The 230,686-nt window shown below is 35.9% G+C and carries 232 protein-coding genes, 6 tRNA genes, 1 other RNA gene, 1 riboswitch and 3 other annotated features (2 of these 243 cut by a window edge); of the genes, 44 read left to right on the top strand and 195 right to left on the bottom strand.

Translation table 11 applies throughout. The annotated features are described in order from the left end of the window. From sigF to BUB45_RS00965, 13 genes are all read right to left on the bottom strand, one after another. A protein-coding gene (sigF, locus tag BUB45_RS00905; protein WP_073004260.1) for an RNA polymerase sporulation sigma factor SigF crosses the window boundary here: on the bottom strand, nt 1–205 show its beginning. It extends 551 nt beyond the left edge of the window; 205 of the gene's 756 nt are visible here — the first part of the coding sequence; the start codon lies at nt 203–205; its stop codon lies off the left edge, out of view. Between the two features lie 12 nt (nt 206–217). Next, nucleotides 218–661 carry an anti-sigma F factor gene (gene spoIIAB, locus BUB45_RS00910; RefSeq protein ID WP_073004262.1) on the bottom strand — a complete coding sequence of 148 codons (444 nt, stop codon included), beginning with the start codon at nt 659–661 and terminating at the stop codon, nt 218–220. After that, nucleotides 658–1,011, bottom strand: a complete 354-nt coding sequence (spoIIAA, locus tag BUB45_RS00915) for an anti-sigma F factor antagonist (RefSeq protein ID WP_073004264.1) — start codon at nt 1,009–1,011, stop codon at nt 658–660. The genes spoIIAB and spoIIAA overlap by 4 nt, the downstream gene beginning before the upstream one ends. A 108-nt stretch (nt 1,012–1,119) precedes the next feature. Then, entirely contained in the window at nt 1,120–2,295 is a 1,176-nt protein-coding gene (locus BUB45_RS00920; protein ID WP_073004266.1) for a D-alanyl-D-alanine carboxypeptidase family protein, read from the bottom strand. Nucleotides 2,296–2,789: 494 nt separating this feature from the next. Next, nucleotides 2,790–4,097, bottom strand: a complete 1,308-nt coding sequence (locus BUB45_RS00925) for a pyrimidine-nucleoside phosphorylase (protein WP_073004267.1) — start codon at nt 4,095–4,097, stop codon at nt 2,790–2,792. Nucleotides 4,098–4,102: 5 nt separating this feature from the next. Continuing rightward, nucleotides 4,103–4,933, bottom strand: a complete 831-nt coding sequence (locus tag BUB45_RS00930) for a purine-nucleoside phosphorylase (protein WP_073004270.1) — start codon at nt 4,931–4,933, stop codon at nt 4,103–4,105. Nucleotides 4,934–4,948: 15 nt separating this feature from the next. Further along, nucleotides 4,949–6,130 (bottom strand): phosphopentomutase, encoded by a 1,182-nt coding sequence (gene deoB / locus BUB45_RS00935; protein ID WP_073004271.1) that lies wholly within the window; start codon nt 6,128–6,130, stop codon nt 4,949–4,951. 93 nt (nt 6,131–6,223) lie between these two features. Further along, nucleotides 6,224–7,114 (bottom strand): site-specific tyrosine recombinase XerD, encoded by an 891-nt coding sequence (gene xerD / locus BUB45_RS00940; protein WP_073004273.1) that lies wholly within the window; start codon nt 7,112–7,114, stop codon nt 6,224–6,226. Between the two features lie 4 nt (nt 7,115–7,118). After that, the gene (locus BUB45_RS00945) at nt 7,119–7,325 is read right to left on the bottom strand and encodes a DUF4227 family protein (protein ID WP_073004275.1); all 207 of its coding nucleotides are present in this window, start codon (nt 7,323–7,325) and stop codon (nt 7,119–7,121) included. Nucleotides 7,326–7,724: 399 nt separating this feature from the next. Beyond that, nucleotides 7,725–8,183: a ferric iron uptake transcriptional regulator gene (gene fur / locus BUB45_RS00950; protein WP_073004277.1), complete on the bottom strand. Its 459-nt coding sequence runs from the start codon at nt 8,181–8,183 to the stop codon at nt 7,725–7,727. A 112-nt stretch (nt 8,184–8,295) separates the two neighbouring features. Beyond that, on the bottom strand, nt 8,296–8,931 hold the full coding sequence (gene spoIIM / locus BUB45_RS00955) for a stage II sporulation protein M (RefSeq protein WP_073004278.1): 636 nt from the start codon (nt 8,929–8,931) through the stop codon (nt 8,296–8,298). 211 nt (nt 8,932–9,142) lie between these two features. Further along, complete coding sequence (locus BUB45_RS00960) at nt 9,143–10,306, bottom strand: endonuclease Q family protein (protein ID WP_073004280.1); 1,164 nt, start codon at nt 10,304–10,306, stop codon at nt 9,143–9,145. Beyond that, nucleotides 10,307–10,852, bottom strand: a complete 546-nt coding sequence (locus tag BUB45_RS00965; protein ID WP_073004282.1) for an NUDIX hydrolase — start codon at nt 10,850–10,852, stop codon at nt 10,307–10,309. Nucleotides 10,853–11,049: 197 nt separating this feature from the next. Between BUB45_RS00965 and BUB45_RS00970 the strand changes: the two genes are divergently transcribed. Continuing rightward, nucleotides 11,050–11,961, top strand: coding sequence for an aldo/keto reductase (locus tag BUB45_RS00970; protein ID WP_073004283.1), 912 nt, complete (start codon nt 11,050–11,052; stop codon nt 11,959–11,961). A 214-nt stretch (nt 11,962–12,175) separates the two neighbouring features. On the opposite strand, the gene BUB45_RS00975 is transcribed toward BUB45_RS00970, so the two are convergent. Genes BUB45_RS00975 through BUB45_RS00985 form a run of 3 tightly spaced genes read right to left on the bottom strand, consistent with a single transcriptional unit; the run spans nt 12,176 to nt 14,277 of the window. Beyond that, nucleotides 12,176–12,505 (bottom strand): iron-sulfur cluster biosynthesis family protein, encoded by a 330-nt coding sequence (locus tag BUB45_RS00975; protein ID WP_073004285.1) that lies wholly within the window; start codon nt 12,503–12,505, stop codon nt 12,176–12,178. A gap of 13 nt (nt 12,506–12,518) precedes the next feature. Further along, a complete protein-coding gene (locus BUB45_RS00980) occupies nt 12,519–13,301 on the bottom strand; it encodes an SDR family NAD(P)-dependent oxidoreductase (RefSeq protein ID WP_425303946.1) in 783 nt (260 codons plus the stop codon). Next, nucleotides 13,294–14,277, bottom strand: a complete 984-nt coding sequence (locus BUB45_RS00985) for an MBL fold metallo-hydrolase (protein ID WP_073004288.1) — start codon at nt 14,275–14,277, stop codon at nt 13,294–13,296. Before BUB45_RS00985 ends, BUB45_RS00980 begins: the two co-directional genes overlap by 8 nt. A 648-nt stretch (nt 14,278–14,925) precedes the next feature. Here BUB45_RS00985 and BUB45_RS00990 point away from each other — a divergent pair. The 3 genes from BUB45_RS00990 (at nt 14,926) to BUB45_RS01000 (ending at nt 18,258) form a co-directional block, all read left to right on the top strand. Then, a complete protein-coding gene (locus BUB45_RS00990) occupies nt 14,926–15,663 on the top strand; it encodes a glycerophosphodiester phosphodiesterase (RefSeq protein ID WP_073004290.1) in 738 nt (245 codons plus the stop codon). A 293-nt stretch (nt 15,664–15,956) separates the two neighbouring features. Next, nucleotides 15,957–16,874, top strand: coding sequence for a ribonuclease Z (rnz, locus tag BUB45_RS00995; RefSeq protein WP_073004292.1), 918 nt, complete (start codon nt 15,957–15,959; stop codon nt 16,872–16,874). A 73-nt stretch (nt 16,875–16,947) separates the two neighbouring features. Then, complete coding sequence (locus tag BUB45_RS01000) at nt 16,948–18,258, top strand: aldehyde dehydrogenase (protein WP_425303951.1); 1,311 nt, start codon at nt 16,948–16,950, stop codon at nt 18,256–18,258. Nucleotides 18,259–18,426: 168 nt separating this feature from the next. Here the strand turns inward: BUB45_RS01000 and BUB45_RS01005 are convergent, their stop codons facing one another. The 5 genes from BUB45_RS01005 to mce all read right to left on the bottom strand — a co-directional run bounded on the left by BUB45_RS01005 (nt 18,427) and on the right by mce (nt 22,707). Beyond that, nucleotides 18,427–18,741, bottom strand: a complete 315-nt coding sequence (locus tag BUB45_RS01005; RefSeq protein WP_116277017.1) for a hypothetical protein — start codon at nt 18,739–18,741, stop codon at nt 18,427–18,429. A 123-nt stretch (nt 18,742–18,864) separates the two neighbouring features. Beyond that, nucleotides 18,865–20,124 carry a DNA polymerase IV gene (locus BUB45_RS01010; protein WP_073004297.1) on the bottom strand — a complete coding sequence of 420 codons (1,260 nt, stop codon included), beginning with the start codon at nt 20,122–20,124 and terminating at the stop codon, nt 18,865–18,867. Between the two features lie 74 nt (nt 20,125–20,198). After that, nucleotides 20,199–21,320, bottom strand: a complete 1,122-nt coding sequence (locus BUB45_RS01015; protein ID WP_073004299.1) for a M20/M25/M40 family metallo-hydrolase — start codon at nt 21,318–21,320, stop codon at nt 20,199–20,201. Between the two features lie 735 nt (nt 21,321–22,055). Next, complete coding sequence (locus BUB45_RS20345; RefSeq protein ID WP_244527636.1) at nt 22,056–22,301, bottom strand: carboxyl transferase domain-containing protein; 246 nt, start codon at nt 22,299–22,301, stop codon at nt 22,056–22,058. Beyond that, nucleotides 22,267–22,707 (bottom strand): methylmalonyl-CoA epimerase, encoded by a 441-nt coding sequence (mce, locus tag BUB45_RS01025; RefSeq protein WP_073004302.1) that lies wholly within the window; start codon nt 22,705–22,707, stop codon nt 22,267–22,269. The genes BUB45_RS20345 and mce overlap by 35 nt, the downstream gene beginning before the upstream one ends. Nucleotides 22,708–23,129: 422 nt before the next feature. On the opposite strand from mce, the gene prli42 reads away from it, so the two are divergent. Continuing rightward, entirely contained in the window at nt 23,130–23,237 is a 108-nt protein-coding gene (prli42, locus tag BUB45_RS19485) for a stressosome-associated protein Prli42 (RefSeq protein WP_116277013.1), read from the top strand. Between the two features lie 227 nt (nt 23,238–23,464). Here the strand turns inward: prli42 and BUB45_RS01030 are convergent, their stop codons facing one another. The 10 genes from BUB45_RS01030 to BUB45_RS01075 all read right to left on the bottom strand — a co-directional run bounded on the left by BUB45_RS01030 (nt 23,465) and on the right by BUB45_RS01075 (nt 35,482). Next, nucleotides 23,465–24,442 carry an aromatic acid exporter family protein gene (locus BUB45_RS01030; protein ID WP_073004304.1) on the bottom strand — a complete coding sequence of 326 codons (978 nt, stop codon included), beginning with the start codon at nt 24,440–24,442 and terminating at the stop codon, nt 23,465–23,467. Between the two features lie 142 nt (nt 24,443–24,584). Further along, nucleotides 24,585–25,016, bottom strand: coding sequence for a BrxA/BrxB family bacilliredoxin (locus BUB45_RS01035; protein ID WP_073004306.1), 432 nt, complete (start codon nt 25,014–25,016; stop codon nt 24,585–24,587). 349 nt (nt 25,017–25,365) lie between these two features. Continuing rightward, nucleotides 25,366–26,625: a dihydrolipoamide acetyltransferase family protein gene (locus tag BUB45_RS01040; RefSeq protein WP_073004308.1), complete on the bottom strand. Its 1,260-nt coding sequence runs from the start codon at nt 26,623–26,625 to the stop codon at nt 25,366–25,368. A gap of 22 nt (nt 26,626–26,647) precedes the next feature. After that, nucleotides 26,648–27,631, bottom strand: a complete 984-nt coding sequence (locus tag BUB45_RS01045; protein ID WP_073004310.1) for an alpha-ketoacid dehydrogenase subunit beta — start codon at nt 27,629–27,631, stop codon at nt 26,648–26,650. Nucleotides 27,632–27,646: 15 nt separating this feature from the next. Beyond that, nucleotides 27,647–28,639 (bottom strand): thiamine pyrophosphate-dependent dehydrogenase E1 component subunit alpha, encoded by a 993-nt coding sequence (locus BUB45_RS01050; protein WP_073004311.1) that lies wholly within the window; start codon nt 28,637–28,639, stop codon nt 27,647–27,649. Nucleotides 28,640–28,663: 24 nt separating this feature from the next. Beyond that, a complete protein-coding gene (gene lpdA, locus BUB45_RS01055) occupies nt 28,664–30,085 on the bottom strand; it encodes a dihydrolipoyl dehydrogenase (protein WP_073004313.1) in 1,422 nt (473 codons plus the stop codon). Between the two features lie 14 nt (nt 30,086–30,099). Beyond that, complete coding sequence (gene buk, locus BUB45_RS01060) at nt 30,100–31,188, bottom strand: butyrate kinase (protein WP_084723497.1); 1,089 nt, start codon at nt 31,186–31,188, stop codon at nt 30,100–30,102. Between the two features lie 88 nt (nt 31,189–31,276). Beyond that, complete coding sequence (locus BUB45_RS01065) at nt 31,277–32,371, bottom strand: Leu/Phe/Val dehydrogenase (RefSeq protein WP_073004316.1); 1,095 nt, start codon at nt 32,369–32,371, stop codon at nt 31,277–31,279. Further along, a complete protein-coding gene (gene yqiS, locus BUB45_RS01070) occupies nt 32,371–33,297 on the bottom strand; it encodes a phosphate butyryltransferase (protein WP_073004318.1) in 927 nt (308 codons plus the stop codon). The genes BUB45_RS01065 and yqiS overlap by 1 nt, the downstream gene beginning before the upstream one ends. Before the next feature lie 118 nt (nt 33,298–33,415). Beyond that, nucleotides 33,416–35,482 carry a sigma 54-interacting transcriptional regulator gene (locus BUB45_RS01075; protein ID WP_073004320.1) on the bottom strand — a complete coding sequence of 689 codons (2,067 nt, stop codon included), beginning with the start codon at nt 35,480–35,482 and terminating at the stop codon, nt 33,416–33,418. A 174-nt stretch (nt 35,483–35,656) separates the two neighbouring features. Here BUB45_RS01075 and BUB45_RS01080 point away from each other — a divergent pair, with 174 nt between their 5' ends. Together BUB45_RS01080 and BUB45_RS01085 are read left to right on the top strand one after the other, a co-directional pair. Beyond that, nucleotides 35,657–35,908, top strand: coding sequence for a DUF2627 domain-containing protein (locus BUB45_RS01080; RefSeq protein ID WP_073004322.1), 252 nt, complete (start codon nt 35,657–35,659; stop codon nt 35,906–35,908). A 156-nt stretch (nt 35,909–36,064) separates the two neighbouring features. Further along, nucleotides 36,065–37,414 carry an aspartate kinase gene (locus BUB45_RS01085; protein ID WP_073004323.1) on the top strand — a complete coding sequence of 450 codons (1,350 nt, stop codon included), beginning with the start codon at nt 36,065–36,067 and terminating at the stop codon, nt 37,412–37,414. A gap of 65 nt (nt 37,415–37,479) precedes the next feature. Here the strand turns inward: BUB45_RS01085 and spo0A are convergent, their stop codons facing one another. From spo0A to BUB45_RS01210, 25 genes are all read right to left on the bottom strand, one after another. Continuing rightward, nucleotides 37,480–38,256 carry a sporulation transcription factor Spo0A gene (gene spo0A / locus BUB45_RS01090; RefSeq protein ID WP_073004325.1) on the bottom strand — a complete coding sequence of 259 codons (777 nt, stop codon included), beginning with the start codon at nt 38,254–38,256 and terminating at the stop codon, nt 37,480–37,482. A 386-nt stretch (nt 38,257–38,642) separates the two neighbouring features. Next, the gene (gene spoIVB / locus BUB45_RS01095) at nt 38,643–39,839 is read right to left on the bottom strand and encodes a SpoIVB peptidase (RefSeq protein ID WP_073004327.1); all 1,197 of its coding nucleotides are present in this window, start codon (nt 39,837–39,839) and stop codon (nt 38,643–38,645) included. Nucleotides 39,840–40,142: 303 nt separating this feature from the next. Further along, nucleotides 40,143–41,864 carry a DNA repair protein RecN gene (gene recN, locus BUB45_RS01100; RefSeq protein ID WP_073004329.1) on the bottom strand — a complete coding sequence of 574 codons (1,722 nt, stop codon included), beginning with the start codon at nt 41,862–41,864 and terminating at the stop codon, nt 40,143–40,145. Between the two features lie 22 nt (nt 41,865–41,886). Continuing rightward, nucleotides 41,887–42,336: a transcriptional regulator AhrC/ArgR gene (ahrC, locus tag BUB45_RS01105; RefSeq protein WP_073004330.1), complete on the bottom strand. Its 450-nt coding sequence runs from the start codon at nt 42,334–42,336 to the stop codon at nt 41,887–41,889. A 114-nt stretch (nt 42,337–42,450) separates the two neighbouring features. Then, a complete protein-coding gene (locus BUB45_RS01110; protein ID WP_073004332.1) occupies nt 42,451–43,278 on the bottom strand; it encodes a TlyA family RNA methyltransferase in 828 nt (275 codons plus the stop codon). A 19-nt stretch (nt 43,279–43,297) separates the two neighbouring features. Next, nucleotides 43,298–43,873 carry a hypothetical protein gene (locus tag BUB45_RS01115; RefSeq protein WP_073004334.1) on the bottom strand — a complete coding sequence of 192 codons (576 nt, stop codon included), beginning with the start codon at nt 43,871–43,873 and terminating at the stop codon, nt 43,298–43,300. A 697-nt stretch (nt 43,874–44,570) separates the two neighbouring features. Further along, a complete protein-coding gene (locus BUB45_RS01120) occupies nt 44,571–45,455 on the bottom strand; it encodes a polyprenyl synthetase family protein (RefSeq protein ID WP_425303947.1) in 885 nt (294 codons plus the stop codon). 2 nt (nt 45,456–45,457) lie between these two features. Continuing rightward, the gene (locus tag BUB45_RS01125; RefSeq protein WP_073004335.1) at nt 45,458–45,688 is read right to left on the bottom strand and encodes an exodeoxyribonuclease VII small subunit; all 231 of its coding nucleotides are present in this window, start codon (nt 45,686–45,688) and stop codon (nt 45,458–45,460) included. After that, complete coding sequence (gene xseA / locus BUB45_RS01130; RefSeq protein ID WP_073004337.1) at nt 45,681–47,033, bottom strand: exodeoxyribonuclease VII large subunit; 1,353 nt, start codon at nt 47,031–47,033, stop codon at nt 45,681–45,683. The genes BUB45_RS01125 and xseA overlap by 8 nt, the downstream gene beginning before the upstream one ends. Beyond that, nucleotides 47,023–47,883 carry a bifunctional methylenetetrahydrofolate dehydrogenase/methenyltetrahydrofolate cyclohydrolase FolD gene (gene folD / locus BUB45_RS01135; RefSeq protein ID WP_073004339.1) on the bottom strand — a complete coding sequence of 287 codons (861 nt, stop codon included), beginning with the start codon at nt 47,881–47,883 and terminating at the stop codon, nt 47,023–47,025. Before folD ends, xseA begins: the two co-directional genes overlap by 11 nt. Nucleotides 47,884–48,025: 142 nt before the next feature. Next, nucleotides 48,026–48,406: a transcription antitermination factor NusB gene (nusB, locus tag BUB45_RS01140; protein ID WP_073004340.1), complete on the bottom strand. Its 381-nt coding sequence runs from the start codon at nt 48,404–48,406 to the stop codon at nt 48,026–48,028. A 376-nt stretch (nt 48,407–48,782) separates the two neighbouring features. Beyond that, on the bottom strand, nt 48,783–49,181 hold the full coding sequence (locus BUB45_RS01145) for an Asp23/Gls24 family envelope stress response protein (RefSeq protein ID WP_073004342.1): 399 nt from the start codon (nt 49,179–49,181) through the stop codon (nt 48,783–48,785). 13 nt (nt 49,182–49,194) lie between these two features. Further along, nucleotides 49,195–50,556 (bottom strand): acetyl-CoA carboxylase biotin carboxylase subunit, encoded by a 1,362-nt coding sequence (gene accC / locus BUB45_RS01150; RefSeq protein ID WP_073004343.1) that lies wholly within the window; start codon nt 50,554–50,556, stop codon nt 49,195–49,197. 13 nt (nt 50,557–50,569) lie between these two features. Then, nucleotides 50,570–51,055, bottom strand: coding sequence for an acetyl-CoA carboxylase biotin carboxyl carrier protein (gene accB / locus BUB45_RS01155; protein WP_073004345.1), 486 nt, complete (start codon nt 51,053–51,055; stop codon nt 50,570–50,572). 585 nt (nt 51,056–51,640) lie between these two features. After that, a complete protein-coding gene (locus BUB45_RS01160) occupies nt 51,641–52,222 on the bottom strand; it encodes a SpoIIIAH-like family protein (protein WP_073004347.1) in 582 nt (193 codons plus the stop codon). Between the two features lie 13 nt (nt 52,223–52,235). Further along, on the bottom strand, nt 52,236–52,865 hold the full coding sequence (gene spoIIIAG / locus BUB45_RS01165) for a stage III sporulation protein AG (protein WP_084723498.1): 630 nt from the start codon (nt 52,863–52,865) through the stop codon (nt 52,236–52,238). Next, nucleotides 52,862–53,482 carry a stage III sporulation protein AF gene (spoIIIAF, locus tag BUB45_RS01170; RefSeq protein WP_073004348.1) on the bottom strand — a complete coding sequence of 207 codons (621 nt, stop codon included), beginning with the start codon at nt 53,480–53,482 and terminating at the stop codon, nt 52,862–52,864. Before spoIIIAF ends, spoIIIAG begins: the two co-directional genes overlap by 4 nt. A gap of 15 nt (nt 53,483–53,497) precedes the next feature. Beyond that, complete coding sequence (spoIIIAE, locus tag BUB45_RS01175) at nt 53,498–54,682, bottom strand: stage III sporulation protein AE (protein WP_073004356.1); 1,185 nt, start codon at nt 54,680–54,682, stop codon at nt 53,498–53,500. A 49-nt stretch (nt 54,683–54,731) separates the two neighbouring features. Continuing rightward, nucleotides 54,732–55,124: a stage III sporulation protein AD gene (spoIIIAD, locus tag BUB45_RS01180; protein WP_073004358.1), complete on the bottom strand. Its 393-nt coding sequence runs from the start codon at nt 55,122–55,124 to the stop codon at nt 54,732–54,734. A 6-nt stretch (nt 55,125–55,130) separates the two neighbouring features. Then, nucleotides 55,131–55,337, bottom strand: a complete 207-nt coding sequence (gene spoIIIAC / locus BUB45_RS01185; protein ID WP_021291150.1) for a stage III sporulation protein AC — start codon at nt 55,335–55,337, stop codon at nt 55,131–55,133. Nucleotides 55,338–55,357: 20 nt separating this feature from the next. Continuing rightward, a complete protein-coding gene (gene spoIIIAB, locus BUB45_RS01190; protein ID WP_073004360.1) occupies nt 55,358–55,870 on the bottom strand; it encodes a stage III sporulation protein SpoIIIAB in 513 nt (170 codons plus the stop codon). Beyond that, nucleotides 55,867–56,796, bottom strand: a complete 930-nt coding sequence (gene spoIIIAA, locus BUB45_RS01195) for a stage III sporulation protein AA (RefSeq protein WP_073004362.1) — start codon at nt 56,794–56,796, stop codon at nt 55,867–55,869. The genes spoIIIAB and spoIIIAA overlap by 4 nt, the downstream gene beginning before the upstream one ends. 490 nt (nt 56,797–57,286) lie before the next feature. Continuing rightward, a complete protein-coding gene (gene efp / locus BUB45_RS01200; protein ID WP_073004364.1) occupies nt 57,287–57,844 on the bottom strand; it encodes an elongation factor P in 558 nt (185 codons plus the stop codon). Nucleotides 57,845–57,857: 13 nt separating this feature from the next. After that, nucleotides 57,858–58,919 (bottom strand): M24 family metallopeptidase, encoded by a 1,062-nt coding sequence (locus BUB45_RS01205; protein WP_073004366.1) that lies wholly within the window; start codon nt 58,917–58,919, stop codon nt 57,858–57,860. A 103-nt stretch (nt 58,920–59,022) separates the two neighbouring features. Further along, nucleotides 59,023–59,550 (bottom strand): YqhR family membrane protein, encoded by a 528-nt coding sequence (locus BUB45_RS01210; RefSeq protein WP_073004368.1) that lies wholly within the window; start codon nt 59,548–59,550, stop codon nt 59,023–59,025. A 456-nt stretch (nt 59,551–60,006) separates the two neighbouring features. Between BUB45_RS01210 and BUB45_RS01215 the strand changes: the two genes are divergently transcribed. Continuing rightward, entirely contained in the window at nt 60,007–60,387 is a 381-nt protein-coding gene (locus BUB45_RS01215) for an SA1362 family protein (protein ID WP_073004370.1), read from the top strand. A gap of 81 nt (nt 60,388–60,468) precedes the next feature. Here BUB45_RS01215 and BUB45_RS01220 read toward each other — a convergent pair whose 3' ends face one another. Both BUB45_RS01220 and mntR read right to left on the bottom strand, forming a co-directional pair. Beyond that, nucleotides 60,469–61,362 carry a patatin-like phospholipase family protein gene (locus BUB45_RS01220; RefSeq protein ID WP_073004372.1) on the bottom strand — a complete coding sequence of 298 codons (894 nt, stop codon included), beginning with the start codon at nt 61,360–61,362 and terminating at the stop codon, nt 60,469–60,471. Nucleotides 61,363–61,735: 373 nt separating this feature from the next. Further along, a complete protein-coding gene (gene mntR / locus BUB45_RS01225) occupies nt 61,736–62,167 on the bottom strand; it encodes a transcriptional regulator MntR (protein ID WP_073004374.1) in 432 nt (143 codons plus the stop codon). Between the two features lie 228 nt (nt 62,168–62,395). On the opposite strand from mntR, the gene BUB45_RS01230 reads away from it, so the two are divergent. After that, nucleotides 62,396–62,767: a rhodanese-like domain-containing protein gene (locus tag BUB45_RS01230; RefSeq protein WP_073004376.1), complete on the top strand. Its 372-nt coding sequence runs from the start codon at nt 62,396–62,398 to the stop codon at nt 62,765–62,767. 493 nt (nt 62,768–63,260) lie between these two features. Here BUB45_RS01230 and gcvPB read toward each other — a convergent pair whose 3' ends face one another. Genes gcvPB through gcvT form a run of 3 tightly spaced genes read right to left on the bottom strand, consistent with a single transcriptional unit; the run spans nt 63,261 to nt 67,188 of the window. Next, complete coding sequence (gene gcvPB, locus BUB45_RS01235; RefSeq protein WP_073004377.1) at nt 63,261–64,718, bottom strand: aminomethyl-transferring glycine dehydrogenase subunit GcvPB; 1,458 nt, start codon at nt 64,716–64,718, stop codon at nt 63,261–63,263. Further along, a complete protein-coding gene (gene gcvPA, locus BUB45_RS01240) occupies nt 64,711–66,060 on the bottom strand; it encodes an aminomethyl-transferring glycine dehydrogenase subunit GcvPA (protein WP_073004379.1) in 1,350 nt (449 codons plus the stop codon). The genes gcvPB and gcvPA overlap by 8 nt, the downstream gene beginning before the upstream one ends. 12 nt (nt 66,061–66,072) lie before the next feature. Continuing rightward, nucleotides 66,073–67,188 (bottom strand): glycine cleavage system aminomethyltransferase GcvT, encoded by a 1,116-nt coding sequence (gene gcvT, locus BUB45_RS01245; RefSeq protein WP_073004381.1) that lies wholly within the window; start codon nt 67,186–67,188, stop codon nt 66,073–66,075. 167 nt (nt 67,189–67,355) lie between these two features. After that, nucleotides 67,356–67,469, bottom strand: a riboswitch (glycine riboswitch). Between the two features lie 140 nt (nt 67,470–67,609). Here gcvT and BUB45_RS01250 point away from each other — a divergent pair. Next, a complete protein-coding gene (locus BUB45_RS01250) occupies nt 67,610–69,268 on the top strand; it encodes a DEAD/DEAH box helicase (protein ID WP_073004383.1) in 1,659 nt (552 codons plus the stop codon). Further along, a complete protein-coding gene (locus tag BUB45_RS01255) occupies nt 69,255–70,034 on the top strand; it encodes a YqhG family protein (RefSeq protein WP_073004384.1) in 780 nt (259 codons plus the stop codon). Before BUB45_RS01250 ends, BUB45_RS01255 begins: the two co-directional genes overlap by 14 nt. Nucleotides 70,035–70,066: 32 nt before the next feature. On the opposite strand, the gene BUB45_RS01260 is transcribed toward BUB45_RS01255, so the two are convergent. Beyond that, nucleotides 70,067–70,258 carry a YqzE family protein gene (locus BUB45_RS01260; protein ID WP_073004386.1) on the bottom strand — a complete coding sequence of 64 codons (192 nt, stop codon included), beginning with the start codon at nt 70,256–70,258 and terminating at the stop codon, nt 70,067–70,069. A 687-nt stretch (nt 70,259–70,945) separates the two neighbouring features. On the opposite strand from BUB45_RS01260, the gene comGA reads away from it, so the two are divergent. From comGA to BUB45_RS01300, 8 genes are all read left to right on the top strand, one after another. Further along, nucleotides 70,946–71,956 carry a competence type IV pilus ATPase ComGA gene (comGA, locus tag BUB45_RS01265; RefSeq protein WP_073004388.1) on the top strand — a complete coding sequence of 337 codons (1,011 nt, stop codon included), beginning with the start codon at nt 70,946–70,948 and terminating at the stop codon, nt 71,954–71,956. Continuing rightward, entirely contained in the window at nt 71,919–72,968 is a 1,050-nt protein-coding gene (gene comGB, locus BUB45_RS01270) for a competence type IV pilus assembly protein ComGB (RefSeq protein ID WP_073004389.1), read from the top strand. Before comGA ends, comGB begins: the two co-directional genes overlap by 38 nt. 44 nt (nt 72,969–73,012) lie before the next feature. Then, the gene (gene comGC, locus BUB45_RS01275; RefSeq protein WP_073004391.1) at nt 73,013–73,312 is read left to right on the top strand and encodes a competence type IV pilus major pilin ComGC; all 300 of its coding nucleotides are present in this window, start codon (nt 73,013–73,015) and stop codon (nt 73,310–73,312) included. Next, nucleotides 73,281–73,739 carry a competence type IV pilus minor pilin ComGD gene (gene comGD, locus BUB45_RS01280; protein WP_073004393.1) on the top strand — a complete coding sequence of 153 codons (459 nt, stop codon included), beginning with the start codon at nt 73,281–73,283 and terminating at the stop codon, nt 73,737–73,739. Before comGC ends, comGD begins: the two co-directional genes overlap by 32 nt. Further along, nucleotides 73,726–74,061, top strand: a complete 336-nt coding sequence (locus BUB45_RS01285; RefSeq protein ID WP_073004394.1) for a PulJ/GspJ family protein — start codon at nt 73,726–73,728, stop codon at nt 74,059–74,061. The genes comGD and BUB45_RS01285 overlap by 14 nt, the downstream gene beginning before the upstream one ends. After that, complete coding sequence (locus BUB45_RS01290; RefSeq protein WP_084723500.1) at nt 74,012–74,458, top strand: competence type IV pilus minor pilin ComGF; 447 nt, start codon at nt 74,012–74,014, stop codon at nt 74,456–74,458. Before BUB45_RS01285 ends, BUB45_RS01290 begins: the two co-directional genes overlap by 50 nt. After that, nucleotides 74,430–74,801 carry a competence type IV pilus minor pilin ComGG gene (locus tag BUB45_RS01295; RefSeq protein ID WP_073004397.1) on the top strand — a complete coding sequence of 124 codons (372 nt, stop codon included), beginning with the start codon at nt 74,430–74,432 and terminating at the stop codon, nt 74,799–74,801. The genes BUB45_RS01290 and BUB45_RS01295 overlap by 29 nt, the downstream gene beginning before the upstream one ends. Nucleotides 74,802–75,028: 227 nt before the next feature. After that, complete coding sequence (locus tag BUB45_RS01300) at nt 75,029–75,271, top strand: DUF2626 domain-containing protein (protein ID WP_073004399.1); 243 nt, start codon at nt 75,029–75,031, stop codon at nt 75,269–75,271. Nucleotides 75,272–75,397: 126 nt separating this feature from the next. On the opposite strand, the gene BUB45_RS01305 is transcribed toward BUB45_RS01300, so the two are convergent. Next, nucleotides 75,398–76,021 (bottom strand): MBL fold metallo-hydrolase, encoded by a 624-nt coding sequence (locus BUB45_RS01305; RefSeq protein WP_073004401.1) that lies wholly within the window; start codon nt 76,019–76,021, stop codon nt 75,398–75,400. Between the two features lie 359 nt (nt 76,022–76,380). On the opposite strand from BUB45_RS01305, the gene BUB45_RS01310 reads away from it, so the two are divergent. Then, entirely contained in the window at nt 76,381–76,551 is a 171-nt protein-coding gene (locus tag BUB45_RS01310; RefSeq protein WP_073004403.1) for a DUF2759 family protein, read from the top strand. Between the two features lie 35 nt (nt 76,552–76,586). On the opposite strand, the gene BUB45_RS01315 is transcribed toward BUB45_RS01310, so the two are convergent. From BUB45_RS01315 to BUB45_RS01330, 4 genes are all read right to left on the bottom strand, one after another. Continuing rightward, complete coding sequence (locus tag BUB45_RS01315; protein ID WP_073004404.1) at nt 76,587–78,491, bottom strand: LTA synthase family protein; 1,905 nt, start codon at nt 78,489–78,491, stop codon at nt 76,587–76,589. Nucleotides 78,492–79,027: 536 nt separating this feature from the next. Beyond that, a complete protein-coding gene (locus tag BUB45_RS01320; RefSeq protein ID WP_073004406.1) occupies nt 79,028–80,011 on the bottom strand; it encodes an ROK family glucokinase in 984 nt (327 codons plus the stop codon). Between the two features lie 2 nt (nt 80,012–80,013). Continuing rightward, nucleotides 80,014–80,226, bottom strand: a complete 213-nt coding sequence (locus BUB45_RS01325) for a YqgQ family protein (RefSeq protein ID WP_073004408.1) — start codon at nt 80,224–80,226, stop codon at nt 80,014–80,016. A 410-nt stretch (nt 80,227–80,636) separates the two neighbouring features. Further along, entirely contained in the window at nt 80,637–82,094 is a 1,458-nt protein-coding gene (locus tag BUB45_RS01330) for a spore germination protein (RefSeq protein ID WP_073004410.1), read from the bottom strand. 140 nt (nt 82,095–82,234) lie between these two features. Here BUB45_RS01330 and BUB45_RS01335 point away from each other — a divergent pair, with 140 nt between their 5' ends. Beyond that, the gene (locus tag BUB45_RS01335; protein WP_073004412.1) at nt 82,235–83,095 is read left to right on the top strand and encodes a hypothetical protein; all 861 of its coding nucleotides are present in this window, start codon (nt 82,235–82,237) and stop codon (nt 83,093–83,095) included. A gap of 119 nt (nt 83,096–83,214) precedes the next feature. On the opposite strand, the gene BUB45_RS01340 is transcribed toward BUB45_RS01335, so the two are convergent. From BUB45_RS01340 to rpmG, 4 genes are all read right to left on the bottom strand, one after another. After that, complete coding sequence (locus BUB45_RS01340) at nt 83,215–84,774, bottom strand: rhomboid family intramembrane serine protease (protein WP_073004413.1); 1,560 nt, start codon at nt 84,772–84,774, stop codon at nt 83,215–83,217. A 238-nt stretch (nt 84,775–85,012) separates the two neighbouring features. Next, nucleotides 85,013–85,204 carry a hypothetical protein gene (locus tag BUB45_RS01345; RefSeq protein WP_073004415.1) on the bottom strand — a complete coding sequence of 64 codons (192 nt, stop codon included), beginning with the start codon at nt 85,202–85,204 and terminating at the stop codon, nt 85,013–85,015. Between the two features lie 160 nt (nt 85,205–85,364). After that, nucleotides 85,365–85,922 carry a 5-formyltetrahydrofolate cyclo-ligase gene (locus tag BUB45_RS01350; protein ID WP_073004417.1) on the bottom strand — a complete coding sequence of 186 codons (558 nt, stop codon included), beginning with the start codon at nt 85,920–85,922 and terminating at the stop codon, nt 85,365–85,367. Nucleotides 85,923–85,997: 75 nt separating this feature from the next. Next, nucleotides 85,998–86,147, bottom strand: a complete 150-nt coding sequence (gene rpmG, locus BUB45_RS01355) for a 50S ribosomal protein L33 (RefSeq protein ID WP_010530995.1) — start codon at nt 86,145–86,147, stop codon at nt 85,998–86,000. Between the two features lie 271 nt (nt 86,148–86,418). On the opposite strand from rpmG, the gene BUB45_RS01360 reads away from it, so the two are divergent. Next, the gene (locus BUB45_RS01360; protein WP_073004419.1) at nt 86,419–86,637 is read left to right on the top strand and encodes a hypothetical protein; all 219 of its coding nucleotides are present in this window, start codon (nt 86,419–86,421) and stop codon (nt 86,635–86,637) included. Between the two features lie 15 nt (nt 86,638–86,652). Next, the gene (locus BUB45_RS01365) at nt 86,653–87,234 is read left to right on the top strand and encodes an endolytic transglycosylase MltG (RefSeq protein WP_073004420.1); all 582 of its coding nucleotides are present in this window, start codon (nt 86,653–86,655) and stop codon (nt 87,232–87,234) included. 183 nt (nt 87,235–87,417) lie between these two features. Here BUB45_RS01365 and phoU read toward each other — a convergent pair whose 3' ends face one another. From phoU to BUB45_RS01425, 12 genes are all read right to left on the bottom strand, one after another. After that, entirely contained in the window at nt 87,418–88,074 is a 657-nt protein-coding gene (gene phoU, locus BUB45_RS01370; RefSeq protein WP_073004422.1) for a phosphate signaling complex protein PhoU, read from the bottom strand. Between the two features lie 399 nt (nt 88,075–88,473). Beyond that, nucleotides 88,474–90,537, bottom strand: coding sequence for a peptidoglycan D,D-transpeptidase FtsI family protein (locus BUB45_RS01375; protein WP_073004424.1), 2,064 nt, complete (start codon nt 90,535–90,537; stop codon nt 88,474–88,476). A 176-nt stretch (nt 90,538–90,713) separates the two neighbouring features. Next, on the bottom strand, nt 90,714–91,985 hold the full coding sequence (locus tag BUB45_RS01380) for an MFS transporter (RefSeq protein WP_073004434.1): 1,272 nt from the start codon (nt 91,983–91,985) through the stop codon (nt 90,714–90,716). Between the two features lie 519 nt (nt 91,986–92,504). Continuing rightward, complete coding sequence (locus tag BUB45_RS01385) at nt 92,505–93,116, bottom strand: superoxide dismutase (protein ID WP_073004436.1); 612 nt, start codon at nt 93,114–93,116, stop codon at nt 92,505–92,507. Between the two features lie 215 nt (nt 93,117–93,331). Beyond that, a tRNA-Phe gene (locus BUB45_RS01390) sits at nt 93,332–93,407 on the bottom strand. 38 nt (nt 93,408–93,445) lie between these two features. Continuing rightward, a tRNA-Ser gene (locus BUB45_RS01395) sits at nt 93,446–93,538 on the bottom strand. Between the two features lie 14 nt (nt 93,539–93,552). Next, nucleotides 93,553–93,629 (bottom strand) — tRNA-Ile (locus BUB45_RS01400). Between the two features lie 13 nt (nt 93,630–93,642). Beyond that, nucleotides 93,643–93,718: transfer RNA gene (locus BUB45_RS01405), tRNA-His, on the bottom strand. Between the two features lie 20 nt (nt 93,719–93,738). Further along, a tRNA-Met gene (locus tag BUB45_RS01410) sits at nt 93,739–93,812 on the bottom strand. Between the two features lie 4 nt (nt 93,813–93,816). Beyond that, nucleotides 93,817–93,891: transfer RNA gene (locus tag BUB45_RS01415), tRNA-Asn, on the bottom strand. 425 nt (nt 93,892–94,316) lie between these two features. After that, the gene (locus BUB45_RS01420; protein WP_073004438.1) at nt 94,317–95,942 is read right to left on the bottom strand and encodes a Na/Pi cotransporter family protein; all 1,626 of its coding nucleotides are present in this window, start codon (nt 95,940–95,942) and stop codon (nt 94,317–94,319) included. 435 nt (nt 95,943–96,377) lie between these two features. After that, nucleotides 96,378–97,007, bottom strand: coding sequence for an NfeD family protein (locus BUB45_RS01425; protein ID WP_073004440.1), 630 nt, complete (start codon nt 97,005–97,007; stop codon nt 96,378–96,380). Between the two features lie 79 nt (nt 97,008–97,086). Between BUB45_RS01425 and BUB45_RS01430 the strand changes: the two genes are divergently transcribed. After that, nucleotides 97,087–97,437, top strand: a complete 351-nt coding sequence (locus BUB45_RS01430) for a hypothetical protein (protein ID WP_073004442.1) — start codon at nt 97,087–97,089, stop codon at nt 97,435–97,437. A 43-nt stretch (nt 97,438–97,480) separates the two neighbouring features. Here BUB45_RS01430 and BUB45_RS01435 read toward each other — a convergent pair whose 3' ends face one another. Next, a complete protein-coding gene (locus tag BUB45_RS01435) occupies nt 97,481–97,852 on the bottom strand; it encodes a hypothetical protein (RefSeq protein ID WP_073004443.1) in 372 nt (123 codons plus the stop codon). A 177-nt stretch (nt 97,853–98,029) separates the two neighbouring features. Here BUB45_RS01435 and BUB45_RS01440 point away from each other — a divergent pair, with 177 nt between their 5' ends. After that, nucleotides 98,030–98,314 carry a DUF2624 domain-containing protein gene (locus BUB45_RS01440; protein ID WP_073004445.1) on the top strand — a complete coding sequence of 95 codons (285 nt, stop codon included), beginning with the start codon at nt 98,030–98,032 and terminating at the stop codon, nt 98,312–98,314. A gap of 391 nt (nt 98,315–98,705) precedes the next feature. Here BUB45_RS01440 and BUB45_RS01445 read toward each other — a convergent pair whose 3' ends face one another. From BUB45_RS01445 to gpr, 38 genes are all read right to left on the bottom strand, one after another. Continuing rightward, nucleotides 98,706–99,599, bottom strand: coding sequence for a deoxyribonuclease IV (locus BUB45_RS01445; RefSeq protein WP_073004447.1), 894 nt, complete (start codon nt 99,597–99,599; stop codon nt 98,706–98,708). Nucleotides 99,600–99,623: 24 nt separating this feature from the next. Continuing rightward, complete coding sequence (locus tag BUB45_RS01450; RefSeq protein ID WP_073004449.1) at nt 99,624–100,934, bottom strand: DEAD/DEAH box helicase; 1,311 nt, start codon at nt 100,932–100,934, stop codon at nt 99,624–99,626. Nucleotides 100,935–100,966: 32 nt separating this feature from the next. After that, nucleotides 100,967–102,082, bottom strand: coding sequence for a Nif3-like dinuclear metal center hexameric protein (locus tag BUB45_RS01455; RefSeq protein WP_073004451.1), 1,116 nt, complete (start codon nt 102,080–102,082; stop codon nt 100,967–100,969). Continuing rightward, complete coding sequence (locus BUB45_RS01460; protein ID WP_073004452.1) at nt 102,060–102,776, bottom strand: tRNA (adenine(22)-N(1))-methyltransferase; 717 nt, start codon at nt 102,774–102,776, stop codon at nt 102,060–102,062. The genes BUB45_RS01455 and BUB45_RS01460 overlap by 23 nt, the downstream gene beginning before the upstream one ends. A gap of 224 nt (nt 102,777–103,000) precedes the next feature. After that, nucleotides 103,001–103,378: a cytochrome c550 gene (gene cccA / locus BUB45_RS01465; RefSeq protein ID WP_073004454.1), complete on the bottom strand. Its 378-nt coding sequence runs from the start codon at nt 103,376–103,378 to the stop codon at nt 103,001–103,003. Between the two features lie 578 nt (nt 103,379–103,956). Continuing rightward, nucleotides 103,957–105,081, bottom strand: coding sequence for an RNA polymerase sigma factor RpoD (gene rpoD, locus BUB45_RS01470; RefSeq protein WP_073004455.1), 1,125 nt, complete (start codon nt 105,079–105,081; stop codon nt 103,957–103,959). A gap of 31 nt (nt 105,082–105,112) precedes the next feature. After that, nucleotides 105,113–106,930: a DNA primase gene (gene dnaG / locus BUB45_RS01475; RefSeq protein ID WP_073004457.1), complete on the bottom strand. Its 1,818-nt coding sequence runs from the start codon at nt 106,928–106,930 to the stop codon at nt 105,113–105,115. 1,031 nt (nt 106,931–107,961) lie between these two features. Further along, nucleotides 107,962–108,762, bottom strand: coding sequence for a pyruvate, water dikinase regulatory protein (locus BUB45_RS01480; RefSeq protein ID WP_073004459.1), 801 nt, complete (start codon nt 108,760–108,762; stop codon nt 107,962–107,964). Between the two features lie 24 nt (nt 108,763–108,786). After that, complete coding sequence (ccpN, locus tag BUB45_RS01485) at nt 108,787–109,416, bottom strand: transcriptional regulator CcpN (protein ID WP_073004460.1); 630 nt, start codon at nt 109,414–109,416, stop codon at nt 108,787–108,789. A 144-nt stretch (nt 109,417–109,560) separates the two neighbouring features. Beyond that, complete coding sequence (gene glyS / locus BUB45_RS01490) at nt 109,561–111,642, bottom strand: glycine--tRNA ligase subunit beta (RefSeq protein WP_073004463.1); 2,082 nt, start codon at nt 111,640–111,642, stop codon at nt 109,561–109,563. 1 nt (nt 111,643) lies between these two features. Further along, nucleotides 111,644–112,522: a glycine--tRNA ligase subunit alpha gene (glyQ, locus tag BUB45_RS01495; RefSeq protein ID WP_073004465.1), complete on the bottom strand. Its 879-nt coding sequence runs from the start codon at nt 112,520–112,522 to the stop codon at nt 111,644–111,646. Nucleotides 112,523–112,809: 287 nt separating this feature from the next. Then, nucleotides 112,810–113,553, bottom strand: a complete 744-nt coding sequence (recO, locus tag BUB45_RS01500; RefSeq protein ID WP_073004466.1) for a DNA repair protein RecO — start codon at nt 113,551–113,553, stop codon at nt 112,810–112,812. A 38-nt stretch (nt 113,554–113,591) separates the two neighbouring features. Then, nucleotides 113,592–113,735, bottom strand: a complete 144-nt coding sequence (locus tag BUB45_RS01505) for a YqzL family protein (protein ID WP_073004468.1) — start codon at nt 113,733–113,735, stop codon at nt 113,592–113,594. A 168-nt stretch (nt 113,736–113,903) separates the two neighbouring features. Further along, complete coding sequence (era, locus tag BUB45_RS01510) at nt 113,904–114,806, bottom strand: GTPase Era (RefSeq protein WP_073004470.1); 903 nt, start codon at nt 114,804–114,806, stop codon at nt 113,904–113,906. Nucleotides 114,807–115,196: 390 nt separating this feature from the next. Beyond that, nucleotides 115,197–115,559 (bottom strand): diacylglycerol kinase family protein, encoded by a 363-nt coding sequence (locus tag BUB45_RS01515; protein WP_084723501.1) that lies wholly within the window; start codon nt 115,557–115,559, stop codon nt 115,197–115,199. Continuing rightward, complete coding sequence (ybeY, locus tag BUB45_RS01520; protein WP_073004473.1) at nt 115,549–116,019, bottom strand: rRNA maturation RNase YbeY; 471 nt, start codon at nt 116,017–116,019, stop codon at nt 115,549–115,551. Before ybeY ends, BUB45_RS01515 begins: the two co-directional genes overlap by 11 nt. Next, nucleotides 116,020–118,167 (bottom strand): HD family phosphohydrolase, encoded by a 2,148-nt coding sequence (locus BUB45_RS01525; protein ID WP_342068335.1) that lies wholly within the window; start codon nt 118,165–118,167, stop codon nt 116,020–116,022. 278 nt (nt 118,168–118,445) lie between these two features. Continuing rightward, a complete protein-coding gene (locus tag BUB45_RS01530; RefSeq protein ID WP_073004475.1) occupies nt 118,446–119,420 on the bottom strand; it encodes a PhoH family protein in 975 nt (324 codons plus the stop codon). A 2-nt stretch (nt 119,421–119,422) separates the two neighbouring features. Continuing rightward, nucleotides 119,423–120,631, bottom strand: a complete 1,209-nt coding sequence (gene yqfD, locus BUB45_RS01535) for a sporulation protein YqfD (protein ID WP_073004476.1) — start codon at nt 120,629–120,631, stop codon at nt 119,423–119,425. Beyond that, a complete protein-coding gene (yqfC, locus tag BUB45_RS01540) occupies nt 120,615–120,923 on the bottom strand; it encodes a sporulation protein YqfC (RefSeq protein ID WP_170861686.1) in 309 nt (102 codons plus the stop codon). The genes yqfD and yqfC overlap by 17 nt, the downstream gene beginning before the upstream one ends. A gap of 328 nt (nt 120,924–121,251) precedes the next feature. Further along, complete coding sequence (locus BUB45_RS01545; protein WP_073004478.1) at nt 121,252–121,776, bottom strand: hypothetical protein; 525 nt, start codon at nt 121,774–121,776, stop codon at nt 121,252–121,254. A 28-nt stretch (nt 121,777–121,804) separates the two neighbouring features. Continuing rightward, nucleotides 121,805–122,800 (bottom strand): flotillin-like protein FloA, encoded by a 996-nt coding sequence (floA, locus tag BUB45_RS01550; protein ID WP_073004480.1) that lies wholly within the window; start codon nt 122,798–122,800, stop codon nt 121,805–121,807. Nucleotides 122,801–122,883: 83 nt separating this feature from the next. Beyond that, nucleotides 122,884–124,218, bottom strand: coding sequence for an NfeD family protein (locus tag BUB45_RS01555; protein WP_073004482.1), 1,335 nt, complete (start codon nt 124,216–124,218; stop codon nt 122,884–122,886). Nucleotides 124,219–124,632: 414 nt separating this feature from the next. Continuing rightward, nucleotides 124,633–125,082, bottom strand: coding sequence for a GatB/YqeY domain-containing protein (locus BUB45_RS01560; RefSeq protein WP_073004484.1), 450 nt, complete (start codon nt 125,080–125,082; stop codon nt 124,633–124,635). Between the two features lie 14 nt (nt 125,083–125,096). Then, a complete protein-coding gene (rpsU, locus tag BUB45_RS01565; RefSeq protein WP_019377991.1) occupies nt 125,097–125,273 on the bottom strand; it encodes a 30S ribosomal protein S21 in 177 nt (58 codons plus the stop codon). Nucleotides 125,274–125,409: 136 nt separating this feature from the next. Next, complete coding sequence (deoC, locus tag BUB45_RS01570; protein WP_073004485.1) at nt 125,410–126,078, bottom strand: deoxyribose-phosphate aldolase; 669 nt, start codon at nt 126,076–126,078, stop codon at nt 125,410–125,412. 223 nt (nt 126,079–126,301) lie between these two features. Next, nucleotides 126,302–127,654, bottom strand: a complete 1,353-nt coding sequence (gene mtaB / locus BUB45_RS01575) for a tRNA (N(6)-L-threonylcarbamoyladenosine(37)-C(2))-methylthiotransferase MtaB (protein WP_073004487.1) — start codon at nt 127,652–127,654, stop codon at nt 126,302–126,304. Beyond that, nucleotides 127,654–128,412, bottom strand: a complete 759-nt coding sequence (locus BUB45_RS01580) for a 16S rRNA (uracil(1498)-N(3))-methyltransferase (protein ID WP_073004488.1) — start codon at nt 128,410–128,412, stop codon at nt 127,654–127,656. The genes mtaB and BUB45_RS01580 overlap by 1 nt, the downstream gene beginning before the upstream one ends. 15 nt (nt 128,413–128,427) lie before the next feature. Further along, nucleotides 128,428–129,375 (bottom strand): 50S ribosomal protein L11 methyltransferase, encoded by a 948-nt coding sequence (gene prmA / locus BUB45_RS01585; protein ID WP_073004490.1) that lies wholly within the window; start codon nt 129,373–129,375, stop codon nt 128,428–128,430. A gap of 284 nt (nt 129,376–129,659) precedes the next feature. Next, entirely contained in the window at nt 129,660–130,787 is a 1,128-nt protein-coding gene (gene dnaJ / locus BUB45_RS01590; RefSeq protein ID WP_073004492.1) for a molecular chaperone DnaJ, read from the bottom strand. A gap of 192 nt (nt 130,788–130,979) precedes the next feature. Beyond that, on the bottom strand, nt 130,980–132,821 hold the full coding sequence (gene dnaK / locus BUB45_RS01595) for a molecular chaperone DnaK (RefSeq protein ID WP_073004493.1): 1,842 nt from the start codon (nt 132,819–132,821) through the stop codon (nt 130,980–130,982). A 29-nt stretch (nt 132,822–132,850) separates the two neighbouring features. Continuing rightward, complete coding sequence (grpE, locus tag BUB45_RS01600) at nt 132,851–133,459, bottom strand: nucleotide exchange factor GrpE (RefSeq protein WP_073004495.1); 609 nt, start codon at nt 133,457–133,459, stop codon at nt 132,851–132,853. Between the two features lie 169 nt (nt 133,460–133,628). Continuing rightward, nucleotides 133,629–134,660 carry a heat-inducible transcriptional repressor HrcA gene (gene hrcA / locus BUB45_RS01605; protein ID WP_073004496.1) on the bottom strand — a complete coding sequence of 344 codons (1,032 nt, stop codon included), beginning with the start codon at nt 134,658–134,660 and terminating at the stop codon, nt 133,629–133,631. 324 nt (nt 134,661–134,984) lie between these two features. Then, the gene (hemW, locus tag BUB45_RS01610; RefSeq protein ID WP_073004498.1) at nt 134,985–136,139 is read right to left on the bottom strand and encodes a radical SAM family heme chaperone HemW; all 1,155 of its coding nucleotides are present in this window, start codon (nt 136,137–136,139) and stop codon (nt 134,985–134,987) included. A 204-nt stretch (nt 136,140–136,343) separates the two neighbouring features. Further along, the gene (gene lepA, locus BUB45_RS01615) at nt 136,344–138,152 is read right to left on the bottom strand and encodes a translation elongation factor 4 (RefSeq protein ID WP_073004507.1); all 1,809 of its coding nucleotides are present in this window, start codon (nt 138,150–138,152) and stop codon (nt 136,344–136,346) included. A gap of 434 nt (nt 138,153–138,586) precedes the next feature. Then, a complete protein-coding gene (locus tag BUB45_RS01620) occupies nt 138,587–138,898 on the bottom strand; it encodes a hypothetical protein (RefSeq protein WP_073004509.1) in 312 nt (103 codons plus the stop codon). Nucleotides 138,899–138,910: 12 nt separating this feature from the next. Further along, nucleotides 138,911–140,074 (bottom strand): stage II sporulation protein P, encoded by a 1,164-nt coding sequence (spoIIP, locus tag BUB45_RS01625; RefSeq protein WP_073004511.1) that lies wholly within the window; start codon nt 140,072–140,074, stop codon nt 138,911–138,913. Nucleotides 140,075–140,478: 404 nt separating this feature from the next. Beyond that, the gene (gpr, locus tag BUB45_RS01630) at nt 140,479–141,585 is read right to left on the bottom strand and encodes a GPR endopeptidase (protein WP_258871247.1); all 1,107 of its coding nucleotides are present in this window, start codon (nt 141,583–141,585) and stop codon (nt 140,479–140,481) included. Nucleotides 141,586–141,870: 285 nt separating this feature from the next. On the opposite strand from gpr, the gene rpsT reads away from it, so the two are divergent. Next, a complete protein-coding gene (rpsT, locus tag BUB45_RS01635; protein WP_073004513.1) occupies nt 141,871–142,137 on the top strand; it encodes a 30S ribosomal protein S20 in 267 nt (88 codons plus the stop codon). Nucleotides 142,138–142,538: 401 nt separating this feature from the next. Here the strand turns inward: rpsT and holA are convergent, their stop codons facing one another. Then, complete coding sequence (gene holA, locus BUB45_RS01640; RefSeq protein WP_073004515.1) at nt 142,539–143,564, bottom strand: DNA polymerase III subunit delta; 1,026 nt, start codon at nt 143,562–143,564, stop codon at nt 142,539–142,541. Between the two features lie 536 nt (nt 143,565–144,100). Between holA and BUB45_RS01645 the strand changes: the two genes are divergently transcribed. Continuing rightward, complete coding sequence (locus BUB45_RS01645; protein WP_072740890.1) at nt 144,101–144,235, top strand: YqzM family protein; 135 nt, start codon at nt 144,101–144,103, stop codon at nt 144,233–144,235. Nucleotides 144,236–144,791: 556 nt separating this feature from the next. Here the strand turns inward: BUB45_RS01645 and BUB45_RS01650 are convergent. From BUB45_RS01650 to BUB45_RS01700, 11 genes are all read right to left on the bottom strand, one after another. Then, on the bottom strand, nt 144,792–147,062 hold the full coding sequence (locus BUB45_RS01650) for a DNA internalization-related competence protein ComEC/Rec2 (RefSeq protein ID WP_073004516.1): 2,271 nt from the start codon (nt 147,060–147,062) through the stop codon (nt 144,792–144,794). 2 nt (nt 147,063–147,064) lie between these two features. Next, nucleotides 147,065–147,643 carry a ComE operon protein 2 gene (locus BUB45_RS01655; protein ID WP_073004518.1) on the bottom strand — a complete coding sequence of 193 codons (579 nt, stop codon included), beginning with the start codon at nt 147,641–147,643 and terminating at the stop codon, nt 147,065–147,067. 78 nt (nt 147,644–147,721) lie between these two features. Continuing rightward, complete coding sequence (locus BUB45_RS01660) at nt 147,722–148,330, bottom strand: ComEA family DNA-binding protein (protein WP_073004520.1); 609 nt, start codon at nt 148,328–148,330, stop codon at nt 147,722–147,724. A gap of 192 nt (nt 148,331–148,522) precedes the next feature. Continuing rightward, nucleotides 148,523–149,269, bottom strand: coding sequence for a class I SAM-dependent DNA methyltransferase (locus BUB45_RS01665; protein WP_073004521.1), 747 nt, complete (start codon nt 149,267–149,269; stop codon nt 148,523–148,525). 2 nt (nt 149,270–149,271) lie between these two features. Beyond that, nucleotides 149,272–149,628, bottom strand: a complete 357-nt coding sequence (gene rsfS, locus BUB45_RS01670; protein ID WP_073004523.1) for a ribosome silencing factor — start codon at nt 149,626–149,628, stop codon at nt 149,272–149,274. Continuing rightward, a complete protein-coding gene (gene yqeK / locus BUB45_RS01675) occupies nt 149,628–150,203 on the bottom strand; it encodes a bis(5'-nucleosyl)-tetraphosphatase (symmetrical) YqeK (protein WP_073004524.1) in 576 nt (191 codons plus the stop codon). Before yqeK ends, rsfS begins: the two co-directional genes overlap by 1 nt. Beyond that, nucleotides 150,193–150,759: a nicotinate-nucleotide adenylyltransferase gene (locus BUB45_RS01680; RefSeq protein ID WP_073004526.1), complete on the bottom strand. Its 567-nt coding sequence runs from the start codon at nt 150,757–150,759 to the stop codon at nt 150,193–150,195. Before BUB45_RS01680 ends, yqeK begins: the two co-directional genes overlap by 11 nt. An 11-nt stretch (nt 150,760–150,770) precedes the next feature. Continuing rightward, entirely contained in the window at nt 150,771–151,061 is a 291-nt protein-coding gene (gene yhbY / locus BUB45_RS01685) for a ribosome assembly RNA-binding protein YhbY (protein ID WP_073004528.1), read from the bottom strand. A 1-nt stretch (nt 151,062) separates the two neighbouring features. Next, on the bottom strand, nt 151,063–151,905 hold the full coding sequence (aroE, locus tag BUB45_RS01690; protein WP_425303948.1) for a shikimate dehydrogenase: 843 nt from the start codon (nt 151,903–151,905) through the stop codon (nt 151,063–151,065). Nucleotides 151,906–151,916: 11 nt separating this feature from the next. After that, nucleotides 151,917–153,017 (bottom strand): ribosome biogenesis GTPase YqeH, encoded by a 1,101-nt coding sequence (yqeH, locus tag BUB45_RS01695; protein WP_073004529.1) that lies wholly within the window; start codon nt 153,015–153,017, stop codon nt 151,917–151,919. A 6-nt stretch (nt 153,018–153,023) separates the two neighbouring features. Beyond that, nucleotides 153,024–153,539: a YqeG family HAD IIIA-type phosphatase gene (locus BUB45_RS01700; RefSeq protein ID WP_073004531.1), complete on the bottom strand. Its 516-nt coding sequence runs from the start codon at nt 153,537–153,539 to the stop codon at nt 153,024–153,026. A gap of 715 nt (nt 153,540–154,254) precedes the next feature. Here BUB45_RS01700 and sda point away from each other — a divergent pair. The 7 genes from sda (at nt 154,255) to mnhG (ending at nt 160,247) form a co-directional block, all read left to right on the top strand. Further along, nucleotides 154,255–154,401, top strand: coding sequence for a sporulation histidine kinase inhibitor Sda (gene sda, locus BUB45_RS01705; RefSeq protein WP_073004533.1), 147 nt, complete (start codon nt 154,255–154,257; stop codon nt 154,399–154,401). A gap of 563 nt (nt 154,402–154,964) precedes the next feature. Further along, nucleotides 154,965–157,280, top strand: a complete 2,316-nt coding sequence (locus BUB45_RS01710) for a Na+/H+ antiporter subunit A (RefSeq protein WP_073004535.1) — start codon at nt 154,965–154,967, stop codon at nt 157,278–157,280. Between the two features lie 2 nt (nt 157,281–157,282). Continuing rightward, nucleotides 157,283–157,621, top strand: coding sequence for a Na(+)/H(+) antiporter subunit C (locus BUB45_RS01715; protein ID WP_073004536.1), 339 nt, complete (start codon nt 157,283–157,285; stop codon nt 157,619–157,621). Next, nucleotides 157,614–159,095 (top strand): Na+/H+ antiporter subunit D, encoded by a 1,482-nt coding sequence (locus tag BUB45_RS01720; RefSeq protein ID WP_073004538.1) that lies wholly within the window; start codon nt 157,614–157,616, stop codon nt 159,093–159,095. The genes BUB45_RS01715 and BUB45_RS01720 overlap by 8 nt, the downstream gene beginning before the upstream one ends. Nucleotides 159,096–159,101: 6 nt before the next feature. Further along, nucleotides 159,102–159,578 (top strand): Na+/H+ antiporter subunit E, encoded by a 477-nt coding sequence (locus BUB45_RS01725; protein ID WP_073004540.1) that lies wholly within the window; start codon nt 159,102–159,104, stop codon nt 159,576–159,578. Next, nucleotides 159,575–159,886: a Na(+)/H(+) antiporter subunit F1 gene (locus BUB45_RS01730; protein ID WP_073004541.1), complete on the top strand. Its 312-nt coding sequence runs from the start codon at nt 159,575–159,577 to the stop codon at nt 159,884–159,886. Before BUB45_RS01725 ends, BUB45_RS01730 begins: the two co-directional genes overlap by 4 nt. Continuing rightward, nucleotides 159,867–160,247 (top strand): monovalent cation/H(+) antiporter subunit G, encoded by a 381-nt coding sequence (gene mnhG, locus BUB45_RS01735; protein ID WP_073004543.1) that lies wholly within the window; start codon nt 159,867–159,869, stop codon nt 160,245–160,247. The genes BUB45_RS01730 and mnhG overlap by 20 nt, the downstream gene beginning before the upstream one ends. A gap of 123 nt (nt 160,248–160,370) precedes the next feature. Here the strand turns inward: mnhG and BUB45_RS01740 are convergent, their stop codons facing one another. The 4 genes from BUB45_RS01740 to BUB45_RS20075 all read right to left on the bottom strand — a co-directional run bounded on the left by BUB45_RS01740 (nt 160,371) and on the right by BUB45_RS20075 (nt 163,541). After that, nucleotides 160,371–161,450 carry a DUF871 domain-containing protein gene (locus BUB45_RS01740; RefSeq protein ID WP_073004545.1) on the bottom strand — a complete coding sequence of 360 codons (1,080 nt, stop codon included), beginning with the start codon at nt 161,448–161,450 and terminating at the stop codon, nt 160,371–160,373. Between the two features lie 84 nt (nt 161,451–161,534). Further along, on the bottom strand, nt 161,535–162,914 hold the full coding sequence (locus BUB45_RS01745; RefSeq protein WP_073004547.1) for a PTS transporter subunit EIIC: 1,380 nt from the start codon (nt 162,912–162,914) through the stop codon (nt 161,535–161,537). Further along, nucleotides 162,914–163,198, bottom strand: coding sequence for an N-acetylmuramic acid 6-phosphate etherase family protein (locus tag BUB45_RS01750; protein WP_212590738.1), 285 nt, complete (start codon nt 163,196–163,198; stop codon nt 162,914–162,916). The genes BUB45_RS01745 and BUB45_RS01750 overlap by 1 nt, the downstream gene beginning before the upstream one ends. A gap of 202 nt (nt 163,199–163,400) precedes the next feature. Further along, nucleotides 163,401–163,541: a hypothetical protein gene (locus BUB45_RS20075; RefSeq protein WP_212590739.1), complete on the bottom strand. Its 141-nt coding sequence runs from the start codon at nt 163,539–163,541 to the stop codon at nt 163,401–163,403. A gap of 486 nt (nt 163,542–164,027) precedes the next feature. On the opposite strand from BUB45_RS20075, the gene sigK reads away from it, so the two are divergent. The 3 genes from sigK (at nt 164,028) to BUB45_RS01765 (ending at nt 166,282) form a co-directional block, all read left to right on the top strand. Then, a complete protein-coding gene (gene sigK / locus BUB45_RS01755; RefSeq protein WP_073004551.1) occupies nt 164,028–164,753 on the top strand; it encodes an RNA polymerase sporulation sigma factor SigK in 726 nt (241 codons plus the stop codon). Nucleotides 164,754–165,386: 633 nt separating this feature from the next. Beyond that, on the top strand, nt 165,387–165,953 hold the full coding sequence (locus BUB45_RS01760; RefSeq protein WP_073004553.1) for an HXXEE domain-containing protein: 567 nt from the start codon (nt 165,387–165,389) through the stop codon (nt 165,951–165,953). 101 nt (nt 165,954–166,054) lie between these two features. Continuing rightward, the gene (locus tag BUB45_RS01765) at nt 166,055–166,282 is read left to right on the top strand and encodes a phage holin (RefSeq protein ID WP_073004555.1); all 228 of its coding nucleotides are present in this window, start codon (nt 166,055–166,057) and stop codon (nt 166,280–166,282) included. A gap of 274 nt (nt 166,283–166,556) precedes the next feature. On the opposite strand, the gene BUB45_RS01770 is transcribed toward BUB45_RS01765, so the two are convergent. The 18 genes from BUB45_RS01770 to cymR all read right to left on the bottom strand — a co-directional run bounded on the left by BUB45_RS01770 (nt 166,557) and on the right by cymR (nt 183,708). Then, entirely contained in the window at nt 166,557–166,784 is a 228-nt protein-coding gene (locus tag BUB45_RS01770; RefSeq protein WP_073004556.1) for a YrhC family protein, read from the bottom strand. 112 nt (nt 166,785–166,896) lie between these two features. Next, nucleotides 166,897–167,586 (bottom strand): 5'-methylthioadenosine/S-adenosylhomocysteine nucleosidase, encoded by a 690-nt coding sequence (mtnN, locus tag BUB45_RS01775; RefSeq protein WP_073004558.1) that lies wholly within the window; start codon nt 167,584–167,586, stop codon nt 166,897–166,899. Nucleotides 167,587–167,602: 16 nt separating this feature from the next. Further along, on the bottom strand, nt 167,603–168,292 hold the full coding sequence (locus tag BUB45_RS01780; protein ID WP_073004559.1) for a DUF1510 family protein: 690 nt from the start codon (nt 168,290–168,292) through the stop codon (nt 167,603–167,605). A 264-nt stretch (nt 168,293–168,556) separates the two neighbouring features. Further along, nucleotides 168,557–169,033, bottom strand: coding sequence for a transcription elongation factor GreA (gene greA, locus BUB45_RS01785; RefSeq protein ID WP_073004561.1), 477 nt, complete (start codon nt 169,031–169,033; stop codon nt 168,557–168,559). Nucleotides 169,034–169,287: 254 nt separating this feature from the next. Further along, nucleotides 169,288–169,938 carry a uridine kinase gene (gene udk, locus BUB45_RS01790; RefSeq protein WP_073004563.1) on the bottom strand — a complete coding sequence of 217 codons (651 nt, stop codon included), beginning with the start codon at nt 169,936–169,938 and terminating at the stop codon, nt 169,288–169,290. A gap of 17 nt (nt 169,939–169,955) precedes the next feature. Then, a complete protein-coding gene (locus BUB45_RS01795) occupies nt 169,956–170,603 on the bottom strand; it encodes an O-methyltransferase (RefSeq protein ID WP_073004565.1) in 648 nt (215 codons plus the stop codon). A gap of 68 nt (nt 170,604–170,671) precedes the next feature. Then, on the bottom strand, nt 170,672–171,790 hold the full coding sequence (gene mltG / locus BUB45_RS01800) for an endolytic transglycosylase MltG (protein WP_073004567.1): 1,119 nt from the start codon (nt 171,788–171,790) through the stop codon (nt 170,672–170,674). A gap of 553 nt (nt 171,791–172,343) precedes the next feature. Next, nucleotides 172,344–172,625 (bottom strand): DUF1292 domain-containing protein, encoded by a 282-nt coding sequence (locus BUB45_RS01805; RefSeq protein ID WP_073004569.1) that lies wholly within the window; start codon nt 172,623–172,625, stop codon nt 172,344–172,346. 12 nt (nt 172,626–172,637) lie between these two features. Next, entirely contained in the window at nt 172,638–173,051 is a 414-nt protein-coding gene (gene ruvX, locus BUB45_RS01810; protein WP_073004571.1) for a Holliday junction resolvase RuvX, read from the bottom strand. Further along, a complete protein-coding gene (locus BUB45_RS01815; protein WP_073004573.1) occupies nt 173,052–173,321 on the bottom strand; it encodes an IreB family regulatory phosphoprotein in 270 nt (89 codons plus the stop codon). A 120-nt stretch (nt 173,322–173,441) separates the two neighbouring features. Beyond that, nucleotides 173,442–176,081 (bottom strand): alanine--tRNA ligase, encoded by a 2,640-nt coding sequence (alaS, locus tag BUB45_RS01820; RefSeq protein ID WP_073004575.1) that lies wholly within the window; start codon nt 176,079–176,081, stop codon nt 173,442–173,444. A gap of 159 nt (nt 176,082–176,240) precedes the next feature. Further along, nucleotides 176,241–176,449 (bottom strand) — a binding site (T-box leader). Nucleotides 176,450–176,497: 48 nt separating this feature from the next. Then, nucleotides 176,498–177,607, bottom strand: coding sequence for an AI-2E family transporter (locus BUB45_RS01825; RefSeq protein ID WP_073004577.1), 1,110 nt, complete (start codon nt 177,605–177,607; stop codon nt 176,498–176,500). A 38-nt stretch (nt 177,608–177,645) separates the two neighbouring features. Then, nucleotides 177,646–177,840, bottom strand: coding sequence for a hypothetical protein (locus tag BUB45_RS01830; protein WP_073004579.1), 195 nt, complete (start codon nt 177,838–177,840; stop codon nt 177,646–177,648). Between the two features lie 83 nt (nt 177,841–177,923). Further along, nucleotides 177,924–180,245: an SF1B family DNA helicase RecD2 gene (gene recD2, locus BUB45_RS01835; RefSeq protein ID WP_073004856.1), complete on the bottom strand. Its 2,322-nt coding sequence runs from the start codon at nt 180,243–180,245 to the stop codon at nt 177,924–177,926. A 21-nt stretch (nt 180,246–180,266) separates the two neighbouring features. Further along, entirely contained in the window at nt 180,267–180,932 is a 666-nt protein-coding gene (locus BUB45_RS01840) for a tetratricopeptide repeat protein (RefSeq protein ID WP_073004587.1), read from the bottom strand. A 15-nt stretch (nt 180,933–180,947) separates the two neighbouring features. Continuing rightward, nucleotides 180,948–182,054 (bottom strand): tRNA 2-thiouridine(34) synthase MnmA, encoded by a 1,107-nt coding sequence (gene mnmA / locus BUB45_RS01845; protein WP_073004589.1) that lies wholly within the window; start codon nt 182,052–182,054, stop codon nt 180,948–180,950. A 61-nt stretch (nt 182,055–182,115) separates the two neighbouring features. Further along, entirely contained in the window at nt 182,116–183,267 is a 1,152-nt protein-coding gene (locus BUB45_RS01850) for a cysteine desulfurase family protein (RefSeq protein ID WP_073004591.1), read from the bottom strand. Between the two features lie 21 nt (nt 183,268–183,288). Further along, complete coding sequence (gene cymR / locus BUB45_RS01855; protein ID WP_073004592.1) at nt 183,289–183,708, bottom strand: cysteine metabolism transcriptional regulator CymR; 420 nt, start codon at nt 183,706–183,708, stop codon at nt 183,289–183,291. A gap of 158 nt (nt 183,709–183,866) precedes the next feature. Here cymR and BUB45_RS01860 point away from each other — a divergent pair, with 158 nt between their 5' ends. Both BUB45_RS01860 and BUB45_RS01865 read left to right on the top strand, forming a co-directional pair. Further along, nucleotides 183,867–185,135 (top strand): replication-associated recombination protein A, encoded by a 1,269-nt coding sequence (locus BUB45_RS01860; protein ID WP_073004594.1) that lies wholly within the window; start codon nt 183,867–183,869, stop codon nt 185,133–185,135. Between the two features lie 289 nt (nt 185,136–185,424). After that, nucleotides 185,425–186,105: an RsfA family transcriptional regulator gene (locus BUB45_RS01865; protein WP_073004596.1), complete on the top strand. Its 681-nt coding sequence runs from the start codon at nt 185,425–185,427 to the stop codon at nt 186,103–186,105. A 65-nt stretch (nt 186,106–186,170) separates the two neighbouring features. Here the strand turns inward: BUB45_RS01865 and ssrS are convergent. From ssrS to BUB45_RS19710, 4 genes are all read right to left on the bottom strand, one after another. Beyond that, nucleotides 186,171–186,354, bottom strand: a non-coding RNA gene (ssrS, locus tag BUB45_RS01870) — 6S RNA. Between the two features lie 305 nt (nt 186,355–186,659). Further along, nucleotides 186,660–188,441 carry an aspartate--tRNA ligase gene (gene aspS / locus BUB45_RS01875; protein WP_073004598.1) on the bottom strand — a complete coding sequence of 594 codons (1,782 nt, stop codon included), beginning with the start codon at nt 188,439–188,441 and terminating at the stop codon, nt 186,660–186,662. Further along, nucleotides 188,434–189,723: a histidine--tRNA ligase gene (gene hisS, locus BUB45_RS01880; protein ID WP_073004600.1), complete on the bottom strand. Its 1,290-nt coding sequence runs from the start codon at nt 189,721–189,723 to the stop codon at nt 188,434–188,436. Before hisS ends, aspS begins: the two co-directional genes overlap by 8 nt. A gap of 335 nt (nt 189,724–190,058) precedes the next feature. After that, nucleotides 190,059–190,276: a binding site (T-box leader), on the bottom strand. 168 nt (nt 190,277–190,444) lie between these two features. Then, the gene (locus tag BUB45_RS19710) at nt 190,445–190,621 is read right to left on the bottom strand and encodes a hypothetical protein (protein WP_162985814.1); all 177 of its coding nucleotides are present in this window, start codon (nt 190,619–190,621) and stop codon (nt 190,445–190,447) included. A gap of 112 nt (nt 190,622–190,733) precedes the next feature. On the opposite strand from BUB45_RS19710, the gene BUB45_RS01885 reads away from it, so the two are divergent. Continuing rightward, the gene (locus BUB45_RS01885) at nt 190,734–191,786 is read left to right on the top strand and encodes an N-acetylmuramoyl-L-alanine amidase family protein (protein ID WP_073004602.1); all 1,053 of its coding nucleotides are present in this window, start codon (nt 190,734–190,736) and stop codon (nt 191,784–191,786) included. An 80-nt stretch (nt 191,787–191,866) separates the two neighbouring features. On the opposite strand, the gene dtd is transcribed toward BUB45_RS01885, so the two are convergent. The 7 genes from dtd to BUB45_RS01920 form a co-directional block, all read right to left on the bottom strand. Beyond that, entirely contained in the window at nt 191,867–192,313 is a 447-nt protein-coding gene (dtd, locus tag BUB45_RS01890; protein ID WP_073004604.1) for a D-aminoacyl-tRNA deacylase, read from the bottom strand. A 156-nt stretch (nt 192,314–192,469) separates the two neighbouring features. Then, nucleotides 192,470–194,671 (bottom strand): RelA/SpoT family protein, encoded by a 2,202-nt coding sequence (locus tag BUB45_RS01895; protein ID WP_073004606.1) that lies wholly within the window; start codon nt 194,669–194,671, stop codon nt 192,470–192,472. Nucleotides 194,672–195,058: 387 nt separating this feature from the next. Continuing rightward, complete coding sequence (locus BUB45_RS01900; RefSeq protein WP_073004608.1) at nt 195,059–195,571, bottom strand: adenine phosphoribosyltransferase; 513 nt, start codon at nt 195,569–195,571, stop codon at nt 195,059–195,061. Next, nucleotides 195,561–197,885, bottom strand: coding sequence for a single-stranded-DNA-specific exonuclease RecJ (gene recJ / locus BUB45_RS01905; protein ID WP_073004619.1), 2,325 nt, complete (start codon nt 197,883–197,885; stop codon nt 195,561–195,563). Before recJ ends, BUB45_RS01900 begins: the two co-directional genes overlap by 11 nt. 92 nt (nt 197,886–197,977) lie before the next feature. Then, nucleotides 197,978–198,304, bottom strand: a complete 327-nt coding sequence (locus BUB45_RS01910; protein ID WP_073004620.1) for a LapA family protein — start codon at nt 198,302–198,304, stop codon at nt 197,978–197,980. A 219-nt stretch (nt 198,305–198,523) separates the two neighbouring features. Continuing rightward, the gene (secDF, locus tag BUB45_RS01915) at nt 198,524–200,794 is read right to left on the bottom strand and encodes a protein translocase subunit SecDF (RefSeq protein WP_073004622.1); all 2,271 of its coding nucleotides are present in this window, start codon (nt 200,792–200,794) and stop codon (nt 198,524–198,526) included. Between the two features lie 50 nt (nt 200,795–200,844). Next, nucleotides 200,845–201,144, bottom strand: coding sequence for a post-transcriptional regulator (locus BUB45_RS01920; RefSeq protein ID WP_073004624.1), 300 nt, complete (start codon nt 201,142–201,144; stop codon nt 200,845–200,847). A 126-nt stretch (nt 201,145–201,270) separates the two neighbouring features. On the opposite strand from BUB45_RS01920, the gene spoVB reads away from it, so the two are divergent. Continuing rightward, nucleotides 201,271–202,821: a stage V sporulation protein B gene (spoVB, locus tag BUB45_RS01925; RefSeq protein WP_073004625.1), complete on the top strand. Its 1,551-nt coding sequence runs from the start codon at nt 201,271–201,273 to the stop codon at nt 202,819–202,821. Nucleotides 202,822–202,913: 92 nt separating this feature from the next. Here spoVB and BUB45_RS01930 read toward each other — a convergent pair whose 3' ends face one another. Next, nucleotides 202,914–204,206 (bottom strand): ArsB/NhaD family transporter, encoded by a 1,293-nt coding sequence (locus BUB45_RS01930; protein WP_073004627.1) that lies wholly within the window; start codon nt 204,204–204,206, stop codon nt 202,914–202,916. A gap of 145 nt (nt 204,207–204,351) precedes the next feature. Here BUB45_RS01930 and BUB45_RS01935 point away from each other — a divergent pair, with 145 nt between their 5' ends. Beyond that, a complete protein-coding gene (locus BUB45_RS01935) occupies nt 204,352–204,741 on the top strand; it encodes a TIGR04086 family membrane protein (RefSeq protein ID WP_073004629.1) in 390 nt (129 codons plus the stop codon). A 439-nt stretch (nt 204,742–205,180) separates the two neighbouring features. Here the strand turns inward: BUB45_RS01935 and yajC are convergent, their stop codons facing one another. The 26 genes from yajC to BUB45_RS02065 form a co-directional block, all read right to left on the bottom strand. Beyond that, nucleotides 205,181–205,438, bottom strand: a complete 258-nt coding sequence (gene yajC / locus BUB45_RS01940; RefSeq protein ID WP_073004631.1) for a preprotein translocase subunit YajC — start codon at nt 205,436–205,438, stop codon at nt 205,181–205,183. 24 nt (nt 205,439–205,462) lie between these two features. Then, nucleotides 205,463–206,602: a tRNA guanosine(34) transglycosylase Tgt gene (gene tgt, locus BUB45_RS01945; protein WP_073004633.1), complete on the bottom strand. Its 1,140-nt coding sequence runs from the start codon at nt 206,600–206,602 to the stop codon at nt 205,463–205,465. A 118-nt stretch (nt 206,603–206,720) separates the two neighbouring features. Next, nucleotides 206,721–207,752 (bottom strand): tRNA preQ1(34) S-adenosylmethionine ribosyltransferase-isomerase QueA, encoded by a 1,032-nt coding sequence (queA, locus tag BUB45_RS01950; protein WP_073004635.1) that lies wholly within the window; start codon nt 207,750–207,752, stop codon nt 206,721–206,723. 17 nt (nt 207,753–207,769) lie between these two features. Next, nucleotides 207,770–207,967 carry a DUF2905 domain-containing protein gene (locus BUB45_RS01955; protein ID WP_073004636.1) on the bottom strand — a complete coding sequence of 66 codons (198 nt, stop codon included), beginning with the start codon at nt 207,965–207,967 and terminating at the stop codon, nt 207,770–207,772. Beyond that, nucleotides 207,954–208,967: a Holliday junction branch migration DNA helicase RuvB gene (gene ruvB / locus BUB45_RS01960; protein ID WP_073004638.1), complete on the bottom strand. Its 1,014-nt coding sequence runs from the start codon at nt 208,965–208,967 to the stop codon at nt 207,954–207,956. Before ruvB ends, BUB45_RS01955 begins: the two co-directional genes overlap by 14 nt. Before the next feature lie 18 nt (nt 208,968–208,985). After that, on the bottom strand, nt 208,986–209,585 hold the full coding sequence (ruvA, locus tag BUB45_RS01965) for a Holliday junction branch migration protein RuvA (RefSeq protein ID WP_073004640.1): 600 nt from the start codon (nt 209,583–209,585) through the stop codon (nt 208,986–208,988). A gap of 113 nt (nt 209,586–209,698) precedes the next feature. Next, nucleotides 209,699–210,430, bottom strand: a complete 732-nt coding sequence (locus tag BUB45_RS01970) for a YebC/PmpR family DNA-binding transcriptional regulator (protein WP_073004641.1) — start codon at nt 210,428–210,430, stop codon at nt 209,699–209,701. A 324-nt stretch (nt 210,431–210,754) separates the two neighbouring features. After that, complete coding sequence (locus BUB45_RS01975; protein ID WP_073004643.1) at nt 210,755–211,312, bottom strand: YhcN/YlaJ family sporulation lipoprotein; 558 nt, start codon at nt 211,310–211,312, stop codon at nt 210,755–210,757. Between the two features lie 67 nt (nt 211,313–211,379). Next, nucleotides 211,380–212,123 (bottom strand): NAD(+) synthase, encoded by a 744-nt coding sequence (gene nadE / locus BUB45_RS01980; protein WP_073004645.1) that lies wholly within the window; start codon nt 212,121–212,123, stop codon nt 211,380–211,382. Between the two features lie 325 nt (nt 212,124–212,448). After that, a complete protein-coding gene (gene safA / locus BUB45_RS01985; RefSeq protein WP_073004647.1) occupies nt 212,449–213,438 on the bottom strand; it encodes a SafA/ExsA family spore coat assembly protein in 990 nt (329 codons plus the stop codon). A 147-nt stretch (nt 213,439–213,585) separates the two neighbouring features. After that, entirely contained in the window at nt 213,586–214,446 is an 861-nt protein-coding gene (gene pheA / locus BUB45_RS01990) for a prephenate dehydratase (protein ID WP_073004649.1), read from the bottom strand. A gap of 158 nt (nt 214,447–214,604) precedes the next feature. After that, a complete protein-coding gene (gene obgE, locus BUB45_RS01995; RefSeq protein WP_073004651.1) occupies nt 214,605–215,891 on the bottom strand; it encodes a GTPase ObgE in 1,287 nt (428 codons plus the stop codon). A 13-nt stretch (nt 215,892–215,904) separates the two neighbouring features. Next, nucleotides 215,905–216,435 (bottom strand): Spo0B domain-containing protein, encoded by a 531-nt coding sequence (locus tag BUB45_RS02000; RefSeq protein WP_073004653.1) that lies wholly within the window; start codon nt 216,433–216,435, stop codon nt 215,905–215,907. 188 nt (nt 216,436–216,623) lie between these two features. Continuing rightward, nucleotides 216,624–216,914, bottom strand: coding sequence for a 50S ribosomal protein L27 (gene rpmA, locus BUB45_RS02005; RefSeq protein ID WP_073004655.1), 291 nt, complete (start codon nt 216,912–216,914; stop codon nt 216,624–216,626). 13 nt (nt 216,915–216,927) lie between these two features. Then, entirely contained in the window at nt 216,928–217,257 is a 330-nt protein-coding gene (locus BUB45_RS02010) for a ribosomal-processing cysteine protease Prp (RefSeq protein WP_073004657.1), read from the bottom strand. A 9-nt stretch (nt 217,258–217,266) separates the two neighbouring features. Continuing rightward, the gene (rplU, locus tag BUB45_RS02015; RefSeq protein ID WP_073004659.1) at nt 217,267–217,575 is read right to left on the bottom strand and encodes a 50S ribosomal protein L21; all 309 of its coding nucleotides are present in this window, start codon (nt 217,573–217,575) and stop codon (nt 217,267–217,269) included. Nucleotides 217,576–217,589: 14 nt separating this feature from the next. Beyond that, nucleotides 217,590–217,662, bottom strand: a sequence feature (ribosomal protein L21 leader region). A 202-nt stretch (nt 217,663–217,864) separates the two neighbouring features. Beyond that, complete coding sequence (locus BUB45_RS02020; protein ID WP_084723505.1) at nt 217,865–218,737, bottom strand: M50 family metallopeptidase; 873 nt, start codon at nt 218,735–218,737, stop codon at nt 217,865–217,867. Continuing rightward, nucleotides 218,727–219,497, bottom strand: coding sequence for a M23 family metallopeptidase (locus tag BUB45_RS02025; RefSeq protein ID WP_073004663.1), 771 nt, complete (start codon nt 219,495–219,497; stop codon nt 218,727–218,729). The genes BUB45_RS02020 and BUB45_RS02025 overlap by 11 nt, the downstream gene beginning before the upstream one ends. 499 nt (nt 219,498–219,996) lie before the next feature. Then, on the bottom strand, nt 219,997–220,797 hold the full coding sequence (gene minD / locus BUB45_RS02030) for a septum site-determining protein MinD (RefSeq protein WP_073004664.1): 801 nt from the start codon (nt 220,795–220,797) through the stop codon (nt 219,997–219,999). Next, complete coding sequence (gene minC, locus BUB45_RS02035) at nt 220,790–221,479, bottom strand: septum site-determining protein MinC (protein ID WP_116278410.1); 690 nt, start codon at nt 221,477–221,479, stop codon at nt 220,790–220,792. The genes minD and minC overlap by 8 nt, the downstream gene beginning before the upstream one ends. Nucleotides 221,480–221,838: 359 nt before the next feature. Further along, nucleotides 221,839–222,378 (bottom strand): rod shape-determining protein MreD, encoded by a 540-nt coding sequence (mreD, locus tag BUB45_RS02040; protein ID WP_073004666.1) that lies wholly within the window; start codon nt 222,376–222,378, stop codon nt 221,839–221,841. Beyond that, nucleotides 222,378–223,265, bottom strand: a complete 888-nt coding sequence (mreC, locus tag BUB45_RS02045) for a rod shape-determining protein MreC (protein ID WP_073004667.1) — start codon at nt 223,263–223,265, stop codon at nt 222,378–222,380. Before mreC ends, mreD begins: the two co-directional genes overlap by 1 nt. Nucleotides 223,266–223,277: 12 nt before the next feature. Continuing rightward, nucleotides 223,278–224,318 carry a rod shape-determining protein gene (locus BUB45_RS02050; protein ID WP_073004669.1) on the bottom strand — a complete coding sequence of 347 codons (1,041 nt, stop codon included), beginning with the start codon at nt 224,316–224,318 and terminating at the stop codon, nt 223,278–223,280. 664 nt (nt 224,319–224,982) lie between these two features. Then, nucleotides 224,983–225,663: a RadC family protein gene (gene radC / locus BUB45_RS02055; RefSeq protein ID WP_073004858.1), complete on the bottom strand. Its 681-nt coding sequence runs from the start codon at nt 225,661–225,663 to the stop codon at nt 224,983–224,985. Nucleotides 225,664–226,007: 344 nt separating this feature from the next. After that, nucleotides 226,008–226,898 (bottom strand): hypothetical protein, encoded by an 891-nt coding sequence (locus BUB45_RS02060; RefSeq protein WP_073004671.1) that lies wholly within the window; start codon nt 226,896–226,898, stop codon nt 226,008–226,010. A gap of 139 nt (nt 226,899–227,037) precedes the next feature. After that, nucleotides 227,038–228,303, bottom strand: coding sequence for a bifunctional folylpolyglutamate synthase/dihydrofolate synthase (locus tag BUB45_RS02065; RefSeq protein ID WP_073004860.1), 1,266 nt, complete (start codon nt 228,301–228,303; stop codon nt 227,038–227,040). A gap of 342 nt (nt 228,304–228,645) precedes the next feature. On the opposite strand from BUB45_RS02065, the gene BUB45_RS02070 reads away from it, so the two are divergent. Then, complete coding sequence (locus tag BUB45_RS02070) at nt 228,646–229,536, top strand: ATP-grasp domain-containing protein (RefSeq protein ID WP_244527638.1); 891 nt, start codon at nt 228,646–228,648, stop codon at nt 229,534–229,536. Further along, nucleotides 229,529–230,386 carry an ATP-grasp domain-containing protein gene (locus tag BUB45_RS02075; RefSeq protein ID WP_073004675.1) on the top strand — a complete coding sequence of 286 codons (858 nt, stop codon included), beginning with the start codon at nt 229,529–229,531 and terminating at the stop codon, nt 230,384–230,386. The genes BUB45_RS02070 and BUB45_RS02075 overlap by 8 nt, the downstream gene beginning before the upstream one ends. Nucleotides 230,387–230,467: 81 nt before the next feature. Here the strand turns inward: BUB45_RS02075 and BUB45_RS02080 are convergent, their stop codons facing one another. Further along, on the bottom strand, nt 230,468–230,686 hold the 3' end of the coding sequence (locus tag BUB45_RS02080; RefSeq protein ID WP_073004677.1) for a valine--tRNA ligase. It continues 2,430 nt past the right edge of the window; 219 of the gene's 2,649 nt are visible here — the last part of the coding sequence; its start codon lies off the right edge, out of view; the stop codon is at nt 230,468–230,470.

The following is a 230,686-nucleotide window of genomic DNA, read 5'->3' on the forward strand; positions in this document are numbered from 1 at the left end:
CAATACTTCCAATTTGAAACAAATCGTCTGGGTCATATCCTCTGTTTATAAACCGTTGTACAACCGACCATACAAGGCGCATATTTTTTTCCACTAATTTATCTCTTGCTACTTTATCCCCTTGCTGACTTTTTTCAATTAGTGTTTTTACTTCCTGATCAGATAGTGAATCGCTCCTATTATCCCCTTGCACATTAACATTCATCGCTAAGACCTTTCACGATGAGCACATCGTTTTTGCGTTGGTTAATTGTTTGGTCATGTGTACAGTTGTGCCTTGTTCAGGATTAGATATAACCTCGACAGTATCCATAAAGTTCTCAATAATCGTAAAACCCATTCCAGATCGCTCTAACTCAGGTTTGGAAGTATATAGTGGCTGGCGTGCTTCGTCAATATCATCAATCCCAATTCCGTTATCCTTAATAATTAATTCCACTTGTTCATCTATTAACGCACAGGTTATTGTTACTTCATGATGAGGTTCATTATTATAAGCATGAATAATGCAATTAGTTACAGCTTCTGATACTACTGTTTTAATTTCTGTAAGCTCGTCCATCGTCGGATCAAGCTTACTTACAAAAGCAGCTACGGTTACTCTGGCAAATGATTCATTTTCACTAACACTTGAAAAGGTAACTGTCATTTCATTTTTCACGATGCCACCCCCAACGTCTCTAAAGCAAATTGCTCGTTCTCTTCTAATCGAACAATCTTAAATAATCCTGACATTTCAAACAACCTTCTTACTGGAGGGGAGACAGAACAAACAACCATCTCTCCTCCTAACTGTAATACTTCCTTATACCTTCCCAACACTACTCCTAGACCAGAACTATCCATAAAATCCATAGCTTCTAAATTTAAAACCACATGTTTAATGTCATGCTCACACATTACTTCTTTCCATTCTTTACGTAGTTGTTCTGCTTCATGGTGATCTAATTCCCCAGAAAGGCGAACAACTAATACATTCTCTTTAACAGCAAATGTTGAATGAAGTCCCATTGCCTTCGTCTCCTCCTTCATACTGCCATACTTTTATAGTTCGAGAATCTAGAATATAAATCCTGCTCGTTGACAAAAGAAGAAATAGTTCTGCCAAAATAGAAATAATTAATCATTTTTCGCCATATTTTGCCATACACGCTTCCAAAGAGTACCGAAAGTCGCCTCATGAATAGTATCTTTAACAGTCAAATTACTTTTAGATAAAATGTTATCTTTATCTTTTATAATAAGCTCACCTACAGAATCCCCTTTTTGAACAGGAAGTTGAATATCTTCTTTCATAACCACTTCTGTAGTAATATTGTCAAAAGAATCTCCCCGCTTAAATAATGTACTAATAGATTCTGCAGCAACTACATCCGTTTTTTTGTTTTCAGCTTTAGTTAGGTTTAGCTCGGTTATTTTATCACCTTTCTCAAATAATTTTTGCGTTTGATAATGGTTAAATGCATAGTCAAGCATTTTAGAAACTTGTTCATTTCTTTCTTTAGAAGAACTAGCTCCCATAACTACTGCAATAACTCGCATTTCTTCTTTTTCCGCTGTAGCGGACAAACAATATTTTGCTTCACTTGTATAGCCTGTTTTTAGCCCATCAACACCTGCATAAAATTTTACTAACCGGTTTGTATTCACAAGCCAAAATTCATTATCTTCCCCTTTACGTAAATAATCCTCATAAATGGAGGTGTAGTTAGTAATATCTTCATATTTTAGTAACTCTTTCGACATTACAGCCATATCATGAGCTGTACTATACTGATCATCAGCAGGAAGCCCTGTTACATTTTGGAATTTTGTGTTTTTTAATCCAAGTTCTTTTACTTTTTGATTCATTTTCTCTACGAAAGCATCTTCACTTCCAGCTATGCGTTCTGCTAAAGCGACACTAGCATCATTACCAGAAGCTATAGAAATTCCTTTTAATAAGTCATCAACACTCATCTTTTCTCCGGCTTCCAAGAATATTTGCGACCCTCCCATAGAGGCAGCATGCTCACTTACCCTTACTTGTTCGTTTATTTTTAATTTTTCTTCATCTAATGCTTCCATAATTAATAACAACGTCATAATTTTCGTCATACTTGCTGGTGGTAGTTTTTCATGCTCGTTTTTATGGAATAATATCTTTCCAGTGTCGCGCTCCATCAAAAGAGCTGATTTAGCATCTTCAGCTAACTTTTGATTGGTATTTTCTTTTTCTTCTTCAGCACTTACTAAAGTTACCGCGTTTCCAATGAGAATACAGACAAGGCTGATGATGCATAGAGCTTTTTTCATTGTTTTCCCTCCAATATTCCTATGTAGGTTATCCATTTTTAACCGATATAGATGCTTTAGTTTCTATTCAGACGTCATACATATAGGCTAACCAAATTAGGCATTTTTTATACCAGAATATTGGAGATAAGTTTACTTTATATGCTTACTTTAAAAGTAGTTTTTTAGAAAGACTTGGCGATCGCCAAGTCTGTATGGGGATAAAACATCGTCGTTTTACTTATACTATAAACCTAATCTTATGCTTTCCTAATAGCACAAAAATAAATGGCTCGCATTGAGCGAGCCATCACTTATCTTGACATAGTTTCCTAACCTAAGGAAGGAAAGTTTGTTAAACTAGTTTTTCGTCAAGATGTAGAAAATTTCACCTGTTTTATATCTAGAAATAAACGAAAGCTTTTCGTTCTCTAGAGACTAAAAATCATGATTGCAAAATCGTACTCTTGCATATAGGCTTCAATTCAAACCAGTTAAGGTAAAAAAACCTATTTTTATGATTCTGTAATCATACCATGAATTAATGTTGGTGCTTTTATTTCATTTGTGGAAATAGTAATACTATTGTAAAGCTTCTCTTTAACATCGTTAATTTCTTCTGTATTTGCATAGATTGTAAGTAAAGATTCTCCTTCTTGCACACTGTCTCCAATCTTCTTATTTAAAACAAGACCAACCGCTAAGTCAATTACTGCATCTTTCGTTGCTCTGCCAGCACCTAGCATCATCGCTGCCGTTCCAATGTCATCAGCTATGATTTCAGAGATTTTTCCGGAACTTTTAGCAGGCAGTTCTATTTTATAAGATGCTTGGGGTAAAGTTTCCGGATGATCGACTACAGAAGCATTTCCACCTTGAGATTCAAGAAAAATCTTAAATTGCTGTAATGCCTTTCCATTATGCAGGTTCGCTTCTAATTTCTTGCGCGCCTCATCAATTGTATCAGCTTGCTCTGCCAAAACAACCATTTGGCTTCCTAATGTTAAGCAAAGCTCCGTTAAATCTTCTGGCCCTTTTCCTTGCAATGTTTCAATTGCTTCTTTTACTTCTAAGGCGTTTCCAATTGCTTGACCCAGTGGTTGACTCATATCAGAAATAACCGCCATCGTATTTCTTCCTACTTTATTTCCTATTGTAACCATAGCCGTTGCAAGTTCCTTAGCATCTTCTAACTCTTTCATAAAAGCCCCAGCGCCCGTTTTCACATCAAGAACGATAGCATCTGCACCTGAAGCAATCTTTTTACTCATAATAGAACTAGCAATCAGCGGTATTGAATTTACTGTTGCCGTAACATCTCTCAAACCATAAATTTTCTTATCAGCTGGAGTAAGATTGCCTGACTGACCTACGACTGCTACTTTGTTTTTATTAACTAAGTCTATAAATTCATCATTGGATATTTCAACATGAAAGCCCGGCACAGACTCCAATTTATCAATTGTACCACCTGTATGACCTAGTCCTCTTCCACTCATTTTAGCTACCGGTACACCTACAGAAGCAACGAGTGGTGCAAGAATTAACGTTGTTGTATCACCAACACCTCCAGTGGAATGCTTATCTACTTTTATTCCTTGAATAGCAGATAAATCAATCTGATCCCCAGATTCGACCATAGCTTGGGTCAACTCAGCACGTTCTTGATCATTCATATCTTGAAAATAAATTGCCATTAATAGAGCACTAACTTGATAATCAGGAATTTCTCCATTCGTATAACCTTGAATAAAAAATTGAATTTCGTCTTTTGTTAACGCTTGATTGTCTCGTTTTTTTTCAATAATGTCATACATACGCATATTTATCAACCTAACCTTTCCGGAATTTTTACAATTACTTGCTTAACAAATTGCAGAAATGATTCTTTCACTCGTTCTGTAGTTTCAATTACTTCATCATGGGTTAATGGCTGATCAAGAATACCTGCTGCCATATTTGAAATGCAAGAAATACCAAGGACATCCATACCAGCATGCGCTGCAACAATAACTTCAGGAACCGTTGACATCCCAACAGCATCGCCACCTAACGTTCGAAGCATACGAACTTCAGCAGGCGTTTCATATGAAGGGCCTGTATTGCCAACATACACCCCTTTTTGAATTGGTAAACCAATGTCCTTAGCGCAAGATTCAGCATGTGCAATTAATTTTTTACTGTACACTTCCGACATATCGGGAAATCTTACTCCTAATTGATTATCATTCTTACCAATTAATGGATTGGCTCCCATGTTATTGATATGATCTGTAATAAGCATAAGATCTCCAGGGCGAAATTGTTCATTTACGCCACCAGCCGCATTGGTAACAAGAAGAGTCTCCATTTCAAGCTCTTTAAAAACACGAACAGGAAAAGTAACTTGTTGCATTGGATATCCTTCATAATAATGAAACCGTCCTTGCATGGCAATAACTGGTTTTCCTTTTAATAATCCTGAGACTAATTGCCCTTTATGACCTGATACCGTTGATACTGGAAAATGTGGTATTTCGTTATATGGAATAACTACTGCATCTTCAATTTCATCCGCTAACACGCCTAACCCTGATCCTAGAATTAAACCTATTTTAGGTTGATGTTGTATTTTTTGTTGTATAAACGTGCTTGCTTGCTTTATTGCTTCTGGATTCATACGCGATTCCCCCTACTATTTTTTAATGCTATTTAAGAAGCTTGTTCCATGTTTTGGCATTGAAACTTCAAAATTTTCAGCAATGGTTGCACCAATATCAGCAAAAGTTTCACGTATTGGTAACTCTTCCCCTTCTTGTATACCATTATGATAAACAAGTAGTGGAACAAACTCTCTAGTGTGATCTGTACCATGGTGAGTTGGATCATTACCGTGATCAGCGGTTATAATTAATAAATCATTATCCCGTAGTTTCTCTAGTACTTCTGGGAGTCGATCATCATAAGCTTCCAAAGCTTCAGCATAACCGTCAGGGTCACGACGATGTCCGTACTTCGCATCGAAGTCAACTAAATTCAAAAAGCTGATTCCATTAAAGTCTTCTTCCATAGATTCGACTAATTTTGTCATTCCGTCATCATTATCTTTTGTACGTACTGCTACCGTAACCCCTTCCCCATCATAAATATCAGAGATTTTTCCTAAAGCAATGACATCGTATTGATTATCCTTTAATTCATTCATAACTGTTCTACCAAACGGCTTTAAAGCATAGTCATGGCGATTTGCAGTTCGTTCAAAGGCACCTGGTTTACCAATAAACGGTCTAGCTATCACACGGCCAACCATATACTTTTCATCTAATGTTAGCTTTCGTGCTATCTCACAAATACGATACTGTTCATCAATTGGAATGATTTCTTCATGTGCAGCGATCTGCAAAACAGAATCTGCGGAAGTATATACAATTAACGCACCCGATTCCATATGTTCTTCGCCAAGTTCTTCAATAATTTTCGTACCAGACGCTGGTTTATTTCCAATTACTTTACGACCCGTTTGTTTTTCCAATTCTTGAATAAGTTCAGCTGGAAAGCCCTCTGGAAAAGTGCGAAACGGCTGTTCAATATGAAGCCCCATTATTTCCCAATGACCTGTCATCGTATCTTTCCCATTCGAAGCTTCTTTCATTTTTGTATAATGTGCTTTTGGAGAATCCGCTTTCTCAATTCCTTGAATTTCTCTAATATTACTTAAACCTAAGCTCCCCATATACGGCATATGAAGTCCATTCCGATGTGCTGCAATATGTCCTAAAGTATCAGCCCCCTTATCATTAAATTTTTCAGCGTCTGGCGCTTCTCCAATACCTACAGAATCCATTACTACAAGAAAAATACGTTTAAATTTTTGCAATGATGTTCCCTCCTTCTATTAGTTATGTTCCCGAAATTAAGAGAAACTATGTTTACGTTCCATGTTGTAGGATGTCAGACAACTCAGTAGAAATTAAGCTCTGGGATGATAACTTGTATAAACATCCTTTAGCCTAGTTTTTGTTACATGTGTATATATTTGTGTTGTGGAAATATCCACATGTCCAAGCATTTCTTGAACCAGTCGTAAATCTGCCCCATTTTCTAATAAATGCGTAGCAAAAGAGTGCCGTAATGTATGGGGTGTAATCGTTTTGTTTATACCGGCTTCCAACGCTCTTTTCTTTAAAATTTTCCAAAATCCTTGTCGTGACAATGGCTTACCATGTTGATTTACAAATAGAGTATCCGTCGGTTGACGTTTCAATAACTTCTTTCTTCCCTGTTGCAAATAGTTCTCCACTGCATGGATAGCTGTATTACCTAATGGAACAATACGTTCTTTCGACCCTTTGCCTACACACTGCACAAATCCCATGGTTAGATGTAAGTCAGAAACTCTTAAAGTAATCATTTCAGTTACACGTAATCCTGTTGCGTAGAGAAGTTCAAACATAGCTTTATTTCTTACTTGTAATGGGCTTGTCCCTGGGATGTTTAAAAGCGCATCCATTTCTTTGACAGACAAAACATCTGGTAGTTTGCGCTCTTTCTTTGGTGTTTCAATATGCAAACTTGCATCATGAGTCACAATTCGCTCACGAACTAAAAATTGATGAAACGCTCGCAGTGAAGAAATATGACGAGATATCGTAGCTGAGGACTTATTATTATCCTTCAAGCTGTATAAAAACTTGGTCATATCTGTTCGTGTAACTTTTTCCCAATCATTTCTTCCTACAATCGTTTTTAAGTATTGAATATAATGTTTAATATCTCTTTGGTAGGATGTAAGTGTATTATCTGACAACCCCCGCTCAATGCGCAGATACTGAAAAAAATCTTTTGCACTATCATGTAACATAATTTTACTCCCCTAAACGGAAAAATAAATGAATGCGTTCAAAAAAACTATGCTCTTCTGAATACACTTTCACAGCAGGTCCTTCAGGTGGGGTGTAGCGATGAAAGTGCTCATATTCAGCATGCATGACACGTAAACCATAGTAAAATAATAAGGTGAACGCAACAAACAAAAAAAACACTTTTACAATATCCATTAGAATTGTTCTCATACATTTTGCTCCTCTAAAAATATCTTTATAAAAAAGATATGCAGAAATAGAGGGGCAATATACGTATTAAAGTAAAACTTCATATAGCAATAGTTTCCAAACTTAACCATAGCAGTTCGTGCCATCGTACTTGGCTTCTGTACTAACATGGAAACTCTTAACCTAATAAGGTATGGCCGTCACTTGAAGAGTTAAAATAAAAAACTAGCAAAGAGTCTTATCTTTAATGTACAGCTTTTATCGCTATTTGTAAATGATTTTCCATATGTAAGTTATTATTTTTTTAGTTCGTTTCCTATCCGATTAGCGAATACAAATTTTCTAGGTTCCATTATCCAAATACAATTTAAATAAAACAATTTAGTAAAAATACGTGCTTCTAGTATAGTAGCATGAAAATTAACTAGAAGCACTTACTGTTACAGCTTGGCATTGCTTACAAACACCATGGAATGTGAGTCGGTGATCCTTTACTTGAAATCCCCATTCATTTTGAACTATTTTTTCAACCTCTTCAAGTAAATCTTCTTCAATTTCCTCAACTGCACCACATTCAGAACAAACGAGGTGGTGATGCGAATGTTTTGCACCTTCTTTTCGTAAATCGTAACGAGAAACACCATCACCAAAATTTATTTTATCAACAATTTTTAATTCCGATAATAATTCTAATGTACGATATACAGTTGCCAAACCTATTTCTGGGGCTTTTTCTTTTACTAATAAGTAAACATCTTCCGCACTTAAATGGTCTTCTTCCCTTTCCAATAAAACACGGACAGTAGCTTCGCGCTGTGGTGTTAACTTGTAACTTTGGGCATGGAGTTGTTTTTTAATCCGGTCAATTCGATGTTCCATTGGGCTATTACCTCCCTCATATCCCATCTTTATTATATGCGTGGATGAAAATTGTGTCAAAGCAAAATCATATTACATTATATTTATAATAATTATAAGATAAGATGGATTATTAGTAAAATGACCGAACAACCCATTGCATTGCTTCATTTGCAATAAATGTTTCTAAAAGAGCAGCAACACTAGCAAAAAGAGCCAACAATGAAAATAATATGACGTATCTTCCAAAAGGTTGAAAAACTGGTTGTGCTATTTTATTAGTAAATAATTTACTCAACAATGTTAAAGAAAAAATCATTGCCAAGCTACCTGCTACAATATATACAGGTATAATAAGAAAGTTTTGTGGAGCGATGGATAAAGTAGCGATCAACAAACCATTCAATCCTAGCTGATTAACCATAAAACCAACAGAGAATCCGATTACCAAACCTTTAAGAAAAATTAGGATCCAAACTAATGGCAAACCGATTACAGATAACCCTAACACAAATAAAAGCAATAAATACTTAATATGATAAAAAAAGCTATTTTTGAAAATTTCATCGTAATTCGCTTGTTCATTATCGGTTATCTGTTTGAAAAATCGTTCTAAATAGAAAAATAAATCTTGTTTCTGAACAAAATTCATACTATTAACGAGGATTGCTCCAAATATAACACCAGTTAAAAATAGAATGACCATAAATAAATAGATTGTTGCATGTTCTTTGACGTGATTAATGAGAAGCGTTTTATTTTTCTGCATTGGAATCCTCCATTCAAAAACTGCTATATTAAAATCTATGAAGGTAACCAAGCAAAAATACCATGTTTCTATTAACTTTCTATCAAAAACTATACATTTACAAATGCATTTCCCTATTTGTAATAACTTAATAAGAGATAGTTGACATCGTGTTATATTACAGAAGATATCTTATTGGCAGCGTGAAGGTTTATCGATTCTATTAGCAAGTTCACTTAATAAAACCGTATTTCCCTCCACCTCCCTCTTGAACATGTAATTCCCCATTTCTCATATCAATAATAGCTTGTGCTATTTGTTCTGATACTACTAGAGCAAGCTTCTCCCTAGTAGTTTGATGTATAATATGCATCTCTGTTCCAAAGCTTTTCAAAAGTTTTTCATATGTTCTCTTCCCTATACCCGGCAAGTATTCTAATGGAACTTGATACGTATAGTCCGGTCGCGAGCTACAAAGTTCATCCGCGTCCTTTAAATCTGCAATTCGGTCTGCTACACCTTTCACATGTTTTTTAGAATGACAGTTAGGGCAAACCGATTTTTCTACCGTTAAATAAGTTAAGCATTGACTGCATACCGTTCTATAGTATTTACCTAATTTGGGATTCATTCCGTAATTATTTTGTATTTTCCTGCCATTTTTGTTCGCTAATACGAACTGAAACTCTTTAAATGAAGGATGTTTCATTTGCATATGTTGATACTCACGGGCGATCTTTCCTAAAGAATGTGCATCAGAGTTAGTTAGATACGTAAAAGAATGCAGTTCCTCTATCTGATCGGCCATCTGCGTATCAGCACTTAGACCTAGCTCCATTCCATCAATTAAATCTGGTGATAGTATTTCTGATAAAGATCGTAAAACACCCTTACCATATAAACTTTTAAAGGGAGTAAATATGTGCGCGGGAATAAACACACCTTGTAAATCTTTTACTTTCCATTGTAATTCTTTAGCAGATCCATAAAAACGTTGCGAGCTTAAAGAAATATTCTTCATCCGTAGACTAAGCCATTCAGAAAATATCTCCATTTGGTGGATTTGGGGAAAATAGCAAAGGACATGTATCGGCCCTTGCCCCTTGGCATCATTCACCTCAATTTCTGATCCTAATAGAAGCGTAACGGAATCAAATCGAATACCACCTTCTTGTAACTCTTTAGCTTCCCCTTGAATTATCAACTGTTTCAACTCCCGTAACACAGCAGGCGCTTGACAATCTACTACGCCTATCATATCAATTCCTTTATTTATACTTGCTTCTCTTAAAATCGCCGTTAATGTCAGACGGTTAGAAGCCGTTATTTTAACAGGGGCAAAATACATGTCTCGACCAATATGGATGTGTAAGTCAGCCGTATACGAAGATAGCATTTAGCTCAAACCTAATGCGTGTAAATAGAGAATAGCATAATTTGTTTTTGCATCATGAATTCGTTCTGCTTCCACGTATTGTTTTGCTTCTTCTAATGATAATTCAACGATTTCAATAAACTCATCCTCATCCCCGTCAACGCTTTCGTCTAACGGATCCAATTGGTCCGTAATATATATATGCATTAATTCATTCGCAAACCCAGGCGAAGAATAAAACGAAGTTACAAATGATAATTCTTTCGTCGTATATCCTGTCTCTTCTTCTAATTCACGAATTGCTGTGGTCTCCGGATCTTCACCTGTTTCCAGCTTGCCAGCAGGAATTTCTAAAATAGATTTTTCTAAAGGCTTTCGGAATTGTTCCACTAGTACAATCTTATTTTCTTTCGTTATAGGAATGATCCCTACTGCACCTGGGTGTTTAATAATCTCTCTTTTCGTCTCTTTACCATTTGGAAGTTTTACATCATCTACTTGTAAATGTACGATGTTTCCTGTAAATATTTGCTTGGAACGTATCGTTTTCTCTTCAAATTTGTTCATTAATATCACCCTTGTTATGAATTCGTTTTTCCTTATTTTATCACAAAATCATACGTATGGTTTGTTTTCACGGTTATGAGTAGATAAAATAGAGTTACTAGGGACGATTATAACGTTCAATAGCTACACTGCTGATTTATAAAACATACCTAATTATAAATTTAATAGTAAGTGGTAAAAAAGAAAGGAGATGGAAAATGAACCAACTTGGAAAATCATCTATTTACATTTCAGAATTAACATTAGGCTGCATGTCAGTAGGTACAGATTTACAAAGAGCGAAGAATATTATTGACTATGCGCTTGATAACGGTATTAATCATTTAGACACAGCTGATCTATATGATTTTGGAGAGAATGAAAAAATTGTTGGAGAAGCGATCAAACAGAAGAGAGATCAAGTAATTATTACTTCAAAAGTAGGCAATCATTTTGATAAAGTAAAACAAACTTGGTTTTGGGACCCTTCTAAGAAACATATCCTCAATGGTCTAAAAGCAAGCCTTCAACGCCTACAAACAGATTATATTGACTTTTATATGCTACATGGTGGCACCATTGAAGACCCAATTGACGAAACTATTGAAGCCTTTGAAGAACTAAAACAGGAAGGACTCATTCGAGCTTATGGCATATCCTCGATACGACCTAATGTTATCAAAGAATTTGTAAAAAAATCTTCTATAGACGGTGTTATGATGCAATATAGTTTGTTCGACCGAAGACCTGAAGAAGAAATACTTGACCTTTTACTGCGAAATCAAATTAGCGTTTTAGCAAGAGGCCCTTTAGCAAAAGGAATTTTAACTGAACATGGGATTCATCAGATTGATAAAAAAGGGAAAAATGGTTTACTTGGATATTCAAAAGAAGAACTTCATCAAACTTATGAACAACTTACTTCTATCAATAACCCAGCGAAAATAAGTGAGCTTGCATTTCAATATGTCTTGAAACATCCAGCTGTTGCTAGTGCGGTATTTGGCGCAAGTTCTATTGACCAAATAAAAGAATCAGTTACAAAAAATATTACGCATTCTTTACCCGAACAGATCTATGAAAAATTAAAAGTAATAACCAAAGCTCTTGTTTACGAGGCACACCGTTAGAATTTTTTAAGTTTTCCTTAATACACTCTCAAAATTGCTAACTGTTGGTATGTAAAAAAATAGCAGCGGATGCATTTTGAGAGAACATACATTCAGGTTGATTGTCAGTGATGCATAGTGCGTGCAAACTTGTGCAAATAATTATTAAACGCGGCTGTTTTTTAGTAAATTCTTACTTGAACGATCTCTTCTTTGGACACTCAACGATGAATATTTATTCTATGAGAGAAATTAATTGTTGTCTAGAAATAAAAGGATTCAAAATCTCCTCAGGACTGTTTAGACGAAATAAACCTTGGTTGTAATCCAAAATTAATTGTTCTGCAAAAAATATTTCTTGTTGTTCTTGAATATAAGTCGGTATTTGCATATTTAATACCCGCTTATAGTTTGATGGCAATTGTTTTGTTAAACAAATTGTTGGTATGCCGTTTACCCCACAGCCGCACCCCTCCGTATCATACCACAAAAATAAATACGGATAATATTCTAGCGGTAATCCTTGTAGCTCTTCCCAAGCTTTACTCGTAATTTTTAGTTCCATTGGAATTCCCCCTTTATTTTTTCATGAATTGGCTTTTAAATAGCTTTTCGCATATTGCTGGAAACAATTGATAGATTCGGCTGCCAATTTCCATCCAAAATGGCAAATTTATCTCTCTTTTTGGAATAAATAATTGTTGTACAATTTTTTTTGCTACATCATCTGGATCCAACATGTAACGCGCAACATTTTTCTCATACCTACCTGTTGGATCAGCTGTATGAAGAAAATTCGTTTTCACAGGCCCTAAATTTACTGCTGTCACATAAATATTACTACTTGCAGTCAACTCCAGGCGCAGTCCATTTGTAAAGCCAAGTACTGCATGTTTGGTCGCTGCATATACGCAAGCTTTTGGAGTGGCTATTTTCCCTGCTTGAGATGCTATATTAACGATATGTGCTAAGGATTGTTTTTGAAAATATGGCAACAGCTGCTTGGTTATACCAATTAAAGAAGTTACATTTAATTGGATCATAGACTCGATATCACCGTCATTCATTGCACTCAATTCTGCAAACATTCCTATACCAGCATTATTAATGAGACCATGCACTGGATCGTGGTTTTCTATGATTTCATTTATTACCTTTTTTGTCTCCTGCTTGTTTAACAAATCAACAATATAAATAGGACTATCAATATGGAATGAGTAAAGAATATCCGCTTTTAAATGCTCCAATTTATCTCGTGAGCGAGCTAATATTATAGGAATACCTCTCTCCTTAGCAACATACCATGCCACTTTCTCTCCAATGCCGCTTGATGCACCTGTAATAATTATTTTTTTATTCACTAATGAAGTTCGCTTCATAAACGATGATTCCGTCCTTTTTTCTTTTTATGATTTGTTTTAAAGATTCTAGATAATCTAATTGTCCGAACGTTTCTGACATAGTTAGGTCAATTTGTTTTTTATATTGGTATGGGAATAACTTTTTACAAATTTCAAATGGCGTTAACATTACGCTTTGCTGTAAAAATTCATAAACTATATTTGCTCTTTCCTCCTGCTTTGTTAAACGTGAGAGAATCAACTGTTGTGGCTTCTCTACGATCTTGCCGTGACCAGGTAACACTTTGTTCACGTTTATATCAACGCATTTTTGCAAATTCTTCCGATATTGTATCATCGGCTTTGGTCTATCTTCTATTGTTTTGCCTATTTTCGGTGGCTCTATTATTGGATTGGACGAGATATGTTCCAAAAGATGATCCCCGCCAATTAAAAGGTGATCACGGTCACGCAAAAAAGACAGATGGCTTTGCGCATGCCCTTTCGTTTCAATTACTTCCCATTCTGGATGTCCAGGTAATCGATCACCTTCTACTAGCGGTGTCGTAACTTCTCCTCTCCCTGCAAAATCCATGGTTGCTTCAAGCTTATCCAAAGCCTGATAAAATATTTTAGGGATGCCACTAGCCACGAAGTATTGTTCAAAAAAACGCCTATAATGTTCCAAATATTCCTGATCTCTTGTGAGCCAAGTGTTCACACTTGGCTCAGCGGCAATATATTGTGCATTTGGAAACTGTTCTGTTAAACCGATATGATCAGGATGATGATGGGTCAAAATAATCTGCTCTATATCTGATGGTCGATAACCTATTTGCTTTAATTGCGTTGTCAATGCTTCCCATGCCTGTCTCGTTTTCACACCAGCATCCACAATAGATAAAATATCTCCTTTTAAAACGTATACATGCACATCACCGACCGCAAAAGGAGTAGGCAATGTTAGCTGACTAATTGTTTGTTCAATTACTTTCATATTTGATTCCTCCAACTGAATCGCCATTCATTTTTATTTCAAATATTAAGATGCCATAAGTCTTTCTCTTCAAAAAGAAAAACGGCACCTCCATTCTGAACTCATTCAAAAGTGACTAGGTGATACCAATGCGATACTAACAAATATAAGGTGTTTACTTCATATATTGTACTTCCTTTCTACTTCTTTGTCGATTTTTTTATGTTGTATCTAATGCACTGTTAGGCGACATGTTCAATAAAAAAAGACAAATTTTACATACTCGTTAATGATACTTTGATTATTCACATAAACACTTCTCTCCACATAAGCTATTGTTCTGTACCATTCATTTTATTAGGAAAAACTAAGCTTATCACGAAGTCTATATGCGGAAAGGTGTAGTATTGCTTATACGGTAACTCTACCATTTCTAAAATGAAATGTAACTAGTTGCATACGTTAAGTAACTATTAATAAACAATCACATTTGACCCTATTACGTCAGAAACTTTATCATAGTATTACACCTATCATATATTTTCTGTTAAACATAAACGTATAAGGTAATGAGGAAGTAAAATAATGGCAGCATGTTACTAAAAGCATTGAATAATCCTTATTCAAATGTAAAAATATTTTAGTACGTGCATTTCGAGGTGAAACGGAGTGAAACCAACCCTATATGCTCATCGAGGGGCAAGTTATTATGCTCCCGAAAATACGATGCCAGCCTTTGAATTAGCATATCAAATGCAAGCGGATGGAATTGAAACAGATGTTCAATTAACAAAAGACCAAGTGCCAGTTCTTATTCATGACGAGAATGTAAAAAGAACAACGAACAGCAGCGGTTATATTAAAGATTATACTTACCATGAACTATGTCAGCTAGACGCAGGTAGTTGGTTTTCGCCTAATTATGCCCATACTCCTATTCCAACTTTAGAAGACTTTTTAACATGGGCGAAGCATAAGCCTTTGTATTTAAATATTGAACTAAAAAATAATAAAGTGGCATACCATCATATAGAGGCCATCGTTTATGAGTATATTTCTGCTTATCAACTAACGAATAGAACAACTATATCGACTTTCAATCCTAATAGCGTGGTTAAACTGTTAAATTATAGAAAAAACATTGAAATAGCGTTATTAACATCGCGGCGATATCGCTATCCTATACATGTTGCAAAGGAATTAGGTGCTAGTGCATTACACCTAAAATATAAGTTGATCACACCAAAAATCGTAGCCTCCGCTTATGAACAAAACGTAAAACTAAGACTTTATACTGTAAACCGCCCGGCCCACATTATTCGATCTATTCAATATGGTGTGGACGGAATGTTTACAGACGTACCTGATCTGGCATTCTACTATCGTAATTTGTTGTACAATCGTTAATCCTTTATAGTTGGAAACGACGCTTCAAAAGCTCGTAAATATAACAACGAGTGTATAATTGCTATACAATCCAAATACCTTGAATACGCATACAAATTAATTTACTGTTAATACAGAAGAGACAAGGTATTAACTTTCCACTCAGTTCTCATTCAAGTCGGGTAGCTTTAAAAAATATCTTGATATTTTTTCCTACTGCATGATGAAGAAAAAAATGCTATTCTAAACAAAAGCTATTATAAATGCAGTATAATAGCTATAGTGGGTCATTTAAGGAATATGGAGGAATAATAATGGAAGTAGTTTTTCTAGGTACTGGAGCTGGTGTTCCTTCCAAAGAAAGAAATGTTTCTGCTATCGCGTTATCATTACTACAAGAACAGAATAGTGTTTGGTTGTTTGATTGTGGAGAAGCAACACAACACCAGATCTTGCAAACGAATATCAAGCCACGGAAAGTTAATAAGATATTTATTACGCATATGCATGGCGATCACATTTATGGTTTACCAGGTTTTTTAAGTAGCCGTTCTTTTCAAGGAGGAAACAATCCTGTAACTGTCTATGGTCCAAAAGGTCTGAAACAATATATAGAAACAAATCTAACCTTGAGTGAGACACACTTGTCCTATCCGTTATCATTCGTAGAAGTAACCGATCAAATGATTATTGAAACAGAGCATTTTCAAATATATGTTCAGTCATTAGATCATGGCATACCATGCTTTGGTTATCGAGTTGTTGAAAGGGATAAGCCAGGTGAGTTACTTGTTCACAAACTAAAGGAAATGGGTATTGAACCAGGTCCGATCTATAAGGAAATTAAAGAAAATGAGTACGTAACTGTACCTGATATTGGAACTATTTATCGTAAGGATGTGGTTGGTAAACCAAAACGAGGAAGGATTATTTCTGTAATCGGTGATACGAGGTTTTCTAAGCTTCACAGAAAGCTTGCTAATTATGCAGATTTACTTATTCATGAAGCGACATTTGGCAAAGATAAGCAAAACCTAGCCCACCGTTACTATCATTCAACAACGTTACAAGCTGCTCAATTAGCCACGGAAAGCAATTGTAAACGTCTAATTATTACACATATTTCGTCAAGGTATCAACAAAAAGAAAGCGAACAACTGTTACAGGAAGCCCGAGAGATTTTTCCTAATACAGAATTAGCTAATGATTTTTCAAAGTTTACCATTACATAAAGGAGGGCTTTCATTGATAGACATTCCACAGCTTGTTGCTGATCAACGTACATTTTTTTTAAATGGAAACACGATGGATTATAGCGTTCGTAAGCAACAATTACAAAAAGTAAAATCAATGTTAAAGGAAAATGAAGCAAGTATCTATCAAGCATTAAAAGCAGACTTAAATAAATCCAAACATGAAACATTAACAACTGAGTTGGGCTTTTTATATATGGAGATTGATCATACTCTAAAACAATTACAAAATTGGATGGAACCAATTAAAGTAGCTGCACCAATTACCCATAAAGGTACAAAAAATTATATATTAAAGGAGCCATTTGGTGTTTGTTTAGTAATTTCACCTTGGAATTATCCATTACAACTAGCTCTGGCTCCTGCAATCGGTGCTTTAGCCGCAGGGAATTGCGTCATCATCAAGCCTTCAGAAGAAGCAAAAGCAACATCAGCACTATTAAGAAAGATGATTGATAATTATTTTGACCCTTCTTTCTTAGCGGTTGTAGAAGGTGAAAAAGAGACTGCTCAAGAATTATTGCAACAACGCTTTGATTACATTTTTTTCACAGGAAGTACCGCTATCGGTAGAATTATAATGAAGGAAGCGAGTAACCATCTAACACCTGTTACATTAGAACTTGGTGGTAAAAGCCCTGTCATTGTTGATAAAGACGCAAATATTAACCTAGCAGCTAAAAGAATTGCATGGGGAAAATTTACCAACGCAGGACAAACTTGTGTAGCTCCTGATTATTTATATGTACATGAGAAAGTAAAATTTAAATTAATTAAATCCATGAAAAAATATATTCGCAGTTTCTATGGACGGACCCCATTAAACAATAAAGACTACATCCGAATAATTAATGAAAAACATTTTAATCGCCTATCTAAATTCCTTACTAACGGTTCCATTTTACACGGTGGTGCGACGGATCCACTAACGTTAAAAATAGAACCAACCCTTCTAGATAAAATCACTTGGGAAGATTCTGTGATGCAAGAAGAGATCTTTGGCCCTATTTTGCCTATATTAACGTTTAAAGAAATTGAAGAGGCAGTGAGCGTCATACGTAAACAAGAAAAACCATTAGCTTTATATTATTTTGGAGAAAATGGGCAGACACAGCAGCAAATCATGCAATACTTATCTTTTGGTGGTGGTAGTATTAATGATACCGTTCTACATTTGGCGAATCCACATCTTCCTTTTGGCGGAGTTGGTGAGAGCGGAATAGGAGCTTATCACGGTAAGTTCAGCTTTGATACATTTTCTCATAAAAAAAGCATTATGAAACAATCAACAAAATTTGATGTACCGTTTCGCTATCCAGGCGGAAAAATATCCGATAGCATTTTGAAAAAAATCATGAAATAAGCCTATAAAATTAGATTTTCATTGAGCAAATGAATAAACACTCCAACAATCCTCAGGTCTATTTGTGAGCGATTGAATGAGTGTAGTGAACTTGTATTCAGGAGAGGTGCTTCTCCTCCCCTGAATGATTTTCTCCCTATTTAGTTTACATAATGTTATTATCGTGAACTAATAGAGGTTTACAATATTAATATCCTGCAATATAGGAACTTCATTACCATACCAAGAGTAAGTGATTTGATAATTTGCATTCACCTTTATTAAATCCCATGTTGATTTGCTTTCTATTATTATATCTATGATTTGATTCTCTTCTATTTCAACCGAAATATAATAGTCATTGTTTTTGACGTATTTGTCTACCGCTTTCGCAGATGAATATGAACTAGTATGTAGTAAAAAATAAGAGCCTATAAAGTAAATCAGCATAAGCCCGATAACGGAAAGTGTAAAATAGGTCAACACGCTCCATTTTTTATTCACTTTTCCTCTCCCCTCTCGAATTTTAAATTCAATTAAGATAATCAAACGCTCTTTTCCTTATATAATATGCTTTTATCGCAATTACATTTAAAAAGAGGAGGTATGGATCTTTTTTTAATGTGGCTATCTGTCGTTTTTATAATCGTCTAGAAAATCTTTTTGAAAGCTTGTTGTTGGTTGCTGTGCATTTACGGAGTCCATATCTTCTACATGAATAAACGGATTTTCACCGTATTTACTGGTCAAATGATCAATTGCCTCGTATAATTTTTCTTTTTCCGCCTCATTTTGATACGTAAATAAATCCAACTGTTTTGCAATTTGTTGCCCTTCTTCTAAGTCAGCTACTGTTATTCCTAGCAAACGAATAGGTTCCATATTCCAATGTTTTTGTAACAGGTCATATATCTCTGTTAAAATATCTTTTGCACGATGTACATAATACCGTAGCTTTTTACTACGAGTAATCGTGCGGCGATCGTGATAGCGAATTGTTAATTGTACACTCTTTCCTACGGTTTTTTTTCGTTTCATTCTCTGTTCTACTTTATTAGCTAATTCTTTTAGTAAAGTATATATTTCTTCATCATCCGTAGTGTCAAAAGGAAGCGTTTTAGAGTTACCGATACTTTTAAAAGCATATATTGCATTTGGATCAATAGGGCGGTTATCTACACCATTTGCCCTGTTTTGTAATCGCTCACCATTTATTCCAAGGAATTGTTTTAAATGATATACATCCTTTTTTGCTAAATCTCCAATAGTATAAATGCCTGCTTTATTTAACTTGGTAGCAGTTTTTTCACCAACCCCATACATTTCTCCAACTGGCATCGGCCACAATTTAGTAGGTAATTCGCGCTTTCTTAGCACGGTTAAACCTAAAGGCTTTTTCATATTTGAAGCCATTTTAGCTAGAAATTTATTAGGCGCAATACCAATACTACTTGGTAAATCAAGCTCCCTTAATATTCGTTGTTGTATTTCTTGGGCTAGATCAACAGCGTGGACATCTTTTGCAATTTCTGTAACATCCATAAAACCTTCATCAATAGATACAGGCTGTACGAGAGTAGTATACTCAGAAAATATTTTAAATAACGCCTTAGAAGCTGCTCGATAGCGTGAGAAATTAGGTCGCATCACAAGCAAATCCGGACATAATTTTTTTGCTTGCCATACGTTCATTGTTGTTTTAACTCCTTTGGCTCGAGCTTCATAACTACTTGTTACCACGATCCCTTTTCTTTCCTCAGGATTACCAGCAATAGCTAACGGCTTTCCTTTAAGGCTGGGATCATAAGCCATCTCCACGGAAGCATAAAAGCTATTCATATCGACATGGAAAATAATTCTTCTTTGTTTCTCGGCACCATTATTCATTTCGATTACTCCCTTATGAAGTAAATACTATACTATTATCCCCTCCAAGAATAGTACTTAGAGGGGAGTTCACTTTAATTTTTAGCTACTTCCTGAATAATTGCTGTCACGAGTTCTGTAACTTTCACCAAGTCTTCTATTTTCATCCGTTCATTCGTCGTATGAATTTCCTCATATCCGACAGCTAAATTAACTGTTGGTATACCATACCCTGAAATGACGTTGGCATCGCTGCCTCCACCACTTTGAAGTAATTGACTTTCCAATCCAAGCGTTTGAGCAGCTTTCCTAGCTACCTCTACCACTTTATCTCCAGGTTCTTGTTTAAATCCAGGGTACATCACTTTAACAATAACTTCTGCATCTCCACCAAGTTCTTTTGCCGTTTGTTCAAAAGCTTCTACCATTTTCTGAACTTGCGCTTCCATCTTTTCTGGAACGAGAGATCTTGCCTCTGCTAAAATTTTTACATGGTCTGCTACAATATTTGTTTGTTTTCCACCTTCAAAACGACCAATGTTTGCAGTTGTTTCCTCATCAATTCTTCCTAAAGGCATTTTAGCAATTGCTTTTGCCGCTAACGTAATTGCAGATATCCCTTTTTCTGGTGCTACACCCGCATGAGCTGTTTTACCTTTTATAGTTGCATGGAGCTTCGCTTGCGTTGGTGCAGCAACTATAATATCTCCCACATTACCGTTACTGTCTAATGCATAACCATAATTTGCTTGTAATAAAGAGGTATTTAAAGCTTTTGCTCCTACTAATCCAGATTCTTCGCCAACTGTTATTATAAATTGAATGTCACCATGACTTATTTTTTGTTCATTAAAGACGCGAACTGTTTCAAGAATCGCAGCCAATCCAGCTTTATCATCCGCACCTAAAATAGTTGTGCCATCTGAAGTAATCCATCCTTCTTTGATGACTGGTTTAATGTTTTTACCCGGTACAACCGTATCCATATGAGATGTAAAGTAAATGGTCTCCGCGTTAGCAATATCCCCTCTCCAATTACAGATTAGGTTTCCGGCACCATGACCTGTCCTAGATTTGCTATCATCTTCCAAGACTTCAATACCTAATGCTTCAAATTTACTTTTTAAAACAGATGCAATTTTTCCTTCGTTGCCTGTTTCGGAATCAGTTTGTACAAGTTCTAAAAATTCTTCAATTAAACGCTTCTCATTCACCATTTAAATCATCCTTTTTATTTGTCTCTTCATAGTGGGTATTCCCATGGTTTTTAACTGGAGATGACTGTTACTTATGTTTAGTATCTCCAAAGCTTGAATAAATTTACTTCGGGTTTCTCATGAATGAATCAATCACATCTTGTACTAAAAATACTTCTGCCACTTCATAAGGTGTCACAAATCTTTTTGTATGTAGAGATTTTTTCGTTCTAAAGTGGCAGTGGGGCATTACTTTGTGCCAATTTCTTAGCATATAAGATAGATAGACATCGCACCTTCTTCACCAATCACTGCTATTTCAGCATTTGGTCATGCATACCAATAGATTTATTATTTAAAGCAATATATGCACTCCCCATAAGTTTTCCGTATAATAACAGTAATTTTGCGTACTGTCGCTTCGGGATAACTATGATAATTTTTCCCCATGTCTAATACCACCATGCTCTTGTTTTACTTTAGGAAAAAAAGCCAGTTACATCTACCAATGTCACAAGCAGAATTTAGAATGCATCACAAAAACGAATAAATCGAGGAGCTTTATCGGCAGCTACACCTTCTTGAATGCGCTCTCCCCTGATTCAATTAAACCAAGGATTGGGCAATTATTCTGGCTAGATAAATATGCAGGTCAACAATTTTTCACCATGTATCTCCCCAAGTGTTCCACCCATTACAGTAAAATCTTGTGCATAAATGTAAACAGGTTCTCTTTTATTTTACCATAACCTGTTACTACTTCGTCACATATGCGCTTTCTTCATTCTGCATAGATGTCACACGTTGTTTTATGAACGGATAAAATTCAACAAATGATTCTGCCTCCAACAAATAAGCAATACGTTCACAGGCTGTTAGTTTTCCTTTTGCATGTTGTTGATTTATTCGTTGTTTTCCACCTCCTAATTTCATTTGGCGTCGCTTTTCATACAACTCGTTCAACTTATCATACATATCCATTTGTGGTTGTCCACCCTTCACAAAATTCAAACAAAACACCATTTGCTGCTTTAGGGTGTATAAATGCGACGTAGTTATCCCATGCTCCCTTCCTTGGGTAATCATCCACTAAAGGAATGTGGCGCTCTTTGCATTTTTGTATACGCTTAGATAGTTGGTTAACTCCCAATGCCACATGATGAACGCCTTCACCATATCTCTCAATGAACTGAAAAATAGTAGACTTTTGACTCAATGGTTCCATCAATTCTAAATAGCTTTCTCCAATAGGTAAAAAGGCAATGGAAACGAGCTCCCTTTCTAATAATTCACGCCTTGTAACTTGTAATCCTAGTATTTGTGTATAAAAAGGCAATACATTGTTAATTGAACGTACAGCAATGCCAATATGCGCAATTTGTTTTGGCTTAGATAAATATTCAGACATGATCTTCCTCCTCTAATTTTGCGTTTCTATATCATGCATATTTATCATTTTACTTATACAGACCACGTTTTTTATTTCACTATAGGAAAATCAAATTTTAGAGTTACTGTAATTTTGACTGTTTCCTAGAATACTCAAAAAGGTTTACTTTTAGAAAGCAGGGATAAAATTTTCCGTATGACATTTTGTAGAAAAATACTTTACAATACTTGTCCAAACATCTATTTCAAGGTAAAATAAAGTAAATAAACATGAAAATATATTATGGACATCTATTATAGTAAATAAGTTTGTTTCCATTGTTCAATGGATTTACTTAAATCCACTGTATGGTTTAGAAATATTGAAAGTTTTGTAGTGGAAATCTTACGAAACCTTATGTTCATTATAAATAGAATTTCAAATTGTAAGGAGGATCACAAATGTCGCGACAATCTAAGCGTCAACGCAGAACAAAAATTGTTGTCTATATTATGATTATAGCAATGCTTCTCTCCACTATAACAACAGGTCTTATGATGTTTATATAAGTTTTTACTATGAATATACAAAGACTCCTTGTAAAGGAGCTCTTTGTTACTTTTCATTATATTTCTTCCTTACTTAGCTAAAAATAGAGACTAAATCTAATAAGGAATTGCCCATAAGACATTCAAAATATCGTTTAGCCATTAAGTATGAACATTCGTTAATGCTTTCTGTAAGATATTAAAATCAGAAAATTGAAACGATGTTATAACGCTTGCTGCTATTAAACTTACGTTTCCAGTTGCTTCTTTTTTTTAACAACATCACTTTCTTTATATTTCATCTTCACAATTAAGTAATCTTCAATATCATGCAACAAACGAAAGAGGTTTGCCCTTGTCTCGAATTCCTCTTTGGAACAAGGAAGTTCTTCCTCATCAAACTCTTTACGTAGATTTTCTAATCGTTCTAGATAGATAATGGCTGTGTTTCCAGGATGAACAGCCTTTGACAGATCCTCAAAAAAATCAGCTATCTTTTCCGAAATGGTGTCCTTTTTTGGTAGCTTTGTAACTAATGGTAGCATCCTTTGTAATAATTCAAATTGACGTGTGCGCATTTTGAAATAGTCTCGATAAATATGTTTGCTTCGTAATAGATGATTTTCCTTATCCCGTTCGACTAAATCACTTGTCTCGTCCAAAATTTCTCCGATTCTCTTAATTTCTTTTCCATCCCAATCAATATTTTTATTACGTACATAGAGAGCAATTTCATATAAAACAAATTGAAAATTTTCCTCTAAGTCTTGTTGTTTCTCCTTTAATTTCCGGTCTAAACTTGGCATATATAGATTCATTACGAGCCCAGTTCCAATTCCAATAACAATTAATAGAAATTGATCCACTAGAAAGTTTATATCTAAATAATTTGCTCCATATAAATTTAAAATGATAACAGAGCTGGTAGCTATACCTTGCGTAATATTAAAAATCACAGTTACCGGAATAAAAACCAATAACAATAGTCCAAGAACTAATGGGTGATAACCAATAAAATAAAAGAAAATGATGGAAAAAACAGATGCAATGATACAAGCCAAGAATCTGTTCCATGCACTTAAGAAGGATTGTTTTCTTGATGGTTGAATACATAAAATGGTTAAAATACCAGCGGAAACAAAGTTTGTTACACCTAATAATTGTGCAACCCATATAGCAATTGGAGTTCCGATTGCTGTTTTGATTGTTCGATACCCAATTTTCAAACGTCATTCTCCTTTAAAATTAATTCCTATCTACGTAAGAGTTTTACTCATTAAGAAAGAACAAGAACGAAACTATTTTGAAGGATACGAAAAAATGGGCTGACCTATAATATAGCGACAGCCCTCTTTTTCATAAATTCGTTTAAACTTCTTCACAATGTTGTTCAAAAATTTGTTGCAAGTTGCCAATTACATCAATAGCATTATGTCCTTCAATATCATGACGCTCCAACATCGTGACTATTTTCCCATCTTTAAGGAACGCAAAGGAAGGAGAAGATGGTGGGTATCCTTCAAAATATGTTCTTGCCCTTTCCGTAGCTTCTTTATCCTGACCTGCAAATACGGTTACTAAATGGTCAGGTCGTTTATCATAATGAACTGCATTTGCAGCGGCAGGTCTAGCAATACCACCTGCACAACCGCATACGGAATTAACCATAACGAGGGTTGTTCCTTTTCGAGATAACGCCTCATCAACAGCCTCAGGTGTCGTGAGCTCTTCATATCCTGCTTCTCTTATATCTTCTCTTGCAGCATTTACAACATCATTCATAAATATATTAAAATCCATTACCAAATCAAACCCCTTATTATAATGATACGTAACCTTGTTGTTAGAATAACAGCATTAAAGGAATATTTCAATAAAATACATTTGAACGCATGCTATACCAAGCTATAGTTATAATTGCTATCCTGTTACTTACAGTTAAATATTGCTTTATCCCGCATATCATGAGATTCCTACTTGAGTAAGATGAGAGCCGAACAATAAAGTGGGAGACAACAACATCTCATTCCCTTTTTCAGTAAGAGGTCTTAGGCCTACCTGGATGAATAACTTCATTGAGGGACCAAAGTCCCCAATGATTAAAGTAGAACTATACGAAATGCCTTCTACAGGCTTTTAAAATGTTTATCTAATAGACATTTATAGTATGTTCGTTCATTTGTTCTAAAATAGCTTTTACTCGAGCTAAAAATTGACCGCAAATCAATCCATCTAATATCCTGTGATCCAGAGATAAAGATAAATTCACCATGTTTCTAGCAGCAAACATATCATTAACAATGACTGGACGTTTCACTATGGACTCCACTTGTAAAATAGCTGCTTGTGGATGGTTAATTACCCCCATAGAATGAATGGAGCCAAATGATCCCGTATTATTAACAGTAAAAGTTCCACCTTTCATATCATCAGGAGTTAATTTTCCCGTTCGCGCCTTAACAGCTAATTCGTGAATTTGCTTTGCAATGCCTTTAACGCTTTTATCATCAGCATGATGGATCACTGGAACAAACAATTCTTGATCTTTTGCTACGGCGATCGAAATATTAACATCCTTACGTTGAATAATCTTATCTTCCGCCCACGTACTATTTAATTGCGGGAATTCTTTTAAAGCTTGAGCTACAGCTTTGACAAAAAAGGCGAAAAAAGTTAGTCCATAACCTTCTCTTGTTTTAAACGTGTCTTTAACCTTGTTTCTGTACGTTACTAAATCCGTCACATCTACTTCCACCGTCATCCAAGCATGCGGAATTTCTTGTGTAGAACGTACCATATTTTGTGCAATTGCTTTGCGTACTCCACTAACAGGAATTTCTACATCGCCAGGATAAGTTCCAGATACCGATTTATTCAATGGTTTAACTTCCTGTGGTGACACTTGTTCTTCCGTTTGAAATGCAACTTTACTTGGTTCAGGAATTTTACCAGACGCAATAATCTTCTCCACATCTTTTCTAGTGATTCTTCCTGCTTTCCCTGAACCTGTCACTTGTTCCAAATCAATATCGTGTTCTTGAGCTAAATGTAGCACAGCAGGAGAATAGCGTTTTTTCATAGATTGATCTGAACTAGCTTCCGCTTCTTTATGTTCAACAGCTTCAGTAGATGAACTACTACGCTGTTCCTGTTTTGAACCTGGTTCATCAACAGTGTCGATATAACACATTAGTTCTCCAACTTCAATTGTGTCGCCTTCTTGAGCAACAATTTCTTTAATCTTCCCACTATAAGAAGATGGTACTTCAGCATTTACTTTATCTGTTAGAACCTCGGCAATCGGGTCATATTTGTTTACTTCATCTCCAACCTGTACGAGCCAAGAACTGATGGTGCCTTCCGTTACACTCTCACCTAACTGGGGCATATTGATTTTTTCTATTGCCATTATTTATCCTCCTATCAGCTATTTAAAATTCCGCTAATTCACGCATGGCTTTTTCTACTTTATCAGGATTAATCATAAAGAACTTTTCCATCGTCGGTGCATATGGCATGGATGGAACGTCAGGACCTGCTAGCCGTTGTACAGGAGCATCTAAATCAAATAAACAATTTTCGGCAATGATCGCTGCAACTTCACCAATAATACTGCCTTCTTTATTGTCTTCAGTAATTAATAGTACTTTACCAGTTTTCTTTGCAGCTTCAATAATAGCCGCTTGATCCAAAGGATATACGGTTCGTAAATCTAACACATGTGCACTAATTCCATCTTCTGCTAATTTTTCTGCTGCTTGTAAAGCAAAATGGACACAAAGACCGTATGTAATGACGGTAATGTCAGATCCCTCCTTCTTAATATCTGCTTTTCCAATAGGAAGTACATAATCATCTTCTGGTACCTCTTCTTTTAATAAGCGGTATGCGCGTTTATGTTCAAAAAAGAGCACTGGGTCATTATCGCGTATTGCTGCTTTAAGTAATCCTTTCACATCATAAGGTGTGGATGGCATAACAATTTTCAAGCCTGGTTGATTAGCAAATACCGCCTCTACGGATTGGGAGTGATATAAAGCGCCATGGACTCCACCACCATACGGAGCGCGAATCGTTATTGGCGCATGCCAATCATTATTAGAGCGATAGCGTATTTTAGCTGCTTCAGAAATAATTTGATTTACTGCTGGCATAATGAAGTCTGCAAACTGCATTTCTGCTACAGGGCGCATGCCATACATCGCTGCTCCTATGCCAACTCCAGCAATAGCTGATTCTGCAAGTGGCGTATCTAAAACTCGAGCTTCTCCAAACGTTTCATACAGTCCATCCGTGGCACGAAAAACCCCGCCTTTTTTTCCAACATCTTCTCCTAAGACAAACACGTTTTCATCTCGTTGCATTTCTTCTCGTAAAGCAGTGGTTATTGCTTGAATGTAGGACATTACTGGCATTGTATTTCCCCCTCCTTACTCCTCATATACAAATTTTAATGCTTCTTCTGGTTTTGCGTAAGCAGCATTTTCTGCGTAATCTGTAGCATCATTTACTTCTTGTTGAATGACTTCATTCATTTCTTTCTCGACTTCGTCTGTTAATACGCCAACATCCTTTAAATACTTCGCAAATGTAATAATCGCATCTTTTTTCTTTGCTTCCTCTACTTCATCACTTCCTCGATATAGTCGATCATCATCATCACTAGAGTGAGCAGTTAACCGATAAGAAACAGCTTCTATTAATGTTGGTCCTTCTCCCTTCAACGCACGTTCATGCGCTTGTTTGACAGCATCATAAACTGCTAAAGGATCATTCCCATCCACAGTAACTCCCGGCATTCCGTATGATTGTGCTCGTTCAGCTACGGTTTTACTCGCAATTTGCTTTTCCAGTGGGACGGAGATGGCATATTTATTATTTTCTACCATTGTAATAACAGGAAGCTTATGTACACCTGCAAAATTTAACCCTTCATGGAAGTCACCTTGGTTGGATGAACCTTCTCCTAATGTTACAAACGAAACAATGGGGTCATGCTTCATTTTTGCAGCAAGCGCAACGCCAACCGCATGTGGAAGTTGTGTCGTCACAGGTGAAGAACCCGTTAGTATACGATTTTTCTTTTGACCAAAATGCCCAGGCATTTGTCTTCCACCAGAATTTGGATCTTCTGCTTTAGCAAAACCAGATAGCATTAAATCCGTTGTTGTCATACCAAACGCCAACACCACTCCCATGTCTCGATAATATGGAGCCACATAATCTTTTTCCCGGTTTAAGGCAAAAGCGGCTCCAACTTGGGCTGCCTCCTGTCCTTGACATGAAATAACAAAAGGAATTTTCCCAGCGCGATTAAGTAACCACATTCTTTCATCTATTTTTCGAGCAAGCAACATGGTGCGATAAATATCTAAAACTTGCTCTTCAGTAAGCCCTAAAGCTTTATAGTCTTTTTTTGACATACAACGTCCCCTCCTTTAAAATCCTTATCCGTGTATTTGTTTTCCATCTACCGCAAGCGCAGCCTCACCAATAACTTCCGACAAAGTAGGGTGTGGATGAATAGCATGAGCAATTTCCCAAGGAGTAGCATCCAGCACTTTAGCTAACCCCGCTTCAGAAATCATATCGGTTACATGTGGGCCAACCATATGAACTCCTAATAAATCATCATTTTGTTTATCAGCAACTATTTTTACAAATCCATCTGTTTCGCCGTAAACGAGCGCTTTACCAACTGCCTGAAAAGGGAATGTACCAACCTTCACTTCATACCCTTTTTCTATTGCTTGTTGCTCTGTTAAGCCAACACGAGCTACTTCAGGATTGGAGTAAATACAAGTAGGAACTTGCAAATAATTAATTGGCAATGGCGATTGGCCTGCCATATGTTCTACAGCAACAATTCCTTCATGTGAAGCAACATGAGCTAATTGCATGCCACCAATTACGTCACCAATTGCATATATATGCGATTCTTTCGTTTGATAAAATGCATTTGTTTGAATAACATCTTCGTCCACAACAATATCGGTATTTTCCAAACCAATATTTGTTATATTCGCTTTACGACCAACAGAGACAAGTATTTTCTCTGCTTGAAATGACTGCTTTTCCCCATTAATTTCAGCATCTAAACGAACTACCTCTCCTTTATCAACGGTATCTGCCAATACTTTTGCTTCTGTTACAAAGGTTACGCCTTTTTTCTTTAATAATTTTTGTACTTCTTTAGCAACTGCTTCATCTTCTGTAGGTAATATTTGCTTCGCGTATTCAATAACAGTAACATTTACATCAAAATCCGCCAACATCGATGCCCATTCAATACCAATTACGCCTCCGCCAACAATAAGGATCGAATTTGGTAATTCTGTTAAATTCAACGCTTCATCCGAAGTCATTACAAACGACTGGTCTACTTCTAACCCCGGTAAAGTTTTCGGTTCCGAACCTGTAGCTACTAACACATTTTTAGGAATTAGCATGGTATTCTCTTGCCCGTCTCCATGTTCAATCGATATCGTTCCAGCCATCGGGGAAAAAATACTTGGTCCTAAAATACGACCATGCCCATAATACGTATCAATTTTCCCTTTCTTCATTAATCCCTTGACACCTTGATGCAACTGGTCAACAATTTTTTGTTTTCGTTCCTGTACTAAAGGAAATTTCAATGTAGTTGCTTCCGTTTCTATTCCATACAAAGCGGCCTGTTTGGTTTGCCTATATACTTCAGCACTTCGTAAAAATGATTTTGAAGGAATACAACCACGATGTAAGCAAGTGCCTCCTAGTTCTCGCTTTTCTACAACAGCTACTTTCATTCCAAGTTGGGAGGCGCGAATAGCTGCTACATAACCGCCAGTTCCTCCTCCAAGTACAACTAAATCATATTCTGTTGCCAATTCATTCACTCCTTTTATCCAGTCTTATCATCATAAATCTTTGCTTGTTCTTCTCCACGTAAAACACGCAACGCCCCTTCGTTTAATGCCTGTAATTCGTCTTCACCAGGATAAACAATTGTATCGGCTATCCAGTCTACACGTTCCACAATCATATCTGTAAAGGTTTTACCATGAGCAAGGCCACCAGTTAATACAATGGCATCTACATCCCCTTTTAATACAGCACTTAAAGCAGCAATTTCTTTAGCGACTTGATAAGCCATTGCTTCATATACTTTTTGAGCATACGAATCCCCTTGAGAAATTCGTCGTTCAACTTCCATTGCATCACTTGTCAGTAAATAGCCCATTAATCCGCCGTTACCAACAATTTTACGCATGATTTCTTCTAAGTAATATTGGCCTGAAAAGCACATTGATACTAAGTCGCCAACAGGAACAGTCCCTGCTCTCTCTGGAGAAAAAGGTCCTTCTCCATGTAAACCATTATTAACATCAATTACTTTCCCAAGATGATGGGCACCTACCGTAATACCTCCACCCATATGTGTTACAATAAAATTCATTTCCTCGTATACCCCGCCAACTTGTTTAGCTACTCGTCTAGCAACGGCTTTTTGATTCAGTGCGTGAAAAATACTTTTTCTAGGAAGTTCAGGTATACCAGAAAAACGGGCTATTTCAGCAAGTTCGTCTACTACGACGGGATCTACAATATATGCTGGTATATGAAGGGAAGAAGCAATTTCATTTGCAATGATACCACCTAAATTGGAAGCATGATGCCCGTTGTACCCTCTTTCTAGATCAATAATCATCGCTCCATTTACTTCATATGTTCCACCTGCAATTGGTCGAATTAATCCACCTCTTGCACAAACAGCATCCAATTTAGAAACACTAATCCCTTCATAATCAAGTTGTTCTAATATTACATTTTTACGAAAGGATTTTTGTTCGCTAATAGATATAAAACCCTGTAATTCATCAACAGAATGGCGAATAGTTGTTTCAAAAACGCATCCCTCATTATCAAACACACCTATCTTCGTTGATGTAGAACCTGGATTGATAACAAGTGTTCTAAAGATTTCTTGCAATACATATCCCCCTCCACAATTTGTGGTTTGCAAATAGCTTTTTTACTTTGTAGCCATTCGTGCAAAAGCAAACACGAATGGCTTCTATTTATCTTCTACTTAAAATATGATGACCATTTAACAAAAATTGACTCCTAGAACGATATTCAGATTTAATTCTTTCTTCAGCCATTCGATTTGCAGCTAAGTAAGTAGGTATATTATCTCGTCTAGCGATGGCAAATACTTTTACCAAGCTGTCATATATAGTTTCAACCTTCTTCATAGCCCGATCGTAATTATATCCTTGTAACTCATCAGCAACATTAATAACCCCACCAGAGTTAATGACATAGTCAGGTGCGTAAACAATCCCTTGCTTGTGAATCATATCACCATGTCGCGACTCTTTCAATTGATTATTAGCTGATCCAGCAATAACTTTTGCTTTTATTCTTGGAATCGTGTCATCATTTATCGTTGCTCCAAGTGCACAAGGTGCATAAATATCACAATCCACATCATAAATTGCATCCGGTTTAACTGCTTTTGCATGGAAAGCTTCTACTGCTCTTTGTACAGCTTGTTCATTGATATCTGTTACTACTAAATTAGCTCCTTCTTTATGTAAATGTTCACAAAGAGCATAAGCAACATTACCTATACCTTGAACTGCAACTGTTTTTCCTATTAAAGAATCATCCCCAAATGCTTCTTTAGCGGCAGCTTTCATGCCTTTATATACGCCATAACCAGTTACTGGAGAAGGGTTTCCGGAAGACCCTGATTCTGGGGAGATACCCGTCACAAAATCGGTTTCCATATGGATAGTATCCATATCTTGCACGGTTGTACCTACATCCTCTGCTGTAATATATCTTCCATTCAAACCTTGGATATAACGACCAAAAGCACGAAACATTTCAGGGTTTTTATCTTGTTTTGGGTCACCAATGATAACCGTTTTCCCACCACCTAAGTTTAGTCCAGCTGCAGCATTCTTATAAGTCATTCCTTTAGCTAAACGAAGCGCATCTTCAAGAGCAGCTTCTTCTGTTTCATAGGTCCACATTCTCGTTCCACCTAAAGCAGGGCCTAAAGTTGTATCGTGGATGACAATAATTGCCTTCAACCCAGAATTCTTATCTTGACAAAACACGACTTGTTCATAATCATCTTGTTCCATGTAGCGAAATAGTTCCATTAAGATCTCCTCCTATTTGAATTAGTGGTCATAATTGCTAATGATAGCGAATGTAATTTGCTTTCAACGGTATCTGCTCGTGACGTTAAAATAATCGGTGCTTTAGCTCCGCAAATAAGAGCAGCTACTTTTGCTTGTGCATAATAAATAAATGATTTATATAAAGCATTGCCTACTTCAATGGAAGGGGCGAGAAGAATATCTGCATCCCCTGCAACTTCTGATGAAATACCTTTTTGAACTGCCGCTCGCTTTGATACAGCATTATCAAATGCTAAAGGTCCATCGATAAGACAGTTTTTTATTTGCCCTCTTCGTTGCATTTGCGTAAGTATAGCAGCATCCATCGTAGACTGCATACTAGGATTCACTTTCTCTACCGGTGCTAGAGCAGCTACTTTTGGTACCTCTATCCCAATACTTTGTGCAACTTGTACTGCATTTTCAACAATAGTAACTTTTTGTTGCATATCGGGCGCAATATTCATTGCTGCATCTGTTAATATCACAAGTTTTTCTTGATTTGGAACTTCAAAGACTGCAGTGTGTGATAAAATTTTTCCAGTTCGCAATCCATACTCTTTATTAAGAACTGCTTGCAAAACATCTTTTGTTGCGATGTTTCCTTTCATTAATATATCTGCTTGCTTTTGGCTTACTGCTTTAACACTTGAATGTGCAATCGCAGTTAAATCAGTTGCATGTTGAATAGAGACTTTTTCTTTATAGTTGGATAAATGGAGCCCTATTCGGTTTGCTGTTTCCTTTATTTTCTCTTCATTTCCAACAAGCAAAAATTGGCAAAGGTTTTCTTCAAGAGCTATTTTAACAACTTGTAATATACCTTCATCTTGAGCATTTGCAATGGAAACAATATTTCCTTCTTTCTTTTTGGCTGCAATTTTTAGTTGGTCTAAACCACCCATATTTCCCTCCTATCTTCTCTGCCATAGTTATTATGCAAATACTATGCCAAAAGAACAATCATTGTAAGCGCTTCACTTAAATACTACTCCCCTGCAATTTGTTGCGCATACCTGCAAACTATTGCAGGTCAGGTTTTGCAATTTGATGTTTTTCCATTTTATAGTAAAGATTTCGGATTGAAATTTGCAACGACTTGGCCGTTTTTGTTTTATTATAATCATTTTGCTCATATACTTGCGCAATATAATTTCTTTCATATTCTTCCATTGCTTGTTGTAAAGATGGAGAGCTTGTTTGAAGTACTGGTGAAAAACTCGGCTTCCTCTCCTGATTTTCTAAATGAGGCAGATGGGATTGTTGAATTGCTTTTTCTTGAATCCCCATATAAATCATGGCTCTTCCTATTACATTTTCTAGTTCACGAATGTTTCCTGGCCAATGATAATAATTTAAATGAGTTATAGCTTGCTCAGAAATGTGTTGCACGTCTCGTCCGTAATCTTGATTAATTTTTGTAATAATATGCTTCGCAAGTAATGGAAGGTCAGAAAGCCTCTCCTTTAAAGATGGAATAAATATAGGTAAACGGTTCAATCGATAATATAAATCTTCGCGAAACGTTTTTGCCATAATTGCTTTTTCGAGATTTACATTAGTTGCTGCAATCACACGCACATCAATCGTAATTGGAGTCGTCCCTCCAACACGTACAATTTCATTTTCTTGTAACACTCGTAATAATTTTGCTTGCATGTGTAAAGACAATTCACCAATCTCATCTAAAAATATACTCCCGTTATTTGCTTCTTCAAAAAAACCTTTTTTTCCGCCTCTTTTGGCACCAGAAAAAGCTCCTTCTTCATAGCCGAACAACTCACTTTCTAATATCGTTTCAGCAATGGCGGCGCAATTAACGCGTATAAATTTATAGTGTTTACGGTCACTTTCATTATGAATGGCGTGAGCAAATAATTCTTTTCCAGTACCAGATTCGCCTCGAAGTAAAACAGTAGCAGGTGTTCTAGCACCTACTTTCGCTTGCTCTAAAGCAATTTTCATTTCTGGAGAAGTACCAATAATATCCGTAAATGTATACTTTGCTTCCAAATTACGTATAATCTGTCTTGCACGCTTTAGTTCATTGGTTAATGACTGCACTTCGGAAATGTCGTGAAGTACACCGACACTGCCTTTTAATTTACCATCTACAATTACAGGAGCAACGTTGACATATACTTCTTTTTTATTTGGGCCAACTTTCATTAATACTCCTCTTATGGGTCTTCTTGTTTGTAAGACCCTCATATGTACACTCTCTCCCTCAGAAATATCCGTAGTTGCTGGTTTGCCAATGACGTCAGAGGCAGCTAATCCAGTGATTTTAGTATAGGCAGGATTTATCATTAACCCAAGACCTTGTTCGTCTACAACACTGATTGCCTCATCAGAAGAATGAATAATTGCTTCTAACATCGTTTTAATTTCTTTTAAGTCGGTGTTTTCTTCTGCTAAATGTACGACTTCCGTAATATCTTTAAAAACAGCAAACGCACCTAGTAGACTATTGTCTGACCGTATAATTGGAATCCTTGTTGCAATAATCTGTTTCCCGTTTTCTAAAGTTAATTTTTGATTTATTTCCTTTCTACGGTTTTTTAACACTTCAGTAAGACGTGTACGATAAATGACTTTTTCTATATGTTCTCCTTCAAGTAGTTTCTGCTTTGAGGTGTTAATAATCTTTTCTGCACTTTTATTAACAAAAGTGATAAACCCATTAGTATCGACGACAATCATGCCATCACGTATATTGTTTAATATCAACTCTTGATTTAGCATTTGTAGTTCTATTTCTTCTAACAGCTCTTGTTTTTCATCAAATAGCTCAGAAATGATATAAGCAACTGTCCCTGGAATAATTACTGTCCTTCGATTACGTCGCTGTAATAGTGCTTCTAATACAAATTCATTGCCAGTTGCTTCAATGATAATATCAATATTTTCATCAATCCAATTTTTCCACGAACGTCCTATAGGAATGTCCCATTTTTCTGCCGCTACTAGACCGGGAGCAGACGAATTCGTGTCCACGATAGCTACGACTTTCATAGTTTGAGTAGCATGGAGAATTTTTAATATTGCACTCCCGCCTTTACCAGCACCAACAATAAGAACGCGTTTCATTCCATCCCACCTTGCATTTTTTTGCATACTTATATCTTACGTTAGTCTGCAAAGTAATGCAATATGTGTATTTCATTTATTTCTATAGCCAATCTTGAAGTGGTGTTTTGCTTTATTCCTTTTTCTGTCCTTTTTTGCTATACTATATTTGACAATAATGAAGGAGAATTTTCAATGATCCGAATCATAGCCATACTTATTTTGTTTATCCCAGGTTTAATAGCTGCTATAGGCATTAAGTTAATGAGAGACACATTATTTGCTACTTTCTATCCGATATTTTTACATAGTAGTATTCAGTTCATTATTGGGCTTATACTATTCTTGGCTGGACTTGCTTTCATAGGCGGTTTCATTATACACCGGGATCGAAAACGACAAAAAAATCAGCAACAAAAAAGAAATTGTTATGCAAATGGGGACTAAGTCTCCATTTTTTTAATTGTAGTCATTTAACATTACGATCTACATACTTTACCGTCAATTTAAAGTAAGTACATTCATTTTTATTCTTTATAATGTGAAAATAAACAGAATTTATGATATGATGAAAAATAAAAAATCAGCGGGAGGAATTCACACGTGAAAGTTGCAAAATTTGGAGGAAGCTCTGTAGCTAGCGCAGAACAAATAGAGAAAGTTGCCAACATTATAAAAACGGACCTCCAAAAGAAATTTATTGTCGTTTCTGCTCCAGGTAAGCGACATAAATCAGACCAAAAAATGACGGACATGTTTATTCAATTATGGAAAGCAAGCCAACAGAAAGCTTCTTTAGAGCCATTTATTGATCCAATTATTAAAAGATTTACTGAGATTGTGGAACAGTTAAGCTTGTCTTTCACTATTGTGGGCGAAATTAAACAATCCATTAATAAGCTATTACATATGGAGGAAGCACCTATTAGAAAATTAGATGCTTTAAAAGCAATTGGTGAGGATAGTTCAGCTAAAATTCTTAGCGCGTACCTTACTTCAATTGGTTTAGAAGCACGTTACGTAAACCCTCGCGAAGCTGGTGTAATGGTCAGTGATGAACCGGGTAATGGCAAAATATTGCCAGAAAGTTTTGAGATGATATATAAATTACGCTCTACAAAAGGTATTTCAGTTATCCCTGGTTTTTTTGGATATACAAATGATGGAAAATTAATTACATTTTCACGTGGTGGTTCTGATATTACCGGATCCATTATAGCCGCCGGAATTAAAGCGGATCTATATGAAAATTATACAGATGTGGACTCTGTTTACGCAGTTAATCCTTCCATCGTAGACAACCCTAAAAAAATAACAACACTTACGTATAAAGAAATGCGTGAATTGTCTTATGCAGGATTTTCGGTGTTTCATGATGAAGCATTAATACCTGCATATCGGGAAAAAATACCAGTATGCATTAAAAATACAAATAATCCGCAAGCAACTGGCACATTCATTGTTTCTGAGAAAAAACCAAGCGAAAAATGTGTTGTTGGCATTGCCAGTGACACTGGTTTTTGCAGTATTTATATTAGTAAATACTTGATGAACAGAGAGATTGGTTTTGGACGTAAAGTGCTCTCTATATTAGAAGAGGAAAGTATTTCCTTCGAACATGCTCCTTCAGGTATCGATGATTTATCGATTATTATTCGGGAAAAACATTTACCTCTAGAAAAAGAAAAGCAAGTATTAGAACGTATTCAAAAGGAGTTATGCCCTGATTTAATTTCTATTCATCGTAATCTCGCTATGATTATGATTGTGGGGGAAGGACTCGTGCGTACAATTGGTGTCGCTAAAAAAGCAACGTCCGCCATTTCTAGTGCGAATGTAAATATTGAGATGATTAACCAGGGGTCATCAGAAGTTTCTATGATGTTTGGCATTATAGCTGACGATCTAGAAAAAGCTGTTCAATCATTGTACAATGCTTTTTTTGTCAAATAAGATCTTTTCATTCAAAAAAACATATCCCTCCAAAATATAAGGGATATGTTTTTATTTGAAAATTTTTAACTTGCTTTATGTTCTAACCGTAAATGGTCAGCCACCATCGCAATGAATTCTGAATTTGTTGGTTTTGCTTTCGAAATGCTGATTGTATATCCAAATAAGGCAGAAATAGAGTCAATATTCCCTCTACTCCACGCTACTTCAATAGCATGACGAATGGCACGTTCAACACGTGAAGCAGTAGTATTGTATTTCTTAGCTATATCTGGATATAAAACCTTTGTGATAGAACCAAGCAGCTCAATATCATTAAATACCATCGTAATGGCTTCTCGTAAATACATGTAACCTTTAATATGCGCAGGAACTCCTATTTCATGAATAATGTTGGTGATACTTGCTTCTAAATCTTGTTTTTTCCTTTCTTTTCGCTGAACTTTTGAAACACCAGCAGAGTAAGAGGAACTGCCCTGTACTTGTCTTATTTGTTCAGCTAAATTATCTAAATCAAAAGGCTTCAAAATAAAATAAGCGGCACCTAAATCTACTGCTTTTTTCATCACTTCTTCTTGCCCAAAAGCTGTAAGCATAATGACGTGTGGAGGATTCTCTTTCGAAGAACGTAGTGTGTTCAGAACAGCAAGTCCATCCACATGTGGCATAATGATATCTAGAATTAAAACATCTGGTTCCAAATCATCCAGCATGGTCAAGCAATCTCTTCCATTAAACGCTGTACCAATAACTTCAATGTCAGCTTGTTCTTCAAAATAATCTTCCATAAGCTTAATCAATTCCCGGTTATCATCTACTAAACAAATTTCAATCTTTTCCACAAAACTCCTCCTTTTATGTAGTACATTACTTCTCTTTATTCTACATATTCTACATAAATGTAAATTATCCTTTTTTTATTTAACAAACATTGGTTTTTTTTAGATTTGCTTTATTTTGCTTAATATTTCTCTAATAAACGACTACATTCGATAAATTAACCCAGATGTTTGTCGAATTATATTTGCAGTTTTAATAAAAAGCGCTATAGAAACAGTAAATTAAATAACATGCACCAACTATATTCAATAGATGCCTGCCCTAGAGAAAATTTTTTCACTTAAATAAGTATACCACAATTACTTCAATTCCTTGGCTTTGTCCAATTTTCTTTTCTCGCATCGTAAAAAAAGACTTGATTTGGAAAAAATCCAACCAAGCCTTTCATTTAACTTACTTTTTTTGGTGATGAAGTAGCTGTATTAATACCAGCTTCCTCTAGCATAAACTTAATGTGAACACCATACCCCGATGTAGGGTCATTTACGAATACGTGAGTGACTGCCCCGATAATTTTGCCATTTTGTATAATAGGACTTCCACTCATCCCTTGTACAATTCCACCTGTTTTGCTGAGCAATTCCTTATCTTTTATTTGAATGACCATTCCTTTTGTTGCTGCATTTTTCTGAGGAACACTGCTAACAACTTCGACTTCGTACTCTTTTATCTCTTCCCCGGCAAGTACTGTCAAAATTTTTGCAGGCCCTTCTTTCACCTCGTTAGGTTGAGCTATAGGCAATGGTTTTTTTATTTCCTCTAAATTTTGATTTAACTTTCCAAAAATACCAAATGCGGTATTTTTTGTAATAGATCCAATCTTATCTTCAGTTGCTGAAAAAGTGGCTTGTTTTTCTCCTGGTATACCATTATTTCCTTTTTCAATGGAAGTTACAGAAGATCGTACGATAGAGCCATTATTAATTTCTATAGGTTTTTGGGTATCCATATCGGAAATGACGTGACCTAAAGCTCCATATTTTTTTGAATTTGGATCATAAAAAGTCATCGTGCCTATTCCTGCAGCAGAGTCTCTTATATATAATCCGATTTGATAATTATTTTCTTTTTCATCTAGAGCTGGCTCTAATTCGGTAGAAATTGTTTTCTTTCCTCGTTTTAATTTTATATCCAACGCATTTTTTGTTTGTCCGGCTTGTTTTACAAACGGTTTTACATCTTTCATTTTTTTAACTTCTTTGCCATCAATTTCTAAAATAACATCGCCGACTTGAATATCTGCTTTTTCCCCAGGTGAAACTCCGCCCGTTTTTCCCTTTACTAAATGATGACCAACAACGAGTACACCCTTTGTTTGTAACTGAACTCCAATGGATTGTCCACCGGGTATAATTTTTATTTCTTCTCTTGATTGTGCTTTTGTTTGTTGAATAGGTAAGCCAATAATTTGATGAAGTGTAGAAGTATCTTCTGGATTCATGCTAGTTGCTGTGGTTGCTGCTTGTGTAATTTGACTTTCCGCTTTAAATAGGTTTGTAATAACAGGAAGCGCAAGTAAGGCAAGCATTGTCAAAAAGCATATACCGAAACGTAATATTTTGTTGTGCTTTGTTCGCAAGTTCATTCACTCTCCTCTTTTCATACCCAAACCACCTTTTATCTGTACCTTTAATTTAAGCTTTTTGTGGATGATTTAAACTGGTGAAAGATAAGCAAGCTTGCCTAACATTACCTACAGCTTTTTTATTTGTTATGTATATTGCTTTTGAAGAAAACAAAACTAATTTTTTATCTTTTTCACATAGTATAACTAAACGATACAATCTAATTTGGCGCATTGATTCTTGAAAGCCAACCGTTTTACTTATACTACAAAGTCATTTTTACCAAAAGAAAAAAGCCAGATAGTTTATTTTCTGGCTTTTTGTTATAAATTATGCTCTTTTCCTTTAAATTGAATCACCATTTCTAACATCTCTCTAGCATGATTCACCGCTGATTCTGTAAGCTTTGTACCTGTAATCATTCGAGCAAGTTCATTAATTTGCGCTTTTTGGCTTAATTCATAAACAGTGGTGGATGTTCGTTGATTTGTTACCTCTTTCTCAATTAATTTATGTGTATCAGCCATAGCTGCGACTTGGGGTAGATGTGTAATGCATAAAACTTGTGACTTTTGTGAGATGTGATATATCTTTTCAGCAATCGCTTGTGCCACTCTACCGCTTACTCCAGTATCTACTTCATCAAAAATGACACTTGTAACACCTTGATGTTTAGCAAATATTTTCTTCAAACTTAACATAATCCGAGACAATTCTCCTCCAGAAGCTACTTTATTTAAAGGTTTGGGAGGTTCACCTGGATTGGTGGAAATCAAAAATGTCACATCATCCATTCCATTTTTATGCAAATGATTCTCTGGCTCTTCTTGTGGTTCTATGTTCTCAGCAAACTGAACCTGAAATTCCGTCTTTTCTAAGTAAAGGTCTTTTAATTCCTCATGAATTTCCTTCGTCAAAGCTTTTGCCGCTTTTTTTCGAATATCACGCAATTCTTGAGCTTCCAAAAAAGCATCCTTGGCTTTTTCTTTTATTTGTTGTTCGAGTTTAGATATATGAGAATCTTTATTGCTTATTTCTTCTACTTCTTCTTCTATCTTTGCCATATAAGTCAACATATCCGAAACCGTAGGACCATATTTTCTTTTTAAACGATTAATTTCATTTAAACGAGCTTCAATTTCATTTAGGCGTTCTGGGTCAAATTGCAACGTTTCAATTTGATTTCCTAAGTCATGGGTCAATTCTTCTAACCCATAGTAATAATTTGCAATATCTTCTGCTTTTTGTGCTAGAGAAGCGTCATAATTACTGTTATCTTGCAATGCTATTTGCGCCTGATTTACCCAATCAAGCCCTTTTTGTTCGCCATAAAGAGAATTGTAAGCAAGCTGTAAGGATGAATAAATACGTTCAAAATTAACTAAAGTATTCTTTTCCTCTTCCAATTTCTCGTCTTCATTAGGTTGTAATTGAGCTTCTTCCAATTCCCGCAACTGGAATTGCAACAAATCTAATCGTTGAGCTGTTTCTTGTTCATTTTCACTCAATTTACGATAACGATTTTTTAGTTTAGATAATTGGTCATATAATTTCAAGTATTCTTTTTTCGCCTTATTAATTAATTCAGGCTGGTATAAATCCAACAAATCTAAATGATGCTCAGGATTCATAAGGGACTGTGTTTCGTGCTGACTATGAATATCAATTAATGTCCTTCCAAATTCACGCAGGACAGCTAAAGTTACTAATTTGCTATTAACCCGACAAATACTTTTCCCATTTGCTGTTATAGTACGTCTAAGCACAAGTTGCTGGTCTTCACTTTCAATGCCATACTGCTCACAAATGGTATATACAGGGTGTGATTCATGATCCAAAGTAAATAAACCTTCAATATCTGCCTTTTTAGCACCGTGACGGACAAATTCAACAGAACCTCTACCTCCAGCGAGCAATTGAACCGCATCAATAATAATGGATTTACCAGCTCCCGTTTCACCTGTTAAAACGGTTAATCCTTCATTAAAAGTAACGGAAAGCTTGTTGATTATCGCAAAATCCTGAATAGACAATTCCGTAAGCACGTCATAATTCCCCACTTTCGTATTACAACATCTCGATAAAACGTTCTTTTATCGTTAAAGCGTCTGCCTCTGTTCTGCATATAATTAAACAAGTATCATCACCACAAATAGTACCCATTATTTCTTCCCAATCTAACTGGTCGATTAAAGCTCCAACAGCGTGAGCATTTCCCGGAAGTGTTTTGAGTACGATAAAATGGCTTGCATAATCAATTTTAACAAATGCATCCATGACTAAACGCTTTAATTTATCTAATGGATTAAAGCGTTGGTCTGCAGGTAAACTGTATTTATATGTTCCATTTGCCGTTGCTACTTTTACCAAATGTAATTCTTTAATATCTCTAGAAACCGTTGCTTGTGTTACATTATAGCCTAAGTTTTTCAACCGATCTACAAGTTCATCTTGCGTTTCAATTTCATTATCCGTAATTAATTCCCTTATCTTTATATGTCGTTGTATTTTGCTCATCGGGTGCCTCCATTTTTTAAACTTACACGATAAGAAAGTGCAATCTTAAATATTATAGCAAACAGATACACTTAGATCATGCCTCTTACGCTGTGCTAAAAATGTTAAGATTAGTTATTGTTTTTTTCGAGCCAATGCTTCATGTGCTTCAGAAACTAAGCTCTTAATTTCGAAATCAGAAAAAGCTTTAGGAGATGGTCTATGTTTTTCCCAACCTAAATGCAACAAAAACTCGATATTCCCATCTCCTCCAGTTATAGGAGAAAAAGTTAAATCAAATACCTGGAATTTTTCTTGCAATGCAAAGTCAATAATCTGTCTTAAAACAGCTTGGTGCACACGACTGTCTCGAACAATTCCTTTTTTGCCTACTTGCTCTTTTCCTGCTTCAAATTGTGGTTTAACTAGTGCAACAACATCACTGTTATTTTCCAATAAATGCTTTAAGACTGGTAAAAGTAAACGTAGTGAAATAAATGAAACATCAATAGAAGCAAAATTTGGTTTACCGTTTACCAGCATATCCACCGTAACATAACGAAAATTTGTTCGTTCCATTACAATAACCCGGTCATCATTTCTGAGTTTCCAATCAAGCTGATTATAACCAACATCAATGGCATAGCATAAGGATGCACCATTCTGCAATGCACAATCTGTAAAGCCACCAGTAGATGAACCTATGTCCATTACAATTTTATCTGTTACTGTAAGCGAAAAAGTCTTTAGCGCTTTTTCGAGCTTTAAACCTCCACGTCCAACATAAGGTATTAATTTTCCTTTTACCGTCAAATTTATCGATTCATCCACTTGCATTCCTGGCTTGTCTAATCTTTGTTGACCAGCAAACACAAGTCCAGCCATAATTAAACGCTTTGCTTTTTCTCTTGTAGTGGCAAGTGATTTTTCTACTAATAACACATCAAGTCTCTTTTTACTCATACAGTCAAATTCCCTTTTGTTAATTTTTAGGTAGTACGCTTATTTTAAATTTATTTTCCATAATAGAAATGACTTTTCCCGCAAAAAAAATGATTTTCGTTGAAGCATTTATCGCAAAAAATTTGCCCATTGCTTTTCCACCAACTGTTAGGGCGGCGACAACACTTGTTAGCACTACAGAAATGATAATTTGAATGGAAGAACCCTCACCATGACCTAAAATATTGGCCATTTGCAGTACTACAATTGCTGAAGCCGTTCCACTTACAATTCCAGAAATATCACCAATAACATCATTACAAAAACTGGCAAATCGATCGGCATTTCTAATAATAATCACTGCTTCTTTTGCCCCAGCTACTTTTTCTGCAGCCATCGCATGGAATGGAGCCTCATTAGCTGCTGTCGATGCTATACCTAACATATCAAAAATAACACCAACGAAAACGATAACAAATACAATAAAAAGGCCGATAAACCAGGCAACACCACTTAATATTGAAGAAGATATAACTGAAAAAATAGCCGCTAACACAAAAGTGATAACGGCAATAGTTAAACTAAATTTAATCGATCGTTTTACATGTGATTTCATTTCATACCTCATTATTTTAATACTTTTACGCTATTTTATACTATGTATAACAGGAATGGTCATTTAAAAGGTAAAAACTGCGGCTTAGGTCCAGTAGGTTTTCCCAAATGGTTACCCCGTGTTACCACAAAGGTGGTTCCCCTTTAAAACCATCTTAGCTTTGTCACCAAGAGCTAGACTGGATTACCACTTAGTCCACACTATAATCCCTTTTAAATGTCGAATGAACAGTCTAGGAGATTTCCTCAGCAGTTCTTAACCGTCCCCTAGCCTCTTTTGCAGTGCTGATTTCATAGAGATTACAACATAAAATTAGTGGCCACCTAATTTTATGTTTTATTGCCCTAATCCCCTCAGTCACCACTCAAGGCAGGCTACGCTGCATATTAGGTGTCCCTTACCGTCTACTGCAGGTTCATACCCCATTCCATAATGACAACTAGGCTTAGCTATTACTACAGAGATGGGCCTCCGCGGAAATCGGGTCAACGCCCACATGCCTTTGTGGATCGCCCGATAACCTTAACTCCCAGCACAGACCCAAAGCTGGGCGCCTCAAGCCTGCACAAGGAACTTCATCGATGTGCCCTTTGGCGAATTTTTAGGCTCGCCTTCAGGTACGGAGAACTGACTAGAATACTGCACCATTCCTTATTCTACATAAATTATATCATATATTTTAGAAAAAAACTATGGGTTAATAATCTCTTTGACCAAAATAAATGGCTAAATCCATCAAATTAGAATTTTCTATGCCTGCAGCTTGCAGAGATTCTTTTGCTTTAAGAAGATATTGTTCTTTTTTCTCAATAGCACCATCTATACCAAGCAATTTTGGGTACGTACTCTTTAAATTAAGCGCATCACTACCTACCGGTTTACCTAGCTTTAATTCGTCACCAGTAACATCCAATATATCGTCTTGAACTTGAAAAATAAGCCCTAAATAAGAAGCAAAAAGTTGTAATGCGTGCAATTGCTTCTCTGTAGCCCCTCCTAGGTATGCTCCTGCATAGACAGCGTAGCGAAGTAACTCACCTGTTTTTAAAGTATGTACACGTTCAAGTTCTTGTAAAGTAATCGCTTTATCTTCTGCTTCCATATCTAAAATCTGTCCAGCGACCATGCCTTTAGGACCGCTCGACTCAGCCAATAGCGCTATTAATTCTGCTTTTTGAACAGCTGTAAGTTTGTCATCTTTACTTATTATTTCAAAGCTGTAGGTCAACAAAGCATCGCCAGCTAATACAGCTGTAGCCTCACTAAAGGCTTTATGATTGGTTAATTTACCTCTACGATAATCATCATCATCCATTGCGGGTAAATCGTCATGAATTAATGAATACGTATGAATCATTTCTAGTGCTGCAGCCGAACTTAAAGCTACAGTTATATCCTTTTGAAACGCTTCATAGCTTGCAAGTAATAATATTGGTCTTAACCGTTTACCGCCAGCTTCTACTGAATAAGTCATTGACTGCTTTAATGCAGGAGGAACTTGTAAAGCTTGCATATACTTTTTTAAAGCATTGTCTATGAATTGTTTTTTTTCCTCTAAATACATCTCCATCGTTCGTTCCACGTTTATTCTTCCTCCTGAAGTGGGAATCCTTCTAATTCTCCCTGTTCGTTCATAATTTTGGTCATTTTTTCTTCTACTTGGTTTAACTTATCCGTACAAAGTTTCGACAGCTTCATGCCATCTTGATAATAGCTAATTGCCTTTTCTAAAGGAACGTCTCCTGTTTCCAGCTTTTCTACAACTTCCTCTAACTGTTGCATCGCTTCTTCAAATGATAATTCTTCCTCAGTCATTTTGGCTCTCCTCCTTTGTTTCTATAACTTTACACTTTAAAAGTCCATCTGCTAAACGTAAAGAAATCGCATCCTCCCGTTCAACAGCATGCACAGACTTAATAATCTGTCCTGTACTTGTATAAGGAATAGAAAATCCCCTCTTCATTATTGCTAATGGATTAAGCAAGCTTAATTTATCCATTTCATTATGAAGTTTTTTTACCTTGTCTGTATGTAGTTGTTTCATTACCATATATTGTTGTTTCACTAATTGTTGAAGCTGTTGTTTTCCTCTTTCTACTTGTTTTCCAGGATGTTGAACGGTGAACCGAGCCCATAAGTGCTCGTAGGACTTATTACTTGCTTCCATCGTATGTAACATCGCTTTTTGTAATTGCTCTATTTTCCCATCTAATTCTTGTTCTTTTTGTTTCAGCAACTGATAAGGGTAGCGAAAAGCATATGACTGTTTAAGTCTAAAAAGGTGTTTTTGCTGTTGTTTCCATTTTTCTTGCATATCTTTCGTCGCCATGCGTTTTAGTGTAACAATCTTATCTTTAAGATCTTGACTCGACGGTACAGCAATTTCTGCAGCAGCCGTAGGGGTTGGGGCTCGTAAATCAGCTACAAAATCACTTATTGTCGTATCCGTCTCGTGCCCAACCGCAGAAATGATAGGAATGTTAGAATGAAAAATAGCTTTCGCCACTATTTCTTCATTAAAACTCCAAAGCTCTTCAATCGATCCGCCGCCTCTTCCAACAATTAACAGGTCAAAGTCTCCCTTTTGATTGGCAATTTCAATGGCCTGTTTAATGGAGCGAGCAGCTGCTTCTCCTTGAACTAATGCTGGAATGACCGTTAACTCAACAATAGGATAGCGTCGTTTAATGGTTGTAATAATATCTCTTACAGCTGCTCCTGTTGGCGACGTAATAATACCAATATTTTTTGGTAATGGAGGGATATTTTTTTTGACATAATGATCAAAGTACCCTTGTTTCTCTAACTTTTCTTTTAATTGCTCAAAAGCAACATACAGCGCGCCAATACCGTCTGGTTCCATTTGTTGAATATATAGTTGATATTGCCCATATGCTTCAAAAACACTAATTTCTCCCTTAATTAAAACATTCATTCCATTTTCAGGTTGAAATTTTAATGAGCGATTATTGCCTGCAAACATTACTGCTTGAATTCGTGATCGATCATCTTTAATTGTTAAATACATATGTCCTCTAGAATGGTGTTTAAAGTTGGAAATCTCACCTCGAAGCCATACTTGGCGTAAATGGGGATCCACATCCATCTTGCGTTTAATATATCTAGTTAATGCCGTAACAGTTAGATAATTATCCTTCACGGTTCTCCAACCTTTTTGCTGCTTTAATCGTGTTCTTTAAAAGCATAGTGATCGTCATAGGACCTACTCCACGAGGAACAGGAGTTATAAATGATGCCTTTTCTTGTACAGAGTCAAAATCTACATCACCGGTTAATTTTCCGTTCTCTAAACGATTCATCCCTACATCAATCACGGTAGCTCCTTCTTTAACATAACTAGCATCAATCATATTCGCTTTTCCTACAGCAACAACAAGGATATCAGCGATTCGTGTAAATTGCTTCAGGTTTTCTGTTTTAGAATGACAAGTGGTTACTGTGGCATTTTCGTTTATCAACAGTTGTGCCACTGGCTTTCCAACAATATTACTCCTTCCTATAACAACCGCGTGTTTTCCTGCTATAGAAATATTTTTTGAGCGAAGCATCGTTATAATTCCGTATGGTGTACATGACAAATATGTATCCATTCCTGTCATCATTCTACCAATGTTAATTGGATGGAAGCCATCTACATCTTTTTCAGGAGATATAGTTTCTATTACCTTTTGTTCATCGATATGAACTGGTAATGGTAACTGCACAAGTATCCCATGGACATTTGTATCACCATTTAGCCTATGTATTTCCTTCAAAAGATCTGATTCGCTTACTGTTTTTGGTAATTCAATAATATGAGAGCCTATTCCCGTTTCACCACAGGCTTTTTCCTTTCCATTCACATAGGATCGAGATGCAGGGTGATCCCCAACAAGGATAACAGTAAGTTGAGGATGAATACCACCTGTTTTCAACGTATCTACTTCCTTTTTCATTTCTTCCTTTAGTGCTAATGACAAATCTTTCCCGTTAATAATTTCTGCAGACAATGCAACTACCCCCTTCAAATTTTATAAAAACCGCTTTACTACCAATCAAACAAGATTAAAGTTACGAGGAATTATCTGAACCATCATTTTCCAACTATAACAAATACTGATTTAAGGGTGTTTATAATAGGCTTGGTGATGGTTACTCACTAATGCGTGATAATACACCGTTAATAAATTTACCAGATTTTTCATCCCCAAACGTATTTGCTAACTCAATGGCTTCATTAATAGAAACACTTACAGGAATATCTTCTACGTAGCGTATTTCAAAAACTGCAATCCGCAATATTGCTTTTTCAACAGACGCAATCCGTTCTAAGCTCCAATTCTCTAGTTTCTCACTAATGATTTTATCGATTTCTATTTTATAGTTTATTACTCCGTTTACAAGTAAATTTAAAAAGGCGTCCTTTCTTACTTGTTCATCCAGATGTTCCATTTCATGAAAGGATTGTATTTCATTCATGTCAATAGAAAATATGATTTGCAATGCCTTCTTTCTAGCTTCATGTCTATTCATTCCTTACTAACTCCTTTAGTTCATCTCTCCCAAAATCATAACACGATTCCAATAGCAACGCTACAATCAACCTTTAATTGCTATATCCAAAATGCATCATACTATTTTCCAACAAAACTCTATTGGAAGAGCTAAAATATTGTCGAACATTTGTGAAAAACAGGGTTACGTTACCCTGTTAACTATATTATTTTTTAAAAATTTTATCTTTTACGAACCAAATATTGGGACACTACGAAATAACCTGACCTACGCCAAGTTCTGGCGAAAATATGCTATACTCCTATATACTTCCCTATAGCAGAAGAAAACGCCCTTCATGAGAACATATTTTTCATGAAGGGCTTTCTAATAGAATTATCACTACAAAAAAGATTTAACTGTTTGTTTTTTCCGTTGCTTCTTCTGGAGAATCCATTTGAATGCCAACAACGTGAACATTGATTTCATCAATTTCTAACGCAGTCATATTTTTCAAAGTTTGTCTAATATTTGTTTGTAACAACTGCGCCACATGTGGAATAGATACACCAAATTGCAAAATGACATATAAATCAATAACAATTCCGTTTTCTGTTAATTCTACTTTTACCCCTTTACTATGTGCCTTCTTACCAAACCGTTCAGCTACACCAGAGGCAAAGTTTCCTCGCATAGCGTAAAGTCCATCTATTTCTGAAGCGGCTAAACCTGTAATAACTTCAATGACTTCTGGCGCAATCTCGACCTTACCTAAACTGTCATCACTTACGTTTAATAACGGTTGTTCACTCATACACTCAACTCCTTTATTCATCTTCGTCTTGCGTTATAGGGTTTTCTTCAAGAAATTTTGTATTAAAGTCACCATTTATAAAAACGGGGTGCTCCATAATTTTATGATGAAATGGTATTGTCGTATGCACACCTTCAACAATAAACTCATCCAAAGCTCTTTTCATTCGATGAATTGCTTCTTCTCTAGTTTTACCGTACGTTATCAATTTAGCAATCATTGAATCATAATAAGGAGGTATTCGATACTCTGGGTAAACAGCAGCATCTACTCGAACCCCTAGACCCCCAGGTGGCAAGTACATATCAACCTTTCCAGCTGAAGGCATAAAATTCTTAAAGGGATTTTCAGCATTAATACGACATTCTATCGCCCATCCGTTAAAAGAAATGTCAGACTGAGAATATGCTAATACTTCGTTATCGGCAATCTTGATCTGTTCTTTTATTAAATCAATACCAGTAATTAATTCTGTCACAGGGTGCTCGACTTGTATGCGTGTATTCATCTCCATGAAATAAAATTGATGTGTTTTGCGATCAAAAATATATTCAATAGTTCCAGCGCCTTCATAGCCTACAGCTTTTGCAGCTTTGACCGAAGCTTCTCCCATTTTTTCCCGGATTTCTGGAGTGATTGCTGGAGATGGCGCCTCTTCTACAAGTTTTTGCAACCTACGTTGAATGGAGCAATCCCGTTCACCAAGATGGATAACATTCCCATGTCTATCAGCTAAAACTTGGATTTCCACATGTCGGAAATCTTCAATATACTTTTCGAGGTAAACACCCGCGTTACCAAAAGAAGTCTCTGCTTCTTTTTGAGTTATATCTACCCCTTTCGTTAATTCTTCCTCGTTTCGCGCTACTCGTATTCCTTTCCCGCCACCACCAGCAGTTGCTTTAATGATGATTGGATAACCGATCTGATTAGCAATTTCTTTTGCTTCTTCTACATCATGGATGATTCCATCTGAACCCGGAACGATAGGAACATTAGCTGCTTCCATTGTTTGCCTAGCTACGTCTTTTATTCCCATTTTTTGAATGGCCTCAGGCGTAGGACCAACAAAAGTAATATTACATGCACGGCATATTTCAGCGAAATCGGCATTCTCTGCTAAAAAGCCATAACCTGGATGAATAGCATCTACACCTGTCAGCGTAGCTATACTCATGATATTTGTAAAATTTAAGTAGCTATCCTTGCTTTGAGTTGGCCCAATACAATAAGCTTCATCAGCCAATTGCACATGAAGAGCTTCACTATCAGCTTGGGAGAATACAGCTACTGTTTCAATATCCATCTCTTTACAAGCTCGAATAATTCGAACAGCAATTTCCCCTCTATTTGCGATCAGCAGTTTTTTTATCACACTTTACATCCCCTTACTTTGTACTAACTCGAAATAGCGGCTGACCATATTCTACCAACTCACCATTTTCTACTAATATTTCGACAATCTCACCTTCAACTTCTGCTTCAATTTCATTAAATAATTTCATTGCTTCAACAATACAAACAACGCTTGACTTATCAACTTTACTACCTATTGAAACAAAGTTTTCTTTCTCTGGGGATGGAGCTGCATAAAATGTTCCTACCATAGGTGAAACAATTTCATGATCATAATCTACTGTGCTTTCTTTTTGGGAAGATGCATCTTGTGTATTTTCTCCACTCGCTTTTTCTGATTCTATCTGCGCTACTGTTTCAGATACATTTTGTTCAGGTATATTTTTAGGCTGTACTTGTCCATTTGTAGAAGATTTTTTTAATGAAATAGAAGCTCCGCTTGTTTCATACTTAAATTCTTCAATAGACGTTTGATCAATTAACCTTATTAATTCCTGGATTTCTTGTACATTTAACATATATTCAAGGCACCCCTTCATTTTCTAGCTTATTATTAGGTACTAATAACTCCTGTTAATATTTTACGATAAATGATAAACAAACTTCAAGATATATTATGAAGAGATGTCATACAAATGGCTTGTATTTTTATTATAACAAACTAAAAATGGAAAGCGAATGAAAAGCGAGTCAGTCCGATTACTACTCCCTAGGGAGCGCTGCCTATTGGTACAACTTACCTTAACAGACGTTTTTATGATGAATGGCTCCTTATTAGTCGGAGACACGATTAGTAATAAGAAAATGCGAGCACTTAACTGACTGTAGCTTTTATATAACTATAAGCCTTTATTTTATAGCAGAACAAAGGCGAAAGCGCCCGTTCAGCAACGTAGCGACTGGAACGAATCAACTGAGATAAAGGAATCACGGTGAGGAACGAACCGATGATGACTTATCGTAGGGCGATTTCGTGAAGTAGCCTAGTTGCTGGGCGCTGGAGCCGGACGTGGCTAAATAACTTAGTAAGTTTATCCACAGCTGCTAAATTTTATAATTTCCTAGACGATAAAAAAATCCGGGCTTCCCCGGATTTCAATCATTTATTCTGTATCTTTTTTCGTTTCTCCTTGAGAAGGCAAATACGATACATTTACTTTTTTATCTCCTAATTCATCTTTGACCATTTGAATAATGGAAACAGCTTCTGATTTTGGAAGATTTTCTTCAACCTTCACTTGAACGGTTACACTATCATCTTCAGATCGAACAAGTACATCTTCGTAGTTGGCAGAAGCTACAATCGTTTCTTCCAAAATCTTTTCTTTTGATGCCAAGTCTTCCATTGCATCAATTTCTTGTAAAGCTTCATCCTTTTCAACAGAACTAGCGGAGCTCGAAGCAACGATATCGGTTAATCTCTCTTTTTCCATGTTACGTTTATCTTGTAACTCCATACGAATTGTCGTAAATAATTCATCTTGCCCTACATTAGAAATCTCATCTACTTCGGCATCATCATTAGCTTCTGAGTCAGTTGGAACCGCTTCTTCCTCCTTCGCATTTTCTTGTCCATCATTGATATAAGCTAAATCTTCACTATCAGGCGAAGTCATATAATAAACACTTAATAAAATCATTAAACTTAGCATTGTTAATAGCCACACGGTTTGTTTTTTTAACATTTAAATTCCTCCCCTAATTCTTTGGCATTACAGACACTCGGTGGGTTGGCACATCTAAGACACGGGAAACAGCTTCGACAATCCATTTTTTTACTGTGGCATGATCAGCTCCCTTAGCTACAACAAATACTCCTCTGACTTCCGGCTTTTTCGTTTGAATGAGTAAAGGGACCTCCTTTTCACCTTGCCGTACTAAAACTGTTTGTGTTTCTTCCGTACCATCTTCAATTTCTCGAGTTCCCCCATTCGTATCCGTTTCTTCAGTAGTCTGTTGCCCTTTAATTAAGTTTTTCTCATATACTTTAATACTTGTAGATTCCAAATTGACCATGACTTCAGCTTCACTAACGCCTTGGATTTTATTTATCAATGTTTGTAAGTCCTTTGTATAAACGGATTCCAGCTCTTCGATATTTGACGTTGTTGCCTCCTTTGGAGATGCTGTTTCTTTTGAATTCGGTTCACTTACCTGTTCCGTTGGCTGTTGGATCGGCTCTTCCATATCTGTTTCTGATGAAGTCGAAAAGATATTACCAATAATTAACAACATTACACTGACTAAGGCTAAAATGATCATATAGCTCCATTTTTTAGGTGGTTTTTTTCCATCTTTTTGAAAAAATTCTTTTAATTTCTCTATCAAGGTGCCCCTCCCTCCCATTGTAAAAGTAGCTTTTTTTGCTCCATTTCCCATAGTTCGGATAGCTTATTCTCTATGTCCTTCAATTCGTTATTTTCTTTAGATACATCTGGGCTGTCTGAATAAATTACTACATTATCAACGTTTCGCACTGCTCCCTCCCCATTTTTTAATTCATTCACATACACAATGACTTTATCCAAATTTTCGTATGACTTATCTTTTCCATTTGCAAACTGAAATTGGATATCTGTAATTTCTGTTTGAAACGCTTCGTGAAGTGGATCTTTTGCTATTTCTTTTAATTGGACAGCCATTTGTTCTAAAATATATGCATCTTGTGTAGCTTCTATTTCATTTTTTTGTGTTTTAATGGCATTATCTAGAGATTTATTTTGATTCATTTCTTCAAAAACACCTGATAGAGAGCTTTCCACTGCACGTTGGACATCAATTTGAAAAATATAAAATATAGGCTTTAACAAAATTAATATAAGGATAAGTCCGACGACGAGCTTCATGTATTTTTTCATGGAATTAGCGGGAATAACTAAATCTATGATCGTAGCTAGCAGGATAAATAGAATGATTTGAGTGACCCAGTCAATAACTATTTGCAATTTAAGCCCGCCCCCCTATCTTAAGAGCAAAGTTACATTACTAGCTGCAATGATGATGACAATTGCCAAAAAAAACATAAATGATACTGCTAGTAAACACGCAAGAATAAAAACAATATATTTACTAATTGTATTCAATGTGGTAATAACTGGCCCATCCGCAATCGGCTGTAAAATTGCGGCAGCAACTTTATAAATTACTGCAATTGCAAAGATTTTTAATGCCGGAAACAAAGCGATAAACAGTATAATAATTAACCCTACAATTCCAATTGCGTTTTTTAACAATAGGGATGCGCTTAATATCGTATCTGCGGCATCTGTCATCGTACGACCTACAACTGGTATAAAGTTTCCGGTTATAAATTTTGTTGTTTTCATCACTACCCCATCTTGAATGGCACTTGCTGTTCCTTGTACTGACATGATGCTTAGAAAAATGGTAAAGAATACACCTAAGGTGCCAACTGCAATGGATTTAAATAGATTTGCTAAATGCGTTACCTTATAGTGCTCTGTTAAGCTACTGACTATCACTAACAAAGCCGATAAAAACAAGAGCGGCAAAACAAAATTAGCAACGATGAGACCACCTGCATGAATAAGAAAGATAATAATGGGATGAAAAAAAGAAACTGCCACAATATTCCCAAATGAAGCCATTAACCCTAAGACTAAAGGTAAGAGAGCAATCATAAAACTACTCATCGTATCTATCGCATCTTTGGTGTAAGTCACTGCTGAATAGAAGCTATTTAAAGCCAGAAAAATGAGCACGATATATACAACAAAGTAAGCGACTTTACTTACGGTACTTGTCTCAAATGCATTATGCATCGTCTGTAGCATTGCCGAAAATAAAGTTAACATTAAAAGAGAGCCTAATAATTTCCCATTTAAAATTAGTTCATGAAATAAGAATTCTAGAATACCAATAATAATAGATTGAGGTGACAAAGAATCTTGATTTTTAATAAATTCATATACACTTGTTTTTTCGAGTTCTGGTAAATATCCACCATATTCATTTACTAACTTACCCCAATATGCTTGTACTCCCTCCAAAGAAATTTCTTCTAGCATGTTAGTTTGTACAGTGTCTGATTCATTAGATGTCGTTTCTGCTATAACTTTTTCATAACCCAGAAGGCAAATAACGAAAGTACATATAAGAATGATCCCTATTTGTTTACCATTCATGCACGATAAAAACTCCTTCCTAGGTTTATTTCTCGTACTACAATACATTTCATACAGTAGGTATAAATTGTAAAATTGCTTCTATTACTGCAGTGATTATTGGTATAGCCAGTAACAAAATAAATAATTTTCCTGCAAGTTCAATTTTATTGGCTACGGAATTTAATCCTGCATCTTTTGTAATATTTGCTCCCAATTCAGCAATATAAGCGATGCCGATTATTTTCAAAATGGTTTCCAAGTACATTCCATCTACTTGAGCTTTTGCACCTAATGTTTGAATCAACTGAAATATATGATTGATTTGTTGTATGATAGAAAGGAAAATAACTATCCCTGTAAGTAAAACGACAAAAAATGCAAATGTCTGATTAACATTTTTTAAAATGATGTAAAGCAAGCTAGCTACTAGACCCAATGTTACAATTTGTAAAATATCCATTACACACTACCCTTGATAAAGAAAAACAGATTTAATCTGCTGAAAGAGATCTGATAGTCCATCAATGACTAATACAAGAACAATAATAAAGCCAATTAATGTGGCAAACTGGGCAATTTCTTCCTTACCCATTTGCTTTAAAATGGTGTGGATTAAAGCAACAATAATGCCAATTCCAGCAATTTGAAATAAAATCGTCGCGTCTGTAAACATAGGGAAGAACTCCTTTCACACTATAAAAGCAACAATACGATAAACACACCACATAATACACCTAAACTTTTTGCCATTTTCCCGTATCTTTGATACTGTTCATTAGCGGCTTCCAGCTCCCTTTCCAAATGACTGGCTGCCAGTTGAATATGCTTTTGCTGTTGGAGAAAATCATGTTTTCCAAGTGTTTGTCCAAATTGAAGCAATATTTCTTTCTCGTTTTTTCCAAGACACGATATATCCATAAATGTTTCTAAACTATTCTCCCAGACAACTTGAAAATCTTTACTCTCATAGTTCATGTTTTTATACAAGCGGTCAAAAAATGCGTGGATTGGAAATGGTGTCTGCTTTTGGATTGTGTAAAAAGCATCTTGAAGTGGTAAATGGCTATACATCATTTCAGCCTCAAGTATTTGTAAGGCATTTTTCACTTGCCTTATATGCTTAGGACGATTAGCGAGTCGATTACTCCATTCAAACCCAATCCACGTTGTTGTAGCAATAAATAACATTGCTCCTACCCAAATCATGTTGCGTACCCCTCCATTTTTGCATACGATAAATTCCTATGATTCGAATCAAAAATTGTATATGTGTATTGCAACGGAGACTTTTGATGAAGAAGAACAAAGCGGTTAAAAATTCCTTTCTCAAGTAATGCTTGCACGCCAGGGCGACGTTTCAATTCTTCTAATGAGTATCCATGTACAGAACATATCACAACAACACCTGCATGAAGGGCTTCTAACAATGCCTCAACATCTTTTTTACCGCCAATTTCGTCGACAATTAAAACTTCAGGTGACATAGATCGAATCATCATCATCATTCCTTCTGCTTTTGGACAAGCATCCATCACATCTGTTCGCAATCCTAAATTGTGTTGCGGTATTCCTTTAATAGAAGCAGCAATTTCGGAACGTTCATCGATAACTCCAACTTTGCATGGTGAAATATGTTTCCATCCACTGGAGATGATCCTTGTTATGTCGCGAATAAGCGTAGTTTTTCCAGTTTGTGGGGCACCAACAATTAACGTATTCATATACCCATTATGATATAGGTGCGGCATGAGCTTATTAGCAGCCCCAAGCTTTTGTTTAGCAATTCGAATGTTTAAAAACGTAATATACTGGATCGCCTTTACAGATCCATTTAAAGTGTTTACTCTCCCTGCCAGACCTACTCGATGTCCTCCTTCAATAGTCATATATCCTTCTCGTAATTCTTCTTCCATTCGATATAAAGAGTAGTCACTTAACTGCTGAATAATATGCACAAAATCACGCTTGTCCGGAACTAGAGAAGAAAGGTGCTCATAGGAATGATTAAAAATAAGTTCAATTGGTTGCTGTAACCTTAGTCTAATTTCTTGCAATGTTTCCCATCTATTCGTAAGTGCGCATTCTATCTCTTTTTGTAATCGTTCAGGAAAAAGTCTGCTTATTTCAATCATTAGCCTCTTCCCTCACTTTTTGAATTTCATTTATTAGTAAATGTATGCGCAAATAGAAGGAATATGACTTAATTGTAAATGATAAGATAGAGTAAAATGTTTCAATTTTAAAATATATAGAATGATAAGATAACGAACAACGTATGAGGAAGGACATACGACAACTTCGCTTACCACAGTTTTGCTATGACTATATTTATTTTAATAGGCTGAAATTAATTTTATTTATTCTATATTCAGATAATATTTTATTTACTAATCTATGTTGAAGCATGTCTGTTAGAACTACTTCGCTTATATTATTGTCAGCCTACATAAGAAATGCCTAAGCATCTGCTACCTCAAGAGTTAGAAGGTGTGAGCTAAATAAGTTTAAACTGCCATCCTAGTACCTAAAAGGGATACGAAACAAGGCGCGGAGGTTTTTCTCCCCCCACGCCTTGTATCTGGCTCTAGCGTAAAAAAAACAGCCTACCACAGGCTGCTTTTTTTACGCTCTTGATACATATTTTCCGTCTGATGTATTAATAACCAAAACGTCTCCTTGATTAATAAAAAATGGTACTTGTACTGTATGTCCTGTTTCTAAAGTAGCTGGTTTCGAACCCCCACTTGCTGTATCACCTTTAATACCTGGTTCTGTTTCCACAACTTCTAATTCCACGTTATTTGGAAGCTGCACACCTAGTACTTCACCCTCATAAGTTACAATAGAAACTTCCATATTTTCTTTCATAAATTTTAATTCATGTTCAATTTGGCTGCTGGAAAGCTCTATCTGTTCATACGTATTTGTATCCATAAAAGCATGCGCATCACCAGAAGCATATAAGTATTGCATCTTCTTCGTTTCAATATGCGCTTTACTTACTTTTTCTCCTGCCCGAAATGTTCTTTCTTGTATATTACCATTACGCAGGTTTCGAAGTTTTGAACGAACAAAGGCAGCTCCTTTACCAGGCTTTACATGTTGAAATTCCATTACTTGCCAAACACCATTGTCTACTTCTATTGTTAATCCTGTTTTAAAATCGTTCACTGAAATCATTGTCTGCCTCCTGTTATAACTGAATTAATTCTTTTGGTGCCAAAGTTAGTCGTTCATTTCCTGTTTCAGTTAAGACTACATCATCTTCAATGCGGCATCCACCGACTTCTGGGATGTATATACCTGGTTCTACAGTAACAACCATCCCCTTTTCTAAGGGCTTTTCAGATTTAAATGACAACGAAGGAGCTTCATGAACTTCCATACCTAGTCCATGTCCAGTTGAATGACCGAAAAATTCTCCATATCCGTTTTCTTTTATATAATCCCTCGTTGCTGCATCTGCTTCTTTACCAGTAACCCCAGGTTTAATAGCGGTTACTCCACGTAATTGAGCCTCTAGAACAATATGGTAGATGGAATGTAATTGGTCATTAATTTCCCCTACTGCTACAGTACGAGTAATATCAGAACAATAGCCTTGATATAATGCACCATAATCCATTGTCACTAGTTCCCCAGATTGGATTTTTTTATTCGAGGCAACACCATGTGGTAAGGCAGAACGATATCCAGAAGCTACGATAATATCGAAGCTTGATGAAGTCGCGCCTTGCTTACGCATAAAAAACTCCAATTCATTAGAAATATCTATTTCTCTTACACCAGGCTTAATATAAGATTGAATATGGTCAAATGCATCATCTGCTATTTTGGCAGCTTTTTTCATGATAGCTAATTCATCGTTTGTTTTAAAGATACGTAAAGATTCAACCATATTGTTTACAGGAATTAGTTCGACTTCAAATGTGTCGTTAAACGTTGTGTACTCACTATATGTAACATGATCTTGTTCAAAACCCAGTTTCTTAATGCCCATATTTTTTAGCTGTTGTTTTATTTCTTCATTTAATCCCTGCTTATGTTCCACTACTGTAAAATCAGCGATTTGTTCATTTGCTTGATTTGTATAACGAAAATCAGTAATAAACCGAGCATCTGTTAAGCTAATTAAAGCAACACCCGCAGTACCAGTAAAACCAGTCATATAGCGACGATTTATTCCACTCGAAATCAAGATACCATCTAATTTCTTCGCTTCTAGCGCCTGTCTTAATTTGGTAAGCTTACTCATTTTCTCATCCCTTCATCTTCTATATTTTCCACAGGAAAATCGACTGTATACAGTTTATCATAAACAGCACCATTTGAATAATATAACCTGCTGATAACCAAGCCTATTTCTGCGACATTTCTGTTTGTGTTGTGTCATCTTTAACACGCTGCAGATCTTGATAATCATAGGATATGGAATAGCCAATAAATGTTCCATAAAGCACATAAACACAAAGCGTGGAGACGATAGTGTCTAGATTTAATTTTTGTACAGATGGTACGTTTGAAAATATGGGGTTCATGATGATAAAAACAACTCCCCAAAGCACCCCCCCAAATACCACTCCCATCCAAAGCGAACTCATTTTTCGAAACAATAAATAATAAACGAAGGCTACTGCTATTGAAATGACGCCTATTGCGATAATAGTTATGAGCGTGCCTAGCCATGTATCAATCCATTCCGCTTGTAGCCATGAGCTCAATATAAATGATTTTGGAGCTATTTGAGAAAAATTAAAGTAGTATAATATTGTCGCAAACGTACTCCAAATTAAACCTCCAACAAAGCCTGTTAGCAAGGATCTAGACAAAATAGTCATTGGCGTTTCATGTTTATTTTGCTCTAAATGTTGATCTTGTTTATTCAATTTGAACACCTCCTATATGTAGTATTACCGAAACAAAGTAAAGCCATCCCTGTAATATATGGTCATGCAATTTACCTATTTTTCTCTAGTTATTTCCTTGTTAATGCAGTAAAATAAAAGTATAGATATAATTACATTTTTAGTTCGTTTCATTTAAAATAGATGAATATTATATTAAAAAGAAGGAAAAGCTATACATGACAGACTTATTTGATTAATGAGCAGGCAGCGTAAATACGTGACTTACCACTAAGCCTTTGTTTCACTTATACTATAAGCCTAAAAAATTTATATTTTTATTACCGTGTAAATAACATGTCATACCATACCTTCCACTTCCAGTGTGCCGAATTCAGAAGCTTTTTTTAGAAGTGTCGCTACGATTAAAGACGTTTAAGCTTTAGAATCAGTAAATTGTGCGAAGTTGTATGATAAACATAGATAGGAGGACGCGTAATGAAGCGAAAATCTATTTCCATTGCTGTGTATATGATTATCGGTTTAGCTACTATTGGACTATTAACACAACTATTTACAAACCCTGGGAATTTAATCAATAACATGTTCATTTCCATCGGATTTGGGGTCATTCTATTTGCGATTATCTATTTTGTGTTTATTCGAAAAAAGAGTTCTTCGAATGAAATGAAGAAATATAAACAAGCTGTTAAGCAGTCTAAAGCAAAATACCACCAACAGAAACCAGCATACAAAGCAAACGCTACAAAGCAACAACCAACCAACCCTACACTCCGAAAGAAAAAACATAAGCGGGCAGCTCATTTACGAGTTATTGAAGGTAACAAACACAAAAGGAAAGATCGTGCGTCTTTTTAAAACGCGCACGATCTTTCCTTTTTTCTCAGTTCACCTTTTTATAGTTCATAGTTGGTAACACTATTTACAAGGAAATCGAAACTACTTAGGCCAACGTTCAAGAAACTTTTCTGTATACGCATATCCCGCTTGAATAAGTGCTGCTTTGGCGGTTTTATTGATATAAAAATCAGTACTTTCAATATTTTCCACAGAAATAAAAACAATGTTTTTTGCTTCCGACGTAGAGATGTAACGCGCATCATGCGCTTCTTTCATTGTAAGAAACAAAGCATGAAACATGTGTAATGCATTTTTTATTTTACGAGGTTTTAATTCTTGGGTTGGGGTAGTAGTTAATTTGACACCGATAATTGGGCGGGTTCGTTTATGAGGTTTCTTTTCAAATATCCAAAGCGGAAAATTACTTAAAAGACCTCCGTCAATGATCAAGCTTTTCTCTTGTTTACCCCCTTTCAATTTCTGCGGCATGAAAAAATATGGAAAGCCTGCACTCATTCGAATAGCTTTAGCTACAGAAAATTCCTCTGGAGGTATACCATATATTCTTTCTAAATCATCAGGGATAACAACAAGCTTACCTAAAGATATATCGCTAACAACGACTTTTAAATAACCGGCTTTAATATCTTGAAAAGTAAAAATTTGCTTTGCTGCTAATTTTTCTGCGATCCATTTTTCTAATTTATTCCCTTTATTAATCCCTAATTGAAAATATAAAAACAACCATTTTGTAAAAGGAAGCCATTTAGCCAATTTTGGGGGGTCTAAGAAATCTTTTAAATCCAACTCTTCCATAAAAGCTTCTATCTCTTTATGCTTGTACTCTGCCACTAATAAAGAAGCAATGATCGCTCCCGCTGAAGTACCTGCAACACGCTCCATCGTAAGACCTTTTTCTTCTATTTTTTTCACTGCACCAATAAAAGCATAAGCCTTCACTCCACCACCAGAAAATACACCATCTATTTGCATACGCGTAATCTCCCCTTCATCACTTTTATAAGCGGTGGTTCAAAAAAAGGTAATTAAAACGTCGCACGTTTTTTCCTCCATAGATGGTTTTTACAAAAATTCGTGAAGGTAATCTCTAACTACTGATGCAGATGTACATCTTCACACACTACCTTCATACTCACTTGATAGAAAAACTTGGCTTGTCGCCAAGTCATATGGCGGAAGCTGTAGATTTTTTCTTATACTATAAACCCTAAAAATTTTATGCTTTTTTAACCTTGTTTATGAACACACGCTTTTAGTTTTATAAATAAGCAGTGAAGTGCAAAAATAGAACCTCTTAAAGATTATTTTTTAAATGAAGGCTTTCCAGTTTAGGTAAAAAAACGATTTATGAATTGCCTTCCAATTCTGCTTCATGATGCGTGCGCTTTAGTTCTTCTACTCGAGCTTTATCTTCTTTAAAATAATTGACAACATCACCAATTCGATCAATGGAATTCCAACTCAAATGGTGCTCAATCCCCTCTACATCATTATAAATATTTTCATGATCTACTCCTATAATTTGCAAAAATTCTTCTAGTAGGTCATGACGGAAAACCAATCTCTCTCCAACTTTTTTTCCTTTAGCTGTTAAAATAAAGCCTCGATATTTCTCATAATTCAAGTAATTATCGCGGTCTAATTTTTGTACCATTTTTGTTACTGAAGATGGGTGTACTTCTAATGCCTCTGCAATATCAGAAACACGTGCATATCCTTTTGATTCCATTAAGTTATAAATCTGCTCTATATAATCTTCCATGCTTGGTGTAGGCATATCAGTTCCTCCGTTTCAAGAATAATTTTTTATCTAAGGCAAAATTGTTTCTATTATAAGGATACATGATTTATGAATAGGAAACAAGCTATAATAACTTATCATATATTGTATTTATTTTCACCCTTCCAACCCATTTCAAAATCAAACCATCGTATAACTTTTGAAAAATAGCTCTAAACCACCTATAATAGAAACTGTACAAATGTGAAAGACGGGGGAAAAATAATGGAATTTTTAGCAATACTCATCGTTGTTCTTGCAGCCTTTCTTATATTTCGGTTTTTCAGACAACGTATGTATTTAAAAACATTAACTGAAGATCAATTTCGTGAAGGTTATCGTAAAGCGCAGTTAATTGATGTACGAGAACCACAAGAGTTTAAACGTGGACATATTCTAGGAGCAAGGAATATACCAGTTACGCAAATGAAACAAAGACTAGTGGAATTGCGTACAGACAAGCCTGTTTACCTGTATTGTCAAGGCGGTTCAAGAGCTGCTAGAGCTGCGCAACTATTGCATAAAAAAGGGTATAAGAACATTAACGTGTTAAAAGGCGGTTTTAAAAAATGGACAGGAAAGATTAAGCAATCTTAACTCTCTAGCAAAATCCACAATACAATAAAACTGCTTTCTCTTTTAAAAAAAGGAAGAATAGCATCTATTAAACGGCTTTAGCTCTATGGACGATAGAGTTAAAGCCATTTAATTAGTTATTTCTCAACATAAAATGGCCTATTTATTTCTTTGAATTTATTAGAAAAACCTGGCTTGTCGCCAAGTCTTTATGCCAGTTGAGCGAAGTCGTTTTACTTATATTATAATTCTTAAAATCTTATATTTTTCTTTCATGCAAGAGGATGATCTAAAGACAACGTTTGAAAAGAGTTTAGTTTAGTTTAGTTTAGTTATCTCCTGTTTAAGCTTGTCCAGCACACATCCATTCATTTATTCTTGATGGAAATTTCACAGCACTTCATACTCGGCATAAATACTCCCCACAGATAGCGAAAGTTTTCATCTTCTCTTCTTTAAGGGGAGTATTTAAACAAACTTTTAATACCTTTTGAAAGTTATCAATTAAGGTTTCCTATTTTTCATACCGTAAAATCGGCTTTCTAGCAGCTGTGGTTTCATCCATCCGTTTAACAATTGTTTCATGCGGTGCTTCTTGTACTAACTCAGGTTCGTCTCTTGCTTCAGTAGCAATCTGCTTCATTGCCTCAATAAATCCATCTAACGTTTCTTTTGCTTCTGTTTCTGTTGGTTCCATCATTAACGCTTCTTCCACATTTAGAGGGAAGTAAATGGTAGGTGGATGATAGCCATAGTCTAACAACCGTTTAGCAATATCCAATGTACGTACACCCAATCTTTTCTGACGTCTACCAGAGAGGACAAACTCATGCTTACAATGTTGATCGAACGGTAAATCATATTCTTCTTGTAATTGCCTCATCAAGTAATTTGCATTTATTACCGCATACTCGCTTGCTTTCTTCAAACCTTCTGCACCCATCGTACGAATATACGTATAAGCACGTAAATAAATCCCAAAGTTACCGTAATAAGGCTTTACCCTCCCGATTGATTGAGGGAGATCATGATTAAATCGATAAGCTGCTCCTCGTTTTTCCAATATGGGTTTTGGTAAAAATGGTTTTAGCTCTTCTGTCACGCCAACTGGGCCAGATCCTGGGCCTCCGCCACCATGAGGACCTGTAAATGTTTTATGAAGATTTAAGTGGACAGCATCAAATCCCATATCACCTGGACGCGCATAACCCATAATGGCATTTAAATTTGCTCCATCATAGTATAACTTTCCACCAGCTTCATGAACAATTTGCGCCATTGCTTCAATTTCTGTTTCAAATAAGCCTAATGTGTTTGGGTTTGTTAGCATTAATGCAGCAGTATCAGAGCCGACTACCCTTTTCAAATCTTCTAAATCAACAAGCCCTTTGTCATTAGATTTCACTGTTACCGATTCAAATCCGGCAACGGTTGCTGAAGCTGGGTTTGTACCGTGAGCTGAGTCAGGAACAATCACTTTTGTGCGATGGAAATCTCCATTTGCTTCATGGAAAGCACGAATCATCATTAAAGCAGTCCATTCGCCTTGAGCACCTGCAGCAGATTGTAAAGAAACTTCATCCATTCCAGTTATCTCTGACAACGCCGTTTGCAAGTCATACATCATTTCCATTGCCCCTTGCACACTGCTTTCGGGTTGATTTGGATGAATATGACTAAAGCCATCCATCCGTGCAACATCTTCGTTAATTTTAGGGTTATACTTCATCGTGCAAGATCCTAATGGATAAAAACCGGAATCTACACCATAATTTCTATTCGATAGAGCTGTATAATGACGCATTAAATCGAGCTCGCTAATTTCAGGGAGATCTGGTGATTCTGTTCGAATATACGATTTTGGCAATTCTGCTTCTAAATCTATATCAGGTACATCTAACTCTGGTAAACTATACCCCGTTCTGCCAGTTTTACTACGTTCAAAAATTAATGGAAAGTCTCGATTAGCCATGAATATCCCTCAATTCTTTGACAAATTGATTTATTTCTTTCATACTTCTGTTTTCCGTAACAGCTATAAGCATATGTCCGTTCATGTCAGGATAATCTTTTGCCAGATCATATCCTCCAATGATCCCTTTTTTAAGTAATTGCTCATTAATTTCTGCAACAGGCTTATCCAATTGAATAATAAACTCGTTGAAAAATGCACCATTATGAACCGTTGAAAGTCCTGATTCCTCCAGTTTTTTCATCGCATAACGTGCTTTTTTCATGTTCAAAGCTGCCATTTTTTTTAGTCCATGTTTTCCAATGGAACTCATCGCAACTGCACTCGCAAGCGCGTTTAATGCTTGATTGGAACAAATATTAGAGGTAGCCTTATCTCTACGAATATGCTGTTCCCTTGCCTGTAATGTAAGAACGAATCCTCTAACACCATCCTCGTCCGTAGTTTGTCCTACTAGTCTACCTGGAACTTTTCGCATAAGCTTTTTTGTAGTTGCAAAATAACCACAATGCGGCCCACCAAATTGCGCAGGAATACCGAATACTTGTGTATCCCCTACTACAATATCTGCACCGAATGCTGCAGGCGGTGTTAAATAACCTAAAGCTAATGGATTACTTGATGTTATAAGCATCGTTTTCTTTTGGTTTTCAAGCAACTGTTGCACTTCTTCCATCGGTTCTAGTTGACCTAAAAAGTTTGGATACTGTATAACGACACTTGCTGTTTCCTCATCCAATGCTGTTTTTAATTGTTCTACGTCTGTTTTTCCTTCCTTTGTATCAATGTAGACGATCTCCAAATTTGGACCTTTTGCATACGTTTCAATTACCATACGATACTGAGGGTGTACAGCAGTAGAAACTAATATCTTTTTACGCTTTGTTTGTGCAGCACTTAAATTAACAGCTTCCGCCAGAGCAGTTCCACCATCATACATAGAGGAATTAGCCACATCCATACCTGTTAGTTCACAAATCATCGTCTGAAATTCAAAAATGGCTTGTAGCTCCCCCTGCGAAATTTCTGGTTGGTACGGTGTATATGCTGTATAAAATTCTGATCTGGAAATAACATGATCGACAACAGATGGAATAAAGTGATCATAAACACCAGCCCCTAAAAAGCTTGTGTATTGCTTTAAATTTGCATTTTTATTTGCTAGTTGTGCCAATTCTTTTTTCAAATCCACTTCATTAGCAGGTTTTTTTAAATCCATTGGTCGATTTAGACGTACATTGCTTGGTATATCGGAAAAAAGCTCCTCTGAGTCTTTGACACCAATACTAGCTAACATGGCTTGTTTATCCTCTTCTGTCATAGGTAAATAGCGAAATTCCATTGGTTTGCCCCCCTACCTTTCACGTTTATAAAAAGGTGTTTCTATTATTCTTGCTTTTAATAGGCGCTTTCTTACTTGGACGAAAAGCACAGTTCCAAGTTCTGCAGAAGCAGTGCTTACTAAAGCAAGACCCAAATTCTTTTGAAATGTTGGTGATTGCGTTCCTGAAGTAATGAATCCTACTTTTGTTTCGCCATCATAAACTTCGTAACCCGTTCTTGGAATGCCTTTATCAAGCATTTCTAAACCAACAAGTTGTCTCTTTGCACCTTGTTCCATTTGCTGCTGTAATACATGTTTACCAATGAAGTCATTTGCTTTATTTACCTTTACTGCAAATGATAACCCAGTTTCTATCGGCGTAATCTCTGGAGATAATTCTTGACCATATAAAGGTAAACCCGCTTCAAATCGTAATGTATCTCTAGCGCCTAATCCGATTGGTTCCACGCCTTTTTCTTTACCAGCGTCTAAAATTGCTTTCCATAGTGCAATCCCACTCGCTGTAGGTATATAGATTTCAAATCCGTCTTCTCCTGTATACCCTGTACGAGATACGAGTGCTCGCTCTTCTACCCCTGTAAAAGTGATATCTGTCTCAAATCTAAAGAAGCGGATTGCCGATAAATCTGCTGATGTGAGCGATTGCAATACTTCTTCTGCAAGAGGACCTTGTAAAGCAAGCTGAGCATAACAATTGGAAACATTCTTAATAGTAATCTCTTCCGCTACATAATCATTATTGTCAAGAAGCCATTGATAGTCTTTATCTGTGTTTGCTGCATTTACAACAAGCAAGTAGTCGTCTTCTTTTAGCTTATAAATTAAAAAATCATCAACGGTTCCGCCATCTTCATAACACATAAACGTATATTGTGCCCGATTCGGCGTTAGTTTTGCCACATCATTCGTAACCATTCGTTGCAAAAATTCTAAACTTTTTGGCCCTTTAACTTCAATTTCCCCCATATGCGATACATCAAATAGTCCAGCTTTCGTCCTCGTCACCTCATGTTCATGTTTAATGCCTTTAAACTGAACAGGTAAGTTCCAGCCGCCAAAATCAATAACTTTAGCTCCATATTCTTCATAAATAGGATATAAAGGCGTTTGCTTTAATTCACTCATCCCGATCACTCCCTTAAATCTTTCTATAGTACAAAAAACAGAGATTTCATTGTTTTTCATGAAATCTCTGTCCTGCTACCAGAAAGTTGCATACCGATAACTAATATAATCGGTACTTGCTTCGTGGGTGGTCTACAGCTAACCGCCGTAAACACTCTCCAGAGTTGCGTCCTACAAGAGTCTGTTTGCCTGAGAGATTCGCTTTCACTTGCTCCTTCGGCGTTACATAGTTTAACACTTTAAAAACAAGCCATCTATGTAAACTCTCCCCTTGTATTCATTCGCTTTTATGAAAAATGTAGTTTTGGTTATACTATGTACTAATTCATCAATGAAACATCTATTTATTGTGTATTATTATATCACATATATAGAAAGATAAAATAGAGAAACAGTTATTATATAGAAAAGGAAGGTTACCATGAAATCGATCTATATAGATAAAGATGATAACTTCATAAACGAACTTGAAGATAAACTTAAAAAAAATACGCAACTTTCTTCTTGGGAATTATTTTCCATGGCTTATGCTGCAGAACAAACTACCATGGTACCTAACTTTACAGGCTTAAGAGCCCTTGAATTTTTACCACATGTTACCTTTTTAGAACATCAAATTCAAACAGCTGAACGAGTTGTTGAGCAAATGAATGGTAGAGCTATTCTAGCCGATGAAGTTGGTTTAGGAAAAACCATTGAAGCAGGGCTTGTATTAAAAGAATATATGATTCGTGGCTTAGTTAAAAAAGCACTTCTTCTCGTACCTGCATCTTTAGTAAACCAATGGGAAAAAGAGTTGAATGAAAAGTTTTATCTTCCAGCTGTAGCTTACAGGAAAAACATGAGCTGGGAGCAGGGTAACATTATCATTTCTTCTTTAGATACAGCGAAAAGGGTACAACACCAAGATACTATTCTTGATTTAGACTATGATTTCGTACTTGTTGATGAAGCACATAAATTAAAAAATCATAAAACAAAGAATTACCAGTTTGTGCGCTCATTAAAAAAGAAATATTGTCTATTATTGACAGCTACACCTGTACAGAATGAACTGCTAGAAATTTTTAATCTAGTCTCTATCTTAAAACCAGGGCATTTAGGTAGCTATGATTCTTTTAAAGCAAGTTACGGGAATGATCGAAAAACGATGAAACAAGATCTATACCTAAAACAATTAGTTCAAAAAGTAATGGTTAGAAACACTAGAAAAGATACTGGTTTAAATCAAATTAAGCGTCATATAGAAACCATCTGGACAGAGTTCTCTTGTGAGGAAGCTGAAGTTTATCAAGCATTAGAAGAAAGCACTATGCTATTCCCTTCTTTTTCTAAAATTACCTTTTTGCGAGAATTATGTTCATCAAGGGAAGCATGTTATTTATCACTTAAAAAATTGCTCGAAGAAAACCCAGAACTTGAATCTGTTCAAGGTGTAATAGAAAAAATTGAGCAATTACCTCATCACCAAAAAGCAGCTAAAGTGGTTGAGTTAATAAATAACATAGGAACTGAGAAAGTAATCATCTTTACAGAGTATAGAGCTACGCAATTTTACTTACAATATTACTTGAAACAGCACGGTATTAGTTCTGTACCGTTTCGAGGCGGTTTTAAACGTGGAAAAAAGGATTGGATGCGTCAACTTTTTAAAGATCACGCCCAAGTGTTGATTGCTACAGAGGCTGGTGGTGAAGGGATAAATTTGCAGTTTTGTAATTATATGATCAACTATGACTTGCCATGGAACCCTATGCGTTTAGAGCAACGTATTGGCCGTATTCATCGCTATGGTCAGGAAAAAGATGTGTTTATCTACAATTTCGCCATTAGAAATACAGTGGAAGAGCACATTATGAAATTATTATATGAAAAAATTCATTTATTCGAAAACGTCATTGGAGATCTAGATGCTATTTTAAGTGAGCTTTCGATTCAAAATATGGAACAGGAAATTGAACAAATCTACACAGAATCAGAAACAGCCGGTGAAGCAAAAATTAAATTACAAAATTTATCGGCTATTATTGAGGCAGAACAACAATCAAACTTGGAGGAAAAGCGATATGGCGATACATGATTTGAATGCATTTCTACATGCTTTTTTTAAAGCCCATCACTGCCAAATACTGTCCAATGACAATGGTGTATTAAGCATTCAACTAACAGAAGAAATGGATAAGGTACTTATGAATAGGCCATTTTATTGGCATTATATGAAAAAAATGGGCTACGCCGGCGATCCCATGAAGCTTACTTTAATAACAAACCCAGATAAGCGTCAGGAAAAAGGGGAGTGGATTCATTTTGGTAGCCCTCGTTTGCAACAAATCATTCGCTATTTACAAGATACTAAAAAATACACCAAGCTCTTTCAGCAGTTATCTCCAAATAAAAATACGCCTCTATATCCATGGCTTGTAACAAATATAAAAATAAGCTACCAAGGAAAGCATAAGCGAGACGAGTTGTTTTCAATTGGCTTGAATTTAATAAATGGTGTAATGCATGCAAAAATGATGGATGTATTAAATACTATATCGCTTGAAAAAACCATTGCGGATTATTGTTACACGTTGTCACCAATGATTAAAATGGAAAGTGGTTTTAACCGTATTAAATCCGTATTAGATCAATATATAGAAAACCAAGAACATCAATGGGCAGTTGATTCTTTACAAGCTTTAGAAGAAGAAACAAAGCTATTACATCATTTTTACACAGAGGATAAGGAAGATGAGATGATGAAAAGGGAATTACAAGAAATTCAAGAACGATTTCAGCCCAAAATTTTATATCAAGTGATTAATGGTGGTTTATTTTATTTAGCAACGGAAACATCCTAACCTTTAACATACAAACAATCTCAAGCAGGCGTTTATTTCGCCTGCTTATTCGACGTGTCACGCAGCATTTTTAAAGCTAGAGGGATGACACCAAACCATTTGTTTGTCATCAAACGCTCTTGGCTTTTTTTGGTTTCTTTACGATGTCTTCTCTTTTCCTTAGGCATATCTAAATAAGTTACAACTTGTTCAGTTACAAATTGCAGGTAATCCTTTGCCGACATAATTTCCCCTCCTATTTAGAAAAACTTGACATATCACTACGTTACTATAAAGAACAAAGACACGGGGCGCGCCCGTTTAGCAACGTAGCGACTGAAATGAATCAACGAAAGTTTTAAAAATCATGTTCCTGCAACAGAAGTATACCGGCGCCCTCCGGCAAGCCCGTCTTTAGTCAGCCTTCCTATTTAGCGCGAACCGATGATGACTTATCGTAGGGCAATGGAGTGAAGTCCCTAGCTACTGGGCGCTGAAGCCGGACGTAGCTAAATAACTTAGTAAGGTTATCCATAGCTGCAAAATTTTATAATTTCCTAGACTACCAAAAAATTTTCACTCTCTATAGTGTGAAAAATGAACTACTTATAGTTTTTCCAAATGTAAATACTTTATCCCAATAAGAGATCAGACAATTTTCCGCTGTTCATGAAAGAAAACATGATCAAAGGCATAAAGCGTTAGAATTTAAGAAGAGATCTCTCTCCGTAATCTGATTGCTGTTTCCCTTTTGCTTAGACGTACTTTTATTAGAAAGACCTGTTGTCACCAAGTCTTATGGCTAAAGCTGTAGTTTTTCTTATACTATAAACCTTTAAAATAGTACACTTTCCTATAGGAAAAAAATTAAAAAAAGAAGGAGTTTGATGTCTTTTGTCGAAATATGATTGTATAAGGAGGTGAATTTATTATTGAACCCTGCAGAAGTAAAGTCTACCCGTTTACTATTGGAAGCAATTGAGCGTGATGCTTCCGACATTCACTTCTCCCCTCTTCCAACTAAAACGGATATCTACCTTCGAATTCAAGGTGAACGCGTTTTCCACAAAAGCATTCCCACTTCATCATACCAGCTCTTGCTTACGTACTATAAGTTTACATCTGCTATGGATATTGGTGAAACAAGGAAACCACAAAACGGAACGATTGTTTTCCAATTAAAAGGTCAAGCTTATGATCTGCGTCTATCCACATTACCTGTAAAACACAATGAAAGCCTAGCTATTCGGATTCTACCCCAGCAAGAATTCCTTCCGCTTCAACAGTTATTTCTTTTTCCACAGCAATTAAAAATTTTATTAGGTTGGTTGAAAAATCGTTCTGGTCTAATTCTTATTAATGGGCCGACAGGAAGTGGAAAAACGACTACCTTATATGCGATTGTAGAGGAGATGTGTAGGCAACACACGTTACAAGCCATCACGTTAGAAGATCCAATCGAAAAAGATATAGAGACAATACTCCAAGTACAAATTAATGAAAAAGCTGGAATAACATACCAAGCAGGTTTCAAAGCAGCATTACGTCATGATCCTGACATCATTTTGGTAGGCGAGATTAGAGATTCCGCTACGGCTGCATTTGCTGTCGAGGCTTCTCTATCTGGTCACCTTGTTTTAAGTACTATCCACGCTACTAATGGATTAGGCACCTTGTACCGCTTAAAAAGCCTCGGTTTAAAGATGGACGATTTAAAACAATCGCTAATTGCTATTGCATCCATTCAATTACTTCCATTTGAAATAAGAAAGTATGGAAAACGAAGAGCAGCCATCTTAGAATTACTTGAACCGTCTCAATTAATTCAATACTTTCAAAATGATGCGCAATGGACTGTCAATTCATATCATTCATTTACCCACTTACGAAAGAAGGCATTTGCTTATGGATATATTTCTAAAACATCCTTTGAAGAAACATAATAAACTGTCAAATCAACAACAATTGCGGTTTTTAAAACGCTTGAACCACCTTTTAACCAATGGATACCCTCTTATTGAAGCATTAAATAGTATTGCTTGGACAAAACCGTTTAGTAATTTGTCTGAAAAAATTATATTTGAATTAAAAAATGGCGCTACATTTGATCAAGCTTTACAAAAAAGCGCTTTTCATCCATCTATTACGAATTACCTCTCCTTTTCTATGTCCAATGAAAATTTACAAGGAAATATACAGCGTTGCTACAAAATGTTTGAGCAAAAACTGAAATACAATAGCAAGTTTAAACAAGCCATCCGCTATCCCATTCTTTTGTTAACGATTTTCTTGCCTATACTGATTCTGCTCAAACAAGTAGTGCTTCCCTCTTTTATTGACCTATACCAAGGAATACCAGGTTCTTCGACAATTTTAGTTATAACCATTTCGCTCATTGATTGGTTACTCCTATTATGCATCATTACATTCATTACAGTTTGTATCCTCGCACTTAGCTGGCAACGTATGAAACGTTCCATATCAATAGAGAGACAAATTAAATTATATACGCGCATTCCAATTTACAGAGCTTTTTTAACCACACAAACTTCTTTTTTATTTGCTACTCAATTTAGTACTCTAATTCAAACAGGGCTTTCCTTTAAAGCAATTCTTCAACAAATGATGCATCAAAAGAAACATCCGCTTATTGCTCACTATGCCAAGCTTATGACAGCACAATTGAGAGAAGGACGACAGCTCCCGGCTTTGCTAAGTCAGTTTGATTTTTTAGATAAACCGCTTGCTAATATTTTTCAAAAGGATAGCAATACAGCAACATTAAAAATGGACTTACATGTTTATGCAGAAGGGTTAATGGAAGAAATGGAAACAAATATGCTCAAACTCATCACCTATATTCAACCTATGTTCTTTATCATAATTGGCTGCTTTGTTTTATTTATCTATATAACACTAATGTGGCCTATGTTCCAACTTATCAAAACGATTTAATTTGGAAGGTAAAAATTAATGTATACATGAGGAGGATTATGTACATGTGGAAGAAAAATAACGCTTTTACTTTAATTGAAATGCTAGTTGTTCTAATGATTATTTCCGTGTTAATTATTCTAATCGTTCCTAATTTAGGGAAACGCAGTCAAGATGTAAACAGCAAAGGGTGTGAAGCATTAATAGCAGTTGTTCAAGCTCAGGTCGATGCATATTATGCTGAACATCATCAATTTCCGACAAATTTAGACGCATTAGTGCCAGAGTACATTAATGAAGATCAGAAATCATGTAATGACAAGGAACTAAGCTATGAAAGTAATAGCGGAAAAGTTCGCAACTAGTCGCATAAAGCAAGCCAATGGTTTTACGCTAATCGAAATGCTGTTTGTAATAAGTATTATGTTCATTATATTGGGACTGCTGTTACCTCCACTTTCTGCAAATGTAAATAGAATAGAAAGCAATTACGTTATTGATAAACTAGCTTCGGACGTAATGACTATACAGCATATGCATGCAACTACAAATGGAACGGTTAGGATTCAACTATACAGAGATAAATATGTCATATTAAAGTCAACTAAAATTTTAAAGCAAGTTTCTCTCCCAGAAGGATTCTGGTTTAATCAAAATGGAAAGCATTTTTTAGAGTTTCATAAGAATGGCAGTATTAAACATCCTCGAACATTCTTTCTATACTCGCCGACAACAAAATATAAAATAATCTTCCCGTTTGGTAAAGGACGGTTTCGTGTTGAAAAAAGTTAATGGATTTACTCTCATTGAAGTTATTATTGCATCGAGTTTATTGTTTTCGTTTATCTTAATTTTAGTACCTGCTTTTTCCATTTTGCATGTAGAACAAACAGTATTGCATGACCGGTTAGCAATTGCCTATAAACTTCACGACGAAATGCAGCCAATCATTTGGGAAAACGATAATTTTACCGCCAGTTATGGTTTACTCGTCAATAAACAAACAGTAACGATAGAAATTGATCATGAGCACAACTACTTGAAGGGATGTGCATATTGGAAAAATGCGAAACAAACAAACGAAGAAGTCTGTCTTTATGCTGAGCCATCTTGAATCTGGTTTTACATTTGTAACAACATTAATTTCCATTGTAGTTTTAGTTTTTAGTATTCCATTTGTTAGTTACCTTTTACGCCAAGTTTCCGTAGACAATACAATGAATGATGTATCCGTTGGACAGTTTTTTATATTTATGCGTAATGAAGTTATGCAAGCGGAAGAGATAAAATTATATCCTCATCAACTAAAGCTGTCTATGCATAATGGAGATGAAGCTACATTTGAAAAGTATGGTAACCTTATAAGAAGACAAGTTGATGGTACCGGTCATGAAATATATTTACGGGATATAAAAGACATTACATTCTCCCCTTTTTCTTATGGATTTCACATTATCATTACCACCATGAAGGGGGAAAAGTATGATAAAAAAATCATGTATTATCCGTAACAACGCTGGGTTTATGTTCCCGTTTGTACTAGTCATTACAGTTCTCGTGTTACTGATTATAACAGCAACGGCCTATCATTATCAAAACAATATAGTTATGACAAAAAATCAAATCGAACAGTTAAAAATAGAGACAATGGTGCAAATGTCACGAGAAAGAGTAAAGCAAGCACTCATTCAAAATGGAGAGCTTAAAAAACAAATGTATTTTTCATTCCCTTATGGCGACGTTTCTTTACGTATAAACGCTTTATCCTCTGATAAATACACATTGTTTTTCACCATTACAACGGACAATCAATCTACAATCCAACTAAGAGGATTTCTTAACCCCTCTTTATAGCAATACCATCTACAGAAAAAAGGTTAAAAGGTTGCGTATTCTTTCGTTTTTGAATGCATTCGAATCACCTTTAAGAATAAATAAAAATAAACAGAGCAAAACATTTGGCGACTTTTTAGTACAAACATGGCTATGAACAGAACAGCAATTCCACGACTATCATTTACAAGTTCATACTGGTCGTTTATAATGACTATGATAAGGTTACCAAAAGGAGGGGGATTGGCATGGATCGAATGTTTCGTGTGTTAGCCTTTTGGACAGGAATTTTTACTGTAATGTTTTTCGTGGGAGATATGCAAAAAACCGCATTACTTTTTCTCGTTCAAACGGCCTTTTTCCTAACATTAAGTTATTTGAAACTTTCTGAACGCATGTATATGTATTTATTCGGGGCATACTGTACCATATTCTTTATTGGCTTTACATGGTATTCAGAATTCATACTTGTACCTGGTTTCGGACACTAAGAAGCAACAAAAAACCCTGCTACATACTGTGAAGCAGGGTTTTTTGTTGTTTGTACAATGGTTTGAAAGAAGATGAAGTATTACAGAAAGACTCTATTCAGACTGAGCAATTATTTTACTTATTCCTCACACTGTGAAGAACGGGTTATATTGCTTTTCAAATTGGATATTCGTTTTTGGCCCATGACCTGGATAAACGATAAAAGCGTCACCCAACGTATATATGGATTCTTTTATAGACTTTTCTAGTTGCTGAAAATCTCCTCCTGGTAAATCTGTACGGCCAATTCCTTGTTGGAATAATACATCTCCGCTAATAATAAAATTTTCTGTTGTAAAAACAAAAGTAACACTACCAGGAGAATGGCCTGGCGTATGTAATACATGAAAAGAAAAGTTTCCAAGCGTCATCTTCCTTGGATATAAGAATTGGTCCGGCCTTTCTGTTTCTACTTTTTGCTGCGTAAATAACAACGAACCATTCTTATTAGCATCTTCAAGCCAGTTCGCTTCCAATTCGTGCAGATAAACATCAACATGATACGCTTTTCGTAGTTCATCTACTGCTCCAATATGGTCAAAATGAGCATGTGTTAATAAAATAGCAATTGGTGTTACGTGATGATCTTGTAAAAATTGCATGACTTTCTCCGCATCACCACCTGGATCAATAATTAACGCTTCTTCTTGATCGTATACAATATAACAATTTGTTCCTAATGGACCTAAAGACATTGTGTGTATTTGCATGTATATTTCTCCTTTCAATATGAATGATATATCACTTGTTCCACAAAAGAAATAAGATAAAAGCCAAAGTTGCTTAGATAAAGGAAATAGACGTTTAGAAATTGGTGGTTTTCATTACGTTTTTGAATAGAGGCATTCTAATAAGCGAACTCTCTTGATCCAAATCATCTTTGAATTTACCTATGTAGATTCCTTTTCTTTCTGTTCAGCTGAAAAACACCCAATTACCATGCTATGTCTCGACAAATAACCAATAATGCTTTAGAATAATGAATATAACAGCACTAGTTACATAATAATACAAATACATTTCCTATACCAACAATAGGAAATGAGAAGTTATAAGGAGGAAGAATTTCATGCATATCGTATTAGGGGTTTTGTTTTTATTAGTAGCTATTCTTGCAGTTGTATCCATCATTCGTCAACTAAAATACAAAAATATCTTTGCTATTGGTTTTTCTGCGATTACAGCGTTAGCATTTGGATTTTTTGCTGTGGCAACCATTATTTCCGAATTAGGTGGTTAAATAGAAAAAAGCTGACATTTATTGTCAGCTTTTTTCTATTTATTTTTTTTGAAATCGATAAAACGAAATAAGTCACCGTAAATCAAATCATCGGAATAGTCTAATTCTTTTCCCACTTGCTTGCGAATTAAGTCGCATGCATTCGAAGTTTCTTTAGATTCGTCCTCTTCTTGATTTTTTTCAACTGGTTCTCCAGTTTTTTTATTGTAACACGTATCATTTGTATAAATATACTCATCTGTTATAAAACTTCCATTTCGTAAAGCTATAAAATCTTTACGTTGTTTACTAAACAAATCATTCCCAAATTGAATATCCTGATTATTTTTTATACCTAGTAAGTTTAACAATGTAGGTTTCATATCAATCTGGCCAGCAATTTCAGATTTAATTTCCCCTTTTCCAAAGCCGGGTATATGGATAAATAGTGGTACACGTTGCAATTGAATGTGATCGTAAGGAGTAATCTCTTCTTTTCCTAAATACTGACTCATCGCCTTATTGTGATTTGCACTAATTCCATAATGGTCACCCATAATAACAATAATGGAGTCTTCATATAAACCAGTACGTTTTAATTCATCGAAGAACAGTTCAATGGATTCATCCATATATCTAACAGTTGGAAAGAAATTATTTAACGTATTAGAATTGGAATCATACGGTTCAATAGATCGATCTTCCTCATCTAACTCAAATGGAAAATGGTTCGTTAATGTTATCAATTTTGTATAAAAAGGTTTTTCCATTCGCTGTAAAATATCGGTCGATTGTTCAAAAAACGGTTTATCTTTTAACCCCCAACCAACCGAATTTTCTTCTGTTATTTCAAAAGATTCTTCCCCATAATAATGGTCAAATCCTAAACTTTGATACATTTGATCTCTGTTCCAAAAACTCTTATTATTGGCGTGCACGACACTAGAATAATATCCATTCTCGCCCAATATTTCAGGCATTGCATTATATTCATTTTGACCGTGGGTAAAGAAAACAGCGCCACGCGATAGCGGATATAGCGAATTTTCAACAAGAAACTCCGAATCAGAGGTTTTTCCTTGCTCCGTTTGGTGATAAAAATTCTCAAAATAGAAAGTATCTTTATCCTTCGTTAAAGCATTCAAAAATGGTGTAATTGGCTCCCCGTTAACATCATTATTAATGACAAAACTTTGAATTGATTCCGCATTAATAAAAATTACATTTTTACCTTCTGCTACCCCAAACAGCTCGGAAGTAGTATTTCTAGCCATGTTCTCGTCCATATATTTTTGGATTTCAGGAAGCTCATTCCCATCCGCAAACACTCGTTGCGTCTTTGCTTTTGCTTGAGTTGCAATATCATAGATATGATAATTAAACAAACCAATGTTTTTTACTAGATACTCACGATCAAACGCACGCGTAAACAATTGTGGGCGTTCCATTTCCGCTAAGAAGAAGTTTCCCGCTAATAAAACAAATGACATGGCAAGTGCAAAGACCTTCCCACTTTTAGGGTAGTGCGCGACAACTTGAGCTGATTGCTTTCGGCTAATAAACCAGATTATAACAACGTCTACAAATAGCAATATATCATACGGTTTAATCAATGTTAAAATACTTGAACCTAAATCAGCAGCGTTACTCGCTTGAAAAAGTTGCGGGATCGTAATAAAATCAGTAAACGATCGATAAAAAACAAGATTTGCAAATATAATCAACGTGCCTATTAAGATCGTATAACGTAAATATTTCATTTGCCTTTGCGGCTTTTTAATCCATACACTTAATGCAAATATTAAAAATCCAGATACAAATGGATTAATAAGTAATATGATCTCTTGCATCATATTTTCCAAATCAATAGAAAACATAAACCGGTATACGAGATATGTTTTTATTCCAAATAAAATGGTTGCTAGTATAAATAACGGTATCTTATTTATTTCCTGTTTCATACAACTTCCTCCTATTTATTTTCCCCTCTCTTCATTTTTACAACGCTTTTTATGCGTTTCATAAAAATCCCCTTCTTATTAGACGAATTTTCACATGTAAACTCCTAGTGGAAAAACGATAGTGAACTTTATTCCATATCGTTTTCTCGTTTTTATCCCCTAGTTAATTACCTGATGTTTTGTTCTAAGGCTTTTAACCAAGTGAGAACCGAAATACGGAACACAATTAAAAAAGGATATTACTCAACCCTTAAACAGCAGAATGGAAGCATATAAATTTGTTATATGCATGTTTTGAATTTATAGTTACAACGCTTAGAAAAACTTAGCTTGTCATCAAGTCTTATGGCGGAAGAACGCCGTCGTTTTACTTATACTATAAACCTTTATACTTTCTATCATGAAAATTAAAAAGCGTATACCCCATTTCAGTTCTGTTTCAAACACTGTTAATGCTATAATTATATCACTCTATAGCCCATAGTAGAAGATTATACTACTAAGACGTTTTACATGTAAAAAAGTTTCATATTTTATTAGATTTTTTCACCAAATACTTTTTTCTCTAGCTTTTGCTTTACTAAAAAAGCAGCGCCTATAATACCTGCATCATTACCTAATTGGGCAAACTTTAATTCACAGCTTTGGTATACTTTTGGAAGAGCGTAACGTTTAAACGCTTCTGCTATTGCCGTTAACAAAGGTTGTCCAGCTTTCGAGACGCCGCCTCCAATTAATACTTTAGCCGGACTAATAGTAACGCTCATGTTTGCAATTGCCAACCCTAAAATGTCGGTTGTATGTGCGACAATTTGTTTTGCTTCTACATCCCCTTCATTCGCTAATTGGAAGACGTCTTTTGCAGTAATAGTTCCTTTTATATTTACATGTTTAGCTAATTTACTATCTGGTAAATTCTCGGCTGATTCGAATGCTTGTCGCACAATACCAGTAGCAGAAGCAATGGTTTCTAAACATCCTTTTCTGCCACAATTACATTCTGCACCATGTGTATCCATAATAATATGACCAATTTCTCCACCTATACCGGCTTCTCCATTTACTACTCTACCATTTGCAATAATACCGCCCCCTACACCAGTACCAAGTGTAACCGCAATTAGATTAGCTACTTCATTACCAGCTCCACGCCAGTTTTCTCCTAAGGCAGCTACATTCGCATCGTTTTCTACAAATACTGGAAGCTTGGATTGATTACTTAGTAATTCACCTAGAGGGTAATTTTTCCACCCAATATTTACAGCTTCATAAATAAACCCTGTTTCATCTTCAATAAATCCTGGAGCGCCAACACCTATTCCGAGAACTTGCTCTTCATTATAATGTAAATGCTTTAATTTTTGACGAACTGAATTCCAGATATCATCCACAATATGCTTACCACCATCATTTGTGTTTGTAGGTATTTCCCATTTGCTTATAATTACTCCATCATTACTAATTAATCCTAATTTGGCTGTAGTTCCTCCAATATCCATACCAATAATTATTTGCTCCATTTCTATTGACTTCCTTTCTTCTGCTTCAGCGTAGATGTAATTTCTTTTTTTAGTACCATTTTTATTTCTATATACTTTTTGTTTTCTATGAAGCCAAGCTCATACAGTTCATTTATTTCTAATTCCATCATACGTAAATCACCTAAACGATTTCCCGTATAAATAAATGTACCATATTTTTTTAAGAATTGCTGTATATCATACATCGTTTTCATACAATCACCAGTTTAATTATACTAAATCCTTTTCAGAAAGAAAAACACTATGAGAAAAACTGAACATATTTTCATGTAATGGGCAAAAAATTCGAAGAACAAAGGCTCGGGGCTCCCATTTAGCAACGTAGCGAGTGGAACGCAACTAAAGTTTTAGGAATCATGCTCCTGCAAGAGGAGTATGCCGGTGCCCTCCGGCAAGCCCGACTTTAGTCGGCATTCCTATTTAGTACGAACCGATGATGACTTATCGTAGGGGGATTCGTGAAGTGGCCTAGTTACTGTGCGCTGTAGCCGGACGGTGCTAAATAACTTAGTAAGTTTATCCACAGCTGCAATTTTTTAATTTTCTAGGCCATTAAAAAACTTAGCAAAAGGGCTAAGTTTTGCTAAGTCATCTATTCTATCTGCTATCGATCAGGGTCTTTTGGGTGCAAGAAAGCAGGTCTACGGTTTTTCAACGGAATTGGCGATCGCAAAAATACATCTCGAAACGGACGATAGGAAAAGGGAATGAACGGCCAAAAATAAGCAACGTTAAACGATTTCATTCTAACCAAATACAAAATCCAAAGTGTTATGCCAACAATATAACCGATAGCACCAAACAAAGCAACAGCAATTAAAAGAAAGATACGAACTAAACGATTAGCTAAGCTTAGCTCATAACTTGGTGTTGCATACGTACCAATAGCTGCTACGGCTAAATATAATACAACTTCATGGGAAAACCATCCTACTTGTACAGAAACCTCACCGATCATAATAGCTGCAACTAAACCAAGTGCAGTGGCTAGCGAAGAAGGTGTATGAATGGCTGCCATACGTAAAATATCTATTCCGATTTCCGCTAGTAAAAATTGGACAAATAACGGAACAACACCGGCTTCATCAGGGCCTATATATTGCAAATTGGCTGGCAAATAATCAGCGTGTTTTGCAAATAAGTAATATAATGGCAAGATAAATATAGAAGCTATAACAGCAAAAAATCGTACAAATCGTAAATAGGCGCCAACTAACGGCTTTTGTCTATATTCTTCTGCATGCTGTAGATGATGAGCATATGTTGCAGGAGTTATCATTACACTAGGTGAACCATCAATAATAATGAGAACATGGCCTTCATAAAGATGCGAAGCGGCTGTATCTGGGCGTTCTGTATATCTTACTGTTGGATATGGATTCCAGTGCCTCCCACTAATATACTCTTCAATAGTTTTCTCAGCCATAGGCAAACCATCTGTATCAATCATTTCTAACTTTTTTTTTAAGCTCTCTACCCTATGTTTATCAGCTATATCTTCAATATAACAAATACAAATATCTGTTTTTGATCTTCTCCCAATTTGCAAATACTGCATTCGTAAAGAACGATCTCGAACCCTTCTTCTCGTTAAAGCTGTATTAAAGACAATTGTTTCCACATATCCATCTCTAGAACCTCGAACAACACGCTCTAAATCGGGTTCCTCTGGCGAGCGAGCAGGATAAGTTCTTGCATCAATAATAATGACTTTATTTGCGCCTTCTACAACTAATGCAGCTGGGCCGGCGAGGACAAGGTCGCTTGCTTCATTTAAATCATTCGCTTCATCTACTTCAATGTAAGGAATATATCTTTCAAGTAATTTTTTTAATACATTTGGTTCTAAATCTTCCGTCTCTAGTTCAGCAAAAAGCTGCATAATATAAAGTAATATTTCGTCTTTGCCAAATCCATCAATAACAAACAAAGCCATCTTAATACCTGCATACTCCAAGTCGCGTTGAATCATATCAAAGCTTTGATCGACTGCTAATCGCTCATGCATATAGTCTCGGTTTTTTTCAAATGATGAAAATAGTGGCTGCCTTTCCATTTGCATTTACTCACCTGACCTATTCAAAATCTTATAGTTAGCTTTCAACAGCAGAGGCTATATTATACATTATTTCAAAATTAGCATACCTCGTTTAACGAAAACATAAAATGCTTAAGACAAGTCTGTCAAAAGGACGTGGTTTAATGAAAAAATGGTCTGTCATCACCATCGTTGTTGCCATAACTAGTTTTATTACCATTATCTATATCGTTGGTTTACAATCTAAACCAGCAATTACGTATTTTCCTCTTGATAAAAATTTTGCATTTACAACAGCAGAAACCGATATACAACTTTTTACTGAGAAAGGAATAGATGATTATGAAATCATCTGGAAAGCATCTTCTGCAACAGAAATTCCTGTTTACTTAAGGCAAGATGTTTCTTTGCTATTTGACAATGGAAGGCTAAGAGGAGCTTTGTCGAAGTGGGTGCAAGATACGGATACAATTCATTTAAAAAGAATGCTCACTTTAGAAGATAGTAGTTTGTATGAAGCGATTTCCTTTCATCATGGGGAAATTCATGAAAAAGACAGCCAAATAAAGAGCATGCAACAAATGTCAAGTGATCATTTATATGTCATCGACTCACCAGCAGCAAAATTAGATTCATTTAAAACACCTTCTACAACATACGAAAAAGAATGGAAAACACTACTTGATCGTGCCTCCATGCAGCAACTAACCTATCATTGGGATACATTGTATGAATATTTCGACATTAATAAAGAAAGTTATACAGCTGTACCTTTAACCGATTTAAATAAGTTTGCGGCACAACCGATAGCTGGCTTAACACAAGCGCAAACAGATAAAGTTATGGGACAATTATGGGAAGGGTTGTACAAAAACTATCTCTTACCAATTGTGAATGCGGAAAAAGCAGTCAATAGCTATATTCCCATTATTTTATTCGACAAAAAAAACAAACATTTGCTCGTGCTTTTTGAGATGAATGGTAAAAAAGAAAAGCTCATACAGCAGTATTCTTTTTCAGAATAAGGTATCCAAGAAAGATTATCTGATAAGGCGCCGTTTGCTAAACTTCTAGTATGACTTACCTTCTTATATTAAAAAGCTTACGGCACCTTATATCTAAGATGAATTCCTTCTTTTCATGTTTACTTCGGTTTTTCGCCTGTAATCTGCTCATACATTTCTTGAAAATCCGTGTTATTAGAGTCTAATTGATAAGCTCTTTTTATGAAATCTTTTGCTTCCTTTATATTACCTTGCTGGTAATATAGTAAAGCAAGGTTATAATGTGCTTCTGGAAAACTATTGTCTAGTTGAACACTCTGTTTCAAATCATCCATAGCTAAATTTTTCTGATTTAATTCAATGTACGCATAGGAACGATGGAATAAAATAGCTGCTTTCCATTGCTCCTCCCCTTCAGTATTGCGTATCGCTTTACTGGCCTCTGTAACAACTTGTTCATATTTTTCTTCTTGAACTAATTCTTCAATGTGCATGACATAATACATTGGCGAGTTCATGTTGTTTGTTATGCCGTATTGTATTATTCCATATGCAAGCGCTAAGTAGACAAGCACTGCACTAAGCTGCTTCCATCTTTCTTTTTGTTTCGGCAAATGAACAATTCCAGAAGCAATAAAACCTGCTACTAGACCACCAAGGTGAGCACCATTGTCAATAGCTGGAATAGAAAAACCAAACACAATATTTATTCCAATTAACAACAATACATTACTTCCAATAGTTTGAAAGAAAACCCTCCTATGATGAAGCCCAAAAAATAATAACGCTCCAAATAATCCAAATAGAGCACCGGATGCACCTGCGGCAATATTGGCTGAAAAAGCAAAGCTTGCTATTCCACCTCCTATTCCAGCCAGAAAATAAATAATTAAAAATCGAATGGAACCATATATACGTTCTACTAATGTACCTAAATAATAAACAGCAATCATATTCATTACTAAATGTAACAAACCAATATGTAAAAACATGGAGCTAATAATCCTCCACCATTCCCCATTTTCAATAATAGCTGGATTATATTTAGCACCAAATTGTTTTAGTGTTTCGATATTTTCACTCCCACCGTTCCATTCTAACAGCAGAAATAAACTAACACATAGAGCTAAAATGATATATGTTAACCTTGGTTTTCCAAAAGAAAATAACTCTTTCTTTTCTTTTTGATCATCCAAAATTCGTTTCCTTAAATAATGCTTATAAGTAGCTATTTTCTCTTCTTTTACTGTTTCCTCGAGACTATCATCCAATTCTAGAGCAGAAATCTCTGCCTCTTTTTCTAACCTGTCTTTTTCTTCTTCAAATTGTGAATTAGAGAGGTAATATATTTTCATCATAATTGCTTGTTTTTCATTTAATTTCATTGGTTGCTTTAAAAACTCCCATGAGTCTACAGGAGTGAATTCTGATATGTATATATTATGTATTTGAATGGTTTTAGCTCTTAAAAGTTTTTTCATGGCTTTTACTTTTTGAAATACGACGGCTATATCTTTTTTTAAATAGTTTTTCCAGTCAAAGCCTTGATTGATAAATCGTAATACTTTTGAATCTTTCCCAACTTTCTTTTCTAACCATATCTCATTCCCTTGTTCGTTTACATAAAGAACATTATACGCTTCACGAGAAACAATTTGATAAGCCATATTGTACATCGTATACTGTTCATCTAAATACATTATCACATCTCCCCTTGTTTTCTATATTTCTATAACACTTTCTATTTTACACAATAGGAAAGTATATTATTTTTATAAATTATAGTGTATAAGCAAAACGACGGCGTTTTATCCCTATAAAAGCTTGGTAATAGCCCAGTTCTAAAAAAATTTACCTTCTCTAACTGTAAAATTGAACATATGGGGCTACAAGTTCATAGTCTTTAGCCCCATTAATGTTAAAGCTGTAAAGGAACTATTATACATTCGTATTTGTTTGCGACATTTTCGATTTAAAAAGACTTCGGATGGAAGGAGAACTCATAGATAACTGTACAGCAAATTTGCGTAAAAATCCAATTGCTAAAACCATATTCAAAATGCGATAACGCCATTTATAAACGAAAGCGGACGCAGCAACAAGACCTATAATTAAAACAATAGTACGCATGTGAACACCTCTTTATGATTGATGTTCTTAGTTATGATCCTCACTGGATATTTTTATGCAAGGATTAGAAAACTTGGCTTGTCGGCAAATCTTACGGCTAAAACATTAGTGCTTCTTCCCATTAGAAAGTATATAGATAAAATGAAGCACTTTAGCTAACTTAACGTACTAAACCTTCTTCTGTTATTAAATGCTGAACGGGTAAATCAAATATGTTTTTCGGTATTGATGGTACAAGTTGGCTACTGTGTAATATAGAAACAGTTTGATTGAGAAACCCTGCTAAAAAACGGTCATAATAGCCGCCACCAAATCCTATACGATAACCATCTGGATCAAAAACAATACCTGGCACAAGCAACAAATCAATGGTACCCGGAGCAATATACACGGTTTCACTTGGAATAGGCTCTAAAAGATGATAGTATACTTCATCTAGTTGTTTGAAGGTTTGAAACTTATAAAAATCCATCGTTTTAAATTTTGGGTCACACTTTGGGGCACATATCTTTTTACCTTGCCGCCAAGCTTGGTTAATTAATTCATAAGTATCCCATTCAAATCCTTTCGAGATAGTAATACCGATTGTAGTAGCATTTTCCCAAAATGTCGAGGTCACTAGGTGTCGATGTAATTGGTGGTTTATATCCCCTTTTTGCTCTGGGGTTAGTTGTTTTAAAGCATAAATAGTGGCATTTCGGAGTTGGTCTTTTTTCAAGAAGCTCGCCCCCTTTTTCAAATAAATAATAATAATAGAACCTTTATCTACAAGATAAAGGTTCTATTATTATCGTTATTTTGTTTCACGATGTAGAGTGTGTTTTTTTAGACGTGGGCTGTATTTCATAAGCTCTAAACGCTCAGGATTAGTTCGTTTATTTTTAGTAGAAATGTAATTACGATCTCCTGTTTCTGTACAAGCTAAAGTAATGTTTACGCGCATCATTTATCCCTCCAAACTTTAACAAATTGTTGCCTCGCTAGCAATAATTTCATTTCAGACTTATTTATAATACCAAATGTTAGCCGTTCTAGCAAGAATTTAAATACATAAGCATCAATTTGTCATTTTTAATCGAATCAGATTTGGCCAATGGGTTATATGGTTGCATAGCTGTTGTATTTCTCCAATATCAAAAAAAATAATCAAATTGTAATGGCATTTCGACAGCATTTTATGTTATAACTAGTAGTGAGTAGAAGGAGGGGAGCAGATGATATATGCAATTATTACCATTATTGCAGTCGGAATCGTTTTACTTGCTATTTCCTTTTTCATGAATGATCGAATCGAGCAGGTTGAAAGTCAATTAGAACAATTCTCCATTACAACGATGCAAGATACATATCAAATGAAAAAGAAAATGAAGATTCTGGAAGAAGAACTATTAACAGAGGACTTCACAGACACTCGTATAGAAAATAAATCTTAAAGGGAGGAGGACAAGATGAAACAACCTATACGTCTTTTTGGTATTGGTCTCCTAACAGCTGGAATAATTATGTTAGGGGTTTATTTTATTACAAATGGGAGCACTCAAACAGCAGATAGCTTATCCGACAAGGAGCTAGTAGCTTTAGTAGAGGATAAAGGTTATCATGTGCTAACAAATTCAGAATATGTTGCTGTTTCTGTGGATGAAGCTAAAACAACTGCTGCAAAAAATGAAGAACAACCAGAAACAAAAGCTAAATCTACAGAAGAAGATTCCAAAAATAAGGAAGAAAATGACAAACCGAAAAGTGACCAAGATTCAAAAAAAGATGAAGGTCAAAAGGAAGAAAAGGATAAGCAAAAGAAAGATGAAAAGAAAGAAAAGGATAAGAAAACATACACATTAAAAATTGAAGAGGGAAAACCCTCTTCCGATATAAGTGAAAAACTAGAAAAGAATGGAATTATCGATGAAGCATCGAAATTCAATGACTATCTAGAAGATAATGATTACAGTAAAAAGGTACAACTTGGAGAATTTAAAGTATCTAGCGATATGAGTCTGTACGAAATCGCTGAAGCCATTACAAGATAAACGAAGAAGCAGGTAAATCTGCTTCTTCGTTTTTTCTTCTTGTACAGGAAAATATACATGATGTTCTTGTGGGGAACGAAATAATCAAATAATGGTCCAGTTCTTCGCTCACTTTATCTCCATTCATTCATCCCATTCTCCATGTCGCTAAACCGACCTTACGCATTTGTTCAAACATGCTTATTAGTTTAAGTTATAATTTTCCCCTTTAATCAAATATAAAATACTTTCGCCGATATTGGTTATATGATCACCAAATCGCTCTAAATATCTGGAGCATAGAGATATTTGCATAATGTATTGGATCTTATCTGGGTTTGTTGCCGTCTCGCCTAATAATTCACTTAAAATAAGCTTATTTTCTTTATCTACAGCGTCATCCATTTCTGCTAATTGTCCAGCGAGTTTACCATCTTCTTCTGTAAAAGCTGTTATGGCTGTGTGTAGCATGTTCACTAATGTATCTTGCATCGCTTTTAAACGGGTTGGAATAGGTACTTCCCTACTTTCTCCTAACCTAATTGTAGACCTCGCAATATTTCTTGCATTATCTGCCATCCGCTCTAAATCAGCGACAATTTTAATGGCTGTTATTAAACGACGCAAATCTGTTGCAACGGGGTTTTGTTTAGCTATTAACAGCACTACTTTATCATTAATTTCTAAGTCTTTTTTATCAATTACTTTATCGCCTTCAATAACTTGTTCAGCCAAGCCAATATCTTGATTGAATAATGCCCGAACAGCATTATCCAATGCTTTCTCGGTTAAATTAGCTAATTCAACAATTTCTTGATCTATTTCTCTCAGTTCTTTGTCAAACTGCCCTCTCGTCTGCATACAATACCTCCTTTTTATTCACGTGCTACCATCATAGCAAAACAGTATGTACTTAATATTGATGCACCGTTAATTTTTTGTAAATTTTAAGTTAATACGTTCCCTTCATCAATCGTTCCATATAAAGTGAATTTATAATTGGCGGGCGTATTCTTCGTCCCCCCTGATTGTTAGTAGCCCAAGGGTAATAACTAGGGTCCTCTGAACGAATTGGGATTTAAGTGCTGTTATCTTCCAAATTGTTCAGACCACACCTCTTATTCATAAAATGGAAGAATCTAACAGAACTTTATATTCGAGATAAAATACCTTTGCACAAGTAGATAACGCCAGTCTACTAAATACGAGCCTTTTTTAGCTCACAAAAAAACGTACAGAAATATATCTGTACGTCTTTTTCTATTCATCTTCTTGTTCTTTGTCATCATTGTTGTTACCTTTTTGCGCATTAAAATATGCATCCATTATTTTAAAGCCAATTTCATAGTTAATTCGATAATCGTTTCCTAGTCCTACATTCGGAACCATTACCGCAAAAGCAATTTCTGGATCATCATAAGGTGCATAACCTATTAAGGAAAGGTTCTCTGTTTCAGCAACCAACTCACCATCTTCATAGATCTCATTTTGTGCTGTACCTGATTTCCCTGCCGGTTTATAATCCTTGGTCCCCCCCATCGCCACCGTTCCACCATCTTGGAAAGCTTGACGAAATCCTTCTTGTACACGTTCAATGTAGGACTGTTTCATTTCAATTTGGTTTAATACTTTTGTATTTTCGCTACGATATACACTGCCTAATTGCTTACCTGATCTACTCGGCTCACGTATTTCCTTTAAGAAATGTGGTTTGGTCCGGTAGCCGTTATTAGCAATTGTGGAGACATATTGCGCTAGCTGCATCGTTGTATACGTATCATACTGCCCAATAGCCTGGTCCATTAAAAGACCTGCACTAGATATCCCAGGGCCCTCATATCCGATACTTTCATACGGGAAATCAATACCCGTACTGACCCCTAGTCCAAACTGTTGAAAGTAATTGCGCATTTCTTGCCAAGCTGCTGGGTCAAACGAAGCCTTTGAATTGTTAGGGAATGGGTATCGATTTTCGCCTCCCATTTTTAACGCAATGTAAAACATATACACGTTGGATGATTTTTTCAACGCTGTAATGTCATTTACAGATCCTAATCTATTATTATAAGAACCTTTTTGTGGCGTTCCTTTGATTTTTATCGGTAGATCATAAAATGTGTGACCAGGAGATATGACACCTGACTCTAAACCAGCTAGTACTGTCGCTCCTTTTACAACTGATCCTGGACGGTGTGCATCATAAAGTGTTTTAATCGTTGCATCCTTATAGTCATTACCGTCTCTTGTTTGACCGCTTATTGCCAATATTTCCCCCGTTTTAGGGTTCATCGCTACTGCTAGCGCATCTTTTAAATACCTGTTCTCATAAGGATGTTTTTGAACTGCAGTTTTCAACTCTTTTCGTACAATTTTATCGACTTTTTCTTGAAAATCGATATCCATAGTTAACACTAGATCTTTTCCACGTCTACCTTCCACTACGGTATTGCTATCCACTACATCCCCAGACTTTGTGGTTGTATATTGAATTTGTTCTTTACGACCACGAAGTACATCTTCATAATATTCTTCTAAACCGCTTTTACCTACACGATCATTCCTGCTGTATCCTTTCGTTAGAAAGTTCTCTTTTTTATCCGCAGGTATCCCTTGTTCTTGCGATGTTATCGATCCAAGCAAACTTCTCATTGTATCATTAAATGGGTAGTCTCTATTCCAATCTGTAGTCGCATTAATACCAGGAAGTTCCGCTAAATGCTCAGAAACTTGAGCATATTCTTCCGCAGTGACATCTTTGTTTTTTACAATTTGCGGCGTTAGTGAATAAGCTTTATCTAACTCCGTTTTAATTGCAATTACTTCTAATTCTTGTTTAGAAAAACCAGATATTTCCTCTTCTGTAATTCTGTCTAAAATAGTGTTGTATTGTTCCGCATTGTCTAATTCAGCAGCTTCTTCTTTTTTTAAACGTTTATCTGCCGCTTTTTTATTTTTTAAGTACCAGTATTCCTTTTTATTGCGCTCTGTTACACCATCACTATCCATAGAAATGTACTTAGCAAGATCTTCTGCTACTTCTAAGCGATCTTCCGCTTGTACACCTTTGGGCGGGGTGTACGTAATGGAATAGAGTGGTTTATTATCGACAATGACTTGATGGTTGCTATCATAAATCTTTCCCCTAGGGACAGGAACCTTCGTTGTATCTTTTACCGTACGCTCAATTTCTTCTTGAAATTCCTCTCCGTTTAATATTTGCACAACTCCCAACTGCAATATTAGCCCTGCAAACATTAGAAAGACGATAAAAAACAATAAGTTTATACGAAAGGGAAGTTGCGCTTTTTTCTTCTTTTTGTTCATTGTTTCTCCCCCAAAATGTACATGTTTATTAAGCAATATTCATTATATCATTTTCATGCCATATATTTCACCTATTTTTCAATTTTTAAAGTCACTCATTCAATATTAGAAAACTTGCCTTATTCAGCAAATGTGGTGACAGTGAGAAAAATACTTTTTTAGGACAATTCAATTCACTAACGATTTTTTTCATTTGTAAACTGATCTTTTATAAAAACTTGTTTTTCCATATTACTTTCCAAGTAAATTTTTTTCACAAACAAATAAATAAAAATGTGCCCAGCGCCAAAAAGAGCCAATAAATATGGAATAATTATTTCAGCTTTTAAAAGGGTTATCGCTAGTAAAAAAACAGAAATGGATGTCACCCGACCAATATTCACAAATAGCTCACGTACAACAATGTATTCTACACGATATTCCTTCGCCTTCCAAGCTTTCCCAATAACATCATATGTTAAGGAAACATATGGAATCATAATAATAGGATAGGCAATCCCGATAAATACAGCATAAATTAATAATTGTGCGTAGCTAATGTCAAAAATAATTAAAGCGATGGCAAAGTATAAGATTAGACTGCCAAGTAAGATTGATTTTTTACGCATAGAGGGCTTAATAAATTTTGTTCCAATAAAATAAAATACGAGTGAAAGACCAGAGAAAACTAAATTAAACATCCCTAATGCAAACTCACTTTGGGTAATTAAAAACACCCAAATCGCAATAATAAACGCAAATATTCCTTCGCGAAGCCCTTGAAAGATGTGGGCATTTTGAATTCTTTTCCAGTTTTTGTTATGATAACGCTCGCTTAAGACACGGCGAAAATAAAAATCGCCTTCTGCTTTTCGCGGCTTTAAAAAAAAACTAATGACTACAGCGCAAATGAACATGATAAAAGACATAGTAAATATAATGGTATAGCCAATATTTGCTTCCATTCTAGCGATAATAAAACCTGCTAACAAAGGACCTACCATACCACTAAATGATTGTAATACTCCTAAAAAACCATTAAAAAAATCTCTTGTATCTGGTTCAGTAATTTCAAAAGTCAATACATTAAATGCTAACCAATAGAACCCATACCCTATACCGAGTAAACCACCTAAAAGAAAGTTAAAATAGGAAGCTTTATCACCTATTAAAAGAACATTTAAAAAGAATAAAGATAGAAAAATCACTCCTAGCCGTAACACAATTACTCTGTCTACTTTTTTAGCTAATCTTCCCGCAATAATAAAGGTAATGGGTTGAAAAATGTAAATAGCTAAATTATATACAGCGATTGTTACATAATCTCCCGACTGCTTCCATAGGTAAATGTTTACAAACGTATTGGACAAAAATAGCCCTAATGAATATAAACCGCCAATAACAAGCAAAAAGATAAAATCTTTATTCATATTTGTATTACCAGGATAAAAAAAGCGGCTTTTCTGCATGTCTGATTCCCCTTTTTATTCTTACTACTAGTTTGAGCAAATAAGGGACAGATATACAAATACCCATGGATTACAAAAATAGCAGCCTAACAAGCAAAATAGAAGTATTATTCCAATGGAAAGATTTCGTTGACGTAAACGTGGCTCATTATAATGTGATTTTACTATCGGTCGTTAACGGTGGTTATAAGGTCTCCTCCCCCATTTTTTAAATAGCTCATGCCATAGGCTAAATGTCTGTAAGTGCAATTAGAAAAATGTGGCTTTCGTCAAGTCTTATGACGAAAGCTGCTATAGACCTTTAAACTCTTATGCTTTCCTATAGCGATACAAAAGCTAGTTTCCCATTTGGCAACGTAGCGAATGGAACGAGGTAACGGAGATAAAGGAATTACGACGAGGTGACAAAATGACCGATGATAACTTATCGCCGGGCTGACAATTCGGTTATTGCGTTTCTACTAGAAACTCATCATGAAAAAAAGCATGTGAATTCACACATGCTTTTTTTAACTATTTTTACTTTGCTTCGTTATAGTTTTTAGCTACTTCATCCCAATTAACAACATTCCAAATGGATGAAAGATATTCAGGGCGTCTGTTTTGATATTTTAGGTAATATGCATGTTCCCAAACATCTACACCAAAAATTGGCATTTTACCTTCCATTAATGGAGAGTCTTGGTTCGGAGTACTCATAATTTCAAGGTTTCCGTTATGGAGGACTAACCAAGCCCAGCCTGATCCAAAGCGGCCAGCTGCCGCGCTCTCAAATTGCTCTTTGAACTTGTCAAAGCTACCAAACGTTTCATCTATTTTTGTAGCAAGTTCACCAGTCGGTTCGCCGCCACCGTTTGGTGAAAGAACCTTCCAGAAAAGACTGTGGTTAGCATGTCCACCACCATTATTTCTAACTGCTGTACGAATACTTTCTGGTACAGCATCTAAATCGCTAATCAAAACTTGTAATGATTTGTTTTGAAGCTCAGCATGCCCTTCCAAAGCACTATTTAATTTAGTAACATACGTGTTATGGTGCTTCGTATGGTGAATGTTCATAGTCTCCTTGTCAATTGTAGGCTCGAGTGCGTCATAAGCATATGGTAGTTCAGGTAATTCAAATGTAGCCATTAATACTTCCTCCTCATATCCATTTTGTTTTAAAAGGATCGAATATTCACCCTTTAATTCAAAGGGTATCAAAGCTTTCAAGCAGTTGCAAATTATATGCATTTATTTACCATATGTACATTATAAGAAAAACTTGATATGACTATATTAATAAAAAAATCTTTTCTATCGTATAAAATAAAACACAAAAAAACAAGCCAGTGCTTGTTCAAAGATGGTGGCTCGGGACGGAATCGAACCGCCGACACAGGGATTTTCAGTCCCTTGCTCTACCGACTGAGCTACCGAGCCAACATATTAAATTGTTTTGCTTGCCTATTGGTTATGTATGGAGGAGGTAGAGGGATTCGAACCCCCGCGGGCTGTTACACCCCTGTCGGTTTTCAAGACCGATCCCTTCAGCCAGACTTGGGTATACCTCCAAACCAGTAAATAATGGTGGACCCTGCAGGACTCGAACCTGCGACCGATCGGTTATGAGCCGATAGCTCTAACCAACTGAGCTAAGGGTCCTTTTCTTTCATTATGGGGCGACCGGTGGGGATCGAACCCACGTATGCCGGAGCCACAATCCGGTGCGTTTACCACTTCGCCACGACCGCCGTACGTATTTAAATAAAAGTGGCGGCGGAGGGGATCGAACCCCCGACCTCACGGGTATGAACCGTACGCTCTCGCCAGCTGAGCTACACCGCCAAATTGGCTCCACAGGTAGGATTCGAACCTACGACCGATCGGTTAACAGCCGATTGCTCTACCACTGAGCTACTGTGGAACAGAAAGGCTATAACGTTGTTACTTATTATAGCGACAAGATATAATTTACCACTTTCGACAAGTTTTGTCAATCTTTTTTTAAAAGATTTTTATTTCTTTTAAAAACGATGTATATGTAATAATCACATCTCTTAAAACGACAATATTAACTATAGCATTATTTGGATATAAATGCAATACTAAAACCAAAGTTCAAATATTCTATTTTTATGTGTTGAAGTATATACCCTATGGATGAATATACGACATAAAAAGCACCGCAATCCCCCTCACTTCAGAAAGTTCGGTGCCCCTGTTTTTGACCAAATGCCAGACAATAAGTATTCATCATTTAAAAATCTTTAAATCACAACATCAGCAATATTAAAACCATGGATGCACATAAGCCTCGATCTTAACTAAGATCAAGGCTGTTTAAAAAAGCTATTCTCCTAAAACGTCTTCTGCGATATTAACTGCATGATCCCCAATTCGTTCTAAATTACTAAGGATATCTACAAACACAATACCACCAGAACCGCTACAGGTACCTTCATTCATACGTATAATATGGCGTTTGCGGAAATTCCTTTCCATCTTATCTATTTGATCTTCTTTTTGTATTACAGAAAGGGCTTCTTCTCGATTCATATTTTCCAACGATTCAACCGCCTGTTTTACGGTAGATATAGTTAATTCAAACATTTCATTTAAATCTTCTTTTGCACCATCTGTTAGGTGTACTTTATTGGAAATTTTATAGTCAATAAGTTCAACAATGTTTTCAAAATGATCGCCAATTCGTTCCACATCTCGTACGGAATCCAATAATGTTGAATGTTTAGCACTTTCCAACTCTGAGAGCGATTCTTTCGACAAACTTATCAAATAATTTGTTATTTTTCGATCTAAATTATTAAGGGCGCCTTCAATTTGCATCGCCATTTCAGCATGTTTTATTAAATGTGTATTTAAATATTTATTGGTTTCTTCCAAACCTTTATAAGCATACTCCCCCATGCGCACAAGCTCTGATTTTGCTTGATCTAATGCTAATGAAGAAGATTGCTGTATAAAAATGGGATCCAAATGTTGCGGTTTATATTCAATAATCGAGTCTTCCCCAGGAACCATTTTCGTTACTATCCAAGCCAAAGCACCAATAAATGGAAATTGCATAATGGTATTCGTTATATTAAAGCTTCCATGAGCAAAGGCTATGGTCATTTCTGGACTTAGTGCAAATTGATCCTGTAAAAAACTAGCAAAGACTGTAAATAAATCAAGAATGATTAGAAATACGGACGCTCCAATAAGGTTAAAAATAACATGCGTTAACGCAGCACGCTTTGCTGCAACTGTTGCTCCTAGTGAAGCTAAGATAGCAGTAATTGTTGTGCCTAAATTATCTCCAAACAATACAGGAATCGCAGCTTTTAAATCCATAGCTCCTTCAGAAAATAATCCTTGTAATATTCCAATTGTTGCACTAGAGCTTTGGACAATTAAAGTAAATACAGTACCAATAACAACTCCTAGAATCGGGGTATCACTCATGCTTAATGTTAATTCTTGAAAAGCTTCTAAGCTACGTAAAGGTTTCATTCCATTACTCATTAACTCTAAACCAAAGAACAAAGCACCAAAGCCGAACACAGCTTGTCCAACCGCATTTGTTTTTTGGTTTTTAAAGAAAAATATCAGGAAACAACCCACAGCAATAATTGGTAAAGCATAGGCTCCTATGTCAATTCCAATAATGAAGGCCGTCACCGTAGTACCAATATTGGCACCCATTATGACGCCAATAGCTTGTCTTAACGTCATAAAGCCAGCATTTACAAGACCTACCGTTAAGACGGTTGTGCCCGAGCTACTCTGTATTAAAATAGTAACGATAATTCCAGCGAGTACACCCATAAACGGATTGCTAGTGAATTTATCTAAAATATCTCGCAATCGATCACCAGCTGATTTTTGAAGCCCTTCTCCCATATATTTAATACCTAAAAGGAAAATACCTAGCCCACCGATAAATTCAAATATAAGTTTTTGAATATCAATTTCCAAAATCTATACCTACCCTTCCATCTTGTTGAATCTTGTCGCACCATAACAATATTAATTATATATAAAGCTTTTGTAAAGGTGTTATAAGTATTCTTAACAGTAAATTTACAATTAGGGCTAACCACTGCTTTTTCAACATGTATACTAGATAAATTAGCATACTTAAAAACTTGGGTTTAATGGGAAAATTTGTAGAAATATGACGAGCTTTGGTTATTGAAGATATCATATTCAATGGACTTAAATGTTAAATGATATAGATGGAAAAATATATGGCTGAAGTTAACGGTTATTTTAATTATTAATGGAGATCCAGCGCCCTTAGGCACTATAGGTAGGTATAAGATATTTGGATTTATAGTATAAGAAAAACAAAGGATGTCGCCAAAAGACTTAGCGACAAGCCAAGTCTTTCTAATACAAAAGTACTATGAATTAATTTATTTTTTCTACTAGTATACGGGTACCATCAACTTGAACAACTTTAATAGCTGTGTCTTTTTCGATCCATTGCCCGTTTGATATCGCACTGTAATCTTTACGATGAATTCGAATTGTACCAACAGGACGTAAATCAGTAAGTGTAATGCCTTCTTCACCTACCAATCGCTCGTATGTTTCATTCATGGAATTATAGCCGGCTTCCTTTGTTAATTGGTCTTTTAACGTGATTTTGTTCCACATTTCTCTTCGTTTAAAAACTTTTAAGAATAAAAGCGACGACCCGCCACCTAGCAATACTCCTAATACAGCATATAACCCTGATGTTAAACTTGGTGCAGGAAGCGCAACAGCTGTAAGCATACTCGCTAAACCAATTGTTGCAAGTGTCCCATCATTTAATAGTTTCCCATCGATAATAATAAGTAATAATCCAACAAAGTAAATAATAAGCATAATAATAATCGAACTTGTTTCAACATATGCTCCAAAATATACAGTAATAAACCCTATCCCTAATAGGCCGAACAGTCCTCGCATATTAACTAACACTTCACCAATAAGGAATAAAGTAGCAAAACCAGTAATGAGAATTCCAATCCATTCCATCTCGAATACAGTCAAAAACGTATCCTCCTCTCCAGTACTCATATAAGTATACGTTTGGGAGTAAATAATGGTTTCATGATAAGGAGTTCATACAATGGATTTTTCCAAAAAACTATTTTCCTTATTTATTTGTATAATGGCTGTATACATCATATATCAGGATATCACACAAGAAAGCCCCCATTCTAGAAAAGAGCTTGATGAAAAGCATAGTGATATGATTTCTACAACGATGTTTCATGTCGTCCCAGTTAAGGTGCAAGCAAATGATACGGTGCTTTCTATTGTCGAACAAATCAATCCTTATTCACAAAATGAGTTGAATGTTAAGCGTATTTTAAACGATTTTAAATTAAGTAATCCTAACACGGACCCTTTTTCCCTTACCCCAGGTAAAATATATTATTTCCCAAAATATAGTGAAACATTATTATATAATGGTTAATCAGTACTTTACATAGATGAAAGGAAGGGGAGCACCCTTCCTTTTAAACAAATGGCAAAATGAATAAAGTGATAAGAATGGAAACTGCGCCAGCTGCAATAGCAATATTTCCTAATGCGTCAGCTCCTCTACTTCTTGACATGAATCCAAGAACAATGCCAGCTACACCAAAGATAATTGGCCAGATAAAGAAAGAAATAATGGATAAAGCAATACCTACCCATCCAAAGGTAGTATTTTCATCCATATCTCCAGTTATTTCTGTATCAGCATCATCTACAGTCATCTCAGCAGCAAATTCCTCATCTCTTGAGCTATCTGGTTCTATACCAACAAAATCTTGGTTTTTACGCTGCTCACCATAATTTGGGGGTTCTTCAACATCCTTCATTCCTCGATTCGGATATTGATCCATTGCATCAGACCTCCTTTTTGTACATTTGAGGTACACGCTTAGCTTATGATTTTTCTGTAATTTTACAGATGTTATTAACTGGAAACATGTGACGAAAAAAATTTGCATGGACGAGTTGAATTTGAAAGAGGTAAAACATATAGTACGGTAGGACATATTGAAAAGGGAGATAGTAGAATGGCAAATTTTATTAAAGATATGGTTCAAAAAAAATTAAAACAATTATCTACTCAAGAATTAATTCATTATGGAAAACAATACGGATTTACACTAAAGCAACAAGAAGCCGAACAGATAACGGCATACTTAAAGCAACATCCTGTAGATCCATTTGATGCAGAAGGACGAAAACAAATGTTTCAACAACTAGCACGCATCACTGACCCCGCAACAGCAAAAAAAGCACAAAAATTATTCAATGAATTAATTCACTCTTATGGATTAGGTTACTTGTTTGAATAGCATCGAAGTTTTGGTTGAAAGTGACAAGGATATAAAAGCAACGTACAAATTCCCTGTAACAATTCTAAAGTCCTGTAGCAAGCAAACGCTATTTCCAGCAACACAGCACATTAAAACCTTTGCTGCACAGGACTATTTGTAATAAAGTTTAGTTCCTAAGCAAGATAAGAAAATCTAATTAAACTGCACAAATTAGGAATGAGCGCTATTCTTAGAAGCTAACTTGTTTTTCTCTTTTTTTACACTATAAAAAGGTATACCATTTTAAGCTTATCGTCTGAACAAAAGGAAGAATTTTTTTGCCATGGCGACTTGGTGATAAGCTAAGTCTTTCTATAACTGCTAACTATCAAAGGAGGTAAAAGAGTTACTCACTAGTACAAGATATATGTCATTGTGCGATAATTTTTTCTTTTAGTTTACTGTCAAATTGATTGGATTTGATCATTTCTATCTCCAAACGATATGGAGGCTTTTTATTTTTTTTGTCTTCTCCTACATACGGTGTCTCTAAAATTTTAGGCAAATCCATCAATTGCGGATGATGAATAATAGATGATAAAGCATCAAAACCAATATAGCCAAAACCAATATTCTCATGCCGATCTTTATGTGCTCCCACTTCATTTTTACTATCATTTATATGCATAACTTTTATACGGTTGACTCCAATTATTTTATCAAATTGATATAATACGCCATCAAAATCATTTACGATGTCATATCCAGCATCATGTACGTGACACGTATCAAAGCAGACAGATAGTTTTTCATTATGAGTTACTCCATCGATAATTTGAGCTAATTCATCAAAACTTCCTCCTATTTCAGATCCCTTACCCGCCATTGTTTCAAGAGCTATTTGTACATTCTTATCCTTTTCTAGAACTTCATTCAATCCTTTAATTATTTGCTTAATACCTGCATCAGGACCCGCTCCAACATGGGCTCCAGGATGAAGAACAATTTGTTTTGCTCCGATTGCATCTGTTCGATCGATTTCACTCCTTAAAAAATCTACACCTAACTGAAATGTTTGTGGTTTTGTAGAATTGCCTATATTAATAATGTATGGAGCATGAACTACAATCTCTTCTATACCATGCTCTTTCATATGAGCCTTCCCAGCTTCAATATTCAATTCTTCAATTGGTTTCCTTCGCGTATTTTGCGGCGCGCCGGTATAAATCATAAATGTATTAGCCCCATAAGAAACCGCTTCTTCTGAAGAGCCTTGCAACATTTTCTTTCCGCTCATGGACACATGTGACCCTATTTTCAACATGACATTCACCTCTCCAAATGAAATCTATTTCTTATTATACTTGGTTTTAGATAACCGTTTTTTAATCATCTCTTTTTCCCGTTTCATTTTTTTCTTATATCCAGGCTTTACTTTATGCGCTTTTTTTACTCTTTTCCACGCTTCTTTATCCATATCAGTGCCCTGTTTTGTACGAAGCACACGTTGATTCCAAGGTTTTGCAGACTGCCACTCCCCATTACGAACGTCTACATACATAAAATCTAAACCTTTTTCTTCTAGCTTTTTAATGAGCGGCAAATCATCAGATTGATAAATGCTGATTGCTGTTCCTTCCATACCTGCACGCGCAGTTCTGCCAACACGATGAATATAAAAATCCTCTTCTTTCGGTAGCTGTGCATTAATTACGTGACTAACTCCTTTAATGTCAATGCCACGGGCAGCGAGATCCGTAGCTACAATATATTGGTAGCGTAAGTTTTGAATTTCTTTTAATACACGCTTACGTTCACGAGGAGATAAACCGCCATGAATGAGCCCCACTTCCATCCCCTTCTCTTGTAGAGAGACTGCTAACTCATTCGCTTTTTCTTTTCCATTTGTAAAAATAATCGCTAAATATGGCTGAATAACCTTTGAAATCTCAGCAATAATCGATGCTTCATTTCTATGTTTTAAATAGATTAGTCGATGCTCCATCTTTTCTGGATAAATGTCATCGGAAATTTTTACATGTACTGGCTGTTGCAAATATTTCTTTAAAAAATAAGACAATGGTTGTGGGATTGTTGCGGAAAAAACCAAAATTTGAACCTTAGGATGAGAGCGAACGAGTAACTGATCCACTTCTTGAATAAAACCTAAATCCAACATTAAATCCGCTTCATCGATAACAAAACTATTCGCAGTGTAAATAGATATTGCGTTCTCCTTTATCATATCTAATATTCTTCCAGGTGTTCCAACAACAATTTTAGGAGGTCGCTTTAATTTTTCCATCATTTTCTGTTTATCAGTACCGCCAACCAATAGCTTTGCTGTCCAAATTTCGTTTTTATCCGCATAGCGAGTGATTTGCTTCACTTCATTATATAACTGTGTTGCAAGCTCCCTCGTTGGAGCTGTTATCACAACTTGTACCTGCTGTTTGTTCTCATCGATCGCATTTAGCAACGGCAATAGAAACGCATGCGTTTTGCCTGAACCTGTTTTTGATTGGCCAACTACACTCTTACCCTCTAAAACTGCTGGAATAACCTGTTTTTGAATTGCTGTTGGTTCGTGAAAATCTAAATGTTTAATTACTTGCTCCATAACGGGAGCAAAAGAAAAGTCTTGAAATGTATGATTCATGCATATACTCCTTTCCATTTCTAAATATGATATTATGCATATTGAAATGGATCTGTATTCGTTGTTGATACTATAATTTCAACATTTTCCCCATTAAGGCTAGTTGCCAAGTATTCTTGTACAGAAGCTTTCATCACGCTTTCCGCATAGTGACCGACATCAATTATTGCTAACCCCATTTCCTGAGCGTCTTGTGCTTGATGAAATGTCATGTCGCCTGTTATAAAAACGTCTGCCCCTTTTTTCTTAGCTTGATGAATAAACTTTTCCCCACTTCCGCCAAGAACGGCCACAGTTTTCACTTGCTTATCCATTTTTCCCGTAACGCGTACGCAATCCAATTCTAAATTTGTTTTTACTTGCTCACAGAAATCGGATAATTGCGTAGGATTTATTAGTTCGCCTATCCTGCCAAGACCATATATTTCCCCTTTATTTCTTAATGGATATACATCGTATGCTGGCTCTTCGTATGGATGGGATTGACGAATTGCAGTTAATGCAGAAGATAGCTTGCTTTCTTCCATAATAGATTCTAGTTTCACTTCCTCTACCTTTTCTAATTCGTTCACACTTCCAATATATGGATTTGTTCCGTCTAGCGGCTTGAATGTTCCTTGTCCTTTTGTTTGAAAGGTGCAATGACTGTAATTACCAATATGCCCTACACCAGCATCACTAATCGCATTTCTTACTTCTTCAATATGGGTTTTAGGAACATAAACAACCAGCTTGAGTAATTGTCCTGCTTCTTTCTCAACTAGAACATGTGTATTTTCTATCCCAATTATTTTACATAATACATCGTTAACGCCATTTTGTGCTATATCTAAATTAGTATGTGCTGCATATACGGTAATATCATTGGTCAATAATTTTTGTAAAATACGCCCTATTGATGTGTTTGTATTAATTTTCTGTACAGGTTTAAATAATAAAGGGTGATGAGCAACAATAACATCTACGTTTTTTTCAATTGCCTCATCAACAACTGCTTCTACCACATCTAGCGTAACCATTATTTTACTTACTGATTTGTTGTAACTACCAACTTGCAAACCAACTGGATCCCAGTCATATGCGAACGTCTTTGGAGCCAGTTGCTCTATAACCTGAAACACATCACTAGTAGTAAGTTCCTGTTTCATTACTTAATACCTCCTTCATCCATCTCCACTCTTTTGTGAATTGCTCTTGTTTCTTTTGGTCTACTTGCTTCGCTTGTTTTAACTGCTGTAACACGTGTTCTAACTTATGAGCTTCTTCGTTCCACTTTTTATAAAATGCATGTGGTTTACTACGCAATAATATGGGACCAAACAATAAATCTTTTTCATCTAATTGTTTATTATCTAGAGTATCTAACCGCTTTGCATGAATAATCTCATAACAATGCCCATTCTCTTCTATTATATCTTCATCAGTAATCGTAAATCCATGATGAACCATCCATTTCCGAACAGCTCTTGCATCTACATTTGGTTGAGCAATAACCTGCTCTACCGAGGCGAGCTTCGTTTTTCCACTCTCCAAAATATCATGAATTAATGAACCTCCCATACCAGCAATCACCAGTTGGTTTACTTCTTCGGCTTCAATAACCTCCAACCCATTACCAAGTCGAACATCAATTTGCTGTTCTAAATCGCATGCCTTTACGGTTTCTACGGCCCTTTGAAATGGACCTACATTTACTTCTCCAGCAACAGCAATTGCTGTTGGATCTTTTTGACAAACATAGCACGGTAAATAAGCATGATCAGATCCAATATCTGCAAATTTAGCTCCTGCAGGCAGAAAAGAAGCTACTAACTTTAGTCGTTTTGAAATCTTAGCCTTCACGTTCTATCCTCCAATTTCCATGTAATACTACAGATTAGAAAACGTAGTCTTTCATATCGTTTTCTTATACTGCAACTCTTAAAACAATGATTTTCTATAACTTCTTTTAAATATAGGCAGTACATATACTTCATTTTACACAAATATAATCACTTTAAAAATAGATAAAGAAAAGCTTTCTGTTTTAAACCAGAAAGCTTTTCCCTAGCTCATTTTATCAAAGGCTATTTCTTTTCAGCTAACCACTCTGCTAACACTTTTGCTTCAGATTCTGTGGCTAAACCTGGAGGCATTTGTCCTTTTCCGTTAATAATTATATTTTGAATCTCATCTTTTGATAATTTGCTACCTACCTGGGTTAAGTCTGGCCCCATTCCCCCAGATAAGTCACCACCATGGCAATTTGCACAGTTTGCTTCGTAAATTGCTTCAGGGTCATCCGTTGTTTCCCCTTCTTGGCTTTCCTCAGCCTTTTCCCCACCGCCTTCTTCGGCTTGTTGGATATCATCTCGTTGGCCTATCCCTACAAATGATATCACAATGATTGTCAGTATCCCTATTATTGCAATTAAAGCAAAAGGGATAACAGGGTTCCTTTTCATTGCGCTTCCTCCTTATGTAATCCCCATTTGTTATTGGTTTTGCTCAAAAAAGATAATCTTTTTTGAACGAATACATAGTAACACTTAAAGACTATATTCATTTTACTTGAAAAATACATTTCTTTAAAGTGTTTCGCTAAGAAATTTTATAAAATCATATATTAATGAGTGAAAATGAGAAGAAAAGAGAAGTCATTTCTAATAAAGGATGAATAGAATCTGCTTACGCATAGAATTTTCTATAATATCTGATGATAACAACCAAAAATAATTTATAAGAAAATCTTGATAAAACAATAGTTATTAAGAAATGAACAAAGCTTTTCTTGGTTACAATTGCTAGCTAATAACTACTTTTAAAAAAGGAAACAAAAGTGCTAGTTGCAAAAATATCTGAAATTGCGTACAATAAAATACAAGAACCGAAAACGGTAACATAATACATTATTTTTATATTTGGTTCTACATTTTTAGATGGACAGCAATAATAAGAAGTCAAAATATTCAGCGGGTAGCGTAATCAGCTAATAATATAGCACGTCATTAGGCAACGAAGATCATTGCCTAATGACAATACTTTATTGGTCTAGAAAATCTTTTAATCGCTTGCTTCTGCTAGGGTGTCTTAATTTACGTAAAGCTTTTGCTTCAATTTGACGAATTCTTTCACGGGTTACCCCAAAAACTTTGCCAACTTCTTCTAAAGTTCTAGTACGACCGTCATCTAAACCGAAGCGTAACCTAAGAACATTTTCTTCTCGGTCTGTTAGTGTGTCTAGTACATCTTCAAGTTGCTCTTTGAGCAGCTCATAGGACGCATGATCAGAAGGCGAGACAGCCTCTTGATCTTCAATAAAATCACCTAAATGTGAGTCATCTTCCTCGCCAATAGGGGTTTCTAATGAGACTGGTTCCTGAGCAATTTTTAAAATATCTCGTACTTTATCTGGAGAAAGTTCCATTTCTTCTCCGATTTCTTCAGGTGTTGGCTCCCTACCTAAGTCTTGTAACAATTGTCTTTGGACGCGAATTAATTTATTGATTGTCTCAACCATATGCACTGGAATTCGAATAGTTCTAGCTTGATCAGCTATCGCTCTTGTAATTGCTTGCCTTATCCACCATGTAGCATAGGTACTAAATTTAAATCCTTTTTCGTGATCAAATTTTTCCACAGCTTTAATAAGTCCCATGTTTCCTTCTTGAATTAAGTCTAAAAACAACATACCGCGTCCTACATAACGCTTTGCGATGCTGACAACTAAACGAAGATTCGCTTCAGCAAGACGTCGCTTAGCTTCTTCGTCTCCTTGTTCTATCCTTGTTGCTAAATCAATTTCTTCAGCTGCTGACAATAAATCAACACGGCCAATTTCCTTCAAATACATACGTACAGGATCATTTATTTTAATACCTAGTGGTACACTAAGGTCGTTTAGATTGAATTCTTCTTCTTTTGCAATTTGTTGCATCGTAGGGTCTTCTTCTGATTCACCAATTACTTCAACCCCCTGATCTCCTAGGTACTCATAAAATTCATCCATATGATCAGACTCTATTGTAAAATTAGATAATTTATCGGCAATTTCTTCGTATGCAAGAACACCACGTTTTTTACCAATTTCAACCAGTTGATCCTTAGCTTGTTCTAAAGTTTGCTCAAGTTCATTTTCCTTCGTTTGCGAAGGTTTATTTTCAGCCATGAGTCCCCCTCCTTCCAGAGTTACAATAAAATCAATTTGTGTGCTTCAACTGATAATTCAATTCAATAATTTGTTTGGCAATTTGCGCTGCCTTTATTGGGTCATTCTGTTTTTCTGCTTCCTTTTGTTGCTCTCGTAATGATTGTATCGTCACTTTATCCGTTTGCTTAGCTATAATCGTACGGACGTAATCATTAAGTTGTTTGTCACTTATATTTTCTTGTAATGGTAACATTGCTATTTCTGTTATTTCCTGTTGCAAATTTGTATCTGTTATTCTTTCTAAAAACAAACTGACATTAGGGGCATTTCCTTCTTCATAAAATGCATATAAATAAGTAGCAATAATTTTATGTGCATCTATATGAAAACTTGCTCCAATTTTTTCTTGTACCTTTTCAGCTATACTTACGTCTTGTAACATATATGCAATTAATTGCCGTTCCGCATTATGAAATGCTGGCAGTAATTTCGATCTCACCTTATTCCATACTGTACTACTAGTATATCTGTTCTTTTGTTGATTATCCTTATTTCTAGCAAACATTTCTCGATATCCTGAAATTTCATCCATGAGAGCTTCCATAGATATTTCAAATTCATTACTCAACTCTTTTAAGTAATATTCCCGTTCTATAGAACTGTCAATCGTTGCAATCTGCTTTAGAACTTTCTCAACATATTGTATGCGGTCAGCTTCTAGATTTAGTTGATAATCTTTTTTTAAAAATCGCATATAAAAAGTCATAAATGTGTCGCTAGCTTTAATGACCTCATCATTAAAAGCTTGTCCTCCGTGCATGCGAATAAAACTGTCAGGATCCATATTTGCTTGTAGGTATGCAACTCTTACTTCGCATCCACATTGGCGTAATATGACAGCAGCTTTATAAGCAGCATCTAGCCCAGCCCGATCTCCATCGTAGCAAATAATGACGTTGTTTACATAACGTTTTAACAGCTTAGCTTGGAATTCTGTTAAGGCTGTGCCAAGCGTAGCTACCGCATTATGAACCCCCGCTTGATAGGCAGCTATGACATCCATTTGACCTTCTAATAAAACCACTTCGTTTTCTTTACGAATGTACCTTTTTGCCAGGTCAAAATTATATAATAGTTTTCCTTTGTGGAACAATTCACTTTCAGGACTATTTATATATTTAGGTTTATAATCGCCAACTGCACGTCCTCCAAAGGCAACTGTCTTTCCTAAATGATTTCGAATTGGAAAAATAATTCTACCACGAAAACGATCCGAGGTATTCCCAGCTTCATTCATCTGAAGCAAGCCTGCTTTTACAAGTAATTGTTCATGAAAACCTTTCTTTTTCAAGAACTCGACTGTTAGATGATCCGCAATCGGACTAAAGCCTAGCTGGAAAATATCTGCTGCTTTCTCATCTATCCCTCTATCTTTTAAATACGCATAACCTTCCTTTCCTTCTTTTGTAAAGCGTAATAAATGATGATATAGTTTCGTCAACCATTCATGTGCAGATAGCATATCTTGCGTTTCTTTAGATAAATTAGCATCCTTTGGGCTTTGAATACTTTGAGGCAATGAAATTCCGCTACGTTCAGCTAAAAACTGGATAGCTTCATAAAAAGAAAAGCTCTCTATCTCCATTAAAAAAGTGACTACATTGCCACCCTTACCACAGCCAAAACAGTGAAAAATTTGCTTGTCTTGCGTCACAGAAAAAGATGGTGTCTTTTCACCATGAAATGGGCATAATCCAAAATAGTTTCTTCCTTGTTTTTTTAGCTGGACATAATCGCCTATTATATCAACAATATCATTCGCCTTACGAATCTCTTCAATTAATGCTTCAGGAATTTGATTAGCCATAAAATATCACCATGCTATTACATATTCGCTTTTCATGATAAAAATCCTTTTATTTCGACATATATTTTTTTCTTTTCTCAAAAAATCACCTATACAAGCAATAATTAAAAACATATGCATACACATTTCCCATAGAAAGGTAGCAACCAGTTCTGTTATGGACAACATCTACAAAATTACAATATGCTTTTGCTCTTCATTGAAACTATTCTATATTTAAGTTATAAATTCCTGCTTTTAAGGAGATAATTTTAGTACATTCGAATCAAAATATAATTTATATCGTCATACAATATTCTCAAAATTCAACCCAACTTTGATTATCTTCATTCATTTTAAATAAAAAAACGCTAAACATGTTATATTTTGTCGATCATCAACCTTTATGAAACACATAGGGACCAAAACTTTTTTATGTTCAAAAGTTTTCATACACTTTATGTGCAAGGAGTCCCCCTTTTACGGAACATGCATTAGAAAGGCTTGGCTATCGCCAAGTCTTCTGGCGATAAAACACCATTGTTTTGCTTATACGATAAAATCTAAAATTGTATACTTTCCTATAGTACAAAAAAACTGTATACCTATAACACAAATCATAATTATAATATATACCACGAATTAATGCCAGCAAAACACTTCTAAAATTTAATTCTTTCCATTCAAAGTACTTCTTAATCATATATGTCTTGATTTTGTTTTTTACACTTACAAAAGTATCCATATTTGAAACTTAATTTGTCAAACTACGATAGTCCTAACTGTAAAAATTACAATCAGTAGAAACAGAATATCCTACTGATTGGAAAGTTCTTACGGAAGAAATGCGAATTTTGCAAGTCGAAATTTTAAGCTTGTGCTTATGCTCAACTCTGCAATTTAAAAAATTCGTTGTAGTAAAATACGTAAGTGCGTTAGGTTGCCACAGAATGAAAGCTTTTAACAACAATCAGAAAATATGCTTGTTCTTAGAAGGCAATGATGGCATTCATTATGATCTGTTAGCATAAGGAGAGTATGTGCTTCCTCCGTTATTTTTTTACGATTTGTCTAATACTGTTAGCCGTTTCCTCAACAGCTTTATTTGATACATCGATGACCTTACAACCAATTTTATCAACTATTTTATCAAAATACGCCAGTTCTTTATGAATACGTTCCATATTCGCATATGTTGCCTGATCTCCTAAACCTAAAGCACGAAGTCTTTCTTTACGTATTTCATACAGCTTATCAGCGCTTATACGTAACCCGATACATTTTGAAGCATCCACTTCAAACAATTCTTCTGGAGGATCTACTTCTGGTACAATTGGTACATTGGCAACTTTTAAGCGTTTATGAGCCAAATATTGTGATAGAGGCGTTTTAGATGTTCTAGATACCCCGATTAGAACAATGTCTGCTCTAGCAATCCCTCTCGAATCACGCCCATCGTCATACTTTACCGCAAATTCAATTGCCTCTACCCGCTTAAAATAGTCTTCATCAAGCTTATGGACTAGCCCTGCTTCCATTCGCGGTGCATGTTCAAAAACACGTTCCATGGATTTCAACACCGGGCCCATGATGTCAATAGCTTCAAGGTTCATTTGTTTGGCACGTTCATTTACATAGTTCCTTAGAATAGGATCAACAAGTGTAAAACCAATGAGTCCTTTACTTTCTACAGCGAGCTGTAAAGCTTCATCGATTGTTTTTTTGTCTTCTACATAGGGTATGCGCTGAATTTTATATATTCCGTGATTAAACTGACTTAATCCTGCCTTAATGACTAACTCAGCTGTCTCCCCTACGGAATCGGATAAAACATATACAGGTTGTGTAAACATCAAAATACTCCTCTCTCACTCTTGTTAAATGTGATCTTCCATAATCAATTCAACAAAAGCTTTCGTAATTGTTGTTTTTGTAACTCTTCCAACAACTTCCAATCCAGACTTTGTTTTTTTCACGACAGGAATACCATCAATTTGTTTATTAATTAAGTTTTGAGCAACTTCTACCAACAAATCATCTTTTTGACATACTGTTATATTAGGCATTCTGGTCATAATGATATGTACAGGTAAAGCATTTAAATCTTGTTTTCCAATGCTTGCACGAAGTAAATCTTTTCGCGATAGTACACCTGTTAAAAACGACTGATCATCAACTACGAAAAGGGTTCCTACATCTTCTAAGAACATTGTTGAGATCGCATCGTATACCGAAACGCTCTCTTTTACAACAATAGGGACATGTTGATATTCATACACTCTAATTTTTTTAATTTGCTCTGTTAATAATTCATTTCCCGTTTTACCAGTATAAAAATACCCCACACGAGGCCTTGCATCTAAAAAACCTGCCATTGTTAAAATTGCCAAGTCTGGACGTAATGTGGCCCTTGTTAAGTGAAGACGCTCAGCGATATTCTCCCCAGTTATCGGGCCGTTTTCTTTAACAATTTCAATTATTTCTTCTTGTCTACTTGATAATTCCATGACTTCACCACCTAAAGACGATGTAAACCTATGTCCATTATAGTTGAATCGATACAGAATGAGAAATTATCCGGTACTTATCAAGCGAGAGGAATTATAATACTGCGCCCAAAAACCAGAGAAGAAAATCACTGTATCCTTTTATTAAAAGCTTTGTTTCCATTCAATTTTTGTTACATCAGCATAATTATAAATAAGTTGACCGATTTGGTACAAAAGCGCTAACCGATTATTACGGGTTTTTTCTTCATCTACCATTACCATATTCTGGGCAAAAAATTGATGAATCGGATCCGTCAATTGCTCCAAGCGTTTTAATTCTTCTTCAGCATCTCCACTTGAATGTCGAGACGCTTCATGGATAAGACAATATTTATTGTATAAAGTTCTTTCAGATTCTGTGTGCAATACATCTGGATCAATTACTTTAGATGATGCTTTTTTAGCTAAATTTAATACACGAACAAAAGCTTCCTGTGTTAATTTAAATGTATCATCATTTCGTTTGACTGATAATAATTCTGCTTTTTCTAAACTGTGCGTAAAGTTGCCAATATCTTGATGTAATACAGCGTGAATAATATCTGGCTCAATTCCCGCTTCTTTAAAGATATAAGAAGCACGATGTAAAAAGAAGTCGTTAATGATAGTAGCAGCTTCATTTTGATTTTCTAGCTTTACTTTAGATGTAGCATATACTTGCAAAGTAAGTTCGATAAGCTTTTCTACGGTTATGTTCCATTTATTTGAAAGTAGCATCCGTAATACACCAATAGCTTGACGACGTAACCCATAAGGGTCATGAGATCCTGTCGGTAATAATTCTACAGAAATACAACCCGCTATCGTATCTAACTTATCTGCCATACTAACTATTGTTCCTGCGGTAGTTTCGGGCAAAACACCGTTGGCAAATTTCGGCAAGTAATGTTCTCTAATTGCTTGAGCAACAAGTGCGTCTTCGCCATAAAAAACAGCATATTTTTCGCCCATAACCCCTTGCAATTCAGTAAATTCATTTACCATACTAGTAGTTAAATCAAATTTACTTAATTCAGCAGCACGAACAGCTCGATTAATATCTGACTCAGGTAGTTCAAAATGCTGACTAATTAAACGTGTTAATATAATGACACGCTCTACTTTTTCATAAATGGTCCCTAAATCTTCTTGAAATACAACTCTCTCTAACTTTGTTAAAAAGTCGCTCAAAGAACGCTTACGATCTTCCTCGTAGAAAAAAGCAGCATCAGACAAGCGAGCATGCAATACTTTTTCATTTCCTTTAATTACTGTCTCTAATGACGTATCGTCTCCATTACGTATGCCAACGAAATAAGGTAATAACTCCCCTCCAGTATTCGTACGAACAGGGAAATAGCGTTGATGCTCTTTCATGGAAATAATTAATACTTCCTCAGGTATGGATAAAAATGTACGTTCAAATGAGCCTAAAAAAGCTTGAGGATATTCCACCAAATTACGAACTTCATGCAATAGTTCATGATCAATAGGAATATGCACCGAATGCTCTTGCTCTAATTTATGAATTCCTTGTAATACAGCTGCTTCACGTTTTTTTGCATCTGCTATTACAAATTGCTGTAGTAATTTTTCTTCATATTGCTTTGGGTTATTAATGGCTATTTTCGTTCCTAAAAAACGATGGCCATATGTCATATTACTGCTTTTTACATGAGCAACTTCAAAAGGAACCACCGTTGAACCGCATAAGCCGACCAACCAACGTATCGGCCTAGCATAACGCATTGTTTGTGCTCCCCAGCGCATATTCTTGCCAAAGTTAATAGACAGAATGATGTCTTTAAAACCTGGCAGGAGGTTGAATGTATTGTTTCCTTCAATATGCTTCTGCACAAAAATATATGTAGTGCCATTGACAGGTTTTGTATAAATATCATTCGTTGTCTTGCCTTGCCCTTTTGTAAAGCCAATCGCTGCTTTTGTCCAATTACCAGATTCATCTTTAGCAATTTTTTCTGCCGGGCCTTTCACTTCTTCTTTAATCGTTGTTTGTTGTTCACTAAGCCCTTCAATAAGAACTGCCAAACGCCTTGGTGTAGAAAAGGTTGCTAAATTTTCATAAGGAATGCGCAAGCTTTTCAGCCATGCTGCTGTTTTGTCGTTTAATTGTTTTTCCGCATCATCAATGAAGCGAGCCGGCATTTCTTCCAATCCAATTTCAAATAGAGCATCTGTTGCCATATTATTGTTCCTCCCTTTTTAACATCGGAAAGCCAAGTCGTTCTCTTTCAGCCACATACGCTTTAGCAATACCTCTTGCTAAGTTACGAATTCTTGTAATATAGCCGGTACGTTCTGTTACAGAGATGACACCTTTGGCATCCAACAAATTAAATGTATGAGAACATTTAAGAACGTAATCATAAGCAGGAAATACTAACCCTTTTTCCATTGTATCTTTAGCTTCTTGCTCATATTTGGTAAAAAGCTCAAATAACATTTCCGTATTAGATGTTTCAAATGTATACATGGAATGTTCATATTCCGGTTGATAAAAGATGTCTTTAACTGTCACGCCATTTGTCCATTCTAAATCAAATACATTATCTTTATCTTGAATATACGAAGCGAGACGCTCAATTCCATATGTTAATTCTACAGCAACAGGATTTGCCTCTAATCCTCCGATTTGCTGAAAGTACGTAAATTGTGTAATTTCCATCCCATCAAGCCAAACTTCCCAGCCAAGACCAGCTGCACCTAAGGTTGGGTTTTCCCAGTTGTCTTCTACAAATCGTATATCATGAACAAGTGGATCAATCCCTAATTTTCTTAGAGAACCTAAGTATAACTCCTGAATATTATCTGGAGAAGGTTTCATAATAACTTGAAATTGGTGATGTTGGTATAACCTGTTTGGGTTATCACCATAGCGGCCATCTGTAGGGCGTCTTGATGGTTCTACATAAGCAACGTTCCATGGTTCAGGTCCAAGACTACGCAGCAATGTCATTGGTGACATTGTACCCGCTCCCTTTTCCACGTCATATGCTTGCATAAGAATGCAATTTTGCTCTGACCAATAATTTTGCAAAGTTAAGATCATCTCTTGAATATTCATCATCTTTTCCTCCATATACAGTAGTACAATATAAAATCCCCGTCCCTATGTCTATAGTCAAGACATAGGGACGGGGTGTTAAGCCGCGGTTCCACCCTATTTGCTTATGAAAGCCACCTTTATTAGAAATACTCCGAAGTTCCTTTCCTCTTACCCCTATCGCTCAGCTTTCACCATCCTGAGCTCGCTATGGAAAGCGTGCAAAAGTACTCTTCTTCATCCTTGTATTCATTCCATATATGATCATCTATGTATGAATAATAAGCGAAACATTCTTTGCTGTCAACTCATTTCAATAGATCCATCTGTTTTAATAGCTTTCTTGATTTAAGAAGGTAACCACCATAATGGTCATAATAATGGTCTAACAAATCCCTAAGCAACTGTTTATTTTGTTCCTTTACTGAAATGGTTGATACGCGTTGCAAATCAACCGTTGCAAAGATGAATAATAATTTAACCACTCCTTTTGGTAATTCAATAGCTCGCTCATCCATACTTCTACATAATGCACACAGTAAACCAGCTTCTTGAATAGAAAACACAAACGGAGGCGTTACACTTTGACAGCTACTGCAACAATCTACCGTGGGTGCAAATCCGCCTTTTTTATATAATTTCAATTCATACATCATTAAGGGGATATCAGCCTCTTCTTTGCTATTAATCCACTCCATTGTTTGAAAAAATTGTTCATAAATAAATCCATCTGGCTGTTTATCCTCGACTAATTTATCTGTAAGTTCAGCAAGATATGCTGCGTAAGTTGTTTTTTTAATATCTTCACGTATGGGGCGAAAAGAATCAATAATTTCTGCCTGTTGTATCGTGCTTAACCCTTTATTGACATACATAAGAAATTCAGCATAGATGAATGGCTGCGTTACAGCAGCCATTCTACTTTTTGGTTTTTTTGCTCCTTTAGCAATCGCAGAGAGCTTTCCTAATTTCCTACTAAATATTGTAACGATTTTATGACTCTCTCCATAGTCACGTGTTTTCAATACGACACCTTGTATTTTTTCTAACAATTAAGCGTCACCTTTCTCTAAAGAACTGCATTCACTTATCATTTCGTTTTTATCGGAGTTTCATTTTTCTCATCTTGTTGTCCTAATTCTTGAAGGTTTTGTTCATTTTCTAACTCTTTCATGATTAAATAGGTTTCAATGTTTCCCGTTTGACTAAATAACTTCCAGGTTAGATCGATCACAAGAAACCCCACCTTTCTTTTAAATGTTGAAAATGTAACTTACTACTTAGAATGACCACAAGAGCAAAACAAATGAGTATAAATATTTACCATGTATGAGGAATTATAAATAACTCTCATATTATTTTTTAGCAAAATTACAGCAAAAGGGTACTGAAAACGAATTTTTTAATAATCATCTCTGCTGAAACCATATTCTTGAAGTTGGCTTTGCTTGTTTCTCCAATCTTTTTTAACTTTTACCCATAGTTCTAGGTACACGCTTGTACCAAGCAGATTTTCAATATCTTTACGGGCTGCTTTCCCGATGTTCTTAAGCATCGTTCCCTGTTTCCCAATAAGAATGCCTTTTTGCGTTTTTCTTTCGGTTACAATAGTTGCTTGAATAAGAACTTTACCATGATTGCGTTGTTCCATATTCTCAATAACAACTGCTATCGAATGAGGAACTTCTTCTTTCGTAAATTGCAGTACTTTTTCACGAATTAACTCACTGATAATAAAACGTTCAGGGTGATCTGTAATTTGATCTTCTGGATAATACTGCGGGCCTTCTGCCAATTGATCTTTAAGCACTGCTAACAAATGTTTTACATTATTCCCCTGCAAAGCAGATATAGGAATAATTTCTGTAAAATCATGTTTATCTTTATATTGATCAATTAATGGGAGTAGTTTATCAGGGTGTACAAGATCAATCTTATTTACAATTAAATATACAGGCTTATCTACCTTTTGCAGTCTATCTAAAATGTATTGATCTCCTTTTCCATACCCTTCCTCTGCATTAATCATAAATAAAATGGCATCGACCTCATTTAATGTATTTATAGCGGTTTTCACCATAAAATCGCCGAGCTGATGTTTCGGTTTATGGATACCTGGTGTGTCTATAAATATCATTTGCGCGTCTGACAATGTCAGTACACCTTGGATTTTGTTTCTCGTTGTTTGGGGTTTATCACTCATAATAGCTATTTTTTGCCCGATCACCTGATTCATAAACGTTGATTTTCCAACATTTGGTCTACCGATAATAGCTATAAAACCTGATTTAAATTGTTTTTCCATCTGGTTGCCTCCGAAAAATCTTACATATTTTATTCATATCATACTATAAAACAACTTTCGTTTCATGGTATTCGACAAAAGCTTTAATATTTTTTATGTCACTTTTTTGTTTTTGACAATCTTTTTAAGACCGTTATGTGAAAGTGAAAGGATTTGTAGGACAAATTTCAAAACAGCAAGGATATCCTTGTATACAACTACTTCATTCACTACATAGCATGTCATGTAAGAAGTAAATAAATTCATTTATTAACGTATCTATAGACTGACTAAAACAAGAAAAGCCACAGCTAAACTGCGGCAACAAGCATGAACATGAAATTCATTTACTATCCCGACGCGATAAAGTGTGACAATCTAAAAGTTAACGCAAACGGTTCCCCTTCGTTTTTACATAAGCCCAGCTACTTTTGGAATAAAAATAAAACAACCTACTATTACAGCAATGATCGCTGCTATAAGGACCGATCCAGCAGCCACATCTTTAATTTGTTTTGCAGCAGGATGAACATCTGGTTTTACGTAATCAATTATTCTTTCTGCGACCGTATTTAGCATTTCTGTTATAAACACATTCCCAATCAAAAGTAAGATAATACTCCACTCGGTGATATTTATGTTTAAAATGATACCAGCCAATATGACTACAATTGCAGCACATAAGTGCACTCGAAAATTACGTTCATTTTTGACAACAAACTTTATACCTTGCCATGCAAAAGAAAAACCAACCAGTCGTTTTTTATCTTTCAATTCCAAACGCACCTAAGATTTTTTCTTGTTTCGCAAACATTACCTTTTCATCTACTTTCGCTATATGATCATATCCCAATAAGTGAAGGAAGCCATGTAACGCTAGAAAGGCTAATTCTCTTTCCAAAGAATGGTCGTACTCTTTTGCCTGTTCTTTTGCTCTATCCACAGATATCACAATGTCACCTAACAGCACGGGGAGATTTTCGTCTAATATATTTATTTCTTCTTCGCCTTCTCCAAGTTCTTGCATAGGAAACGACAGGACATCTGTAGGACTATTCTTTTGCCTATAGTTTCGATTTAGTTCTTGAATTTCTTTATTCGTAACGAAATTAATGGATACTTCACCTTGTGGCGTTACACCTTCTTCTTTAGCAGCAAATGTAATCAACCGTTGAATTAGATCAATATAATCACTTTCCACTGAATTTGTTTCATCATGAAAGTCAATATACATTTAGTTTGCCTCCTCCATGGGATATTGAATACGCGAATGAAATATCCCTTTCAATGTGCTACAAGTTATTTGTTGAATCTTATTCAACTCTTGTAAAGTAATCGGACATTCATCGAACTGCCCGTCTACTAATTTATCCTGAATAATAGATGTAACAATTTCTTCTATTTTGTGTTCTGTAGGCTCTTGTAGTGAACGAACTGCGGCTTCTACTGAATCACATATACTAACAATAGCCGCCTCTTTCGTTTGTGGTTTAGGGCCAGGATAACGATACGTTGCTTCTTCCACTTCCTTATTTTGTTCTTTATCTTTGTAATAAAAATACTTCAGTAAAGAAGTGCCATGATGCTGTTTAGCAATATCAATAATTTCTTGTGGTAGCCGATGTTTTTTCAACATTTCAGCTCCATCATAGGGATGACTAATTATTATTTTAGCACTTTCATTTGGCTCAATAAAGTCATGAGGGTTTTGAATTGCCAATTGATTTTCAATAAAAAAATGAGGTTGTACCGTCTTACCTAGGTCATGATAATAAGCACCAACCCTTGCAAGTAACCCATTTGCTCCAACTGCTTCGCAAGCAGCTTCACTTAAGTTAGCCACCATCACGGAGTGGTGATATGTACCAGGAGCTTCCGTTAATAATTTCTTTAGTAATGGATGATTTGGGCTTGATAATTGTAGTAATTTAATATCTGATAAAATCCCTAAAGCAGCCTCAAAATAAGGTAACAATCCAATGGTAAGTACAGCTGACAGGAATGCAGATGCTGCTGCGAAAGATGATTGTAGTAACATATCTCCCCATGCATATTTCTCAAAAGAGAGAAATATAAATAATAATACAACCATAATATTAATAACCGCGATCCCTAATCCAGCCTTCATAACTGCAAGTCTATCTTTGACATTTTTCAGGAAGAAGACGGCTGCCAATTGGGAGAGCAAAAAGTATATACCTGCTTCCACATTTAAAGAACCAGGAATTTGATGATTGAAAATAACACTTCCTAAAATCGCAAACAGCGTACTAAAAATGATTGCAGAACGTTCATGTGTTAATTGTTTTAGTAACAAAGCCCCCATAGCTATAGGCATTACGTAAAAGAGTTGGTTTATTTGCGTTGTATAAATGCTTACTATTTTCATTAAAGCAACTGCCATGATACTAATAACAACAATTGCAGTAACTTTTGCAGTATTTAAGCGCTCTTTTCTATCAAGCCAATTCATTTCATGAGCTATTGCACTTCCTAGTAGCAAGACAAGTATAGCCAATCCAATTCCTGGAAAGAAATTCCGCTCTTTATCAAGAACTCCAACCAAGTCTAGTTTTTTATAAACTTCATTCGTAATCGTTTGTCCTTCGCGAACAATGATTTCTCCCGCTCTAATTACAACAGGCTCAACATTGCTAGCCGCTTCCTTTCGAGCAGTAGATGTTTTATCCACATCAAAGAATGAATTTTCGACCACCGCAAACTCACTTAACCGAGTCAGAACTTCTCTCATGTCAGCATCTAAATCTGAATACTTAATTTCTTGTTGCATATTTGAAATAGCGCTTTGTGTATTTTCTGTTCGCACACCATTATTCAACGTTTTAGACAAAATTTCCAAGAAAAATTTCTCACCTTTTTCCCGTTCCTCTTTAGGTACTTGAATAAGCTGAGACAGCGAGTCATCACTGACTCCTTTTTGTATTTCTTCAGACAAAATTTGCTTTAATTGTTGCACTTTTTCTTGCTCAGAAATAGGAGCCGTATCGGAGGCTTCCTTATTTTGTTGCGTGTCTTTAAGTTCTTCTCCCAAATTAGTGATTGCGTCAAAAATTTCTTTCGTATACGCCATACGCTCATCTGTAATTTCTTGATCAATATTGTATCTATCCTCTACAGCTTGGACCGTTTCTCGTATTTTACGCTCTGTTTCTTGCTCATTTTCTATCGTAACTGGAGAACGAATCGTTTCTTTAGCTCTACTAAACCTCTCTATCTCATAGGTTTCCGTCTGTATATTGTCAATCATGATTAGAAAGAAAAACACACTTAGTAAAAGAGAAGCAGCTATAATCATGCCCCATTTATTGAAACGTTTTGTAAATGAAAACCAAGTACGCGGATTGTATTTGTTCTTATCCACTGCTCTCTCTTCCTTTCTAATGGGCAAAATTAAAAATGCCTATATGCTTTGCTATCTACCAAATCTGTCGTAACCATTAAAAAAATGGCTTTTTATACGAGATAAAAGGTGCTGCAACACTCCCACTTCAAGTATGGAAGTGGGAGGTCACAGTTTTCTTAAGAGATCTTTAGATCATACTCTTGAGTTACTAAGTATGAGACAATCCCTCATTAATTGAAGGTTCACTTTTTGCTTTCCTAAAGTGAAAACAAAAAGTTAGCTTTATTATCATTTTCTTATTCACTACGATGATGGCTATTTTTATCATACGCATCAATGATTCGTTGCACAAGAGGATGTCGAACGACGTCTGTTTGCTCTAAATAAACAAAATCCATTCCTTTTATCCCATTTAATAAATGACTTGCGACCCTTAAACCTGACTGCACACCTTTTGGTAAGTCAATCTGCGTTATGTCCCCAGTAATCACCATTTTTGATCCAAAACCAAGTCTCGTTAAAAACATTTTCATTTGCTCAGGGGTCGTATTTTGTGCTTCGTCCAAAATAACAAAGGCATCATCAAGCGTTCTCCCTCGCATATAGGCCAACGGGGCTATTTCAATCGTTTCCCTTTCAATCAGCCGCATCGTATGCTCTGTCCCTAAAACATCATGCAAAGCATCATATAGCGGTCGCAAATAAGGATCTACCTTTTCTTTTAAATCACCAGGAAGAAAACCCAAACTTTCTCCTGCCTCTACAGCTGGTCTAGTTAATATAATCCTTTTCACATAGCCATTCTTAAGTGCATGAACAGCCATTACGACAGCTAGATACGTTTTTCCCGTACCAGCTGGGCCGATTCCGAAGACGAGATCATTTGCTTTAATTGCAGAGATATATTTTTTTTGCCCCAGTGTTTTAACACGAATGGATTTTCCTTTTACATTTTTGGTAATCTCATCTTCAAATAAAGTTTCGAATTGATTTATTTTCCCTTTTTTTCCAAGTTCAACCGCATAAACGACATCTCTTTCTGTAATGGTCAACCCTTTACGAATAACGGAGAGCAGTGCTTGTAAGACATCCTGAACGAGGTTAAGCGTATCTGTAACACCAGATACATGAATCTGCTCTCCTCTCGTTATAATAGAAACTTGAAGCATTTCTTCTAATTGATGCAAGTATTTATCGTTATTACCAAATAGTGCTAAAGCTTCTTTTGGACTATTTAATTGTAAGTCGACTGCTGTTAAATTTTCCGGCATATTCAATCTCCTTGACGTAAAGGTTGTGTATCAATAATATTTTCTTCAACACTCATATATAAGTTTAGTTTAACTTTACCATTCTCTGTAGATTGATGCAAAATTTTTTCAGATAAGACCTCCGCTTCTCCAAGTTCTAGTTTTAATTGTTCTTTCGCTTGTTTAATACCTACCTCAATTGCTTCTTTTTTTGTTCTCTCTACTGCTTTATACGTTTTTTCATGGATGTTAGTTTCAATTATTTTTATAGGTAATTTCCACTTTAAAAAGCGAAGGTTTGATTCTTCCTGTTCCTGTTGCGTATTTTCAAAGTCCGATGAGCCAAAGCCCCAAATTGGCAGTTTGAAATTTCCAAAACTTAGATGGTATTTATTTTCTTGTTCTCCTGTTAATTGTTCTGTATTTGCCTTTAATGGCACACTTACTTTAACTTCATACCAAGTTAACGCCGTGATTTCCCCAGCCGCTGCAACATGTTTTACTTCTTTCTTCCCTTCTTCCTTTGCTTCTTCTCCATCATCCATTTTTCCCGATACTAATAGGTCGCCTTTCTCCACATAATCATGAATATTTACTTTTGGAACTCCTTGTGAAACATACATTTTCTTAATAATTCCTTTTTTAGCAGCAATTAAGTTTCTTGGTTCTGGGTTTTCTTCTTCTTTTACTACTATTTTTTCTACACCTTCTAAGTGGAAGGTTGTCCCCTTTTGATCTATGCCAACCCATAGTAATTCAGGTACATCATGTAATAATTGTTGTTGTATACGTTTTGGGGAGTCAATAGAAAATATCCATGATCCTGGGTGGATACCATATTGTTCTAATTGTCTATCTATCTTTTCTTCAATATCTTTCGGTACACCAGTTATTTCCACATCCCATATAATATTAGATAGTGTAAAAAGAAGCAAGGTGCTTAGAATAAAAGCAAGTATTAATTCTTTTTTCCTTAAATAGCGACGAAAGAAAAATGGAAATCCTTTACGGTCAATAAATTTAATTTTATAATTCGTATTCTTCCGTAATTTTTTTATATACTTAACGTCCTTAAGGACTATCGTTCCCTTGCATGACTGTTGATTTAATTTTACTACGTCCCATATTTGAATGCCATAACTAGCACAATGCTGAAAAAACATTTCCGGTCTATCACCTGTTACAATGATACTCACAGCACCAGCCATATGTAATTTATTCTTTTGCGTCATATCCTGTACCTCCATCTGGAATAAAGGTTATATCTCTAATCATACCTTCTAACAAAATTTCTTCGGGTAGCATTCTTTTTAAAACAAAACCTGAACCAGAAATGCGAACATATCCTTTATTCGACTTTAGTTTTAACTCTGTATCCGAATAGATTTCCAAACCCTTATGATTTTCAATATAAACATGTAATTGTCCAACTACTGTAATTCTTGGTAGTTCCAATAACACATCTGAAGGAAGTGCAAAATACTTCGTTAACCATGGTCTAAATTGTTGTTGCCATTTTTTCACAATGCAGCCCCCTCTCACCTATATATTTATGTTTCTTTCATTTGATTAAGAACATGGAAAAGAAACCTTTTTAAAACGAACCGATGATGACTTAGCGTAAGGCAATGGAGTGAAGTCGCCTAGTTGCTGGGCGCTTGCGCCGGACGTGGCTAAATAAATTAGTTAGTTTATCCATAGCTGCAAAATTTTATAATTTCCTAGACAAAGAAAAAACCAATTGCACTTATTCAAAAGTACAATTGGCTCTTATCATTTCAAACCGTCATGTTACGTCTACATTTTTCTCTTGTTATAATGCATTTAGACTTACAGCATATATTTATCGTTTTCATTCATTTATCTGCTTCATTTTTATTTGCTCCGAAACAACACTACGATATGGTTTTTTGGCTCTAGGTTTCCCTAGTACTTCGGACATAATAATGCCATTAATCAGCCCTTCTCGTGTAAAGTTATTTGCAACTTGCCGCTTCATTTTTTGCTTCTGCAAATGCCCTTCTGTCACTTGCCTCTGGCTTTGAACAGATTGTACTTGTCGGACTAGGTCTTCTATCGGCTCTTGCAAATCAGCTCCCATTTGCTCAGCTAATTGGTCCATTTGGCGTTGTTTTTGCTCAGAAGCCGATGCTGCTGATATAGACCCTCCTTCTCGTTCAGGACGTTTAGTAGGCTGGCTGCCTACCTTTGTAGCTCCTCCACCGAAAGGAGGAACGGGCTTATTCGGTTTCGTTCTTCGTTCATTTTCCTTATCTGTATCTTTATTAAAGGAATCTTTAAAAAAACCGATGATTCCAGCGATTGCTGCCAAAATAATAAACCCATTGCTAAAAATAGCTTCGAAGAGTCCTTCCATATAGTAACTCCTCCTTTACTGCTTGCAATTAATTTTGCTCATGATCATCGTTCCCATTTTCAGATAACTTGCCAATAGAATCACGCATATCTGTGTCAGCATCAATGTTCTTATAGTTCATATAATCCATCACACCAAGGTTACCTGAACGTAAAGCTTCAGCTAAAGCAAGTGGTACATCTGCTTCTGCTTCAACTACTTTTGCACGCATCTCTTGCACTCGAGCAAGCATTTCTTGTTCTTGAGCAACTGCCATTGCTCGACGCTCTTCGGCTTTTGCTTGGGCAATGTTTTTATCCGCTTCAGCTTGATCCGTTTGTAAAATGGCACCAATGTTCTTGCCAATATCAACATCTGCAATATCAATGGATAGTATTTCAAAAGCCGTACCAGCATCTAAGCCTCGATTTAGTACATTATGTGAAATGGAATCTGGGTTTTCTAATACTTCGGTATGAGCATGTGAGCTACCAATGGTACTTACAACACCTTCTCCCACACGAGCTATTACCGTTTCCTCACCAGCACCACCTACTAAGCGATCTATATTAGCACGAACGGTTATTCTAGCTTTTGCTTTCACTTCAATTCCATCCATAGCAATACCAGCAATAAACGGGGTTTCAATTACCTTTGGATTAACACTCATTTGAACTGCTTCTAATACATCACGTCCCGCTAAATCAATCGCTGCTCCTCGTTCAAATGGCAGTTCAATGTTCGCACGATGCGCTGCAATTAATGCATTTACCACTCTATCGACATTACCACCAGCTAAATAATGGCTCTCCAGTTGATTTGTTTTAACATTTAACCCAGCCTTATGTGCTTTAATAAGTGGATTAATCACTCGATTTGGAACTACGCGACGAAGTCTCATTCCAACTAATTGAAAGATACCTACTTTCACTCCTGCTGCTAAAGCACTAATCCATAGCATAACTGGAATAAAAGTAAATAAAATAGCTACTGCAATTAAAATAACTGCGATAATTATTAACGGCATTAAGCTCTCTAAATCCATGTATTTTCCTCCTCATTACTATAATTAAATTATATAGTTAAACTAACCATTCGCCTGAATCTTTCTTTCCACACGAATAGAAGTTAAACCTCCTTTATTTCGCGTACTACTATACGTACACCTTCTACTTTTACAACTTTAACTTTTTTATTTCCATCAATAAATCGACCTTCTGAAATTACATCCAGACGTTCTTGATCAAATACAGCTGTACCAGAAGGGCGAAGTGGAGTAACGGTAATGCCTTCTAAACCGATTAATTCTAAGCGATTTACTGAAGATACGTATCCTTGCTCCGTTGTTGTTTGATCTTTAAGTATAATATGTCTGAAAATCCCTTTATCCATACCCATTCTTCTGAAAAGAATAATAGAAACAATTAATGATAATAAGAATGCAATTCCTATACTTAACGACATATGACCTATATCATATCCTGACATAAATAACGAGCCAATAATCGCACCTGCACCAATTAAACCTAATATACCACCAGGCACAAAAAACTCTGCGATAATGAGTCCAATGCCTAATATAAGTAAGATAACTGCTTCCATACCAGCTAAACCAGCCACAATATGTCCATAGAAAAATAATACAAGCGAAATAAGTCCCATAATTCCAGCTACACCGAATCCAGGTGAATACAGTTCTACAACAAGCCCTAAACTAGCAATAGATAGTAAAATTGGGATGACTACGGGATTTGTTAAAAATCTAGCTACTTCTTCTGCTAATGTTGGCTCTTTTTCCATAACTGTTGCGTTCTCTAAACTCAATTGTTGCAATAACTCTTCCCTATTATCAACAGTACCTTCTGAATACCCTACTTCTAATGCCTGTGATGGACCTAAAGTTAGAAACTTACCCTTCCCTGCATCTAGTTCCGGAAGATCAATAGACTCATCAGCCATAGCCATCGCATATTGAGGATCCCTTCCTTTTGATTCAGCCGCACTCTTCATGGAGGCTATCCAAGCAGATTGGGCTTTTTTATTAGCTGCATTACCATCTGATGTGATGACACCACTAGCTCCCATAGTTGCTTGGGGACGCATATATATTGTATCTGTATTTAAAGCAATGTAAGAGCCCGCTGATAAAGCACGATTCACAATAAATGAAGTAGTGGGAACATCTAAGTCCTGTAAAATCGTAGCAATTTCTCCAGCCGAGTCTACTCTTCCTCCTGGTGTATTAATCTCAAAAATAATATGATCAGTGCCTTCTTCTAATGCTTCTTCGGTCGCTCTATCTAAAAATGCCTGCAGGCCTCTTTCTACTTCTTTTTCTATTGGGATAATATGGACTGTTTTATGACTGGCGGTATTAGCATCTACGCCAGCACCAACATTGAATATAGTGACTAAAAACACGCATAAAACAAAAATATATGTATACACTTTTTTAGCAGTCATGTTCGTTCACCTCCTTCAATGATGTATCATGTCTATACGGAATTTGAAGTGCAAAGGTTTCAATTCACCCAAATTTATTAAAATATATCATAAATAAACGTTTTATACTATCTATTATGTAAGTTACATTCCATTGCTATTCCAACCGAATTTCCTATAATAAGAGTATACGTGCAAGAATGGAAAAATCATATTACAAAGACATGTGGATAATAATAGGAATAAGCGTTAAATTTGCACAAGTATAAAGCGGTACTTATATGATGAAAAAAAGGCTGTTTCCTAAACGATTACAAAAGAAGATGAGAGGAAGGTCATGAGCTAAAAGCACATCGTTATTTCATTACGTTCAATTAAAATAGGCTGTTTTAGTAACAAAAGACCCTAATCAATCTTTTGACTAGGGTCTTTTTTTTAGTTACTTAACTGTTTTTGTACAAGTTTGTTAATTTGTGAGCCATCTGCTCTACCTTTAACCTTTGGCATAATTGCACTCATTACTTTTCCCATATCTTTTTTGGAAGTTGCGTTCACTTCTTCAATTGTTAATTTAACTATTGCCTCCAGCTCTTCATCCGTAAGCTGTTTTGGCATATATGTTTGCAGAATATCTAATTCTAATTCAACTTGTTGAACAAGATCATCGCGACTCGCTGATTTGAATTCTTGGAGGGAATCTTTTCTTTGCTTTACTTCTCTCGACAAGATCGAAATTTCTTCGTCTTCTGATAATGAGTCTTTTCCAAGTTTAATGGTTTCATTTTGAATAGAAGCTTTTACCATGCGAATCACACTAAGGGTTTGTTTATCTTTGTTCTTCATCGCCTGCTTCATATCTTGGTTTAATGTTTCGAGTAATGTCACTGATTACACCCTCTTTAGAATTTACGCTTTCTAGCAGCTTCAGATTTCTTTTTGCGACGCACACTTGGTTTTTCGTAGTGTTCACGCTTACGATATTCTTGCAATGTACCACTTTTGGATACACTACGCTTAAAGCGACGAAGAGCATCTTCAAGAGACTCGTTTTTACGAACGCGAGTTGTATTTGACATGCTAATTTCCCTCCCTCCGAAGCACAAAACAGATTGTACTAGCATATGACTTTCAATTCACATGCTTTTTAAAGTATAATATAATACTTTATTTTGGTCAACTGATTGTTTCCAAATAACCATTAATTTATGCATATTAATATGTGCTATCTCCTTGTTCATCGTTTAAAATAGCCACACCAGCGCTTGCGCCAATTCTTGTTGCACCTGCTTCTATCATTGCTTTCGTTGTTGCTAAATCTCGAACTCCACCAGAAGCCTTTACTCCCATATCTGGCCCTACAGTTTCTCGCATTAAACGAATATCTTCCACAGTTGCTCCGCCACCAGAAAAACCTGTCGATGTCTTAACAAAATCAGCCTTTGCTTGTTTGGCTAGTTGACAAGCAATTACCTTTTCCTCATCTGTTAACAAAGATGTTTCAATAATAACCTTCGTAAGGGCTTTGCCACTTGCTGCTTGCACAACTGCTTCTATGTCATTTAGAACTGTTTGCTTATCTCCTGATTTTAAAGCACCAATATTGATAACCATGTCTACTTCTGTAGCTCCATCTTCAATCGCTTTATTTGTCTCTGCCACTTTAGAAAATGTAGTAGTTGCTCCTAACGGGAAGCCAATGACGGTGCAAACTTTTACTTGTGTTGCTTTTAACTCATTATAACAGTAAGCAACCCAATATGGATTTACACAGACAGATGCAAAATGATGCTCCTTCGCTTCTTTTACAATTTGAGCTATTTTTTCTTTTGTAGTGTCAGGCTTTAATTGCGTATGGTCAATGTATGTTGCTAAATTTTCCAATTAAAATCTTCCCTTCTTCACTTAGTTGTACGTACCTCTTCACTAATATAGCATTATTTATGCAAGAAATCTATTAATGACTTGAAACTGCTTTCTCTTTTCATATTTTTGTTATATTTAATATGTTATATACTTTATTCCTAAACATTTACTAAATAAAACAAAAACCAGCAACAAGAACAAAAACTTTCAAAGTTTTGTTCTTGTTGCTGAAATGTTGCAATTAATATGTGACTACTTTATCATATGCCGTTTCATCTAACACTTTGACAAATGTTGCTTGATTAAGCGGGTATCCTGCTTTTATAATTTTCACACGCACAAGTTTTCCAATCATATCTGGTGTACCAGAAAAAGCAACCTTTAAATAGTTATCTGTATAGCCGATTAATTGATTAGGGTGTTCTTCATCATGTGAATGTTCTTCTGGTATTACTTCTAATACTTCATTTTCATAATTTGTCGCATATGCTTTAGCCAGCTGATTCGATAATTCGATTAATTGATGAACGCGGTTGTTTTTTACTTCATCATCAACTTGATTTTCCATTCTTGCTGCTGGTGTCCCTGTTCTTCGAGAATAAGGAAAAACATGCAATTCGGAAAAACCAATTTCTTTAATAAAATCATAAGTCTCTTGAAATTCTTCATTTGTTTCCCCTGGAAAACCGACAATAACATCCGACGTTATCGCTAAACCAGGCAGAGCCTTCTTTAAGTTCAATACTTTTTCTTTATAGTAAGAACTTGAATATTTTCTACGCATTCTTGCTAAGACAGAGTCCGAGCCTGATTGTAATGGAATATGCAAATGGCTAACGACTTTCTCAGATTTATCCAACACTTCTATCACTTCATCCGTGATTTGACTAGCTTCAATGGATGAAATACGAATTCGTTTTAATCCATCAACTTTTGTTTCTAAATCACGTAGGAGCATGGCAAAATTATAGTCTTTCATATCTTCTCCATATCCTGCCGTATGAATACCAGTTAATACAATTTCTTTATATCCTGCATTTACAAGCTTTTGCGCTTGTTCAAGTACATTTTGTGGATCCCTTGAGCGTAAGAGCCCACGTGACCACGGAATAATACAGAAAGTACAGAAATTATTACATCCTTCTTGAATTTTCAAAGAAGCCCTAGTACGATCAGAAAAGTCAGGTACATCCATTTCTTCAAAGACTCTATTCTTCATTATATTAGAAACGCCATTTACTGGTTCTTTTGATTTTTTATGCTGTTCAATATAATGGATCATATGTTTTCGATCCTGCGTACCCACAACTACATCCACCCCAGGAATTTCCATGATTTCTCCTGGAGAAGTTTGTGCATAACAACCAGTAACGCACACAACAGCGTCTGGGTTTTTTCGAATCGCTCTACGTATAACCTGTCTACTTTTCTTATCTCCTGTATTTGTAACCGTGCATGTATTAATCACATATACATCAGAATTACGATCAAAATCAACTCTCTCATAACCCTGTTCCTTAAACATGTTCCATATACCTTCTGTTTCATAATGGTTTACTTTACAACCCAATGTATGAAAAGCTACGGTTGGCATCATGAACACCTCATTTCTTCAAAGTGGTACGAAATACTTGCTAATGTATATAAAGCAGCAGTTTCTGCTCTTAAAATTCTTGGTCCAAGTCGTACTGGTTTAAATTTATTTTCTTTTAGCATGTTCGCTTCTTCATTTGAAAAACCGCCTTCAGGACCAATGCAAATAAGTATACTTTGTCTATTTTGAATTCTTTGCAACACAGACCCTAAGGATTGATAGTGGTCAGCCTTAGCCTCTTCTTCATAAGCAAATAACATGACATCAAAATTCTTTCCAACTTCAATTACTTCTTTAAGCCCCCTACAAGGTTCAACAGTAGGGATTTTGTTCCGGTGACTTTGTTCACTTGCCTCTTTAACAATTTTATGCCATCGCTTTAATTTCTTATCTTTCCGCTTCTCATCCCATTTTACAATGGAACGAGCTGCTTGAAAAGGTAAAAAACAATTTGCCCCTAGTTCCGTCCCTTTTTGCAAAACCCATTCCAGCTTATCACTTTTTGGCAATGCTTGAGCAATTGCGACATTTACTGGTAATTCCGTACGATCATTTAACCAACTGACAATGTCAGCAAAAACTACCTGATTATCTAAGATTGTAATCTTACAAATAGCCGCTTGTCCATCAGGATGATTACAAATAATTTCATCTCCTACTTGGAATCGCATAACACGCATAATATGATGCGCATCATCTCCAGTAATCTTAATGGTTTTATCAGCCCATGTATGTGCAGGTACAAAATATCGCTGCAATAGTTTCACCTTCTTCTACTCATAACTAGGTTTACGTGCAACAAGCGAAACCCAATCTTCTAATTCATTGCTTTGAATTATTTCAAACCCTTGTTGTTCCAAATGTTGCTTAACGAATTGTTTTTTAGCCTGCGTTATACCTGAGGTAATGAAATGACCTCCAGGTTTTAGTTGGCTCCATGCTTTTTCAACAAATCGAACAATTATTTCCGCTAAAATATTAGAAACGATCAAATCTGCTTCTACTGTAACATGGTCTAATAAATTTTTTTGTTTAGCAGTAATTTTCATTTCTACATTGTTTACTTTAGCGTTTAACACCGTACTGTTTACGGCAACATCATCTAGATCGTACGCATAGACATGATTAGCACCTAGTAAAGCCGCTGTAATACTTAAAACACCTGACCCTGAACCGACATCTATTACTGTATCATTTTCCTTTAGGAACTGTTCTAACGCTTGAATACTTAGTACTGTAGTCGGATGAGTTCCTGTACCAAAAGCCATACCTGGATCCAATTCAATAATCATTTCATCTGTATCTACAGGTTGATATGCTTCCCACGTCGGTTTTATCGTAATTTTTTTTGATATTTTCACAGGCTTATAATACTTTTTCCAAGCAGTTGCCCATTCTTCTTCATGAACTTCACTTAATGTGATTTGGTTTCTGCCTAAATCAATATCGTATAACATTAAATTATTTATGGCCTGTTTAATTTCTTCTACCGTCTCACCGAGAAAACTATTTATAGGAAGATAAGCTTTTATATAAACCCCTTCGTCAGGATATTGTTCTGGATCTAATTCATATACTTCTCCAAATGTGGAGGTGTGCTCCCTTACTAAATCCATCGCATCTTCAATCACCAGACCGCTAGCTCCGTTTTCATGTAAAATGTTCGATATTGGTTCAATCGCTTCATTTGTCGTATGGATACAAAGCTCTGACCACTTCATATGGATACACCCTTTTCTTATTAGAAAAACGAAGGCATGTCATCAAGTCTTTATGACGATAAAAACCGTCGTTTTGTTTATATGATTACCTTAAAAAATTTATCCTTTTTTATAGTGTTAAAAGGAAACTCGGCTTTTGCCTCGTTTCCTATGGAAATAATGGTATTGCCTACACCTTTTGCTAACCATTTATGACAGTATTTTGCTTAATTATACATTGGACATCATTTGAACTGTTTCACTGCTACAATGTAACTTTTATATAGCTGTGTGGAAGCACACAGCTATTCACTTTTAAATGCTTTTTTAAAACGTTCAAATAAGGAACTATCTTGTTCATCTGCCGCTTCGTTACCACCAATTTGATTAAATTCACGCAATAATTCCTTTTGGCGATCTGTCAATTTCGTAGGTGTTATTACTTTCACTTTAATATGCTGATCTCCATGACCGTAACCTCTCACATTTGGCGCACCTTTGCCTTTTAAACGAAAAATTTTGCCCGATTGGGTTCCAGCAGGTATCTTAAGCTTCACTTTTCCATGCACAGTTGGTACTTCTACTTCATCACCAAGAGCAGCTTGTGCAAAAGTTAAAGGTAGCTCGCAATATATATCGTCGCCTTCTCTGCTGAAGAAATCATGTGGTTTAATTTGTACAACAACAAATAAGTCGCCTGGAGGGCCACCATTAACTCCCGCTTCTCCTTTACCTGACACGCGAATTTGTTGCCCCTCATCTATTCCAGCTGGTATCGAAATATGAATGGTACGACGTTTCTTCACTCTTCCAGTACCGCCACATGTAGTACACTTGTCTGGAATAATTTTACCTGATCCATTGCAATGATGACACACTCTGCGATTAACTACCTTACCGAACGGCGTATTCTGTTCCATATTCAATTGACCTGATCCATTACAATGTGAACAAGTTTTTGCCTTTGTTCCAGGCTTAGCTCCTGTACCTGTACAAGTATCGCATGTTTCCTCTTTTGGAATGGTGATATCTGCTTCTTTTCCAAAAATAGCTTCTTCAAAACCTAATTGCATCGTATATTGCAAATCCGCTCCTTGTTGAGGAGCATTTGGGTCTCTTCTTCGACCTGCACCACCGAAAAACATATCAAATATATCACCAAAACCACCACCGAAATCTTGCGCACCACCAAATCCTCCAAAACCTTGGCTTTGTGGTCCAGCATGGCCAAATTGATCATATTGAGATCTTTTTTGGTCATCACTTAATACTTCATAAGCTTCTTTTGCTTCTTTAAACTTATCAGCAGCACCTGCTTCTTTATTAACATCTGGATGGTATTTTCTTGCTAATTTACGATACGCTTTTTTTATCTCATCCTTAGACGCTCCCTTTTCAACTCCAAGGACTTCATAATAGTCTCGTTTACTCACTTGATCACTCTCCCCGTTACACACTTTTGCATAGCTTTTATCTTACCACCATCTATAAGCGTGTGCAAATATACGCATATAGATCAACGTGTAAAAAGTCAAAGCCAAGAGAATCCTGACTTTGACTTTTATAGTACCGAATAGATGTAGAGAAAACATCTACTCTTTCATTCATTTTTTCGTTCTTCGTACTTATTTTTTATCTTTGTCTTCTTTATCGTCTACTTCTTGATATTCTGCATCCACAACATCATCATCGTCACTATTTGACTCTTGTGAATCTTGTTGAGCTTGTTGTTCTTGTGCCATTTGCTCATACAATTTAACAGAAAGCTGTTGCACTTGTTCTTGTAATGCTTCTTTCTTTTCTTTGATCTTATCCATATCATCCGCTTCAAGTGCAGATTTCAACTCTTCTTTAGCAGCTTCTGCTTTTTGTTTTTCTTCATCAGAGACTTTATCTCCAAGATCTTTAATTGTTTTATCCGTTGTAAAGATTAGTTGATCAGCTTCATTACGCAATTCAATTTCTTCACGACGTTTCTTATCTGCTTCTGCATTTTCTTCCGCTTCTTTTACCATTTTTTCTACTTCTTCATCAGAAAGACCAGAAGAAGATTTAATGGTAATAGACTGCTCCTTATTTGTACCTAAATCTTTAGCGCGGACGTTGACAATACCATTTGCATCAATATCAAAAGTTACTTCTATTTGTGGAACTCCACGTGGTGCTGGTGGAATGTCAGTTAATTGGAAACGACCCAACGTCTTGTTATCAGCTGCCATCTCACGTTCACCTTGCAATACATGAATATCAACGGCTGTTTGGTTATCAGCTGCTGTTGAAAAGATTTGTGAGTGACTTGTTGGAATGGTTGTATTTCGTTCAATAAGTTTGGTTGTTACACCACCCATTGTTTCAATACCTAAAGAAAGTGGCGTTACGTCTAATAATACAACATCTTTTACATCACCTTGTAGAACACCACCTTGAATAGCTGCGCCGAGCGCAACAACTTCATCTGGGTTTACCCCTTTAGATGGTTCTTTACCAATGACACGTTTAATAGCTTCTTGAACAGCTGGAATTCTTGTAGAACCGCCAACTAAAATAACTTTGTCAATATCATTAGCTGTGTAATCTGCATCTGATAAAGCTTTGCGAGTAGGGACCATCGTACGCTCAACAAGATCAGAAGAGAGTTCTTCAAATTTCGCTCTTGTTAAAGTCATTTCTAAGTGTAGAGGGCCCGCCTCACCCGCTGTAATAAACGGTAAAGAGATTTGTGTTTGTGATACTCCAGATAGTTCTTTTTTCGCTTTTTCAGCGGCATCTTTCAAACGTTGTGTAGCCATTTTATCCTTGGATAAATCAATGCCATTTTCTTTCTTAAATTCTTGTACCATATGGTCAATGATAACCTGGTCAAAATCGTCACCACCTAGACGATTATCTCCAGCTGTAGAAACAACTTCAAATGTACCGTCGCCAATATCTAAAATAGAAACGTCAAATGTTCCTCCACCTAGATCATATACTAAAATTGTTTGATCTTCATTTTCTTTATCGATTCCATATGCTAACGCTGCTGCTGTAGGTTCATTAATAATCCGTTCAACTTCCAAACCTGCAATCTTACCGGCATCTTTCGTAGCTTGACGTTCTGCATCATTAAAATATGCCGGAACTGTAATAACAGCCTTTTCTACTTTTTCTCCAATATAGTCTTCTGCATAAGACTTAAGGTGTTGAAGTATAATAGCTGACACTTCTTGTGGTGTATATTCTTTATCTTCAATTTTCACCTTGTAATCTGTGCCCATATGACGTTTAATAGATTGGATCGTATTTGGGTTGGTAATTGCTTGACGCTTTGCCACTTCCCCAACTTGTCTTTCCCCATTTTTAAACGCTACAACAGAAGGCGTTGTCCTGTTCCCTTCAGGGTTTGGGATAACAACAGATTCGCCACCTTCCATTACTGCGACACAAGAGTTTGTTGTACCTAAGTCAATACCAATTATTTTACTCATTGTCATTTCCTCCTTAGCTAGCAAGACGATTATTTATTTACTTTTACCATTGCTGGTCGAATAACACGATCTTTTAATTTATAGCCTTTTTGCACTTCTTCTACAACGATATTTGATGGCTTATCTTCAGCTTCTATTTGCATAACAGCATGATGTACATTTGGATCAAATTCTTCCCCAACAGCTGTAATTTCTTCAGCGCCTTGAGAAGCTAACGCATCTTTTATTTGCTTATAAACCATCGATATACCATCAATTATACTTGCAGTGGCTTCTGTTTTTTCAACTTGTAAGGCACGCTCGAAGTTATCTAAAGCAGGTAGTAATTCTTGAATTAAATCCTGTGATTGATATTTAAGAGCTGCTTCACGCTCTTTGACCGTGCGCTTTTTGAAATTATCATATTCAGCTTGAACACGAAGTAACTTTTGATAAAGTTCCTCTTTTTCTGCTTGAAGTGCTTTTAATTTTGATTGTAGTTCTGAATCTGCGTCACTGTCATTCGCTTCGTCTGTATCATCTTTATCTAATACTTCTACAGATTCCGCTGCTTCTTCCACTACTTCTTCCTGTTTATCATCATTTTCAGTAGCGGTATTTGTGTTTTTTTCCTGTTCCTCCACGCCTGACACCTCCATTTTAAACTAACCATCATACACTATAACACGTTCTAGACTGAGAACGAAACAATAGGGGCTCATTATTTTTTCTTTCCTAACGCACGTTTTATTAGCACAACGTAGCTTATTGATGACGAAGAAACTGCTACAGAGGACGCAGAGCCATCAAAGCTTCCTAACGTATAAGTTAATCTTCATCTTTATATCTCGTATATAATACGTCTGTCATTTCATTCGAAAGGATACTTAATAATGAAATTACTTTGCGATATTCCATTCTCGTGGGACCAAGTAATGCGATTGTCCCCATTTGCCCTTCTCCTAAATGATAAGCGGCAGTAATTAAACTCAAATCTTTTATCGCTGCAACATCATTTTCTTGACCGATAGATACTTTAATGCCTTCGCTAGATTGCTTTAATAAATTCACTATCTCATCTTCATTTTCAATCATGGTGTAAAATGCTCGTATCTTATCAACATCATTGAACTCTGGTTGCATTAACATATTGGATTTTCCGCCTATATATAATTTGACAGGATGATCTTGTAAGAATGCTCCTTTTAAATGTTGATAGGAGTTATTTAAATCGGAAACATACTTCTGCATCATCGCTTCAATTCCCGCATTAAATTTTTCAGCCAACTGCAAAATTGGAACACCATGCAACTGATCATTTAAAATATTTACCATTTTCTCTAGGTCTGAACTATCTATTTCTTCTGGAATAGAAAATGCACGATGTTCTACATGACCTGTATTTGTAACGAGTATCGCTACGGCAGTACTGACTGACAAAGGTATAATTTGAATTTGTTTCAGTTTTGTTTCAAAGATTTCAGGCCCCAGTATGATGGAAGTATAGTTGGTCAACTTTGATAATACTTCTGCAGACATTTGTACAATTTGTTCAAATTCAAAAAAACCATCTTGAATCATGTGTTTAATTACATTGCCTTCTTGGTGTAGGATATTTGGTGAAATGAGGTGGTCCACATAATAACGATATCCTTTTTCAGAAGGAATGCGTCCTGATGAAGAATGAGTTTTCTCAAGAAATCCCAGGTCTTCTAAATCTGCCATTTCATTACGAATGGTAGCAGCACTATATGGAATCACTTCTTTCTTGGCAATAGCACGTGAGCCAACTGGATGTGCCGACTCGATGAAATCATCAATTATGACTTGTAGAATTAATAACTGCCTTTCTGTTAACATGATGATCACCTCTGTTAGCACTCATTGCTTTCGAGTGCTAATGCTAATAATAAATTATCAAATCCACATTTTTTTGTCAATAAAATGGCATGAAAGCAATTAGAAATCTTTTTAATGAAGCAGCCAAAAGATTATCCTATTTGTAATAAAAATTACATGTTTAGTAGGAGATTACTGTCTTTCTACTGTTCATACAAACAAACAACAGCGCCAATACACAACGCATTATTTTAGCTATAACGTATCTTCATCAATTTTACTTCAATGTCATTTTTATCATAAATAATCGGTGTATATACATCTACTACACAAGCTATTTTGTATCTATCCAAATACCAGATCGTCTAACAAAAACCTTTCAAATACTTCATTAGCTACTATTTTACCTTCTTCTGATAATGCTATTTGGTCTTCTCGCTCTAGTAACCATCCACGTTGCACAAGTTCATCTATAGATGGACGATATAATTTATCCATAGATACACCAAATTTATGTGTAAACTGACGTTTGCTTACCCCTTCCATTCTACGTAAACCGAGAAACATTTCTTCTTCTATTTGCTCTTTTTTCCCAATTGTATCTACATGTAAAACAGGTTTTCCATCTTTGTTAACTTGTTTAATATAAGCCGGTAAAGGTCGAATATTACCATATCGTTTGCCAGGTAGATAACCGTACGCTCCTGCCCCAAACCCATAATAAAAATTGTTATTCCAATATGTCAAATTATGTTTGCTTTCAAAACCTTGCTTAGCAAAATTACTAATTTCATACTGATTTAAGCCGTTTTTCGCCGCAGTTGTTTTTAAAATATCATACATTATTACCTCATCTTCTTGAGGTGGTCGAGGGAGATTTCCTTTTTTATAACGCTGATAAAAAACGGTTTTAGGTTCAATTTGCAAAGCATATGTTGAAAGATGTGGCAAATCCAAGTTCATAGCCTTTGTTAATGAGTCTTTAAAATGAGTAACTGTTTGATTCGGAAGGGCGTATATCAAGTCAGTACTGATGTTATGAATTCCATAATCTTGTAATAATGAGACGGTATCATACACATCTTTTACAGTGTGAATTCTTCCAAGTGTCTTTAACATCTCATTATCAAACACTTGTACACCAAGTGAAACTCGATTCACCCCATAGGCTCTTAGCAAAGCAACCTTCTCTTTGCTGAAATCTCCAGGGTTTGCTTCAATGGTAAATTCTTCACATTCATGAAGATCGAATGTTTCTGCAATATGACGGAGAACAGCCTCTAACTGCGGAACGGTTAAAGCAGTAGGCGTTCCACCTCCGATAAAAATCGTCTTTACTTTCTTTTCCTTTTCAGGAACGTAGGTAGACATTTCTTTTTTTAACGCATCAACATAATCATTTGCCAATTGTTCATTATAAAAAAACTTTGTAAAATCACAGTAATGACATATTTGTTGGCAAAATGGGATATGAATATAGACAGAATGTATTGGTATCATAAAATGCTCCTTCTTTAAAATCAAATTAGCAATGCTTATATAAAACTTGAGCTAAATACGCGCTACTATGATTTTATTTCTAACATAGTGCAATTCTTCAATCAAACTAGCAATAAAAACAAACTAGCAATAAAAACGATAAAAAACGTTCTACCGCCAACACTTCACAATAATTACAATATGGCAGTAGAACGTTAAATTTATTTAATTATCATCCATTTCCAAAACAGCCATAAATGCTTCTTGAGGTACTTCAACAGAACCAACCATCTTCATCCGTCTTTTTCCTTCTTTTTGTTTCTCCAATAGTTTCCTCTTTCTTGAAATATCCCCACCATAACACTTGGATAAAACATTTTTTCGCATTGCTTTAATAGTAGATCTAGCAATGATTTTGTTACCAATTGCCGCTTGTACCGGGACTTCAAATTGCTGTCTAGGGATAAGATCTTTTAATTTGTCTACAATATGCTTACCGCGTTCATAAGCAAAGTCCCTGTGAACAATAAACGATAGTGCATCAATTGTATCCCCATTTAATAAAATATCCATTTTAACTAGCTTGGATGCCTGATAACCAATTAAGTCATAGTCAAATGAAGCATAGCCTTTCGTTTGCGACTTTAATTGGTCAAAGAAATCATACACAATCTCTGACAACGGAATATGGTAAATAACATTAACACGAATATCATCTAAATATTCCATATCCATAAATTGACCGCGCTTTTTTTGAGCAATTTCCATAACAGAACCGACATATTCGTTTGGAACCATTATCGTTGCTTTCACATAAGGCTCTCTTACTTCTTTAATCTGTTGTGGGTCCGGCATAAATGCTGGATTATCAACGTTGATTGTTGTCCCATCCGTTTGCTCTACTTCATAAATAACACTTGGAGCCGTAGTAATTAGACTAATGTTAAATTCTCTTTCAATGCGCTCTTGAATGATTTCCATATGCAATAGCCCTAAAAATCCGCAACGAAAACCAAAACCTAGCGCTTGCGATGTTTCAGCTTCATATTGTAGGGATGAGTCGTTTAATTCTAAACGTTCTAAAGCTTCTCGTAAATCATTATAGTTCTTGGAATCTACAGGATACAATCCACAAAAGACCATTGGATTTAAACGTTTATATCCAGGCAATGGTTCTTTAGCTGGGCGTTCTACTAATGTAACCGTATCACCAACTCTTGAATCCCCAACATTTTTTATGGAAGCAGTTAAGTATCCTACATCTCCAACAATCAATTCGTCTTTATTTACTGGTTTTGGTCTAAAAACACCTAATTCATTCACTTCGAATTCCTTTCCAGTGGCCATCATCTTGATTTTATCGCCAACCTTCAAAGAGCCTTCTTTAATACAAACATAAGCTATAACTCCGCGATACGGGTCGTACATAGAATCAAAAATCAATGCTTTAAGGGGTTCTTCTGAATCGCCTTCAGGTGCAGGGATCGCCTCAATAACACGTTCTAAGATTTCATCAATTCCTATATTCGCTTTCGCAGAAGCTAAAATAACATCATCTTTATCGATACCGATGACATCTTCAAGTTCCTGTTTCACCCGTTCTGGATCTGCGCTTGGTAAATCAATTTTATTAATTACGGGTATGATTTCCAAATCGTTATCCAATGCCAAATATACGTTAGCTAGTGTTTGTGCTTCAATTCCTTGTGCTGCATCCACAACTAGAATAGCACCTTCACAAGCAGCAAGACTTCTGGATACTTCATATGTAAAATCAACATGACCAGGTGTGTCAATTAAATGAAAAAGGTATTCTTCTCCAGCATTACTTTGATAATTCAGTTGTACAGCATTTAATTTAATGGTAATACCACGTTCTCTCTCTAAATCCATTGCATCTAAAAGCTGATCTTTCATTTCTCGTTGCGTAATAGCTTTTGTACGCTCTAAAATACGGTCAGCTAACGTTGACTTTCCATGGTCAATATGAGCGATAATTGAAAAATTACGCACATTTCTTTGAATTTCTGCCATTAATGATGTTCACTCCTACTTTTTCTACCAGCCTCTTTACTTGTAGAAAACCTTAATTATCGACGAGAATGACTAGGTTAGATTATAGCAATAGAAACAATGATATTCAAGAACAATGATGCGCTTAAGCTGTCAACTAATTACCATACCAAAAATCCTCTCACTTTTAGAACTCTTACATAAATCAATTATATTCTTTGGATGTAATAAGAAACATAGCTTTTTACGAGTTCAAAAAGGAACAACGTATTTCTATTTCACTTCGAGTAAAAAATTGCGAGAATTATTCCCCTTTTCCCAGTATTTGTATTCTAAACAAAGCTTATTGTCATTTATTTATGACAATAAGCTTTGTTTTGTTTTACGATAAACCGTAAATTTCTACAAAAAATGTAACAACTGAGTTATAATAGCATCATACTTTTCTAGTAGTGCTAAAAAAACAACTCTGCTATTTGATACAATATTGTTACTACTGCTTCAAAAAAGCCAGTAATACTAGCTTCTAAAACAGAAGCCGTTTTTTCAGTAGATGGCGCTGGCACATCAGGTTGGACTTGTTGCTCAGGATTCCTTTCTGCAACTGACTTTATATTTTTTTCATTATCTAGTTCATCTGAACCTATTACATCCTGCGCCTGAAAAACAGAATCTGCTTCTTCATGACCAACCCCATTATTCCCGTGAACAACACCCGCTAAAAAACAAACTGCTAATAAAAGTAGTACAATCATAGCACGAGCCATTTTTTACACCTCCTAGGATGACGTATCAACCTTCTCTGCGTCCCAAAACATTTCACTAAATACATCGGCGAGTGCATCAGCAGAACGATAAAGCTCGTCCAAGTTATTCTCAACGCCACCAAATTCAAATAATAGTGCATTATTCGATAAATCCTGATTAAAAACCCCATTTGTACCTGCGCCCTTTTTGGTATAAACTCCTCTACTTAACCCTGGGTAATGTTGTTCTAATAGGTAGTGTAACTTTGTTGCTAGCTTCTGATTTTTTTCATATTCAGCATGTTCTGCGCCAATTACTATCATAAGACGGGCAAAAAGTTTCCCATTTATTTTTGCAGTCGTTTTATCTCTACCAATGGAATCCCGATGTAAATCAAATGCATATTGCATGTCCTTATTATTTGCCATTGCTTCCTCTACAACTTGTCTAGAAGCTTGATACGATTTTCCGTAACCCCACCCTTTATCGTTTAATTCATTCATAATATCCTTGTTTTCGACTATCGTCCCAATGCCGTTTTCTTCTAGTGATTTTGCTAGGTGATCGCTCACTTTTGTTATATTTACTTCTTTATGATGTGCTTCATTCGGATCTTCTACACCAGGTAAATGCGGTAAAAACGATTCTCTGTTATGTGAATTGTATAAGTAAACCACTTGTCTATCTCCAGTAGACGGTGTAGCTTCATTACGCTCTTGATTTTTTTTCGCTTCTTTTTTTCCTTCTTCTTCACTACCCTCTATTATAGCTTGCCTTTCTTTTAAAACTTCTTTCAAAGGAGGTGATGATTCTATAGGGAAATTTGTAAAGTCAGTCCCTTGACCAGCTACAATCATTCGATTATCAAAATGAGAAAAACCCGGCACTTCATTTCTTAATAGACTTCTCGGATCATTCGGCTTTAAACTAGTAACCATTTGAAATAAGGTATTGATTACATCAGGCTCCCCTTTCTCAGCAAGAAAACCTTCATCAAATGCACGATTTTCTTTGCTCAGTAAATAATAAAAGAAAGAGCTATCTAAATCACTTGTCCATTCTGTTATCATTTCTGATGATAACCTGTAAGCGGGTTTTATCGCTGTCATCGCTGCAATAAATAAAAATAAAAATATAAAGCCAATAATATACACGCTACTCTTAGGTAAAAAAACACGTACAGCCTTTGCTCTCATGCTTTCATCCTTTCTTTTACATGCTATCTATGTTAACAAGTATACGCAGCCCCTTTTAATAGATCCACCTCTTAAACTATTAACTCTTCTAAATTACTCTATGTTGGATTTTCAAAAACTAGAACCACCAATTCCACTTCTATAAAGTAAATTCTTCATAAGTTGGGATTTCCTCTCTAGCAGTTTCTAACTTAGAATTAGAAAGACTTGACACTAATTAAAAAACAGTATGTATACTCTTTTTCTTCGTGCGAGACAGAAAATCTCAATGGGATTCTTTTACAACACAAAACAATCCGAACTTTAATCCGTACCATTAAAGTTCGGATCTACTATCTCTATGCTTATTTACATCGAATATTATTCATTAGAATTATGTCAATGTATTCGATTTATTCGCTTTTCTATCTGCTATAAGCACTAACATTATCTACGTCGATCTTCTCATGAAGTGCTGCGTTTATTCCATTAGCAAGAACAGTTGCCATATCTTTCATAAATCCATCTACTTCTTTTGGTGTAACCATTAAATTATGCCCTAAAGGAGTAAGCACTTCTGAGATAAGCTGTCTTTTTTCTTCATCTTCAAGACCACCTACTACTCCAAGAAATGTCTCACGCTTTTCTTTTTCCGGCATATCATCATCACTTAAACTACGGTCCCCAAATGCTAGACCAGCCGGAGTTAAAGCTTTTGAAGGTGCATCTTTTTCTCGCCATTCCCTACCAAAATGTTTTAAGATAAAATCGATCGTATCACTGGCAATCGTTACTGCATCAACGACTGTAGGAACGCCGATTGCCATAACAGGTATTCCTAATGTTTCATAGCTAATTTCTTTCCGCTTATTTCCTACACCAGATCCTGGGTGTATGCCTGTGTTAGACAATTGAATGGTCTCATTCACTCTTTCTATTGATCGTGAAGCAAGTGCATCCACACAAATAACAAAATCTGGTTCAAACTTTTCCACAATACCGAAAATAATATTGCTTGTTTCAATTCCTGTTACTCCCATAACCCCTGGTGTAACTGCTGCCGTTGATCGATACCCACTTGAAACTGTCTCGTGCTCTAGACGAAACAAATGACTGGTAACCAAAACTTTCTCTACTGTCATTGGACCAAGTGCATCAGGAGTTACATTCCAATTGCCTAGACCAACAATAAGTCCTTTAGCATCCGGGGGAATTCCATTTGCACTTAGAAGTTCCTCTAGTTCCTCTGCTAAAACTTGAGCTGCCAAGTGTTGCCTATCTGTATCTTGACGTTTTACCCCATCTGCATAAATCGTAATATACGTTCCAGGTTTTTTTTGCAGCATTTTAGCGCCCGTTTGATCAATATTTACATAAGAAACTTTTACACCGTCTTTCTCTTTTTCTTTAATATTCACACCTTTTAATGATTTTTCCGATTGCTCTTGCTTCTCTACATACATATCTTTCGCTTCTACTGCTAAATCAGTCCTTACTTGGTAAGGTACTATGTGCTTATTCCGTTGCCCCAAGACAATCACCCTTTTTCCATTTTGCTTTTAGTGTAAACAATAAGATAAAACTCATACATGTCGCAATATCATAATGATTTAGGTAAATTGACTTAGAAAATGAAAAAAACAGCACTTTTTAAACATTAAAATCGTACTCAAGTATAGAGGTTACTTGAAAACATGCGCTTGCTTTGGTAAAATGACTTTTGTCGATAGACAAAAACATAGAGTCACATAACGATTTGTTTTTGGATTATAACCGAGATATAATCGATGAAGGTGAAGTTTTAGGAGGTGAAGTCAATGGCAAATATTAAATCTGCAATTAAACGTGTTGATACAAATAGAAAAAAGCGTTCAAATAACAATACACAAAAATCAGCTATGCGTTCTCATATCAAACATGTTGAAAAGTTAATTGAAGCAAATGATAAAGAAAATGCAAGCATTGCTTATAACGTAGCTAAAAAAGCAATCGATAAAGCTGTACAAAAAGGCGTCGTTCATCAAAATTTCGGGAACCGTCAAAAATCACGTCTAGCTAACAAAATTAACCAGCTTGGCGCATAAGCACAAAGGCCCAGGGCGCCCGGTTAGCAACGTAGCGACTGGAACGAATCAACGAAAGTTTTAGGAATCCTGCTCCTGCAACAGGAGTATGCCGACGCCCCCCGGCAAGCCCGTCTTTAGTTGGCCTTCCTAATTAGAACGAACCAATGATGACTTATCGTAGGGTTATTTCGTGAGTCGCCTAGTTGCTGGGCGCTGGAGCCAGACGTGGCTAAATAACTTAGTTAGTTTATCCACAGCTGCAAAATTTTATAATTTTCTAGATAATAAAAAAACGATCCGCTATGGATCGTTTTTAATTTACAATATAGGAAAGTTTATGGATTACAGTATCGTAATGATAGGTATATAGCTGAGAAAAATCACCAAGTCGTTAAGGAGATAGTGATAGTATTGATGTTTTAAGCACCATTTCGTTTCACTAATTGATATAAAAGCATTTCAAATGCTACATCTTTTTCCATACCACCTTGCTTCATTATACTATCTGCTTCTGCAAGCTGATTCATAAAATAGTGTAGCGCCCTCACTGTAAATTTCGCTTCACGCTCTAAAGCTAATTTAATTACATATGGATGGGCACCAAGTTGTTTGACCATCTGTCCCTGCGTATAGCCTTTCTGTTTTAAAAGCTTCACTCTTAACAAGATACGAAACTGAAATGCAAGCAAACCTACCAAAGCGATTGGTTCTTCTTTTTGTTTTTCTAAATCTTTATAAATTTCAATTGCCTGAGTTAAATCCCTTTTCATAACTGCATCCGCCAGTCGAAGCGATGAACTTGTAGCAGTATGAGACAATAATTGATTCGCGATTTCTTTCGTTACCACACCACCTTCTCCGACATACAAAGAAAATTTATGTAATTCGCTTTCCAAAAGATGCAGATTAGTTGAAATTTCTGCTTCGAGCATATCATATACTTCATCTGTTATCTCAATTTTCAGTTGATCTGCCAGTTGTTTCATCCATTTTCGTAATTCATACTCTTTTACTTCTCTACAATGAGCAACTGTAGCCTGTTTTTTTAATAATTTTGTTATTTTTTTCCTTTCATCTAACTTCTCATATGGAGCAATAATTAGTAAAATAGAATAATCTACAGGATTTGATACGTATGTTTCCAGAATTTTCAACTGATGATCTACTGCATTTTTTTCCTGTTTTGCTGTTAAAAATGAAGCGTTATTCGCAATAATTAGTTTACGTTCACCAAAAAATGGAAAGGTCTCCACATCAGAAATGACATCTTCAATCGGAGTTTCCTCTAAATCATACACGGTTAAATTATCTATATCATCGTTAATTGTAACTCGTTTTAATTTATTTTTTAATTGTTGTATAAAAAAGGATTCAGTTCCATAAACTAAATATAGAGGTGCTAGCTGTTTCTTATTTAATTGTTTGACTACTTCTATGTAATCCATATTTTCACTCCATTTTTTAAACCTATCTTCTTACACCATGGTAAATCGTCTGAGTGAGAATGGCAAGACTAAACATAGAAAAACGCTATTCGTGTACCACAAACTAGCACAAAATATAGCGATTTTTTTCGTTTGCATACTTTACAACAATAAGGATTCTCTTCATCTACATTCATTGCTAGCACAAGCCGTAATTACGGCAAAACTCAAATCTCATATGACTTTTCCAACTTGTAGCTTCCAATTCTTAAACGTTCCGATATCAGCTTATGTGGAGCATAAAAAACAACAGAGAGGGATGCTTACAAATAAACAAAGGCATTCCCTCCCTAATCTATATAAACGCTTAGCGAAAAGCCCTAGGAACTATTCACTAAACGATATTTGACTTATTTCTATCATGTCCTCTCTGTTATAAATTATGGATGTTAAGTCTTTCTAGTTTTGGTATGAAAACGTTTATATGTTACAATAAATGAAAACTGGATTTTTTAAATGATTTGGCTTATACTATTGGTGATATGGGAGGGGTTAACATGAACGAATTTGAAAAAGACATTCAGTCTAAAACAAATGACGTCGTTGATAACATTAAAGGCTTTACATTTTCATTTGTATTCTTTTTGTTAATTTTTGCAATCGGGGTAACCATTAGTGTGCTTGGATCTTAATGTAATAAGTAGCTTACATAAAGAGAGACTGTTTACAGTCTCTTTTTTATTGGTCTAGGAATTTATAAAATTTTGCAGCTGTGGATAAACTAACTAAGTTATTTAGCCACGTCCGGCTCCAGCGCCCAGCAACTAGGCGACTTCACTCCATTGCCTTAAGCTAAGTCATCATCGGTTCGTTCTAAATAAGAAGGCCGACTAAAGACGGGCTTGCCGGAGGGCGCCGGCATACTCCTGTTGCAGGAGCATGATTCCTAAAACTTTCGTTGATTCGTTCCACTCGCTACGTTGCTAACCGGGCGCCCTGAGCCTTTGTTCTTTACTATAGGAGAGTGTTTTATCGTACATAAAAGCTGTAGAACGATTTTAACAATAAGCCGAGCTTTTCTCATTGCATGGTGACAATAAATGGCTTGCTTCTAATCAAACACTTTTGCTAACCTAATAAAGTATATGCTCTTGCATGTTATTTCGTTCTTCATACCTAATATTTTGATGGAAGGTAAGGGTGAATTGAAGCACGAAACTAAAAAATTTGTTTACTTCAAGATTTACGTTATTTTCTAATTATAAAATGACCTTCCTTCCCTTTGAATCGATATTGAACAGCGCCATGTAAATCTGTACGCAATATTGTTACTCCTTGTTCTTTAAGTCTTTGCATCACGTCTTGATGAGGGTGTCCGTAAAGATTGTCCCTTCCTACAGAAATCAAACCAATCTCTGGTGAAAGTTGTGAAAGAACTTGTCTATCCGTGGATGTGTCACTGCCATGATGAGCAATTTTTAAAACATCTACAGACAAATTTGGATATTGTTTCACTATCTTCTTTTCTTCTTTTTTTGAAATATCACCAGTAAATAACCATTCTTTTCCTCCCAACGTTGTATGCAATACAATGGAGTTTCCATTTGTATCATTGTTATCTTGAATTGGGGCAAGAACATTAAACCAATGACCAGCGATAGTCACTTTTGAATTCCCTTTTATAGTGGCTAGTTCCACGTCCTCTGTGAGTTGCAGCAAATACAACGCCTTGGTACTAAAAAAAGGGCTAACTACAACCGTATTTACTGCAAAATCTTCCAGTAGGTAAGATACACTTCCAATATGATCTGTATCCTCGTGGGTTAAGATGATAGCATCTAAGTGCTGAATTCCTCGAGAATATAAATATGGCTTTATAATTTGATCATGTACCCGGTCTGAAGGTGCTTGTTCTTGAAATGAAAAAGACGACCCAGCATCAATAAATATCGTTCCTTTACGATAAGGCAATTCAACAACAAATGCATCACCTTGCCCAATATCTAGCATCGTAATTGTCCCATATGGTGATAAATAAGGACGTAAACCATTTAGCGTTAATAACAAAACAAGCATGACCGCAAAACTAAAAGCTTGTTTTAATTTTCCTTTCTCCCATAATTGCATAAAACAAAATAGCAAGACGTAATAGGTAAGTATTATTATCCAAGGTAATGGACCGCTCACCATAGGGTAATGTACATATTCATCAAACCAATAAACTATTTGCATCGCTATTTCGTGAATGTTTAAAAACCAAGTATCCAACAAAGAAATCCAAGGGAAAGGTAGCAAAATAAGCATGAAAAACATGATAGGAATTACAAAAGCGGAGTAATACGGAACCATAAGCAAATTCACAAATATGGAAGCAGGCTGAAATAAAGAGAAGTAATAAAATTGAATTGGTAAAATGGCAATTTGAGCAATAAAGCTAATAGATAACACTTGAGCAAAGCGGCTCTTCGACTGTAATAATATTTGTTTGGACAATAGCAAAGCAAATGTTACTGCAAAGGATAGCTGAAAGCCAACTTGATACATCATATATTTATCTGTAACAAGCAAAAACAAAAATATCAAACTTAAAATATCTGTAACATTCCATTTCCAGCCTGTTTTATGTAGGATAATACCCACACAAGCCATTAAACTCGCCCGTAAAACGGAGGGCTCCCCACCAGCAAGAATAGCATACAAAGGCAAAGATATAAGGATAACCCACTGCGCCCACTCCTTTGTGAGTAGGTTTAATTTAATTAACAAAAAATATACTAGCCCAACTACAATCCCCACATGTAAACCAGAAATAGCAAGTAGGTGACTCAACCCCCAACGTTCAAACAATGCTACGATGTCTTCACTTACATAGGAATCATCTCCAAACACAAGTGCTCGCATCCATCCAGCCGTTTCATTAGTTAAACGCCTATCTATATATCCGAGCACCTTATGTCTAACTCCTTTAAGAACCTGCATTAAACCTGTTTTACTTATACATTTTAATGAATCAATGTCGGTTAACTTTGCTTCATACTTTATTTTTTGTGATAATAAATACTTACGATAGTCAAATTGACCCGGATTTGTAGCAGCGTCTGGTACGTTCCATTCTGCAGTGAATGAACATACAGAGCCATACCGTATAGCTTCGTTATAATCGATCTCCTCGTCTGAAAAATAGGCGACTGCGATTTTTTCATCTGTTTGTTTATCAAGGATCGTAAAAGTAAGGCGGGAAGAAGACTTTTCAACAGAACTTATAATCGTGCCAGATATTGTTGTTGGATCATCAGGAGGAGAGAGTGTGTTATGATTAGGGAGTTCCGGAAGATAAAAGTGGAAAAAGAGAAGAGATAGAATGGATAGCATCACAGTAAGGATGGCTATCCACTTCTTGTAGAATAAATAACATATCCATACCATAAATAGAATGAAAGCAAGACTGTGCAAATTCGTTAACTTAGCCAGCATACTTATCAAAGCAGCAGATGCAACAAAATGCCAATACCCACTCACATTTAATCTCCTTGGACATCTAATTGAAACAGACGTATAGCATCTTCGCTTAAGTTTCTTAACTCATCCGCTTCTAGCACTCCTTCTTCCATTTTTTGAAGAAGTTGTTTTACAAATACTTGTTTTTCCATATAATTCGTATCAACCTTAACATCATCAAGTTCTACTTTTTTTGTTTTTACGCCCGCTTCCGAAAATAGAGAAACAGCGTATGGATGATTATGATAATCCTCTGCATAAATTACTGTTTGTATACCCGATTGTATCAACTGTTTACAGCATTGTAAGCACGGAAAATGAGTGACATAAATATCAGCACCATCTGTAGGAACACCAAACTTTGCACATTGTAGTAATGCATTTGCCTCAGCATGAATCGTTCTCACACAATGTCCATCAATGACGTAACAACCGTCATCAATACAATGGACACTCCCTGACACACTGCCATTATAACCACCAGCTATTATTCGTTTATCTCTTACAATAGTGGCACCGACCATCAGTCTTGTACACGTACTACGAAGAGCCAATAAATGGCTTTGTGCCATAAAATATTGATCCCATGAAATGCGTTCCATTCCTATCTCCCCCTATAATTTCTGTTTTAAAGAATTTCTACTACATGCTAATTAAGCATAGGATTATTTTGATAGTTACTATGGTACTTGAATATCGTCTTCAAGTGACTCTAATGTTTTCTCGCCAATCCCAGAGACTTCTAATAAATCTTCAATTTGTTGGAAAGGACCATTTTCGTCTCGGTATTGCACAATTGCTTCTGCTTTTGCTGGCCCAATTCCATTTAAGGCTTCAATCTCCTCAACAGTAGCTTGATTAATTCTAATTTTAGAAATATCCGTATGTTGCCCATTCGTTAAAGCTGGTGTTCCATTGGCGCCAACGGGCAATACATCAATAACCATTTCATCATGAACTTTTTGGGCTAAATTCACGAGAGACTCATTTGCATTGTTTGTAAATCCGCCAGCAGTTTCAATCGCATCAATGACACGTTCTTCCGTATCCATCTCATACACTCCCGGGTTCTTTACTTCTCCCTTAATATCAACATATATGGAAGAAGTAACATCTTTTTCTTGCCCAGTAGATGAAGGCAGGCTAGGATCTATTGGTTGATCATTCACATCAACCTTCCTTTCCGCTTCATCCTCATCTTTTTCGCCACTCGTTATGAGGAGAACTACAATGATTGCTATAGGAATAGCAATGATAAAAAGAATACGTTTTACTTTATTTGTGTACAAGGGGAATCACTCCTTTTTCTTGCACATAAGCATAGAATCTCAGCGTTTTTTAGCATAAGCTAAACGACAGCTTTTTTCGCCATAGAGATTTGGCCATAAGCAAATTTTTATAAAAAACTAGAGCAAATAACTGCTGTATAATTTACTTCCACAGCAGTTATAAAAACTCCTCTTTGCTTAAAAAAAGCATTTTTATTCACTCTTTTCAGCAAAAAAGAAAATTCGAGCTGTGTTTTCATCAACACTATTAGCTTTTATAGAAAAATCACCATACACTTTTATATTTTGGAAGCCTATTTGCTGTAATAATTTTTTATAAAAATCTACAGAAAAAGTGCGTTGATGATGAAATTCATCAAATCGCGAGTAAGTACCCTTTTCGTTTTTTGAAAAAAAAGTTAGCTCATGATACATCTCACCAATGTGTTCCCCCGCTAAACAAAACCAAATATAACTAGCTTCTTCAGTAACATCAGCAAACGTTTCGTTTATATAGTTTTCCATGACAAACGATAATGCGTGGACATCAAATAAAAAAACTCCTTTTTCACTAAGCGCATCATAAATGTTCTGAAACGTGCGTGCTAACTCCTGTTCAGTTGTTATATAGTTAATTACATCACAAAAACTAACAACGGCATCGAGACCAGTTATGCCGTTTAGTGACCTTACATCTTGACAAACCCATTGAATAGATGTGCCCGTATCTCTACACTTTCTTTCTGCCTTTGACAACATATCTACTGCGTAGTCCACCCCAACTACATGCGGATAAACTTGCGCAAGTCGCCGAGTAATCTCCCCTGTACCGCAACCTACATCTGCTATACATTGAACTTCTCTTCCTTTTAAGAGTTGCTCTGTCCATTGCAACCATTTATCATATGGAGCGTTTTCCATAAATAGGTCATAGCTGTCAGCCATTCTTTCATATACCATCTCTATTTATCCTGATCCATTTCAATGGAATATGTTACAGCATCGCCCCACAGGCGCTCCAAATTGTAGTAGCTTCTTTCATCTTTATGAAAAACATGACAAACTACGTCACCTACATCTACAAGAATCCACCTAGCTTGTTCAAATCCTTCCAGCCGGTGAACAGGGATATTATTTTCTTCCATTTTTTCTTTAATTCCCCTCGCAATTGCTTGCACTTGCCGTTCATTATTGCCATGACAGATTAAAAAATAATCTGCTATTAAAGAAACACCGTTCATATCCAATGCTATAATATTTTCCGCTCGCTTATCGTCACATGCGCGCGCTGCTAATTGTACAACTCGTTCATTTTGCATTAAACAATACCTCCATAACCCAATCTCGTTAAGTAATTATACGCATAAAATGTATCTGGATATACTGTAGCTCCTTTTCCAACTAGAAAATGAATTGTATTGGATAAGGCCATCCAGCATGCTTGTTGTAGATTATTTTCTGCTACTTTCCTCACTTCATTCACTCCTGGAAAGCTTCTTCCTGGTTCTATGTAATCCGCTAAGAAAATAATCATTTCAAACTTGTTCATATTTGCCGCTCCAGTAGTATGATACCTTATAGCTCCTTGTATTACTTTATCCTTTATTCCTAGCTCTTTTTCAATTAAGAGTGCACCAACTGGTCCATGCCAAAGCTCATGATGAAATGCAAGCAAATCTTTCGGTAATGTAGATGACTTAATCCAGCGTGCTAATTCTTCTTGAGGACGATACTTTGCATAATCATGCAATACACCTGCTAACTCCAACTTACGTACATCTTCACCAGATCGATCCGCTAACATTTTAGCTGTTTCAGCAACTCGTAAAGAATGTTCATATCGTTCTTTTGTTAAGTGGGGTTTTACTTTCTCTTTCGCTAATTCAATGTCCATATAAATGATGCTCCTTTATATACTGATGAACAGAATGTGGCAACCAATATTGTACGGAAGTTCCTTCTATACACCTTTTACGTAGGACAGTTGAAGAAATTTCTATTAACGGAATATCTACGATGTAAATCGGAAACGCACTTTCCGTTGAATAATTAGAGCGTTTAACTCCAACAAAAGTTACCAGATTTTTTAATTCCTCTATTTGATACCAATTAGGTAAATATTCAACCATATCTCCACCAATAATAAAATAAAATTTCTTATCAGAGTGACGTTTTCTTAGCTCTTTTATCGTATCAATGGTATAAGATTTTCCAGTCCGTTCTAACTCAATTGTATCCACTTTAAAATAAGGATTGCCTTGAATAGCAAGTCTGATCATTTTCAGTCGATGTTCTGGCTTCGTTTTTACATTGCTTTTATGAGGTGGCGTATAAGAAGGGATAAACCAAACCTCCTCTAAATCTAAAGCGAGGCGTACCTCTTCTGCAATGATTAAATGACCCATATGAGGTGGATCAAATGTACCTCCTAATATTCCTATGCGCTTCATAATCTCATCCTTTATGGTAATACAATGTGCTTGTTTTCTGTTGACTCTTTATAAAGGACAATATTATTTCCAATAATTTGCACAACCTCAGCACCTGTTCCTTCTGCTAATTGTTCGGCAACAATTGTTTTGTCCTCTAAACAGTTTTGTAAAATACTTACTTTTAATAGTTCCCTTTTTTCTAAAACATCTGTTATTTGTGTAACCATATTTTCATTTACGCCTGTCTTACCAACCTGAAAAATAGGTTTTATTTGATTTGCTCTTGCTCGTAAGAATCGTTTTTGTTTTCCTGTTAGCATGTTATCTTCCTTTCAAAATCTGTTTTAATTCTTCATCCATTTGCCCTATATTTGGTTTTCGACCTGTCCATAATTCAAAAGCATATTGCGCTTGGTATAGAAGCATGGTGTGTCCATAATGAATTTGTGCGCCACTTTGTTCTGCTCTCTGTAAAAAATTCGTTCTGATCGGTTGATATACGATATCACTGTAAATGGGTACAGGCGAAAAGTTTGTATCATCTGATAAAACAGATTGATCAACTTGCGGTTTCATTCCTACAGAAGTTGTTTGAATGACAATATCATAGTCATGCAAACGCTGTTCCACATCCTTAAAGGAATATACTTGTGACTGATGTTTGTGACGCCCACAAATCATTACCGCTTTTTCTTTCGTTCGATTAGCTATATCTACTCTTTTAAAGCCCACCTCTTCAAGCGCTGCAAAAATCCCTTTAGCAGCACCACCAGCACCAAGAATAAGCGCTCGTTTAGTGACTTTTTTCAATAAGTTAGGAAACTTGGAATTTAACGAACGAACGTATCCCTTGCCGTCCGTATTATAACCAATCCACTTACCATTCCTATTCACCACCGTATTGACTGCTCCAATTTTTAAAGCTACAGGATCAATATCATCTAAATAAGAGATAATCTTCTCCTTGTAAGGTACTGTTATATTAAAACCATCTACCCTAGACGATTTAAGCTGTCCTATAAATGCCTCAAAAGAATCTTCTGGAGTTACTTCATAGATACAGTAATCCCCTTCCATTCCCGTTGTTTTCATAAATTGCTTATGAATCCATGGCGAAAGCGAGTGTTTAATAGGATAACCAATTAACCCAAACATATATGCCACAACCTACCCCCCTAGTTGAATGATTGCCTAATAGAAACAGCAACACCTTTTGGTCGATGCGCAGTTACTGTAGCACCATCACCTAAGATGCTGACCCAGCCTAAACCAGGAAAAACAATATCATACTTTCCCGCATCTATTCGAAATGTGTCCGAAATCATAGGTGGTATTTGATCGATGGACTCCATGGATGGAGGCGTCAATAGTTCACCGAGATGATTTTCAAATAGTTCATCTGCTTTTTCTAATTTTGTACGATGTATAGAAACTTGATTAGAAAAATAACAGACAAAGGACTGTTTGTCTCCTTTTATAAAATCTAATCGAGCTAATCCGCCAAAAAACAAAGTTTGTCCATCATTCAATTGGTAAACTCTAGGTTTTATCTCTTTGTTTGGTGTAATCAGTTTTAAGTCTTTAGCAGAAATATAATGAGCCATTTGCTCCTTATTTACAATACCTGGTGTATCGATGAGAGCTGAATGGTTATCTAAAGGAATTTCAATAAAACCCAATGTCGTTCCTGGAAAATAAGAAGTAGTAATCACATCACGATAGCCTGTCGATTCTTTAATTAATCGGTTAATAAACGTGGACTTTCCAACATTTGTTGTACCCACAATATAAACGTTATCACCATTTCTAAATTGTTCCATTGTCTCTGCAAGTTCACTTATCCCGTGCCCTTTTGTTGAGGAGATTAAACAAGCATCAGCTACATTTACCCCCATTTGTTTAGCTTGCGCGCGTAACCACTGTAGTAATTTTCTTGTATTAACTGATTTAGGAAGCAAATCGACTTTATTACCTACTAACAAAATCGATTTATTTCCAACTATTCTCGGTAAAGCTTTAATTAAACTTCCAGCTACATCAAAGATATCGACTACATGTACTACTAACCCAGATGTATCCCTAATAGAACTTACCATTTTTAAAAAATCATCATCGGTAATTGCAACATCTTGAATTTCATTATAGTGCTTTAAACGAAAGCACCTCTGACATAGAATATTTTCCTTTGTCATGGATGAGGCAGGCGTATAACCTGGTTGGTTCTTTGCAGTTGTTTGAATGCGTATACCACAACCTTGACAATATATTGTTTCCATCGTTGCTTATTCCTCCCAGCTTATTTTCCCCTTTTTTCGCATATATGCAAGAATACGGCGCTCAATTTTACGATTAAATCTTGTTATCTTCCCGTCTGATTGCACAATGGGGACGACTAGAATTGTATAAAAACCAGCCATATTTCCTCCGAGTACATCCGTTAAAATTTGATCCCCGATAACGGCAATTTCTTCTTCTTTTAAATTCATTTTTTTAGCTGTTGTTTTAAACGCCTTGCTTAACGGTTTGCGAGCACTGAATACAAAAGGGGTATCGAGCGGCTCAGAAAACACGCTTACTCGCTCTCGATTATTGTTAGAAATTATGGTTACGCTAATGTCATGTTCTTTCATTAACTTAAACCATTCTACCACTTCAGAAGTAGCTTCTTTAACGTCCCAGGCAACCAAAGTATTATCTAAATCAGTAATAATACCTTTTATCCCTTTTCCCTTCAATAATTCAGGATGAATCTCAAATATACTTTTCACATGCTCATTCGGTAAAAACTTTTTCAACACACTTTCACACCTCATTACAGTCAGTTGATCCATAGGAATACATATAAAAACAGATGAATCGTCATTTCATCATATATTCTGCAATATAATGCTTGTTTTAAAATGTTTTGCTAGTCCAACAAGCAAATTACTCATTCCTACATACATACAAGAAAACAATTATACCCTAATCCTATAACAACTCGCTACAATAATAAAGAAATTTTATTTTCCAAGCAAAAATTAATAAAAGCAAATGGATTCGTTTCAGAACGTTGTATAAAGAGATTGTTAACAAATATTTTTCTTTTCCAAGAATACCCTTATATTGTAGCCATCTCATTTATCTCTTTTTAAACTTGTATTCACAAGATCTTTGTTCTTCTTTAGTCACTTATTTTTAACAATTTTGCTTATACATTGATTTTCGACATCTCAACAAAATGTATATGAACAAATTTCAGCAAAATAGGTTTTGGTGATTAGAGACTATGCATAAATACCTACTTTATATACATAAATCGTTCGACAAATACTTTCATTTTCTGCATTGTGGATAACTTTATTAACAATTTTCGAGTTGATTTAACTGCATTTATTACACTTTTCTACCATTTATACACAAGTTATCTACAGACCATTGTAGATAACTTACACCTTGTCCGGCTGCTAGGTTCATGATAAATTATTAGTAACTTTATTACAGAAGATTTCCACTTCTAAGGGGGCTGTATTTATGGAACATTTGTCGGATGAATTATTACTCGAATCATATATTACAGCAAATGAATTAAATTTAAGCCCTGATTTTCTCTTGTTAATTGAAGAAGAGATTCATAGAAGGCATTTGTCACATAAAATAAAAGATACAAAATCAGGTTAATGAATTACCCACTATATTAAATATGAAGAAACTCGAAAACCCTTGAAGAATTTGTGATTTCTAAGGGTTTTTTATTTTTATCAACCCTTTATTGTGTTAAAATATTTCTTGGATGAAGCTTGATATACAATGGTATACAAACTCGCACAAATACCATTTTGTTTGGCTAAACCATTTGTTGCACGTAAAAAGAATTTAATCCCCATTTGAAAGTTGTACCGCAATGCTCATTCGTTATAAGGAATTATCAGAGGTGGGCTTTCTTTCATCTTGGCTGTTTGTTTGCTAAACATATACCAAGCATATCGTTGCTAACCACTCTTTTTGGCATTATCGATTCTCCAACCTTTGAAGTGGGGTTCTAACAGCTCCTTATATGTGAAATAAATAATGAGACCCATTTAGTATAAAAATAACAACAAATGATTAAATATCCGACTTTGGAGAAGGATATTTACATGTACCACTTATAGGGAATAGGTGGTTTAGCCCTTTTGTCATATCAAGTAATGAAAAACATAATAGAAAACCGTTTTAGTTGGTGAAGGAGGAATTCCGGTCAAATGATATTTGCAGTTCTTATTCCACTGCTTATTGCATGCTTTATTCCTGCATTAAGTAAATTGAAAGAAAAAATACATACAGGGATCTTCGTTTTTTTTATACCCTTTTTGATTTTCCTATACTTTGTTACTTTTATAGGCAATGACTTTACTCCAACCATGGAACAATATAACTGGATTCCATCTTTAGGCATTAACTTTGATTTATATTTAGATGGTCTAAGTTTATTATTCGTTCTATTGATTAGCGGAATTGGTTCCCTAGTCGTCCTTTACTCCATCTATTATCTTGACAAGTCTGAACGCCTTGGACATTTTTATGTGTATTTGCTCATGTTTATGAGCGCAATGCTTGGCGTAGTGCTATCGGATAATATATTTGTGCTTTATACGTTTTGGGAATTAACGTCGATATCCTCGTTCTTATTAATTGGGTACTGGCATTTTAAAGAGCGTTCTCGCTATGGTGCATTAAAATCCATGCTCATAACTGTATTTGGCGGGTTAAGTATGCTCGGCGGCTTTATTCTGCTGTACGTCGTTACAGGTACAACAAGCATACAACAAATGATTACCCAAGTGGATTTTATTTTAAATAGCAATTATTTGCCACTTATTCTAGGCTTCATACTATTAGGTGCATTTACAAAGTCTGCCCAATTTCCATTTCACATTTGGCTACCTGACGCAATGGAAGCACCAACACCTGTTAGTGCTTATTTACATTCAGCCACCATGGTAAAAGCAGGGCTTTTTCTTGTAGCTCGTTTTTCGCCGATTTTCTCTGGGTATGAAGCGTTTTTTATTATTGTAAGTGTATTTGGAATCGCAACATTGTGTTGGGGCGCTTATATGTCTGTAAGACAAACAGACTTAAAGGCTATTTTAGCTTTCTCTACCATTAGCCAGCTTGGAATGATTATGGCGATGCTAGGTTTTGGCACAAAAGCAGCCGTTTTTGCAGCTGTTTTCCATATATTAAATCATGCGACATTCAAGGGTAGTCTATTTATGGTAGCTGGGATTGTTGATCATGAAACTGGAACTCGAGATATTCGAAAACTTGGCGGACTGGCTACCTTAATGCCCGTTACTGCTACATTAGCCATGTTTGGAACATTTTCTATGGCGGGAGTCCCATTACCATTTCTAAATGGCTATTATAGTAAAGAACTGTTTTTTGAAGCCTCACTAGGATTAGGTGCTGACTTTTGGAGTCAAACTATCCCATTTTTAGCAGTTCTAGGCAGTATTTTTACATTTGTCTATTCCATGTATTTGTTCTTCGGGACATTTACTGGAAAAAAACATTTGGATAAACTACCAAAGAAACCACACGAAGCACCTATCGGCATGCTTATATCACCGATCATTCTTGTAGTTGGCGTCATTACAATTGGTTTGTTTCCAAATATGGTTAACTCATCCTTTTTACAACATGCAGCGGCTGCGATCAACAGTTCTGTAACCTATAAAGACGTTACTTTTTGGCATGGATTTATTCCACCTTTTAAAATGTCGTTAGCAGTTGTTGGAATAGGTACAGTGTTATTTTTAACTCGGAAAAAATGGCAAGGAATTTATCAATTTTTGCCTGGTAAAGTAAGCTTTAATCGTATATATGACGGGATTTTAAATCAGATCGGTCAAGTTTCTACTCGCATTACGAATTACTATATGACTGGTTCATTAAGAACATATATGTCTTTAATTCTTGGCACAATGCTCATTGTTTCGTTCCTATTTATGTTTTTAACAGACGGTTTTGCATTTAGCACAAACGAGTTAGCTAATATTTCATTTATCGAGGTTGCTGTTGTAGGAATTATGATTATTGCAGCAATCGCTACTATCTATATGAATCATAATGTAGCTGCCATCTTAGTAGTCGGAGTAGTTGGTTTCGGCGTGGCTATCCTATTTGTTATTTATCGCGCACCAGATATTGCTCTAACGCAATTAGTTATTGAAACAATTACTGTGGCACTCTTTTTACTTTGCTTTTACCATTTACCGAAGTTGCGCAAATCATCTGACACACCAAGAACAAAACTGATGAATGCAATTATTTCTATCGGGTTTGGAACGTTAATTACTTTAGTGGCGATATCTAGTCATAGTAGTAGGTGGTTCGAATCAATAGCAAATTACTTTGTAGAAAACTCAAAACCATTGGGCGGCGGATATAATATTGTTAACGTAATTTTGGTTGATTTTCGTGGGTTAGATACCTTATTCGAAATCGCTGTGTTAGGCATTGCTGCATTAGCTATCGTCGGCCTTATTAAATATAAAAAGAATAAGGAGGCAGAATAACCATGGAGATTATTACATCTATATTAGCCGGAGTTTTGTTTGCAACCGCCATCTATAATATGTTGCAAAAGCAATTGCTTCGCATCGTTATAGGTACAGCATTACTTTCCCACGGAGCCCATATCCTTATTTTTACAATGGGGAAATTAAAAACTGGCCAGCCCCCTATTTTGACAGATGGGATCGAAAATTATACCGATCCGCTACCTCAGGCTTTAATCCTAACGTCTATTGTGATTAGTTTTGGGGTAACCAGTTTACTTTTAGTGTTAGCTTATAGATCGACTCAAGAAAACGGTACGGACAATATGGAAGAATTAAGGGGTAACGAAAATGAGTAATTTAGTAATACTACCAATTATCATCCCAATGATAGCAGCTATCGTTCTTATCTTTTTTAATAAAAGTGTTCGCATATCCAGAGCACTAACGAAGCTGTTTTCAATCATTAGTTTAGCAACAGCTGGCTATATTACTTGGTACGTACTTGAACATGGCACAATTATATTGCAAACAGGAGATTGGATGGCTCCTTATGGAATTGTTTTAGTCATGGATGGCTTAGCTGCCATACTAGTTTTAACAACGAATGTAATTAGTACTGCCTGTGCATTCTACGCTCCCTATGCTGGTTTAGAAAAAAGAGAACGGTTTTATTTCTATCCATTTTTCTTTTTTCTTATTACTGGTGTGTCTGGCGCATTTATAACCGGTGATTTATTTAACCTATTTGTATTCTTTGAAGTGTTATTAATGGCTTCTTACGGTTTAATTGTATTAGGAGGCGGAAAAGTTCAATTAAGAGAATCGCTGAAATATCTATTAATTAACTTATTTTCATCGATGTTATTTGTTACCACTGTTGCACTTTTATATGCCGTTGTTGGAACAGTGAATATGGCACAAATTGCCGAACGCGTACAAGAAGTGGAACAACAAGGTATTATTACAACGATTGGGATATTACTGTTTTTCGTTTTTGCTACGAAAGCAGCATTATTCCCACTTTATTACTGGCTACCGAAGTCATACATTGTACCGAATCCTGTTATTTCGGCTTTATTCGGCGCGTTGCTAACAAAAGTTGGGATTTACTCTATCTTACGAGTATTTTCACTTATTTTTGTTTATCAAACAGATTTAACCCATGAAATGTTTATTTGGATAGCTGGTCTATCGATGATTTTTGGCATCATTGGTGCATTGTCTACTTCAAATATTAAATTGATTATCGCTTATAACATTATTCCTGCCATTGGATTTATCCTTTTAGGAATTGGGGTTCTGAACGAATCTGGAATTAGTGGCTCCATATACTATCTTATCAACGATATGATCATTAAAACTGCACTATTTTTACTAGTAGGTATCATAGCCTATGTAGCTGGAACATCCGATTTACGCAAAATGGGTGGGCTTATTCATTACTATCCTTCTTTAGGTTGGCTATTGTTTTTATCTGCTGCCGTATTAGCGGGACTCCCACCTTTTAGCGGGTTTATCGGCAAATTGTTATTACTGAAGGGTGCCTTTGAAGAAGGAGAAATCGCTATCGTTATTATCGGTTTGCTAACGAGTCTGCTCATCCTTTATTCCGTTGTAAAAATATTTATTAACGGATTTTGGGGAGATAAAGAAACAATGGGTACTATTATTAAGAAGCCTATTAACGGCTTAATGGCTCCCGTTGTCGCTTTATTAACGATATCTGTATTGCTTGGAGTTGGAGCAGAATTGTTTTATCCGAGTATTGAGTCAATAGCTGCTTATTTACTTGATCCGGAAATTTATATTGATTCTGTGCTAAAGGAGTAATGAATTATGGCTTTTCAAATTGTAATTAATTTAATTATCGCCTTTATGTGGATGTTCTTAAGTGAATCTTATTCTGTTCCAAGCTTTATTGCTGGATATCTATTAGGGATTTTACTCTTGTTTCTTTTACGTCGCTTTATACCAGACACGTTCTATTTTCGAAGAGTGCTAAAGATCGTTAGCTTGATCTTCCTGTTTATAAAAGAGTTACTCTCTTCAAACATTGAAATTGTAAAACTTGTTTATTCACCGAAACCAAATTTTGAACCAGCAATATTTGAGCTGCCAACAGAGTTGAAAAGTAATTGGGAAATTACCTTGTTAGCGAATTTAATTTCTCTCACTCCAGGTACGTTATCCGTTGCTGTATCGCGTGATAACACAAAATTGTTCATTCATGGAATGGATATTGCCGATAACAATGAGGCTATCGGTTCCATAAAGAACACATTTGAAAAAGCAATCATGGAGGTGACAAGATGACGAATATATTAACAACGACAGACAATATATTACAAGTAGCAATCGTGATCTCGTTTATTGGTATATCACTATCATTAGCTCTTCTTTTATATCGTGTTATATCTGGTCCTACACTACCTGATCGAGCGGTTGCATTAGATGCCATTGGTATTAACTTAATGGGGCTAGCAGGCTTAATGTCAATCTACTTGATAACAACAAAGTTAAATGACGTCATTTTGCTCATTGGAATCCTTGCATTCCTTTCAACACTTGCCATTGCAAAATACCTAGAAAAGGGTGTTATCATTGATAGAGACGTGGATTAATATTATTTTAAACCTTATCGTTGCTTTATTCATTTTAGCGGGCACCTTTTTTATACTATCTGCGTCAATTGGCGTCGTTCGCTTTCCTGATGTTTATACAAAATTACACGCAGCAACAAAAGCATCTACATTAGGAATCGCTTTTATTCTTATTGGAGCTTTTACGTATTTATATTTAGAGCATTCTATTGTTAGTGGTAAGTTGCTATTAGCAATCGTATTTATCATGTTAACAGCTCCCGTAGGTGCACATATGATGGGGAGAGCTGCACACTCATCAGGAGTAAAGCCATATTTAAAAAACCAAAAAGATGCATATGAAGAAGCTGTAGAAGAGTATAAAAAAAGAAATATGTATTAGAAAGCCGTCGTTTTTCTTTCAAACTATAAACCAAAAAATATTAAATTGCCTATAGTGAAAAAGCAATGGATTCCTTCATGGATTCTCATTGCTTTTTCTATGAGTAGCCTCCTTGTTTAACTGCTAATCGTTTGAAAGCAGTTTAATGGTAAACCTTTGCCCTCCAGCGATCCATTTTAACAACATCCTATCTTGGGGGACTACTCTTCCAATCACATTTACTCGTCTATCTTTAGGCAAATCGCGTGTAGTTATTTGCACTTCACCCTGGTACCTTTGATAATGCTCATTATCAATTGTTATTGAACCTATACAACGTTCTACACAATTAACAGGAACAATCTTCATAGCTCCTATTGAGGCATATTGTCTCGACTCAACAGAACGAATACAGTCGCGTGCGCGATCAACGCGGTTTGTATGCGTCCCTTTTACCAAATCTACACCTAATTGAGGTATTGCTGGATTTGGTGTTACATGAAGAAGGATTTCATTTTTTTGGTAGCCAGAAAACTGTTCGAACGTACGATCACTAACACCTCTATCTCCAATCAAAATTTTATCAACCATTCCCTTATGACTAAGCTCTAAATATGCAGCAAAAGGAGACGTCGATCTGTGAGCTTCTAACGTTGGTAATGTTGCAAAAATGGGGCCTCTTAACTTTTCATCTCCTGGTATAAACGCCATGACAGATAATCCTTCTTGTTTTAACCATCTATTTTTTTTAATAAAATCATCCCAGCCAATGCCAGTTTCCGGGCGTGGATAAAAATTATGCCATGCTTCAACCATAGAAATATCTAGCCCTTTTTGTTTTAATGTTTCCAAAACATGCGGCGTTAATGTACTTGCATTAAGAGCGACCTTCATCTCTTTTGAGAGGTATACAATCGTATCCTCGTCAATTCCATAATCAACGCGCAGACCAGTTAGTCCCCAATTTACTAACTCAGAAGCTGTCTCCCAGTCAAACCCTAAAGTAATAAGTGAAGTTGGAGAAATATCAACCATTAGTTCCATATTTAATTGCTTTGCTATCTTTCCTAATGCTTGTAACTGGTGTTTATACATAGCTGGATCCTCTTCTGGTATATGCAGAGAGGTAAAAATAGACGTAAACCCTTTTTCATTCATTTTCTTTATGTAAGTGGACTGTTCTTCCACACTTTGTTCACCAATATATACAGAAATGCCTAGCATGAATATCACCCTTTTTTATTATCGCTATTTACCAAGGGGCTTTAATAAACTTACCCCTTGGTAACAGTCAAATAACTTTATATTTTATATATCTTTAGCCATATCTTCTTTAAAGCCGAACAAATAAGTGAAAATAAAACCTCCAGCATATGAAATTACTAAACCTAAGAAATATAATATATACTTTCCATCATCAATAAGCGGAATCAATGACAAACCTGAAACACCGATGCCTTTAGCTGCAGTTTGCATGACAGCTTGAAATCCGCCCCCAATTGCCGCTCCCATACATGCGGTTAAAAACGGCCGTCCTAAAGGCAATGTCACGCCATAAAGCAAAGGTTCGCCAATTCCTAAAAATCCTACTGGAAGACCACCTTTAATAATATTTCGTAAGCGTTTATTTTTGGTTTTCACATAAATAGCCATTGCTGCTCCCACTTGCCCTGCTCCGGCCATCGCTAAAATAGTAAGTAATGCCGTATTATCAAATGTATTAATCAGCTCTAAATGAATGGGGGTTAATCCATGGTGTAATCCAACCATTACTAACGGAAGGAAGAAACCTGCTAATACTGCACCAGAAATAAATCCCCCCATATCGATTAAGGATGTTAATCCATCTGTTATGCCATCAGATAAGACTCCGGCAACTGGCATAACTACATATAAAGAAGCAAAACCAACAATTAAAACCGTAATTAAAGGAGTGAAAATAATATCTACGGCTGCTGGAATAATTTTTCGAACTCGTTTTTCTAAAAATGTCATTAACCAAGCTGCAAAGATGACTCCGAATAAGCCCCCCCTACCAGGAACTAACGCTTCCCCATATATGGTAATATCAGCAAGCATCGGATTAAATAAAATCATACCAGCAATGGCACCTAATACAGGTGTGCCTCCAAACTCTTTTGCGGTATTCCATCCTACTAATACAGCTAAATACGTAAAAATAGCGCCTCCAAAAACAAGCAAGATTTGCATCCATGTCGTTTCTGGATCAACACCCGCATTTTTTGCAAAGTTAGCACCGCCATTAATAATACCTGAGGCAACTAACCCAGGAATTAATGGAATAAAAATATTACCTAATCGACGTAGAAAATTTTTAAAAGGCGTTTTATTTCTTTGCTTTATTTCCTGCTTTTGTAATGCTGCTTTTTCTTCAAACGTCAAGTTTTCATCATCTGGACCTTGCTCCTCGCCAATGCCTAATTTAGTTATTTCACTAACTTTCTCCGCAACACGATTAACAGTTCCTGGTCCAATCACAATCTGTAATGTTTCGTCCACAACAACTCCCATGACACCGTTTACATTTTTTAAAGCACTGATGTCTGCTTTTCCATCATCTTTAAGCTTAAGCCTTAGTCTTGTCATACAATGGCTAACTTGTTTTATGTTTTCTTTTCCACCAATAAACTGTAAAATATCCTGCGTTAGTTTTTCTTCCTTTTTCATTATCTCTTCTCCCCTTTCATTAACGCTTTTTGTACAAAAACGCCCGCTTGGAGAACATTCTCTTTTGCTTTGTCATAGGAGCATTGTAGTAATATCATTATGATAACAATCTTGAAATTAATTTTGGACTTACGTAAATAATCTTTTGCTTCTTTGTGATCTACTCCTATAGCATCCATCATGAGGCATATTAATCTCGCTACTAATTTCTCGTTATCAATCATTAAATCTTGATATACTCTACCAACACCTATCATTGAAGCTGTGGAGATTATATTTAACACCATCTTCTGCGGCCGTACCTACTTCTAAATGTTTTGCTCATTACCGCCCCCTTGTTACTGGAAACATGAACCTTTTTTGCGTTTATTTTCATATGCTAAAAGCCCCTATAACATAAGGCGTTCTCCCACTAACTACAACCTCTATCAACGCATCTGCCTGTGTGAGGTTTCTCCTTTGTAAATCATTTCATCTTATCCTTCGTCATCTTGCGCTCCTTCCACCTTTTTGAAAAGATGTAATTACAAGCTGAACAGCTCGTTCTATTATTAAAAGTTGCGTATCTATAACATTTGCAACCTGTTTATCTTCTTTATTCATATTACTAAAAATTTTAAATGGCATCGAACCAATTTTGTAAGTGTATTCATTTCTTATTCTGTCGTTAGTTTTTCCAACATATGATTCATTCCCTTCTTTTACTATTAGTATAACATAATTTAAAAGAATAAATTATATTATATTATTTATTTATAAAATTATATTTCATCATTTGTGTTTTTACTGTAAAAATGATTACGATCCTCTTTCTTTTTCACCTGTAACGTCTAAGTATTATATAATACAACCTCTACTATTTTTCCCGTCCATTTAAAGAATATATGTCGTAATTGCTTGGACAAATACCTATATACATCTATGTATATATACAATACGGTAAAACGCATTAAGAATTTACTTTAATGATGCGAACCTTCAACCATCTTCATATATTTATTGCATGAACATAGCAAAACCTATTTAGGACAGACACTTTATTCCTCCAAGCTTCATAGTATAAACATATGGGCTAATGACTACTGAGTAAGTACATCAAGGAGGAGGATATATTTGTCCGGCATTTTAAGTGCGCTCGCTTTACTTATTAAAGAAGCGATGTTCTTTGTTTCTTATGTTAAAAATCACGCTTTTCCCCAACCTCTACCACCTGACGAAGAAAAAAAATACATCCAGCGAATGCAGGACGGAAGCGAAACAGCGCGAAACAAACTCATTGAACATAATCTTCGGCTCGTAGCACATATTGTAAAAAAATTTGAAAATACGGGAGAAGATGCTGAAGATCTTATCTCTATTGGAACCATTGGTTTGATTAAAGGGGTGGAAAGTTATTCGCCTGGAAAAGGTACAAAACTTGCTACTTATGCAGCCCGGTGTATTGAGAATGAAATATTAATGCACTTACGGGCATTAAAGAAAATAAAGAAAGATGTTTCGCTGCATGACCCAATTGGTCAAGATAAAGAAGGAAATGAAATTAGCCTTATTGATATCTTAGAAGCTGAAAATCAAAATATTATCGAATTTATCCAATTGAATATGGAAATTGAAAAAATGGAAGACTATTTTGCGATTTTAGATAAACGTGAACGAGAAGTGATTGTTTATCGGTACGGATTAAACGATGAAAAAGAACTAACACAACGAGAAATTGCCAGAAAATTGAACATATCTAGAAGTTACGTTTCTCGAATTGAAAAACGAGCTTTAATGAAAGTATTTCATGAATACTACAGAAAAGAACATAGAGGTAAAAGGGATAAAAAAGAAAGCTAACGTTAAAAGTTTAGCTTTCTTTTTTTGTGTGAGTTAGTCCCCAAATCCTACCCTTGCCGCAAACTTATAACATAGAGTATGAAGCTAGCAATCATCAAACAAATAACTAAGAAAAGAGAAGAAACCCAACTGAGGTAAAGATATCACGGTAAAGCACGAACCGATGATGACTTAGCTTAAGCGATTCGTAAATTCGCCTAGTTACTAGACGACGGAGCCGAGAAGTTTATTGGTATTATACACGAGCCACTCACTTTATACTTTGTTAAAAAAGGCTATTTATCATTTATTTGGGAAGTATTGTTAAACATCTACAGGATAAAGGGGAAATTTTTTCATCATAGATAGTGGCTCGCGCTCTTGGTAACCATGGTGGTTTCTTATCTAACAAAAAATTTGTTGCTTACCTTGAAATGAATCATCGTATACTCGTAGCTTGCACGAATAGTGTATGAAATTATAAAGAAATATCATTTTTATGAAAATATATAATTTTTATAAAAAATAGTATATAATACGTATCAACCGCTGTTATGAAAAAGATGATTTCTTCCTCTACTTGTAGCTATTATAGTTGCGATTTGTGAATTATTTTGTAAAAACTTAAACATGAAGAAAGAAGGTTAAAGCGAAATGGATATATTCATATTTATTTTTTTAATTATATTTATGCTACATAATTTAGAAGAGATTATAATGGTTGAAAGATGGATGAAAAAAACATATCCACGGGTGAAACATAAAGTACCTCCATTTATGCAAAAAGAATTAGATGATTTTAAGGATATAACAGCTGCACAATTTGCAATTGTAGTTTTTGGGGTGTCGATACTTGCATCTATCTTGCTTTTAATATCAATAACAAATGAACAATATTATTTGTTTTTAGGGATTAGTTTGGCTTTCGCTATTAATATCTTTTCTCATCCGTTACAATCGCTTTTATTATGGTGTTACACTCCAGGAGTAATTACAAGTATATTTCTAATAATCCCTTATTATATTTTACTCTTTAACCATCTCTACGCAACAGACATGGTTAACTTAAACATGTTTTTAGGTGCGTTAGTAGTAGTAACTTTATTTATACTAGTATTTCTTTTTAGCCAAAAAATCGGAAAAAAAAATGAGAGGAATCCTATAAAATCTAACTGTCCACTAAGATTCTTTTCTGTTCTGGAACATAGCTTTTCATCCTAAAAAACAAATCGTCTATAAAAAGAACGTAAATTTTAATTTCAAACGTATGTCCACACCATTTAACGGCTTTGGAAATATATTTAAGTAAGGAGTGTGATAACATGAAAACTGCTATTGTAAGGCTTGTTGCACTAAGCTTTTTATTGCTTAACCAAGCTTTAATCACCTTTGGCTATCAGCCCTTACCATTTAACGAGGAAGAAATTTATGAAATTGTTTCTACAATAGCTACTACATTAATGGCCATATATGCATGGTGGAAAAATAATAATGTTACTAAAAAAGCGCAAGAAAATGAAAAATTCCTAAAAGAAAATGGAATGAAATAATATTATATGTACGAATAGGATGATGAAGGTAGCACGATTAACAAAGGAGGATTGCTACCTTCATCATCCTTCTTTTATGTACTAACGAAATATTGAAATAGTTCTCTACTGACTACAGTTTGTAAAAAACCGCTTGACAGAAATATTTAACAAGTTTTTTTAATAAACACTGTACTACGCACTAACTCAGCTCCATGTATTTTTATGACTAAAGCTTAAAACCTGAAAATGCTACCCTTTTCCAAAGTGCAAAAAACGCTAAGCATTTATTGCATTAGCGTTCATCTAGCTTTCTTTTTATTTGACGTTGTTGATATGCCAGCCAAAATCCAGCACTTAATGAAACGAGTGTTAAACCAATAAGAACAATACCATCTTCAGAAGGTCTCAAATACGTATTAATGATAGCACCTAAAAATAAATACATAGATAAGATTAATAACGCACCTATAAACCGTTGGTAATCTATATATTTATATTTCAATCTCTGTTTATTATCCATTAACATTACCTCCTAGTTCTATGATTATCCTAACATAAATTACGTATTTCATAGGGATGTAATTATTGGAATAAACAAATTTGCCAATGTTTCTTACTCGTATTGCAAAACTTTAGTTTGATTGTATAAACTTCATGATGATATTAGCAGCATTTGTGGCTGCAGTATTTAAAAAGGCGTCGAAAGAAATTGAGGATTCTTTTCCAGCAATATCAGAAAGCGCACGTATAATAACAAATGGTGTAGCATATTGGTAACATACTTGTGCTATCGCAGCTGCCTCCATTTCTGCAGCTATCATAGTAGGAAACTTTTCACGAACAAATGTAACACGTTCTCTATCACTCATAAACGAATCACCAGTCGCAATAATTCCCTTTTCATATGAGATGTCTAGATCTGTCAATACATTTACTACTTTTGCGACCAAGTTGACATCTGCATCATACATTGCAGGCATTTGCGGCACTTGGCCGTAAGCGTAATCGAATGCGGTTGCGTCTACATCATGATGGACAACTTGTGTCGAGATAACTACATCTCCTATGTTTAAATCTGTAGCAAATCCTCCTGCAGATCCAGTGTTAATAATGTAGTTTGGAGCAAATCGTTCATGCAGGATGGTTGTTGCCATCGCAGCATTCACTTTACCAATACCGGATTGAAGCAAAACAACCTCTTTATCATATAATTGCCCTTCAATAAATAAACAGTTTGCTACTTCTAACTCTTTTTTAATATACATTGCATCTTTTAAGAAAGCAATTTCTTCATCCATTGCTCCAATAATTCCTATTGTCATCCAAATACCTCCAAATCTATCTGTTAATAATTACACTTTTTAATTGTTCTACCTTTGTTGGTTTCCAGCCTTGTTCTTCTACCCAAATTAAATACACACGGTAAATCTGTGTATTATCTTCTGTAGAAACTGTTGCTTCTACTTTTTCCGGACTTCCACCATTTCCTACCCAATGTGTAACCATGCTATTTTTATCTAAACCCGTTACCTGCGTAACAGCAGTCTCGATTTCTTTTCTATCTTGAGAACCTTCATTATAGTTTGTTGTATGCGTTCCTTTTTGTTCTGTTCCAATTGGCTTCCAATCACCTGTAAAAGCTTTCACGACATTATCATCTGACGATTCAACTTGTTCTGTTTCCACTGAACTATTATCTTCAGCTTGTTCTTCCTCTTTTATATTATCTTGTTCATCTTTTTCATTATCAGAAGACTGGGTGTTGTCCTCATCATCTTCTACTCTAGTAAATTGATCGTTGTTATCTCCTTCCTTACTATCTTCTGTACCGTTATCTTCTGCTTCTGCCTGTTCATTGGAAGTATCTTTATTCTCTTCTGAGGATTTATCGCCACCGCCAAACATCCAAAATCCCAACAGAATGAGGACTAAAACAGCACCTATAATAAGAAAAATTGATATAGATTTAGTATTTTTTCTTCGTTTTTCAAATTTATCTACACGGGAAACTCTATCAAAATCACCCATTATCTCAACCCTCCCATAATTACCCTACTATCATATCATATTTAGTATAAGAATTAATATGCTTAGCATATAACAATTTATGTACTAACTACAAATTTGCCTTTTGTATTAAGCCAAACCTTGCTTATGTGAAATAATTGTTTTTTGTATTAAAGGATCGACTCCCAAACTTTTTTCATAAAAGTGAGTCAATCCATAAGAGCCCTCATAGTTGTTGAGCGTAAAAAGATAGTGAACGCTTTGGCTCACTATCTTTTTGCTTACTTATTCAACTTCGATAATCTTTACAAATATTTCTCCACCAGGAGTAGCTACAGAAACTTCTGAACCAACTTCTTTTCCGATTAAACTCTGTGCCATTGGGGAATCATTAGAGATTTTACCTTCAAATGGATCAGCTTCAGCACTTCCAACAATGGTGTATGTTTCTGTATCACCATCAGGAAGTTCTTGGAACGTCACAGATTTACCTAATGAAACAATGTGCGGGTTTTGATTATCATTTTCTATAATAACTGCATTACGAATCATTTTTTCCACTTGTGCAATTCGAGATTCCACAAAAGCTTGTTCGTCTTTTGCAGAATCATACTCTGAATTCTCGGAAAGATCACCGAAGTCTCGAGCCACTTTTATACGTTCAACCACTTCTTGACGGCGTTCTGTTTTTAGATAATGCAATTCTTGTTCTAATTTCTCTTTCCCCTCTTGAGTCATATAATAGCTTTTTTCTACAGTCATTCTAACCACTCCTTCTTCTTCCTTCAATATATCGTCGTCATACTAATGTAATTTGACATGTTTCTTTTTAGGCTATGCTCAAAACTTTAGTTCTATCTTCTCACTTTAAGTACAATTACAACATTGTACATGTTGTTTACTACTTTTTAACTTATATTTTTTGAGCACAAACTAATAGGAGCTCGACGAAAATGTAAGCGCTCCATTTTTCAAAATTATACTAACCATTACTATGGCAGAATTCGAATATTTTTTCAATACTTTTCATTAAATTTATTACTATGTTTCAAAAGGATATTTTCTATTTTAGTTGCCATAATGTCAATGGCTACATGATTTTGTCCACCTTCTGGAATAATGATGTCAGCATAACGTTTACTCGGTTCAATAAATTGTAAGTGTGATGGTCTGACTTTATGAATATATTGCTCAATTACAGAATCTAATGTTCTTCCACGTTCTTTTATATCACGCATAAGCCTGCGAATAATTCGTAAGTCCGCATCTGTATCAACAAAAACTTTAATGTCCATTAAATCACGTAGCCGTGGATCTTCAAGAATTAATATCCCCTCTAAAATGATTACATCTTTTGGTTGTACTTGAATAACTTCTTGAGAGCGTGTATGCATCTTATAATCATAAACGGGCTTATCTATCGTCTCACCGCTTAATAATTTATGCATATGCTCAACTAATAGGTCATGGTCAAAAGCTAATGGATGATCGTAGTTGGTATTTAAGCGTTCTTCGAATGGGAGATGGCTTTGATCTTTATAATAATAGTCCTGTTCAATAACTAAAATGGTTTGCTCTAAAAAGCGCTGGCATATGGAGCGTGTAACAGAAGTTTTTCCACTTCCGCTTCCACCTGCTACCCCAATAACTACTGGTTGATGATGCATCGAATGGTTTCTCCCTTCTAACTCTGACTCTGTTTGCTACTAATTGCTACACCATCTCCTATAGGTACTATAGTCGTGGTAAACAATGGGTGTTGCATTAGCCAATGATTATATTCATTGATCTTTTCCACCATTTTTTTATATCTAGATGGAACGATACGTTCGTTGGCAACATATCCTCGGAATAAAACATTATCCGTAATGATAATACCTTCATTTGCTAGTAAGGGTGTAACAAGCTCAAAAAAACGACGGTACTGGCTTTTAGCAGCGTCGATAAATATTACATCAAAAAATGCTTCGTTTTGCAAGTTTTTTAGTACTTCTAAGGCATCCCCAGATAAAATTTTTATCTGCTGTTCAACTTGGTGAGCACGAATATGCCCCTTGGCTTCTTGATATCTTTGCTCATCTTTTTCTATGGTTATAATTTCTGCATTAGGTTGTGCTTCCAGCATGCGTAAAGCAGAATAACCAATTGCTGTACCGATCTCTAATATCCGCTTAGGCTGTTTTAGACGAATGATTTGTTGTACAAAATGCATACTTACTACATCCATAATTGGCACATGATCATTTTTGGCTTTTTTTTCTAACCTTTCAATGGAAGCAGTTCGTTTTGGTATCATTTTTTCTAAGTAATGACCACTATTGCTGTCGTTCATTACAATCCCCTCTACCTTCTAAAAATTGCATTTATCCCCCTATCCATAAGACCGGGGGATAATATGCCTCAATTTATATGTTTTTGCTTGTTCTTATTATGTTGTTCTAATGTTTCTGCATAATAGATATTTCCATCTTTATCATGTAAGAAATATAAATTCTTCGATTCCTCAGGGTGAAGAGCGGCTTCAAGCGCGGTCTCGGAAAAATTACCAATCGGACCAACAGGAAGACCTTCTATATAATAAGTGTTATATGGTGATTCAATTTCTAAATCTTCATACAAAACTCGGTCTTTATGTTCCCCTTGCGCGTATAAAACAGTTGGATCTGTCTGAAGTTTCATCCCTTTTTCTAACCGATTAGCAAATACTCCTGCTATTTTCTTACGCTGGTCTTTGGCGCCCGTTTCTTTTTCAATAACAGAGGCAAACGTTATAGCTTCGTGAACAGTATAATTTTGCTCATTGATGACATCTAAATAATCGGAAAGCACGCTTTCTGTCTTTTTTAGCATCTCATCGACAACTGCTTCAACACTAGGCTCTTCTTCAAAGAACTCATACGTTGCGGCAAATAGATACCCTTCTAGTGGTGAACGAATCTCTGGGTTCAAAATATCTTCTAGCAGTACAGATGGATAGCGTTCCATTAATGTCTGAATATAATCTGGATCATTTACTTTTTCTAAAAACTCTTTTTTGGAAAAAGGTAATTGTTCTGCATAAATTTCTGCTAACTCTTCTATCGTTTTTCCTTCAGGTATAGTAACCGTATAGACAGGTTCTGCCAATAATTTACCACTTTTTAATGAATCGACAATCTCACTTAGCTCCATATCTGGAGTAAATACATAATCTCCCGCTTGAAAGCTGGACTCATTATTAAATTTTAAGTAAAAGCGAAATATTAGTGCATTCTTAATCACACCATTATCTTCCAATATATTAGCAATATTAGAGGATGAAGATCCAATTGGTATTGTTACCTTAATCTCTTCTTTACTGTCAGGATGAACAGGTTCTAATGCAGATTTCACATATAAGTAACCTGAAGCACCCCCTATTACCAATATAATTAATAGCGTCATAATAATGATCGTTACAATTTTGCGAACCGTTTTAGCTTCTTCACTGCGAGCCTTGAGGTTGTCCTTAAATTTGCTGGTTTTGATCTGCTTGGACATATATCTTCCCTCCTCATCCGCTATATTATACTAAAATATGCTATTAGATGCCATTATTTTTGTATAAATATCCTTTGTTTAGATTTTTACAAAGGGATTTATGTCCAGCCTTCATCAATTTTCATTAGAAAAAACTTGGCTACCGGTAAGTCTTTATGGCATAAAACACCGTCCAATTTGTTGTTAACTATAAACCAATGAATGCTTAACATTATATTCTTTCCTATAGTGGCACAAAGGCGCAAGCGCCCGTTCAGCAACGTAGCGACTGGAACGAATCAACGAAAGTTTTAGGAATCATGCTCCTGCAACAGGAGTATGCCGGCGCTCTCTGGCAAGCCCGTCTTTAGTCGGCATTCCTATTTAGAACGAACCAATGATGACTTATCGTAAGGCAATGGAGTGAAGTCGCCTAGTTGCTGGACGCTGGAGCCGGACGTGGCTAAATAACTTAGTTAGTTTATCCACAGCTGCAAAATTTTTTAATTTCCTAGACAACAAAAAAAGAGCTAATGTCAAAAATGACATTAGCTCAAAATTACTATACTAAAGCTTATTCTTCATTTTCCTGCTCTGCCAAGGTATTTAGCATCTCTTCTACCATTTCCCACTCATCGTCTGATTCGATTGGAAATAATGATAAATCATCCTCATCTTTTTCTTCATAGCGAAATGCGTACACTTCCACTTCTTCTTCCTCCGATTGCTCTACAGGTGTTACTGCAATGTAAGACTGATTCGTATCGTCCAAATCAAATGTAAACAATACCTCAAAAAGATGTTCTTCGCCATTTTCATCTGGGATAATAATTCTTTCTTTTTCTTCTAATGCCATTATTCCACTCCTTTATTTTTGGTCAAGATAACCTTGCAAAATCATCACAGCAGCCATCTTATCAACGACCTTTTTTCGTTTTTTTCTACTAACATCTGCTTCTAACAATACTCTTTCTGCAGCAATTGTCGTTAAACGCTCATCCCAGAGTTCTGTTGGGATTTGAAACTTTTTTTCCATATGTTTTGCAAAAATAATGGAAGCTTCACCACGTTCACCAATCGTTCCATTCATATTTTTCGGTAATCCAATAATAGCCTTTCCAACTTCGTGCTCTGTTATAATTTCGCCCAAAGCGTCATCCGCTGAAGTTAAAACATTCTCATTCCACTTAATAGTTGTAATTCCTTGTGCAGTCCAACCTAAAGCGTCGCTAACAGCAACGCCAATCGTTTTGGATCCTACATCAAGCCCTAATATCTTCATTTATCTACCTGCCCTCTGTTGCTCTAAATAAAATTTAACCAGTTCTTCAATAACTTCGTCTCGTTCAATTTTACGAATTAGATTACGAGCGTCATTGTATCTTGGAATGTAGGCAGGGTCGCCGGACAGTAAATAGCCAACAATTTGATTAATTGGGTTGTACCCTTTTTCTTGGAGTGCTTCGTGTACTTTAAACAAAATCTCTTTCACATTCTCTTCAAACGGTTCCTCTGAAAAATTAAATTTCATTGTTTTATCAATTGAACTCATCATGACACCTCGATTTTGGAATCATTATCTTAGAACAAGAATTAACCGATATGCTTCTCTCCTACTATAGTAACATGTTTAGACAATGAATTATATCTTTTTTATATCCTAAATTATATATTAGTTTTGCTTCTCTTTAATATAAAGCTTTGCAGCATGTAGTGCTTGTTCAATTTTAGACGGGTCTTTTCCTCCAGCTTGTGCCATGTCAGGTCGGCCGCCTCCGCCTCCCCCACATGCTTGTGCTGCTTTTTTAATCAAATGTCCAGCATGATAGCCTTGTTCGATTAAATCTTTGGATACACCTGCTGCTAGCTGTACTTTATTATTATTTTCCATGGCTAATAGAATCATACCTGAATCAAGTTTTTGTTTTAAATCATCTACCATATTCCTTAATTGGTTCATATCTCGCACATCTACATGTTTTGCTAAAACACGAACTCCGTTTATTAAATCAGCCTCTTCCAGCATGCTGGCAGTTTCTTTGTTTGCTAATTTAGCTTGTAGAGATTCCGTTTCTTTTTGTAATTGTTTTATTTCATTATATAGTCCTTCAATTTTTTCAGGCACTGCTTCTTCTTTTGCTTTTACAAGTTGGGCCGCCTGTTGTAACACGTTTAATTTATTTGACATAAAATGATAAGCTTGCTTACTTGTTACTGCTTCTATGCGACGTGTTCCAGCACCTATTCCACTTTCTGTTACAATTTTAAATAGGCCAATTTCAGCTGTATTAACAACGTGACAGCCACCACATAATTCAATACTATAGTCGCTAATTTGAACGACACGAACTACATCTCCATATTTTTCCCCAAAAAGGGCCGTTGCTCCCATCTTTTTCGCATCTTCCAGCTTTTCTGTTGTGGTTTCTAATGAAATAGCTTGCCATATTTTTTCATTTACAATCTGTTCAATTTGCTTTAGTTCTTGCTTAGATACGGCTTGGTAGTGAGAAAAATCAAAACGTAATCGTTCAGGTGCTACGAATGAACCAGCTTGGTTAACATGTTCTCCAACCACATCCTTTAAAGCTTGATGTAACAAATGAGTTGCCGTATGATTTTTAACAATAAACGATCTCTTCGATTCATCCACTGTCGCTGTAACCATCTCACCTACTGAAATACTACCCTTTTCAATAAATACTCGATGTATATGTTGTCCTTTTGGAGACTTTTGTACATCTTTTACAGATCCAAGCGCATATTCTGTACGAATCGTACCATGATCAGCAATTTGCCCCCCACTTTCTGCATAAAAAGGTGTTTGGTGTAAAAACAAGTACACTTCTTCTCCAGCATTTGCTTGCTCTACTTGTTCTTCCCCTTGGATGATTGCAGCAACAGTAGTATCCTGTTCTAAGTTGGAATAACCCACAAACTCGCTTAATACATCAATATTCGCTATCGCACCTCCTTGCACCTGCATAGAATCGACTTTTTGACGTGCTTTTCTTGCTCTTTCCCTTTGTTTTTCCATTTCTTCCTCAAAACCTGCTTCATCGATAGTAAACCCCTGTGCTTGAACATATTCTTCCGTTAGTTCTTTAGGAAAACCATACGTATCGTATAAACGGAACACTTCATAACCAGGGAAAATGGTACTACCTCGTTGTGTTTCACGATCCATAATAGTTGTTAATATATCTAGACCATCATGCAATGTTTCATGGAATTTTTGTTCTTCTGCTCTAATCATATCTTTAATGAATGCTTTCTTTTCCACTACTTGCGCGTAAAAGTCTTGCATGATTTCTGCCACTATATCAACAAGCTCATACATAAACGGTTTTTCAATGCCGATCTCTTTCGCAAAGCGTACTGCCCTACGAATGAGGCGACGTAACACATACCCTCTTCCTTCATTCGATGGGACCGCTCCATCGCCAATAGCAAAGCTGACTGTGCGTATATGATCAGCAATTACTTTAAAAGCCGTATCCCCTGATGAAGTCTCACCATATTTTACAGATGCTAAAGCTTCCGTTTTATTTATTATCGGCATAAATAGATCTGTTTCAAAATTGGTTGGAACATTTTGAATGACGGACACCATTCGTTCAAGACCTAACCCCGTATCAATATTCTTTTTTGGTAGCGGGGTATACGTATCATCTGGGTTATGATTGAATTGGGAGAATACAAGATTCCATATTTCTAAGTAACGATCGTTTTCTCCTCCTGGATACAACTCAGGGTCATTCGAATTATTACCATATTTTTCACCACGATCATAAAATATTTCGGTGTTGGGACCACTTGGCCCCTCTCCAATATCCCAAAAATTTTCTTCAAGACGGATGATACGCTCTTTGGGTAATCCAATGGTGTGCAACCAAATATCATACGCTTCATCATCTTCGGGATGTACAGTGACGGATAAACGATCTTCTTCAAATCCAATCCACTTGTCACTTGTTAAAAATTCCCATGCCCATTCGATTGCTTCTTGCTTAAAATAATCACCTATCGAAAAGTTTCCGAGCATTTCAAAGAACGTATGATGTCGTGCAGTAAATCCTACATTTTCAATATCATTTGTACGAATTGATTTTTGAACATTAACAATTCGAGGGTTCTCTGGAATAACTCTACCATCAAAATATTTCTTTAATGTAGCGACACCACTATTAATCCATAGTAACGTTGGATCATCTATTGGCACAAGAGATGCACTTGGTTCCACTCGATGTCCTTTCTCCTTAAAAAAATCAAGAAACATTTGCCTCACTTCTGCTGACGTTAATTGCTTCATATAATTTTCCTCCTATACCATTATGTATGTTGGATCGAAGTTGTTCTGAGAAAACAATACATCTATTAAAAAACTTTACTTAATACTATTTTGGAAAATAAAAAGAAACATGTTTGTCTATTTAAATAGAAGAGATTAAAAAAATCCCCTCTCTGCACTTGCAGGGACGAGATTGATCGCGGTACCACCCTTATTATGAACACAACAGTATTCATCACTTGTTGTTGATAACGGTATACAAACCGGCGAGGATGAACCGCACTCCAGAACAGCTTTCCATGATGTGAACTTTAAGGGTTCTTGCAGCCTAAGGAACCCTTTCTCTACAAAAGCATTAATCATGTACTCAGAACCTTCAACGCATTTTAATGATAAACCTTGTTAAGCGCAATTATAGAATAAGGCAGACATAAATGTCAACTAAGAGGTGCAGAGTCTCTTTCTTGCTTAGAAGTAGAATGATAATCCTTCCATATAAATAAATGCTTGATAATTACTTTTAAAATAGTCATTAATGGCACTGCGGTAATCATGCCAACGACACCAAACAACTGCCCACCTAGTAATAAAGCAAAAATGATGGCAGCCGGGTGAATATTAATACTTTTTCCAACAATATACGGGGAAAGTAAATTACTTTCTATCAACTGAATAATAAACACGGATAAAATGACAAAAACAACCATATTCCCTGAGATAGTAAAACCTATAGCTACTGCTGGGACCGCTCCAATAATAGGACCAAAATAAGGGATTAAATTTGTTATCCCCATAATGATGGCTAGTAGCAACGCAAAATCAAGTTGCAATAAAAATTTAAAAATAACAAAAGATGTCAGACTTACAAAGCCACAAACAATTAATTGCCCCCTAATATAATTGCCTAAACTGTCATCAATTGCATGCCAAATTTGGCTACATGGAGATCTAAACCTAAATGGAATTAGCTGTTTCCCGTACTTTTTTATTTTTTCATAGTCTTTTAAAAAATAAAAAACAAGTACAGGTATAACCGTTAAAAAGATGATGAGATCAAAGACCTTTGTAAACCCACTCATCAATCTTTCTAAGAGTTGATCGAGTGTGTTCTCCATTCGTAACAAGAATTGGTCAAATTTATCATGCACATTTTCCGGTAAAAAGGATGTATACTCATAAAATTGGTAAATCATTTTTTCATACATTTTCATTAACTGTGGAAACTGCTCATTTAAATCTCTCACTTGAACAACAACCATTGGATAAATACGATATATGAAATAGGCTGTTAAACCAAAAAAAAGCAGGTAAATAATTAAAACTGCCACTCCTTTAGGAATGTGGTACTTATGTATTGCCTGCACAACTGGGTATAATAGATAAGCAATTAAACATGAAATAACAAATGGAGCTGCTACATGCCAGAAAAGTAAAAATACTGCTTTATAGAAAGGAAACAATTTAATCATTAAGTAAAAAAACAGGAAGAGCAGAATGCCAATTAATAGAAAATAGAGGAAGTTCAAGCTTTGACGACTATTAAACATGGCTAACTTCCTCCAAAAGGTAGCGTGTAATCAAACCTTTAACTATTTCCATATAATCTTCTTTCTTCCTCATTAAATAAGTCATTGAGCGAACTTAATGATCCGTCTACTTCCACTTGATGTAAAAGCAGTGTATTATTTTCTACCGTCATCTCAACAAAACACGTCCAACAGTAGTATTGCCGAATTCCTATTTTACCAATATCTTTCCCATTACAATTCGGGCATCGCATGTCGTTAATACTCCTTCTGGTTTTCACTGAATACTAGTTATTTATCATGCTAACCCATTTCAAATAAAAATATACGTTCCTTCTTACATAAAGTCATAAGGGGAAAGATTAGAATCATCCTCTTCCAAATTTGCATGTATATTGGATTCATGAAGCACAGTTAGTTTTTCCATGAGCTGTTGTGTCAGTGTTGTATAGCGATGGATTTTATTTTTTGTCGCTACACCGTATAAAAAAGCTTCTTGCTCACCACAAATAATTAATGATTGTTTACTTCTTGTTATTGCGGTATATAATAGATTCTTTCTCAGCATGCGTTGATATGTCCAAGCAACAGGCATGATGACAATAGGAAACTCACTACCTTGTGATTTATGAATGGAAATACAATATGCCAGCATAATATTACGGTAGTCTTTCCGCTCATAAACAACTTCACGATCTTCATAGGCAATGACGAGCTGTTCCTCTTGTTCCGTGTTCTCTTCTTCTCGAAATATAGCAACTACTTCTCCAATATCGCCATTATATACACCATCTTCGGGCTGGTTAACAAGCTGTATAACCTTATCACCTGTTCGAAAAATTGCTTCTTGTGTGCGAACTTCTCTTTTCTGGTCTGTCTTTGGGTTAATTACTTGTTGAAGCTCTTGATTTAATTTAGTAATTCCCGCTTCTGAACGGTACATAGGAGCAAGAACTTGAATATCTTTCGCTTCAAATCCTTTCTCCAAAGCTTTCGTAAATATTTTAGTAATGACATGTCCCATTTGTGTTGTTCCGCATTGGATAAAGTTAAAATCATGATCTTTCCCTAAGTTTATCGGCTCATCTCTTTTTATTTCGTGAGCGAGTTGAATAATTTTTGAGCCTTCTTTTTGTCGATATACTTCCGTCAGCCTCACAAATGGTATTCGATTTGTCTTTAGCAAGTCTGCTAAGACTTGCCCTGGTCCAACAGAAGGTAATTGATCTTCATCCCCTACAATTAATACTTGCATATCATCTGGGATAGCTTTAAAAAGATGATTAGCTAACCAAATATCTACCATAGAAAATTCATCTATAATAATAAATTTACCACTTAGTTGTTCATGCTCATTTTTTTCAAAGGTTTGGTTTCCATCCCATCCTAATAAGCGGTGTACAGTCATCGCTGGTAGCCCCGTAGATTCATTTAATCGTTTTGCAGCTCTTCCTGTTGGTGCAGTTAAAACGAATGGAAAGTCACTTTTATATTCGTAATCTTTTGGCTGTAAAGATAACTCATGAATATTGGCATACGCTTTTAGAATACCTTTTATAACAGTCGTTTTACCTGTTCCTGGACCGCCCGTTAGAATCATAACCTTTGCATGAATAGCTTGGTTAATCGCTGTAAACTGTTCTTTTCCATAGGATAAAATTTCTTCTTCTTCAATACTGCCAATAATTTTCATAAGCTCAGCTATCGGTGTTTGATGCTCGATTGGTTTTTGTAAAATGCGCTTTAATTGAGAACTAAATCCATCCTCCGCATAGTAGAGAGAAGGTAAGTAGACATTGCCATCTTGGAGAATTACTTGTTTATCTTTATTTAAAGCTGTTAAAGTTTCTATTACCATTGCTTCCGTTAATTCTTTCGTGTTTAATAGCGAACAAATAGATGAAATGCAAACATCCATTGGCAAATAAACATGTCCCTCTTGAATAGAAGTTTGCAAAATATAGATGCAACCTGCTCCTATACGAGTCGGATGAGTAGCTGGAAGCCCCATTTGTCTAGCTATTTCATCGGCAGTTCGAAAGCCAAACCCATCAATATCAAACACAAACTGATACGGGTCAGCTTCTAATAATTGAACTGCTTCATCTTTATAGTTTTGATAAATTTTTTGTGCCATTTTCAAACCAATATTATATTGTGCTAAATAGACAGCAACATGTTCAAAGCCTTGATTTTCTTGTAAAGTAACACGTAATTGATCGGCTGCTTTCTTCTTTAGTCCAGCTATAGCATTCAATGCTTCAGGATCATCAATAATTTTAGAAATTGCATTTTCACCTAATTGCTCCACAATCTTGGCTGCTGTTTTTTTTCCAATCCCATAGAATAGATCGCTGGATAAATAAGCTACTAAACCATCCTTCGTATCTGGAATAAATGTTTTATATGAAGTTACTTTATACTGAGTGCCAAATCGCGGATGTTTATCAAATACCCCAAAGAAATAATAGCTAGTTTCCGGCTGCAAATTATAAAAATAACCCTTTATGACAATTGTTTTCTCCTCAAGTGTTTCATTTGTATCTAACACCTTAATTTTAGCAATCGAAAAATGCTCCACTTCGTTTGTGAAAATCAAGTGAAGGAGTTCACCCCGAATATAGCTTTCATTCTCGGCTGGCTGTTTGATCTGTTCCATCCAAAACACTCCATCTTCTTCCTATGATTCATGAAGGTAGGCTTGTACATTCTTGCGACCATTGGCAGCTAAAATATGGTCAGGCTGAATGCGCAATGCTTCCTCAAAATAGTTCAACGCTCTTTCTACCTGTTCTCTAAATAAAGCTATGACGCCTAAATTATAATATGCATCACTATGTTTTTGATTCAACTGAAGAACCTTATGAAAAATTTCCTCCGCTTCTTTTACATGCTCACATTGGGCAAGACTTAATCCATATTGGAAGAGGAATTCTTCTTCCTTTGTATTCAGTTCAGCAGCTCGCAATAAATATGGTAATGCTAATTTATGATAACCCTGTTGTTGAAATGTCATCCCTAATAAATAATAAACATCTGCTTCCTTTAATCCTAGGTCTATCGCTTGCTGTAAATGGTTTTGCGCTTTCGTGTATAGCAACTGCTCATAAAACAAATTTCCTAAACCGTAGTGAGCAGTTGCTGCATGTGGATCTAATTCAATCGCTTTGGCAAAGAAACGTTGTGCTCGCTTTGTATCTTGCATATGCAAAAGTAGATTCCCAAAATTAGTATACCCTACGGGGTTCTCTGGGTATTCTTCTATAATTTCTGCAAATAATGACGCAGCCTCTTCCAACTCGTTATTCTGCATTGCTTGTATCGCTAGTTTTAACTTGTTCTCCATTGTAAAAACTCCTTGTTAACCTACATAATCAAGTTGGCATTCACGCTTAAAAATTTTATCAATTGTACCGCCCCCAAGACATATTTCTCCATCATAAAACACGACAGCTTGCCCAGGAGTAATAGCACGTTGGCTTTCTTTAAAAACAACATGAACTTGATTATTATCCAACAATGTTACCGTTACTGGACTATCATCTTGACGATAGCGAAATTTTGCAGTACAAGTAAACACCTCGTTTATTTTATCCGATTGGATCCAATTTACATCTGTTGCAGTCAGAGCATCAGAAAACAGCTTTTTATTACTATACCCTTGCTCTACGTATAATATATTTTTGGCTATATTTTTTCCAACTACAAACCACGGGTCACCTGCACCACCAATACCAAGACCTTGCCGCTGTCCTATTGTATAGTACATTAAACCATCATGGCGTCCTTTCACTACGCCATCTAACGTTTGCATTTCTCCAGGCTGAGCAGGTAAGTATTCACTTAAAAATGCTTTGAAGTTCCGTTCTCCAATAAAGCATATACCTGTACTATCTTTCTTCGTTGCCGTTGCAAGGTCATTTTCTTTAGCTATTTTCCGTACCTCTGATTTCGGTAAATGACCAAGCGGAAACATAACTTTTGATAGCACATCTTCTGTTAGTTGATTCAGAAAATACGTTTGGTCTTTATTGTCATCTATACCACGCAACAATTCAAAGCGCCCTTTCTGTTCACGAACTCTGGCATAATGACCAGTTGCAACATAATCAGCACCTAATGACAATGCATGGTCCATAAACGCCTTAAATTTTATTTCTTTATTACACATCACATCAGGGTTAGGTGTTCTACCTGCTTTATATTCATCTAAAAAATAGGTAAACACTTTATCCCAATATTGTTTTTCAAAATTAACGGCATAATAAGGAATATCTAATTGGTTACATACTCGGACAACATCTTCAAAATCCTCTGTGGCGGTACAAACACCAAATTCATCTGTATCATCCCAGTTTTTCATAAAAATCCCCACTACATCATAACCTTGTTGCTTTAACAATAAAGCTGCTACCGAAGAATCTACACCTCCACTCATACCTATAACTACTCTTGTATCATGATTCATTGTAATCATCCTTTTACTAATTAAATAACATTTTTCTTAATACATGTTGTATTGCTGACCTTTACCTTATAGATTGAGTCAGTCTCGTAACGCTCTTAGCTACTCTTTTAGTAGCAGTCTGAATGTTTTCTGGAGTATTAGCTAGGCCAAAACTAAATCGAACCGAATTTGTCGTGTGTTCATCCCCTGAACCGTACATCGCTGTTAACACATGTGAGGGTTCTACAGACCCTGCCGTACACGCACTACCACTAGATGCAGCAACACCATCGAGGTCTAAATTAGTTAAGAGTGCTTCTACAGCCGTGTTTGGAAAGCTTATATTTACAATCGAAGCGACTGTATTCTGTTCGTCACCATTTATTTGAAAGGCAATGTCTTGTTCCTGTAAGCCGTTGATAAATTGCTGTTTAAGAGCTTGGTATTGTTCCACTCGCTCAATTCTATGTTCTACTGCTAATTCAACAGCCTTTTCAAAGCCTACGATTCGAGCAACATCTTCTGTTCCTGCACGCCGTTTTCTTTCTTGCTCTCCACCATATTGCAAGGATTGTAACTGTACGTCTTTATTCGTATATAACAAACCGATGCCTTTTGGACCGTTAATTTTATGGGCAGATACAGTTAGTAAATCAACACCTAATTCACGAACATCAATAGCAAGTAAACCAAAAGCTTGCACAGCGTCCGTATGCAAGTAGGCTTGATGATGCTGCATTTGTTCAGCAATTTCTTGAATGGGTTGGATTATGCCTGTTTCATTATTTACATACATTACGGAAACGAGAATAGTTTCGCTTGTCAATGCATCCATGACATCCTCAACCGCAATTTTCCCTTGTCTGTCTACAGGTACATAGGTGACACGAAAACCTTCTTTTTCCAAAGCTTCCGCAGTGTGTAATACCGCATGATGTTCCTGAGCAGTTACAATAATATGATTTCCTTTGTCTCTATTAGCTCTAGCTACGCCAACTAAGGCTAAATTATCCGCTTCTGTTCCTCCACTTGTAAAAATAATTTCTTTTTCGTTAGCGCCCATACGTTTAGCAATATGGGATCTAGCGCTATCTACAAGTTGTCGCGCTTTTCTTCCAAAAGCATGCACGCTGGATGGATTCCCAAAAGTCTCTTTTTCTACTTCACACATGCGTTTTAATACTTGTGGATGAACGGGTGTCGTTGCCGCATGATCCAAATATATATGTTCCAAGAAAATCTACCCTTCCTAAAATTAAATATAAAACATATAAGCATCTTGTGGTTCATCATCATTATGCTCAGCTAAATCTTTTAACGTCGTCGTGTCCAATACGTCTTTAACTGCATCGCGGATTCTTCGCCACAAAGCTTGCTTTGCTGGTTCTTCATTTTCTATTCCTTCTACAGGCGTAATCGGGCCTTCTAATACACGAATGATGTCACCAGCTTTTATATCCATCGGTTCCTTAGCCAATACATAACCACCATATGCACCGCGAATACTCCGAATTAAGCCGGCATTTCGTAATGGTGAGGCTAGTTGCTCTAAATAATGCTCCGATAATTGATTTTCCTTCGCTATTTGTTTCAGAGAAATAGGACCTTTGCCATGACATTTTGCTAGATGTATCATAAGAGTAAGACCATATCTTCCTTTGGTTGAAATTTTCATATATAACACCTCAATTAAAATAACGTTCCACACTTTCTCATACATGTTATTATAGCATGGAATACAAAAGTATTGCATACGATGCATTTCATTCGTATGTGTATTACAATGTCAAGTTAGATAAGTAATTTATTATTATATTATAAAGGGCGGTATAAATGAAACAAAAACCACTTGCATTTCAAATGAGACCTGAACATATTGATGAAATTATTGGTCAAGAGCATTTAGTTGGCGAAGGGAAAATTATTCGTCGGATGGTAACTGCTAAGCGACTTGCATCCATGATATTATTTGGACCGCCTGGTACGGGAAAAACATCCATGGCAATAGCCTTGGCAAAAAGCTTAGCAATGCCAGTAAAAACATTAAATGCAGTAACAGATAAAAAAAGAGACATGGAAATTGTTGTGGAAGAAGCAAAAATGACAGGACAATTGGTACTCATTTTAGACGAAGTACATCGTTTAGATAAAGCGAAGCAAGATTTTTTGCTCCCACATCTTGAAAGTAATTTAGTAATTATGATTGGTTGTACAACAAGCAATCCTTATCACTCCATTAATCCTGCGATTCGCAGCAGATGTCATCTGTTTGAATTGCATCGACTAACAACGGAGCATGTCAAGCAAGCAATTCAACGAGCATTAAAAGATGAAGTAAACGGCTACGGCAGCTCGTCCATTTACATTTCTGAGAAAGCATTAGATCATTTTGCGTTTAGTGCTAACGGAGATCTGCGTGCAGCATTAAATGGGTTGGAACTAGCGGTAGCATCCACACCAGAGAATGAGGAGAAACAAATTTCTATCACCTTAACAACAGCGGAAGAGTGTATGCAGAAAAAGAGCTTTTCACATGATAAAAATGGTGATGCACATTATGATGTGCTTTCTGCTTTTCAAAAATCCATTCGTGGAAGCGATGTTGACGCTGCACTTCATTATTTAGCCAGATTAGTCGAAGCTGGTGATTTAGAAAGTATCGGGCGGAGAATGGTTGTAACTGCGTATGAAGATATTGGATTAGCCAATCCACAAGCAGGACCACGGACGTTAACAGCTGTACAAGCTGCGGAAAGGCTGGGCTTTCCAGAAGCTAGAATCCCATTAGCTGTTGCAATTATTGAACTTTGTTTATCTCCAAAATCCAATTCAGCCTATAAAGCTTTAGACAAAGCTTTACAAGATGTACGCAGCGGAAAAGGCGGAGAAGTTCCTGCCCATATTAAAGATGCTCATTACGCTGGTGCACAAACATTAGGAAGAGGAACACAGTATCAGTATCCACACGACCATGAGAGTGGTTGGGTAAGGCAACAATATTTACCTGAGGCAATCAAACATAAGCAATACTATGAACCTAAAGCTACAGGAAAATTTGAACAAGCTATGAAACAAGTTTATGAGAGAATAAAGAAAGATTAGAAAAACTTGGCTTGTCGCCAAGTATTATGGTGAAAGCTATTATTTTTTTATACGATAAACCCTAAAATTTATACTTTCTTTTAGTATAAATAAAATTTCAGGTATAAGTTGAAACTTCTTTGGTAACAATAAAAGCAAATATGATCTTGTATACTATTTTTCTCAAACTTTGGTTGTTATTAGAAAACATGACGCTTCACCAATTTTGACGGGAAAGCTATTGTTTTTCTTAATATGATAAAACCTAACAGTTTATATTTTGTTACAGTAAAAAAGGAGTGGAAACAAAATGGCTAAGGTCAGACAAGATGCATGGTCACATGAAGATGATCTATTATTGGCAGAAACCGTCTTACGTCACATTAGAGAAGGAAGTACGCAACTGAATGCTTTTGAAGAGGTTGGAGATAAATTAAATCGTACTTCTGCCGCTTGTGGGTTTCGTTGGAATGCAGAAATACGCAATAAGTATGTAAATGCTATTGATCTCGCAAAACGCCAACGAAAAGAAAAGAAACGGGCTATGGCTAGAGCAGAAAAAGCAGAACATAAACCAACCCTTGTAGCTTCATCAGCTGCAAAACATCAAGAGGCGGAGCAGTTTCAAACATCAACTGAAACTCCTATAAACGCCAATTCTTTCAATTCTCACATAACAATGGATGAGGTCATTCATTTTTTAAGAGAATTAGAAAAGCAATCGTTACATTCAAATCAATCACAAGCATCACTTGAACACGTTCAAAAAGAAAAAGAAGAATTACAGAAGCAAGTAGATAGATTGACTCAAGAATTAAAACAAACAAAATCGCAATTAGCGACGATGCAGGAGGACTATCAAGCATTTATTCAAATTATGGATAGGGCGAGAAAAATGACTGTGTTAGAAGATCAAGATATGAGGACTGCACCAGCATTCCGAATGGATAAAAATGGGAATTTGCAACAATTAGCGCAAGGATCTAATTGAATGTATGCAAGAACTGAAAAACCTACATTACTAAAGGAAAATTCCTTTAAGCAATGTAGGCTTTTTTATCTCCCGATCGTGCCGTCCAGTATAAAGTTTTAATCCCGCTCATGGCAGGTGGGTGCTCTGTTCTACATATATTGTGCTTCCTGTAAGTAAGGCGTGCACGCAACATAGAAACCAACAAGCTCCCTTTTATAAAGGTGTTCGGTCAAAACGCTTTTTCATGGACGAACACATCAGGATCGACTTTATTGTAAATTTATTTTAACATGTCGCTTCTGTAAAAATCAATCCTTTAGCTACACTTTACTTCTATTCCTAAAAAAACATCTGCAAATATCCGCGTGCCATTTGTAGCTTCTAGTTTTATCTACATAATAAAGATATCTTAGAAAAACTTAGCTTATCGCCAAGTCTTTGTTTTTCATATACGATAAACACAAAACTAATACTCCCCCATAGTGTTAGAAAGTGTTGCACGCTTTCCCCACCAAGTACTAGTTGCAAGATGGTACAAATGCTTCATGTATTCATTCGTTTTTTTATTAAAACTATTTATCTTGATTTTGAGATTTGAGTTGAATAGACAGTTCATCTAATTGACTTGGGTCCACTTCGCTCGGTGCATTTGTTAATAGATCGGAAGCAGAAGCTGTTTTCGGAAATAGAATCGTGTCTCGTAAATTCGTTCTACCAGCTAAAAGCATGACAATTCGATCAAGCCCCAAGGCTACGCCGCCATGTGGTGGAGCGCCATATTCTAAAGCTTCTAATAGAAAACCAAACTGTTCTTGTGCGTCCGCTTCAGAAAATCCTAACACCTTAAACATTTTCTTTTGCAACTCTACTTGATGAATACGAACAGACCCACCGCCTAATTCGTAGCCATTCAAGACTAAATCATATGCATTTGCTCTGACATTTTCCGGCTCTGTAGCAAGCTTTTCTATGTCCGATTCAATTGGTGAAGTAAACGGATGGTGCGCTGCAAAATACCTTCCTTGCTCTTCATCATATTCTAATAACGGCCAATCCGTCACCCATAGAAAATGATAAGCAGTGTTGTCTATCAAATGTAACTCTTTTCCTAATTTTAAACGAAGGGCGCCTAAGCTATCGTAAACAACATTGGTTTTATCTGCCACAAATAATAACAAATCGCCATTTTCCGCTTGTGCTTTTTCCATTAAACCTGCTTTTTCTTCTTCAGAAATAAATTTGGCAATCGGTCCTTTTAATTCTTCTCCTTCCACTTTAAGCCATGCAAGACCTTTAGCACCATACACTTTAACAAACTCCGTAAGTTTATCAATATCTTTGCGTGAATATGTCTTTGCCTGTTGTTTTACATTCAACAAAGCTACTAAACCGCCTGATTCAATAGCGCTTTGAAATACTTTAAAGCCCGATTTCTTCACAATCTCTCCAACATGAATTAATTCCATTCCAAAACGAGTATCTGGTTTATCAGAACCATATCGTGCCATTGCCTCATCATACGGCATGCGTTTTAACGGAAGGGAGATGTCTATTCCTTTCACTTCTTTCATAACAAATTGCATCATTTCTTCTGTTAACTGCATGATTTCATCGCTTGTTAAGAATGATGTTTCCACATCAATTTGTGTAAATTCAGGCTGGCGATCTGCTCGTAAATCTTCATCACGAAAACAACGAGCAATTTGGTAATACTTTTCAAACCCCCCCATCATAATCAACTGTTTAAACAATTGAGGCGACTGTGGTAAAGCATAAAACTCACCTTGGTGCACACGACTTGGAACAAGATAATCCCTCGCTCCTTCTGGTGTACTTTTAGTTAAAATAGGTGTTTCCATCTCTAAAAACTGCTGTTCGTTTAAATAGTGGCGAACAGCCTGTGTAATGTGATGCCTTAACTTAAACGTTTCTTGCAATGGCTGTCTGCGCAAATCAAGATAACGATAAGATAATCGTAAATCCTCGGATACTTCTGCTTTATCTTGAATCGCAAAAGGTGGTGTTTTCGCTTTGTTTAAAATCGTAATCGCAGAAACGATCACTTCAATTTTCCCTGTTTTCATAGTAGGATTAACCGTTGAGGAATCACGTTTTACAACGGTTCCCTCTACTTCAACTACATATTCACTGCGAATATTTTCAGCTATCTCTAACGCTCTTTGTGAATGATCTGGGTTAAATACAATTTGCACAACACCAGAAGCATCACGTAAATCGATAAATATTAAGCCTCCTAAATCGCGGCGCTTTTGTACCCAACCTTTTAAAAGGACAGATTCTTTTACACTAGCTTCACTTAGTGAACCAGCCATTACACGTTGCTGCTTACTCATGTTCTCTTCCTCCTACACACTTTTCCTTCATTACATCAATTATTTGATCTTTAGCGACCGTTGCTTGCTCTCCTGTGCTCATCTCTTTTACCGTAATCGTCTGTTCTTCAAGCTCATTTTCTCCAATAATTAATACATATTTAGCTGCATAACGGTCAGCTGCTTTGAATTGCCCCTTCATTTTTCTTCCTAAATAGTCCTTATCTGCCTGCACACCATGCTTGCGCAGTTTAGAAACGAGCATTACGGCCTCTTTTTGTGCTTGTTCATCCACTGCTACGACATAAGCTTCCAATGAACGGTCGACAGGGATAACTTGATTTTCAGCTTCTAATGCCATAAGCAATCGTTCAAGACCCATAGCAAATCCGATTCCAGGCGTGTTTGGCCCTCCTAATTCCTCCACTAAGCCATTGTATCTACCACCACCTGCTAGAGTTGTAATCGCACCGAATCCCTCTGCTTCACTCATGATTTCAAATGCCGTATGGTTGTAATAATCTAGACCGCGAACCAAGTTTTTATCTATTTCATAGGGAATTCCAATATTATCCAAATAGTCTTTAACTTGTTCAAAATACGCTTCAGACTCCTCATTTAAATAATCTAAAATAGACGGAGCAGTTTGCATTGCTGGATGATCCCGATCTTGTTTACAATCTAGTACACGTAACGGATTGTTTTGTAGACGCGTTTGGCAATCAGAGCAGAGTTCATGCTTATGCGGCGTAAAGTGCGCGATAAGCGCTTGTCTATGATTTTCTCTACTTTCTTTATCTCCGAGTGAATTAATTACTAATTTTAAAGATGTTAAGCCCATTTCTTGATAGCAGGTCATTGCTAAATCAATAACTTCTGCATCGACAGCTGGGTCTGCACTACCCAATACTTCTACTCCGAATTGATTTAATTGTCGCATCCTCCCTTTTTGTGGCCGTTCATATCGGAACATTTCTGCAAAGTAATAAAGTTTTGTTGGTTGGTTTGCCAAGCCGTGCAGTTTATGCTCTACAAAAGAACGAACGACAGGAGCTGTTCCCTCTGGTCGTAAAGTAATACTCCTCCCACCTCGATCTTCAAAAGTGTACATTTCTTTTTGAACAATATCTGTTGTATTACCGACCCCACGTTGAAACACTTCCGTATGTTCAAATACAGGTGTACGAATTTCTTCATAATGAAATTTGTTACATACCTGTTTAATTGTTTCTTCTACCCACTGCCATTTTTTTGCATCTTCAGGCAGTATGTCAGTCGTACCTCGTGGCGCTTTATAGCTCATTTTGTTAACCTCCTACTAGTCATTGTATAACTTGTTTTTTAAATAAGATGTAGAACTTAAAATCATCATCGATATGATTGATAATGGGTTTATCCCGGATATAAGTAAAAACGCTGTAAGACTCGCTCTTCAAGACTTGGAAGGTGTGAGTTGGGCAAGCCTAAGCGGGAAGATAGCAACGCCTAAATACCTGTTTTTTCATTTAAACAATCCCTATTGGATAAAAGAAAACCCTCCCTAATTGAAGCACTTTATGTAAAAGCTATCGTTTTTTACTATCAACCATATAACTATAATAATATAAAAAACTCCCGTCCCTCATTATTTTTCAATAAATAAGGGACGAGAGTTTAACCCGCGTTGCCACCCTAGTTGATGTATATAACACCCGCTTTATGCAGTTAACGCCTGCGATACGTTTATACCTACTAAAATTCGATATAAAACCTCTGGAGCGTCTTTCATTGGGCGAATATGTAAAATGCTTCCAGCCATTGGCATTTTTTCTCTAGTCAATTCGGCAACCAACTACTGTTTCCGTCATCGGTTCATTTACAAATATAATTTGTTTCATACGAACAAGAAATTATCGTTTTATAATAAAAGTCACAAAACCTACATTATAAAGATTAGTTTAAGTAGACAATCGTATTTGAATAAAGTACTACATCTAACCAATACGAAGGAATGTATATTATAATAATCGTTCAAAGCTATTCTGTCAAGCACGATTGATTTTTTTCTTTAATACATGAATTTCCCTTAACGATAAACCTAATTCTTCTGCCATCTCCATATGATTTGCCTCCGCTTCTACTAACTCCATAACCTGATGTAAATTCACTGCAAACAAGTCCGTATGTCGATGAGCATTCCACTGTTTTTTTGATTTATGCATATACGTATCCTCCTCTTTCTTAGTTTTGCCACCATTCATTTTTTTTATTATACTTAGTAGAAAGTTTGTAGTTAATCATCATTGATAACGTTGCCAATTAGGAGGTATCTTTTTGAATAAACGTATAGTGGTTATTTCCATTCTAATACTGTTGTTTACTTTTAATTTGGACAAACCTGTTAGTTTTGCAAAACAAGGTACTATTACAGAAGATAACGTGCATGTGCGTTCGGGTCCTGGAACAGAATTTCAAATAATAACACAAATTCATGATGGAACGGCATTTACATTTATAAAACGACAGGCAGAGTGGGTAGAAATACAATTAGAAGATAGTAACGTCGGTTGGGTTCATGCTAAATATCTAAGCATCAATGACCAAGTTGATACACCGTCTACAATCACTATTCCTCATGAAAATACGCAAATTCGTAGCAGTCCAACCACGGACGCTCCTATAGCAAATTTCGCAAAGAAAGGAAGTTCGTTTCAAGTTATTTCCTCCAAAGGGGACTGGTATGAAATACAAAACAAAGCAATACATGGGTTCGTATATAAAGCCCTTACTGAACCCATCTCCCTCCCTATGAAAGAAAGCAGTTTTGCTAACAAATCGATTGTTATTGACGTTGGTCATGGCGGAAGAGATGTTGGAGCGATAGGTGCAAGCGGCGTGTTTGAAAAAGACGTGGCTTATTTGACAGCTCAAGAATTAACAAATGAACTGTCCATGCTCGGTGCAAATGTTCGATTAACAAGAAGAAATGACGAGTATATCCCTTTAAATAGTAGAATTAGCTATAGCAACAATTTTGATACAGATGTATTTATCAGCTTACACTACAACAGCGTACCAAACTTACCTAATGTTACTGGTATCGAATCTTTTTACTACAAAGAAGCAAATAAAAAATTAGCTGCTTCGATCCAAAAGAAAGTATTCGATGCTGTTCAGGCAGATGATCGTGGTACATCATTTGGAGATTTTTTAGTATTGAGGCAAAACTTGAAGCCAGCTATCTTACTAGAATTAGGGTTTATCTCCAATAAAGCAGAAGAAGCACGCCTTCTAACGACAATGTACCAGAAAAAGCTTGTTTCTGGCATCATCCAAGGGTTAGGTTCCTATTTTGCACGTTCTGAGATTGGTAAAACTGAATACTGAAACTGCTATACAAATAAAAGCCGCATGAAATCATTTTTGAACTCTCTTTGGAGTACAACTTATTCCATGCGGTTCATACATTATCTTTGTTTACTATCTAAAATTAACGTAACAGGACCTGAATTTGTCAATTGAACATCCATCATTTCCCCAAATGCCCCAGTTTCTACATGAACACCTTCGTCCGTAACAAACCGATTAAATTGAAGGTACAGTTCATTTGCTTTTTCTGGTTTAGCTGCATGCATGAAATTTGGTCTGCGTCCCTTTTTCGTATCCCCATACAATGTAAATTGCGAAACGGATAAAATACTTCCCTTTACATCTTTTAATGATAAATTTAACTTTTGCTGTTCGTCTTCAAAAACACGAAGTTGGACGATTTTTTTTGCTAAATAAGTTGCATCCTCGATCGTATCATCATGAGTTACGCCAAGCAATACAACAAACCCATGTTCTATTTGTCCAATAATAGAATTATTAACTGAAACGCTCGCTCCTTTTGCACGTTGAATGACTGCTCTCATACTATACTCCTTTTCATAATACTGTAGTTGGTATGAAATGAGACCCAAATAGAACGCATAAGAATGAACTTAAACATTCTCCGCATGGCAAACTATTTACAGCACTCTTTGCTTATCCCCGTTTAGCTACCAAGCGTAATATTGCCTTATTGTACATTAATGCAATGTACGTTTTACGGAATACACTTCAGGAATTTGTTTAATGCGCTCCACTATTTTTCGAAGATGTGCTGTATTATGAATCAGAATGGTTATTTGAATAATTGCCATCTTATTTCTATCTGACCTACCATTCACATATGTTATATTCGTCTTTGTTTCATTTACGGCTTGTAGCACTTCGTTCACTAATCCTCGTCGATCATAACCCGATATTTCTAAATCCACATGATATTGTTTCTGTTCTGTACGATTATTTTCCCATTCGACATGCAAAAATCGTTGCTTAGCTTCTTCTGTCTGAACGTTGGGGCAGTCAGCTCGATGAACGGATACGCCTCTTCCTTTTGTGATATATCCTACTATTTGGTCGCCTGGTACTGGGTTACAACATTTAGATAAACGGACAAGTAAATTGTCAATCCCTTCTACTTTCACTCCAGAATCTCGTTTACTGACTTTCTTTTGTTTACCATCTGTTTTAACTTCTTCAATGGTTTGTTCAAGAGCTTGTTGTTTTTCTTTCGATTGTCTTAATTTTTCTGTTAACTTTGTTGCTATAGATGCAGCAGTAATACCTTGATAGCCTACCGCTGCATACATATCTTCTTCATTAGAGAAATTATATTTTTCATACACACGCTGTAAGTTATCTTGCTTTAGCACATCTTTGGGTTCGATACTAAAGCTACGAATTTCACGTTCCACAGCTTCTTTCCCTTTTAACACATTTTCTTCTCGACGCTGTTTTTTAAAAAATTGCTTAATCTTACTTTTAGCTTGAGAAGTTTGGGTTATTTTAAGCCAATCTTGAGAGGGGCCATAAGAATGTTTTGACGTCATCATTTCAACTATATCGCCGTTTTTCAATTTATAATCAAGTGGCTCCATCTTTCCGTTAACTTTTGCCCCAATCGTTTTATTACCTATTTCTGTATGAATTTTATAGGCAAAATCCAAGGGAACGGAACCAGCTGGTAGCTCAATAACATCTCCCTTTGGAGTAAACACATATACCATGTCTGAGAATAAATCGACCTTTAAGGATTCCATGAATTCTTCCGCGTCATGTGTATCATTTTGCCATTCCAAAATCTCCCTAAACCAAGTTAATTTCTCTTCAAAAGACTTTTTATCATTTTGAACTTGCTTGCCTTCTTTGTACGCCCAATGAGCTGCAATTCCATATTCGGCTATTTCATGCATTTCTCTTGTGCGAATTTGCACTTCTAGCGGGTCACCTTTTGGACCTATAACGGTCGTGTGCAACGATTGATACAGGTTTGGTTTTGGCATAGCAATGTAATCTTTAAATCTCCCAGGCATCGGCTTCCAACAAGTATGGATAATGCCAAGAACAGCATAACAATCCTTAATGCTATTAACTAAAATGCGCACAGCAAGCAAATCATATATCTCATTGAACTGTTTATTTTGTTTTACCATTTTCCGATATATACTATATAAATGTTTTGGACGGCCAGATAATTCAGCATCTATATTCATTTCTCTTAATTGTTTGGAAACTTGATCCATTACTTCTTTAATATATGATTCACGCTGATCTCTTTTTTGTTTCATTAATTGAACAATTCGATAATATTGCTGAGGATTTAAATAGCGTAATGCTGTATCCTCTAATTCCCATTTGATGGTTGAAATTCCTAATCGATGTGCTAACGGTGAAAAAATTTCTAAGGTTTCATTTGCAATGCGACGCTGTTTTTCTGGAGGCAAATGTTTTAAAGTACGCATATTATGCAAACGATCTGCCAATTTAATTAAAATCACACGGATATCTTTCGCCATGGCAACAAACATTTTTCGATGATTTTCTGCTTGCTGCGCTTCTTTTGATTTATATTTAATTTTCCCTAACTTTGTAACCCCATCAACTAGCATAGCTACTTCATGATTAAATACTTCTTCCACTTCTTCCACAGTCACATCTGTGTCTTCAACCACATCATGAAGAAATCCTCCTGCGATTGTTTCAGCGTCCATCCCGAGCTCCGTTAATATGCCTGCTACCTGTACAGGGTGGATAATATACGGCTCCCCCGACTTTCTAAATTGATCAGCATGAGCTTCTTCGGCAAATTCATAGGCTTGGCGAATAAAAGCAGTATCATCTTCCGACAGATACTGACTTGCCTTATTTAAAATATCATCTATTGTCATTATATCGGTTTTTGCCATAAAAAAATCACCTTTATTCGCGAAATCGAGTCTAATTTTTAGTTATTTAAATAGTTTCATTATATAATTTTCAGATACATGTGTCCATTGTTAGAATCAGCCAATTACAATAATCGAGTTTGAGTAAATGTAATTGCCTAAAAATATAGTATACTGGCTTTAAAGAAGATTGATTGGAAATTTAAACTATTTCCTGCGCTATTATCATTTAATTTGACAATATATCTAGATGCATTTTTAATAGCCATTTTGATTCATAAGGCGAAGTATAATATGTATTGTTAGCATTCGTTAAGCTTTAATCAACCCTTGGTTGACCCGTTTATGTATACCGCAGTAATAACAATAGGCCTAACGAAGGTTTATCGTCAGACCTAATTGGCACCGTTAAAAACGCATCAAAGATAGTACATCATAACCTTTTAGTTTGTCCATTCCATTTAAATAACTTAATTCAATAATAAATGCACATCCAGCAACAACACCACCGAGTTCTTCTACTAATTGAATGGTTGCTTGGATCGTACCCCCTGTTGCTAATAAATCATCTGTAATTAATACGCGTTGGCCCGGTTTAATTGCATCTTTATGAATGGTTAAGACATTTTTTCCGTACTCCAAACCATAATCTACTTTAATAACTTCACGCGGAAGTTTCCCCTCCTTTCTCACTGGAGCAAATCCAACTCCTAACGAATAAGAGACGGGACATCCTATAATAAATCCTCTCGCTTCTGGACCTACAACGACATCTATTTCTTTTTGTTGCGCGTATTCCACAATTTCGTCTACTGCTGAATGAAAGGCTTCCCCATTTGCCATTAATGGTGTAATGTCTTTAAATTTAATTCCTTCCTTTGGCCAATCTTCTACAATTTTAATATATTTTTTATAATCCATAGCTTTGTTCCTCCTTGGGGCTTCCCAAATGTTCCATACAATTTGTAAAATGTTTTTTTAATTGCTCGTAGTTTGAGTAGTACAGTTTCCTTTCAATCTCAGCTTGCTGTAAACGTTTCTGATATGTTGCTGACTCCTGCAAATCTTTTTTTAAAGGCTTTTCTTCAACCTGTATAATTCTGCCTTCTATCTGTATAAAATGAAGTTCGTAAAACACATGAATTAAGAACAACAATTTATCCTTGCTCCAACCATTTGTTTGAGCAAATGGAGGTAAATCATTATCAATGGATACTACCTTTTTTTGTTGTAAAAAAACATACATCTTTTTAAAGTCGTCTCTAGACGGGAAAGCACGCAAATAAATGCTATCTTTTACATAATAACACAGATGAATATTTTTTGGCTTCATTTGTTTCAGCAATGCTTCTAAGTCTTTTAAGTTTGATGGCAGTGCAAATAAAATTAATGTATCCACATTTTCCAAAGAAGACCAGTCGTCTTGATAGTCCTTATGAGGGATTCCTAAAGATTGCGCACGGGTACGATCTCCTATGCTAAAAACAGATGCGTATGAATGAATAAATTCATTTACATGTACTTGCCGCTTTCCACGATGATCAAACAGCTGCCATTCATCAATAGACAAGTCTTGAATCATTAGCTGTGGTTTTTGACTACCATTCCATTCATTAATGGTTAACTCCCCTACGATGTTAACAGGCGTATGAGGAGTAAGGTAGTTATACAACTCTCCAAAGCCAAAACCGATCGCATCAAGTTGTTGATTATCTTCTGTGAACTGCAATTTAAGGTGATTTTTCATACTCCCAATTTGCCTTGATTGTTCTGGTATAGCTTTTATATGAAACAACGGTTTTGGGTTATGCATTCCAAATGGAGCTAATTGTTGAATTTCCTTAATTAAAGGAATAGTTATTTGTGAAACAGGTAAAGTGGCATGAATATTTAGCTCTTGTTTGAAGTCTGACTCGCTTAATTGTTGAGCGATTTGTTTGTTTAAGGCTTGTTCCAACGGTTGAACATTCGTTAATGCTAATGTCATCCCTGCTGCTTGAGAATGTCCGCCAAATTGCTCAAATAAATGATTTACTTGCATGCAATTGTGAAATAAATCAAAAGCCGGGACGCTTCTGGCAGATCCTTTTGCAATTCCTACATTCGGTTTGATAGACAGAACAATTGCTGGTCTGTCCCATTTACGAACTAACTTAGAAGCCACAATTCCTAATACCCCTTCATTCCAACCTTCCTTTGCTACAACAATAACGTCTTGCTGCTCTTTATCAGATAGTAATTGCTCTGCTTCTTTTACAATTTTTTGCACAATTTGTTGTCTTTCGCTATTTATCTCTTCCATTTCTTCAGCGATGGTTTTAGCTTCTTGTGGATCTTCAGTTAGCATTAATTCAACTGCCATGTCTGCTGATTGAAGCCTTCCTACAGCATTTATTCTCGGACCGATAGCAAAACCGACATCTTCTTCGGTTACATTACCGTCAATGTTTGCAGTCCGTTTTAAAGCCTTTAAACCAGGATTGGTGGTATTTGCTAATTCTTTTAAACCGTGATATACCAATATACGATTTTCATCCACTAACGGTACAAGGTCTGCTACAGTGCCTATTGCAACAAAACTTAACAATTGCTTGGGAAGATACCCAAGCAACGCTTGCGCAAATTTAAATGCTACGCCAACTCCTGCTAACTCCTGAAATAAATAATCAGGTGAGCATTTAGGATGAATAATCGCATAACAATCTGGTACATTTGCTTGAACCTCATGATGGTCTGTAATAATTAAATCCATGCCTAATTCTTGCGCTATTTTTGCTTCTTCTATAGCGGCAATACCGGTGTCTACCGTTATTATAAGTGTATAACCCTCTCGATGTGCTTGTCGAAAGGCAGCTTCATTTGGTCCATACCCCTCTGTAAAACGATTCGGAATATAATAGTCGCACTGAGCATCTAATTCTTGTAATGCCTTTATCAAAACCGTTGTAGCAGTAACTCCATCAGCATCATAATCACCAAACACAAGCAGTTTTTCACCTTGTTCAATTGCTAATTTCACTCTTTTTACTGCTTTATCTATGGAAAGAAGTTTATCTGGACTATGTAAATCTTCTACATCTGGTTTTAAAAATTTAGATACAGCTTGCTTTGTCGTAACCCCTCTTTGTACCAGTAATTTTTCAATGATAGGGGAAATAGACGGGGAGTCGTTGTCCCTTTCTACGTTCGTTATTACTTGTTCCATAAAATTCCAATTCGCCTTACTTGCCAACATAATTTAACCCCCTGACCTATCCATTATACATAAATAGATACAGGGGGAGCAACTAGATTTCCTTTATAGCATTTTTTGTCATGAAATGAAGATTATTTTTCTTCCTCATCATGAAATTGCACCGTTTCCATTTCTTCTTTCGTCTGTGAAATACCTTCTTCTTCTAACCTGTTCATCAAGTTGAAATTTTCAGCTTCAAGACGTTTCATTTCTCTTTGCATCCGGTACATCTTAATTAGCCCTACTGTTGCGGTTATTAAACCGCCCATTAATACGGAAAATAGAATGACTAATATTAACGGTGATTCTGCGGACCAAAAGAGGTAATTCACCTCCACTGCCTCCACATTCGTAACGGCAAATACTGCTACGATAATAACAAAAATTATGGCAAATATAACATATGTTTGACCTCTCACATATTCCCCTCCTTTTAGAAAGACTTGGCAATCAACCAAGTGTGTATGAGTGAAAAGAATTGCCGCTTCCATATACTATCAAAGTTTATCCTTTCGAATGGTGTAAAAACAAACGCAGTATTATATTCCCTTTGTTCCCTTTTCTATAACCATCCTTAAAAGTAAGGACGGCTCTACACCGAACGCACTTAAACGTTTGATGAGAGCCTCTCTTAGCATCTATACTTGTGGGCCTTCTACACGCTTTTTCTTTGTAAAATCAACTGGTTTTTTCTTAATCATTTTTCCTCTCCATACAAGCCATAATTGTGAGGCTAAGAAAAGTGACGAATACGTACCAGCTAATAAACCAAACGTTAACGCAATTGCAAATCCACCAATTGATTCAGCACCTAGAAATAGAAATGCTAATACTGCAATTAACGTTGTAATGGATGTATTGATACTACGTACAAATGTTTGTACTAAACTTCGATTAACAACGCTAGCAAGCTCTTTATACGATTTGATTTTTTTCTTGTTCCTTAAATTCTCTCTAATTCGGTCAAATGTAACAATGGTATCATTTATAGAATAACCAACAATCGTAAGAACAGCCGCTACAATGGTTATATCAAATTCAATTTGCGTTACACTAAAAATTGCGATTGTAAAGAAAGCATCATGTAATAAAGCAATGATCGCCGTAATAGCGAAAAAGAATTCAAAACGAATAGTGACATAAATAATCATAAATATAGAAGCAATGGCGACAGCGTAAGCCGCATTTTTTACGAGCTCTTCACCAACAATTGGTGAAACCACACTTACGTTTGGCTCATTGCCATAAGTGTCTACAAAATGACTTTTCACTTCAGCAATTTTGTCTTTACTTAATACTCTATCAAATCTCGCAATAGCCATCTCTCCATTTTCCCCTGAAGAAACGATCGATTTAACTTCAAGGTCAAGCTTGCCAAATTCCTTCTCTACTTCATCTGTAGTAATGCTAGTTTCAGCTAAAATTTCAATTCTGGAACCACTTGCAAAGTCGATACCTGGATTTAATTTAAACAAGGCAAGGGAGACGATTCCTAGCACAACCATAACCGTTGAAATCCAAAAGAATTTCTTTCGATGTTGTACAACATTGATTTCTCGATTAAATAATTTTGCTTCTTCATCTTGCTTATCCTTAATATCTTTAATGTCTGAGCTTTTTACAGCAAACCAACTAGGACGCTGTTTTAAAAACTTACTTTTTATCCATAAACTTAAGAGTAAACGTGTACCAAACACAGCCGTAATAAAGCTCACAAGAATACTAACAATTAACATCGTTGCAAAACCTTTGACAGAGCTTGTTCCAAAAATAAATAATACGGAAGCTGCAATTAATGTGGTGATGTTTGCATCTAATATGGTTGAAAGTGAATTCTTCGTACCAGCTTTAAATGAAGAAATTAACGATTTTCCAGTACGTAATTCTTCCTTAATGCGCTCGAATGTAATAACATTGGCATCAACAGCCATACCAACACCGAGAATAAGAGCAGCAATACCTGGTAACGTCAATACACCATTCATTAATTCAAACACAAATAAAATAAGGTAAATATAGAAACTTAAATTAATTGCAGCAATTAAGCCAGGAAAACGATAAACAGCTATCATAAAGAGAAAGATGATACCAACACCGATAAACCCTGCAAAAACAGTTTTGTTTAACGCCTGCTCCCCAAACTGCGCTCCTACCGATGTAGAATATTTCTCTTCCATATGTACCGGTAAGGAACCAGAATTAATGACATTGGCTAATTGCTTTGCAGATTCCACAGTGAAATTACCAGAAATCATGACTTGGTTCGTATTTAATGTCTGCGTTACGCTAGGAGCAGAAACATATTTAGGATCCTCTTTTCCATACTCTTCTGCAAAAGAATCACCTTCTTTGTAATCCATCCAAATTACTAATAAATTATCTGGATAAGTCGTTTCTGGGTTATTCATATCCTTTATTTTACTCGTTACTTCACCAAATTTCTCTGCATCCTTCAATTCTAATGTAACGATTGGTTGATTATTTTTAGGATCGAAATCCTGCTTCGCGCTATTTTCCTTAACATCATTGCCGCTTAAAAGTTCTTTATCATTAACATCACGAAAAGAAAGCTGTGCTGTTGTAGATAATAATTCTCTCGCTTCGGTTTGATTTTCTACTCCAGCAAGCTGGACACGAATGCGGTCTTCTCCTTCAATATCTATACTTGCTTCACTAATTCCAAGTCGATTCACACGGTCATTTAACGTCTCTACCGTTGACTCTAACGTTGTACGGTCTACCTCCTTTTGAGTGTCAACTGGTTCAACTTTATATAGAACCTCAAATCCGCCTTGTAAATCCAAACCTAAATTAATATCTTTTGTAATCCCTGTAACCGTTGTTCCAATTGTACCAGCAAAAATAAGTACGATTAGAAAAAAGGCAACAATTCTGCCTCTTATTTTCATTTCAAATTGTCCTCCCTCTTATCATTAGGGTCATTCATTATGTAAGTCAATTAATGATGATTGATTTCTGTATTCGTTACTGCTGCAATAGAAGCAAATAAATCATCATTTTGCTGTGCACTTACTGTTAAATAACTAATGTAAGTAGCTGTTGTCAATTGAAAAATGTCTTGTACTACTTCATAAATTCTTTTTTCAGGGTCGCCTTTCCATACTTTCCCGACAAGACATTTCCAAACATCTTCTGGCGTTGCTTCTTCATATCCCATTAAATGAAATTCTTCCGCCTTACTTTGCAAAGCTGGACGGACCATTTCTTTCCATTCAGATACAGTTTGTACGATTTCCAACAGAACTCCCTCCTTTTATGGAGTTAAAATATTCTTATTTGCTTATTCTTGTCATGCTTGGACCATTAAATTGCATATATATCATTGTATATGATATTCCATTATTTGAGAAGGCAGGTCGTCAAGATGACGAAACAAACTTTTTTACAAGGTACACTTATTCTTATTCTTGCAGGTATGATCACACGTTTCCTAGGCTTTATCAATCGAATCGTCGTCGCTCGATTGATTGGTGAAGAAGGTGTTGGTCTTTATATGATGGCTTTACCGACATTTTTTCTCGTCATCACATTAACACAGCTTGGCTTACCTGTTGCTATATCTAAACGCATTGCCGAAGCAGAAGCTCGTGGCGATGAAGCAAAAACAAAAAAAATTGTCATCGTATCCTTAGTCATTACAGGTATTTCTAGTATTGTCTTTACCACTTTAATGATTGTAACGACACCGTTTGTCGCCACACACCTATTGACTGACGAAAGAACACTATACCCACTGTTAGCTATCAGCCCAATCATTCCTATTATAGCTATTTCGTCTGTTTTACGTGGTTATTTTCAAGGAAAGCAAAACATGAAACCACAAAGCTATGCACAAGTGTTAGAACAAATTGTGCGTATAAGTTGTGTAGCAATGTTTGTTAAATTACTCTTGCCTTTCGGTCTTGAATATGCTGCAGCAGGGGCCATGTTTAGTATTATTTTAGGAGAATTTGTGTCTCTTATTTATATGACGCACAAATTCAAACGAAAAAAACGGATTAAAATAAGAACAAACTTTTTTTCTTATTTAGCAACCAGTAAATCTACAATAAAGGAGCTTTTTTCCATTGCTTTACCAAGTACAGGCAGTCGCTTTATCGCCTCTATTTCACATTTTCTGGAGCCAATACTTGTCGCGCAAAGCCTAGCCATAGCAGGGGTATCCACCACATTAGCAACAAAACAATACGGTGAATTAACAGGTTATGTACTACCTTTACTATTTCTACCAACATTTATTACCCATTCGTTATCCATCGCTTTAGTCCCTTCTATTTCTGAAGCGGAGGCAACAAAAAATAAACGGATGATTCATTACCGAATTTATCAAGCCATTCGGATTTCTTTTGCATCTGGAGCCATAGCTACGATTGTACTAGCTTTATTTTCTGTACCTATTTTAACATATATGTACGGAACTGCTAATGCAAGTAAATTTATCACAATAATGGCTCCATTTTTTATTTTACTTTATATCCAAGCTCCATTACAAGCCGCATTACAAGCACTTGACCTTGCTAAATCTGCTATGTGGAATAGTTTAATTGGTGCTTTTTGTAAGCTTGCCGTGCTTTTTTTACTCGCATCCAATCCGAACTTTGGGATTATGGGTGTTGCAATAGCTATTTCCTTAAGCGTCGTATTAATTACACTTTTACATTTAGGAGCTTTGTATAAAGCGATTAAATTTAGCATACCTGTTTTAGATATATCAAAAATGATTGCTCTGCTCTTATTGACTTGGGGGGTCGGTGAGCTATTACAACGTATATACGTAAATATGCAAGGTGGGGTTATACTGTTAATAATCATCTTTGTTATATTAAGTTTCATTTATATACTCTTTTTATTTTTACTTCGCTTTATAACGAAAGAAGAATTAAAACAAATCCCTTTTCTGCAAAAATGGCTTTAAATTGGGTAGTTTTTAAATGTCAGACGATAAAAGAAAAAAATAAAACACTTCCTGCCTTTTTAGTCTATCGTGTATGGAAGTGTTTTTATTATTTATCCAATATAAGGAACTAAATAACGGAAATATATATAGATTGTAGAAACGACTAAGGATATAATTACTAACGGAAATCCATATAACATAAACCGAATAAACGATATTTTTTCATGAGCTCCTTCAGCTAGCCCTGTGACTACTACATTAGCAGATGCTCCAATTAACGTCGCGTTTCCTCCTAAACAAGCACCTAGTGCTAAAGCCCACCAAACAGGATCTAAATATACCATTCCATAACTTTCAAACTCTTGAACGACAGGAATCATTGCTGCAACAAAGGGGATATTGTCTACGATCCCAGAAAGCAAGCCAGATACCCATAGTATTAATATTACAGTCTGTACATAATCTCCATCCGTTATAACTATAATTGCTCTTGCGATTTCATCAATAACTCCTACTTCTTCTAAACCTCCCACTAGCGTGAACAAGCCAATAAAAAAGAATAACGTTACCCACTCCACTTTTTCAAAAATCTTTTCCGACGCTAATTCTTTTTCTGTCAAAAGAAGAAGTAACACAGCTCCAGATAATGCTACTGTAGTTAATTCAACATACAAAAATGCGTGTAATAAAAACCCCGTTACCGTTAATAGAAGAACAGTAATCGACTGATATAACATGGGTGTTCGGTGCAAGTACGTTTGTGCATCGATAGCTAATAATTCTTTTACATCAAATTTTGTCCTACGTAACGATTTACGAAACAACGCCCAAACAAATAATAGCATCACTCCGAACATAATTATAGCAATTGGAGCCATATGAATTAAAAACGATGAAAATGTTAAATGCTCTACTGCTTGTCCAATCATAATATTAGGAGGGTCACCAATTAACGTTGCTGCACCACCAATGTTAGAACTGAAAATAATCATTAGCAAGTACGGAAACGATGGAAGCTTTAATAACTTGGTTATTTTAAGCATAATAGGAACAAATATTAATACCGTTGTGACGTTATCTAATAGAGCAGAACCAATTCCTGTTAAAGCCCCAGCACCAATTAATAAAGGTATTGGATCACCTTTAACCTTTTGTGCAAAGCGAATAGCTATAAAACCAAACAAGCCTGTCTTTTCTGTTATTGCTATGAGCACCATCATGGAAAATAAAAGCGCAATTGTGTTCCAATCAATATATTCTGTTAACATACGTTCTGCAGAATATATACCTGTTAATAACAGCAATACGCCACCTGTTAAAGTGACGACTGCACGATTGATTTGTTCTGTCATAATAAATACGTAACAGCAAATAAAAATCAATGAAGCTACTATTATTTCCAACTAACTCCCCACCTTTTTTATACTTACCTTTTTCACGCTATATTTCAACTATATGTCATGAAAAAAGAAAATATTTTTCGTCTATTATTTTTTCATAGTGAATAGGATGAAAGTAAGTGGACAATCCGGAAAGGAGGCAACCGTTATGAAAAGTAAACAATGGGTAGCATTATTATATGGCTGGATTATTGTTTTAGGTCTTATGATGCTCGCAAGTTTTGTATTAGCTTTGTTGCTTCGCTTTACTACGTTTAATGATCCTGCTTTGTCATGGGTCACTTTCGTCATTGGCCTTATCAGTTTATTTCTTGGGGGGCTTGCAGCAGGCGTTAAAGGAAAAACAAAAGGATGGGTCATTGGTCTGTTTACAGGAATGGGATTTACATTATTCGTTTTATCTGTACAGTACTTAGGCTACCAACAAGGGTTTTCATTTGAACAATCCCTTCACCACGCTGGCTATATGGCCGCTGCATTATTTGGTGGTGCATTAGGTGTCAACATCGTTGGAGATGCGTCGTCAAGCGATAGCTAAACAATTAATACTAGAACAATTATCTTTTTGTGGTGTTAAAGCAGGCTCGGGGCGCCCGTTTAGCAACGTAGCGAGTGGAAAGAAGCAACGAAAGTTTTAGGAATCATGGTCCTGCAACAGGAGTATGCCGGCGCCCTTTAGTAAGCCCTCCTTTAGTCAGCTTGCCTATTTAGGACGAACCAATGATGACTTATCTTAGGGCAATGGAGTGAAGTCGCCTAGTTGCTGGAGGCTTGCGCCCGACGGGGGCAATTTTTGTTCAATCCTCGTTTTGCTTTATAACAGAAATGCTTTTTTATCTTTCAAAAAAGGAACACAAAAGCAATTGCCTTTGTGTTCCATTATACTTTATACCCTATGTATAAAAATTTCTGTTCGTCGGTATAAGCAACAGACCCTCGTCCATTGCTTATCCCTTATTAGGTAACCATCATAGTTATTATTGTTTTACTTCACGTATTGCTGAGCGGTCATAAGTCAATTTAGATCCGTCACCAGCTTGTAAAACTAGCGTATCTTCATCCATTGCATGAATCTCTCCATGAAAACCGCCAATCGTAACTACAGCGTCCCCTTTTTGCAAATTAGATTGCATTTCTCTGACTTGCTTTTGGCGCTTTTGCTGTGGTCGAATAAGTATAAAATACAGAAGCACAAACATCAGAATAAGTGGTGCTAACGTTGCTAACATTTCCATTGTTCTATTCCTCCCTTCTACACGTTAAAAATTCCTAGCATTCGGTTTATTAAAACCGTATTGCTCAAAGAATTCCTCTCTAAATGAGCCAAGACGATCTTCGCTAATCGCTTTTCGTACTTGCTCCATTAATTTTAACAGAAAATATAGGTTATGATAAGTAGTAAGTCTAAAACCGAACGTTTCATTACATTTAATTAGGTGACGTATATAGGCACGCGTGTAATTTTTACAAACATGGCAGTCACAATTTTCGTCAATGGGTGAAAAATCACGTGCGTGTTTTGCATTCCGCACGACCAAACGACCATTTGCCGTCATACAAGTACCGTTCCTTGCAATTCTAGTAGGAAGGACACAATCAAACATATCCACCCCGCGAATCGCACCATCGATCAAAGAATCTGGCGAACCGACGCCCATTAAGTATCTCGGTTTATTGCTAGGCATGAGAGGTGTCGTAAATTCAAGTACACGGTTCATGACGTCTTTTGGTTCCCCAACAGATAATCCGCCAATAGCATAACCAGGAAAGTCAAGAGAAATTAAATCACGCGCGCTTTGCTTTCTTAATGCTTCATATTCACCACCTTGGATAATGCCAAACAATCCTTGCTCATCCGTTCGTTCATGTGCTTTTAAGCATCTTTCAGCCCAACGTGATGTTCGTTCTACAGAGCTTTTCATATAGTCATACTCTGCAGGATATGGCGGGCATTCATCTAACGCCATCATAATGTCAGAGCCTAAAGCATTTTGTATCTGAATAGCTTTCTCCGGAGATAAAAATAGCTTTTCTCCGTTTAAATGACTACGAAAATGAACGCCTTCTTCCGTAATATGCCTATTTTCACTCAAACTGAACACTTGAAATCCTCCCGAATCGGTCAAGATTGCTCCATCCCAATTCATAAACTGATGTAAACCTCCAGCTTCTTTAATAATATCTTCACCCGGTCGCAACCATAAATGGTAGGTATTAGATAAAATAATATTGGCATTGATCTCTGTTAATTCTTCTGGGCTCATTGTCTTTACGGTTGCTAATGTTCCCACTGGCATAAAGGTTGGGGTATCAAACGAGCCGTGCGGAGTATGTACACGCCCTAATCTAGCGCCAGTTTGTTTACATGTTTTCTTTAATTCATAAGTAATTGGTGTCATGATTTACTCTTCCTTTATCAATAAAGTCGTTCTCTTCATAGTCGAGTGATTTCAGTCTGTTAAGGCAAGTACGTTAAAACATTTTGCAAATTCCAAGTACTACTGGTTATGTGTATATTTAAGCATATATAAACATGGCATCTCCAAAACTAAAGAAACGATATTGCTCTTGTACAGCTTCACGGTATGCTTCCATTACAGCATCTTTACCAGCAAATGCGCTAATTAACATCAATAAGGTAGATTTAGGTAAATGAAAGTTAGTAATTAAGCCATCAACTGCTTGAAACTGATAAGGGGGGTAAATAAAAATATCTGTCCAACCACTAGCTTGCTTAAAAGCCCCTTGATTATCCCTAGCAATAGTCTCTAAAGTACGTGTAGATGTAGTACCTACTGAAATAATTCGACCGTCAGATTGTTTAACGGCATTAAGCAAATCCGCTGTATCTTGATCCATGTGATAAAATTCTGCATGCATCTCATGCTCTTCCACTGTCTCTACACTTACCGGGCGAAAAGTACCTAATCCTACATGTAATGTGATAAAAGCAATGCGTACCCCCATTTGCTCTAATTCATTTAATAGTTTCTTGGTAAAATGAAGTCCAGCAGTAGGAGCTGCCGCAGATCCTTCTTCTTTTGCATAGACGGTTTGATAACGCTCCTTTTCAGGAAGTTGTTCTTTAATATAAGGCGGTAATGGCATCTCACCTAATTGATCTAGTACCTCATAAAAGATTCCTGTATAAGCGAAATCCACCACTCGACCGCCGTGCTCTTTCACTTGCGTAACTGTTGCAGTTAAGAGACCATCTCCAAAACGGATTACCGTTCCAAGCTTTACTTTTTTTGCCGGCTTTGCAAGTATTTCCCACGAATCCCCATCTACTTGATGTAACAATAATATTTCAACATTTGCTCCCGTGTCCTCTTTTATACCATGGAGCCTTGCTGGTAATACTCGGGTATTATTTAAAACAAGACAATCCCCCGGTTTTAAAAATTGCTTTACATCAGAAAAGTGGTGGTGAGAAATAACTTTCGTTTGTTTATTTAAAACAAGCAGCCTTGAAGCCGTACGTTCTTTTAACGGCGTCTGAGCAATTAATTCTTTTGGTAAATCAAAGTCAAATTCTTCAATATTCATGATGAAACTCCTTACTTTTATCGAAACTTGCCAAAAATATAAAACAACAAGGTTAGAATCAAGCTAACCACAATAGATGTAACAATAGGAAAATGAAAAACAACATTTCCTTTTTTCCACGTGATATCCCCTGGTAACTTACCAATGAAATTCCAAATAACTCCCATTAGCAAGAAGATAATTCCTAGTACAATAAAGACTTTACCGAGGTTCATTATCTGCTCTACCCTTCCATCCAAAGTGTTCATAGGCCACTGGAGTCACTATTCTTCCCCGTGGTGTTCGCTGAATAAACCCAATCTGCAATAAAAACGGCTCATATACATCTTCAATTGTTTGCGGTTCTTCACCGATCGTTGCTGCGATCGTATCTAAGCCAACAGGACCACCTTGAAAATGATTCATCATTCCCTTTAAAAGTTTGTGATCGATATGATCTAAACCATGTTTATCTACCTGTAGCATTTCTAATGCTTGACCAGTAGTAGATAAACTAATTTTCTGTTCTCCTTTTACTTGGGAAATATCGCGAATTCGTTTTAACAGACGGTTCGCAATTCTTGGCGTACCTCTAGATCGCTCAGCAACCTCCAAAGCTGCCTCTTTTGTAATACTTGTATTAAAAATGTCGGCAGTACGTTCAATAATCATGCATAAATCTTTTGGATCATAAAAATCAAGCCTGCTCAACACCCCGAATCGATCACGTAATGGAGCAGATAACAAACCAGCTCTTGTTGTTGCCCCAACTAATGTAAACGGTGGTAAGTCTATTCTGACAGATCTTGCACTCGGTCCTGAACCGATCACAATATCAAGAAAAAAATCTTCCATAGCAGGATAAAGAACTTCTTCAACGGTTCTAGGCAGCCGGTGGATTTCATCAATAAATAATACATCCCCTGCTTCTAAAGAAGAAAGAATCGCTGCCAAGTCACCTGCCCGCTCAATAGCAGGGCCTGATGTAGATCGAAATTGAACACCCATTTCATTGGCAATAATAGCTGCTAACGTTGTTTTACCAAGCCCTGGAGGGCCATATAAAAGAACGTGATCTAAAGGCTCCTCACGCATTTTAGCAGCCTGAATAAAGATGCGTAGGTTTTCTTTCACCTTATGCTGTCCAATATATTGTGACAACATCGTCGGGCGCAAACTTAATTCAACAGTTGCATCCTCTTCTTGCAGTTCACCAGTGACCATACGATCTTCCATTTACCTGCCCCTCCTCTATTAATTTTTCATAAGTAATGCTAATGCTTTACGAACTATCATATCCGTTGTTTCAGACCCTGTATATGATAATTTAGCTAAAGTAGCTTTTATTTCGTTTTCTGAGTAGCCTAAAGCTTTTAACGCTTCTTTAGCATCTTGAATAGCGGTATTATCAAATGGCTCATCTGTTTTCTGTTGTCCTTCATTTACAGCAGTTGAAATAGTTAATTTTCCTTTTAAATCAAGAATGATTTGCCTTGCTGTCTTTTTCCCGATACCTGGAAAATGAGTTAGAAAAGCTTCATCTTCTCGTTCAATTGCTGCAGCAAACTCTCCTACATGAACGGAACCCATAATAGCGATCGCACCTTTAGGGCCGATGCCTGAGACAGATATAAGCTTTGTAAACAAATATTTTTCATCAAGGTTCTCAAAGCCATATAACAGTTGTGCATCCTCGCGAACATGATGATATGTATATACTTTTATATCTTTATTTTCTAAATCTTGAAAAGCAAATGGATTGGCACAAATAATTTCATAACCAACCCCATGTACATCAACAATAATCGCTTCTTCGTGTATATATGTAAGCTTCCCTTGTATATATGCAATCATTTCTCTACTCCTTTTACCTTATCCATTCATTTTATCATAAGTTGATGGAAATGAATAAACTTCTATTTCTAGCTTGGAGAAATAGAAGTTTAACTTCAAAGTGTGTACAGCGATTATTCCGTTACTTCCAAATTATGATAAATATCTTGTACATCTTCGTTGTCTTCTAATGTTTCAATTAAATTCATCATTTGTGTAGCGGCTTCTTCTGATAAAGTAGTAGTTGTTTGCGGGATAAGTGTTATTTCCGAGTCAGCAATGGCGTAACCAGATTCCATCAAGTGATCCACGACTTCTGGAAAGTTTGCTGGATCTGTAAATATTTCAAACGTCCCTTCCTCTACTTGTATATCCTCAGCCCCAGCTTCCAAGGCTTCTAAAGTTAATTCGTCTTCATCTATTTCACCTTGTTCATCGGTAATAACAATGTAACCTTTACGGTCAAACATAAACGACACGCTACCATTTTCACCTAGGTTACCATTGTTTTTTTTGAATGCATGGCGTATGTCTGCTGCCGTTCTATTTTTATTGTCTGTTAGAACATGCACAATGACAGCTACCCCTCCAGGACCATACCCTTCATATGTTAACTCTTCAAAATTGGCACCGTCTAATGACCCGGTTGCTTTTTTGATTGCACGATCTATATTATCGTTTGGCATATTATCAGCTTTTGCTTTATCAACAGCAAGGCGTAGACTCGGGTTTAACGCCATATCACCACCACCTTGCTTAGCAGCTGTATATATATCTTTGGCATGCCGCATGAAGATTTTTCCTTTTTTTGCATCTTGCGCGTTTTTTCTTCGTTGTATATTTTTCCATTTAGAATGACCAGCCATGAGGACATTCTCCTCTCTAGAAATTTCCTTTCTTACTATATCAAAAATAAGCCAATTCTTAAAGAGATACCCATAATACCACTTACTCCAATTTATAAGCCTTTGAGATAGTATGTACTGTTAACCGTGAGCCTCATGTTAACAGAAGTAAAATACGAACGTTATGTACATCTCCTCTTCATTCTAGCAGATCTAATCTAGATTAGAATAATAAGGTTGTGGCTTTTTTTAACCCTCGAACCATTCGTCGGGAATAAGAGAGGCTGCAACTTCGTCTCCAATCGAGTGGAAGCGGAAGTTAAAATTACCTTCCACTTCTTTTTCTCATTTTACAAATTGGTTAATAAACTCTGCCATTTCCTTACCATTATCCTTTGCTTCTATCCTTGCTTCTATATTTTTCATTTTCTCCCAATGCGCATCGTCTGTATAAATAATGATTTCTTTATTTGCTTGAGGTAGTAATTGCTTTACTTCTTTTTTAATGTCTTCTCCAACATCATCCGTCACATGCGTATTTAATTTTACTCCTATTAAAATACGGTCTGCTGTAGAAGCCACTTGGGCTTGACTAATTTGTTTATGATCTCGTAATGCTTCTGCAATTAATTTTGATTCTTCATTGGTAAAAGGATCAGAATAACCACTTTTAAAATCGGATCGATTTATGTTGTATTGCTTGCTTTGTGAATAACCACCTTCTTCTCCAATTGTCTCTTCTCGAATATTTAAACGATCTTCCCTCTCCTTATCTGTTTCATAATGAATAGGCTGCGTACTGTCTTTTTCATAATCTTGATAATCATTTTCGGCTTCTTCATTCGTACAACCTAGTACAATAAAAGCCAAACTGAGTAGTATAATACTTATTTTAAACCACATAAAAAACACCTCCTTACCAATAGTTTGGTTTATGAAGGTGTTTTTACACAGTTAATAATAGGTAAGTCTATTTTTTTCGAGAAAAGAAGGGTAAACTTTCACGCTTATGTGCCGTTCTTTTGTGCATTGTTTCAATTTTTTTACGGTCTGCTTGAGGAATATCTTCGCCTTTGAGATATGCGTCTATCAAGGCATAACGTATGCCCATTTCTTCTTCATCACTCTGTCCTTCCCACAAATCTGCACTAGGCTGTTTGTTTACAACAGCATTAGGAATTCCTAAGTAAACTGCTAATTCCTTCACTTCTCCTTTTGTAAATTCAACAATAGGAAGAATGTCCACTCCTCCGTCACCATACTTCGTGAAGTAGCCTGTATACCATTCCGCAGCATTATCTGTGCCGACAACGAGATAATTATGATTAGTTGCTATCGTATATAGTGTACTCATTCGTAATCGTGCACTTAAATTAGCTTTCGCCAGTTTTTCATTATTGGTATTATACATTTGATTTGCTTGTAGTTCTGATTGAATAGAGTTATACATATTATCCCTCACCTTAGCTAAATCAATTGTTACATAATCTATACCTAATTTATCCACTACAGCTTTCGCATCTCTTACAGAAGTATCACTTGAATGGATTGGCATAATTACCCCTATAGAATTATCTGGACAAGCTTTTTTAATTAATGCTGCCACTACAGCAGAATCAATACCTCCACTAACACCTACAGCTAATCCCTTAACCCCTGTTTTTTCCACTTGTAATTGTAACCAACTTACAATTTCATCTACTTCTTTTTTCAACTTAAGCCCTCCTTATTTATATTAACAACCATAAAACTGGTTGTCTATTTCCCTTTTCCTCCCAATTAGACATTTTAATCATATATGTATGTTTTACTTTTCACAAAAATAATTCCTCTATAGCATGTGATTCAATCTCTTACAATTACGTTACACGTAAGGCTACATAGGAAAACTGTATATGGAAACGTACTCTAATTATAATACCATTAATAATAATTTTTTACACTATAGGAATTCACAGAGTTTTGCTCGGCACTTTCCAGCACAACTTTCCTATAGAGTATAAAAAAAGAGACGATGGAAATGTCGTCCCTTTTAACGATTATTTATCTTCCTTCTTTTCCCTTTGTTCTTTTTGTGATAATTCATAATACCCAGGAGGCATCGGAAATGGCATTTGATTCATGTTATTTTGAAACGGGGGATACAACGGCACATGTACATCTGATGTATGTTGATCAGGATTTTCTTCTCCCGCTTGGCCGCGATACATACCCTGAGACTCATATTGCATTTGATTGTTCCAAGCCGATTGAGCTCCTCCCCCCATATTTGCCTGCATCTGTGGCATCATTTCATTTCCCATAGTTGGCATATATCCTTGGCTTCCCATTCCCATCATGCTAGCGTGTTGTCCGTGCTCATAAGGCATTGGCATTGATGGCATCGCCATACCATGACAAGCCCAAGGGTTCGGTCCTACCGTCTGAAAAGGTATTTGTGGATAGCATGGATCCATAACGTAACAGCATAGTGGAGCCATTGGAACTTGTGGTTGCATCATTGGCATTGGCTGAGGCATTGGTTGCTGTTGTGCTTTCACCTGTTTTGGCTCTTCTTTTGGCTTTTCCTTTTTAACAGGCTTTACTTCTTGTTTCGGTTGTGCTGTCATATGTGGAAAGTTAATGGTTGTATAATTTTGAAACTCTTGTTCCATTACTGGCATTTGCATCATTGGTTGGGTATACATTTGTTGCATTGGTGGCATTGGTGGCATAGACGGCATTGGCGGCATTTCCGGCATTTCCGGCTTCACCATTTTCGGTTTTTCCTTATCATCTTCCTTAATTACAGGGGTTGGCTTTTTCTGTATTTCTTTATATGGTTGCTCTGTCGGAGGTTGCTGCATTTCCTTTATTTGCTTTTGTTTTACTGATTTGGAGTTTCCAGGAATTTTTATTTTCATCCCAGGCATAATCATGTCTGGACTGGAAATTTGACTATTCAATTGCTTTAATTCTTCAAAATCCACACCATATTGTTGAGCTATCTCCCACATCGTATCACCTTTTTGTACAATGTGTATTTTCAAATTCATCAAACTCCTCTCTGTCATATCTGGGCTAATTACTCTATATCAACATATGCAAAGAAAGATTAAATGTTGATAAATTTAAATATAGAATTATCTCTACATAATGGTGTGGATTGGTTGTTGAAAAGAAAGGTTTTCTTATGTTTATAAATGATCCAATTGATATACTGGGTATGTCCCTAAAACGGTCACTTGACAGCCTAATGCTTCTAATTCTGCTTTTACACCTGGGAAGAGAACTTCATCATAAGGTTGATTAACATCAATAATAAAAAAATAATTACCTAGTCCTGTTTTCATGGGACGAGATTCAATTTTAGACAAATTCATTTTTCTCCATGCAAAAGCAGATAATACTTGATGTAATGCTCCTGCAAAATCGCTTGGAAGTGTAATTAATAGCGTTGTTTTCTCTGATTGAACGGGATGTGCTATTTTTACCAATTCCCGTTGTTTACTTAACACAATAAACCTCGTATGATTATTCGGAAAATCATGAATGTTTTTCTGAATTGTATAGAGTCGATATATATTAGCAGCTAATTGATTACCAATTGCAGCTAATGGTTCTCCTTTTCTTTCACTTATTAGTTCAGCTGCTTTACCTGTGGATGAAGTAAAATGAAGCGTTGCATTTGGTAAGTGTTGATGAATATACTGATGACATTGTGCAATAGCATGACTATGAGAGTGCACTTCCTTTATATCAGCCATTTTTCCGGTGAAACTAGCGTGCACCAAAAGATGTTGCTGTATAGGAACAACAATTTCTGCCATAATCGGCAAACGTACTTGATGCACTAAATAGTCAACGGTCAATTGAACTGTGCCTTCTATTGCATTTTCTAATGGTACAACACCTATATTAATCTCCCCATTATTTACTGCATCAATACATGCTGGTATTGTAGAATAACTATGTTTTACCTCGCCATTAAATGTCTTGTCCACTGCTAGTTTTGTAAACGTACCTTTAGGTCCCAAATAGCCAATAGTTGCTGTCACTACGTTATCCCCCTATATTTTCTAATATAAAAATGATTTCTGTTGAAAATAAAGCGAAACTACATTCAATAGAAGCTTTTGCCCCGCCTCTACGAATGTAGCTAGAATGACCATCTTTAACCTTTATGCTTTTTTCGTTTCATAGACGGCACATGTTCTTATTCCATAAATTCAAACTCAAATTCTAATATACGAACCGTATCTCCGTCCTCTGCACCTCGTTTTCTTAAAGCATCATCAACTCCCATTTTTCTTAGCTGACGTGCAAACCGCTGTACAGCTTGATCGTGGTTAAAATCAGTCATTTTAAATAACTTTTCAATGCGATATCCAGATAGTACATAAGCACCATCATCATCTCTCGTAATTTTAAACGGATCTTCTTCTTTGTGATAACGGTAGATAACTTTCTCTTCTTTTGGAACAGCTTCTTCATCCATAGCACTTTTTGGTATCTCTTCTAATTTATCAGCAATCGCAAATAATATATCCCGAACGCCATCTTTTGTAAGTGCAGATATTTCATAAATAGGATGTTTATTTTGTAGTTTCCCCTTAAATACTTCCAAATTTTCTTTGGAACCCGGCATATCCATCTTGTTTGCCGCTATAATTTGTGGTCGTGTCATCAATTTAGAATCATACTGCTCTAGTTCTTGATTAATTTTAACATAGTCATCATAAGGGTCCCGACCTTCTGTTGCAGCCATATCAATGACATGAACAAGTACTCTCGTCCTTTCTACATGACGCAGAAATTGGTAACCTAATCCCACTCCTTCATGTGCTCCTTCAATTAAACCTGGAAGATCAGCCATAACAAAGCTTCTCTGGTCATTTGTATCAACGACACCTAAATTGGGGGCCAATGTAGTAAAATGATAATCTGCAATTTTAGGTCTTGCAGCACTTACTACAGATAAGAAAGTAGATTTTCCGACACTAGGAAAACCGATTAATCCGACATCAGCGATTAGCTTTAGTTCCACCTTTATTTGCCTTTCCTGTCCTGGCTCCCCATTCTCTGCTATATCTGGCGCTGGATTTCTTGGAGTTGCAAAGCGTGAATTCCCTCTACCGCCACGACCTCCTTTTGCAATCACAGCTTCTTGATTATGTTCCGTCAAATCAGCAATTATTTCTCCGGTGCTTTCATCTATCACCGTTGTTCCAGGCGGTACTGGAACAATTAAATGAGGCGCATTTTTTCCATGTTGGTTTTTGCTCATTCCATTCTCGCCACGTTTTCCTTTAAAATGGCGATTATATCGAAAATCCATTAAAGTATTCAATCCTTCATCCACTTTAAATTTAACATCAGCTCCATTACCGCCATCGCCTCCTGCAGGGCCTCCTTTAGGTACATACTTTTCCCTACGATATGCGACAAGACCGTTACCACCATCACCAGCTTTAACATAAACACTTACCTGATCTACAAACATGTCCTCACCTCTTTCAATTACACGGAACAGAAAAAGAGCATTCTACAGTGTCACTATTGTCCATTACAGTTAAAGGAAAATGCGTTTCCAACCGGTGCAGTTGTTCTTTTAACTGTGCATGATTAAAAAATTCACTTACTGAGAAATGCATTGCTATCCTATCCTTCTGTTCCTGCTTAACAACTAAATGAACCGTTATAAATTCATCTTTGAGCTTCAGCCTCTTTATTACAGCGAAAAATTGCTCACATTGCTCCGTTAATATTTGGTCTATACTTTCAATCCGCTTTCCTTCCGTATGTATATCGTACTCTAATTTTACATCCACATACATATAAGCGTGCTTCATCACCCATAAACAAAACTCATTTGCTTGTAAGTGCATTAATTTTCGTTCCATATTATAACAATGAATGATATCAACTATCTTTTCTTCTATCTTTTTAACATTGCCCATTGAAGCATAACCGTGAATTATTTGTAAATGATTCATTAAGTCATGCCGATAATGCTGCATGAAACGAACAGCTTCTTCTGCATTCATATAACATCCTCCCACATGTCCAAAAGTATAGCAGAAAATGCAAAAAAGGTCATTCATTCTCCTAAGTCATTTTTCAATCCTTGTGGGTTCTTTCATTTTCCACGTTTTGTTTTGGTTCCTTTTTTCTATAGAAAAAAATAATGTTAAACGTTAAAAACTCCAGCCAATTTATTGGCTGGAGTTTTGTATTATGCTTCTTTAGCTACAGGGTATACACTTACTTTTTTACGATTACGCCCATAACGTTCAAACTTTACAACACCATCGATTTTTGAAAAAAGTGTATCATCTCCACCGCGACCAACGTTCTCACCAGGATAAACCTTCGTTCCACGTTGACGGTAAAGAATAGATCCACCTGTTACAAATTGGCCATCAGCACTCTTAGAACCAAGTCGCTTGGATTCGGAATCACGACCGTTTTTTGTACTACCAGCACCTTTTTTCTGTGCGAAATACTGCAAATCTAGACGTAGCATAAGATACACCTCCTTATTTATCTTGAATAGTAATAAATTGTCCATAATCCTGTTCTATGGACGAAAGTGATACAAGCATACCTTCAAATAATAATTGAACTCGACGCATTTCTTCAGAAGAAATGGAGTCTGGTATTGTTACATGAAGATAACCGCCATTATCACTTTGGTTTATATCAAGATCCACTTCACATAAAGCCAGAACTGCGTTTATAGAACCAACAGATACTGCAGAAACTCCTGCACACACTAAATCATATCCATAAGGACCGCTTTCAGCATGTCCGGAAAGTTCAAATGCTCTTATTTGTTCATCTTCACGAAAAACTATTACTTGTATCATAAGTAACCTCTAAGCGTTGATTTTATCAATCACTAATTTAGTGTAAGGTTGACGATGACCTTGCTTACGATGATAATTCTTTTTTGGCTTATATTTAAACACAGTAATTTTCTTTTGACGACCATGTTTAGCAACTTTAGCAGTTACTGATGCACCATTTACATATGGAGCACCAACTTTTACATCATCTCCACCAACAAAAAGAACTTTGTCAAATGTAACCGTCTCGTCTTGATCAGCAGCAACTTTTTCAATGAAGATTTCTTGGCCTTCTTCTACTTTCATTTGCTTGCCGCCAGTTTCAATAATAGCGTACATATACTTTGCACCTCCCATAAACTAAGACTCGCCATACAGGTACTACACATTGAGTTTACAACCTGTTCTGAGCGGTTGTAGCACTGGTGCTACGATGAATAACGTATTAATGTTACCATTACAACACCTTCATTGTCAATGAGTTTATGATGACTTCTTGAAAAAACAACGCTTTCCATCATTTATTACGTTGCCTCTTATAAGCAATTGTTTAGAAAATCTTGTACTATAAAACCGCTTTACATTATATAATTCAAGGTAATTATTGAACAGCTATAAAATGACAATACTACTTCGTGTTATTAGTCAAATCACCTAAGTCACCAACAGTATCTTTGTACCGTTTAGCCTCAAAATACCAATATAAGCAATCATATTCATTCATAAGCTTTATGGAGCCATTTGGATATATAATGTGAATATTGTGACTCCATCCACGGTAAAAATGAGAAAAAACTTCTAGTAACGATTTTTCTGCTTTCACTCTAATAGATCTTGTCCGACCAATTGGATTATGTCTTGTTTCAAAACGCTTAAGTAGGAACCTTGTAAATACATAATATCGTTTTTTCCATTCATTTTTATTTTCAAACAGTAAGAAAAGACACAACAAAAAAGTACTTAATGTGAATGGTTGGACAACTAAAGAAGTGCCAAGCAAAAAGAGACATGCAATCAATGAGAAATAAATCGATCGATAGTATGCCATTTTGTATGGCCATTTTGTTGACATAAGAAGCTGAAGTAATTTCCCTCCATCTAAAGGTAATACAGGTAATAAATTAAAAATAAATATAGTCGTATTATAGTACATAAAAGTATCAAATATGGATGAGGATATGACCCCTGTATCAACTGCCACCAGCGCAATAACGTATAATACAATATGCTGAAATGGTCCGGCGCAAATGACCAGAACCTCTTCTCTCACAGGTCTGGTCCCATGTTCTTCTGTATCCATGACACCGCCAAATACCCAGAGCATAATTTTCTTTATACGCCACTTAAATTGTAATGCCATTATGTAGTGACCTAATTCATGAAAAAACACAATAAACAATAAAATAGCCAATTGCATAAATGTACCCGTAAAAAAAGAGATCAGGAGAAAAAGCAGTAAAATGGGATGGAAGTGAACTTTTGGCAATAAATTATTCCACATCGTCAACTTTTATCACCTGAACGGGGTCTATATACTGATTATCCTTCTCAATAGAAAAATAAACAGCTTGGTTATTTTCAGCTGGAACAAACTGGCCAATAGGTTGATTTTTAGCAACATGTTCGTATAAGTGAACATCAATATTGCTTAATTCACCGTACGTGGTAATACGATCATCTGGATGTTGGATGACAATTGTTTTATTTGTTTGCCGATCGTTTCCAGCAAAAATAACAATGCCCTGTTCCAACGCCATTATATCTGATTTTTCATTAGGGGAAATTTTTACTCCTGTACCGTTCGTTTGAAAAGATTCAGAAACATTACCGGCGACTGGAATTACTGGAGCATTATCGTTTTCAACCTGATCTTTTGAAGCTCCGTCCGGCATGAAAGCAAGTGGACTACCAAATGTTTCTTGATACCATAGATTTACTTTAGCAAATGGGAATTCCTCTATAAGGGCAGTGCTTATAATGGATTTAGCTGTTTGTAGTCGAGTTGATTCCATTTGCCAAATAATTGCAACCGTCAAAAATAAGATAGCGGAAAGAATTGCTTTCCATAAAAGACCTGTTACTATTTTTCTTTGTCGCCCATTACTTGATGTTGCAGTATAGACCGGTTCAAATCCATGCTTTTCCTCCTCTTGCACAAATGGTGTAACGACAGATTTTGATGCACTATTCTGTGAAGTAATGTTACGTGTTTTTTTTCTTTGCTCAATAGATTGACGTACTTGCTTAACCCCTCTACTCATAGTTTCTCATTCCTTCTAATCACATTTGTACAAGTATATGAGGTGAGTTGCAAATATATGTTAGTAAGAGGAAGAGCAAAACATACATTCAAAATTACACAATTGAATACTGCTACCATATTAGAAAACTTGGCTTGTCGCTAAGTCGTATGACGAAAGCTATCATTTATTTTATACTTTCTAGCTTTTCTATAGTGGAACAAAGGATCGGGGCGCCCGGTTAGCAACGTAACGAGTGGAACGAGTCAACGAAAGTTTTAAGGAATCATGCTCCTGCAACAGGAGTATGCCGGCGCCCTCCGTCAAGCCCGTCTTTAGTCGGCCTTCCTATTTAGAACGAATCGATGATGACTTAGCTTAGGGCAATGGAGTGAAGTCGCCTAGTTGCTCGGTGCTGAAGCCGGAAGTGGCTATTTGGCTATTTCGTATGCTTTCATATACAAAAAAAGCAGGAAAAGCCTGCTTTTTTTGTATGACTGTATTATATCAATTGCTGCCTTTAAGAACGCATGCCTAAAAATTGCTTAAGCTTTTGCATCATACCTTTTTCTGTATCTAACGATTGCAAAGGGACTGTTTCGCCTAAGATTCTTCTAGCAATATTCCGATAAGCAATAGAGGCTTTAGAACTTGGCTTAAACGCAACTGGTTCACCTTTATTTGAAGCTTTAATCACTTCATCATCATCTATCACAATACCAATTAGATCTACAGATAAAATTTGTAAAACTTCATCAATATCAAGCATATCTCCATTTTTCATCATATGATTTCGAATGCGGTTAATAATTAGACGTGGGGATTCAACCATTTCCTCTTTTTCTAATAATCCGATTATACGATCAGCATCTCGCACGCTCGATTTTTCTGGAGTAGTAACCACAATTGCTTTATCAGCACCTGCAATCGCATTTTGAAAGCCTTGCTCGATTCCTGCTGGGCAATCTATAATAATGTAATCATATTCTTGTTTTAGCTCATAAATAATCTGTTGCATTCCTTCACTTGTCACGGAAGTCTTATCACTTGTTTGCGCAGCTGGCAGCAAAGTTAAATAATCAAAGCGTTTGTCTTTAATTAATGCTTGTTTCAGCTTACATCTTCCCTCGATTACATCTACAATGTCATAAATGATACGATTTTCTAATCCCATAATGACATCCAGATTTCTAAGCCCAATATCCGTGTCTATTAAACAAACTTTCTTATCTATTAAAGCTAAAGCTGTACCGATATTTGCAGTAGTTGTCGTTTTTCCGACCCCGCCTTTTCCAGAAGTAATAACTATTGCTTCACCCATTCAGCATTCTCCTTTCGAACCTGTTTATCTCTCTTCGCTTCTGTGAAAGAACTTGGAGTCGATCAATGATTATTTTATCTTTTTCTTCATCGACCAGTCCACACTCCATATACACACCGTCAGATTCATAATCTGGAGCACGACTTATATAATGTGCAATCCTTAGTTGCATCGGATTCATATAAGATGCAACTATAAATGCTTGTTTATCTCCATCAATACCCGCATGTGCAATTCCGCGCAAGTTTCCCATTACAAAGATATTGCCTGTAGCCGTTACCTTTCCACCTGGATTTACATCTCCAATTAATAATAAATCGCCAGTTATATGTAAGACTTGTCCAGAACGAACTATTTGATTCATCGTTTTTATTTCACTATTTTCCTGCCATTTACGAACTTCTTCACGAGGAACAACATCAGATTCGATGATTTGAATGGTAAAGCGATTTTCAGCTGTTATAATTTCTTTTATTCGATTCATCTGATCATGCTTTAAGTATCGATAGCCTAATTTAACTCTTACAGCTACAACCGGCTCCACATGTGCAGGTTTGCTCTCTTTCATTTTATACTGCAATTCCTGCATGGCTTCTTCAAACGAACAGGTATCGTCAATAAATAATGTGAGCCCATCTTTTGTACCTTTCATGGTAATTAATTGCGTTTTGTCCTGTGTCACACGTTCACCTCATTCTATACATTCGGAAACTCGGAAGAATGCTTCAAATCAACAATATTCAAATCATATTTTTCCTTATCTACTTTGGTATGTCAACCTTCATTGAATAGGAGCCTAACAAATATAATTTGTTTGTAATACCAATGTCCCCCACTAGAACAGTATTCGTTTATTTTATAGTTAGAGAGTTGGGGGGGGAGAAAACTTAGCCTATCGCCAAAACTTTATGCAACACAGCATCTGCTTATACAATTAACTCTATCTTATTAGCGTAAGACGATGTGGTGAGTCGATAAAACATGTCGGTAACAACTTCATTTTAAATTCATTCAGCAACTCCCCTGCTACCAAATAGCCTCTCAAAATGAGTTTCCTTTCGTTATTTGATCTTTCCCCCAATTTGTCAGTTTTTTTGCAAACAGCGGGTATAAAACGAATAAGAAAATTAAATTTGACCCTATTGTAGGCAATAATCGGTTGGTTAAATACATACTCCACGGTATGTCTGTTAATCCAACTACAGAGTAGATGAGATAAATCATTCCGTCACTCACTATTAATCCAACACTGCCTAACAAAGCTACGACAAGAATGTTTCCGTGCAGTAATTTTTTTAGACCATAAATCAAGTAAATGGTAGAAGCGTACGAAAACATATAAACGCCTAGTGTACTTGTATAAACTATGTCAATTAGCAAACCAAAGATTAACGCGTATAGAACAGAATAGTGGGTACTTTCATTGTCATAGAATACAGCAATAAACACAAGAAATATAAAAACCCAATGGGAAACAATGAGCCAATCTGATCTCAATAAGTTTCCAGGCAGTAAATCCAAAGAAACTCCTTGTAAAACAAGAATAAGTAGAAGGATGAGAGGTAAATAGGCACGCTTCATTACTCCTCCTCCTCTTCTTCACTTTCCTGACCTTCATCAGTCTGTACAGAACGATCGACTACAATTACTTGGTTTAATTCGTACATGTCAGCAGATGGTTTTACTAAAGCAGTTTTCGTTAATCCATACTTGTCAGGAACTACTTCTTGAACTTTTCCAATCGGAAGCCCCGCTGGAAAAACGCCTCCCATTCCAGAGGAAACAATTAATTCATCCTTCTTCACATCTTTTTGAGACTCTTCAATAATTCGGAATATGAGGTGCTTACTTTTTTTATCATACCCTTCAATCATCCCAAAAATATTATCGCCCTTGTCTCGAGAGATTTCCCCAGAAATCCGGTTAAATTGGTCAAAGCCTGTAAGTAGTTGAACGGTAGAAGTATGCTTTGATGGCGTCATTACCTTTCCAACCATTCCTTCTGGTGTAATCACTGCCATGTTCTTTTTAACTCCATTATCTTTTCCTTTATTGATCGTAACTTGTTCTAGCCACCTTTCAGGCGATCTAGAAATTACTGTTGCTTGTATAGGATTATAATTTCTTATTGCATCCGATTCTGTCAGTTCAAGGTTTTTTCTTAAATCTTCATTTTCTTCTTTCAATTCTTGAACTTCATAAATAAGTCCTTTATATTCAGCAAGTTTTTGTTTTAGTAATTTATTTTCTTCATACGTATCCTTGAAATCTCCAATATTACGAGTAACGTTTGTTACCCAATTGACTGGAGCATGAACCACGCTTTGTGCCCAACCGACCGTATCATTGACGATTTCTTCTATTATTGTTAGGTCTTCTCGATCCCTTAAAGAGAAACCTATTAAAGCTACAAGCAGTATAAAACCAATTAATAGAAGGAACAATCGCTTTTTGCGTAAAAAAGACATCTAAACACCCGCTTAATCTACAGTATGACGTGATGACACATGTGGTTGGGATCGAAAGTGGTGCATGTATTCCAATGATTTACCCGTACCAATCGCTACACTTTCCAGTGGATTTTCCGTAATAAACACAGGCATTTTGGTTTCATCACTTATAACCTGATCAATATTTTTCAGTAAAGCTCCTCCACCAGATAAAACGACTCCCCGATCCATAATATCTGCTGCAAGTTCTGGTGGAGTTTTTTCTAATGTGTTTTTCACAGCTTCCACAATGGAATCTACGGTATCCTTTAACGCTACAGAAATCTCTTCTGCAGTAACAGTAATTGTCTTTGGTAAACCTGTTAAAAGGTCTCTTCCTCGTATATCAATTTCTTCATTCACATCCACTTTCCCTGCTGTACCAATTTCCAACTTAACGGATTCTGCTGTTCGTTCGCCAATCATTAAACTGTAATGCTTACGAATATATTGAGTAATAGCTTCATCCATGTTATCACCAGCTGTTCGAACAGAACGGCTAGTTACGACACCACCTAATGAGATGACTGCCACTTCCGTTGTGCCACCACCAATGTCTATAATCATACTCCCCGTCGGTTCCCAAACAGGAAGGTCTGCTCCAATAGCAGCTGCAAAAGGCTCAGAAATAGGATAAGCTTCCTTTGCGCCCGCTTGTTTCGTTGCATCAATAACTGCTCTTTCTTCAACCATCGTAATGCCAGAAGGAACACATACCATTACATTTGGTTTTTTTGCAAAATAAGATCTATTTTTCATAGCTTTATTAATATAATATTTCATCATGGTAGCTGTTGTATCATAATCAGCAATTACTCCGTCTTTCATTGGTCGAATGACAACAATATTTCCTGGAGTTCGTCCAATCATATTACGCGCTGCGCTTCCTACAGCTTCAATCTCTCCCGTGTTTTTGTTTTTGGCTACCACAGTAGGCTCACTAACAACAACATCTTTGCCCTTAACAAATACAAGCGTGTTGGCTGTACCTAAATCTATTCCTAAATCCTGAGAAAAATTAAATAATCCCAAAAAAATCTCCCTTTCCAGTTTGCATACATATATTTTTATGTAGCTCGTATTATGTTATTTTCAATTATCTCGTTTTCCCGTTAAAAAGTAAAACAATTATCTAGTATAACATGTGCTTAGTATACGTAAATATAAGCGTAACAAGCGCCACTTTCCTCAGTTTTGCTGAAAAATGGCGCTTCCTTCATTTCTTTTCTATATAATTATACGAAAAAAAATAAAAAATAGATAGTGTTAATACAAGTTTTTTGTCAAGCATGATCTACATCTATGTTTAAATAGGTTTCATTTTCACAAAACAACTTTATGTTTCAGCTTAGCAGGCGAATGGTTTAACAAGAAGTAATAGGTAGTGCTAAGCGCAGCATATTTTAAAAATAGGAGCATAAGGATAGCGTCCACTACCGTTATACTAGCATACAACAAATAAATGTCACATGAAGCAAATAGGGATTGGGAACTTATAGTTATTGCTGGTCAGGATTTTAATAAAAACATGTTTTCTCACTTCATGTAGATCATTCAAATTATCACAAGGAACGACAACTTTTGAGGTGAAAAGGATAAAAGGCTACCAATAACGCTACAATGTCATTTTTATAGCACACACTTTAAAATAATTTCTTAACGCATATTTTTAGCCAGACCATTAGATTACACTAACTTACAAGTAACCTTTTTCTTTTAAAGAAACAAATTTACGATTGCCTATAATTATATGATCGATCAGTTCAATCCCAATCATTTTTCCAGATTCAACTAATCTCCTTGTTACATGAATATCCTCCTGAGAAGGTGTTGGGTCGCCAGAAGGATGGTTATGGGCAACAATTATGGAAGCGGCAGAACGTTTAACAGCTTCACGAAATACTTCCCTAGGATGAACAATGGAGGCGTTTAGGCTGCCAATAAAGATCGTTTGCCGGTGAATAACTTGATTTTTGGTGTTTAAAAATAGTGCTACAAAATGTTCCTGGTTTAATATTCGCATATCTTCCATGATGTAATCTGCGCCATCTTCCGGAGAGCGAATGACATAACGATCACCTGATTGAAAACCGTTCATTCGCTTTCCCAACTCAATGGCAGCTAAAACAAGGACACCTTTAGCTCTGCCGATTCCTTTTATGGCTATTAACTCTTCTATCGTTGCATCATTTAAAAGTTTTAAACCTTCAAAATGCATCAACAGGCGATTAGATAAAGAAAGTACAGATTCTGATTTTGTCCCACTTCCAAGAATGATAGCCAATAATTCTGCATTTGACACCTGTCCAGGGCCAACCTTTAGTAACCTTTCTCTGGGGCGGTCATCTTTAGGTACATCTTTAATCATAATAGGCATTGAAGTCATTTTCATCCCCCTTTAACTAAGATACTTGTATCTTACAGAGGATTACTTGTTTAAACAAATCAGCAATTCTAAAAAAACAGCTAATTATCTGAGACAAAAAAAGCTTTATATAGGAGAAAAACGGACATATGAATAACTGTTTCTTCTTATAAATTCTATTCTAAGTAGATAAGCAAGTTAAAAACTTGAAGGATAATAAACTGTAAAACAGCATGGGAAATTTTATTCCAACCCATTTGTAGAAGGGTTCAACCCTATTTAAACCAATAAACTTTATACGATATTGTTTTCTTACATTATCCTACTTAGTAGTATAGTATTCTTTTATTCATTCACTATTTTTCACGCTTAAGCTCATGTATTAATTCATACCATAAAGTTAGTAAATTTGCTCCTAAGTCTACAGCCTCATCATTTCGCTCTTCAATCACATGTTGATTTATTGCATTACCTAAACTTTGGAAACGTTTAGGGATAGTTTTTTTGGTTGATTCCCATTGTTCTTTAGATATTTTTTGTTGTTGCATATCTTTCCGCCATACATCCGCAAATGTCTGCATCCAGCTTCTTTCTTCTTTCTTTAGTCCCTCTTCGTCCACATGAATCCGCCACTTCTTTATATAAATATCCAATTTTGAAGTAATATCCTTTTTTAACTGCTCCGCTTTTTCCTTTGAGGCAACCGCAGATATTAATAAAAAATATTGTTTCTCTTTTTCCCAAATCATTGCAGGTAGCCCTTCCTCTTGAAACTTCTTTTGCCACGTCTGCGCATTTCCTGCTTCAGAAAAAACGCCTCCCTGCAATACAAAAATATCAAAGCCTTGTAAATTTGCGTGACCATCTAGTTCTTTCCTTTCTTGTTCACGGCTAGTTTCGGTCACGCCAGCGTTGTTTAGCTCACTATTTGCTTGGCGATCTTCATCAATGGTAACAAACATTCGAATCAATGTAATGCCCAGCAATGTCCCTATAATAAAAGCGGAAGCAATGGCAATAATTAAAGGTTTCATAGGCTTTATTTTTTTAAAAAATAGGGGATAAACAAAAAATTTCTTATTAGATAGTCTGCCATATGATGGAACTTCTTCCTCTGTATCTGTTAGTGTTGCAGCTTCTTCATTCTCTGTCTCCCCAGTTGTATCATTATTTTTTGATGAATACATGGACAGCTTCACCTGCTGGCCGTTTTTCCAGACTGTTATTTTACGCTTGTCCTTTTTCACAGTTTTGCCTCCTGTTAGAAGAGTTCTATTTTACTCTAGCAAAAAACATGTGAAAAGTAAGACGAAGTTTGTCCGCATTTTAAGAAATTGTTCAACATAATGTGATATCTTTTTCGATTACATGGTGCCACTAAAACTATTATTTATCCTTATTGAGTAAAGACGACCTTACCATAGAAATGAAATGAAGCGAACCTGTAATACAATATACAGTGTTTGGATCACTCATTCTACTGATCGCATTTTTCCACGAATCAATGGTTTCCATTGAAGCTAACGAGTTTTTTTTCATTTCAGATATACTTGCAGCTCTCGGGTGATCAAAAGTGGTTAAGTAAATTGCACTAAATTTACCTCCTAGAGGAATCATCATCTCATCAATCGCTTTATCTTTAAAAGCTGCAAATAATAACTGTCTTTCTTGATATGGAAAGACTTTCTCCAGTGTGTCTATAAATGCACGAATTCCAGCTGGATTATGAGCTCCATCAAGGATTATAGTAGGGTGTTGGGACACCAATTCAAATCTACCTTCTAATTGTACGTCAAAAAAAGCAGTTGGTAGTTTCGCAAACTGGATAATATATCCTTTTTGCTGTATTAAATGTAAAGCCATTAACGCTAATGATGCGTTCGCTAATTGATGTTCTCCATACAATTTAAGTTTAAAAGCAGTTCCTTTCGTAAAAGGTAGGCTCCATTCCATATAATTCCATTCTTTAGAAGGTAAACTTTGATAATGGAAATGCAACCCTAATTGATAAGCTGGAGCTTCCTTAGCCTTCGCTTCTTGTATAATCACCTCTTTAGCAGCTGATTGTAATTGTCCAAAAACAACTGGAACCCCTTGTTTAATAATTCCTGCTTTATGCAAAGCAATCTCAGGTATTGTCTGACCAAGAAAAGCCATATGATCTTTATTAACACTAGTAATTATAGATACTAAAGGGATTATACAGTTTGTGGTATCTTCTCTTCCTCCCATTCCAGCTTCTATAACAGCAATGTCAACATTAGTAGCAAAATAAAGGAACGCAACAGCTGTCATTATTTCAAACTCTGTTGGAAATTGATTTTTTTGATCTAATTCCTGAACCACGGGATAAACTTTTTCCCACACTTTTAAAAATGCTTGTTCAGAAATTGGCTCTTCCTCTACATAAATATACTCGCGAATTCCGTGTAAGCTTGGTGAAGTAAACACTCCTACTTGATAGCCACTTTCTTGCAAACCTTGTTTCACAAAAGCGGCAGTAGATCCTTTTCCATTAGTGCCGGCAATATGAACAGCATTTAATCGTTTTTCAGGATGACCAAGTAAAGCAAGTAATTGTTGCATACGTTCCAAACCAGGTTTCACACCTAACTGATGCCGATGATGAAAAAATGCTTCTATTTGCTTCATTGTATGCAATTATGTACAATCCTTTCATGAGTAGTATTTAATTTACAACATAAGGTGAATCTTCAATCCGTGGGTTCTTTCATCCCCGACGGATTGTTAGTAGCCTAAGGGTATGACCTAATAGCCTCTCGCGAAAAAGGAGATGTAGGTGTTGTTATCTCCCATTTAGGCTAGTTCGCTCACATCTTTCATTCTTGAAGCGGGATTTATACAGCACCTTATATCTAGGATACATCTTTTGGTCAAAATTCTAATTAAAAGTGCTTACTTTAAAATCAAAAAATTATATGAACGATTATTAGTATAGCAGAAAGGAAAGAACCGATGCACGTAACTGGATGGATGATTTATAACGATAGTTTACCAGGCAATAAATTTATTGATTTTGCACAATGGCTAGAAAAAGCAGCCACGCAAAGAGGTAGCAACGTAAAAGTCATATCAAATAGCGAACTTTTATCTTTTTTATCTCAAGGCGAATTATCTGTATTAGCCGAAAAGCAACCTAGCGCTTTACCGGACTTTGTCGTGTTTACAGATAAAGATATTTACCTAGCTAAGCAACTCGAATTATTAGGTATAAGCGTGTTTAATTCTTCGGAAGCAATTCGTATTAGTGATGACAAAATATTAACGTATCAACAGCTAGCAACAGCTAAGCTCCCAATACCTAAAACGATTATTTATCCGAAGACATTTACTTCCCAACAGCTAAAACATGGCGTAATGCAATCTGCAATTCACCGTTTGGGTTTTCCGATGATTGTAAAAGAAGCATTCGGCTCTTTTGGCGAACAAGTGTATCTTATCCATAATAAAGCGGACTTAATTCAGCAAATTAAACATTTGGCAACAAAGCCCTTTGTTTTACAAGCATTTATTTCTACTAGCTATGGAAAAGATTTACGGCTGCATGTTGTAGGTAATAAAGTTGTTGCGGCCATGAAACGACAGTCAGCACATGATTTCAGAGCAAATATTACTGCTGGTGGTACCATGCAGGCGTATGAACCATCGGAGGAAGAACAAAAACTGGCAATCCTAGCTACACAATCCATTGGAGCTGATTTCGCAGGTGTTGATCTATTAATTGGCGAAAATGATTCTCCTATAATTTGCGAGATCAACTCCAATGCTCACATCCGCAATTTGTTTGATGCCACGGGAATAAATGTTGCTACCTTTATAATTGACTATATTTTTAAGAAGATCGAAGGGAACACAAATGCATAACGGCTGGCTTATCTATAGTGATAAAGATATTGAAGTAAATAAAGCTTATATTCATTGGTTTATGGAAGAAGCAGCACTTCAATCCATCCATCTGCAACTTGTACGCAGAGAAGACCTAATGATTGGAATTCAGAAAAATCGGCACGTCCTATTAAATAACCATCAGATAGAGCCTTTACCTGAATTTGCCGTTGTTCGTACCATTGATCCTATGCTTAGTCTTCATCTGGAAAGTTGTGGAATTATTGTTTTTAACAACTCTCGTATAGCAACTATTTGCAATAACAAAGCGTTAACGCATCATTATGTACATCAACTTGACGTTCCAATGGTAGACACATATTTCCATAAAGCTTCTTTTTTAAAAGAGTCCCCTCCGCTTTCTTTTCCATTTGTAGTAAAAACAGTTGCAGGGAAAGGTGGAAAAGAGGTTTATATGGTCACTAATGAGTTGGAGTATTTAGCATGTAGGAAGAAAATAAAAGGCAATGACATCATTATGCAAAGTTGTCATGTGCAACAAGGCAAAGACTTGCGCGTTTTCGTTGTAGGGAAAAAAATTATCGCAGCTGTACTTAGAGAAAGTAATTCCGATTTTAGAGCCAACTACAAGCTTGGTGGTAGTGCAATACGGTATACTTTATCCAAAAAAGAAGCAACAAGAATTCAAACGATTATCAATTATTTCGATTTTGGAATGGTAGGAATTGATTTCTTACTAAGTATGGATGGAGAACTATTATTTAATGAAATTGAAGATGTTGTCGGTTCTCGCATACTAAGTGCCGTTAGCAATACAAATATACTACGGTTATATGTGGAGCATATCAAAAAACACATCCAGTCGTAATCTTTTTTATTATGCAATCATGTAAATAAAGGTTACCTACTTCGTACATTTAGTTCGAAGTAGGTAACCCTTAAATTTGTGTTAGTTTTTTAATTCATGTAATCTTGCTTGAACCTTCGCTTGTTTATCCAAGTACTCTTTTTCTTTTTGTTTTTCTGCTTCAATTACTGCCTGAGGTGCTTTATTAATAAACCCTTCGTTTGCGAGTTTTTTCTGTACACGCTCTACTTCTTTTGTCCATTTAGCTAGATCTTTTTCTAAACGAGCAATTTCTTTGTCAAAATCAATTAACCCTTCTAA

It is taken from the genome of Virgibacillus chiguensis, from assembly GCF_900129865.1.
GTDB classification, from domain to species: Bacteria; Bacillota; Bacilli; order Bacillales; family Amphibacillaceae; genus Virgibacillus; species Virgibacillus chiguensis.

Excerpts from the sequence above, each read along its gene's own strand:
- prmA (WP_073004490.1), bottom strand. The coding sequence starts at position 129,375 with ATGAAGTGGTCAGAGCTTTGTATCCATACGACAAATGAAGCGATTGAA.
- BUB45_RS01315 (WP_073004404.1), bottom strand. The coding sequence starts at position 78,491 with ATGAAACAGGAAATAAATAAGATACCGTTATTTATACTAGCAACCATT.
- yqfD (WP_073004476.1), bottom strand. The coding sequence starts at position 120,631 with ATGACGCAAAAGAATAAATTACATATGGCTGGTGCTGTGAGTATCATT.
- BUB45_RS00925 (WP_073004267.1), bottom strand. The coding sequence starts at position 4,097 with ATGCGTATGTATGACATTATTGAAAAAAAACGAGACAATCAAGCGTTA.
- accB (WP_073004345.1), bottom strand. The coding sequence starts at position 51,055 with ATGTTAAATGTACAAGAAATCCAGGAATTAATAAGGTTAATTGATCAA.
- dtd (WP_073004604.1), bottom strand. The coding sequence starts at position 192,313 with ATGAGAGCAGTCATTCAACGTGCAAAAGGAGCGAGCGTTTCAGTTAAT.
- mtaB (WP_073004487.1), bottom strand. The coding sequence starts at position 127,654 with ATGCCAACCGTAGCTTTTCATACATTGGGTTGTAAAGTAAACCATTAT.
- BUB45_RS01385 (WP_073004436.1), bottom strand. The coding sequence starts at position 93,116 with ATGGCTACATTTGAATTACCTGAACTACCATATGCTTATGACGCACTC.
- BUB45_RS01715 (WP_073004536.1), top strand. The coding sequence starts at position 157,283 with ATGGAGATTATTACATCTATATTAGCCGGAGTTTTGTTTGCAACCGCC.
- greA (WP_073004561.1), bottom strand. The coding sequence starts at position 169,033 with ATGACTGTAGAAAAAAGCTATTATATGACTCAAGAGGGGAAAGAGAAA.
- queA (WP_073004635.1), bottom strand. The coding sequence starts at position 207,752 with ATGAATATTGAAGAATTTGACTTTGATTTACCAAAAGAATTAATTGCT.
- ruvA (WP_073004640.1), bottom strand. The coding sequence starts at position 209,585 with ATGATTGCATATATACAAGGGAAGCTTACATATATACACGAAGAAGCG.
- yqeK (WP_073004524.1), bottom strand. The coding sequence starts at position 150,203 with ATGGACATTGAATTAGCGAAAGAGAAAGTAAAACCCCACTTAACAAAA.
- BUB45_RS01970 (WP_073004641.1), bottom strand. The coding sequence starts at position 210,430 with ATGGCTGGTCATTCTAAATGGAAAAATATACAACGAAGAAAAAACGCG.
- rsfS (WP_073004523.1), bottom strand. The coding sequence starts at position 149,628 with ATGCAAAATGAACGAGTTGTACAATTAGCAGCGCGCGCATGTGACGAT.
- BUB45_RS01250 (WP_073004383.1), top strand. The coding sequence starts at position 67,610 with ATGAAATCGATCTATATAGATAAAGATGATAACTTCATAAACGAACTT.
- rpmG (WP_010530995.1), bottom strand. The coding sequence starts at position 86,147 with ATGCGCGTAAACATTACTTTAGCTTGTACAGAAACAGGAGATCGTAAT.
- efp (WP_073004364.1), bottom strand. The coding sequence starts at position 57,844 with ATGATTTCAGTGAACGATTTTAAAACAGGATTAACAATAGAAGTAGAC.
- BUB45_RS01545 (WP_073004478.1), bottom strand. The coding sequence starts at position 121,776 with ATGGAAGGACTCTTCGAAGCTATTTTTAGCAATGGGTTTATTATTTTG.
- rnz (WP_073004292.1), top strand. The coding sequence starts at position 15,957 with ATGGAAGTAGTTTTTCTAGGTACTGGAGCTGGTGTTCCTTCCAAAGAA.
- BUB45_RS01125 (WP_073004335.1), bottom strand. The coding sequence starts at position 45,688 with ATGACTGAGGAAGAATTATCATTTGAAGAAGCGATGCAACAGTTAGAG.
- era (WP_073004470.1), bottom strand. The coding sequence starts at position 114,806 with ATGGAAAAACAATTTAAATCAGGTTTTATAGCTATTATCGGTAGACCA.
- BUB45_RS02065 (WP_073004860.1), bottom strand. The coding sequence starts at position 228,303 with ATGAAGCAAATAGAAGCATTTTTTCATCATCGGCATCAGTTAGGTGTG.
- dnaK (WP_073004493.1), bottom strand. The coding sequence starts at position 132,821 with ATGAGTAAAATAATTGGTATTGACTTAGGTACAACAAACTCTTGTGTC.
- BUB45_RS01215 (WP_073004370.1), top strand. The coding sequence starts at position 60,007 with ATGAAGCGAAAATCTATTTCCATTGCTGTGTATATGATTATCGGTTTA.
- BUB45_RS01065 (WP_073004316.1), bottom strand. The coding sequence starts at position 32,371 with ATGGAACTATTTCGCTACATGGAACAAGATGATTATGAACAAGTCGTG.
- BUB45_RS01430 (WP_073004442.1), top strand. The coding sequence starts at position 97,087 with ATGGATTTTTCCAAAAAACTATTTTCCTTATTTATTTGTATAATGGCT.
- BUB45_RS01010 (WP_073004297.1), bottom strand. The coding sequence starts at position 20,124 with ATGAATAATGGTGCCGAGAAACAAAGAAGAATTATTTTCCATGTCGAT.
- tgt (WP_073004633.1), bottom strand. The coding sequence starts at position 206,602 with ATGACACCAATTACTTATGAATTAAAGAAAACATGTAAACAAACTGGC.
- BUB45_RS01310 (WP_073004403.1), top strand. The coding sequence starts at position 76,381 with ATGCATATCGTATTAGGGGTTTTGTTTTTATTAGTAGCTATTCTTGCA.
- BUB45_RS01330 (WP_073004410.1), bottom strand. The coding sequence starts at position 82,094 with ATGCAAATGGAAAGGCAGCCACTATTTTCATCATTTGAAAAAAACCGA.
- hisS (WP_073004600.1), bottom strand. The coding sequence starts at position 189,723 with ATGAGCTATAAAGCGCCACGAGGTACGACTGACATACTGCCTGAAGAT.
- BUB45_RS02075 (WP_073004675.1), top strand. The coding sequence starts at position 229,529 with ATGCATAACGGCTGGCTTATCTATAGTGATAAAGATATTGAAGTAAAT.
- xerD (WP_073004273.1), bottom strand. The coding sequence starts at position 7,114 with ATGTTACATGATAGTGCAAAAGATTTTTTTCAGTATCTGCGCATTGAG.
- BUB45_RS01745 (WP_073004547.1), bottom strand. The coding sequence starts at position 162,914 with ATGAAAAAGGAAGAAAAACTAACGCAGGATATTTTACAGTTTATTGGT.
- BUB45_RS01895 (WP_073004606.1), bottom strand. The coding sequence starts at position 194,671 with ATGGCAAAAACCGATATAATGACAATAGATGATATTTTAAATAAGGCA.
- spoIIIAA (WP_073004362.1), bottom strand. The coding sequence starts at position 56,796 with ATGATTGAAATAAGCAGACTTTTTCCTGAACGATTACAAAAAGAGATA.
- BUB45_RS02000 (WP_073004653.1), bottom strand. The coding sequence starts at position 216,435 with ATGAATGCAGAAGAAGCTGTTCGTTTCATGCAGCATTATCGGCATGAC.
- BUB45_RS02070 (WP_244527638.1), top strand. The coding sequence starts at position 228,646 with ATGATTTATAACGATAGTTTACCAGGCAATAAATTTATTGATTTTGCA.
- BUB45_RS00960 (WP_073004280.1), bottom strand. The coding sequence starts at position 10,306 with ATGCTATCTTCGTATACGGCTGACTTACACATCCATATTGGTCGAGAC.
- BUB45_RS01555 (WP_073004482.1), bottom strand. The coding sequence starts at position 124,218 with ATGACTGCTAAAAAAGTGTATACATATATTTTTGTTTTATGCGTGTTT.
- BUB45_RS01045 (WP_073004310.1), bottom strand. The coding sequence starts at position 27,631 with ATGCCAGTAATGTCCTACATTCAAGCAATAACCACTGCTTTACGAGAA.
- mtnN (WP_073004558.1), bottom strand. The coding sequence starts at position 167,586 with ATGACAATAGGAATTATTGGAGCAATGGATGAAGAAATTGCTTTCTTA.
- yhbY (WP_073004528.1), bottom strand. The coding sequence starts at position 151,061 with ATGCTAACAGGAAAACAAAAACGATTCTTACGAGCAAGAGCAAATCAA.
- BUB45_RS01075 (WP_073004320.1), bottom strand. The coding sequence starts at position 35,482 with ATGAAACGCGTTCTTATTGTTGGTGCTGGTAAAGGCGGGAGTGCAATA.
- BUB45_RS00945 (WP_073004275.1), bottom strand. The coding sequence starts at position 7,325 with ATGAGAACAATTCTAATGGATATTGTAAAAGTGTTTTTTTTGTTTGTT.
- BUB45_RS01000 (WP_425303951.1), top strand. The coding sequence starts at position 16,948 with ATGGATTATAGCGTTCGTAAGCAACAATTACAAAAAGTAAAATCAATG.
- rpmA (WP_073004655.1), bottom strand. The coding sequence starts at position 216,914 with ATGCTACGTCTAGATTTGCAGTATTTCGCACAGAAAAAAGGTGCTGGT.
- comGD (WP_073004393.1), top strand. The coding sequence starts at position 73,281 with ATGAAAGTAATAGCGGAAAAGTTCGCAACTAGTCGCATAAAGCAAGCC.
- obgE (WP_073004651.1), bottom strand. The coding sequence starts at position 215,891 with ATGTTTGTAGATCAGGTAAGTGTTTATGTTAAAGCTGGTGATGGTGGT.
- recJ (WP_073004619.1), bottom strand. The coding sequence starts at position 197,885 with ATGTTGGCAAGTAAGGCGAATTGGAATTTTATGGAACAAGTAATAACG.
- BUB45_RS01110 (WP_073004332.1), bottom strand. The coding sequence starts at position 43,278 with ATGAGTAAAAAGAGACTTGATGTGTTATTAGTAGAAAAATCACTTGCC.
- BUB45_RS01840 (WP_073004587.1), bottom strand. The coding sequence starts at position 180,932 with ATGGAGAACAAGTTAAAACTAGCGATACAAGCAATGCAGAATAACGAG.
- floA (WP_073004480.1), bottom strand. The coding sequence starts at position 122,800 with ATGGATTTAGAGAGCTTAATGCCGTTAATAATTATCGCAGTTATTTTA.
- ybeY (WP_073004473.1), bottom strand. The coding sequence starts at position 116,019 with ATGTATATTGACTTTCATGATGAAACAAATTCAGTGGAAAGTGATTAT.
- BUB45_RS01365 (WP_073004420.1), top strand. The coding sequence starts at position 86,653 with ATGAAACAACCTATACGTCTTTTTGGTATTGGTCTCCTAACAGCTGGA.
- BUB45_RS01445 (WP_073004447.1), bottom strand. The coding sequence starts at position 99,599 with ATGTTGAAAATAGGGTCACATGTGTCCATGAGCGGAAAGAAAATGTTG.
- BUB45_RS01300 (WP_073004399.1), top strand. The coding sequence starts at position 75,029 with ATGGATCGAATGTTTCGTGTGTTAGCCTTTTGGACAGGAATTTTTACT.
- BUB45_RS01720 (WP_073004538.1), top strand. The coding sequence starts at position 157,614 with ATGAGTAATTTAGTAATACTACCAATTATCATCCCAATGATAGCAGCT.
- BUB45_RS00975 (WP_073004285.1), bottom strand. The coding sequence starts at position 12,505 with ATGGAACTAAAAATTACGAGTAAAGCTTGGGAAGAGCTACAAGGATTA.
- BUB45_RS01665 (WP_073004521.1), bottom strand. The coding sequence starts at position 149,269 with ATGGTATATGAAAGAATGGCTGACAGCTATGACCTATTTATGGAAAAC.
- BUB45_RS01725 (WP_073004540.1), top strand. The coding sequence starts at position 159,102 with ATGGCTTTTCAAATTGTAATTAATTTAATTATCGCCTTTATGTGGATG.
- gcvPB (WP_073004377.1), bottom strand. The coding sequence starts at position 64,718 with ATGGCTAATCGAGACTTTCCATTAATTTTTGAACGTAGTAAAACTGGC.
- BUB45_RS01935 (WP_073004629.1), top strand. The coding sequence starts at position 204,352 with ATGAAAAGTAAACAATGGGTAGCATTATTATATGGCTGGATTATTGTT.
- BUB45_RS01900 (WP_073004608.1), bottom strand. The coding sequence starts at position 195,571 with ATGGATTATAAAAAATATATTAAAATTGTAGAAGATTGGCCAAAGGAA.
- BUB45_RS01765 (WP_073004555.1), top strand. The coding sequence starts at position 166,055 with ATGAAAACTGCTATTGTAAGGCTTGTTGCACTAAGCTTTTTATTGCTT.
- BUB45_RS00930 (WP_073004270.1), bottom strand. The coding sequence starts at position 4,933 with ATGAATCCAGAAGCAATAAAGCAAGCAAGCACGTTTATACAACAAAAA.
- holA (WP_073004515.1), bottom strand. The coding sequence starts at position 143,564 with ATGGATTACATAGAAGTAGTCAAACAATTAAATAAGAAACAGCTAGCA.
- BUB45_RS01335 (WP_073004412.1), top strand. The coding sequence starts at position 82,235 with ATGAAAAAATGGTCTGTCATCACCATCGTTGTTGCCATAACTAGTTTT.
- ruvB (WP_073004638.1), bottom strand. The coding sequence starts at position 208,967 with ATGGAAGATCGTATGGTCACTGGTGAACTGCAAGAAGAGGATGCAACT.
- BUB45_RS01360 (WP_073004419.1), top strand. The coding sequence starts at position 86,419 with ATGATATATGCAATTATTACCATTATTGCAGTCGGAATCGTTTTACTT.
- cccA (WP_073004454.1), bottom strand. The coding sequence starts at position 103,378 with ATGAAAAGGAACCCTGTTATCCCTTTTGCTTTAATTGCAATAATAGGG.
- BUB45_RS01955 (WP_073004636.1), bottom strand. The coding sequence starts at position 207,967 with ATGAACCTCGGTAAAGTCTTTATTGTACTAGGAATTATCTTCTTGCTA.
- aspS (WP_073004598.1), bottom strand. The coding sequence starts at position 188,441 with ATGAGTAAGCAGCAACGTGTAATGGCTGGTTCACTAAGTGAAGCTAGT.
- BUB45_RS01730 (WP_073004541.1), top strand. The coding sequence starts at position 159,575 with ATGACGAATATATTAACAACGACAGACAATATATTACAAGTAGCAATC.
- BUB45_RS01050 (WP_073004311.1), bottom strand. The coding sequence starts at position 28,639 with ATGTCAAAAAAAGACTATAAAGCTTTAGGGCTTACTGAAGAGCAAGTT.
- hemW (WP_073004498.1), bottom strand. The coding sequence starts at position 136,139 with ATGATACCAATACATTCTGTCTATATTCATATCCCATTTTGCCAACAA.
- BUB45_RS19710 (WP_162985814.1), bottom strand. The coding sequence starts at position 190,621 with ATGCATAAATCAAAAAAACAGTGGAATGCTCATCGACATACGGACTTG.
- BUB45_RS01645 (WP_072740890.1), top strand. The coding sequence starts at position 144,101 with ATGAACGAATTTGAAAAAGACATTCAGTCTAAAACAAATGACGTCGTT.
- prli42 (WP_116277013.1), top strand. The coding sequence starts at position 23,130 with ATGTCGCGACAATCTAAGCGTCAACGCAGAACAAAAATTGTTGTCTAT.
- BUB45_RS01340 (WP_073004413.1), bottom strand. The coding sequence starts at position 84,774 with ATGTATTTAGATGAACAGTATACGATGTACAATATGGCTTATCAAATT.
- BUB45_RS01255 (WP_073004384.1), top strand. The coding sequence starts at position 69,255 with ATGGCGATACATGATTTGAATGCATTTCTACATGCTTTTTTTAAAGCC.
- spoIIIAD (WP_073004358.1), bottom strand. The coding sequence starts at position 55,124 with ATGGATATTTTACAAATTGTAACATTGGGTCTAGTAGCTAGCTTGCTT.
- BUB45_RS01740 (WP_073004545.1), bottom strand. The coding sequence starts at position 161,450 with ATGCTAGGCATTTCTGTATATATTGGTGAACAAAGTGTGGAAGAACAG.
- secDF (WP_073004622.1), bottom strand. The coding sequence starts at position 200,794 with ATGAAAATAAGAGGCAGAATTGTTGCCTTTTTTCTAATCGTACTTATT.
- ccpN (WP_073004460.1), bottom strand. The coding sequence starts at position 109,416 with ATGGAATTATCAAGTAGACAAGAAGAAATAATTGAAATTGTTAAAGAA.
- BUB45_RS01655 (WP_073004518.1), bottom strand. The coding sequence starts at position 147,643 with ATGGAACGCATTTCATGGGATCAATATTTTATGGCACAAAGCCATTTA.
- BUB45_RS02025 (WP_073004663.1), bottom strand. The coding sequence starts at position 219,497 with ATGAGTAGAGGGGTTAAGCAAGTACGTCAATCTATTGAGCAAAGAAAA.
- spoIIIAC (WP_021291150.1), bottom strand. The coding sequence starts at position 55,337 with ATGTTTACAGACGCGACGATTTTATTTCAAATTGCTGGAATTGGCATT.
- BUB45_RS01530 (WP_073004475.1), bottom strand. The coding sequence starts at position 119,420 with ATGCCGGAAAATTTAACAGCAGTCGACTTACAATTAAATAGTCCAAAA.
- mntR (WP_073004374.1), bottom strand. The coding sequence starts at position 62,167 with ATGCCTACACCAAGCATGGAAGATTATATAGAGCAGATTTATAACTTA.
- BUB45_RS01145 (WP_073004342.1), bottom strand. The coding sequence starts at position 49,181 with ATGAGTGAACAACCGTTATTAAACGTAAGTGATGACAGTTTAGGTAAG.
- comGC (WP_073004391.1), top strand. The coding sequence starts at position 73,013 with ATGTGGAAGAAAAATAACGCTTTTACTTTAATTGAAATGCTAGTTGTT.
- minD (WP_073004664.1), bottom strand. The coding sequence starts at position 220,797 with ATGGGTGAAGCAATAGTTATTACTTCTGGAAAAGGCGGGGTCGGAAAA.
- BUB45_RS01680 (WP_073004526.1), bottom strand. The coding sequence starts at position 150,759 with ATGAAGCGCATAGGAATATTAGGAGGTACATTTGATCCACCTCATATG.
- glyS (WP_073004463.1), bottom strand. The coding sequence starts at position 111,642 with ATGGCAACAGATGCTCTATTTGAAATTGGATTGGAAGAAATGCCGGCT.
- BUB45_RS01295 (WP_073004397.1), top strand. The coding sequence starts at position 74,430 with ATGATAAAAAAATCATGTATTATCCGTAACAACGCTGGGTTTATGTTC.
- BUB45_RS00920 (WP_073004266.1), bottom strand. The coding sequence starts at position 2,295 with ATGAAAAAAGCTCTATGCATCATCAGCCTTGTCTGTATTCTCATTGGA.
- ruvX (WP_073004571.1), bottom strand. The coding sequence starts at position 173,051 with ATGAAGATATTAGGGCTTGATGTAGGATCCAAAACGATTGGCGTTGCT.
- mreD (WP_073004666.1), bottom strand. The coding sequence starts at position 222,378 with ATGAAGCGTGCCTATTTACCTCTCATCCTTCTACTTATTCTTGTTTTA.
- mnmA (WP_073004589.1), bottom strand. The coding sequence starts at position 182,054 with ATGAATCATGATACAAGAGTAGTTATAGGTATGAGTGGAGGTGTAGAT.
- recD2 (WP_073004856.1), bottom strand. The coding sequence starts at position 180,245 with ATGGAACAGATCAAACAGCCAGCCGAGAATGAAAGCTATATTCGGGGT.
- BUB45_RS01450 (WP_073004449.1), bottom strand. The coding sequence starts at position 100,934 with ATGAATCATACATTTCAAGACTTTTCTTTTGCTCCCGTTATGGAGCAA.
- spoVB (WP_073004625.1), top strand. The coding sequence starts at position 201,271 with ATGACGAAACAAACTTTTTTACAAGGTACACTTATTCTTATTCTTGCA.
- BUB45_RS01320 (WP_073004406.1), bottom strand. The coding sequence starts at position 80,011 with ATGGAGCAAATAATTATTGGTATGGATATTGGAGGAACTACAGCCAAA.
- grpE (WP_073004495.1), bottom strand. The coding sequence starts at position 133,459 with ATGGAGGTGTCAGGCGTGGAGGAACAGGAAAAAAACACAAATACCGCT.
- BUB45_RS01865 (WP_073004596.1), top strand. The coding sequence starts at position 185,425 with ATGGCTAAGGTCAGACAAGATGCATGGTCACATGAAGATGATCTATTA.
- BUB45_RS01975 (WP_073004643.1), bottom strand. The coding sequence starts at position 211,312 with ATGTGGTTTAAAATAAGTATTATACTACTCAGTTTGGCTTTTATTGTA.
- BUB45_RS00970 (WP_073004283.1), top strand. The coding sequence starts at position 11,050 with ATGAACCAACTTGGAAAATCATCTATTTACATTTCAGAATTAACATTA.
- dnaG (WP_073004457.1), bottom strand. The coding sequence starts at position 106,930 with ATGGCTAATCAAATTCCTGAAGCATTAATTGAAGAGATTCGTAAGGCG.
- spoIIAA (WP_073004264.1), bottom strand. The coding sequence starts at position 1,011 with ATGGGACTTCATTCAACATTTGCTGTTAAAGAGAATGTATTAGTTGTT.
- BUB45_RS01620 (WP_073004509.1), bottom strand. The coding sequence starts at position 138,898 with ATGGCTCGTGCTATGATTGTACTACTTTTATTAGCAGTTTGTTTTTTA.
- gcvPA (WP_073004379.1), bottom strand. The coding sequence starts at position 66,060 with ATGGAATTTCGCTATTTACCTATGACAGAAGAGGATAAACAAGCCATG.
- BUB45_RS02020 (WP_084723505.1), bottom strand. The coding sequence starts at position 218,737 with ATGTGGAATAATTTATTGCCAAAAGTTCACTTCCATCCCATTTTACTG.
- BUB45_RS01815 (WP_073004573.1), bottom strand. The coding sequence starts at position 173,321 with ATGAGTTCAATTGATAAAACAATGAAATTTAATTTTTCAGAGGAACCG.
- BUB45_RS01325 (WP_073004408.1), bottom strand. The coding sequence starts at position 80,226 with ATGAAAACGATGTATGATATACAGCAATTCTTAAAAAAATATGGTACA.
- lepA (WP_073004507.1), bottom strand. The coding sequence starts at position 138,152 with ATGGCAGAAATTCAAAGAAATGTGCGTAATTTTTCAATTATCGCTCAT.
- BUB45_RS01795 (WP_073004565.1), bottom strand. The coding sequence starts at position 170,603 with ATGAACGACAGCAATAGTGGTCATTACTTAGAAAAAATGATACCAAAA.
- spoIVB (WP_073004327.1), bottom strand. The coding sequence starts at position 39,839 with ATGAACTTGCGAACAAAGCACAACAAAATATTACGTTTCGGTATATGC.
- radC (WP_073004858.1), bottom strand. The coding sequence starts at position 225,663 with ATGCCTATTATGATTAAAGATGTACCTAAAGATGACCGCCCCAGAGAA.
- mreC (WP_073004667.1), bottom strand. The coding sequence starts at position 223,265 with ATGTCTTTTTTACGCAAAAAGCGATTGTTCCTTCTATTAATTGGTTTT.
- sda (WP_073004533.1), top strand. The coding sequence starts at position 154,255 with ATGGAACATTTGTCGGATGAATTATTACTCGAATCATATATTACAGCA.
- BUB45_RS01480 (WP_073004459.1), bottom strand. The coding sequence starts at position 108,762 with ATGTTTACACAACCTGTATATGTTTTATCCGATTCCGTAGGGGAGACA.
- BUB45_RS01380 (WP_073004434.1), bottom strand. The coding sequence starts at position 91,985 with ATGCAGAAAAGCCGCTTTTTTTATCCTGGTAATACAAATATGAATAAA.
- glyQ (WP_073004465.1), bottom strand. The coding sequence starts at position 112,522 with ATGAATATTCAAGAGATGATCTTAACTTTGCAAAATTATTGGTCAGAG.
- spoIIP (WP_073004511.1), bottom strand. The coding sequence starts at position 140,074 with ATGAGAGCAAAGGCTGTACGTGTTTTTTTACCTAAGAGTAGCGTGTAT.
- BUB45_RS01440 (WP_073004445.1), top strand. The coding sequence starts at position 98,030 with ATGGCAAATTTTATTAAAGATATGGTTCAAAAAAAATTAAAACAATTA.
- cymR (WP_073004592.1), bottom strand. The coding sequence starts at position 183,708 with ATGAAAATTTCAACCAAAGGAAGATATGGTCTTACTCTTATGATACAT.
- BUB45_RS01710 (WP_073004535.1), top strand. The coding sequence starts at position 154,965 with ATGATATTTGCAGTTCTTATTCCACTGCTTATTGCATGCTTTATTCCT.
- BUB45_RS01040 (WP_073004308.1), bottom strand. The coding sequence starts at position 26,625 with ATGGCAATAGAAAAAATCAATATGCCCCAGTTAGGTGAGAGTGTAACG.
- BUB45_RS01760 (WP_073004553.1), top strand. The coding sequence starts at position 165,387 with ATGGATATATTCATATTTATTTTTTTAATTATATTTATGCTACATAAT.
- gcvT (WP_073004381.1), bottom strand. The coding sequence starts at position 67,188 with ATGAGTGAATTAAAGCAAACGCCTTTATATCCTATTTATGAAGAATAT.
- BUB45_RS00965 (WP_073004282.1), bottom strand. The coding sequence starts at position 10,852 with ATGAACAAATTTGAAGAGAAAACGATACGTTCCAAGCAAATATTTACA.
- BUB45_RS01230 (WP_073004376.1), top strand. The coding sequence starts at position 62,396 with ATGGAATTTTTAGCAATACTCATCGTTGTTCTTGCAGCCTTTCTTATA.
- rpsU (WP_019377991.1), bottom strand. The coding sequence starts at position 125,273 with ATGTCAAATACAACTCGCGTTCGTAAAAACGAGTCTCTTGAAGATGCT.
- rpoD (WP_073004455.1), bottom strand. The coding sequence starts at position 105,081 with ATGGCTGAAAATAAACCTTCGCAAACGAAGGAAAATGAACTTGAGCAA.
- BUB45_RS01220 (WP_073004372.1), bottom strand. The coding sequence starts at position 61,362 with ATGCAAATAGATGGTGTATTTTCTGGTGGTGGAGTGAAGGCTTATGCT.
- BUB45_RS01290 (WP_084723500.1), top strand. The coding sequence starts at position 74,012 with ATGCGAAACAAACAAACGAAGAAGTCTGTCTTTATGCTGAGCCATCTT.
- nusB (WP_073004340.1), bottom strand. The coding sequence starts at position 48,406 with ATGAATAGACATGAAGCTAGAAAGAAGGCATTGCAAATCATATTTTCT.
- BUB45_RS01160 (WP_073004347.1), bottom strand. The coding sequence starts at position 52,222 with ATGTTAAAAAAACAAACCGTGTGGCTATTAACAATGCTAAGTTTAATG.
- BUB45_RS01080 (WP_073004322.1), top strand. The coding sequence starts at position 35,657 with ATGATCCGAATCATAGCCATACTTATTTTGTTTATCCCAGGTTTAATA.
- rplU (WP_073004659.1), bottom strand. The coding sequence starts at position 217,575 with ATGTACGCTATTATTGAAACTGGCGGCAAGCAAATGAAAGTAGAAGAA.
- BUB45_RS01305 (WP_073004401.1), bottom strand. The coding sequence starts at position 76,021 with ATGCAAATACACACAATGTCTTTAGGTCCATTAGGAACAAATTGTTAT.
- BUB45_RS01260 (WP_073004386.1), bottom strand. The coding sequence starts at position 70,258 with ATGTCGGCAAAGGATTACCTGCAATTTGTAACTGAACAAGTTGTAACT.
- ahrC (WP_073004330.1), bottom strand. The coding sequence starts at position 42,336 with ATGAGCAAAATACAACGACATATAAAGATAAGGGAATTAATTACGGAT.
- BUB45_RS01115 (WP_073004334.1), bottom strand. The coding sequence starts at position 43,873 with ATGAAATCACATGTAAAACGATCGATTAAATTTAGTTTAACTATTGCC.
- BUB45_RS01345 (WP_073004415.1), bottom strand. The coding sequence starts at position 85,204 with ATGCGTACTATTGTTTTAATTATAGGTCTTGTTGCTGCGTCCGCTTTC.
- BUB45_RS01015 (WP_073004299.1), bottom strand. The coding sequence starts at position 21,320 with ATGGTGAATGAGAAGCGTTTAATTGAAGAATTTTTAGAACTTGTACAA.
- BUB45_RS01435 (WP_073004443.1), bottom strand. The coding sequence starts at position 97,852 with ATGGATCAATATCCGAATCGAGGAATGAAGGATGTTGAAGAACCCCCA.
- udk (WP_073004563.1), bottom strand. The coding sequence starts at position 169,938 with ATGCATCATCAACCAGTAGTTATTGGGGTAGCAGGTGGAAGCGGAAGT.
- BUB45_RS01780 (WP_073004559.1), bottom strand. The coding sequence starts at position 168,292 with ATGGGTGATTTTGATAGAGTTTCCCGTGTAGATAAATTTGAAAAACGA.
- yajC (WP_073004631.1), bottom strand. The coding sequence starts at position 205,438 with ATGGAAATGTTAGCAACGTTAGCACCACTTATTCTGATGTTTGTGCTT.
- spoIIIAE (WP_073004356.1), bottom strand. The coding sequence starts at position 54,682 with ATGAATGGTAAACAAATAGGGATCATTCTTATATGTACTTTCGTTATT.
- spoIIIAB (WP_073004360.1), bottom strand. The coding sequence starts at position 55,870 with ATGATTTGGGTAGGAGCAATGTTATTTATTGCTACAACAACGTGGATT.
- yqeH (WP_073004529.1), bottom strand. The coding sequence starts at position 153,017 with ATGGAAACAATATATTGTCAAGGTTGTGGTATACGCATTCAAACAACT.
- BUB45_RS01805 (WP_073004569.1), bottom strand. The coding sequence starts at position 172,625 with ATGGCATTAGAAGAAAAAGAAAGAATTATTATCCCAGATGAAAATGGC.
- phoU (WP_073004422.1), bottom strand. The coding sequence starts at position 88,074 with ATGCAGACGAGAGGGCAGTTTGACAAAGAACTGAGAGAAATAGATCAA.
- BUB45_RS00985 (WP_073004288.1), bottom strand. The coding sequence starts at position 14,277 with ATGAAAGTAATTGAACAAACAATTAGTCAGCTAACATTGCCTACTCCT.
- BUB45_RS01860 (WP_073004594.1), top strand. The coding sequence starts at position 183,867 with ATGAAACAAAAACCACTTGCATTTCAAATGAGACCTGAACATATTGAT.
- comGB (WP_073004389.1), top strand. The coding sequence starts at position 71,919 with ATGGATATATTTCTAAAACATCCTTTGAAGAAACATAATAAACTGTCA.
- alaS (WP_073004575.1), bottom strand. The coding sequence starts at position 176,081 with ATGAAGCAATTAACGTCAGCAGAAGTGAGGCAAATGTTTCTTGATTTT.
- yqiS (WP_073004318.1), bottom strand. The coding sequence starts at position 33,297 with ATGGGTGGTTTAGACCAACTAAAAATTGCAGCCAAAAAGAAAGAAGGA.
- rpsT (WP_073004513.1), top strand. The coding sequence starts at position 141,871 with ATGGCAAATATTAAATCTGCAATTAAACGTGTTGATACAAATAGAAAA.
- BUB45_RS01035 (WP_073004306.1), bottom strand. The coding sequence starts at position 25,016 with ATGGATTTTAATATATTTATGAATGATGTTGTAAATGCTGCAAGAGAA.
- BUB45_RS02010 (WP_073004657.1), bottom strand. The coding sequence starts at position 217,257 with ATGATACAAGTAATAGTTTTTCGTGAAGATGAACAAATAAGAGCATTT.
- hrcA (WP_073004496.1), bottom strand. The coding sequence starts at position 134,660 with ATGTTAACAGAAAGGCAGTTATTAATTCTACAAGTCATAATTGATGAT.
- BUB45_RS01830 (WP_073004579.1), bottom strand. The coding sequence starts at position 177,840 with ATGCGATGCCCGAATTGTAATGGGAAAGATATTGGTAAAATAGGAATT.
- BUB45_RS01770 (WP_073004556.1), bottom strand. The coding sequence starts at position 166,784 with ATGGATAATAAACAGAGATTGAAATATAAATATATAGATTACCAACGG.
- mltG (WP_073004567.1), bottom strand. The coding sequence starts at position 171,790 with ATGTCCAAGCAGATCAAAACCAGCAAATTTAAGGACAACCTCAAGGCT.
- BUB45_RS01205 (WP_073004366.1), bottom strand. The coding sequence starts at position 58,919 with ATGAGTAAGCTTACCAAATTAAGACAGGCGCTAGAAGCGAAGAAATTA.
- spoIIM (WP_073004278.1), bottom strand. The coding sequence starts at position 8,931 with ATGCAGAAAAATAAAACGCTTCTCATTAATCACGTCAAAGAACATGCA.
- mce (WP_073004302.1), bottom strand. The coding sequence starts at position 22,707 with ATGTCTGAATATTTATCTAAGCCAAAACAAATTGCGCATATTGGCATT.
- BUB45_RS20075 (WP_212590739.1), bottom strand. The coding sequence starts at position 163,541 with ATGCCATTTAAAATTTTTAGTAATATGAATAAAGAAGATAAACAGGTT.
- BUB45_RS01825 (WP_073004577.1), bottom strand. The coding sequence starts at position 177,607 with ATGTTTAATAGTCGTCAAAGCTTGAACTTCCTCTATTTTCTATTAATT.
- BUB45_RS01455 (WP_073004451.1), bottom strand. The coding sequence starts at position 102,082 with ATGAAACAGGAACTTACTACTAGTGATGTGTTTCAGGTTATAGAGCAA.
- BUB45_RS01375 (WP_073004424.1), bottom strand. The coding sequence starts at position 90,537 with ATGAACAAAAAGAAGAAAAAAGCGCAACTTCCCTTTCGTATAAACTTA.
- fur (WP_073004277.1), bottom strand. The coding sequence starts at position 8,183 with ATGGAACATCGAATTGACCGGATTAAAAAACAACTCCATGCCCAAAGT.